The sequence below is a fragment of the Mumia zhuanghuii genome (genome assembly GCF_042681565.1).
Classification (GTDB): domain Bacteria; phylum Actinomycetota; class Actinomycetes; order Propionibacteriales; family Nocardioidaceae; genus Mumia.
The window spans coordinates 2,009,905-2,234,786 of the sequence record NZ_JBHUFT010000008.1 but is presented as its reverse complement, the minus strand read 5'-3'; the positions used below and the strand labels follow the sequence as shown (position 1 = coordinate 2,234,786).

General features: G+C 70.6%; 222 protein-coding genes, 1 tRNA gene, 2 pseudogenes and 1 riboswitch (2 of these 226 only partly in view). Of the genes and pseudogenes, 87 read left to right on the top strand and 138 right to left on the bottom strand.

Annotated features, from left to right (window positions below; translation table 11 throughout):
• Positions 1-156, bottom strand: partial view of a M20/M25/M40 family metallo-hydrolase gene (locus ACFSDF_RS19220; RefSeq protein WP_377158741.1) — the start only. The gene continues 1,167 nt to the left of window position 1, outside the view; 156 of the gene's 1,323 nt are visible here — the first part of the coding sequence; the start codon lies at positions 154-156; the stop codon falls past the left edge of the window.
• A 126-nt stretch (positions 157-282) separates the two neighbouring features.
• Between ACFSDF_RS19220 and ACFSDF_RS19215 the strand changes: the two genes are divergently transcribed.
• Positions 283-368, top strand: a tRNA-Leu gene (locus ACFSDF_RS19215).
• Positions 369-498: 130 nt separating this feature from the next.
• On the opposite strand, the gene ACFSDF_RS19210 is transcribed toward ACFSDF_RS19215, so the two are convergent.
• The gene (locus ACFSDF_RS19210) at positions 499-1,308 is read right to left on the bottom strand and encodes a restriction endonuclease (RefSeq protein ID WP_167002828.1); all 810 of its coding nucleotides are present in this window, start codon (positions 1,306-1,308) and stop codon (positions 499-501) included.
• A 469-nt stretch (positions 1,309-1,777) separates the two neighbouring features.
• Here ACFSDF_RS19210 and ACFSDF_RS19205 point away from each other — a divergent pair, with 469 nt between their 5' ends.
• Positions 1,778-2,332 (top strand): GNAT family N-acetyltransferase, encoded by a 555-nt coding sequence (locus ACFSDF_RS19205; RefSeq protein WP_377158739.1) that lies wholly within the window; start codon positions 1,778-1,780, stop codon positions 2,330-2,332.
• A gap of 32 nt (positions 2,333-2,364) precedes the next feature.
• On the opposite strand, the gene ACFSDF_RS19200 is transcribed toward ACFSDF_RS19205, so the two are convergent.
• The 3 genes from ACFSDF_RS19200 to ACFSDF_RS19190 all read right to left on the bottom strand — a co-directional run bounded on the left by ACFSDF_RS19200 (position 2,365) and on the right by ACFSDF_RS19190 (position 5,708).
• Positions 2,365-2,745 (bottom strand): VOC family protein, encoded by a 381-nt coding sequence (locus ACFSDF_RS19200; RefSeq protein WP_167250906.1) that lies wholly within the window; start codon positions 2,743-2,745, stop codon positions 2,365-2,367.
• 482 nt (positions 2,746-3,227) lie between these two features.
• Entirely contained in the window at positions 3,228-4,811 is a 1,584-nt protein-coding gene (locus tag ACFSDF_RS19195) for an MFS transporter (protein ID WP_243842937.1), read from the bottom strand.
• Positions 4,812-4,934: 123 nt separating this feature from the next.
• Positions 4,935-5,708, bottom strand: coding sequence for an Rv0361 family membrane protein (locus ACFSDF_RS19190; protein ID WP_208322330.1), 774 nt, complete (start codon positions 5,706-5,708; stop codon positions 4,935-4,937).
• Positions 5,709-5,829: 121 nt separating this feature from the next.
• Between ACFSDF_RS19190 and ACFSDF_RS19185 the strand changes: the two are divergent.
• Positions 5,830-6,171, top strand: a pseudogene (locus tag ACFSDF_RS19185) (GNAT family N-acetyltransferase); the annotation flags it as partial.
• A 36-nt stretch (positions 6,172-6,207) separates the two neighbouring features.
• On the opposite strand, the gene ACFSDF_RS19180 reads toward ACFSDF_RS19185, so the two are convergent.
• From ACFSDF_RS19180 to pdxR, 3 genes are all read right to left on the bottom strand, one after another.
• Positions 6,208-9,702 carry a TM0106 family RecB-like putative nuclease gene (locus ACFSDF_RS19180; RefSeq protein ID WP_377158736.1) on the bottom strand — a complete coding sequence of 1,165 codons (3,495 nt, stop codon included), beginning with the start codon at positions 9,700-9,702 and terminating at the stop codon, positions 6,208-6,210.
• Between the two features lie 81 nt (positions 9,703-9,783).
• Entirely contained in the window at positions 9,784-11,235 is a 1,452-nt protein-coding gene (locus ACFSDF_RS19175; protein ID WP_377158734.1) for a hypothetical protein, read from the bottom strand.
• Between the two features lie 23 nt (positions 11,236-11,258).
• Positions 11,259-12,758 (bottom strand): MocR-like pyridoxine biosynthesis transcription factor PdxR, encoded by a 1,500-nt coding sequence (pdxR, locus tag ACFSDF_RS19170; protein WP_243845120.1) that lies wholly within the window; start codon positions 12,756-12,758, stop codon positions 11,259-11,261.
• Positions 12,759-12,787: 29 nt separating this feature from the next.
• On the opposite strand from pdxR, the gene ACFSDF_RS19165 reads away from it, so the two are divergent.
• A complete protein-coding gene (locus ACFSDF_RS19165; protein WP_377158732.1) occupies positions 12,788-13,693 on the top strand; it encodes an EamA family transporter in 906 nt (301 codons plus the stop codon).
• Between the two features lie 29 nt (positions 13,694-13,722).
• Positions 13,723-14,865: a GTPase family protein gene (locus ACFSDF_RS19160; protein WP_167250892.1), complete on the top strand. Its 1,143-nt coding sequence runs from the start codon at positions 13,723-13,725 to the stop codon at positions 14,863-14,865.
• Positions 14,866-14,874: 9 nt separating this feature from the next.
• On the opposite strand, the gene ACFSDF_RS19155 is transcribed toward ACFSDF_RS19160, so the two are convergent.
• From ACFSDF_RS19155 to ACFSDF_RS19140, 4 genes are read right to left on the bottom strand one after another with little or no spacing between them, the layout of a single operon-like run.
• A complete protein-coding gene (locus tag ACFSDF_RS19155; protein ID WP_167002849.1) occupies positions 14,875-16,008 on the bottom strand; it encodes an aromatic acid exporter family protein in 1,134 nt (377 codons plus the stop codon).
• Between the two features lie 44 nt (positions 16,009-16,052).
• Positions 16,053-16,508 (bottom strand): SRPBCC family protein, encoded by a 456-nt coding sequence (locus ACFSDF_RS19150; RefSeq protein ID WP_167002851.1) that lies wholly within the window; start codon positions 16,506-16,508, stop codon positions 16,053-16,055.
• Complete coding sequence (locus tag ACFSDF_RS19145) at positions 16,475-16,831, bottom strand: DoxX family protein (protein ID WP_167002853.1); 357 nt, start codon at positions 16,829-16,831, stop codon at positions 16,475-16,477. Before ACFSDF_RS19145 ends, ACFSDF_RS19150 begins: the two co-directional genes overlap by 34 nt.
• Positions 16,828-17,343, bottom strand: a complete 516-nt coding sequence (locus ACFSDF_RS19140; RefSeq protein WP_167002855.1) for a CGNR zinc finger domain-containing protein — start codon at positions 17,341-17,343, stop codon at positions 16,828-16,830. The genes ACFSDF_RS19145 and ACFSDF_RS19140 overlap by 4 nt, the downstream gene beginning before the upstream one ends.
• A gap of 47 nt (positions 17,344-17,390) precedes the next feature.
• On the opposite strand from ACFSDF_RS19140, the gene ACFSDF_RS19135 reads away from it, so the two are divergent.
• Together ACFSDF_RS19135 and ACFSDF_RS19130 are read left to right on the top strand one after the other, a co-directional pair.
• The gene (locus ACFSDF_RS19135; protein ID WP_167002857.1) at positions 17,391-18,026 is read left to right on the top strand and encodes a LysE family translocator; all 636 of its coding nucleotides are present in this window, start codon (positions 17,391-17,393) and stop codon (positions 18,024-18,026) included.
• The gene (locus tag ACFSDF_RS19130; RefSeq protein WP_208322332.1) at positions 18,023-18,652 is read left to right on the top strand and encodes a GrpB family protein; all 630 of its coding nucleotides are present in this window, start codon (positions 18,023-18,025) and stop codon (positions 18,650-18,652) included. Before ACFSDF_RS19135 ends, ACFSDF_RS19130 begins: the two co-directional genes overlap by 4 nt.
• Position 18,653: 1 nt before the next feature.
• On the opposite strand, the gene ACFSDF_RS19125 is transcribed toward ACFSDF_RS19130, so the two are convergent.
• From ACFSDF_RS19125 to ACFSDF_RS19110, 4 genes are all read right to left on the bottom strand, one after another.
• Positions 18,654-19,991, bottom strand: coding sequence for a vWA domain-containing protein (locus tag ACFSDF_RS19125; RefSeq protein ID WP_377158728.1), 1,338 nt, complete (start codon positions 19,989-19,991; stop codon positions 18,654-18,656).
• 107 nt (positions 19,992-20,098) lie between these two features.
• A complete protein-coding gene (locus tag ACFSDF_RS19120; RefSeq protein ID WP_377158726.1) occupies positions 20,099-20,977 on the bottom strand; it encodes an AAA family ATPase in 879 nt (292 codons plus the stop codon).
• A 99-nt stretch (positions 20,978-21,076) separates the two neighbouring features.
• The gene (locus ACFSDF_RS19115) at positions 21,077-22,351 is read right to left on the bottom strand and encodes a DUF445 domain-containing protein (protein WP_243842939.1); all 1,275 of its coding nucleotides are present in this window, start codon (positions 22,349-22,351) and stop codon (positions 21,077-21,079) included.
• A gap of 29 nt (positions 22,352-22,380) precedes the next feature.
• Entirely contained in the window at positions 22,381-22,977 is a 597-nt protein-coding gene (locus ACFSDF_RS19110) for a helix-turn-helix domain-containing protein (protein WP_377158723.1), read from the bottom strand.
• Positions 22,978-23,031: 54 nt separating this feature from the next.
• Between ACFSDF_RS19110 and ACFSDF_RS19105 the strand changes: the two genes are divergently transcribed.
• From ACFSDF_RS19105 to hrpA, 5 genes are read left to right on the top strand one after another with little or no spacing between them, the layout of a single operon-like run.
• Positions 23,032-23,667, top strand: coding sequence for an AzlC family ABC transporter permease (locus tag ACFSDF_RS19105; RefSeq protein WP_208322333.1), 636 nt, complete (start codon positions 23,032-23,034; stop codon positions 23,665-23,667).
• On the top strand, positions 23,664-23,975 hold the full coding sequence (locus ACFSDF_RS19100; RefSeq protein WP_167002869.1) for an AzlD domain-containing protein: 312 nt from the start codon (positions 23,664-23,666) through the stop codon (positions 23,973-23,975). The genes ACFSDF_RS19105 and ACFSDF_RS19100 overlap by 4 nt, the downstream gene beginning before the upstream one ends.
• 60 nt (positions 23,976-24,035) lie before the next feature.
• Entirely contained in the window at positions 24,036-24,938 is a 903-nt protein-coding gene (gene ypfJ / locus ACFSDF_RS19095; protein WP_167002871.1) for a KPN_02809 family neutral zinc metallopeptidase, read from the top strand.
• 5 nt (positions 24,939-24,943) lie between these two features.
• A complete protein-coding gene (locus tag ACFSDF_RS19090) occupies positions 24,944-25,738 on the top strand; it encodes a CPBP family intramembrane glutamic endopeptidase (RefSeq protein WP_208322334.1) in 795 nt (264 codons plus the stop codon).
• Between the two features lie 12 nt (positions 25,739-25,750).
• Complete coding sequence (gene hrpA, locus ACFSDF_RS19085; RefSeq protein WP_377158720.1) at positions 25,751-29,620, top strand: ATP-dependent RNA helicase HrpA; 3,870 nt, start codon at positions 25,751-25,753, stop codon at positions 29,618-29,620.
• Positions 29,621-29,635: 15 nt separating this feature from the next.
• On the opposite strand, the gene ACFSDF_RS19080 is transcribed toward hrpA, so the two are convergent.
• Positions 29,636-30,202 (bottom strand): dihydrofolate reductase family protein, encoded by a 567-nt coding sequence (locus tag ACFSDF_RS19080; RefSeq protein WP_167002875.1) that lies wholly within the window; start codon positions 30,200-30,202, stop codon positions 29,636-29,638.
• Between the two features lie 82 nt (positions 30,203-30,284).
• A complete protein-coding gene (locus ACFSDF_RS19075) occupies positions 30,285-30,761 on the bottom strand; it encodes a hypothetical protein (RefSeq protein WP_167002877.1) in 477 nt (158 codons plus the stop codon).
• A gap of 69 nt (positions 30,762-30,830) precedes the next feature.
• Here ACFSDF_RS19075 and ACFSDF_RS19070 point away from each other — a divergent pair, with 69 nt between their 5' ends.
• Positions 30,831-31,085, top strand: coding sequence for a DUF427 domain-containing protein (locus tag ACFSDF_RS19070; RefSeq protein ID WP_167002880.1), 255 nt, complete (start codon positions 30,831-30,833; stop codon positions 31,083-31,085).
• The gene (locus ACFSDF_RS19065; RefSeq protein WP_167004780.1) at positions 31,086-31,337 is read left to right on the top strand and encodes a DUF427 domain-containing protein; all 252 of its coding nucleotides are present in this window, start codon (positions 31,086-31,088) and stop codon (positions 31,335-31,337) included.
• Between the two features lie 42 nt (positions 31,338-31,379).
• Here ACFSDF_RS19065 and ACFSDF_RS19060 read toward each other — a convergent pair whose 3' ends face one another.
• The 4 genes from ACFSDF_RS19060 to ACFSDF_RS19045 all read right to left on the bottom strand — a co-directional run bounded on the left by ACFSDF_RS19060 (position 31,380) and on the right by ACFSDF_RS19045 (position 34,969).
• Positions 31,380-31,748 (bottom strand): FKBP-type peptidyl-prolyl cis-trans isomerase, encoded by a 369-nt coding sequence (locus ACFSDF_RS19060; protein ID WP_167002882.1) that lies wholly within the window; start codon positions 31,746-31,748, stop codon positions 31,380-31,382.
• A gap of 17 nt (positions 31,749-31,765) precedes the next feature.
• Positions 31,766-32,242, bottom strand: coding sequence for a MarR family winged helix-turn-helix transcriptional regulator (locus ACFSDF_RS19055; RefSeq protein WP_167002884.1), 477 nt, complete (start codon positions 32,240-32,242; stop codon positions 31,766-31,768).
• A 197-nt stretch (positions 32,243-32,439) separates the two neighbouring features.
• On the bottom strand, positions 32,440-33,648 hold the full coding sequence (locus ACFSDF_RS19050; protein ID WP_167002886.1) for an acyl-CoA dehydrogenase family protein: 1,209 nt from the start codon (positions 33,646-33,648) through the stop codon (positions 32,440-32,442).
• Positions 33,649-33,676: 28 nt separating this feature from the next.
• Positions 33,677-34,969, bottom strand: a complete 1,293-nt coding sequence (locus ACFSDF_RS19045; protein ID WP_167004783.1) for an acyl-CoA dehydrogenase family protein — start codon at positions 34,967-34,969, stop codon at positions 33,677-33,679.
• A 254-nt stretch (positions 34,970-35,223) separates the two neighbouring features.
• Between ACFSDF_RS19045 and def the strand changes: the two genes are divergently transcribed.
• Entirely contained in the window at positions 35,224-35,817 is a 594-nt protein-coding gene (gene def, locus ACFSDF_RS19040; RefSeq protein WP_167002888.1) for a peptide deformylase, read from the top strand.
• A 30-nt stretch (positions 35,818-35,847) separates the two neighbouring features.
• On the opposite strand, the gene ACFSDF_RS19035 is transcribed toward def, so the two are convergent.
• Together ACFSDF_RS19035 and ACFSDF_RS19030 are read right to left on the bottom strand one after the other, a co-directional pair.
• Positions 35,848-36,663 carry a TrmH family RNA methyltransferase gene (locus ACFSDF_RS19035; protein WP_167002890.1) on the bottom strand — a complete coding sequence of 272 codons (816 nt, stop codon included), beginning with the start codon at positions 36,661-36,663 and terminating at the stop codon, positions 35,848-35,850.
• Positions 36,656-37,138, bottom strand: coding sequence for a precorrin-2 dehydrogenase/sirohydrochlorin ferrochelatase family protein (locus tag ACFSDF_RS19030; RefSeq protein WP_167002892.1), 483 nt, complete (start codon positions 37,136-37,138; stop codon positions 36,656-36,658). The genes ACFSDF_RS19035 and ACFSDF_RS19030 overlap by 8 nt, the downstream gene beginning before the upstream one ends.
• 70 nt (positions 37,139-37,208) lie before the next feature.
• On the opposite strand from ACFSDF_RS19030, the gene ACFSDF_RS19025 reads away from it, so the two are divergent.
• Complete coding sequence (locus ACFSDF_RS19025; RefSeq protein WP_167002894.1) at positions 37,209-37,733, top strand: YbhB/YbcL family Raf kinase inhibitor-like protein; 525 nt, start codon at positions 37,209-37,211, stop codon at positions 37,731-37,733.
• Here the strand turns inward: ACFSDF_RS19025 and ACFSDF_RS19020 are convergent.
• From ACFSDF_RS19020 to ACFSDF_RS19005, 4 genes are all read right to left on the bottom strand, one after another.
• Entirely contained in the window at positions 37,687-38,352 is a 666-nt protein-coding gene (locus ACFSDF_RS19020; protein WP_167002896.1) for a hypothetical protein, read from the bottom strand. The two genes, ACFSDF_RS19025 and ACFSDF_RS19020, sit on opposite strands and share 47 nt — an antisense overlap.
• Before the next feature lie 102 nt (positions 38,353-38,454).
• The gene (locus ACFSDF_RS19015; protein ID WP_167002898.1) at positions 38,455-39,606 is read right to left on the bottom strand and encodes an SPFH domain-containing protein; all 1,152 of its coding nucleotides are present in this window, start codon (positions 39,604-39,606) and stop codon (positions 38,455-38,457) included.
• A gap of 75 nt (positions 39,607-39,681) precedes the next feature.
• A complete protein-coding gene (locus ACFSDF_RS19010) occupies positions 39,682-40,140 on the bottom strand; it encodes an NfeD family protein (RefSeq protein WP_167002900.1) in 459 nt (152 codons plus the stop codon).
• Positions 40,141-40,176: 36 nt separating this feature from the next.
• Positions 40,177-40,965: an ABC transporter ATP-binding protein gene (locus tag ACFSDF_RS19005; RefSeq protein WP_167002902.1), complete on the bottom strand. Its 789-nt coding sequence runs from the start codon at positions 40,963-40,965 to the stop codon at positions 40,177-40,179.
• A gap of 99 nt (positions 40,966-41,064) precedes the next feature.
• Here ACFSDF_RS19005 and ACFSDF_RS19000 point away from each other — a divergent pair, with 99 nt between their 5' ends.
• On the top strand, positions 41,065-41,808 hold the full coding sequence (locus tag ACFSDF_RS19000; RefSeq protein WP_167002904.1) for a hypothetical protein: 744 nt from the start codon (positions 41,065-41,067) through the stop codon (positions 41,806-41,808).
• Positions 41,809-41,818: 10 nt separating this feature from the next.
• The gene (gene serB / locus ACFSDF_RS18995; protein ID WP_167002906.1) at positions 41,819-43,030 is read left to right on the top strand and encodes a phosphoserine phosphatase SerB; all 1,212 of its coding nucleotides are present in this window, start codon (positions 41,819-41,821) and stop codon (positions 43,028-43,030) included.
• Positions 43,031-43,100: 70 nt separating this feature from the next.
• Here the strand turns inward: serB and ACFSDF_RS18990 are convergent, their stop codons facing one another.
• Both ACFSDF_RS18990 and ACFSDF_RS18985 read right to left on the bottom strand, forming a co-directional pair.
• Positions 43,101-43,610, bottom strand: coding sequence for a SixA phosphatase family protein (locus ACFSDF_RS18990; protein WP_167002908.1), 510 nt, complete (start codon positions 43,608-43,610; stop codon positions 43,101-43,103).
• 3 nt (positions 43,611-43,613) lie between these two features.
• Complete coding sequence (locus ACFSDF_RS18985; RefSeq protein WP_167002910.1) at positions 43,614-43,829, bottom strand: dodecin; 216 nt, start codon at positions 43,827-43,829, stop codon at positions 43,614-43,616.
• Positions 43,830-43,871: 42 nt separating this feature from the next.
• Between ACFSDF_RS18985 and ACFSDF_RS18980 the strand changes: the two genes are divergently transcribed.
• Together ACFSDF_RS18980 and ACFSDF_RS18975 are read left to right on the top strand one after the other, a co-directional pair.
• Positions 43,872-44,213: a DUF3099 domain-containing protein gene (locus ACFSDF_RS18980; RefSeq protein ID WP_167002912.1), complete on the top strand. Its 342-nt coding sequence runs from the start codon at positions 43,872-43,874 to the stop codon at positions 44,211-44,213.
• Positions 44,210-44,416: an acetone carboxylase gene (locus ACFSDF_RS18975; protein WP_167002914.1), complete on the top strand. Its 207-nt coding sequence runs from the start codon at positions 44,210-44,212 to the stop codon at positions 44,414-44,416. Before ACFSDF_RS18980 ends, ACFSDF_RS18975 begins: the two co-directional genes overlap by 4 nt.
• A 33-nt stretch (positions 44,417-44,449) precedes the next feature.
• On the opposite strand, the gene moaA is transcribed toward ACFSDF_RS18975, so the two are convergent.
• Complete coding sequence (gene moaA, locus ACFSDF_RS18970; protein ID WP_167002916.1) at positions 44,450-45,469, bottom strand: GTP 3',8-cyclase MoaA; 1,020 nt, start codon at positions 45,467-45,469, stop codon at positions 44,450-44,452.
• Positions 45,470-45,534: 65 nt separating this feature from the next.
• Here moaA and ACFSDF_RS18965 point away from each other — a divergent pair, with 65 nt between their 5' ends.
• A complete protein-coding gene (locus tag ACFSDF_RS18965; protein ID WP_167002918.1) occupies positions 45,535-46,431 on the top strand; it encodes an SURF1 family cytochrome oxidase biogenesis protein in 897 nt (298 codons plus the stop codon).
• On the opposite strand, the gene ACFSDF_RS18960 is transcribed toward ACFSDF_RS18965, so the two are convergent.
• The 5 genes from ACFSDF_RS18960 to ACFSDF_RS18940 all read right to left on the bottom strand — a co-directional run bounded on the left by ACFSDF_RS18960 (position 46,363) and on the right by ACFSDF_RS18940 (position 50,684).
• Complete coding sequence (locus tag ACFSDF_RS18960) at positions 46,363-47,121, bottom strand: SDR family oxidoreductase (protein WP_167002920.1); 759 nt, start codon at positions 47,119-47,121, stop codon at positions 46,363-46,365. The genes ACFSDF_RS18965 and ACFSDF_RS18960 overlap by 69 nt on opposite strands.
• Entirely contained in the window at positions 47,118-47,921 is an 804-nt protein-coding gene (locus ACFSDF_RS18955) for an enoyl-CoA hydratase/isomerase family protein (protein WP_167002922.1), read from the bottom strand. Before ACFSDF_RS18955 ends, ACFSDF_RS18960 begins: the two co-directional genes overlap by 4 nt.
• A gap of 35 nt (positions 47,922-47,956) precedes the next feature.
• Positions 47,957-49,558 carry an ABC-F family ATP-binding cassette domain-containing protein gene (locus ACFSDF_RS18950; RefSeq protein WP_167002924.1) on the bottom strand — a complete coding sequence of 534 codons (1,602 nt, stop codon included), beginning with the start codon at positions 49,556-49,558 and terminating at the stop codon, positions 47,957-47,959.
• A gap of 97 nt (positions 49,559-49,655) precedes the next feature.
• Positions 49,656-50,261: a peptidylprolyl isomerase gene (locus ACFSDF_RS18945; protein WP_279587729.1), complete on the bottom strand. Its 606-nt coding sequence runs from the start codon at positions 50,259-50,261 to the stop codon at positions 49,656-49,658.
• A gap of 135 nt (positions 50,262-50,396) precedes the next feature.
• On the bottom strand, positions 50,397-50,684 hold the full coding sequence (locus tag ACFSDF_RS18940; protein WP_377158709.1) for a WXG100 family type VII secretion target: 288 nt from the start codon (positions 50,682-50,684) through the stop codon (positions 50,397-50,399).
• Between the two features lie 177 nt (positions 50,685-50,861).
• Between ACFSDF_RS18940 and ACFSDF_RS18935 the strand changes: the two genes are divergently transcribed.
• Complete coding sequence (locus tag ACFSDF_RS18935) at positions 50,862-55,349, top strand: FtsK/SpoIIIE domain-containing protein (RefSeq protein ID WP_377158707.1); 4,488 nt, start codon at positions 50,862-50,864, stop codon at positions 55,347-55,349.
• 199 nt (positions 55,350-55,548) lie between these two features.
• Here ACFSDF_RS18935 and ACFSDF_RS18930 read toward each other — a convergent pair whose 3' ends face one another.
• From ACFSDF_RS18930 to ACFSDF_RS18825, 22 genes are all read right to left on the bottom strand, one after another.
• The gene (locus ACFSDF_RS18930; protein WP_377158705.1) at positions 55,549-58,278 is read right to left on the bottom strand and encodes a hypothetical protein; all 2,730 of its coding nucleotides are present in this window, start codon (positions 58,276-58,278) and stop codon (positions 55,549-55,551) included.
• 45 nt (positions 58,279-58,323) lie between these two features.
• Positions 58,324-58,779 carry a TadE/TadG family type IV pilus assembly protein gene (locus ACFSDF_RS18925; RefSeq protein WP_167250860.1) on the bottom strand — a complete coding sequence of 152 codons (456 nt, stop codon included), beginning with the start codon at positions 58,777-58,779 and terminating at the stop codon, positions 58,324-58,326.
• Complete coding sequence (locus ACFSDF_RS18920) at positions 58,776-59,183, bottom strand: TadE/TadG family type IV pilus assembly protein (RefSeq protein ID WP_167251130.1); 408 nt, start codon at positions 59,181-59,183, stop codon at positions 58,776-58,778. Before ACFSDF_RS18920 ends, ACFSDF_RS18925 begins: the two co-directional genes overlap by 4 nt.
• 29 nt (positions 59,184-59,212) lie before the next feature.
• Entirely contained in the window at positions 59,213-59,632 is a 420-nt protein-coding gene (locus ACFSDF_RS18915; RefSeq protein WP_167002934.1) for a TadE/TadG family type IV pilus assembly protein, read from the bottom strand.
• 7 nt (positions 59,633-59,639) lie between these two features.
• Positions 59,640-59,849: a hypothetical protein gene (locus ACFSDF_RS18910; protein WP_167002936.1), complete on the bottom strand. Its 210-nt coding sequence runs from the start codon at positions 59,847-59,849 to the stop codon at positions 59,640-59,642.
• A gap of 28 nt (positions 59,850-59,877) precedes the next feature.
• Positions 59,878-60,792: a type II secretion system F family protein gene (locus ACFSDF_RS18905; protein WP_167250859.1), complete on the bottom strand. Its 915-nt coding sequence runs from the start codon at positions 60,790-60,792 to the stop codon at positions 59,878-59,880.
• Positions 60,789-61,655, bottom strand: a complete 867-nt coding sequence (locus tag ACFSDF_RS18900; protein ID WP_167002940.1) for a type II secretion system F family protein — start codon at positions 61,653-61,655, stop codon at positions 60,789-60,791. The genes ACFSDF_RS18905 and ACFSDF_RS18900 overlap by 4 nt, the downstream gene beginning before the upstream one ends.
• Positions 61,655-62,962 carry a CpaF family protein gene (locus tag ACFSDF_RS18895; protein WP_167002942.1) on the bottom strand — a complete coding sequence of 436 codons (1,308 nt, stop codon included), beginning with the start codon at positions 62,960-62,962 and terminating at the stop codon, positions 61,655-61,657. Before ACFSDF_RS18895 ends, ACFSDF_RS18900 begins: the two co-directional genes overlap by 1 nt.
• On the bottom strand, positions 62,962-63,747 hold the full coding sequence (locus ACFSDF_RS18890) for a hypothetical protein (protein ID WP_167002944.1): 786 nt from the start codon (positions 63,745-63,747) through the stop codon (positions 62,962-62,964). The genes ACFSDF_RS18895 and ACFSDF_RS18890 overlap by 1 nt, the downstream gene beginning before the upstream one ends.
• Positions 63,744-64,505, bottom strand: a complete 762-nt coding sequence (locus ACFSDF_RS18885; RefSeq protein WP_167002946.1) for an SAF domain-containing protein — start codon at positions 64,503-64,505, stop codon at positions 63,744-63,746. Before ACFSDF_RS18885 ends, ACFSDF_RS18890 begins: the two co-directional genes overlap by 4 nt.
• A gap of 139 nt (positions 64,506-64,644) precedes the next feature.
• Positions 64,645-65,520 carry a hypothetical protein gene (locus ACFSDF_RS18880; RefSeq protein ID WP_167002948.1) on the bottom strand — a complete coding sequence of 292 codons (876 nt, stop codon included), beginning with the start codon at positions 65,518-65,520 and terminating at the stop codon, positions 64,645-64,647.
• The gene (locus ACFSDF_RS18875; RefSeq protein ID WP_377158701.1) at positions 65,514-66,047 is read right to left on the bottom strand and encodes a hypothetical protein; all 534 of its coding nucleotides are present in this window, start codon (positions 66,045-66,047) and stop codon (positions 65,514-65,516) included. The genes ACFSDF_RS18880 and ACFSDF_RS18875 overlap by 7 nt, the downstream gene beginning before the upstream one ends.
• 79 nt (positions 66,048-66,126) lie before the next feature.
• Positions 66,127-66,702 (bottom strand): acVLRF1 family peptidyl-tRNA hydrolase, encoded by a 576-nt coding sequence (locus ACFSDF_RS18870; protein WP_377158699.1) that lies wholly within the window; start codon positions 66,700-66,702, stop codon positions 66,127-66,129.
• Between the two features lie 35 nt (positions 66,703-66,737).
• Positions 66,738-67,115, bottom strand: a complete 378-nt coding sequence (locus ACFSDF_RS18865) for a metal-sulfur cluster assembly factor (protein WP_167002954.1) — start codon at positions 67,113-67,115, stop codon at positions 66,738-66,740.
• The gene (gene sufU / locus ACFSDF_RS18860; RefSeq protein ID WP_167002956.1) at positions 67,112-67,567 is read right to left on the bottom strand and encodes a Fe-S cluster assembly sulfur transfer protein SufU; all 456 of its coding nucleotides are present in this window, start codon (positions 67,565-67,567) and stop codon (positions 67,112-67,114) included. Before sufU ends, ACFSDF_RS18865 begins: the two co-directional genes overlap by 4 nt.
• A 5-nt stretch (positions 67,568-67,572) precedes the next feature.
• Complete coding sequence (locus ACFSDF_RS18855) at positions 67,573-68,832, bottom strand: cysteine desulfurase (protein WP_377158696.1); 1,260 nt, start codon at positions 68,830-68,832, stop codon at positions 67,573-67,575.
• A complete protein-coding gene (sufC, locus tag ACFSDF_RS18850; protein WP_167002960.1) occupies positions 68,832-69,590 on the bottom strand; it encodes a Fe-S cluster assembly ATPase SufC in 759 nt (252 codons plus the stop codon). Before sufC ends, ACFSDF_RS18855 begins: the two co-directional genes overlap by 1 nt.
• A 29-nt stretch (positions 69,591-69,619) precedes the next feature.
• Complete coding sequence (locus ACFSDF_RS18845; RefSeq protein WP_167002962.1) at positions 69,620-69,946, bottom strand: non-heme iron oxygenase ferredoxin subunit; 327 nt, start codon at positions 69,944-69,946, stop codon at positions 69,620-69,622.
• A gap of 3 nt (positions 69,947-69,949) precedes the next feature.
• Positions 69,950-71,161 carry a Fe-S cluster assembly protein SufD gene (sufD, locus tag ACFSDF_RS18840; RefSeq protein ID WP_208322336.1) on the bottom strand — a complete coding sequence of 404 codons (1,212 nt, stop codon included), beginning with the start codon at positions 71,159-71,161 and terminating at the stop codon, positions 69,950-69,952.
• Positions 71,158-72,612, bottom strand: coding sequence for a Fe-S cluster assembly protein SufB (gene sufB, locus ACFSDF_RS18835; RefSeq protein WP_167002964.1), 1,455 nt, complete (start codon positions 72,610-72,612; stop codon positions 71,158-71,160). The genes sufD and sufB overlap by 4 nt, the downstream gene beginning before the upstream one ends.
• The gene (locus ACFSDF_RS18830; protein ID WP_208322337.1) at positions 72,609-73,313 is read right to left on the bottom strand and encodes a helix-turn-helix transcriptional regulator; all 705 of its coding nucleotides are present in this window, start codon (positions 73,311-73,313) and stop codon (positions 72,609-72,611) included. The genes sufB and ACFSDF_RS18830 overlap by 4 nt, the downstream gene beginning before the upstream one ends.
• A gap of 77 nt (positions 73,314-73,390) precedes the next feature.
• Complete coding sequence (locus ACFSDF_RS18825; protein WP_243842942.1) at positions 73,391-74,203, bottom strand: spermidine synthase; 813 nt, start codon at positions 74,201-74,203, stop codon at positions 73,391-73,393.
• Between the two features lie 67 nt (positions 74,204-74,270).
• On the opposite strand from ACFSDF_RS18825, the gene ACFSDF_RS18820 reads away from it, so the two are divergent.
• The 5 genes from ACFSDF_RS18820 to ACFSDF_RS18800 all read left to right on the top strand — a co-directional run bounded on the left by ACFSDF_RS18820 (position 74,271) and on the right by ACFSDF_RS18800 (position 78,515).
• A complete protein-coding gene (locus ACFSDF_RS18820; RefSeq protein ID WP_167002966.1) occupies positions 74,271-75,368 on the top strand; it encodes a DNA polymerase domain-containing protein in 1,098 nt (365 codons plus the stop codon).
• A gap of 3 nt (positions 75,369-75,371) precedes the next feature.
• Positions 75,372-76,406 carry a DNA polymerase IV gene (locus ACFSDF_RS18815; protein WP_167002968.1) on the top strand — a complete coding sequence of 345 codons (1,035 nt, stop codon included), beginning with the start codon at positions 75,372-75,374 and terminating at the stop codon, positions 76,404-76,406.
• Between the two features lie 71 nt (positions 76,407-76,477).
• Positions 76,478-76,873: a GntR family transcriptional regulator gene (locus ACFSDF_RS18810; RefSeq protein ID WP_167002970.1), complete on the top strand. Its 396-nt coding sequence runs from the start codon at positions 76,478-76,480 to the stop codon at positions 76,871-76,873.
• Positions 76,870-77,754, top strand: a complete 885-nt coding sequence (locus tag ACFSDF_RS18805; RefSeq protein ID WP_167002972.1) for an ATP-binding cassette domain-containing protein — start codon at positions 76,870-76,872, stop codon at positions 77,752-77,754. Before ACFSDF_RS18810 ends, ACFSDF_RS18805 begins: the two co-directional genes overlap by 4 nt.
• Positions 77,751-78,515 carry a hypothetical protein gene (locus ACFSDF_RS18800; protein ID WP_167002974.1) on the top strand — a complete coding sequence of 255 codons (765 nt, stop codon included), beginning with the start codon at positions 77,751-77,753 and terminating at the stop codon, positions 78,513-78,515. Before ACFSDF_RS18805 ends, ACFSDF_RS18800 begins: the two co-directional genes overlap by 4 nt.
• 60 nt (positions 78,516-78,575) lie before the next feature.
• On the opposite strand, the gene ACFSDF_RS18795 is transcribed toward ACFSDF_RS18800, so the two are convergent.
• Positions 78,576-79,664 (bottom strand): ATP-dependent DNA ligase, encoded by a 1,089-nt coding sequence (locus tag ACFSDF_RS18795; protein WP_167002976.1) that lies wholly within the window; start codon positions 79,662-79,664, stop codon positions 78,576-78,578.
• 54 nt (positions 79,665-79,718) lie between these two features.
• Positions 79,719-80,621: a LacI family DNA-binding transcriptional regulator gene (locus tag ACFSDF_RS18790; RefSeq protein WP_208322338.1), complete on the bottom strand. Its 903-nt coding sequence runs from the start codon at positions 80,619-80,621 to the stop codon at positions 79,719-79,721.
• A gap of 140 nt (positions 80,622-80,761) precedes the next feature.
• Here ACFSDF_RS18790 and ACFSDF_RS18785 point away from each other — a divergent pair, with 140 nt between their 5' ends.
• A complete protein-coding gene (locus tag ACFSDF_RS18785; protein WP_377158690.1) occupies positions 80,762-81,679 on the top strand; it encodes a zinc-binding dehydrogenase in 918 nt (305 codons plus the stop codon).
• A gap of 70 nt (positions 81,680-81,749) precedes the next feature.
• On the opposite strand, the gene ACFSDF_RS18780 is transcribed toward ACFSDF_RS18785, so the two are convergent.
• Positions 81,750-83,900, bottom strand: a complete 2,151-nt coding sequence (locus ACFSDF_RS18780; RefSeq protein WP_167002980.1) for an MMPL family transporter — start codon at positions 83,898-83,900, stop codon at positions 81,750-81,752.
• 80 nt (positions 83,901-83,980) lie between these two features.
• Between ACFSDF_RS18780 and ACFSDF_RS18775 the strand changes: the two genes are divergently transcribed.
• Genes ACFSDF_RS18775 through ACFSDF_RS18765 form a run of 3 tightly spaced genes read left to right on the top strand, consistent with a single transcriptional unit; the run spans position 83,981 to position 86,618 of the window.
• On the top strand, positions 83,981-84,904 hold the full coding sequence (locus ACFSDF_RS18775; protein ID WP_243842943.1) for an ABC transporter ATP-binding protein: 924 nt from the start codon (positions 83,981-83,983) through the stop codon (positions 84,902-84,904).
• Positions 84,901-85,674 (top strand): ABC transporter permease, encoded by a 774-nt coding sequence (locus ACFSDF_RS18770; protein ID WP_243842944.1) that lies wholly within the window; start codon positions 84,901-84,903, stop codon positions 85,672-85,674. The genes ACFSDF_RS18775 and ACFSDF_RS18770 overlap by 4 nt, the downstream gene beginning before the upstream one ends.
• A 5-nt stretch (positions 85,675-85,679) precedes the next feature.
• Positions 85,680-86,618: a COX15/CtaA family protein gene (locus ACFSDF_RS18765; protein WP_243842945.1), complete on the top strand. Its 939-nt coding sequence runs from the start codon at positions 85,680-85,682 to the stop codon at positions 86,616-86,618.
• 639 nt (positions 86,619-87,257) lie between these two features.
• Here the strand turns inward: ACFSDF_RS18765 and ACFSDF_RS18760 are convergent.
• On the bottom strand, positions 87,258-88,211 hold the full coding sequence (locus ACFSDF_RS18760; protein WP_377158687.1) for a heme o synthase: 954 nt from the start codon (positions 88,209-88,211) through the stop codon (positions 87,258-87,260).
• Between the two features lie 225 nt (positions 88,212-88,436).
• Here ACFSDF_RS18760 and tkt point away from each other — a divergent pair, with 225 nt between their 5' ends.
• The 6 genes from tkt to pgl are packed head-to-tail and all read left to right on the top strand — an operon-like array spanning position 88,437 to position 96,860.
• Positions 88,437-90,587, top strand: a complete 2,151-nt coding sequence (tkt, locus tag ACFSDF_RS18755; RefSeq protein ID WP_377158685.1) for a transketolase — start codon at positions 88,437-88,439, stop codon at positions 90,585-90,587.
• 44 nt (positions 90,588-90,631) lie between these two features.
• Complete coding sequence (gene tal, locus ACFSDF_RS18750; RefSeq protein ID WP_167002986.1) at positions 90,632-91,756, top strand: transaldolase; 1,125 nt, start codon at positions 90,632-90,634, stop codon at positions 91,754-91,756.
• Between the two features lie 21 nt (positions 91,757-91,777).
• The gene (locus tag ACFSDF_RS18745; RefSeq protein ID WP_377158683.1) at positions 91,778-93,412 is read left to right on the top strand and encodes a glucose-6-phosphate isomerase; all 1,635 of its coding nucleotides are present in this window, start codon (positions 91,778-91,780) and stop codon (positions 93,410-93,412) included.
• Positions 93,409-94,974, top strand: coding sequence for a glucose-6-phosphate dehydrogenase (gene zwf, locus ACFSDF_RS18740; protein ID WP_167250841.1), 1,566 nt, complete (start codon positions 93,409-93,411; stop codon positions 94,972-94,974). Before ACFSDF_RS18745 ends, zwf begins: the two co-directional genes overlap by 4 nt.
• 49 nt (positions 94,975-95,023) lie before the next feature.
• Complete coding sequence (locus ACFSDF_RS18735) at positions 95,024-96,124, top strand: glucose-6-phosphate dehydrogenase assembly protein OpcA (protein ID WP_167002991.1); 1,101 nt, start codon at positions 95,024-95,026, stop codon at positions 96,122-96,124.
• Position 96,125: 1 nt separating this feature from the next.
• Positions 96,126-96,860, top strand: a complete 735-nt coding sequence (pgl, locus tag ACFSDF_RS18730) for a 6-phosphogluconolactonase (RefSeq protein ID WP_167002993.1) — start codon at positions 96,126-96,128, stop codon at positions 96,858-96,860.
• Positions 96,861-96,935: 75 nt separating this feature from the next.
• Here the strand turns inward: pgl and ACFSDF_RS18725 are convergent, their stop codons facing one another.
• The 11 genes from ACFSDF_RS18725 to uvrA all read right to left on the bottom strand — a co-directional run bounded on the left by ACFSDF_RS18725 (position 96,936) and on the right by uvrA (position 109,565).
• Entirely contained in the window at positions 96,936-97,289 is a 354-nt protein-coding gene (locus ACFSDF_RS18725; protein WP_167002995.1) for an RNA polymerase-binding protein RbpA, read from the bottom strand.
• 117 nt (positions 97,290-97,406) lie between these two features.
• Positions 97,407-97,640 carry a preprotein translocase subunit SecG gene (gene secG, locus ACFSDF_RS18720; RefSeq protein ID WP_167002997.1) on the bottom strand — a complete coding sequence of 78 codons (234 nt, stop codon included), beginning with the start codon at positions 97,638-97,640 and terminating at the stop codon, positions 97,407-97,409.
• 40 nt (positions 97,641-97,680) lie between these two features.
• Positions 97,681-98,487, bottom strand: a complete 807-nt coding sequence (gene tpiA, locus ACFSDF_RS18715) for a triose-phosphate isomerase (RefSeq protein WP_167002999.1) — start codon at positions 98,485-98,487, stop codon at positions 97,681-97,683.
• Between the two features lie 5 nt (positions 98,488-98,492).
• Positions 98,493-99,683, bottom strand: coding sequence for a phosphoglycerate kinase (locus tag ACFSDF_RS18710; RefSeq protein ID WP_167003001.1), 1,191 nt, complete (start codon positions 99,681-99,683; stop codon positions 98,493-98,495).
• 46 nt (positions 99,684-99,729) lie between these two features.
• On the bottom strand, positions 99,730-100,734 hold the full coding sequence (gene gap / locus ACFSDF_RS18705; protein ID WP_167003003.1) for a type I glyceraldehyde-3-phosphate dehydrogenase: 1,005 nt from the start codon (positions 100,732-100,734) through the stop codon (positions 99,730-99,732).
• A 96-nt stretch (positions 100,735-100,830) separates the two neighbouring features.
• The gene (whiA, locus tag ACFSDF_RS18700; protein ID WP_167003005.1) at positions 100,831-101,817 is read right to left on the bottom strand and encodes a DNA-binding protein WhiA; all 987 of its coding nucleotides are present in this window, start codon (positions 101,815-101,817) and stop codon (positions 100,831-100,833) included.
• Positions 101,818-101,929: 112 nt separating this feature from the next.
• The gene (locus tag ACFSDF_RS18695) at positions 101,930-102,841 is read right to left on the bottom strand and encodes a gluconeogenesis factor YvcK family protein (RefSeq protein WP_167004816.1); all 912 of its coding nucleotides are present in this window, start codon (positions 102,839-102,841) and stop codon (positions 101,930-101,932) included.
• A gap of 62 nt (positions 102,842-102,903) precedes the next feature.
• Positions 102,904-103,773: an RNase adapter RapZ gene (rapZ, locus tag ACFSDF_RS18690; RefSeq protein WP_347877928.1), complete on the bottom strand. Its 870-nt coding sequence runs from the start codon at positions 103,771-103,773 to the stop codon at positions 102,904-102,906.
• Positions 103,770-105,764, bottom strand: a complete 1,995-nt coding sequence (gene uvrC / locus ACFSDF_RS18685) for an excinuclease ABC subunit UvrC (RefSeq protein ID WP_167003007.1) — start codon at positions 105,762-105,764, stop codon at positions 103,770-103,772. The genes rapZ and uvrC overlap by 4 nt, the downstream gene beginning before the upstream one ends.
• Positions 105,765-105,851: 87 nt before the next feature.
• Entirely contained in the window at positions 105,852-106,358 is a 507-nt protein-coding gene (locus ACFSDF_RS18680) for a Rieske (2Fe-2S) protein (RefSeq protein WP_167003009.1), read from the bottom strand.
• A 123-nt stretch (positions 106,359-106,481) separates the two neighbouring features.
• Entirely contained in the window at positions 106,482-109,565 is a 3,084-nt protein-coding gene (gene uvrA, locus ACFSDF_RS18675) for an excinuclease ABC subunit UvrA (RefSeq protein WP_167003011.1), read from the bottom strand.
• A gap of 138 nt (positions 109,566-109,703) precedes the next feature.
• On the opposite strand from uvrA, the gene ACFSDF_RS18670 reads away from it, so the two are divergent.
• From ACFSDF_RS18670 to ACFSDF_RS18660, 3 genes are all read left to right on the top strand, one after another.
• Positions 109,704-110,402: a maleylpyruvate isomerase family mycothiol-dependent enzyme gene (locus ACFSDF_RS18670; protein WP_167003013.1), complete on the top strand. Its 699-nt coding sequence runs from the start codon at positions 109,704-109,706 to the stop codon at positions 110,400-110,402.
• 23 nt (positions 110,403-110,425) lie between these two features.
• The gene (locus ACFSDF_RS18665; protein WP_167003015.1) at positions 110,426-111,079 is read left to right on the top strand and encodes an MBL fold metallo-hydrolase; all 654 of its coding nucleotides are present in this window, start codon (positions 110,426-110,428) and stop codon (positions 111,077-111,079) included.
• Positions 111,080-111,164: 85 nt separating this feature from the next.
• Positions 111,165-111,713: a hypothetical protein gene (locus tag ACFSDF_RS18660; protein WP_167003017.1), complete on the top strand. Its 549-nt coding sequence runs from the start codon at positions 111,165-111,167 to the stop codon at positions 111,711-111,713.
• 190 nt (positions 111,714-111,903) lie between these two features.
• On the opposite strand, the gene ACFSDF_RS18655 is transcribed toward ACFSDF_RS18660, so the two are convergent.
• Positions 111,904-112,869 carry a hypothetical protein gene (locus ACFSDF_RS18655; protein ID WP_167003019.1) on the bottom strand — a complete coding sequence of 322 codons (966 nt, stop codon included), beginning with the start codon at positions 112,867-112,869 and terminating at the stop codon, positions 111,904-111,906.
• 188 nt (positions 112,870-113,057) lie between these two features.
• Here ACFSDF_RS18655 and ACFSDF_RS18650 point away from each other — a divergent pair, with 188 nt between their 5' ends.
• On the top strand, positions 113,058-113,636 hold the full coding sequence (locus tag ACFSDF_RS18650) for a hypothetical protein (protein WP_167003021.1): 579 nt from the start codon (positions 113,058-113,060) through the stop codon (positions 113,634-113,636).
• A gap of 121 nt (positions 113,637-113,757) precedes the next feature.
• Positions 113,758-114,294 (top strand): hypothetical protein, encoded by a 537-nt coding sequence (locus ACFSDF_RS18645; protein ID WP_167003023.1) that lies wholly within the window; start codon positions 113,758-113,760, stop codon positions 114,292-114,294.
• On the opposite strand, the gene ACFSDF_RS18640 is transcribed toward ACFSDF_RS18645, so the two are convergent.
• The 8 genes and pseudogenes from ACFSDF_RS18640 to ACFSDF_RS18605 form a co-directional block, all read right to left on the bottom strand.
• Positions 114,243-114,677: a hypothetical protein gene (locus ACFSDF_RS18640; RefSeq protein ID WP_167003025.1), complete on the bottom strand. Its 435-nt coding sequence runs from the start codon at positions 114,675-114,677 to the stop codon at positions 114,243-114,245. The two genes, ACFSDF_RS18645 and ACFSDF_RS18640, sit on opposite strands and share 52 nt — an antisense overlap.
• 6 nt (positions 114,678-114,683) lie before the next feature.
• Positions 114,684-114,890, bottom strand: coding sequence for a hypothetical protein (locus ACFSDF_RS18635; RefSeq protein WP_167003027.1), 207 nt, complete (start codon positions 114,888-114,890; stop codon positions 114,684-114,686).
• Between the two features lie 422 nt (positions 114,891-115,312).
• Positions 115,313-115,492 carry a hypothetical protein gene (locus ACFSDF_RS18630; protein WP_167003029.1) on the bottom strand — a complete coding sequence of 60 codons (180 nt, stop codon included), beginning with the start codon at positions 115,490-115,492 and terminating at the stop codon, positions 115,313-115,315.
• A 204-nt stretch (positions 115,493-115,696) separates the two neighbouring features.
• Positions 115,697-116,209, bottom strand: coding sequence for a GNAT family N-acetyltransferase (locus tag ACFSDF_RS18625; protein ID WP_167003031.1), 513 nt, complete (start codon positions 116,207-116,209; stop codon positions 115,697-115,699).
• Positions 116,206-116,475, bottom strand: a complete 270-nt coding sequence (locus ACFSDF_RS18620) for a type II toxin-antitoxin system TacA family antitoxin (protein ID WP_167003033.1) — start codon at positions 116,473-116,475, stop codon at positions 116,206-116,208. Before ACFSDF_RS18620 ends, ACFSDF_RS18625 begins: the two co-directional genes overlap by 4 nt.
• A 141-nt stretch (positions 116,476-116,616) precedes the next feature.
• Complete coding sequence (locus ACFSDF_RS18615; RefSeq protein WP_279587730.1) at positions 116,617-118,122, bottom strand: NAD(P)-binding domain-containing protein; 1,506 nt, start codon at positions 118,120-118,122, stop codon at positions 116,617-116,619.
• Positions 118,052-118,198: pseudogene (locus ACFSDF_RS18610) on the bottom strand (NAD(P)-binding domain-containing protein); the annotation flags it as partial. The gene ACFSDF_RS18615 and the pseudogene ACFSDF_RS18610, both read right to left, overlap by 71 nt.
• Before the next feature lie 82 nt (positions 118,199-118,280).
• A complete protein-coding gene (locus ACFSDF_RS18605; protein WP_208322339.1) occupies positions 118,281-118,721 on the bottom strand; it encodes a CBU_0592 family membrane protein in 441 nt (146 codons plus the stop codon).
• A 145-nt stretch (positions 118,722-118,866) separates the two neighbouring features.
• Between ACFSDF_RS18605 and ACFSDF_RS18600 the strand changes: the two genes are divergently transcribed.
• Positions 118,867-119,775 carry a LysR family transcriptional regulator gene (locus tag ACFSDF_RS18600; RefSeq protein ID WP_167003037.1) on the top strand — a complete coding sequence of 303 codons (909 nt, stop codon included), beginning with the start codon at positions 118,867-118,869 and terminating at the stop codon, positions 119,773-119,775.
• A 2-nt stretch (positions 119,776-119,777) separates the two neighbouring features.
• Here the strand turns inward: ACFSDF_RS18600 and ACFSDF_RS18595 are convergent, their stop codons facing one another.
• Positions 119,778-120,047 (bottom strand): hypothetical protein, encoded by a 270-nt coding sequence (locus tag ACFSDF_RS18595; RefSeq protein ID WP_167003038.1) that lies wholly within the window; start codon positions 120,045-120,047, stop codon positions 119,778-119,780.
• Positions 120,048-120,165: 118 nt separating this feature from the next.
• Between ACFSDF_RS18595 and ACFSDF_RS18590 the strand changes: the two genes are divergently transcribed.
• Positions 120,166-121,587 carry an APC family permease gene (locus ACFSDF_RS18590; RefSeq protein ID WP_167250827.1) on the top strand — a complete coding sequence of 474 codons (1,422 nt, stop codon included), beginning with the start codon at positions 120,166-120,168 and terminating at the stop codon, positions 121,585-121,587.
• 38 nt (positions 121,588-121,625) lie between these two features.
• Here the strand turns inward: ACFSDF_RS18590 and ACFSDF_RS18585 are convergent, their stop codons facing one another.
• Positions 121,626-122,087: a transglycosylase family protein gene (locus ACFSDF_RS18585; protein WP_167003043.1), complete on the bottom strand. Its 462-nt coding sequence runs from the start codon at positions 122,085-122,087 to the stop codon at positions 121,626-121,628.
• A gap of 1 nt (position 122,088) precedes the next feature.
• Positions 122,089-122,251: riboswitch (cyclic di-AMP (ydaO/yuaA leader) on the bottom strand.
• A gap of 295 nt (positions 122,252-122,546) precedes the next feature.
• On the opposite strand from ACFSDF_RS18585, the gene ACFSDF_RS18580 reads away from it, so the two are divergent.
• Positions 122,547-123,491 (top strand): hypothetical protein, encoded by a 945-nt coding sequence (locus tag ACFSDF_RS18580; RefSeq protein WP_377158673.1) that lies wholly within the window; start codon positions 122,547-122,549, stop codon positions 123,489-123,491.
• Between the two features lie 73 nt (positions 123,492-123,564).
• Here the strand turns inward: ACFSDF_RS18580 and ACFSDF_RS18575 are convergent, their stop codons facing one another.
• Positions 123,565-124,578 (bottom strand): TerC family protein, encoded by a 1,014-nt coding sequence (locus ACFSDF_RS18575; protein WP_167003047.1) that lies wholly within the window; start codon positions 124,576-124,578, stop codon positions 123,565-123,567.
• Between the two features lie 205 nt (positions 124,579-124,783).
• Here ACFSDF_RS18575 and ACFSDF_RS18570 point away from each other — a divergent pair, with 205 nt between their 5' ends.
• Positions 124,784-125,845, top strand: a complete 1,062-nt coding sequence (locus tag ACFSDF_RS18570; RefSeq protein WP_167003049.1) for a hypothetical protein — start codon at positions 124,784-124,786, stop codon at positions 125,843-125,845.
• A 38-nt stretch (positions 125,846-125,883) separates the two neighbouring features.
• On the opposite strand, the gene uvrB is transcribed toward ACFSDF_RS18570, so the two are convergent.
• A complete protein-coding gene (gene uvrB / locus ACFSDF_RS18565) occupies positions 125,884-127,992 on the bottom strand; it encodes an excinuclease ABC subunit UvrB (protein ID WP_167003052.1) in 2,109 nt (702 codons plus the stop codon).
• Positions 127,993-128,117: 125 nt separating this feature from the next.
• Here uvrB and ACFSDF_RS18560 point away from each other — a divergent pair, with 125 nt between their 5' ends.
• Positions 128,118-128,831 carry a TetR/AcrR family transcriptional regulator gene (locus tag ACFSDF_RS18560; protein ID WP_243842947.1) on the top strand — a complete coding sequence of 238 codons (714 nt, stop codon included), beginning with the start codon at positions 128,118-128,120 and terminating at the stop codon, positions 128,829-128,831.
• A gap of 79 nt (positions 128,832-128,910) precedes the next feature.
• Here ACFSDF_RS18560 and ACFSDF_RS18555 read toward each other — a convergent pair whose 3' ends face one another.
• The gene (locus tag ACFSDF_RS18555) at positions 128,911-130,215 is read right to left on the bottom strand and encodes an acetyl-CoA C-acetyltransferase (RefSeq protein WP_167250726.1); all 1,305 of its coding nucleotides are present in this window, start codon (positions 130,213-130,215) and stop codon (positions 128,911-128,913) included.
• A 139-nt stretch (positions 130,216-130,354) separates the two neighbouring features.
• On the opposite strand from ACFSDF_RS18555, the gene ACFSDF_RS18550 reads away from it, so the two are divergent.
• Positions 130,355-131,698 (top strand): 3-oxoacyl-ACP reductase, encoded by a 1,344-nt coding sequence (locus tag ACFSDF_RS18550; protein WP_167003056.1) that lies wholly within the window; start codon positions 130,355-130,357, stop codon positions 131,696-131,698.
• Between the two features lies 1 nt (position 131,699).
• Positions 131,700-132,593, top strand: a complete 894-nt coding sequence (locus tag ACFSDF_RS18545; protein WP_167003059.1) for a MaoC family dehydratase — start codon at positions 131,700-131,702, stop codon at positions 132,591-132,593.
• Positions 132,594-132,715: 122 nt separating this feature from the next.
• Here the strand turns inward: ACFSDF_RS18545 and ACFSDF_RS18540 are convergent, their stop codons facing one another.
• The 5 genes from ACFSDF_RS18540 to ACFSDF_RS18520 all read right to left on the bottom strand — a co-directional run bounded on the left by ACFSDF_RS18540 (position 132,716) and on the right by ACFSDF_RS18520 (position 139,371).
• Complete coding sequence (locus tag ACFSDF_RS18540) at positions 132,716-133,603, bottom strand: acyl-CoA thioesterase (RefSeq protein ID WP_347877938.1); 888 nt, start codon at positions 133,601-133,603, stop codon at positions 132,716-132,718.
• 81 nt (positions 133,604-133,684) lie between these two features.
• Positions 133,685-134,617, bottom strand: coding sequence for a PAC2 family protein (locus ACFSDF_RS18535; RefSeq protein WP_167250722.1), 933 nt, complete (start codon positions 134,615-134,617; stop codon positions 133,685-133,687).
• A gap of 74 nt (positions 134,618-134,691) precedes the next feature.
• A complete protein-coding gene (locus ACFSDF_RS18530; protein ID WP_167003064.1) occupies positions 134,692-136,218 on the bottom strand; it encodes an amino acid permease in 1,527 nt (508 codons plus the stop codon).
• A gap of 68 nt (positions 136,219-136,286) precedes the next feature.
• Positions 136,287-138,146 carry a 1-deoxy-D-xylulose-5-phosphate synthase gene (gene dxs, locus ACFSDF_RS18525; protein ID WP_167003066.1) on the bottom strand — a complete coding sequence of 620 codons (1,860 nt, stop codon included), beginning with the start codon at positions 138,144-138,146 and terminating at the stop codon, positions 136,287-136,289.
• Between the two features lie 67 nt (positions 138,147-138,213).
• Entirely contained in the window at positions 138,214-139,371 is a 1,158-nt protein-coding gene (locus tag ACFSDF_RS18520; RefSeq protein ID WP_167003068.1) for a DNA glycosylase AlkZ-like family protein, read from the bottom strand.
• 14 nt (positions 139,372-139,385) lie between these two features.
• Between ACFSDF_RS18520 and ACFSDF_RS18515 the strand changes: the two genes are divergently transcribed.
• Together ACFSDF_RS18515 and ACFSDF_RS18510 are read left to right on the top strand one after the other, a co-directional pair.
• Positions 139,386-139,814 carry an HIT family protein gene (locus ACFSDF_RS18515; RefSeq protein WP_167003070.1) on the top strand — a complete coding sequence of 143 codons (429 nt, stop codon included), beginning with the start codon at positions 139,386-139,388 and terminating at the stop codon, positions 139,812-139,814.
• A 37-nt stretch (positions 139,815-139,851) separates the two neighbouring features.
• Positions 139,852-141,078 (top strand): Fic family protein, encoded by a 1,227-nt coding sequence (locus tag ACFSDF_RS18510; protein ID WP_167003072.1) that lies wholly within the window; start codon positions 139,852-139,854, stop codon positions 141,076-141,078.
• On the opposite strand, the gene ACFSDF_RS18505 is transcribed toward ACFSDF_RS18510, so the two are convergent.
• From ACFSDF_RS18505 to ACFSDF_RS18495, 3 genes are read right to left on the bottom strand one after another with little or no spacing between them, the layout of a single operon-like run.
• Positions 141,020-142,291: an MFS transporter gene (locus ACFSDF_RS18505; RefSeq protein ID WP_167003074.1), complete on the bottom strand. Its 1,272-nt coding sequence runs from the start codon at positions 142,289-142,291 to the stop codon at positions 141,020-141,022. The genes ACFSDF_RS18510 and ACFSDF_RS18505 overlap by 59 nt on opposite strands.
• Positions 142,288-142,764, bottom strand: coding sequence for a MarR family winged helix-turn-helix transcriptional regulator (locus ACFSDF_RS18500; protein WP_243842948.1), 477 nt, complete (start codon positions 142,762-142,764; stop codon positions 142,288-142,290). Before ACFSDF_RS18500 ends, ACFSDF_RS18505 begins: the two co-directional genes overlap by 4 nt.
• A gap of 41 nt (positions 142,765-142,805) precedes the next feature.
• Positions 142,806-143,321, bottom strand: coding sequence for a flavin reductase family protein (locus ACFSDF_RS18495; protein ID WP_167003076.1), 516 nt, complete (start codon positions 143,319-143,321; stop codon positions 142,806-142,808).
• Positions 143,322-143,449: 128 nt separating this feature from the next.
• Between ACFSDF_RS18495 and ACFSDF_RS18490 the strand changes: the two genes are divergently transcribed.
• Complete coding sequence (locus ACFSDF_RS18490; protein WP_208322340.1) at positions 143,450-144,586, top strand: winged helix DNA-binding domain-containing protein; 1,137 nt, start codon at positions 143,450-143,452, stop codon at positions 144,584-144,586.
• A 1-nt stretch (position 144,587) separates the two neighbouring features.
• Here ACFSDF_RS18490 and ACFSDF_RS18485 read toward each other — a convergent pair whose 3' ends face one another.
• The 6 genes from ACFSDF_RS18485 to ACFSDF_RS18460 all read right to left on the bottom strand — a co-directional run bounded on the left by ACFSDF_RS18485 (position 144,588) and on the right by ACFSDF_RS18460 (position 155,618).
• Positions 144,588-145,826 (bottom strand): ROK family transcriptional regulator, encoded by a 1,239-nt coding sequence (locus ACFSDF_RS18485; protein ID WP_167003080.1) that lies wholly within the window; start codon positions 145,824-145,826, stop codon positions 144,588-144,590.
• A 204-nt stretch (positions 145,827-146,030) separates the two neighbouring features.
• Positions 146,031-148,859, bottom strand: coding sequence for an aconitate hydratase (locus ACFSDF_RS18480; RefSeq protein WP_167003082.1), 2,829 nt, complete (start codon positions 148,857-148,859; stop codon positions 146,031-146,033).
• 305 nt (positions 148,860-149,164) lie between these two features.
• Positions 149,165-149,623 carry a GNAT family N-acetyltransferase gene (locus tag ACFSDF_RS18475; RefSeq protein ID WP_167003084.1) on the bottom strand — a complete coding sequence of 153 codons (459 nt, stop codon included), beginning with the start codon at positions 149,621-149,623 and terminating at the stop codon, positions 149,165-149,167.
• Positions 149,624-149,697: 74 nt separating this feature from the next.
• Positions 149,698-152,280 (bottom strand): SCO7613 C-terminal domain-containing membrane protein, encoded by a 2,583-nt coding sequence (locus ACFSDF_RS18470; RefSeq protein ID WP_167003086.1) that lies wholly within the window; start codon positions 152,278-152,280, stop codon positions 149,698-149,700.
• A gap of 36 nt (positions 152,281-152,316) precedes the next feature.
• A complete protein-coding gene (locus tag ACFSDF_RS18465; protein ID WP_167003088.1) occupies positions 152,317-153,579 on the bottom strand; it encodes a class I SAM-dependent RNA methyltransferase in 1,263 nt (420 codons plus the stop codon).
• A gap of 26 nt (positions 153,580-153,605) precedes the next feature.
• The gene (locus tag ACFSDF_RS18460) at positions 153,606-155,618 is read right to left on the bottom strand and encodes an APC family permease (protein ID WP_167004828.1); all 2,013 of its coding nucleotides are present in this window, start codon (positions 155,616-155,618) and stop codon (positions 153,606-153,608) included.
• A gap of 74 nt (positions 155,619-155,692) precedes the next feature.
• Here ACFSDF_RS18460 and ACFSDF_RS18455 point away from each other — a divergent pair, with 74 nt between their 5' ends.
• Positions 155,693-156,364, top strand: coding sequence for a potassium channel family protein (locus tag ACFSDF_RS18455; protein WP_167003090.1), 672 nt, complete (start codon positions 155,693-155,695; stop codon positions 156,362-156,364).
• The gene (locus ACFSDF_RS18450; RefSeq protein WP_167003092.1) at positions 156,361-157,056 is read left to right on the top strand and encodes a potassium channel family protein; all 696 of its coding nucleotides are present in this window, start codon (positions 156,361-156,363) and stop codon (positions 157,054-157,056) included. Before ACFSDF_RS18455 ends, ACFSDF_RS18450 begins: the two co-directional genes overlap by 4 nt.
• A 47-nt stretch (positions 157,057-157,103) precedes the next feature.
• On the opposite strand, the gene ACFSDF_RS18445 is transcribed toward ACFSDF_RS18450, so the two are convergent.
• The 4 genes from ACFSDF_RS18445 to dut are packed head-to-tail and all read right to left on the bottom strand — an operon-like array spanning position 157,104 to position 159,472.
• Positions 157,104-157,847: a DUF3159 domain-containing protein gene (locus ACFSDF_RS18445; protein ID WP_167003094.1), complete on the bottom strand. Its 744-nt coding sequence runs from the start codon at positions 157,845-157,847 to the stop codon at positions 157,104-157,106.
• Complete coding sequence (locus ACFSDF_RS18440; RefSeq protein WP_208322341.1) at positions 157,844-158,221, bottom strand: OB-fold nucleic acid binding domain-containing protein; 378 nt, start codon at positions 158,219-158,221, stop codon at positions 157,844-157,846. The genes ACFSDF_RS18445 and ACFSDF_RS18440 overlap by 4 nt, the downstream gene beginning before the upstream one ends.
• Before the next feature lie 56 nt (positions 158,222-158,277).
• Complete coding sequence (locus ACFSDF_RS18435; protein ID WP_167003096.1) at positions 158,278-158,973, bottom strand: DUF3710 domain-containing protein; 696 nt, start codon at positions 158,971-158,973, stop codon at positions 158,278-158,280.
• 55 nt (positions 158,974-159,028) lie between these two features.
• Positions 159,029-159,472, bottom strand: a complete 444-nt coding sequence (dut, locus tag ACFSDF_RS18430; protein ID WP_243842949.1) for a dUTP diphosphatase — start codon at positions 159,470-159,472, stop codon at positions 159,029-159,031.
• Between the two features lie 65 nt (positions 159,473-159,537).
• On the opposite strand from dut, the gene ACFSDF_RS18425 reads away from it, so the two are divergent.
• From ACFSDF_RS18425 to ACFSDF_RS18415, 3 genes are all read left to right on the top strand, one after another.
• Positions 159,538-160,008 (top strand): DUF3093 domain-containing protein, encoded by a 471-nt coding sequence (locus ACFSDF_RS18425; RefSeq protein WP_208322342.1) that lies wholly within the window; start codon positions 159,538-159,540, stop codon positions 160,006-160,008.
• Between the two features lie 113 nt (positions 160,009-160,121).
• Positions 160,122-161,639 (top strand): hypothetical protein, encoded by a 1,518-nt coding sequence (locus tag ACFSDF_RS18420; protein WP_167003100.1) that lies wholly within the window; start codon positions 160,122-160,124, stop codon positions 161,637-161,639.
• An 82-nt stretch (positions 161,640-161,721) separates the two neighbouring features.
• Positions 161,722-162,072, top strand: coding sequence for a DUF4235 domain-containing protein (locus ACFSDF_RS18415; RefSeq protein ID WP_167003102.1), 351 nt, complete (start codon positions 161,722-161,724; stop codon positions 162,070-162,072).
• A gap of 72 nt (positions 162,073-162,144) precedes the next feature.
• On the opposite strand, the gene ACFSDF_RS18410 is transcribed toward ACFSDF_RS18415, so the two are convergent.
• The 3 genes from ACFSDF_RS18410 to ACFSDF_RS18400 form a co-directional block, all read right to left on the bottom strand.
• Complete coding sequence (locus ACFSDF_RS18410) at positions 162,145-162,441, bottom strand: DUF4193 domain-containing protein (protein WP_167003104.1); 297 nt, start codon at positions 162,439-162,441, stop codon at positions 162,145-162,147.
• Between the two features lie 108 nt (positions 162,442-162,549).
• Positions 162,550-163,365, bottom strand: a complete 816-nt coding sequence (locus tag ACFSDF_RS18405; RefSeq protein ID WP_167003106.1) for an inositol monophosphatase family protein — start codon at positions 163,363-163,365, stop codon at positions 162,550-162,552.
• Positions 163,362-164,498, bottom strand: a complete 1,137-nt coding sequence (locus tag ACFSDF_RS18400; protein ID WP_208322343.1) for a ferrochelatase — start codon at positions 164,496-164,498, stop codon at positions 163,362-163,364. The genes ACFSDF_RS18405 and ACFSDF_RS18400 overlap by 4 nt, the downstream gene beginning before the upstream one ends.
• Positions 164,499-164,536: 38 nt before the next feature.
• On the opposite strand from ACFSDF_RS18400, the gene ACFSDF_RS18395 reads away from it, so the two are divergent.
• Positions 164,537-165,778: an MFS transporter gene (locus ACFSDF_RS18395; RefSeq protein WP_377158660.1), complete on the top strand. Its 1,242-nt coding sequence runs from the start codon at positions 164,537-164,539 to the stop codon at positions 165,776-165,778.
• Here ACFSDF_RS18395 and ACFSDF_RS18390 read toward each other — a convergent pair.
• A complete protein-coding gene (locus ACFSDF_RS18390; protein ID WP_167003112.1) occupies positions 165,772-166,395 on the bottom strand; it encodes a trimeric intracellular cation channel family protein in 624 nt (207 codons plus the stop codon). The genes ACFSDF_RS18395 and ACFSDF_RS18390 overlap by 7 nt on opposite strands.
• A 121-nt stretch (positions 166,396-166,516) precedes the next feature.
• Between ACFSDF_RS18390 and sepH the strand changes: the two genes are divergently transcribed.
• The gene (gene sepH / locus ACFSDF_RS18385; protein WP_167003114.1) at positions 166,517-167,566 is read left to right on the top strand and encodes a septation protein SepH; all 1,050 of its coding nucleotides are present in this window, start codon (positions 166,517-166,519) and stop codon (positions 167,564-167,566) included.
• A 72-nt stretch (positions 167,567-167,638) separates the two neighbouring features.
• Here the strand turns inward: sepH and ACFSDF_RS18380 are convergent, their stop codons facing one another.
• Together ACFSDF_RS18380 and ACFSDF_RS18375 are read right to left on the bottom strand one after the other, a co-directional pair.
• Positions 167,639-167,992, bottom strand: coding sequence for a hypothetical protein (locus ACFSDF_RS18380; protein ID WP_167003116.1), 354 nt, complete (start codon positions 167,990-167,992; stop codon positions 167,639-167,641).
• A gap of 38 nt (positions 167,993-168,030) precedes the next feature.
• Complete coding sequence (locus ACFSDF_RS18375) at positions 168,031-168,630, bottom strand: TM2 domain-containing protein (RefSeq protein WP_167003118.1); 600 nt, start codon at positions 168,628-168,630, stop codon at positions 168,031-168,033.
• A gap of 98 nt (positions 168,631-168,728) precedes the next feature.
• Between ACFSDF_RS18375 and ACFSDF_RS18370 the strand changes: the two genes are divergently transcribed.
• Positions 168,729-168,977, top strand: a complete 249-nt coding sequence (locus ACFSDF_RS18370; RefSeq protein ID WP_167003120.1) for a DUF2630 family protein — start codon at positions 168,729-168,731, stop codon at positions 168,975-168,977.
• A 2-nt stretch (positions 168,978-168,979) separates the two neighbouring features.
• Here the strand turns inward: ACFSDF_RS18370 and ACFSDF_RS18365 are convergent, their stop codons facing one another.
• Positions 168,980-170,092: an amidohydrolase gene (locus ACFSDF_RS18365; protein ID WP_167003122.1), complete on the bottom strand. Its 1,113-nt coding sequence runs from the start codon at positions 170,090-170,092 to the stop codon at positions 168,980-168,982.
• 103 nt (positions 170,093-170,195) lie between these two features.
• Here ACFSDF_RS18365 and ACFSDF_RS18360 point away from each other — a divergent pair, with 103 nt between their 5' ends.
• Both ACFSDF_RS18360 and ACFSDF_RS18355 read left to right on the top strand, forming a co-directional pair.
• Entirely contained in the window at positions 170,196-171,239 is a 1,044-nt protein-coding gene (locus tag ACFSDF_RS18360; protein WP_167003124.1) for an NYN domain-containing protein, read from the top strand.
• 84 nt (positions 171,240-171,323) lie between these two features.
• Positions 171,324-172,055: a hypothetical protein gene (locus ACFSDF_RS18355; protein ID WP_167003126.1), complete on the top strand. Its 732-nt coding sequence runs from the start codon at positions 171,324-171,326 to the stop codon at positions 172,053-172,055.
• On the opposite strand, the gene ACFSDF_RS18350 is transcribed toward ACFSDF_RS18355, so the two are convergent.
• The 3 genes from ACFSDF_RS18350 to ACFSDF_RS18340 form a co-directional block, all read right to left on the bottom strand.
• Positions 171,999-172,340 (bottom strand): VOC family protein, encoded by a 342-nt coding sequence (locus tag ACFSDF_RS18350; RefSeq protein ID WP_208322344.1) that lies wholly within the window; start codon positions 172,338-172,340, stop codon positions 171,999-172,001. The genes ACFSDF_RS18355 and ACFSDF_RS18350 overlap by 57 nt on opposite strands.
• A 116-nt stretch (positions 172,341-172,456) precedes the next feature.
• On the bottom strand, positions 172,457-173,113 hold the full coding sequence (locus ACFSDF_RS18345; RefSeq protein WP_167003128.1) for a DsbA family oxidoreductase: 657 nt from the start codon (positions 173,111-173,113) through the stop codon (positions 172,457-172,459).
• Positions 173,114-173,151: 38 nt separating this feature from the next.
• Complete coding sequence (locus tag ACFSDF_RS18340; protein ID WP_377158655.1) at positions 173,152-174,951, bottom strand: BCCT family transporter; 1,800 nt, start codon at positions 174,949-174,951, stop codon at positions 173,152-173,154.
• 308 nt (positions 174,952-175,259) lie between these two features.
• Between ACFSDF_RS18340 and ACFSDF_RS18335 the strand changes: the two genes are divergently transcribed.
• Together ACFSDF_RS18335 and ACFSDF_RS18330 are read left to right on the top strand one after the other, a co-directional pair.
• Positions 175,260-175,463, top strand: coding sequence for a cold-shock protein (locus ACFSDF_RS18335; protein ID WP_139105401.1), 204 nt, complete (start codon positions 175,260-175,262; stop codon positions 175,461-175,463).
• A gap of 352 nt (positions 175,464-175,815) precedes the next feature.
• Complete coding sequence (locus tag ACFSDF_RS18330) at positions 175,816-177,138, top strand: helix-turn-helix domain-containing protein (RefSeq protein WP_167003132.1); 1,323 nt, start codon at positions 175,816-175,818, stop codon at positions 177,136-177,138.
• A 12-nt stretch (positions 177,139-177,150) separates the two neighbouring features.
• On the opposite strand, the gene ACFSDF_RS18325 is transcribed toward ACFSDF_RS18330, so the two are convergent.
• From ACFSDF_RS18325 to ACFSDF_RS18315, 3 genes are read right to left on the bottom strand one after another with little or no spacing between them, the layout of a single operon-like run.
• A complete protein-coding gene (locus ACFSDF_RS18325; protein ID WP_167250682.1) occupies positions 177,151-178,590 on the bottom strand; it encodes a pyridoxal phosphate-dependent decarboxylase family protein in 1,440 nt (479 codons plus the stop codon).
• On the bottom strand, positions 178,587-179,990 hold the full coding sequence (locus ACFSDF_RS18320) for an MFS transporter (RefSeq protein WP_377158652.1): 1,404 nt from the start codon (positions 179,988-179,990) through the stop codon (positions 178,587-178,589). Before ACFSDF_RS18320 ends, ACFSDF_RS18325 begins: the two co-directional genes overlap by 4 nt.
• Positions 179,991-180,043: 53 nt before the next feature.
• Complete coding sequence (locus ACFSDF_RS18315; RefSeq protein WP_377158650.1) at positions 180,044-180,520, bottom strand: hypothetical protein; 477 nt, start codon at positions 180,518-180,520, stop codon at positions 180,044-180,046.
• Positions 180,521-180,731: 211 nt separating this feature from the next.
• Here ACFSDF_RS18315 and ACFSDF_RS18310 point away from each other — a divergent pair, with 211 nt between their 5' ends.
• The 3 genes from ACFSDF_RS18310 (at position 180,732) to ACFSDF_RS18300 (ending at position 183,117) form a co-directional block, all read left to right on the top strand.
• Complete coding sequence (locus ACFSDF_RS18310) at positions 180,732-181,340, top strand: MurR/RpiR family transcriptional regulator (RefSeq protein WP_377158648.1); 609 nt, start codon at positions 180,732-180,734, stop codon at positions 181,338-181,340.
• A 320-nt stretch (positions 181,341-181,660) separates the two neighbouring features.
• Positions 181,661-182,092, top strand: a complete 432-nt coding sequence (locus ACFSDF_RS18305; protein WP_167250678.1) for an NfeD family protein — start codon at positions 181,661-181,663, stop codon at positions 182,090-182,092.
• Positions 182,080-183,117 carry an SPFH domain-containing protein gene (locus tag ACFSDF_RS18300; protein ID WP_377158646.1) on the top strand — a complete coding sequence of 346 codons (1,038 nt, stop codon included), beginning with the start codon at positions 182,080-182,082 and terminating at the stop codon, positions 183,115-183,117. The genes ACFSDF_RS18305 and ACFSDF_RS18300 overlap by 13 nt, the downstream gene beginning before the upstream one ends.
• On the opposite strand, the gene ACFSDF_RS18295 is transcribed toward ACFSDF_RS18300, so the two are convergent.
• Entirely contained in the window at positions 183,118-183,555 is a 438-nt protein-coding gene (locus ACFSDF_RS18295) for a MarR family winged helix-turn-helix transcriptional regulator (protein ID WP_167003144.1), read from the bottom strand.
• 193 nt (positions 183,556-183,748) lie between these two features.
• Here ACFSDF_RS18295 and ACFSDF_RS18290 point away from each other — a divergent pair, with 193 nt between their 5' ends.
• The 3 genes from ACFSDF_RS18290 to ACFSDF_RS18280 all read left to right on the top strand — a co-directional run bounded on the left by ACFSDF_RS18290 (position 183,749) and on the right by ACFSDF_RS18280 (position 188,446).
• Positions 183,749-185,581, top strand: coding sequence for an ABC transporter ATP-binding protein (locus ACFSDF_RS18290; protein WP_377158644.1), 1,833 nt, complete (start codon positions 183,749-183,751; stop codon positions 185,579-185,581).
• 143 nt (positions 185,582-185,724) lie between these two features.
• A complete protein-coding gene (locus ACFSDF_RS18285; RefSeq protein WP_377158642.1) occupies positions 185,725-187,857 on the top strand; it encodes an elongation factor G-like protein EF-G2 in 2,133 nt (710 codons plus the stop codon).
• A 31-nt stretch (positions 187,858-187,888) separates the two neighbouring features.
• On the top strand, positions 187,889-188,446 hold the full coding sequence (locus ACFSDF_RS18280; protein ID WP_377158640.1) for a Rho termination factor N-terminal domain-containing protein: 558 nt from the start codon (positions 187,889-187,891) through the stop codon (positions 188,444-188,446).
• 200 nt (positions 188,447-188,646) lie between these two features.
• On the opposite strand, the gene ACFSDF_RS18275 is transcribed toward ACFSDF_RS18280, so the two are convergent.
• From ACFSDF_RS18275 to ACFSDF_RS18265, 3 genes are all read right to left on the bottom strand, one after another.
• Positions 188,647-190,578 (bottom strand): CocE/NonD family hydrolase, encoded by a 1,932-nt coding sequence (locus tag ACFSDF_RS18275; RefSeq protein ID WP_167003152.1) that lies wholly within the window; start codon positions 190,576-190,578, stop codon positions 188,647-188,649.
• Between the two features lie 53 nt (positions 190,579-190,631).
• Entirely contained in the window at positions 190,632-191,138 is a 507-nt protein-coding gene (locus ACFSDF_RS18270; protein WP_167003154.1) for an NADPH-dependent FMN reductase, read from the bottom strand.
• An 83-nt stretch (positions 191,139-191,221) separates the two neighbouring features.
• Positions 191,222-191,374 carry a hypothetical protein gene (locus ACFSDF_RS18265; RefSeq protein WP_167003156.1) on the bottom strand — a complete coding sequence of 51 codons (153 nt, stop codon included), beginning with the start codon at positions 191,372-191,374 and terminating at the stop codon, positions 191,222-191,224.
• 170 nt (positions 191,375-191,544) lie between these two features.
• On the opposite strand from ACFSDF_RS18265, the gene ACFSDF_RS18260 reads away from it, so the two are divergent.
• Entirely contained in the window at positions 191,545-191,907 is a 363-nt protein-coding gene (locus ACFSDF_RS18260; protein ID WP_167003157.1) for a hypothetical protein, read from the top strand.
• Positions 191,908-191,933: 26 nt separating this feature from the next.
• Complete coding sequence (locus tag ACFSDF_RS18255; protein WP_167003159.1) at positions 191,934-192,419, top strand: nucleoside deaminase; 486 nt, start codon at positions 191,934-191,936, stop codon at positions 192,417-192,419.
• Positions 192,420-192,425: 6 nt separating this feature from the next.
• Here ACFSDF_RS18255 and ACFSDF_RS18250 read toward each other — a convergent pair whose 3' ends face one another.
• Positions 192,426-193,172 carry an ABC transporter permease gene (locus ACFSDF_RS18250; protein WP_167003161.1) on the bottom strand — a complete coding sequence of 249 codons (747 nt, stop codon included), beginning with the start codon at positions 193,170-193,172 and terminating at the stop codon, positions 192,426-192,428.
• Between the two features lie 743 nt (positions 193,173-193,915).
• Here ACFSDF_RS18250 and ACFSDF_RS18245 point away from each other — a divergent pair.
• The 3 genes from ACFSDF_RS18245 (at position 193,916) to ACFSDF_RS18235 (ending at position 196,163) form a co-directional block, all read left to right on the top strand.
• Positions 193,916-194,266, top strand: a complete 351-nt coding sequence (locus ACFSDF_RS18245) for a hypothetical protein (RefSeq protein WP_167003163.1) — start codon at positions 193,916-193,918, stop codon at positions 194,264-194,266.
• Between the two features lie 47 nt (positions 194,267-194,313).
• A complete protein-coding gene (locus ACFSDF_RS18240) occupies positions 194,314-194,961 on the top strand; it encodes an NADPH-dependent F420 reductase (protein ID WP_167003165.1) in 648 nt (215 codons plus the stop codon).
• 77 nt (positions 194,962-195,038) lie between these two features.
• A complete protein-coding gene (locus ACFSDF_RS18235) occupies positions 195,039-196,163 on the top strand; it encodes a sulfite oxidase (RefSeq protein WP_167003167.1) in 1,125 nt (374 codons plus the stop codon).
• Positions 196,164-196,178: 15 nt separating this feature from the next.
• Here ACFSDF_RS18235 and ACFSDF_RS18230 read toward each other — a convergent pair whose 3' ends face one another.
• The 4 genes from ACFSDF_RS18230 to ACFSDF_RS18215 all read right to left on the bottom strand — a co-directional run bounded on the left by ACFSDF_RS18230 (position 196,179) and on the right by ACFSDF_RS18215 (position 198,686).
• Positions 196,179-196,286 (bottom strand): CHRD domain-containing protein, encoded by a 108-nt coding sequence (locus ACFSDF_RS18230; protein ID WP_377159076.1) that lies wholly within the window; start codon positions 196,284-196,286, stop codon positions 196,179-196,181.
• An 8-nt stretch (positions 196,287-196,294) separates the two neighbouring features.
• Positions 196,295-196,438 carry a hypothetical protein gene (locus ACFSDF_RS18225; RefSeq protein WP_243842951.1) on the bottom strand — a complete coding sequence of 48 codons (144 nt, stop codon included), beginning with the start codon at positions 196,436-196,438 and terminating at the stop codon, positions 196,295-196,297.
• Between the two features lie 134 nt (positions 196,439-196,572).
• Complete coding sequence (locus ACFSDF_RS18220; protein WP_208322345.1) at positions 196,573-197,910, bottom strand: 6-phospho-beta-glucosidase; 1,338 nt, start codon at positions 197,908-197,910, stop codon at positions 196,573-196,575.
• Complete coding sequence (locus ACFSDF_RS18215; RefSeq protein ID WP_167003171.1) at positions 197,907-198,686, bottom strand: DeoR/GlpR family DNA-binding transcription regulator; 780 nt, start codon at positions 198,684-198,686, stop codon at positions 197,907-197,909. Before ACFSDF_RS18215 ends, ACFSDF_RS18220 begins: the two co-directional genes overlap by 4 nt.
• 89 nt (positions 198,687-198,775) lie before the next feature.
• Here ACFSDF_RS18215 and ACFSDF_RS18210 point away from each other — a divergent pair, with 89 nt between their 5' ends.
• From ACFSDF_RS18210 to ACFSDF_RS18175, 8 genes are read left to right on the top strand one after another with little or no spacing between them, the layout of a single operon-like run.
• On the top strand, positions 198,776-199,894 hold the full coding sequence (locus ACFSDF_RS18210) for a carbohydrate kinase family protein (RefSeq protein ID WP_167003173.1): 1,119 nt from the start codon (positions 198,776-198,778) through the stop codon (positions 199,892-199,894).
• 15 nt (positions 199,895-199,909) lie between these two features.
• Positions 199,910-201,283, top strand: a complete 1,374-nt coding sequence (locus tag ACFSDF_RS18205) for an ABC transporter substrate-binding protein (RefSeq protein ID WP_167003175.1) — start codon at positions 199,910-199,912, stop codon at positions 201,281-201,283.
• On the top strand, positions 201,280-202,182 hold the full coding sequence (locus ACFSDF_RS18200) for a carbohydrate ABC transporter permease (protein ID WP_167003177.1): 903 nt from the start codon (positions 201,280-201,282) through the stop codon (positions 202,180-202,182). Before ACFSDF_RS18205 ends, ACFSDF_RS18200 begins: the two co-directional genes overlap by 4 nt.
• Positions 202,179-202,988, top strand: a complete 810-nt coding sequence (locus ACFSDF_RS18195) for a carbohydrate ABC transporter permease (RefSeq protein ID WP_167003179.1) — start codon at positions 202,179-202,181, stop codon at positions 202,986-202,988. The genes ACFSDF_RS18200 and ACFSDF_RS18195 overlap by 4 nt, the downstream gene beginning before the upstream one ends.
• Before the next feature lie 45 nt (positions 202,989-203,033).
• Positions 203,034-205,847 carry a sugar-binding protein gene (locus tag ACFSDF_RS18190; protein ID WP_377158633.1) on the top strand — a complete coding sequence of 938 codons (2,814 nt, stop codon included), beginning with the start codon at positions 203,034-203,036 and terminating at the stop codon, positions 205,845-205,847.
• A complete protein-coding gene (locus ACFSDF_RS18185) occupies positions 205,844-206,581 on the top strand; it encodes a glucosamine-6-phosphate deaminase (RefSeq protein WP_243842952.1) in 738 nt (245 codons plus the stop codon). The genes ACFSDF_RS18190 and ACFSDF_RS18185 overlap by 4 nt, the downstream gene beginning before the upstream one ends.
• A gap of 4 nt (positions 206,582-206,585) precedes the next feature.
• Positions 206,586-207,767, top strand: coding sequence for a heparan-alpha-glucosaminide N-acetyltransferase domain-containing protein (locus ACFSDF_RS18180; protein ID WP_377158631.1), 1,182 nt, complete (start codon positions 206,586-206,588; stop codon positions 207,765-207,767).
• Between the two features lie 53 nt (positions 207,768-207,820).
• Positions 207,821-208,384 carry a hypothetical protein gene (locus ACFSDF_RS18175; RefSeq protein WP_167003185.1) on the top strand — a complete coding sequence of 188 codons (564 nt, stop codon included), beginning with the start codon at positions 207,821-207,823 and terminating at the stop codon, positions 208,382-208,384.
• On the opposite strand, the gene ACFSDF_RS18170 is transcribed toward ACFSDF_RS18175, so the two are convergent.
• Entirely contained in the window at positions 208,385-209,155 is a 771-nt protein-coding gene (locus tag ACFSDF_RS18170; protein ID WP_167003187.1) for a hypothetical protein, read from the bottom strand.
• A gap of 116 nt (positions 209,156-209,271) precedes the next feature.
• Here ACFSDF_RS18170 and ACFSDF_RS18165 point away from each other — a divergent pair, with 116 nt between their 5' ends.
• The gene (locus ACFSDF_RS18165; RefSeq protein ID WP_167003189.1) at positions 209,272-209,556 is read left to right on the top strand and encodes a type II toxin-antitoxin system Phd/YefM family antitoxin; all 285 of its coding nucleotides are present in this window, start codon (positions 209,272-209,274) and stop codon (positions 209,554-209,556) included.
• On the top strand, positions 209,550-209,942 hold the full coding sequence (locus ACFSDF_RS18160; protein ID WP_377158629.1) for a type II toxin-antitoxin system VapC family toxin: 393 nt from the start codon (positions 209,550-209,552) through the stop codon (positions 209,940-209,942). The genes ACFSDF_RS18165 and ACFSDF_RS18160 overlap by 7 nt, the downstream gene beginning before the upstream one ends.
• Positions 209,943-209,945: 3 nt before the next feature.
• Here the strand turns inward: ACFSDF_RS18160 and ACFSDF_RS18155 are convergent, their stop codons facing one another.
• The 3 genes from ACFSDF_RS18155 to ACFSDF_RS18145 form a co-directional block, all read right to left on the bottom strand.
• The gene (locus ACFSDF_RS18155) at positions 209,946-212,408 is read right to left on the bottom strand and encodes a DUF6351 family protein (RefSeq protein ID WP_377158627.1); all 2,463 of its coding nucleotides are present in this window, start codon (positions 212,406-212,408) and stop codon (positions 209,946-209,948) included.
• A gap of 99 nt (positions 212,409-212,507) precedes the next feature.
• On the bottom strand, positions 212,508-213,701 hold the full coding sequence (locus ACFSDF_RS18150; protein WP_167003195.1) for an epoxide hydrolase family protein: 1,194 nt from the start codon (positions 213,699-213,701) through the stop codon (positions 212,508-212,510).
• Between the two features lie 276 nt (positions 213,702-213,977).
• Positions 213,978-215,942, bottom strand: a complete 1,965-nt coding sequence (locus tag ACFSDF_RS18145) for an elongation factor G (RefSeq protein ID WP_167003197.1) — start codon at positions 215,940-215,942, stop codon at positions 213,978-213,980.
• A 229-nt stretch (positions 215,943-216,171) separates the two neighbouring features.
• Here ACFSDF_RS18145 and ACFSDF_RS18140 point away from each other — a divergent pair, with 229 nt between their 5' ends.
• On the top strand, positions 216,172-216,711 hold the full coding sequence (locus ACFSDF_RS18140) for a hypothetical protein (protein ID WP_167003199.1): 540 nt from the start codon (positions 216,172-216,174) through the stop codon (positions 216,709-216,711).
• On the opposite strand, the gene ACFSDF_RS18135 is transcribed toward ACFSDF_RS18140, so the two are convergent.
• From ACFSDF_RS18135 to ACFSDF_RS18105, 7 genes are all read right to left on the bottom strand, one after another.
• Complete coding sequence (locus ACFSDF_RS18135) at positions 216,695-217,432, bottom strand: D-Ala-D-Ala carboxypeptidase family metallohydrolase (RefSeq protein ID WP_167003201.1); 738 nt, start codon at positions 217,430-217,432, stop codon at positions 216,695-216,697. The genes ACFSDF_RS18140 and ACFSDF_RS18135 overlap by 17 nt on opposite strands.
• Positions 217,433-217,849: 417 nt before the next feature.
• Positions 217,850-219,313 (bottom strand): aminobutyraldehyde dehydrogenase, encoded by a 1,464-nt coding sequence (locus ACFSDF_RS18130; protein WP_377158624.1) that lies wholly within the window; start codon positions 219,311-219,313, stop codon positions 217,850-217,852.
• Positions 219,314-219,324: 11 nt separating this feature from the next.
• On the bottom strand, positions 219,325-220,719 hold the full coding sequence (locus ACFSDF_RS18125; protein ID WP_167003205.1) for an NAD(P)/FAD-dependent oxidoreductase: 1,395 nt from the start codon (positions 220,717-220,719) through the stop codon (positions 219,325-219,327).
• Positions 220,716-221,813 carry an ABC transporter ATP-binding protein gene (locus ACFSDF_RS18120; RefSeq protein WP_167003207.1) on the bottom strand — a complete coding sequence of 366 codons (1,098 nt, stop codon included), beginning with the start codon at positions 221,811-221,813 and terminating at the stop codon, positions 220,716-220,718. The genes ACFSDF_RS18125 and ACFSDF_RS18120 overlap by 4 nt, the downstream gene beginning before the upstream one ends.
• Positions 221,806-222,582 carry an ABC transporter permease gene (locus tag ACFSDF_RS18115; protein WP_167003209.1) on the bottom strand — a complete coding sequence of 259 codons (777 nt, stop codon included), beginning with the start codon at positions 222,580-222,582 and terminating at the stop codon, positions 221,806-221,808. The genes ACFSDF_RS18120 and ACFSDF_RS18115 overlap by 8 nt, the downstream gene beginning before the upstream one ends.
• Positions 222,579-223,478, bottom strand: coding sequence for an ABC transporter permease (locus tag ACFSDF_RS18110; protein WP_377158621.1), 900 nt, complete (start codon positions 223,476-223,478; stop codon positions 222,579-222,581). Before ACFSDF_RS18110 ends, ACFSDF_RS18115 begins: the two co-directional genes overlap by 4 nt.
• A complete protein-coding gene (locus ACFSDF_RS18105; protein ID WP_377158619.1) occupies positions 223,478-224,593 on the bottom strand; it encodes a polyamine ABC transporter substrate-binding protein in 1,116 nt (371 codons plus the stop codon). Before ACFSDF_RS18105 ends, ACFSDF_RS18110 begins: the two co-directional genes overlap by 1 nt.
• A 200-nt stretch (positions 224,594-224,793) precedes the next feature.
• Between ACFSDF_RS18105 and ACFSDF_RS18100 the strand changes: the two genes are divergently transcribed.
• On the top strand, positions 224,794-224,882 hold the start of the coding sequence (locus ACFSDF_RS18100) for a TetR/AcrR family transcriptional regulator (RefSeq protein WP_167003213.1). It continues 553 nt past the right edge of the window; only the first 89 of its 642 coding nucleotides appear in the window; it begins with the start codon at positions 224,794-224,796; its stop codon lies off the right edge, out of view.

The following is a 224,882-nucleotide window of genomic DNA, read 5'->3' as shown; positions in this document are numbered from 1 at the left end:
GAGCAGCTCCGCGACGTACTCGGCGGCCTTGCGCTCCCCCGGGCCCCGGTCGTCGCCCGTGTTGGTGGTGTCGATCCGGATGAGGTTCCGGCAGATCTCGACGACCTCCGCGGCAGGGTCGATGGGGGCGGTCTGAGAGGGCACGTCGGCGGTCATTCCCCCATCCTGCCTGGCCAGGACAGGGAACGGTGAAAGTGAGGACCCCGGTTTGGGGATCGCCGCGGGTGGTTTGCTAGAGTTCTGACGCACGGTGAACGACGCACAGCGCCGGTCACCAACCCAGTCCGGGTGGCGGAATAGGTAGACGCGCTAGCTTGAGGTGCTAGTGCCCGTATTAGGGCATGGGGGTTCAAGTCCCCCCTCGGACACAACAACGACCAAGGCCCTTCGACACTCTCGCCAGTGTCGGAGGGCCTTTTTTTCTGCTCCCGTTACCGGCCGCTCTTCGGGATCGATCCCCCCTGCTGCCGGCGCCGCGGCGCCGGCAGCAGGGGATGGTCACGGCGTCGACTCTCCGGCATGTCGGACATGCGAGAACGCGAAGCTCGCCAAGATCACCAGCAGGACCGCGCAGGCCGCCGTTGCCGCGAACGACGGCTCGAGCTGGAAACCTTTCGCGATCCCGGCTGCGGCGCACGGCAACCCGATCCAGCCGGCTGCCGTCCACATCCGGGGGGTACGCGATGCTTGAACAGCAACGCTCAGCGAGCCGATCCCGACCGGGATGAGGAACAACCCCACGAGCGGAAGCAGGAAGGTGCCCTCGCGTTCAGCCACGGCCGCGTAGACACCGGCCAGACCGGCAGACGAGCCGACCCACAGGCAGACGACTCCCGCCAGCCACGAGCCGAACCTCAGGCCGGAAGCGGCCGCGGTGCCGGCATCTTCGTCGACGTACACGTCCTCCCCGTCGTCGGCGTCTGGCACGCTGACGCGTTCCATGGCCTCGACCGCCCACCCGTTCACCGGCTGCACCGCTCCGGTGATGTCGTAGGTGAACAGGGCGACATGGTTCGCATCGGCGTAACTGATTGCCTGAGCCGTGAACGATGACCCGCAGAAGAAGAACAGATCAACGGTCGAAGCGCGACCGACCGCGCCGACAAGCCGCTGAATTTCCGGCCTGCCGGCTTGCGACGCCTGAAACTTGACCTGCGCGGCCGCGTGGGTGGCGACCACATCAATCCCGCCGTCCGCCCCGCCCGGCGACGCAAGCGCATCGTGATACCCCCAGTGGCGGAGCCACCGGGCGGCGTTCTCCTCGGCATCCTCCCACCGCGCAACGTGAAACAGGTCCAACTCCGACACGTCTTTCCTCCCAAAGGTCGCATCAGGTTAGCGGTCGCTGTGACGGCCTCTCCTCGCGGAGGGTCCACTTGGAGCAGTGCTGTCGCTCGCCTCTTCCGCGCCGGCTGTCGGACCAGGCAGAACACGACGGCGGCCACCCTGTAGGCCCTCGATGCGACGCCCTGAGCATGTATGGCGCGAGGCATGGTGCTGGCCTCCTCTCGTGGAGCGCACCACCGGCGAAAGGTCGCGCTGGGCCTGTTATTTCTGTCGTTCTAGGACCCACACGTCTTGCCGCTCGGGCCTCAGCCACGCCCGAGTTGAGGTGGGGCCTGACGGTCCCCGCTCCCCGTGTAGGTTCGGCCTCGCTCCCCTCGCCCTGCCCCGCTGCCTCGACGGCGTGCGAGGACTCCCCCAGGCGACGACCTGCCGGGGCGGGAGCGCCAGAGTGTCTGATGACAACGACAAACCCCTAGAAGGCGGGTGGGCAGTGACCGACATCGTGATCCGTGCGCTCGATCGTGACGACAGCCGACGCCTCGCCGAGATGTATCGGGGTGACCGGGACTTCCTGAAGCACTGGGACCCGCAGCGTCCCGATGCCTTCTACACGGACAGCGGTCAGGCTGACGCGATCGAGACCACTCTGCGCGAATGTACGAGCGGTCGTATGTGGTCGGGAGTAGTCCTCGAGGACGGAGGTCTGGTGGGGCGAGTGAGTCTGAACAACATCCTCCAAGCTCCCTTTCGGAGCTGTTCACTCGGCTATTGGGTCGCACAGCCGTACAGCGGCCGCGGCATCGCCACCGAAGCGGCCAGGCAGGCGATGCAGATCGCCTTTGGCTCCCTCGGCCTGCACCGAGTTGACGCGTTTGCGCGTGAGGAGAATGCCGCGTCGTGTCGAGTGCTGGAGAAGAATGGGTTCAAGAAGGTGGGCTTGTCGCGAGGACACATCCACATCAACGGGCGATGGCGCGATGACATCATGTTTCAGAGAATTGCCCCCTGGGATGACGGCATTCGTCTCGACCCGCCTGCCTCTTGAGGCTGTTGCTGCAGGCACGGGCGGCCGCAGCGTCACCTGGCGGAGTCACTCTCGATCGGCGTCGCCCACGACGGCCGCCGAACGAGGCAGAACGGGTGGCCCGCCGGGTCCGCGTACACGTCACCCCCCAGCGCTCGGGCGCCGAGACGGAGCACCTCCTCCCCCGCGGAGGTGACGTCCTCGACCATGACGTCGACGTGCATCTGCTGCGGCACCCCCGGGCCGGGCCAGGTCGACGGTGGCAGTCCGGGCGCCCGCTGGAACGCCATCCCCGAGGTCTGGTCGTCCACCGAGACGACCACGAAGTCGCCGTCGTCGTAGGTGACCGGCTCGCCGAGCACCGCCGACCAGAATGCGGCGCTCCCCTGCGGGTCAGGTGCGTCGACGACGAGGTGGTGGCGTCGTCCGATCATCACGCCTCCCCTCCTGGCCTAGGGCCTCCCCCGCGAGCATTTCACGTAGCGTCGACAACGTCTCCGGCTCGCACGGCCTGGACGACCGACGCAACGGTCAGTCCACCCGAGATGGTCCACAGCCACCACGGCATCGGACGGATGGTCGAAAGGGCCGCGAGAATCCCCAACGTGACAATGCTGCCCCGCACACTGGGGTGGGTCAGAGTTCGCCAGAACATGGCCGACATCCTCGCAGCTCAGCCGAAAGCCGCCCCGGTTTAGTGCAACCTTTATGTGTGGGAGCGCCACGCAGATCCTTCTGATCACGGAGGGCCTTCTTGGATGCGCGCCTACCTCGACCTGTTGGGTCACCCTGTGCCTCGCGCGCGGCACTGGGCCTGTTATTCAGGCCCATCGATTGAGTTGCTCGAACCAGCCGCGCATCATGTCGGTGCCGCAGGTCGTCAGCGATCGAACGCAGGGCCCTCCCCGCCACCCCGTCACGGCTCGCTCACCTGGGTGGTCCGCGCACCCGCAGGCACGGTCGGCAGCAACCGGGTGAAGTACAGCGCCGCCATGATGAAGAACGCGAGGACGAGCAGACTCGCGCGCAGGCCCGCGATCCGCGCGTCGGTGTTCTCCTCGACGATCGCGTTCGCCTCTGCCGTCGGGATCCCTGCCTCCGCCAGGCCGTCCTCGAGCTGGCTGTCGGAGACGAACGGAACCCCGCTCGCGAGGCTCACCTCCGCGCGGTCCGAGAGATCGTCGGAGACGGCGGAGTTGGCCTGGATCCCGCCCATGAACGAAGCCGTCAGCGCGCCAATGAGGACCGAGCCTGCGAGCGCCGTGCCCAGCGATGCCCCGAGGTTCGTGGCGGTGTTCTGGAGACCACCCACCTCCCCGCTCAGGGTGTCGGGCAGAGCCGAGACGGTCACAGCGCCGAGCTGCGACGACAGAGCGCCGACGCCGAGGCCAGCCAGCAGGAGCGGTACGGTCACGATCTCCGGCCCCGCACCCGCCTCGAGGGCGAGCACGAGCGAGGTCACCCCGGCGAGGAGAGCGCCTAGCCCCCACGAGACCACCCGCCGCGGAGAGGCCCCCGGCCAGAGGCGTGGGACGGCGACCGCCGCCAGCAGGAGCGTGAGCGAGAGCGGGAGGATGCGGACGCCCGTCTCGACCGCGCTCAAACCCAGCGCAACGGACAGGAAGAGCGGGATCGTGAAGAACAGCCCCGCTTGGACCAGGAACTGGAAGAAGAACATCGTCAAGCCGCCGGTGAGCTGGCGGTTGCGCAGCATCGCCACGTCGACGAGAGGTTCACGCCCCACGGCGGCCGTACGAGCCTCCCACCAGAAGAACACCCGCAGGACGAGGAGGCCGCCGAGCACGAACCAGACGGTCGGAGACATCCCGAGGAGGGACGGTCCGTCGGGCGAGGGGCGGACCCATCCCCACTCCCCCGACCGCAGGACGCCGTACACGCCGAGCGCGAGGCCCGTCGCGGAGAGGACAGACCCGATCCCATCGAGGCGGACAGAGCCTTCGCGACGGCTGTCGTGGATCCGCCGGGTCAGCGCGAGGATCCCGACGACCAGGACGACCTCGCCGGCGAACACCAGGCGCCACGTGAGGTAGGTGGTCACGGCGCCGCCGATGAGCGGGCCCGCAGCCACGGCGATCGCGCCGGCGGACGCGACCAGTCCGTACGCGCGGGGGCGCTCCTCGGAGGGGAAGTTCGCGGCCACGAGGCCGACAATCGCAGGCATGATCAGGGCAGCCCCGAGGCCCTCGAGGAGCGACCAACCAATCAGGAGCACGGCGAGGTTGGGCGCGAGCGAGGTCGTCAGCGACCCGGCGCCGTAGATGACGCACCCGATCGCGAACGCCCGGCGCCGTCCGATCATCGTGCCGACCTTGCCGCCGGTGATCATCAACGCCGCCATGACGAGCGTGTAGAGCGTGATCGCGGTCTGGATGCCGGTCACCGTCGTGTCGAGGTCGGCGGCGACCTGCGCGATCGAGACGTTCATGACCGAGCTGTCCAGGGTCATGAGGAACTGGCCGGACGCCAGCGTCAACAACACGACCCCTCGCCCGGCCACCATCGGACCAGTCTCTGGCCGCGAGCGGCGGCATGGTGGGGAATTGCACACGCGCCGCAGCCTTCTCGGCTGCGGCGCGCGTCAGGTCGTGCGGTCCGATCGAGATCAGGGGGTCGGCGGCTCGACCTCGTTGAGATCGGGGAGATCGTCGGTGTCGGGCAGGTCGTCGACGTCAGGCGTGTCGGCCGTGCCGAACTCGTCGACCTTCCAGGAGCCGCCCTCCTTGACGAGCTCGACCTCCTGATCGACGGAAGTCCCCATCACCGACAGGGAGACCTTCGAGGTGGCCTCGTCGCCGTCGACCTTGGTGTCCTTCACGGTGAACTTCGCGTCGCGCAGGGCCTTGAGCATGCCCTCGCTGCCTTCCTCTTCCTTCAGGGACTCCTTGCACTTGTCGGCGCCTTCACCGTTGCGGAAGTCGTCGGTCGTGATCGCGACGAGCGCCTCGCAATCGCCGTCCTGGATCGCGGCGATGAACTCCTTGGTGGCGTCCTCGGGGTTCGACGCGCCGCCGCCCCCATCACCGAACAGGAGCACGGCGCCCAGCACGACGGCGATCAGCAGGACGGCAGCGCCACCGATGAGGCCGATGAGGAGGCCCTTGTTCTTGCCCTTCGGCTCCGAGCCCGTGGGCGGCTGGCCCTGACCGTAGTAGGCCTGCTGCGGCTGCTGACCGTACGGCTGCTGCGGCTGCTGACCGTACGGCTGCTGGGGCTGGCCGTAGGGGCCAGGAGGCTGTTGCCCGTACCCGGGTGGCGGTCCCTGCGGGGGCGGACCCTGGGGCGGCTGACCCCCCTGGGGAGGCTGGCCCTGGGGCGGCTGCTGTCCGTACGGGGGCTGAGGGCCGTTCGAGGGTTGGCCTGACCACTGATCGCTCACGCGCATACGGTACGCGACCAAAGAGTCGCTCCGCGGCCGCGCCCGGCGGGCGACCTGGTTCTATGGTGCCGTGACGACAGGGTGGACGCTGCGCCGAAGCCGAGCCGAGGACGCTGAGTGGATGGCCGAGCTGCGGGCTGTGGTGATGCGCGACGATCTGGAGCGGCTCGGGCGGTACGACCCCGTGCGTGTGCGCCGCCGGTTCTTGGACGCTTTCGACGCCGCGCACACCGGAGTCATCGTCGTCGACGGCGTCGATGCGGGTCTCATCGCGCTGCGGCCGACGGAGGGCGCGCAGTGGATCGAGCACTTCTACGTCCGCGCGGACTACCAGGGCCTCGGGATCGGGTCAGCGGTGCTCGGACGTACCCTCGCCGAGCACGGCGACGAGCGACCCTTCAGGCTGAACGTCCTCCAAGGCAGCCGAGCCCGTGCCCTGTACGAGGCGCACGGGTTCGTCGTCGACGGCGAGGACGCGATCGACGTCTTCATGGTCCGCTCACACGCGCAGGAACGCCCCCAGCTCGAGCACACCGTCGGGCGTGCGAGGCATGTAGGAGGTCAGTGCGTCGGAGCGGAGGATTTCGGCCCGCCACTGCGCGCGCGAGATCGCGACGTTGACGCGGTGGCGGTCGAGGAGGAACCCCATCCCTCGCGGCACGTCATCGGGTGAGGACGCCGCCATGGAGACGAGGACGACGGGCGCCTCCTGCCCCTGGAACTTGTCGACGGTCCCGACGCGTACGCCGTCGATGCCAGTGTCGTCGAGCACACGACGCACCAGGTGGACCTGGGCGTTGAAGGGAGCCACGACGAGGATGTCGGCCTCGCCCAGCGGGCGCGGCGCCTCGTCGCCGCCGGGGCTCCACGAGGTACCGAGCAGCGCCCGCACACGCACCGCCACCTCTGCGGCCTCCTCGACGGAGGCGGTGCGGTTGCCGTGGTGGTCGACGAGCTGGGTCGCCACGCCTGGCGCGATGCCTGCGAGGTCGCGCTCAGAGGTGCACGGGTGCGCGGTGAGCGCTCCCTCGTACGCGAGGTGAGAGACGGCCTCGCAGAGCCGCGGGTGCATGCGGTAGGTGGTGCCGAGGAAGTAGCCGAGGTCGGCCGGCATCGCGGCGCGCCCCTCCATCACCCAACCCAGTGCGGACGTGTCGACCGGCTCGCCGTGGGTGCCCTGGCTCACCTGCGGGAGCTGCTGGGGATCGCCCAGCAGGAGCAGGCGCTGGGCCGCCACCGAGACCCCGATCGTCGGCGCGAGCGCGAACTGCCCGGCCTCGTCGACGACGAGCAGGTCGAGCGAGCCGCGCGGGACGCGGTCGGCGTTGGTGAAGTCCCACGCGGTGCCGCCGAGCACACAGCCCGTGCCCTCCGACTCCTCAAGGAAGGCGGCCACGCCGTTGTCGGGCAGTCGTGTCCACGCCGGGACTGCCGTCTTGGCCTTGGGCTTGCCGACCCGCGCCGCCTCGAGACCGGCCTCGACGGTCTTGTCGAGCACGTGCTCGACCACCGCATGGGACTGGGCGACGACGCCAATCCGCCAGCCGTGCTCCTCGACGAGGCGCCGGATCACCCGCGCCGCCGTGTGGGTCTTGCCCGTGCCGGGTGGCCCCTGGACGGGGACGTAGGAGGAGTCGAGGTCACGCAGCGTCGCTACGAGATCGTCGACCGCGTCCCCTGTCTGCGGGAGGCGGTCGAGTGTCCGTATCCGTGGGGTGCGACGTGCCAGCACGTCGTACGCCGGTCCGGCGGGCAGCGTCGCTCCCCCGAGGGACGCAGCCGCGCACTCGCCGATCGCGGCCGTGATCGACTCTGCGGGGGGCGGTGGCCCCGGGGTGATCGCGGTCGGCAGCCACGGGTGCGGGCCGATCGCGCGGGTCGCCTTCTCGCGGACGAGCACGGCGTCGGAGGCGTCAGTGTCGTTGCCGTCGTGCGGGGCGGGCGTGATGCCGTCGACCGTCGGTGTGTAAGCGCGGATGCCGTCGACCGACGTCTTGCCACCCTCAGGACCGGGCAGGTCGTACAGGAGGAAGGCCCCGTCACCGTTGCCGATCGTCGTGCCGGGACCCCACTCGCCGGCAAGGCGCAGGGTGCGGCGGGCGAGCTTGCGGCCCTCGGCCTGCCAGTCTTCGACGACCTCGGCCGACTCGACCACGAACACGTCACGAGATGCCGCCCACTCGTCGGCCGGCGCGCGGAGCCGGTCGAAATGCGCCCACCAGAAGGGCAGCGACTCGCGGCGGTAGTAGCCGAGCGCAGCGGCGAGCATTGCGTACGCCTGCTGCTCGGCCGAGCGCTCCCCACGGTCAACGGGACCGGCGCGGTCGAGCAGGCCCTTGACCAGCACCGCGTCGTCTCCGGGCTCCTCGTCCTCGGCGTCGAACGCCGGCAGCGGCACCGGGGCGGGCCGTGGCTCGACTCCCGCCTCGTCGCCGACCCGCAGGAGCCAGTCACGCAGCCGCAGCGTCGACAGGCAGTCGTACTCGTTGTAGTCGGCGAGCTCGGCGAGCCTCTTGGCGGCCTCGTCGAGCCGTTCGTCCTCGATCATCGCGCGATAGGCGTGGTATTCGACGATCGACGCGTCGCCGGCCTGGACCTCGCCGGCGCGCAGCTCGTCGGAGCCCATATAGAGGGGCTCGAGCTTCTTGATGCTGTACGAAGGCTGCGAGACGCGCACGGACCCTCGCACCACCGCGTACAGGTCGACGAAGACTCCCGCGCGCAGCAGCGCGTCGAGCTCGCGCTCGTGGGTGGCGTAGCGGGCGACGAGCCGCTTGAGGGCGCTCGTCTCGTACGGGGCGTAGTGGTAGACGTGCAGGTCAGGGAAGCGCGCGCGCCGCTCGGTGAGGTAGTCGAGGAACGAGACCAGCGCCGCCCGCTCCCCCACGCGGTCATGGGCCCACCACGGCAGGAACGGGCCGCGGCTCTCCCCTGGCGCAGGAGCCTCCATCACGCCCCAGAGGTATTCGAGGCCCCACTCGGTCAGGTCGCTCTCGTGGTAAAGCGGGTCACCCTCGAAGTCGAAGAAGACGTCGCCCGGCGACGGTGGCGGCAACGCCGAGAGGTGGGTCGGGGCGACGACCTCGTACGTGACCTGCGGCCGGCCGTCGGCGCCGGGCCCCGCGTCACGCTGGGCCTGCTGGAGGCGGGCCTGCGCGTGAAGCCGGGAGAAGACCGCCTGCGGCATGCCAGGAGGTGGCTCGGCGGACGCGACGAGCGCGTCGAGGGTGGAGATGCCGGCTGCACGCAGCCGTTTGCGATGGTCAACACGCAGCCCTGCGACCACGAGGACGTCACCGGTGGCAGCGATTGCCTCGGCGCACGCCTCACAGCGACCGCACGCGACATAGCGCTCGTCGCCCCACACCACGGGTCCGTCCTCGGCGTGGTGCTCGGCGACAAGCCGACGAAGCCGCTCTCGGCGGGCCTGGAAGACCGGGAGCACCTCGGCGAGCGGGAACGACTCCTTGCGGCCGTCGCCGAGGAGCAGGACGACCGTGGCGGCGACCGGCTGGCCCGCGCGCTCGAGCTGGTCGGCGTAGGCGGCGAGCTGAAGCAGGGCCTTGGCCCGGGCCTCTCGGGCGAGCTTGGCGTCGCACACCACCCAGCCGTCGTCACCGCGCTCGACGAAGTCGGCGTAGCCGTGGAACTCGCCGTCGAAGAAGCCGGCCTGAGAGACCACCTGGACGTCGGACGAGAGGGCGGCAAGCGTCGTCTCCTGCAACGCACGCAGCCGCTCGACGGTCGGCGGACCGACACGGTCGATCTCGGTGATCGCGTCCGCCCCCAGGGCACGCCGGAGCCGGTCGAGCTCACGTGCCTCGTGAGCGTCGCCCAACCGGGCGATGTGGCTCAGCATCGCGTCGTCGCCGGCCGCCACCGGCGCAGCCCGCCGGAGACGGGCGTCGAGGCTGCGCAGGAACGCGAACTCGCACTCCGAGGCGAGCGTCAGGTCGGACGCACTCCAGACCACGTGACCCTCGAGCACGAACACGTGACCGCTCCTCTCCGCCGACGTGCCAGTGAGCGTACGGGAAGGGTCCGACAAGCCTCGGCGGCCGCGCCTGCGGCGCTCTCAGCGGCGTCGCAGCGTGGACGGAAGCCCACCGACGGCAGCCACGCCGAGCGCCGAGCGCGGCTCGTACGCGACACGCCAAAGGCCCCCGTGCGCCGCGCCGTCGGCGAAGAGCTCCTCGGGGTGCTCGCGCACCGGGACGGGCCGGTTCAGGTCGCGGACGAGCAGCGCCGCCATCAGCGTGCGGGTCGTGCCCGGTGCGAAGATCTCGACGCCGAACCGGTGCGCCCCTGCGTAGGCGGCTGCGAGCAGGCGGTTCTTGGTCACCGAGCGCGTCCAGGTCGCGGGAGCGACGTTGAACGAGACGCGCTGCCCGGCGTCCTCGGCGACCACGCCACGCCAGCGCTGGATCCGCTTCGCCATCGCGTAGTTCGGGCCCTGCTGAGGGACGAGGATGTCGGCGACACCGGTGCCGTCCGGCAGCACGGTCGCATAGTTCGGGAGGAACAGCCGTCCACGGCTCGCCACGCGCAACGGTGCCTGGAGCCAGCGGACGGCGCCGCGCTCGCGGAACGCCTGCGTGCTTGCGGCCACGACGTCGGCCGGCACGACGAACGCGTCGGTGGGTGTCGCGAGGTAGGCCAGTGCGGTGCCCGGGTCCTCGTCGGTGAGTCGGGAGAGCATCGCGTCGACGGCGGCCGTGACGCGGACGTGGGCGCCGCCGTCGGCGTACGCGTGCATCCCGACGACCATGCTCCCCTCACCGCGTGCGTCATGCGCCTCCCGGAGCCAGGCGAGGACGTCGCCGGTCCGCGAGACCAGGTCTGCCCCCGCGGTGCCGTCCTCGACGGGATACGAGACAGTGCCGGCACCGCCCTCCGCGGTCTCGCGCACCCGGTCCCAGACACGCGCGGCCGGGACATCGACGGCGAGGACGTCGGCGCCCCACGTGCACAGCGGGCCGAGCGGGCTCATCTCCGCGCCCGCGCCGAGCAGGGCGACCGTACGGCCGCCGAGCGCGAGCCACTCGGGGTGGTCCACGACCTCTCCGACCGCCTCGGCGAAGGACGGCTCGACGATCCCGTCGGCCTGCCACCGGGCGAGCTGGTCGCGCAGGGCTCCGCCACTGAGGGAGCGTCCGCGGTACGGCACGCGCAGCTCCGGCACACGAGGAGCCGTGCCCCGTACGGTCTCGGTCGCGAACGGCTCGCCGTCACCACTCCAGTCCCGTAGCGGAACCTCGCTTCCCGCCCCGGAGACGACCATCCGCTCGTGGACGGACCTCAGGCCCGCCTGCGCCATCGCGAGCGCGGCCTTGGGCGTCTGCGCGGACGCCGCCGTCGCGCGTCCGACCAGGCCGACGTAGTCGGCGCGCCACGACGACGCCGCGGCGACGTCGTCCGCAAGGTCCGGGTCGACGTCGCGGGTCGCATCGGCGAGGACGCCCCGGACGGCGGGCGTCGAGGGTCGCCGTCCGTCGACGGAGGGGAAGGTGATCTCACGTGGCTGCACCCCCCCAGTATCTGAGGTTCCCCTCATGTTTTGTCCAGTACCCCCCGTACGGCCTCGGCGACGACGGCGATCCCGTCGTCGACCGCGCCCGCCCCGTTGGCCGCGTAGCCGAGCACGAGCCCAGGCCTGCCGGGCCGTTGGCGGTGCAACGACAGCGGGTGCGTCTTGACTCCCCCGGCGAGCGCCTCCTCCGCGACCGCCCGGTCGTCGATCCCCTCGGGCAAGGTCACGACGAGGTGCAGGCCCGCCGCCGCGCCCTGCACACGCGCCTCGGGGAGCCGTTCGGCCAGGGCGGCCACCATCGCGTCGCGGCGCCGGCGGTGGCGGGACCGCAAGATCCGCAGGTGCCGCTCCATCGCCCCCGACTCCATCAGCGCGGCGAGGACGAGCTGGCCGAGGACGGGGTTGCCGAGATCGACGTCGCGCTTCAGGGCGAGCACGCGCGCGTGCAGCCGCGGCGGGACGAGCAGCCATCCGGTACGGAGCGCCGGCGCGAGAAGCTTCGAGACGCTGCCAGCGTAGGCGACGGCCTCACCCAGCGTGCCGCGCAGCGCGGGCACGGGCGCTCGGTCGTAGCGGTGCTCGGCGTCGTAGTCGTCCTCCACCACGAGCCCGCCGTCGGCGACCCATCCGGCCAGGTCGCGGCGGCGCGGCCCACTCAGCACGACGCCGGTCGGGAACTGGTGCGCCGGTGTCAGCATCACGGCTCCGACCCCGCTCGACCGCAGGGCATCCACCCGTACGCCGTCGTCGTCCACCGGCACCGAGACCACGTCGGCCCCCTGGCGACGCAGCTGCTGCCGCGCGCCGAACGAGCCCGGGTCCTCGACGCCGATCCTGACGACCCCCTCGTCGCGGAGCACGTGCGCCAGGAGGAAGAACGCCTGTGCGACGCCCGCCACCACGAGCACCTCGTCGGGGTCGACGCGGATGCCCCGGCTGCGGGCGAGCCAGCGCGCGACCGCGGTGCGCAGAGCAGCGGTCCCACGCGGGTCGCCGTACCCGAGGTCGGCGGCGCTCCGGCCGGTCAGGACCTCCCGCTCGGCGCGCAGCCAGGCGGCTCTCGGGAAGGCCGTCAGGTCGGGTACACCGGGCGAGAGGTCGATCCGGGCGGGAGCGGCACGGAGCCGGTCGACGAAGTCGGCGCCGTCGAGATCGGAGAATACCGCCGTCTCGGCGCCGGCGATCGGTGAAGCCGCCCGTCCACCGGCCGCAGGCGTTGGCTGTACGGGGCTCGAGACGACGACCGTCCCGCCCCGCCCGCGCCCCTCGACATGCCCTTCGTCGGCGAGTCGCCGATATGCCTCGGTGACCACCCCGCGAGACACGCCGAGGTCCTGGCCGAGGGTCCGGGACGCCGGGAGTCGAGCGCCGATCGGCAGCGAACCATCGAGGACCGCTTCGCGGATCTGCGCCGCGAGGTACGTCGCGAGCGACCCCGACGCCACGCCCGTCAGGTCGAGCCCGAGGAAGTCCGCGCCCGGTTTGGTCTCCTCGTACGGAAAGTCTTTGGACCTGGCCACCGGTCCATTGTGGCCTCGACGCTGGAGGTATGCACCTCGCGAGCACACCCCACGCCTCCGCATACCTGCCTGGCGCCCTCGGCATGGCGCTCGTCGGCGGCAGCGTCGCCGTCTCGCACGTCCTGACCGACGCACCGCTCATGACCCCGCAAGCTCTCCGGTACGCCGCCGCGGCTGCGGTCCTCGTCGGGATCGCCCGGATCCTGGGCCGTCCCGTCCCGCTGCCGCGAGGGCGCGAGTGGGCCCTCCTCGGTCTGCTCGCGGCCACCGGGCTCGTCCTCTTCAACGTCGCGCTCGTCCGAGGCGCGGAGCACGCCGAGCCCGCGGCCATCGCCGTCGCGGTCGCCTCAGTCCCGGTCGTGCTCGGCGTCGTCGGCCCGCTCCTCGAGGGACGCTCACCGACGGCCCGGATCCTCGTCGCGGCGGTGGTCGTCACCGCGGGGAGCGTCCTCGTCCAAGGGGGAGGCCGCACCGACGGCGCAGGTGTCGCGTGGGCCGTGCTCGCGCTGGCATGCGAGGCGGCCTTCACCCTTCTCGCCGTCCCCCTGCTCCCTCGGCTCGGGCCATGGGGTGTCTCGGTGCACTCGGTGGTGATCGGGACGCTGATGTTCACCGCGCTGGCACTCGTCACGGAAGGCCCCACCGCCGCCGGACGCCTCGACGCGGCGGACTGGGCCGCAATCGCGTACCTGTCCGTCCTGGTGACCGCGGTCGCCTTCGTGCTCTGGTACGCGACCGTGGCGCGCGTCGGGAGCGCGGCCGCAGGTCTGCTCACCGGACTCGCCCCCGTCGCCGCGGCGGCCGTCGGTGTCGTCGTCACGGGAGACGTTCCGAGCGCGCTCGTATGGGTCGGCGTCGCAGTCGTCGTCGCCGGGCTCGCGATCGGCCTGCGCGCTCCACGACGCCTGCGGCGACCGGTCGTCGTCGCGCAGTGAGGTGACTGCGCCTCTGGCAGGCTGGTCACGTGCCCGAGACACCGACCGACCGCTGGTTCGCCGACGCCTTCCGTGGAGCCTGGGAGAACGAGCAGCGCAAGCTGGGACGCTTCAACCTGGCGATCTTCGGCAAGACGGGCGTCGGCAAGAGCACGCTCGTCAACGCGATCTTCGGCGACGACATCGCCGCCACGGGCATCGGCGAGCCGGTGACCCGCGAGGAGCACCTCTATCTCCACCGCAGCGGCACCCTCGGCGTGCTCGACACCCGTGGGCTCGAGGTCGGCGTGGACAACGACGCCATCCTCGCCGAGGTCGCCGACCACGTCTCGCGGATGCGACGACGCCCGCTCGAGGAGCAGCTCCACGTCGCGTGGTTCTGCGTACGGGCAGGCGACCGGCGTTTCGAGGACACCGAGGCCGAGTTCGTCCGCGCGCTCGCGCGGCTCGGGGTTCCGGTCATGCTCGTGATGACCCAGGTCCCACAGGTCGGCGGCCGCATCCACCCGGACGCACTGGCGCTCGCCGCGGAGATCGAGGCGCGCGAGCTTCCGGTCCACCGCAGCAAGGTCTTCCTCACGATGGCCGTCGGTGACCCGTTCTCCGGGCACGACGCGCACGGGCTCCTGGAGCTGCTCGATGCCACCTTTCGCTGTGCGCCAGAAGGAGTAGCCGAGGCGATCACCGCGGCACAGCGCATCGACCTCGCCCGCAAGCGCAAGCGGGCTGGTGACGCGATCAAGGTCGCGACGAGCGCAGCCGGGACCGCCGGAGCCAGCCCGATCCCGTTCTCCGACGCGGCTGTCCTCGTCCCGATCCAGATCACGATGATGGCCTCGATCGCGAACACGTACGGGCTGAGCCTGGAGCGCTCGACGGCGGCGTCGTTGGCCGCCACCGCGGCGGCGACGGTCGCTGGGCGTACGGCCGTCACGAGCCTGGTGAAGCTGATCCCAGGCGCCGGGACGATCGTGGGTGGCACGATCAGCGCGGCCGTCGCCGGCACGCTCACCTACGCGGTCGGTCACGCGTGGACACGCGTGTGCGAGCGCCTCACGCAGGGCGAGCTTCAGGGCGTCGGCGGCGTCCTCGACAGCGCGATGATCCGCAAGGTCTTCATGGAGGAGTTCCGCAAGCAGGCCAAACGGCGTGGCTCGGCCGTCGAGCGCTGACAAGACGCGTCAACGGCCGGGTGAGCGACGGCGCCGCCCCGGTGGCCAGGCGGGTGCCGACAGCGGCCTGATGCCGGGCGGCGGCTCGGCGCCCTCGGTGACCGGCAGCGCACCGAGGATCCGGCGGAGCGAGACGACCACGGCCGCACCAGGGAAGGCCTCTTCGCCGCGGTCGAGGGACTGTGCCACGAGAGCCGAGACACGCTCGACCGAGCGCGTCACGGTCGCGGCGTCGGCTGCGGCCACCTGCTGGTCGCGCGCGAGCGTACGAACGACCGCCGCGAGGTCGTGGAGGGTGTCGGCGACGGTCCGCGCGGCATCCCCGCCCGGGCGCAGCCACGGACCGTCCGACTGCTGCACCTCGCTGATCATGAAGGTGAGGTTCTCGGCCAGGTCGGCGACCCGCTCGATGACGTCCGCGGTCCTGCGCTGCTGGGCGACGACCGCGCGCCACCTGCCCGCACGCAGGTTGCCGCGCAGCGCGTCGTCGAGCGCGGCGTAGCTCTCCCGCAGGCGCAGCGCCTCGGGCTGGACCTCGTGCGGGAGGTCGTGCCACGGCGCTCCCTCATCGTCCCGCGTGGTCACGAGCGCGTCTGCGAGCGCGTCGAGCTGGTCGGCGACCAGGTCCGCGACGTTCTCGAGCCGCTTCACGGACACCCGTACAGGCACCGGCGGAAGGAGGAGCATGAGGGTGAAGCCGATGGCGGCGCCGATCGCTACCTGCCCGACGAGCCCCGACACGAAGTCAGAGGTGTCGATGTTGCCCAGGATGTAGGTGAACAGCGCCGCCGTGATCACCCAGCTGCGCTGGTCTCCCAGGCGGTCCCAGCCGCCGAGCAGCACGGCGACCAGCACCAGGAGCCCGATCGCCGCCCAGCCAGGGACCGGGAGGAGATGGAACCCGGCACCCACGCTCGCTCCCATGACGAGGGCAGTGAACAGGTGAGCCGAGTCACGCAGCGAGGCTGCGACGCTCGGGTGCACGGCGAGGACGGCGCCGAGCGGCGCGTAGTAGGCGTAGTCGCCGACCGGTGGCGGCACCAAGTTGCCGACCTGCCACGCCACGGCGGCCGCGACGGCGGCCTTCACGGCGATGTGCACGCGAGACCCGAGCAACGGGTCGGTGCTGCCGGTCGTCTTCATCCGGCCACACTAACCACGGCGGTCGGTCGACCGAGCAGGCGGCGTCAGCGCGCGCGGTGCTCCGCAGCCCCGGCGAAGGTCGCGGCCTCACGGTCGACGAGCGCGCGATAGTGCGCACCGCCCATCGCCGAGATCGCCCGCGACAGCAAGCCTGTCTGCTCGAGGACCAGCTCGAGCCGCGAGCCCCCCGGCTGCGCGACGACCCGGTGCGCGCCGGTGCTCGTCACTCCCGGCACCGACATCCGCCAGGTGAACGCCGTGCCGGGCTCGAGCTCGGTCACCGTCCACTTCATAGGCCGGATGCTCGGCTGCCGGACGAGATAGACCGCACCCAGCTCCAGACCACCCGCGCCCTGCGGCTCGACCTTGATGAAGCTGTCGCTGATCAGCGGCCAGTGGCTCGGGTCGGCAAGGACCGACCACAGCACCTCGGGTGGCGCCTTGACGTCGACCTTGACCTCGTACTTCACAGGAACGACCACCAGAGCGTGCCGACGCACAGGACGAGCATGCCTGTGGCGTTGACGAACAGGTTGCGGCCGAGGTCACGTGCGCGCACGTGCATCGAGATCGCGACGAGGAAGTAGGCGATCAAGGCGGCGACCGTCACGATGCCGACGTACGGGATCCAGATGCCGGCGACGAGGCCGGCGGCCGCGGCGGCCTTGACCGGCGCGAGAAGCCTCCAGAACCGCTGAGGGAACCGGACGTCGGCGAGGCACTCGCGGACGAAGGCCGCCGGCTTGATGCACATCACGGCGTCGGCGGCGCTGATCAGCGCCAGCACGACCACCGGCCACACGGGCTCCGGGAGCGCGCTCATCGTGCGTCCTCTCGCGATCGACGGCGGTGGGCAGCAACGCGAGCCCTCCCCGCGCACTGCGTCGAACAATAGCGTCGCGGTCGACCACGAGGACTGTCGATCCAGGCGTCGACGCACTCCTGACCGCCGCACACCCCTATCGTCTGCGCCCCGCGGAGCACCACCACGTCGGCGAGCGTGCGCAGGGCGGCGACCAGCAACGCGTCGGCCGATCGCGCGGGCACCCACTCCTCGTGGGCATGCCCGGCGTCGTCGCTTCGTAGGTGGACGGTCACGCCGGTCTCGGCGATGAGCCGGTCGAGCTGCCGGACGCGATCGCGCGGTGTCGGCGCGGCGAAGACGGGGTGGAGGCGGTCGGCGGTGCGGACGAGGACGTCGGTGTCCTCGCTGGCGGCGAGGCCGGCCGTACGAGGGTCCGGAAACGCCTCATCGCCCTCGCCCGCCTCCTCGCGGGGTCGGGTGCCCCACTCGTTCACCAGGGTGACGAGGTCGTCCGACTCGAGAGCGTGCATACGGAGAGTGTAACGCTCATCATGCTGAAAAGCGTTACAATAGAACGATGGTCGATCCGTCCGTCCTCCCCGCCTTCGTCCTGGCCGTCGTCGCCGTGACGATCGCGCCGGGGCCGGACAACACCTACATCGCGGCCGTCGCACTGCGGCACGGGCCGCGGGCCGGCGTCGTCTCGGCGCTCGGCATGGCGTGCGGGATGGTCGTCCACGTGACGGCGGCGGCGCTCGGCCTGGCCGCGCTGCTGCGCCTCAACCCCGAGATCATCGTCGTGATCCAGCTCGTCGGCGCGGCCTACCTCGGCTGGCTCGCCGTCGACACCCTCCGAGGCCTCTCCCACACCTCGGAAGCAGGCGAGGTCCCCGCGACCCGCGACGTGCTCGTCCGGGCGACGCTCACGAACCTGACGAACCCGAAGGTCATCGTGTTCTTCGCCGCGTTCCTCCCGGGATTCGTCGTCGCAGGCCACGGCAGCACCGTCGTCCAGATGCTCACCCTCGGCACGCTCTTCCTCGTGGTCGGCCTGGTCTGCGACGTGACGATCGGCATCGTCGCCGGGCGCCTCGGACGGGCCCTCGACTCGCGCGGCCGCGCCGGGACCGGTCTGACGGTGGTCGCCGCGTGCGTGTACGCGACGCTTGCGCTGATCCTCCTCGTCGAAGCCGTCCGTACGATCGGCTCGTGAGCACCCACCCCCTCTGGCGCCCGTACGAGGTCCCCGACCAGGAGACGACCGACGAGGCGTTCGTCGCCGGAGCAGAGCCGAAGGTCGAGGGAGGCGTCACTGTCGTCCCGTACGACCCTGCGTGGCCGCTCACGTACGTGCAGGTCGCGCAGGCGGTCCGCGACACCGTCGGCGACGGGGTGGTCGCGCTCGCGCACGTCGGGTCAACCGCGGTCCCCGGACTCGCCGCCAAACCGGTCATCGACATCGATCTGGTCGTCGCCGATCCGGCGGACGAGACGTCGTACGTACCGGCGCTCGAGCGGGCGGGCTTCGTGCTGCGGATTCGCGAGCCGGAGTGGGAACAGCACCGGATGCTGCGCCTCGACGTACCCATGGTCAACCTCCACGTGTTCGGGCCCGACTCGCGTGAGACACACAGGCACCTGCTCTTCCGTGACCGGCTGCGCGGCGACGTGGCCGACCGCGAGGCGTACGGGGCTCTCAAGTCGGCGCTCGCACACCAGGACTTCGCGACGGTGACGGCGTACAACGCGGCGAAGGCGGCGCTGATCTACGCGATCTATGAGCGGGCGTTCGCGGCGGACTCGGAGCACCCGCACGACCCGCGGCCGATCGACGCCTGACTCAGACCGGCAGCAGCCGCGAGACCACGCCCGAGAGCTGGTCGACCGTGCGGCACTCGTGCATGTCGACGATCTGCGCGTACGCCGGCGCCACCGAGTCGCCGAGCCCCCAGCGGCTCTCGTGCTCGGGGTTGAGCCAGAAGGTCCGCCGCGCGCGGGCGGTGATCTCGCGCAGCGCGTCGAGGTCGGGGTCGAGGTGGTTGCTGCGCCCGTCGCCGAGGATCAGCACGCTCGTACGGGGTCCGAGCACGGCGCCGTACCGGCTGACGAACGAGCGCAGCGACCGGCCGTAGTCGCTCGACGGGTGCCACGGTGCGACGTTGGCGTTCGCCATCACGCGCTCGGCGAGCGCGGCCGGGTCTGCCTCGCCGGAGGTGACCAGCTCAGTGACCTCGTCGGTGTGGTTGACGAACGCGAAGACGCGCACCTTGCTGAACTGGTCGCGCAACGCCTGCACCAGCAGCATGGTGAACCCGGCGAACCCGGCGACCGATCCCGACACGTCACAGAGCAGGACGAGCTCGGGGCGCGCCTTGCGCCGGTGCTCGTACGCCGGCTTGAGCGGCACTCCCCCGTACGACATCGAGCGGCGCAGCGTCCGTCGGATGTCGACCTGGCCACGGTTGCGGCGACGGCGGCGCGCCGACAGGCGGGTGGCGAGGCGCCGGGCGAGCGGCTGGACCGTACGACGCAGCTCGAGGACCTGCTGGCGGTTGGCGGAGAGGAACTCGACCTGCTCCGCGTCCGGCCGTACGGCGTACTTCGCGACGCGCTCGCGGCCGCGGACCTCCGCCGTGCGTCGGGTCGCCTCGGTCTGGACGAGCGTGCGGAACCGGTCGACGTCGCGGCGGATCTCGTCCCGGTCGAGGCGCTCGACGAACCCTTCGCTGCTGCCACGGGCGGCCAGGGCGCGGACGATCGTGGTCTGTGGTCGGAGCTGCTCGAGGGTCTGGCGCGCGGACCAGCCGGACCCGGCCATCCCCGGGCCGTCGCCGCCCTGGACCTGCGCGAGCGCCTCGACTGCCGAGGCGGCGACCTGATCGAGGGCGTCGCTGCTGCCCCGCGCCAAGGCGTCGACGAGGGCGTCTCGCAAGGTCTCGACCGTGTCGGGCCGCGCGCGCTCGCCCTCGCTCTCGCGCGCACCGACGCCCACGGGGAAGTAGACGTCGAAGACCGCGTCGAACACCCGACGCTGCCCCGTACGACGGATCAGCGAGGCCGCCAGGCCTTCGCGCAGCAGGTCGCGGTCGGCGAGCGAGAGGACCTGCATCGCGCGGGCGGCGTCGACGGTCTCGCTGGTGCCGACCACGAGGCCGTGGCCGCGCAGCGACTCGACCATCGCGACCAGCCGCGCGGGAAGGCTGTCACCCGCCGCCGGTCGAGCCTGTCCCGCCGGTCGAGCCTGTCGAGCCTCCCCCGTCGGTCGAGCCTGTCGAGACCCCCCGCTCATCGTCGCGCGTCCGCCGCGTCGAGCTGCAGGTGCTTGCGGGCGCGGGCGATGTCGTCGGTGTGCTTGAGCAGGACGCCGAGGGTATCGCCCACGATCGCCTCGTCGAGGGTGTCGGCGCCGAGCGCGAGGAGCGTACGGGCCCAGTCGATGCTCTCCGAGACCGACGGCGCCTTGCGCAGGTCGATGCGGCGCAGGGCGTTGACGACGCGGACGAGCGAGGCCGACAAGACGTCATCGACCCCGGGCACGCGGCTGCGGACGATGCGCTCCTCGAGCTCGGGCTCCGGGAAGTCGATGTGCAGGAACAGGCAGCGTCGCCGCAGCGCCTCGCTGAGCTCGCGGGTCGCGTTGGAGGTCAGCACCGTGAACGGCGCATGGTGCGCGGTGAGCGTCCCGAGCTCTGGGACGGTGATCGCGTAATCGCTCAGAACCTCCAGCAGGAGGCCCTCGATCTCGAGGTCGGCCTTGTCGACCTCGTCGATGAGCAGCGTGCTCGGGAGCGCGGAGCGGATCGCCTGGAGCAGCGGCCGCGCGAGCAGGAACTCGTCCGTGAAGATGTCGTCGCGCGTCTCGTCCCACGTCTCGCCGCGGCCGGCGGTGATCCGCAGGAGCTGCTTGGCGTGGTTCCACTCGTACAGGGCCCGCGCCTCGTCCACGCCCTCGTAGCACTGCAGGCGTACGAGGTCGGCTCCGGTGGCTTGCGCGACGGCACGTGCGAGCTCGGTCTTGCCGACTCCCGCTGGCCCTTCGACGAGCAGTGGCTTGTCGAGCCGGTCGGCCAGGAACACGGTGGTCGCGACGGACGGCGACGCGAGGTAGCCCGACTCTGCCAAGCGCTCGGTCACGTCCTCGACGGAGGCGAATCTCTCACTCACGCGCCCAGCCTACGGGGCCTCTCGTCCGCGATTCGGGCAGTTCACCACCGAGAGGGCCTTCGATCGCGTGCGGAAGTGCCCGAATCGGGGACGGGACAGTCAGAGGAGGTGCGAGAGGGCGTGGATGGCGACGCCGGCCAGTGCGCCGACGACGGTGCCGTTGATCCGGATGAACTGCAGGTCGCGACCGACGTGCAGCTCGATCTTGCGCGACGCCTCGCGCCCGTCCCACCGGTTGACGGTCTCGGAGATCACCGTGGCGATCTCGTCGCCGTAGTTCGTGACGACGAACGCCGCCGTGTCGCTGAGCATCCGGTCGAGGCGCGTCTGGAGCTCGGTGTCGGTGGCGATCCGCTCCCCCGCCTCACGCAGGATCGTCTCCATCCGGCTGCGCAGCATGCCTGCGGAGTCGTCGAGCGAGTCGAGCAGCGCGTGGCGCAGGCCGCTCCACAGGGCAACCGCGACGTCGACGACGCGAGGCTGCGAGAGCACACGCTCCTTCAGGGCCTCGGCACGCGCGATCGTTGCCGGGTCGTGCTGCAGGTCCTCGGAGAGCGTCACGAGGAACGCGTCGAGGGACTGGCGTACGCGGTGCTCGGGATCGGAGCGGACGTCGTCGACCCACGACAGCGCCTCGCGATAGAGACGCGTCGAGATCTTGTCGTCGACCCACTGGGGCGTCCACCACGGAGCACGGTCGGCGACCATCCCCTCGACGGTCTCCTGGTTCTCGAGGAGCCAGCGGTGCATCTCCTCGACGCCGATGTCGACCAGCCCGTGGTGAGCACCATCGCGGACGATCTCGCCGAGCGCCTGACCCGCGGCGGGGCTGAGCTCCTCGGCCTTGAGGCGCGGGACGACGACCTCGCGGACGATCGCTGCCACGTCGTCGTCGCTGATGCGCGCGAGCCCGTCCCGAAGCACCCGCGAACCGATGTCGACGAGGCGGCGGGCGTGCTCGGGGCGCGAGACCCACTGCCCGATCCGCAAGCTGATCCGCGCGGCCTCGACCCGCTCGCGTACGACGGACTCGTTGAGGAAGTTGTCCGACACGAACTCCTGCAGGCTCGCACCAAGGGCGTCCTTGCGCTTCGGGATCAGCGCCGTGTGCGGGATCGGGAGGCCGAGCGGGTGCTTGAAGATCGCGGTCACGGCGAACCAGTCCGCGAGCGCACCGACCATCGCGGCCTCGGCGCCCGCGTTGACGTAGCCGAGCGCACCCTCCTCCCCGTACGTCAGGGCATAGACGATCGCGGCAAGCACCAGGAGGCTCGTCGCCAGCGTGCGCATGCGACGCAGCCCGCGGCGGCGTAGCTCGTCCGAACCTCCGAGAGATGCCGGCACGGTGAAGCCGAGAGCGCGCGTGTCAGTCACGGGTGCAGGCTATCGGGGATGCCCTCGCGTCAGCGCTGCTCCGAGAGCACGACGGCTGTGGTGCCCACCTCGAGCGCCTCGAAGACGTGCGGCGCGTCACCGGGGTACATCACGTAGTCGCCTGGTCCGAGCTCGACCGGCTCCGTCGACGGGCCGACGAGCGCGCGCCCACTGCTGAGGACGACGTGCTCGACGGTTCCTCGCGGGTGCGGGTCCGAGCGGCGGGGCGCACCAGGCTCTGCGGTGACGAGGTAGAGGTCCCGCCGGGCGTGAGGCGGGGACGCCGACAGCAAGGTCGCCGCGTACGCCGCCTCTCCCGCTGCGACGCGGGGCCCGTCGCCCGCCCGGACGACCTCGACGTGGGCCGCCTCCGTGTCGACCAGGCGGGAGAACGGGATGCCGAGCGCCGTGCTCAGGGCCCAGATCGTCTCCACGCTCGGGGTGGTGCTTCCCGACTCGAGCTGCGAGAGGGTCGACTTCGCCACGCCCGCCTGCTGGGCCAGCTTCGACAGACTGACACCGGCGGCGGCCCGCTCACGGCGGAGCGCCTGCGCCACGACAGCACGGAGATCCTGTTGCCGTTCGTTCGACGAGACTGCCTGTTCGCCTTGACGATCGATCCTCATGTAGTCAAGACTAGCGGCATGCGTTCGTTCTGGCGAACACTCGATCGCTCAACCATGCAAGCCGTCCTCCCGATCTGCGTGACGGTCATGCTCGTCGGCGTCTCGTACGGGGTCACCGCAGCGGCCGCGGGCTTTCCGCTCTGGCAGGTGATCGCCCTCGCGGTCCTCGTGCTCGGCGCGTCTTCGGAGCTGCTGTTCGTCGCGCTCGTCGCGCTCGGCGCCGCCCCGGCGATCGCCGCGGGGGCTGCACTCCTCGTCAACCTCCGCACCGCCGCGTACGGCATGGCGGCGGGCCCGCTCCTTCGACCGGGAAGGGGACGACTCCTCGGCGCGCACCTCGTCAACGACGAGACAGTGGCTCTCGCCACCGCTCAGGACACGCCACGCGAGGGGCGCCGGGCGTTCTGGGCCTGCGGGATCGGCATCGCCCTCGCGTGGCCGCTCGGTGCCGGGATCGGCGTCGGTGTCGGGCAGGTGGTCCCCGACCCGAGCGACTGGGGGCTCGACGCTGTCTTCCCTGCGGTGATCGCGGCGCTGGTGCTGCCCGCGCTGCGCGAGCGTGCCACCCTCGCAGCGACCGCGGTCGGAGGGACCCTCGCTCTCGTCGGGCTCCCCCACCTCCCTCCCGGGCTCGCCCCCGTGCTGGCGCTGCTGGGTCTTGCGGTGGTTCCCCTGGCGAGGATGCGATGAGCGCCGGCTCGTTCGCGCTCGCGGTCGCGGTCCTCGGTCTCGGGACGTACGCGCTGCGGTTCGGTGGCATGGCAGCCGGGACGCGCGCGCCGATGACCGACGAGATGGAGCAGGTCGTCGACCGCGCGGTGGCGGTGCTGCTCGTGGCGGTGGCGGTGACGTCCACGTTCTACGACGGCGCGGCACCCGCAGACCTCGCGCGACCGGTCGGCGTGGCGGCCGGCGTGGTCGCCGCCGTCGCCCGCGCGTCGCTCGTGGTGGTCGTCCTCGTCGCGGCGCTGACGACGGCGCTCGTGCGTGCATGGTGACGCGGAGCCGATGCCGGGCGGCTCGACGGCGACGGGACGCGATCGCCCTAGAATCCGACCATGACGTTCAACGAAGGCGCCAACCTCGACACCAGCCAGGTCCGCAGCGGCGGCTCCAGCCGGGGCGGCGTGCTCCTCGGCGGCGGTGCCGGGTCGATCATCCTCGTCATCATCGGCCTCCTGCTCGGCGTCAACCCGTTCGAGCAGGGCGGCGGCGGCACGAGCGCCTTCGACACCTCGCAGGTCCAGCAGGCGGGTGCGAGCGACGTCGACTTCTCGCAGTGCCAGACCGGCGCCGACGCGAACCGCGACGTCACCTGCCGCGTGATCGGCACGGTCAACAGTGTCCAGGACTACTGGCGCGACGCGCTCCCCGCCGATGCCAACCGTCAGTACCGCGACTCCTACACCGTCCTCTACTCCGGCCAGACCCAGTCACCGTGCGGGACGGCCAGCAATGCGGTCGGCCCGTTCTACTGCCCGACGGACGAGCAGATCTACATCGACGCCGCGTTCTTCGACGACCTGACGACCCGGTTCGGCGCCGACGGCGGAGCCCTCGCGCAGATGTACGTGGTCGCGCACGAGTACGGCCACCACGTCCAGAACATTCTGGGCGTCCTCCAACACGCCCAGCAGGACCGTCAGGGTCCGACCTCGGGCGCCGTACGGGTCGAGCTGATGGCCGACTGCCTCGCCGGCGTCTGGGCGCACCACGCCGCGAACACCCAGGACGAGGACGGCACCACGCTGATCCAGCCGCTCACCGAGGCCGACATCGCATCCGCGCTCTCGGCCGCGGCCGCGGTCGGCGACGACCGTATCCAGGAGTCGGCGACCGGCCAGGTCAACCCCGAGAGCTGGACGCACGGCTCCGCCGAGCAGCGGCAGCGCTGGTTCACGACCGGTTACGAGGCGGGCAACCTCAACGCCTGCGACACCCTCTCCGCCCGTACGCTCTGAGCGCCGTGGCCCCCGACTTCCCCGGCCCCCTTGTCCCGGCACCCGAACCCGTCGCCGCGCCGCAGCGGCGACTGCTGAGCGCCGAGGTCTGGATCGTCCTGCTGCTCTCGCTGCTCCAGTCGGGCGTGTACGCGCTGGTGTCGCTGGTCGCCAAGCTGACCCGCGGCCCGCTGGCGGACCAGACGGCGACGCTCAACGCCTCGCGGAGCGACCGCCCGTGGCTCGACCTCACCTACCAGGTGCTCGGGATCGGGTTCGCGCTGATGCCGGTCGCGCTCGTGCTCTACCTGCTCGTACGGTCGGGCGACCGCCCGCGCCGCGTGCTCGGCATCGGCCGCGGCTCGAAGGGCGGCGACGTGGGCTGGGGCGTCGGCCTCGCGGCCCTCATCGGCATCCCCGGTCTCGCCCTCTACTTCGTGGGTCACGCGCTCGGCATCACCGCGACGATCGTCCCCAGCGCGCTCGACGACCACTGGTGGCGCGTGCCCGTCCTCATCGCGTCGGCCCTGATGAACTCCGTCCTCGAGGAGGTCATCGTCGTCGCCTACCTGATGTGGCGACTGACCCAGCTCGGCTGGAACCGCTGGGCCGTCCTCGCGACCAGCGCGGCGGTCCGCGCCTCGTACCACCTCTATCAGGGGATCGGCCCGGCGATCGGCAACGCGGCGATGGGTATCGTGTTCGGGTACTGGTACCAGCGGACAGGGCGCGTCGTCCCGCTGGTCGTGGCGCATGCGGTCCTCGACATCGTCGCGTTCGTCGGGTACGCCCTGTTCAAGGACGCGCTCAACCTTCCCTAAGGGGTTCTCGGAATGACCGTCGGCGAGCTGCGCACGCGGCTGCGCGAGGTGACGCTGCGCGACGAGCGGCGGCTGAGGCGACGCCTCGACCGTGCGGCGTCCCAGCGCGACGCCGGCCGCCGCGCCCACGAGCTCGCCGTGCTCGAGAAGGAGATCGACGCCGCCGAGCGCCGCGTCGCCTCCCGTGCGGCGTCGGTGCCGGTCCTGGAGTATCCCGCCGAGCTGCCCGTCACCGAGCGCCGCGACGACATCGCCGACGCGATCGCGGCGCACCAGGTCGTCGTGGTCGCCGGCGAGACCGGGTCGGGCAAGACGACGCAGCTGCCCAAGATCCTGCTCTCCCTCGGGCGGGGCATCCGCGGCACGATCGCCCACACGCAGCCGCGTCGCATCGCCGCCCGCAGCGTCGCCGCCCGCATCGCGGAGGAGACGAAGTCGACCCTCGGCGAGCAGGTCGGCTACGCGGTGCGCTTCGACGACCGCTCCAGCCGCGACACGCTCGTCCGGGTGATGACCGACGGCGTCCTGCTGGCCGAGATCCACGACGACCCGCTGCTCCTGCGCTACGACACGGTGATCGTCGACGAGGCGCACGAGCGGTCGCTCACGATCGACTTCCTCCTCGGCTACCTCCAGCGTCTCCTCCCCCGCCGCCCGGACCTCAAGGTCGTCATCACCTCGGCGACCATCGACCCGGAACGCTTCGCCGCGCACTTCGCGGATGCCGACGGCAACCCCGCCCCGATCATCGAGGTCAGCGGGCGGACCTACCCGGTCGAGGTCCGCTACCGCCCGCTCGCCGAGCGAGAGGACGGCGACGTCCTCGGCGCGATCGGCGACGCTGTCGACGAGCTCGGCCGTGAGTCCGACGGCGACGTGCTGGTCTTCCTCTCCGGCGAGCGCGAGATCCGCGACGCCGCCGACATGCTGCGCGACCGCAAGCTGAGACGCACCGAAGTCCTCCCCCTGTACGGCCGGTTGTCGGCGGCCGAGCAGCACAAGGTCTTCGAGCCGCACACCGGTCGCCGGATCGTCCTCGCCACCAACGTCGCCGAGACCTCGCTGACCGTGCCGGGGATCCGGTACGTCGTCGACCCCGGCACCGCTCGCATCTCCCGCTACAGCCAGCGGCTCAAGGTGCAGCGGCTCCCGATCGAGCCCGTCTCGCAGGCCAGCGCCAACCAGCGCGCCGGCCGCTGCGGCCGTACGTCGGACGGGATCTGCATCCGTCTCTACTCCGAGGAGGACTACGAGGGGCGTCCCGAGTTCACCGACCCGGAGATCCTCCGGACGAACCTCGCCGCCGTGCTCCTCCAGATGGCCTCGCTCGACCTCGGCCCCGTCGAGGAGTTTCCGTTCCTCGACCCGCCGGACCAGCGCTCGGTGCGCGACGGCGTGGGCCTCCTCGAGGAGCTCGGCGCGCTCACCGAGGGTGCAAGGGGCATGCGCTCGTCGCTCACCGAGACTGGCCGCCGGATCGCCGCGTTCCCGCTCGACCCCCGTCTCGCCCGGATGCTCGTCGCCGCGTCCTCGTACGGGGTGCTGCGCGAGATGCTCATCATCGTCTCGGCGCTGTCGATCCAGGACCCGCGCGAGCGCCCGCTCGAGGCGCAGCAGCAGGCCGACGCGAAGCACGCCCGCTTCACCGACCCGACATCGGACTTCCTCGCCTACCTCAACCTCTGGAACTACCTCCGCGAGCAGCGTCGCGAGCTCTCGGGCAACGCGTTCCGGCGGATGGTGCGCGACGAGTACCTGCACTTCCTGCGCATCCGCGAGTGGCAGGACGTCCACGCGATGCTGCGCGACCAGTGCCGTGACATGGGCCTGGACCTCAACAGCACGCCCGCCGACCCCGACCGTGTGCACCAGGCCGCACTGGCCGGGCTGCTCTCCCACATCGGCCTGCGCGAGGGTGACACCCGCGACTTCCTCGGCGCGCGCAACGCCCGCTTCGCGATCTTCCCCGGCTCCGGACTCGCCAAGAAACCACCGCAGTGGGTCGTCGCCGCCGAGCTCGTCGAGACCTCGCGCCTGTTCGCCCGTACGGTCGCGAAGGTCGAGCCGGCCTGGATCGAGCAGGAGGGTGCCCACCTCCTCAAGCGGTCGTACTCCGAGCCGCACTGGTCCCGACGCCGCGGCGCCGTCATGGCGCACGAGCGCGTCACCCTGTACGGGGTGCCCGTGGTCGCGGACCGCCTCGTCTCGTACGGGAAGGTCGACGTCGCCATCGCACGTGAGCTGTTCATCCGACACGCGCTCGTGCAGGGCGAGTGGAGCACGCACCATGCGTTCTGGGCGCACAACGCCGAGGTGCTCGCCGAGATCGAAGGCATCGAGGACCGCGTCCGCCGGCGCGACATCCGGGTGGACGACGAGGCCGTGTTCGCGTTCTACGACGAGCGGGTCGGGCCGGACGTCGTCTCGGTGCGCCACTTCGACTCGTGGTGGAAGCAGGCCCGCCGTCGCCAGCCCGACCTGCTCGACCTGACCCCGGACGACCTCGTACGAGACGATGCCGACGCGGTCGCGCTCGACGCCTATCCGACGACGTGGGAGTCGGCCGGCCTCGCGCTGCCGCTGTCGTACGCGTTCGAGCCCGACAGCGAGATCGACGGGGTGACCGTCGACGTGCCGCTGGAACGCCTTGCCGACCTCGACGAGACCTCCTTCCTCTGGGGTGTCCCGGGCTATCGCCAAGAGCTCGTCACGGCCCTGCTGCGCGGGCTGCCCAAACAGGTCCGACGTCAGCTCGTGCCGGCGCCGGACGTCGCGCGCCGTCTGATGGCGCTGCCTCTCGACACGTCGCTGCCGGTCGCCGAGGCGATGTCGGCCGGCATCCGGGCGCTGACCGGTGACCACGTGAAGCCGGAGACCTTCGACCTTGCGGCGCTGCCCCAGCACCTGCGTGTGACCTTCCGCGTGCTCGACGGGGAGGCCGAGGTCGCCCGCGGCAAGGACCTCGACAGTCTCCGCAAGGAGCTGCGGCCCAGGCTCGGCGCCACGATCGCCGCCGCGTCGAGCAGCATCGAGCGCGACGGCATCCTCAACTGGGACCTCGGCACCATCCCCTCGGAGGTCACGTCGACCAGCCGCGGCCACGAGGTCACGGCCTACCCGGCCCTCGTCGACCGCGTCACCCACCTCGACCTCCGCGTGTTCGCGTCCGCCCAGCACGCCGAGATCGCGATGCGAGCGGGCGTACGCCGGCTACTGGCGCTCAGCACCAGCTCCCCCGCCGCGCAGGTCTCGAAGGACCTCGGCACCCGCGCGCTGCTCGTCCTGGCCGGTGCCCCGTACCGGTCGACGTCGTTGCTCATGGCCGACTGCGTCCTGGCCGGCATCGACGCCGTCACCGGGCGTGTCGTGGTGCGCGACGGAGAGACCTTCGCGCTGCTGCGCGAGCAGGTGCGCTCAGAGGGGTACGCCCAGACGCTCGCAGTCGCGCGCGAGGTCGAGCGCACGATCGCCGACCTCGGATCGCTGCGCGGCGACCTCGACCAGTTCCGTACGGCCAAGCCGGAGATCGTGAAGGACATCGAGGTGCAGATGTCGTGGCTGGTCTACGACGGGTTCGTGCCGGACACCGGCCTCGAGCAGCTGCGCCACCTCCCCCGCTACGTGCGTGCTGCCGCCTTCCGGCTGCAGCACGCGGACGACCGCAGCGAGATCGACAAGCGGCACACCGTGCAGGAACTGGAGGCCCGCTTCTACGAGGTCGTCGAGACGCTGCCCGACATCGAGCGGCAGTCCGACGCGGTCCTCGCGGCGCGGTGGGCGCTGGAGGAGCTGCGCGTGAGCCTGTTCGCGCAGCGCCTGCGCACCGCGACGACGGTCTCAGCCAAGCGCGTCACGAAGCTCATCGACGCGATCTCGGGCTGAGCGTCGGCCGCGCCGTCAGTCGTCGACCCGCCCGTAGCGCTCGTAGACGACCTGCGCGCCGAACGTCCGGGTCTCGAGCAGCTCCAGCGGCACGATCTCGGTGACCGGCAGCAGGTATGGCGTGCCGCCCCCGACGACGACCGGGTGGCGGACGATGCGCAGCTCATCCAGGAGTCCGAGCTCGATCGCCTGCGCGGCCAGATCCGCACCACCGATCGAGACGTTCTTGTCGGTCGCGGCCAGCGCCGCGGTGACCTCCTCGGCCACCGACCCCTTGGCGAGCCGGGCGTTGCCCTCAACGCGGTCGAGCGTACGGCTGAAGACGACCTTCGGGAGGGCGGACCAGGCGTCGGAGAAAGCTGCCATGGACTCGGTGGCGCGCATCGCCGGGTCGGTCTCCCACACCACCATCGACTCGTACAACCTGCGGCCCAGCAGGTAGGCGCCGAGCTCGCGGACCTGCTCGAGGTGGAAGAGGAACACCTCGTCGACCGGGGCCGCCCAGCCGGGTTCGCCGGCGCGGTCGGTGATGAAGCCGTCCACCGAGACATTCATCGAATAGAGCAGGCGGGGTCGCGACATCAAGGGGTTCCTCTCAGCAGACTGCGGGACACAGGCATGACCGATGGCGGAGCGCAAACTCATCGCACGGCGTGAGGGGAACCTAGCCGATCTCGATCGGCTCCACGGAGTACGGCGAGGCCACCGGCTTCACGGTCCCGAGAGGCTCCGTGAGCGGGAGCGACGTCGTCGCCGCCACCGGCGCACCGGGCTCGCAGCCGTCGTCCCGGCCGATGACGATCGTCACCTGGAGCTCGTCGTCGGTACGGTCCTCGGCGAATCCGGCGAACTTCTCGCAGGTGGCGTCGCTCGCCTCGTAGGTAACGTCGACCGCGCGCGTGTCAGGTCGGCCGGTGACTGCGGTGACCTTCGCCGTACGGAAGCTCTCCCACGACGTGTCGATCATCGTGAGGCCGTCGAGCGCGCCGAGGCTGCTCAACGTGGCGGGTGCGGACGTCTCTGCCGCAGGCGCGGGCTCGTCGCCCCCTCCGGAGCAGGCCGAGACCGCGAGCAGCACAACGAGCGCGCTGCCCGCAGACAACGCAGCACGTCGCGCAGAACGTCCCGAGAAGGTGCTCATCACCTCTACCGTACCGGCGAGGTCCGCATCTTCTGCGCCCCCCGCCGCCACACGGGCGCACACTGGAGGATGGCCACCTGGATGCGTGAGGCGATCACCACGACCATGACGGACCTGAAGGCCTACGTCGTGCTCGACTGGGACGCGTTCGACACGTGGCTCGAGGAGGAGCACGAGATGGTCGGGCATCCTCACGACCCCTTCTCGCGCATCGACTGTCTCAGCAGCGGTCGCCACGTCGAGATCTCGCTCGACGGCGACGTGCTCGCCGACAGCCGGAGGTCGGTGATGCTGCTCGAGACCTGGCTGCCCGTCCGCTACTAGCTGCCGTGGGAAGACGTCCGTCGCGACCGGCTCGTCCCGTCCGACCGCACGTCGGTCTGCGCCTTTAAGGGCACGGCGTCGTACTGGTCGTACGAGGGCAGCGGCTCGCGCCACCGCAACATCGCGTGGACGTACCGCGACCCACGCCACGACGTGCTCCCCGTCGCGGGGATGCTGGCGTTCTTCGGCGAGCGCGTCGACCGCGTCGTCGACGGTGAGCCGCAGGAACGGCCGGTCACGCCGTGGTCCTGATCGGGCGCCGCGCGGACGCCCGACCAGGTCTGTCGACGCGGCTCAGCCGACGCCGAGCAGGTCGATGACGAAGATCAGCGGCTCACCGGACAGCGGGTGGCCGCCACCGGCGGGCCCGTACGCCTTGTGCGGCGGGATCGTCAGCTGGCGCCGTCCGCCGACCTTCATGCCGGGGATCCCCTCCTGCCAGCCCTGGATGAGGCCCTGCAGCGGGAAACGGATGGACTCGCCACGGTTCCACGAGGCGTCGAACTCGGCACCGTCACGGAACTTCACACCGACGTAGTGCACCGTCACGTAGTCGCCGGGCTTCGCCTCGGCTCCGGTGCCCACGGCGATGTCGAGGATGTCGAGGTCCTCGGGCTCGTCGCCCTCGGGGAACTCGATGACTGGCTTCTCGAGATTGCTCATGCTCCTAGCCTCCCATCTCAGTCGGCAGGTCGCTCCAGCGCGGTGTTGAGGCGGCCGAGGAGCCCGGCGAGCACATCGAGGTCGTGCTCGTCCCAGTCCTCGATGGCCCGGGCGAGCGTCGCGCGGCGTGCGGCCTGCACGGCGGCGATCCGCTCCGCGGCGACCGGCGTCAGCGAGATGAGACGGGCACGTCCGTCCGTCGGGTCGGGCACGCGCTCCACGAGACCGAGCCGCTCGAGCTGGGCGATGCCGCGACTGACGGTCGACTTGTGCACGCCGACCGCGTCAGCGAGGTCGGAGCCGCGGATGCCCCCTGCGACAGGCGAGCGGGTGTCGGTGATCGCGACGAGCAGCATGTATGAGGCGAAGTCGAGCTCAGGGTGGATCTGCGCGATCGTCCCGAGGCCACGCAAGCGGGAGCGGCGCAGCAGCCTGGTCACCTCGTACTCGACGTCGTGCGTCAGGTCGAACGGCACCTGGGAGGGCGTGGTCATGGCGACAGCTCCGGTTCGATGCGGGAGGGCACCCACGGCGGTCCGACGCGGGCCGCCCTCGCGGTCAAGGCAAGACTAGCCAGGAAGGAGCCGATCAGATCGCCGATGTCACGACCCCGGCCGATCTGCACGACTCCGGGCGCACCCCAGCCCCGGCGCGGGGGATACGGCCGGGGCTGGGGGCGTTCGAGGAGCGCCTACCGCAGCTCGGCCGAGCTGAGGCCGAGCACGCGGCGCGCGACGATGAGCTGCTGGATCTGCTGGGTGCCCTCGAAGATGTCGAGGATCTTGGAGTCGCGCGCCCACTTCTCGAGGAGCTCGTCCTCGCCGTAGCCGAGCGTGCCGACCAGTTCGACGCACGTCAGCGTGATCTGGTTGCCGACACGGCCGGCCTTCGCCTTGGCCATCGAGGCCTCGAGCGAGTTGGGCATGCGGTTGTCCGCCATCCACGCCGCCTCGAGCGTCAGGAGGTGGGCGGCCTCCCAGTCGGCCTCCATCCGCAAGAACGTGGCGGCGGCCGCCGACTGCGTCAGCGCCGGCCGGTCGTAGTCGACGACGACACCGGCGTCCTCGAGGATCTCGCGCGTACGGTCGAGTGCCGCGCGTGCGCAGCCCACCGCCATCGCCGCGACGAGCGGGCGCGTGTTGTCGAAGGTCTGCATGACCCCCGCGAACCCCTTGTCGACGTTGACCTCCGGGTCGCCGAGAAGGTTCTCGGCGGGCACCCGGCAGTTGGCGAGCACGATCGTCGCCGTGTCGGACGCCTTGATGCCGAGCTTGTGCTCGAGCCGCTCGACAGTGATGCCGGGCAGCGACTTCGGGACCACGAACGACTTGATCGCCGCCCGGCCGAGCGTCTTGTCGAGCGTCGCCCACACCACGACGGCGTCGCTCCGCTCGCCCGACGTCACGAAGATCTTCTCGCCGTTCAGGATGTACGCGTCGCCATCCTTGACGGCCGTGGTCGTGATCGCCGCGGAGTCGGAGCCGCAGCCGGGCTCGGTGATCGCCATCGACGCCCACATGCCCTTGAAGCGCTCGAGCTGCTCATCGGTCGCGACCGAAGCGATCGCGGAGTTGCCGAGACCCTGTCGCGGCATCGACAGCGTCAGGCCCACGTCGCCCCAGCAGGTCTCGGCCACCGACAGCACGGACGACATGTTGGATCCGTTGCGGACGCCCTCGCCCTTGTCGCTGGATCGGCGCACCCCTGTGGCGCCGGCCCCCTGTCCCGCTCCGGAGTCACCCATGCCGTCGACGATCGCCGCGAGGATGTCGAGCTCCTTGGGGTACGCGTGCTCGGCGAGGTCGTACTTGCGCGAGTTGGCACGAAGGAACTCCGTCGCGACCCGGTGGGCCTGCTCCACGAAGGTACGGAACTTCTTCGGCGTCTCGAGATTGATCATCTGCTGTTCTTCCTGTTCTGCGGTCTCCTCAGACGAGGAGGCCGCCCTCCATCACGCCGACGGCCCGCAGGTCCCTGTACCAGCGCTCGACCGGGTGCTCCTTGGTGAACCCGTGCCCACCGAGGAGCTGGACGCCATCGGTGCCGATCTTCATGCCGTACTCCGCGCAGAGGCGTCGCGAGAGCGCGGCCTCGCGGGCGAAGGGCTTGCCGAGATCGGCGCGCGAGGCAGCGCGCAGCGTCGTCAACCGCGCACCCTCGAGCTCGATCGCCATGTCGGCGACCATGAAGGCGACGCCCTGACGGTGCGCGACGGGCTCACCGAAGGCCTTGCGCTCCTTGACGTACGGGGTGACGTAGTCCAGGACCGCACGCATCGTGCCGAGGGCCAGACCGCTCCAGGCGATACGGGCGAGGCGCACCGAGTCGGCGTAGCCGTCGACGCTCTCCGCGAGCAGAGCCTCCGGACCGACCGCGACTCCGTCCAGCACGAGACGTGACAGCGACGCGGCGCGAAGCCCCATCGACGGATCCGTCTCGATGACCAGGCCGGGTGTGCTGGACTCGAGGACGAACAGGCCGTGCCGGCCGTCGTCGAGCCGCGCGGCGACCACGAACAGCTCGGCGGCGGCGCCACGGATGACTCCCGACTTCACGCCATCGAGCACGAAACCGCCCGGCACCTTGCGGGCGGTGGTGCGCAGCGTCATCGGGTCGAACAGCGCGCACGGCTCGGCGACCGCGAGCGCGGCGGCCGGGACGTCGGCACCGGTGAAGGCCGGAAGGTACGTCGCCTGCTGCGCGGAGTCGCCCCACAGGCCGATCGCGGTGGCCACGGCGCCTGGCGCCAGCAGCGAGGCGCCGATGCCCATGTCGCCCTTGCCCAGCGCCTCGGCGACGAGGGCGCCGGTCGTCGCGGAGCGCTCGGCGGCCAGGCCGCCGAGGTCCTCGGGGAGTCCCATGAGGGTGAGGCCGAGCTCGCTCGCGTGGGCGGTGACGTCGCTCGGGGTCTCGTTGGCGGCCTCGGCCTTCTCGACCGACGGCCGGACCACCTCGCGCGCGAACTGGTCGACCAGGCCGACCATCATCTGCTGGTCCTCGGTGGGCGTCAGGTCGAAGACGCCGCTCCCCTGCGCCGCCGTAGGGCGTACCGGGGCGCCCTTGCCGGGAGCCCGGGTGAACCCGCGGCTGACGGCGGCCGCCGTACGGAAGCCGACGCGCGCACCGTGGTAGACCACCTGCTCTGACGGTCCCCGGAGGTTGAGCCGGTCGAGGACGGGAAGTGAGGCGATCCGGTTGAGGACGGCGAGCCCCTTGCTCATCGGGTCTCGGCGCGTCGAGTGCGCTGTCACAGCGTCTCCTGGTGGGTCATAAGGGTAGGACGTACCCCTACTGTAACTGCGAGTTGCACGCTTGCGCACCTCGGCCCACCATCGACGCGAGAACGTGACCATTGCGATGTCACATCACCTGAGTGACATGGTGGGGAAGGTGGGCGGACACCCTGCTCCGTAGGGTCGGATACCCTTCCCAGGTCAGTGCCCCCAGGCCGTCGAACGCCGTGAAGGAGCCCCCGTTGTCCGTGACCTTGCCCTCCGGTGGCACCGTACGCCCGATCACCCGGTGGGGTGAGCCCGTGATGCACCACAAGCTGCAGCCGGTGACGGAGTACGACGAGGCCCTCGAGACGCTCGTCGCGGACATGTTCGCCACGATGTACGCGGCCGAGGGCGCAGGCCTGGCCGCCAACCAGATCGGGGTGGACCTCCAGGTCTTCGTGTTCGACTGCACCGACGGGGCCGGCAAGCGCGTCGTCGGCGTGGTCTGCAACCCGGTGCTGACCCTCCCCGAGACGGGTGACCGCAACCTCGACGACAGCGAAGAGGGCTGCCTGTCACTGCCGGGCGCCTACACCTACTGCGCGCGTCCCGACTGGTCGCAGGTCGACGGCACCGACCACACCGGTGCTCCCGTGACGTACGTCGGCGAGGGCGGCACGCTCGCACGCTGCCTGCAGCACGAAACCGACCACCTCATGGGCACCGTCTTCGGAGACCGGGTGCCGTCGCGGGCCCGCAAGAAGCTCTACAAGCAGGCCGAGGCGATCGCCGAGGACTACCCGGCCGCGTGGCCCGCCGTGGCCCGGGTGAGCAGCGCGCACGACCTCTGACGCCCGTCCCCCGCTGGCGGATCGAGCCCCCTAGTCGCCCGACGGGCCCAGCGCCCAGCAGGCGACGGCGGTCGCCGCGGCGACGTTGAGCGAGTCGATCCCGGCCGCCATCGGGACGGTCACGCGCACGTCCGCGCTGCGGGTCCAGTGCGGTGACAGGCCGTCGCCCTCCGAGCCGACCATCAGCGCGATCTTGTCCCCCGCTCCAGCCGCGGCCACCTCCCGCAGGTCGCGGGCATCGTCGGCCAGCGTCATCGCCAGGCTCGTCCACCCGTGCTCGCGCAGCAGCGTCGGAAAGCCGTACCAGTCGTCGACCCGCGCGTACGGAAGCCAGAACACCGACCCCATCGAGACCTTGATCGCCCGCCGATAGAGCGGGTCGGCGCAGCGCGGCGAGAGGACCACGGCGTCGAAGCCGAGCGCAGCCGCGCTGCGGAAGACGGCCCCGATGTTCGTGTGGTCGACGAGGTCCTCGGCCACGACGACGCGGCGCGCCCCGGCGAGCACCTCCTCCACCGACGCGACCGGGCGCCTGTCGAGGCTCGCCAGCGCACCGCGGTGCACATGGAAGCCGGTCACCCCCTCGATCGCCTTCTCGCTCATCACGTACACCGGGGCGTCGGCCGTCTCGAGCACGTCGGACAGGGTCTCCAGCCAGCGCGGCGCCATGAGGAACGACCGTGCCTGGTGCCCCGACTCGAGCGCACGGCGGACGACCTTCTCGCCCTCGGCGATGAACACGCCGCGCTCGGACTCCAGGAGCTTGCGCAGCTGCACGTCGCGCAGGTCCACGTAGTCGCGCAGCCTCGGGTCGGACGGGTCGGCGACCTCGACGATGTCAGCCATCGTTTTCGTCACGCAGTGCGGCGACGAGCCGGTCTCGGGTCCGCGCCGAACGGGCGGGGTCGCGGTTGGACAGGACGGCGACCGTCGTCTCGTCGACGTGCCCGACCGCAGGCGTCCATGCCGTCCCCAACGGGGCATCGTCGGCACGGACGCAGAACACGCGGGCGGCGTCGGCCTCCTCCAGCACGGCGGCATTGACCGCGGGCCGGTCCGTCGACGCCATCGCGTACCAGGCTCCCGCCAGGTCGCCCGGCTCGTACGCGCGCTCCACGAGCGCGACGTCGCCGCGGTCGGCGGCCTCGCGGATGAGCGGGTCCACCTCGGGCGACACCACGGTCAGCGCGGCACCCGCCTCGAGGAACGCCGGCAGCCGGCGCGCCGCGACGTGCCCCCCGCCGACGATGACGACACGGCGCCCCGCGAGAACGAGGCCTGAGGGGTACGGCGGATGGGTGAGTCCGGGTCCGTGGTTCACTCCCCGATGTTATCGAGGCGCCTCACCCGATAGCGTCGGCGGACAAGCCCGCACGACCCAAGGAGATGCGATGAGCCTCGACCGTCCGGTGACACCGAACCCGTACGACTTCCTCCCCCCGGTCCCGTCCTTCACCCTCACGAGTACGGAGCTGAGCGACGGCGACGCGCTGAAGGAGGCGCAGGTGTACGCGGCCGGCAACCGGTCTCCCCAGCTGTCGTGGGAGGGGTTCCCCGAGACCACGAAGAGCTTCGTCGTCACCTGTTTCGACCCGGACGCACCCACCCCGTCGGGTTTCTGGCACTGGGTCCTCGTCGACATCCCCGGGCACATCCGCTCACTCGAGTCGGGCGCCGGCTCCGGCGGCATCGTGCCGGCAGGAGCGTTCCACGTCCGCAACGACTTCGGCACGGCAGACTTCGCGGGGGCGGCGCCGCCCGAGGGCGACCGGCCGCACCGCTACTACTTCGTCGTGCATGCAGTCGGTCAGGAGCAGCTGGGCGTCGACGAGAACGCGACGCCCGCCGTGGTCTCGTTCAACCTCGCGTTCAAGACGCTGGCACGGGCGACACTTCTCGGGACGTATCAGCACTGATCAGACGCTCGCAGTCGGCGATGGCCTCGGCGAGCATCCGGCGCAGCACGGAGTCGGAGTCGGTGCTCACCGAGCGTACGACGCCATCGACGCTGTTGAGCACGATCCGGGGAGCCGCGCGACGGGCGAAGTGCTTCGGGTGCGTCGTCAGGCCCCGGCGGAAGCCTCGCGCCCACTGCTCGGCGCTGGGCGCCTGCGCGAAAGCCTCGCCGATCAGCGGCGCGAACTCCTCGGGAAGCGACGTCTCCGTCTCCTCCAGGTAGCGCTCGCAGGCGAGGAGCCCGACGGCCAGCGCCCGCTGATGGGCACGGGGCGACAGCGGGAGCGCGATCGTGGCCGCGCGGATGCAGATCGCGGCGTGGAGGCGCGGATCGGGACTGTTGAGACCGACGACGCGTGGCACGAGCTCCACCATCGTGACGCGGGTGTCGTCGGTGACGTTGTCGTTGACCAGGCGAGCGAGCCCGGCCAGCAGGGGGTGCGTACACGCCGGCTGGTCGCTCCACTTCTCGCCGGCGAGATACGACGCGAACTCCATGAAGCATGCCCCCTTGCGGGGGTTCCGGTGCTTGCCCGGTGAGAGCACAGGGACGAGCTCGGGGACGCTGCTAGACCGCATGGCGACCTCCTGAGGAGGGGCTGTTCTGACCTTTTCCTCAGTGTGCGCCCGATCTGGCGGCAGCGCCACTGCGCTGCCACCCGATCTCGAACGGGTCGGGCGTCAGCCCTGTGAGCCCGGGGGCTCTTCCCAGATCTCGGTGGTGTCGTCCTCCCACGCCTCGACGGGCTCCTCGCCGGCGCGCTGCTCCTGAGCCGGCGGCACCGCGCGCTGGACCTCGGGGGTCGCGGCCGCCTTGGCGGCCTCCAGCGCCTCGTCCACCGCGCGGTGCGCCGCACTCAGGTCGGGCTCCACGATCTCGGCCGCCGGCGCCTCGTCGTACGAGACACGCCTGCGCGGACCCTCGGACATCGCCGGGATCTGGCCGACCGCGGCACCGAGGCCCTTGAGGGCGTCGCCGACCTCGCTCGGGATGATCCAGAGCTTGTTGGCGTCGCCCTGAGCGATCTCAGGGAGCATCTGGAGGTATTGGTAGGCCAGCAGCGACTGGTCGGGCTGGCCGTCGTGGATCGCCTGGAAGACGGTCGAGATCGCCTGCGCCTCGCCCTGCGCGGTGAGGATCTGCGACTCGCGCTTGGCCTGGGCGCTGAGGATCTGGGCCTCGCGGTCACCCTCGGCCCGAAGGATCTGCGACTGCTTCTCGCCCTCGGCGGTGAGGATCGCGGCCTGACGGCTGCCCTCGGCCTGAAGGATCGCGGCGCGCTTGTCGCGGTCGGCGCGCATCTGCTTCTCCATCGAGTCCTTGATGGACGGCGGCGGGTCGACACCCTTGAGCTCGACACGGTTGACGCGGATGCCCCACTTGCCGGTGGCCTCGTCGAGCACCCCGCGCAGCTTGGTGTTGATCTCGTCGCGGCTGGTGAGCGTCTGCTCGAGCGTCATGCCGCCGATGATGTTGCGCAGCGTCGTCATCGTCAGCTGCTCGATCGCCTGGATGTAGTTGGAGATCTCGTACGTGGCGGCGATCGGGTTGGTCACCTGGAAGTAGATGACGGTGTCGATCGAGACGACCAGGTTGTCCTCGGTGATCACCGGCTGCGGCGGGAACGACACGACCTGCTCGCGAAGGTCGATCTTGAACGAGACCTTGTCGACGAACGGGGTGATGACGTTGAGGCCCGCGTTGAGCGTCGTCTTGTACTTGCCGAAGCGCTCGACGATCCCCGCACGTGCCTGCGGGACGATCTGGATCGACTTGGCGAGGACGACGACGACGGCGATCGCGAGAAGGACCAGGATGATCAGGACGGCCATGGGGCTCCTCGAGCTTCGGAGACGATGCCCCGGACACTAGCGCACGACCCGCCCATTCCCGAACCCGCTCCCGGGTCACTCCTCCGGGTACACCACCGCGGTCGCGCCGTCGATCTCGAACACCGCGACGCGGGTGCCTTCCTCGATCGTCACGCCTGGGTCGAACGCACGCGCCGACCACGTCTCTCCCCCGAGCTTGACCTGCCCCTGCGTCGCGTCGACGGTGCTCAGCGCGACCCCGGACGCGCCGACAAGCGCCTTCGTCCCGGTCTTGAGGTCCGGGCCGGTGTGCAGCCGTTTGACCATCGACGGACGCGCGAGCAGCAGCATCGCGAGCGAGACCGCGATCGCGATGACCGCGCTCACCGCCACCGATGCTCCCAGCGCCGCCGTGCCCGCACCGGCGAACGCACCGACCGCGAGCATGAGGAGCACGAGGTCGAGGCTCAGCAGCTCAGCGGTCGCGAGCAGCAGCCCTAGCCCGAGCCAGCCCGCCCAGGCGTTGTCCCCGAGCCACTCCCAGAAGCCGTTCATGACGGCGACTCTAGGGGACGCGAGGGGCGTACGAGGTCAGCGTGGCGCGCGACGTGCCGCGTAACGACCGTCGCGCTCCTCGAGGATCAGCGGCATGTGGAACGTGATCGCGAGGTTCTGGGCGGTGAGGGTCTCGGCGATCGCCCCCTTGGCGGTGACCTTGCCGTCACGCAGCATCAGCACGTGGGTGAAGCCCGGGGGGACCTCCTCCACGTGGTGCGAGACCAGCACGAGCACCGGCGCCTCGGGGTCACGCGCGAGCTTGCCGAGGTTGGAGACGAGATCCTCGCGGCCACCGAGGTCGAGACCCGCGGCCGGCTCGTCGAGGAGCAGCAGCTCAGGATCGGTCATCAGCGCGCGCGAGATCAGGACGCGCTTGCGCTCGCCCTCGCTGAGCGTGCCGAAGGTCCGGTCGACGAGTCGCTCGACCCCCATCAGCCGCAGGATCAGCAGTGCGCGCGCCTCGTCGAACTCCTCGTACTCCTCGCGCCACCGGCCTGTCACCCCGTACGAAGCGGTGATAACGACGTCGAGGACCCGCTCGGACTTGGGGATGCGCTCGGCGACGGCGGCGCTCGTGTAGCCGATGCGCGGCCGCAGCTCGAAGACGTCGACCGCGCCGAGGATCTCCCCGAGGACGGTCACCGTCCCTTCGCTCGGATGCATCTGGGTCGACGCGAGCTGCATCAACGTGGTCTTGCCAGCGCCGTTGGGTCCGAGGAGGACCCAGCGTTCTCCCTCGCTCACGGTCCAGCTGACGTCGTCGAGCAAAGTGTGGGTGCCGCGTCGTACGGTGACGTCGGCGAGCTCGAGCACGGGCGCCATGCACTACTCCTGCACGTTGGGGTGGGCGCCCCCAACCTACGGCACCCCAAGGGCGACCGCCTGACGCGGGTTGTCCCTCGACGTCCTAGGCTCGTCGTCGTGCCCACGTTGTCCCGTTCCGCACGCTGGGTCTGCTGGTTCAACGCCTGGCTCGCGGGTGCCGCACCGCTCGAGACCGCCGTCGACGCCGTCCGCGCAGACGACGCGGCGCACCATGTCCTCGGCACGCCCAGCGGCGCGCCCGCCGACCCTCCGCCACCCGAGCCGCTCCTGCTCGCCTGGGGTGCGCTGCGCCGCGCCGGAGCGACCGGGGCGAGCCTTGCCCTCCCCGAGCCCGGCGACCCGTACGGTCTCGCGGGGCCGGCGGCGTTCACGGCCGCGGCGACCGACGCGGGCGAGGCGGTGATGGTCGACGGCACGGGCATCGGGCTGGTTCCGGAGGTGATCGGGAGCGGGGTCTTCTGGCACCGGTACGAGGCCAACCCCGCCCCCCACGGCACAGGGCTCGCCGAAGCGTCGCGCGACCTCCGGACCGAGCTGGCCGTCACCGCCGACGAGCTCCTCGACCTCGATGTCGCTCGCTGGCAGCCGGAGGTCCGCGAGGCGCTCTCAGGTATCCGCGACACCACCGAGCCGCTCCTCGCGCCGGGCTACGCACCACGTGCCGAGGAGCTCGCGGCCACCGCCCAGCGTTGCCTGGCCATCGCCGACCTCGCGACCGCGACCGAGTCCGGGGCCGTCACCGCGTGGGAGGTCGACGCCCGCGGTACGCACCTGCGCAGCCTCGCCCGAACGGCACGGCACGCGCTGGTCGCCGCCTGCAACGCCGGTCGGCCCCGATAACCTCGGAGCCGTGAACGAGCCCGTCCCCACCCCGACCGCACCGCTCGACGGCCCCACCGTCTCCGTGACACTGCTGGGGCGTGACCACGCTGGTGTGACCGCGCGGCTGTTCGAGGCGTTCGCGGCGTACGACGTCGAGGTGATCGACGTCGAGCAGATCGTGCTGCGCGGACGCCTCGTCCTCGCGGTGCTGCTCACGGCCCCGCTCGACCGCGCGGGGTTCGAGCGGACGCTCTCCGCCGTGGCCGACGAGCTCGGGATGGAGCTCGACCTCGCGTACGGGCAGGGCGACAACCGGGGCCGCCGGCGCGGGCGCAGCCACGTCACCGTCCTCGGCGCCCCCCTCCTGCCGGCGGCGTTCGCCGCGGTCACCGCACAGGTCGCTGCCGCCGGCGGCAACATCGACCGGATCGTCCGGATGGCGCGCTACCCCGTGACCGCGATCGACCTCGACGTCTCCGGCGCCGAGCCCGAGGCGCTCCGGCGCGCGCTGGCCCTCGAGGCGGCGCGCCAGAACGTCGACGTCGCCGTGCAGCCGCTCGGCATCCACCAGCACGCCCAGCGGCTGGTCGTCATGGACGTCGACTCCACGCTCATCCAGGGCGAGGTGATCGAGATGATCGCCGCGCACGCCGGGTACGAGGCGGAGGTCGCCGAGGTGACCGCGGCGGCGATGCGCGGCGAGCTCGACTTCGCGGACTCGCTCGCGCAGCGGGTCGCACTCCTCGAAGGAGTCGACGCCAGCGCGCTCGACCAGGTGTACGACGCGATCCAGCTCGCGCCCGGCGCCCGCACGATGATCCGTACGCTCAAGCGGCTCGGCTACCGCTTCGCGCTGGTCTCCGGTGGCTTCACGCAGATCATCGACAAGCTCGCCGCCGACCTCGGGATCGACTACTGGGCGGCCAACACGCTGGAGGTGGCCGACGGGAAGTTGACGGGCCGCGTCACGGGGCCCGTGGTCGACCGCGCGGGCAAGGCAGAGGCGCTGCGCCGGTTCGCCGACGCCTCCGGCATCTCGCTCGCCAACACGGTCGCGATCGGCGACGGCGCCAACGACCTCGACATGCTCGAGGCCGCAGGGCTCGGGATCGCGTTCAACGCCAAGCCCGCCGTACGGGATGCCGCTGACACCTCGTTGTCCGTCCCGTACCTCGACGCGATCGTCTTCCTCCTCGGCATCACCCGCGAGGAGGTCGAGGCGGCGGACGCCCTCGCCTGACCCGCAACCCCTCCCGGGACGTCATACGGATCGCGGGTCGGGACCCACGATCCGTATGACGTCCCGGGGGTCAGCGGGGCGACGGGGCGAGGTAGTCCTCGAGCCGCATCGTCCGTGGATCGATGTCGAACCAGTCCCCGTCGTACGTCAGCACGGCGGCGGCCGACGTCGGGAAACCACGGTCGCCGTACGCCTTCCACGCGCCGTTGTGCGTCCCGTCGTGGAGCATCCAGACGAGGTCGCCCATCGACGGGTTGTGCCCGACGACGACGATCGTGCTTGGCTCGCCGTCGACGGCACGCACCTCTTGAAGGACCCGGTGCGCGCTGGCCTCGTACAGGCTCGGGGGGTACGCCACGTGGGCCGGTGCGAGGCCGAGCGACGCGTTGACCTCGTCGAACGTCTCGCGCGTCCGTACCGCCGGCGAGACGAGCGCGAGCGCGGTCCCGGTCACGAAGTCGGTGAGCTGCTCACCGCGGCGCCGGGCGTCGTCGTGACCGCGCCGCGTCAGCGCCCGGGCCAGGTCGGTGGACGCCGACCCCTCGGCCTTGGCGTGCCGGACCACGACCAGCTGCTTCACGGATTACTCGTCGTCCTCGAGGCGGAACCCGATCTTGAGGGTGACCTGGTAGTGATCGACCCGGTCTCCCTCGATGTGCCCGCGAATGCCCTCCACCTCGAACCAGTCCAGGTGACGCAGGGTCTTCGAGGCCCGCTCGATGCCGTTGGTGATCGCGTCGGAGACGCCCTCGGTCGAGGTGCCCACGATCTCGGTGATGCGGTACGTACGGTTCGTCATACTGCCCATCATGCCGCTGATCGACTGGCGTACCGTGGAGGGATGGAGGATCGCCATGCCGACCGTGTCAGCATCACCACGGCGCAGGTGGCCCGCAGCGAAGAGCTGAGGCACCGCCAGAACCGCTACCTGGTGTCGATGCTGATCCGTACGATCTGCTTCCTGCTCGCCGTCGTGGTCGACGGATGGGCTCGGTGGTTCTTCATCCTCGGCGCTCTCTTCCTGCCCTACGTCGCCGTCGTCTTCGCGAACACGGCGCGCCGCAAGCCCGTCGACCAGGCCGACGTGCTCCACCCCGAGCCGATCGGCGAGATCACGACCGGCCCGGTGACCAAGCCCGCCGACGAGACCGATGACCCTGACACAACGACAGGACCCCGGTGAACGACGAGACCCTGACCTGCTCCGCGAAGGGCTGCGAGAACCCCGCGAAGCACGCGCTCCTGTGGAACAACCCCAAGATCCACACGCCGGACCGGCGCAAGACGTGGCTCGCGTGCGACGCGCACGAGGAGTCGCTGCGCCAGTTCCTGTCGGCCCGTGGCTTCTGGAAGGAGACCCAGCCGGTCTCCTCCGACGTCGGCTGACGGTTCGCGCCGCCCGTCCCGCCCGCCGCTCGGCTAGCCGCCGATGGCCGACATCGGGCGGCTCGGCTGCAGGAACCCGACGTCGTCGATGCCGTGACCGGGAAGCTTCGTCCACATCGCGGCGCGCCAGCGGTCGGCGATCTCGTCGTCCGATGCTCCCCCGCGCAGCGCCGCCCGCAGGTCGGACTCCTCACGGGCGAAGAGGCAGTTGCGGACCTGCCCGTCGGCCGTCAGCCGGACCCGGTCGCAGTCGCCGCAGAACGGCCGCGTCACCGAGGCGATGATGCCGACCGTCGCGGGACCACCGTCCACGAGGAACTCCTCGGCCGGCGCCGAGCCTCGGTCTCGGTTCGCCGGTGTCAGCGTCATGTACGGGGCCAGCTTCTCGAAGATCTCGTCCGCCGTCACCATCGAGCTGCGGTCCCAGACGTGCTGGGCGTCCAGCGGCATCTGCTCGATGAACCGCAGACGGTAGCCCCGGTCGAGGCACCAGGCGAGCAGCTCAGGGGCCTGGTCGTCGTTGATGCCGCGCAGCAGCACCGCGTTGACCTTCACCGGGGCGATCCCCGCCTCCTGGGCGGCCTCGAGCCCGGCGACGACGTCGGCGTGCCGGTCACGACGGGTGATCTGCTCGAAGGTGTCCGGGCGGATCGTGTCGAGGCTGATGTTGACCCGGTCGAGCCCGGCCTCGGCCAGCGCTCCCGCGGTGTGCTTGAGCCCGAGACCGTTCGAGGTCAGCGACACCGTCGGCGTCGGGGAGAGCGCCTTGGTCGCGGTGACGATGCCCGCCAGCCCGCGTCGGAGCAAGGGCTCTCCGCCCGTGAACCGTACATCGGTCACACCGAGCCGCTCCACCGCGATCGTGACGAGCCGGACGACCTCGTCGTCGGTCAGCGTCTGCTCCGTCGGCATCCAGTCCAAGCCCTCAGCCGGCATGCAGTACTGGCAGCGCAGGTTGCAGCGGTCGGTGAGCGAGACGCGCAGATCAGTGGCCACCCGACCGTGGCGGTCGGCGAGCGTTGCTGCGGTCTGCGCGAGGGTCTCGGCAGTCATGACATCAGTCTAGGCACGCAGACCTCCGTCGGTGGCAGTGTGGAGCCGTTAGGTAACGTCGGGACGTGTACCGGTTCCTCCTGACCCGCCGCTGGCTCGCGTTCGCGCTGTTCGTGGTCCTGCTGGCCGGGGTCTGCACGTGGTTGGGGTTCTGGCAGTTCGGCCGCCTCGACGACAAGGTCGCACGCAACGACGTCACGCGGCAGAACGTGGAGTCGACGCCCGTCGCGCCTTCGAAGGTCGCGACCTCCGACATCGACGAGGCCGAGAGCAACGAGTGGCGCCAGGTCACGGTCACCGGCACGTACGACACCGCGAACAACCTCATCGTCAAGTACCAGACCCGTGACGAGGGCTCCGGAGTCGACATCGTCACTCCCCTCCGTACCGCTGACGGCACGGCCGTCCTCGTCGAGCGCGGCTGGCTCCCGTCTGCGAACCGGACCGGCGCGGACGTCGACGTCCCCACCCCGCCTTCCGGAGAGGTCACGGTGGTCGGCTGGTGGCGTGCCAACGACCACGTCCCCCTGTCCGCCACCCAGCCCGACGAGGCAGGCCAGGTGCGTGCCGTCTCGACGCTCGGGGTCGCACCGGCCCTCGACTATCCCCTGTACGAGGGCGGCTACCTGCTTCTCGAGGAGCAGGACCCGCCCAACGACGAGTTCATCCTTCCCGACGGGCCCGAGTATGGCCAGGGACCGCACTTCTTCTACGGCCTGCAGTGGTGGTTCTTCGGGGCACTCGGTGTCATCGGCTTCGGATGGTTCGCGTGGGCCGAGGCCCACCCGCGCGGTCCCCGCAAAGCGGGCCATGCCCGTCCCGGCCAACGCAGCGTTCCTGCCGCCCGCGCGGCCGCGGAGCGCGCCGCCGCCGCCCGAGCGGGCACGACCGGCTCACAGCGATCGGAGGGCGCCTCCGTCGACCGGGAGCATGACTCCGGTGACGTACGAAGCCGCAGGTGACAGCAGAAACGCTGCTGCCGCCCCGAACTCCTCTGGACGCCCGTACCGCCGCAGCGGGATCGACCGCTCCGAGGCCGCACGCGCAGCCTGAGGGTCGTCCGCCAGCGAGTCGAGGTGGCGGACGCGGTCGGTCTCGATCCGGCCCGGCAGCAGCCCGTTGACCCGTACGCCCCGGGGTCCGAGCTCGTCAGCCAGCTCCTTCGTGAGCATGGCCAGCCCTGGCCGCAGGCCGTTGCTGATCGACAGGCCGCCGATCGGTGTCCGTACCGACGACGAGAGCACGAGGGCGATCGCTCCGCCGTCGCCGAGGGCGGGAGCCAGCTCGCGGACGAGCCTCACCGCGCCCAGGAAGACCGACTCGAACGCGCCGCGCCACTGGTCGTCCGTCACGTCGGCGAGCGTGCCGCCCGGCGGACCACCGACGCTGACCAGCAGGCCGTCGAAGCGGCCGTAGCGCTCCGTCACCGCGCGCAGCACCTCGGCGGGCGTACCGGGATCGGCGTTGTCCGCGACCACGCCGGTCGCCCGCTCCGCCCCCAGCTGGGCGACCGCGACCTCGACGGCGTCGGCATCGCGCCCGGTGACCACCACCGACGCCCCCTGGTCGACGAGGCACTGCGCGCTGGCAAGCCCGAGCCCACGGCTCGCGCCGGTGAGGACGTACGCTCGTCCCTCCAGTCCGAGGCTCATCGGGCTCCCCCTGCGGCCGCGAGAACGGCCCGGAACCGGCCGTGCTGCGCGCGGCGCTCGGCCTTCGCCTGGGCCGCGAGGTCGAGACTGCCTGCCGACTGCAGCAGCGCCTTCGTGGCGCTCACCGCTCCGTGCGGGGCTGCGGTGAGGGCTGCGACGAGGTCAGCGAGCCGGGTGTCGAGCTCAGCGAGGGGTACGGTCTCCAGCGCGATCCCGAGGCGCGTGGCCTCCTCGGCAGGCACCCACCGGGCGGTCGCGCAGATCTCCAGCGCACGGGCGTACCCGACGGCCTCCACGAGCGGCTTGGTGCCGGTGAGATCGGGGACGAGCCCGAGCGCGGGCTCCTTCATGCAGAACTGGGCGTCGTCGGCGACGATCCGCAGGTCGCAGGCGAGCGCCAGCTGGAACCCGGCACCGACCGCATGGCCCTGGACGACGGCCACGGAGACGAACCGTGGGTCGCGCAACCAGGTGAAGCCCTCCTGGTACGAGGCGACCGTGGCGTCGAACTCCTCCACGCTGCCCGCGGCCATCTCGGGGAAGCCACGCTCGCCCTCGATGCCCTGCGGGCTCAGCATCGCGCGGTCGAGACCTGCGGAGAACGACGCGCCGCCCCCGCGCACGACGACCACCCTGACGTCGTCGCCGACCGCGGCACCGACCGCGGCGAGCGCGCGCCACATGGCTGGCGTCTGGGCGTTGCGGACATCAGGGCGGTTCAGGGTGACGGTGAGGACGGGACCGTCGACGGCGACGTCGAGCCCGGCGGCACCAAGCGACTCGGAAGAGGGATAGCTCATGAGGGTGAGGCTATCGAGCGAGGTGCGTCGGGGCCTCAGGCGAGGCTGATGAGCTCCTGGTAGTCGGCGGTCCAGAGGTCCTCGACGCCGTCGGGGAGGATGAGCACGCGGTCGGGCTGGAGCGCCTCGACCGCACCCTCGTCGTGGGTGACGAGCACGATCGCGCCTTGGTACGAACGGATCGCCCCCAGCACCTCCTCGCGCGACGCAGGGTCGAGGTTGTTGGTGGGCTCGTCGAGCAGGAGGACGTTCGCCTGGGAGACGATCAGCGTCGCCAACGCCAGGCGGGTCTTTTCGCCGCCGGAGAGGACCCGTGACGGCTTGTGCGCATCGTCGCCGCTGAAGAGGAAGGCGCCGAGCACGCTGCGCGCCTGCGTGTCGGTCAGCGAGGGCGCGGCCGACTGCATGTTCTCGAGGACCGAGCGTTCCAGGTCGAGCGTCTCGTGCTCCTGCGCGTAGTAGCCCAGCTTGAGCCCGTGACCAGGACGGATCTCGCCGGTGTCGGACGCGTCGAGGCCGCCGAGGATGCGCAGCAGCGTCGTCTTGCCGGCGCCGTTGAGCCCGAGGATCACGACGCGGCTGCCGCGGTCGATCGCGAGGTCCACGTCGGTGAAGATCTCCAGCGACCCGTACGACTTGGACAGGCCTTCGGCCATCAGCGGCGTCTTGCCGACCGGCGCCGGGGTCGGGAAGTCGATCTTGGCGACCCGGTCGGCCGCACGCTCACCCTCGAGCCCGGCCAGCATCTTCTCGGCACGGCGCGCCATGTTCTGGGCAGCGGTCGCCTTCGTGGCCTTGGCCCGCATCTTGTCGGCCTGCGCCATCAGGGTCGACGCCTTGCGCTCGGCGTTGGAGCGCTCGCGCTTGCGGCGGCGCTCGTCGGTCTCACGCTGCTCGAGGTACTTGCGCCACCCCATGTTGTAGACGTCGATCTCGGCACGGTTCGCGTCGAGGTGGAAAACCTTGGTGACGACGTCCTCGAGGAGCACGACGTCGTGGCTGATGATGACGACACCGCCCCTGTACGACATGAGGAAGTTGCGCAGCCACACGATCGAGTCGGCGTCGAGGTGGTTGGTCGGCTCGTCGAGAAGGAGCGTGTCGGCACCGAGGAAAAGGATGCGTGCCAGCTCGATCCGGCGCCGCTGGCCGCCCGAGAGCGTCTTCAGGGGCTGCTCGAGGATCCGGTCGGGCAGCCCCAGGCTGGCGGCGATCGTGGCGGCCTCGGACGCCGCGGCGTACCCGCCTCCGGCGTGCAGCTCGGCGTCGGCGCGCGCGTAGCGCCTCATCGCCTTGTCGCGGATCGCGTCGTCGTCGGAGCCCATCTCGATCTCCGAACGCCGCAGTGCCCGGTAGACCTCGTCGAGGCCGCGCGCGGACAGGATCCGGTCGCGGGCGCTCTGCTCAGGGTCGCCGGTGCGCGGGTCCTGCGGGAGGTAGCCGATGGTCCCGCGGCGGGTGATCGTCCCCGCGGTCGGGTCAGTGCCCTCGCCGGCGAGGATCTTCGTGAGCGTGGTCTTGCCCGCTCCGTTGCGCCCCACCAGACCGACCTTGTCGCCGTCGGCGACCTGGAACGTCGCCCCCGACATGAGGACGCGTGCGCCCACGCGCAGCTCGAGGTCGTGGACGCTGATCATGGCGGAGCTACTCCTGGGAGGTGGGAGAAAGGGAGAAGGAGACGTCGACGCCTCCGGAGGCCGAGATCTCGGCCACCAGCCAGTGTACGGAGTCGGGTCAGTCGGCCACGACGACGGACTCGATCACCACGGGCTCGACGGGCGCATCCATCTCACCGGTCTGCACCGCGGAGATCTCGTCGACGACCGCCTTGCTCGCGTCGTCGGCGACCTCGCCGAAGATCGTGTGCAGTCCGTCGAGGTGCGGGGTCTCGGCCGTCGTGATGAAGAACTGGGAGCCGTTGGTGTCCGGGCCCGCGTTGGCCATCGCCAGCAGATAGGGGCGATCGAACGTGAGGCTGTCGACGATCTCGTCCTCGAACTCGTAGCCGGGACCGCCCATGCCCGTGCCGAGCGGGTCGCCGCCCTGGATCATGAAGCCAGGGATCACACGGTGGAAGACGGTGTCGTCGTAGAGCGGCTCGTCCTTCTTGTCGCCCGACTCCGGGTCGGTCCACTCCTTGTCGCCGGTCGCGAGACCGACGAAGTTCGCGACGGTCTCAGGTGCCTCGTCAGGGAAGAGCGTCACGGTGATGTCACCGTGGTTGGTCGTGATCGTGGCCTGCGCGGCCGAGACGGACGCACCCGCGTCCTCGTCGTCGCCGCCGCAGCCGGTCACGAGGAGCAACACCGCCGCCATCGAGGCGATCCACCGCATGCGCACGAGAGGGCCCTTTCTCCAGGAGGTCGTAGGCACCGTACCGTGCCGGTCTCGACGGAACGGCACCGCACAGCACGGCGCGAGCCGGCGTTCGGTGGTCGAACGTCGGCTCGCGCGGGTGTGACGTCGGTGAGCTGGTCAGCCCTTGAGCGCGCTGGCGAGCTGCTCGTCGGTCTGCGCGAGCGCCTCGGCGGCCTTCGTGAGGTACTGGCTCATGCCGGTCAGACCCTCGATGGTCTGCTTGACGCCGGTGTTGAACTCCTCGTAGGACTCGTTGAATGCCTTGGAGGACTTGTCCGTGACGTAGCCGTCGGAGACGAGCTGGTCGACGAGCGACTTGAGCTTCGAGAGGGTGCCCTCGATCTCCGTCTGCCCGTCGGTGAGCTTTGTCGCCGCCGACTCCATCTCGGCGTAGGTGACGTTCATGTTCGCCATGCTGCGTTCCTCTCGTCGTGTGGGTGATCCGCGACCGCCGCTGTCGAAGGCCACCGGACCGAACCGAGGTATATGGTCCGCAAGCACTCTAGACGCGGCGAGGGTCAGCCCGGCAACCACGAACCCGCTCCGATCGGGCCGAACCACGGCGCAACTATCCTTGCGCGCATGCGTGTCGAGGTCACCGTGTCCAACCCCGCGACGGGCTCGTGGCGAGACGTCGTCGTCGAGGCCGACGACGCCACCCCGACCGGCGAGGTGCTCCGTCATCTGCTCGGCCACTCCCCCGTCGCGATGCCGGCTCCCGACACGGCCGACGTCATCTCGCTGGCCGCGCACCGCGACGGCCGCGCGCTCGGCGCGACGGTGTCGACACCACCCGCTCCGACGGTCTACTACCGCGGCGAGAGCGTCGACACCCAGGTCCCGGTCGCCGAGTCCGGTCTGAAGCACGGCGCCCTCCTCACCGTCGACAGCCCGAGTGCGCTGCAGCTGGACGAGCCCGATGGTCTGGCGGAGGTCCGGGTCGTCACGGGGCCGGGCGCAGGCGCCGTGCACCGTCTCTCGTTCGGCACGGCCACCGTCGGCTCGGAGCGTGGCTGCACGATCTGCCTGCCCGATCCCCGCATCCCGCCGTTGTGCGTGACCCTCGACGTCGACATGAGCGGGGCAGTGACCGTACGGGCGGCCGACGGCGCCTCGGACGTGCTCGCGGAGACCGTCGCCTCGGGCCGTGAAGCCCTGACGCTCGAACGCGAGCCGGTGACTACGGAGGCGACAGCGTGGGCGATCGGCGCCCAGCTGGTCCTGGGCAGCGTGATCCTCGAGCTCGAGGAGGTCACCGGTCCCGACGCCGCACTCGACGACAGCGCAGAGGCCGGCTGGCTCGACTACAACCGCCCGCCGCGTCTGCTGCCACCCGAGCGGCCGACGACGTTCCGGCTCCCGAGCCCGCCGAGCGAGGACGCGAAGCCGGGGCTGCCCTGGATGGTCATGCTGGCACCGGTGTTCCTCGGCGTCGGCCTCGCCGTGATGACCCAGCGCTGGTACATGCTCACGATGGCGATCTTCTCGCCGCTGATGATGCTCGCGTCGTGGGTGCAGTCCCGCAAGCAGGGCAAGCAGTCATACCGGCGCAAGCTCGCCGAGTACCGCGAGCGCAAGACCAGCACCGAGGCCGACATCGAGCAGGCGGTCGTCGACGAACGGCTCGCCCGCCGCCTCGAGGCTCCCGACCCGGCGTTGACGATGCTCGTCGCCAACGGCCCACGAGCCCGGCTGTGGGAGCGCCGGACCACCGACCCCGACTACCTGACCGTACGACTGGGCGTCGGCGACCTGCCGTCCGAGGTGACCGTCGAGGATCCTGAACAGCTCGAGCACCGCCGCACCACGTTCCGTACGGCCTACGACGTCCCCATCGCCGTCTCGCTGCGCGAACGCGGCGTCGTCGGCATCGCCGGCCGCGACGACATCCCTCGCCAGGTGGCGAGCTGGGCCGTCGCGCAGCTCGCTGTCCTTCAGAGCCCGCGCGACACCCAGGTGTACGTCCTCACCGACGCGCAGGGCGCAGCGTCGTGGGAGTGGGTCCGCTGGCTCCCCCACGCGCGCCCGCAGTTCGGCCAGGACACCGTCGTCACGATCGGCAACGACACGGAGACCTGCGCACGCCGTATCGCCGAGCTCTCGGCGGCTCTCGCCGCCCGGCAGGCCGCGATGCGCAAGGGCGGCTCGGGCAAGAAGCTCGACGCACCCGACATCGTCGTCGTCATCGACGGGGCACGCCGCCTGCGCAGCCTGCCCGGTGTCGTCGCCCTGCTCAAGCAAGGACCGTCGGTCGGCATCTATGCGCTGTGCCTCGACGCCGACGAGCGCCTCCTCCCGGAGGAGGCCACCGCGGTCGTGCTCCAAGCTCCACACGGCCTCGCCCTCCGCCAGCAGCGGGTGACGATGGTCGACGCGATCATGCCCGACGTCGTCGGCCACCGCTGGCTGCACCGCGTCGCGCGGGCGCTCGCACCGCTGCGCGACATCTCCGGCGGCGACGACGACTCCGTCCTTCCCGCGGCCTGCCGCCTCACGGAGGTGATGTCCATCGAGCCTCCGACCCCGGACCTCGTCCGTGCTCGCTGGGCGGTCAGCCCACGCTCGACGGAGGCCGTGGTCGGGGTGTCCCTCGACGGCCCGTTCGCCATCGACATGCGCAAGGACGGGCCGCACGGTCTCGTCGCCGGTACGACCGGTGCCGGCAAGTCGGAGCTCCTCCAGACGATCGTCGCGTCACTCGCCGTCGCGAACCGTCCCGACGGCATGACGTTCGTGCTGGTCGACTACAAGGGTGGTGCCGCCTTCAAGGACTGCGTCGACCTCCCCCACACGGTCGGGATGGTCACCGACCTCGACACGCACCTCGTCGAGCGGGCGCTCATCTCGCTCGGTGCCGAGCTCACCCGGCGCGAGCACATCCTCGCCGCCGCCGGTGCGAAGGACATCGAGGACTACGTCGACCTCCAGGTCAAGCGCCCCGAGCTGGCGGCGATGCCCCGACTGCTCATCGTCATCGACGAGTTCGCCTCGCTCGCCCGCGAGCTGCCCGACTTCGTCACCGGCCTGGTCAACATCGCGCAGCGTGGCCGCTCGCTCGGGATCCACCTGATCCTCGCCACGCAGCGACCGTCCGGCGTCGTCTCGCCCGAGATCCGTGCCAACACGAACCTGCGGATCGCGCTGCGCGTCACCGACGGCTCCGAGAGCAGCGACGTCATCGACGCCCCGGAGGCCGGGAGCATCTCCAAGGCCACGCCCGGCCGCGCGTACGTCAGGCTCGGCGCCAACTCGCTCGTGCCGTTCCAGTCCGGTCGCGTCGGTGGTCGGCGTCCGGGCACCGTCAACACCGCGAGCGTCCCGTGGGTCAGCTCTCTCGGGCTCGCAGACCTCGCGCAGCCGATCCCGCTGCGACCGAAGGTCGCGGTGACCGACGACGCCGAGATCACCGATCTCACGGTGCTCGTCGAGGCCATCCGTACGGCCAACGACCAGCTGGGGCTGGAGCGCCAGCACAGCCCGTGGCTGCCCTCACTAGCGACCGACGTGCGGTTGTCCGACCTCCTGGGCGCGAGCCGCGCAGCAACCTCGCCCGCGCTGCCGCCCATCCCGTACGCCCGCGAGGACCACCCTGCCGAGCAGGACCAGCGTCCGGCCGTCATCGACTTCGCCTCGTTCTCGCACCTCGCGATCGTCGGCGGCCCGCGCAGCGGGCGGTCGCAGGCCCTGCGCACCATGGCCGCCGCGATCGCCTCGCTGGTGAGCCCCGCCGACGTCCACCTGTACGGGCTCGACTGCGGCAACGGTGCCCTCCTCCCGCTCGCCGACCTCCCGCACTGCGGGGCCGTGGTGCAGCGGACCCAGACCGATCGTGCGACGCGCCTGTTCACGCGGCTGCGCGCCGAGCTCGCGCGCCGCCAGGAGGTGCTGGCCGAGGGCGGGTTCGCCGACCTCACCGAGCAGCGGTCGTCGGTCGCACCGGACGAGCGGCTGCCGCACGTCGTCGTCATGCTCGACCGGTGGGAGGGGTTCCTCGGATCGCTCGCCGAGCTCGACGGCGGTACGCCTCTCGACCAGGTGCAGACGTTCCTCCGCGAGGGTGCCTCGGTCGGCATCCACCTCATCGTGACCGGCGACCGTCAGCTCGTGAACGTCCGGCTCGGCTCGCTATTCGAAGACAAGATCAGCCTGCGCCTGCCCGATCGCGCCGACTACTCGCTGCTCGGCCTGCAGCCGCGCAAGATGCCCGAGGAGATCCCCGAGGGTCGCGGCTTCCGCTCCGAAAGCGGCCTCGAGCTCCAGTTCGCATTGCTCGACGGCGAGCCCGGCGGACAGGCCCAGGCGGCCGCGCTGCGGGCGGTCGGCGCGTGGTCGCGTGAGCGTTGGTCGGACGTCCCCCGTGCGGCACGTCCGTTCCGCGTCGACGTGCTCCCGACCCGGATCGGCTTCGACGAGGCGTGGGACCTGCGGGCCGAGCCGTTCGCGCCGATGCCGTGGGGCCTGATCGGTGTGGGCGGCGACGAGCTCACCGCCCTCGGCCTGGACCTCGCCCGTACCCCGGCGGCGATCATCGCCGGTCCGGCACGCAGCGGCCGATCCACCGCGCTGCTCTCGGTCGCCGACTCGCTGCTGCGCGGCGGTGCCGAGGTTGTCGTCGCGGCTCCTCGGCCGTCGCCGCTGCGCGACCTGGCCGGACGCGCGGGCGTTCGCGCCGTGCTCACCGACGCCGACCTGCGGACCGACGAGCTCCAGCCGCTCATGGACGAGGGCGACGGACCGGTCGTGCTGATCGTCGATGACGGCGAGCTGCTCAAGGACGTCGACGCGAAGGACTACCTCAAGTCCGTCCTACGGACCGGCGGCGACCGTGGGCGCGCGATCGTGCTCGGCGGTGACTCGGACGCGGTTGCGAGCGGGTTCAGCGGGTGGCAGGTCGACATGAAGGGCCGCCAGGGGCTCCTCCTTGCCGCATCGAGCGTCACCGACGGCGAGCTCATCGGTGTCCGGATCCCGCGCAGCTCGATGGGCGCACCCACGACGCCCGGGCGCGTCATGGCCAACCTCGGCGACGGCGTCCTCCGTACGGTTCAGGTCCCGCAAGCAACTCCCTGACGCACGCAGGCGCGGGGCACGCACGCGGGCCGGGCCTTGGGCGCCTACCCGCCGACGCGGGCTGGCCGTGGACGCCCACTCACCGACGGCGAGCAGCCACCCTCGGCGGACGGCGTCCTCCGTACGGTCCAGGTCCCGCAGGAGGGCCATGACACCGTGCGGACGTGGACGCTGGCGCACTGCCGAACGGGCGCCGGAGTCAGTTCGCGCCGGCCAGCGTCCCGCCGGAGCCGGTCGGCATGAGCTCGTCGAGCAACGCCTCTGTCTCCGCCTCGAGCGGGACGCCGTCCATGCGCGCGATCATCGCCTCGACCGTCTGCATGACGCCCGCGACGCCGCTCATCGCGTGACGCGAGCGGACCATCGCGCGCCACAGCCGCTGCTCGGTCGGCCAGGCCCGCAGACCTGCCGCCGCTGCGTCGGACGCCCCGCTCGGGTCGTCCTCGCCGAGCAGCGTCGCAAGCCGGTCAGCCGCGTCCACGACCACCCGTGCGATCTCGCGTGGCAGGTCATCCTCGGACACCCAGGCGAACCGGCCCTGCGGCGTCCCGGAGAACGCCTCGCCCCGGACGAGCTGGAGCCCGCGCCGCAGCATCTCGACCTCTTCGCGCTCGCTCGAGACCGTCCGCGACCGCAGGAAGAGGGTGCGTGCACAATCCCAGTCGCAGACGACTGAGTCGGCGAGGCGCAGTCGGCCGTCGGCGGTCTCCTGGAGCAGGTGAGAGCCGTCGACGTCCGAGCCCAGCCAGCCTCGGGCCCGCTCGACGGCGGAGTCGCGGACGTCGGCAGTGACGCCTCGCGGCCACAGCGCGGCGGCGAGGACGGTCGGGTGGACGCCCTCGCGGTGAAGCGCGAGGTGGACGACCATCTCTTCGGCGAGCGGACGACGGTCGGCCGCGATCTGACCGGCGCCCTGGACAGCAAGACGCCCCAGCACGCCGATGCGGCGCTGCGCCGTCGCCCAGGCCGCGTCGTCGTGGGTGACCTCAGGTGCACTGACCCGGATGCGGAGACCGTCGTCGGGCCGGTCCGCGGTCCGCGACGCCTCGAAGAGCTCCGCGACGGCCGACACCTGGGCCGCCGTCACTCGGTTGGCGTCCACGGTCAGCCCGAGCTGTGGGGCGCTCAGGGTCCCGTTCTCGTCGACGTGCAGCTGCCAGCGCGAGTCACGATGCTCCCCCACCACGACGATCGACAACGTCCGCCGCCCGCCGCCGACCAGTGCACCGAGGCGCTCGGCGATCGACGCGTCAGGGACGCGCCCCGCGACCACGAGGTGCGAGAAGAGCCCACGGCGACGCATCCGGCCGGTGAGGACGTCGTCCGTACGTCCGGCGTAGAACTGCTCGACCTCGCCGATCTCCTGAGCAAGGTCCGTCACACGGACCCGGCCCTCGACCAGCGTCGCAATCTCGTCCGGCAGGTCGGAGATGCTGACGCGTACGGCGTCGGCCCAGGGTGCGGTCGCGGCCTGGAGCGCCATCGCTGCAGCGACCTGCTCGGCGGTCACGACGTCGCCGACGAGCGAGACGACACCGCCGGCGGCCTCGAGGTCGATGAGCACGTCCCGTCCCTCGCCGTCGACTCCGAGCCCGACCAGGCCCGGGTACGGGGCGCTCTCTGCGGGGACCGAACCCCGAGGATCGGCCGTCGAGCGCCAGCGAGCGCCGTCGTCGACCGCCTCCCAGCCCGTGAAGGGCTTGGGCTGCGCGGGCGCCAGCATCAGCTCGACCGACTCGTCGTCGACGAACGCCGCATAGGCAGGGGGTGGCACGGCACCCTCCGTACGGCATGTCGCGGTCAGCGTGCGCAGCGCGTGGTCGAGGCGGCGGACCCGGTCGGTCGTGGCCGAGACACGCAGGTGGGCCTCGACGGCACGCGCGTCCTCGCTCGCACGGGTGCCACGCTGGCGCCGACGCTGCAGCGCCAGAGCGCCGAGGACTCCGGCAGCGAGCAGACCGATGCCGCCGTACGAGCGCACGGAGTCGCTGAAGACGGAAGCGGTCTCGACGGCGCCGCCGGCACCGTCCGCGCCGCCCTCTGCCCCACCGGTCTCCGCAGCGTCGTCGACCGGGGCAGGGGTGTCCATCGGCATCGGTGGTGCCTCGACGGGCGCGGGGGCCGGCGCGGCGACGCGCTCGACTCCGACGGCGTCCTCGGGCATCACGAGCTCCCAGCCCGGATGGATCAGCCGCGCGAGCTCGACCTGACCGCCGTCGGGCTGCTCGCGGTCCTTGTTGAGGTGGTAGATCTCCTGATAGCGACGACCGTCGCCGAGATGGCGCTCGGCGATGTCCCACAGGTTGTCGTGGTAGCCGGCCTTCGGCGCCTTGACGGTGTAGACCTTCTTGCCGACGAGCGGGCTGTGCTCACGGTCGGCCTGGCTGGCAGCGCCGGCTTGATCGACGCCAGCGACCACCGAGGTCTGCTGGAGCGAGGAGTCCACCATGACCACGCGGGTCGACGGCGACACGTGGTCGGCGGCGGAGGTCGCAGCCTGGGCCGGCCCCGCGACGATGCCCGACATCAGGAGCACACCGATGAGGACGCGGGCGAGATGCTGGAGCGGGCCGGCGAGCGGCACCGTGCGGGCAAGTCCACCGCGGCGCGCTGCGACGGCCTCGACGACGACGCACACCACGAACCACACCCAGGCGAGCCACACGACGGCCACGAGCACCGTGAGGAGATCGTCCATGCTGAGCTGACGGGCCGCATCGGTCAGCGATGGCAGGCTCGTCGGGATCGGCGGAGGGCCGGAGAGCAGCACGAGCGCGACGGGAAGGCCGACCAGCAGCAGGCCGAGGGCAGCGACTGCTCCGAGAACCTCCAGCGGCCGGCGGCTCTGCCGTGGGGGCATCCGCGCCTCGGCGAACCGGGTCGGGTCACCGGCGCGGTCGTCCTTCGCACGAGATGTGGTCCTCGTCATCGCTCCCCCTGCTGGCAGCACGGTCGGTCGTCGCTCATGATCGCATCACTGTGGTTCGGTCTCGGGGACGGCGCGGGCGGTGGCGTTGACGTCGAACCGACGGATGCCCACCAGCCCGAGGAACGCCGTGTCGGTGGAGTCGCGCACGTCGACGTCGACCGAGCCGGCGTTGACCCGTACGGTGAACTGCCCCGCGCCGTAGCCGCGACGTGCCAGGTAGCCGGCGGCGCGCGTCCCGGCGAGCTGCTGATCGATGACGAGCGTGCCGTCGGCGCGCAGCTGCTCGATGTTGATCGAGTCGGCGGCGATCCGGGCCGCCTGCTCAGCGTCGTCGGCTGCCCGCATGCGCGCGTTGATGGCGAGGCCGCCGTCGATCGCGAGACCGGCACACACCAGAAGGACGATCGACATGCCGAGGACGAAGACGGCCGCCGCACCGCGCTCGTCGCCGGACGCGCGGCGCAGAGTCCGGTCGCGCCACGCCGTGAGCGCGCGGGTCATCCGTACCTCCGGTAGGTGTCGATCGGCGCTGCTCCGCTCGCGGTCAGGGTCTGGGTGCCGCCGAGACCGATGAGGCCGAGGCCACGGTTCGACACCTCGCAGCGCATGTCCACCTCGACGATGCCGCCGGCGGAGAAGTTGCCGCCGATGCCAGAGACCCGGCAGCTGCCGGTGCTGCCGAGCGCCGCCGTCGCGACGGTGGCTGCGGCGGTACGGGCCTCGTCGGCGGTACGGGCGAACGACGCGGCCCGCGCGGCGTCGCGTGCCGCGGCCTCGATGTCGCCCTTGACCGCGACGTAACGCCCTCCCGCCACGACAAGGAGGGTGAACATCACGAGGATCGGCACGAAGAAGACGACCTCGACCGACATCGACCCCCGCTCCTCCCCCCAGCCGCGGCCCATGAGCCGCCTCCGCGGACGCCGCAGTGCTCTCACGGCGCATCCTCCACGAACTGCTCGATGGGGCCCTGCACCTCTTCGGTGACACGGACCGCGCCGATGAACGGGAGCAGCCGGACAGCATCGGCGGAGACGACCGTCCGCATCTGGTCGCCCCCGACGGGTGTCACCGCGACATTGACGTCGGAGATCATGCCACCGCCGAGGTTGGCGGCGTACGCACGGCCGCGAGCCTCCGCAGCGGCCGGGTCGGCGGTGATGCGTGCCGTACGGGATGCTTCACGCGCCGCAGCGGAGACCGCCTGGTTGCCCAGATAGATGAAGGCGGCCTGGACCGTGAGGATGATCGCGATCATGAGCAGGGGCATGTACATGACCAGCTCGATGCTGGAGTAGCCCTCCTCATCGCGGTGGCGCAGTCGCCTGCGCCACCGTCGTACGCGATCGGTCATCACGGTCTTACGGGTTCTCGATCTGGTCGCCGATTTTGTCCGCCTGGCCCTCGAGGGCTCCCTTGAGGATCCCTCCGACCGCGATACAGATGCCGACCACGACGGCCGCGATCACCACCCACTCGACGGCCGAGGCGCCCTCCTCGGAGCGTGCCTTGCGCCAACGCACGTCCAGGATGGTGAGGAGATACCCCAGTGGGCTCAGCGGGTTGATCATGGGAACTCCAGAAGGTTGAAGGGACAGGTCACATGCCGAGGAGCTCGGCCACGGCAGGATAGATGAGGAAGAGCAGGAAGCCTACGCACAGCAGCAGTTGAGCGACGAGCATGGACTGCGACCGCTCGGCCGCACGGCTCTCGGCGTCGGCGAGCTCGCGCTGGCGCATGGACGCCGCACGCGCCGAAAGCGACTCGCGCACCTGCGCACCGTCCTCGGCGACGAGGGCGAGGGCCGCCGCCAGGTCGCGCAGCTCCTCGATGGCCATCTCGGTGCCGAGGTCGCCGAGCGCGTTCCAGGGGGTGACACCCTGAAGGCGCGAGGACTCGATCGTGTCGCGGATCCGGACCATCGCCCAGCCGTCGCTCAGCTCGGCGGCGGTCGCCAGCGCCTCGGGGACACCGCGTCCGCCCGCGAGATTCATCGAGACGAGATCGAGGTAGGCGCTGACGACGTGGCGGAAGTCGCGCCGACGGTCGGCGGCCTCGGTCGCGAGCTGCGCGCTCGTCAGGACGGCGCCACCGACCGCGCCGAAGACGGCGAGCCAGACAGGGATCGTCCAGCTGACACTGAAGAACATCGCGGCAGGGATCATGATGATCACCGGCGCGAAGAAGCCCGCGACTGCAGCGAGCACCGTCATGCCGAGATGGGTCTCGACCGAGCGCCCCATCACCGCCAGATCGGCGCGAACCTTGATCGGGACGCTCCAGCCGCGCGACTCGAGGAACGTCGACACGGACGACCCGAGCTTGCGGACGCGAGCGGACTCCGCCTGGTGGCGCCGGTCGGCCGTCAGCGACGTCCGGACGCGCGAGCGCTGGCTCATCGCATCGAGGTGCGCCAGCTCGGCGGCAGCGGTGCCGGAGCCTGTGTCGTACATCCGGACCAGTGCGAGGATGCCGACGCCGACGAGGCCGCCTGCGAGCAGAACGAGGATCATCGGCGATCCCCCGACGAGCTCGACGTGAGCAAGAAGCGCTCGGGGATCTCGAACACGGAGAGACGCCGCATCCAGACGAACCCGAGCGCGAAGAAACCGAGCACGATCAGCAGGACCATCTGGCCGACCGGGCTGCCGTACGGGGCGACGTACTCGCGGTTGAACACCGCGAGCCCGACGACGAACAGGACGGTGATACCGATGACGATCTGGACGCTCCGTCGGGTGCTGGCGCGGCCGGCGACCACCCGGCGACGCATCTCCAGCTCCTCGCGCGCAGACTCCGCCAGCGAGGTGAGCACCTCTCGAAGCCCAGGTCCGCGCAGGCGCGAGTTGAGCATCAGCGCGGCGATCACCATGTCCGCGCTGCTGTCGTCGAGGTCGTCCGCAAACTGCTGGAGCGCCGTCGGGAGCGGCGTGCGCATGCGCAACCGGTCGGAGAGGTCGATGAGCTGCGGCGAGATCGCGGGAGATGCTGCGTACGCGGTCGCGGGGATCGCCTGCTCGAGGCCGACCGCGCCGGCGATCGTGTCGCGCAACGACTCGGTCCACGCGGCCAGGCCGTCGAGCCGGGCGATGGCGATCTTCTCGCTGCTCGCTCCCCCGACGAGGTAGGGCGCGAGGACGACGAGCGCCGCACCCGCGGCCGCCAGCACCGGCCACCGGGTGAGCACCAGCAGCGCGAGGGCGACGCCGAGCGCGATCGGCAGCCGGGCACCGAAGCGCTTCACGCGTGTGAGGAGGGTCGACGAGGTCGCCACCCCCGACGGCTCCTGCGGGGTGAGTGACCAGACGAGCAGGAGGATGCCCGCGCCGACGACGGCCCCGAGCAGGACCACCAGCATGATCGTCTGGCTGGCCATCACACCCCCTGAGACTGGTAGACGCCCGGCACGTAGCCAGCCGTCTCGAGCTCGTCGATGCAGCTGACCGCGGCCGCCGGCACTGCGTGCCCGTCGCGCCCGAGGGCGAAGACCTCGCTGGAGAGCACGCGGCCGTCGACACCGTTGACCTCGCGGACCGACGTCACGACACGACGCAGACCGCCGCCGGTCGCGTAGTCGTTGCGTCGCTTCACGAACACGACGAAGTCGATCGCTCCCGCGATGAGCATCATCGCAGCCTCGGCCGGCAGACGCTCGGCCGACTGGATCGCGTACGTGCAGATGCGGTTGAAGACCTCGATCGACGAGTTGGCGTGGATCGTCGAGAGCGAGCCGTCGTTGCCCTGGCTCATCGCGTTGAGCATCGTGACGATCTCGTCACCGAGCACCTCGCCGACGATGACGCGGCTCGGGTTCATGCGCAGCGACCGGCGTACGAGGTCGGCCATACCGATGTAGCCGCGGCCCTCAGAGTTGGGCAGGCGCTCCTCGAAGGCGACGACGTTGGGGTGGAGGTCGGGGTACTTGTCGAGCCCGAGCTCGAGCGCGCGCTCCACCGTGATCAGCCGCTCGTGGGCGGGGATCTCGTTGGCCAGCGCGCGCAGCAGCGTCGTCTTGCCGGCGTTGGTCGCCCCCGCGATCATGATGTTCTTGCGCGCGGCCACCGCAGCGGACAGGAAGCTCGCGAGGTCGGGAGACATCGTCTCGTTCTCGACCAGCATGTCCAGCGACACCCGTGACAGGCGCGCGCGGCGGATCGACAGCGACGGCCGCTGCGTGACCCCCATGACGGCCGACAGGCGGCTGCCGTCGGGCAGCCGCAGGTCGAGCTGGGGGTTGGCGGTGTCGAACGGGCGGCTCGTCAGCCCGGAGTGGGCAGCCAGCACCTGGACGAGCTCGACCAGCTCGTCGTCCGAGTCGGCGACAGGCGGGAGCATCCGCTCCTCGCCGTCGGCGTAGCCCACGAAGACGCTGTCGTAGCCGTTGATGTCGATGTTCTCGACGTCCGGGTCGTCGAGCAGCGGCTGGAGGCGCCCGACGCCGTACAGAGCGGCGTGGATGCCGTCGGCGAGCTCGGCCTCCTCGGTCGTGTCCGGCGGGGTACGGCCGGCGGAGATCTCGGACCGCGCATGGGTCTCGAGCACCCGCGCGATGACGGCGCGCGCGTACTGGCGCTCGTCCTCGCTGGTCATCGGCGGCAGGCCCGAGTCGGCGTCCTCGCGACGCTGGCGCGAGACCGCATCGGCGACCTCGCCGCGCAGACGCCTCAGCACGAGCTGGTCCATCAGACGACCTCCTCGGACCAGAACGGCACACGAGACGCCACGAGCGCGTGGACCTCGGGCACGACGTCCACGAGCGAGCGGTGCCACAGGGTGCGTCGTACAGCACGCTCGGAGGAGGTGCGCAGGTTCTGGACCACCTTGGGGTCGTACGCGACGGTGCCCAGCACCGGCACAGGAACCCCGGCGGAGGCGAGCAGCCGGGCGAGGTCGTCACGCGCGCGCTTGTCGCGGGGGTCGCCCACGAGCAGCACCCCCGTCGGAACGCCGTCGACGCCGCCGATCCGCAGAGGCTCGCGCAGCCACAGCAGGCGCTCGCGCAGGTGGGCGAGCGCGGAGACGTCGGACCTCGCGACGAGCACGAGCGCAGAAGATTGCTCGACGACCGGCGCGATCGGGGACCCGGGCGTCAGTCGGCCGCAGTCGGCGAGCACGGGGCGCGCCTCTGCCAGCAGACCGGCAGCCACGTGCGGCCAGGCGAGACCGAGGCCCTGGACCTGCCCGGGAGCACTCACGCCAACGAGGGCGTCGATGCCCTCGTCGGTGGGCTGGAGGTGATCGGCGAGGGCCGACGCCCGCCCACCGCGTACGGCGACGGCATACGAGAGGAGCCCGGTCTCGCGGTCGAGCGGCACCCCGTCCTCGCGGCGCTGCCGGAAGGCGAGGTCACCCCCGACCGGGTCGAGCTCGGCCACGACAGGCGCAGCGGGCCACACGCTCGCGAGGCCGGTGACCGTCTGGGTCACCCCGGGCGATCCCTTGGCCGAGGCGAAGGCGACGAGCGTCATCGTGGTCCTCCGAGGACCGACAGGTCGGCCTCGTCGACCGCAACGCCGCGGCGGATCAGTGCGATGCCGAGGCGCTCGCCGGCAGAGGCGTCGACGACGTCGTCGGCCGCACGGGACGGCACCATCAAGGTCGCACCGCCGCCACCCGAACCTCCGTCGACGAGGCCACCGGACTCGGCCGTCGACGTGCGCAGCACGATCGCCGTCGCCAGCGGAGTGGGCTCGCCACCTGCGCCTTCGGCGAGGCGGATCAGACGGACCTCGTCGCCCGAGCGCAGGTCGGTCGGGGCCCGCCCGCCCACGAGCTGGACGCCGACCCGGGCGGTGTCGTCGGCCAGCACCTCACCGGTGGTGAGCATCGTGGTGTCGAGGAGCTGCCCCTCGCTGATCGGCACTCGCGCGTACGTGCCGAGCACCTCGGACACCTGGTCCTCGGGGACGATCTTGAGGCCTTCGCTCGCGACCATGGACGTGCTGAGGAGATCGGTCGTGATCTCCGTGCCGGCCGGCACGTCCTGCTTGACGACGATCACGGAGGTGCGGCTGTCGAGGTTGACCGCGAGAAGTCCGGCCAGTGCGGCCCCACCGACGATCAGCAGCACAGCGAGCGCGGCCATGGCCGGACGGCGGCGGCGCGGCGGGGCGGGACGGTCGGACTTCGCCGCGGCGAGCGACTGGCGGGTGCGGACGCCTCGCGCGGCACGCTCTCGCTGCCGGTCGTGGACGGACACGCCAGAAGTTCGGGTGGACTCCGCCATGACGCAGTGTCTCCTCGTGATGGGCTGCCGGGGTCAGGCGTACGGGAGCGACGACGGTCCCGAGATCGTTGACGTGGACCAGAGCAGTCTAGGTGCAACGCGGGTCACACAAGAAATCTCTGGTCGCCTCGTGGACGGGTCAGTGGGGCGCGACGATTGCCTGCGACTCCCGTACCGGGATCGTCTGGTTCGCCCACTCGGTCTCCAGCTGTGACGGCGCACCTGGGATGTCACGCACCTGGTTCCCGAGACGGAACTCCAGTGTGTAGACCAACCGCATCCGAGCGGTGAACGTCCCGCCGAGGGACGACTTGGCGTACGCGTGGACGCACGCATCCGACCGCCTGACCCTGAAGGGGCACCGCTTCGCTCCGGTGCTGTCACCCGGGTCGACCTCCATGTGGTCGGGCCGCGCGACGGCGACGACGCCGAGGGCCTCGCCACTGATCGCCCTGCGGGTGGCCCCCGCTGCCCACCACCACGTGTCGAGGCTGACGAACGTCCGGCCAGGCGGGTTGAAGGTCGGGGTGAAGTCGGGGAGCGGGATCCGGGCGATCGCACGCCGCGCGCGCTCGCCGAGCGGCGGAGGGGTGGGCTCGGCGCCCGACCAGAAGTAGCGCTCGTACGTCGTGCCGTCGGGACGCTCGCACTCCCAGTAGATGGCGTGAGCATCCGGGTCGGGCTTCTCAGACGGATCGAGCCCGTTGTCCTCGGGCTCCTGGAGCGCGGCCGGATCGTTGCGGAAGCAGCGCGCGTCGCCGTCGCAGTAGTCGTTGTAGAGCGAACCGGAGAGATCGCATTGAGGCTCGACGATGTCGTCGCCCCCGTCGTTCCCCCCGTCGTCGCCGGGCCCGCCCGGGGTCCCGGGGTCGACACAAACCAGGACGCCGTCGTCTCCGGCCACCCAGTCGCACTCCGGGTCGGCCTGCGCCGCTGGAGCCGCCATCAGGACGGCGCCGATCGTCGCGGTCGCCACGGCAAGCCGCGCCCCCATCCTCACCACGTGCCTCAGCATGCGCCCCGCTCACCCCTTCGCTCGACGCCGACGACGTACCAGCCCTCGGTGTCCCTCTTCAACGTCATCGCGATCGAGACCGGCGTCGTGGGCGGCGGCGAGACCGCCTCGCCGTCCTGCTCCGCGCCCCACCCGCTCTCGTCCCAGCAGACGACCGCTCGCGCGCCGCTCTTCTTCATCGCGACCTCGGGCTCGCCGATCACCGGGCGCCCCACCCGCCGGAAGCCGCGTTCCTTGTAGTCGCCGGCGGTCGTCAGGTTGCGTTCCACGAACGCGCCCTTGGCGATCCCTTCGAACAGCGCGGGATCGTTCGACGGCTCGGTCTGGGACACGATGAACGCGTTCCAGTAGCGGGTGACGGCCGCCGACACCGCGGCACTCTCGTCGGCCGTGGTCGCGGTCGCCGTCGGTGTTGCCGAGGACGGGCTCGCCGGCGCCTCGTCGGAGGAGCACGCGCTGACCGAGAGCGCGAGGAGGACGACGCAGGCGGCGGACAGGCGCCTGCCCACGCGTACGGGGGAAGTCACGCCAACAAGATAGTGGTAGCGCGGTCCACGCCGAACTCCCCCTCACCGCGTCGGCAGGAGACTGCTGGCGGGGCGTCGGTCACGCCAGCAGGTTCAGCCGAACCTCGTACGCCCGCGCGCCGGTGACCGCGGCCTGCAGGGCCACGAGCCGAGGCTCCTTCACGTCCAGCCACCGCGGCTCGAGCGTCAGCTCCCGGCCTGCCTCACGCGCCGCCAGCACCTGAGCGACCAGCGCCTTGTCGCCGCCGCCGAACACCTGTCCGGCATCGGGAAGAAGACGCGCCACGACCTCGGAGGCGGCGTCGGCGAGCGCGTCGGCCTGGTTGGCCCTGCGGCGGGCGTAGCGCTGCTGGCTCCAGCCGCCGGCCTTCGTCTTCCCCTGGACGTACCGGGTGCCCGTCTTGTGGGCAACGAGGACACCACCCTCGACGCGACCGATCGCATAGCCGCCGCGGCGGACGAGGACGATCCCGAAGTCGGCCGGCGGGTCCACGTCCTCGTACGAGGCCTCGGCGCCGTCGGGTGCGTGCAGGATCGCGCGGGAACCCTCACGCACGACCAACGGCTCCCCGTGCCGGGTGGAGAAGCGCTCCACCCAGCCAGGGAGCCGCTCGTGCGGGACGAGGACGGTCCGGGTTTCGACAGGCTCAACCACCGGACACCCCGCCGGTCGAGCCAGTCGAGACCACCTCAGACGTTGAACCCGAGGGCGCGCAGCATCTCGCGGCCGTCGTCGGTGATCTTGTCGGGACCCCACGGCGGCATCCAGACCCAGTTGATCCGGAAGTCGTTGACGATGCCCTCGAGCGCCTGACGCGTCTGGTCCTCGATGACGTCGGTCAGCGGGCACGCCGCCGAAGTGAGCGTCATGTCGATCGTCGCGTTGTTGGCGGGGTCGACCTCGACCTCGTAGACGAGCCCCAGGTCGACGACGTTGATCCCGAGCTCGGGATCGACGACGTCCTTCATCGCCTCGTTGACATCCTCAGCCGTCGTGACGCTTCCCGCCGGCCTCAGGTCAACCTCGGGGAGGTCGTCCGTGGTCTGGTCCGGTGCAGTCTCGCTCATCGGCCTTCCTCGCTCTCGTTGGCGACGGCCTGGGCCGTCGCGTCCTTCCACGCCATCCACGACAGCAGCGCACACTTCACCCGGGCGGGGAACTGCGCCACCCCGGCAAACGCGATGCCGTCCTCGAGCACGTCCTCGTCGGGCTCGACCTGTCCGCGCCCCTGCATGAGGGTCTGGAACTCGTCCAGCAGCGCCATGCCTTCGGTCACCGACTTGCCGACGACGAGGTCGTTGAGCACCGACGCGGACGCCTGGCTGATCGAGCAGCCCTCAGCGTCGTACGACACGTCGGCGACCCTGTCGCCCTCGAGGTGCACCCGCAGCGTGATCTCGTCGCCGCACGTCGGGTTGACGTGGTGGACCTCGGCCTCGTACGGGTCACGCAGACCCGCACCGTGAGGCTTCTTGTAGTGGTCCAGGATGATCTCTTGATACAGGGAGTCGACATCCACGCTCGTCACACCACCTTGAAGTACTTTTGGGTGCGTTCGATTCCCTCGACGAGCGCGTCGATCTCCGCCGGCGTCGTGTAGAGGTAGAACGACGCGCGCGTCGTCGACTGCACCCCGAAGCGCTGGTGCGCCGGCTTCGCGCAGTGGTGGCCGGCGCGCACGGCGATGCCGTACGAGTCGAGCAGCTGCGACACGTCGTGCGGGTGGACGCCGTCGAGGGTGAAGCTCACCGCTCCCCCGCGCTCGACTGCCTCGCTCGGCCCCACGATGGTGAGACCGTCGACCTCACCGAGCCGCTTGAGGGCGTACGCGGTGATCTCCCGCTCGTGAGCCGCGACGTTGTCCATGCCGAGCGCCGTGAGGTAGTCGGCGGCAGCGCCGAGCCCGATCGCCTGGACGATCGGCGGCGTGCCGGCCTCGAACTTCGCCGGCGGCGGCGCGTACGTCGAGCGCTCCATCGTCACGGTCTCGATCATCTCGCCGCCCCCGAGGAACGGCGGGAGCTCTTCGAGCAGCGCCTTGCGCCCCCAGAGCACGCCGATCCCGGTCGGGCCCACCATCTTGTGACCGGTGAAGACCACGACATCGGCACCGAGCGCAGAGAAGTCCACCGGCATCTGCGGCACGGCCTGCGAGGCGTCGACCACGACGATCGCGCCGACAGCGTGCGCCCGCGCGATGATCGCGTCGAGCGGGCTGACCGACCCCAGCATGTTGGACACCCACGCGACCGTGACGATCCGCGTGCGCTCATTGACGAGCTCGTCGAGGTTCGACAGGTCGAGCCGGCCCTCGTCGGTCAGACCGAACCACCGCAACGTTGCGCCCGTACGCTGCGCGAGCAGCTGCCACGGGACGATGTTGGAGTGGTGCTCGAGCTCGGTCGTCACGATCTCGTCACCCGGACGGATCTCGAGGTCGCCCACGGCGTTGCGAGAGGCGTTGGCGACCAGGTTGAGCGCCTCGGACGCGTTCTTGGTGAACACGATCTCGTCACGCGACGGAGCATGGACGAACGCGGCGACCTTGTCGCGCGCGCCCTCGAACGCCTCGGTGGCCTCGGCGCCGAGCTGGTGCATGGCGCGCGCGACGTTGGCGTTGTGCCGGCGGTAGTGCTCGGCGATCGTCTCGATGACCGCGGTCGGCTTCTGCGACGTGTTCGCGCTGTCGAGGTAGACCAGCGGGCGGTCTCCGGCCATGGTGCGGCTCAGGATCGGGAAGTCCTCTCGAACCTTCTCGACGTCGTAACCGCCGGCGGCACTCATCAGGCTGCGGCCTTGGTGTACTTGTCGTAGCCGTTGGCCTCGAGCTCCTCGGCCAGCCCCGCACCGCCGCTCTCGGCGACCTTGCCGTTGACGAACACGTGCACGAAGTCCGGCTTGATGTAGCGGAGGATGCGCGTGTAGTGCGTGATCAGCAGCACGCCGCGATCACCCTGCGCCGAGAAGCGGTTGACGCCCTCGGACACGATGCGCAGTGCGTCGATGTCGAGCCCGGAGTCGGTCTCGTCGAGGATCGCGAACTTCGGGTTGAGCAGCTCGAGCTGGGCGATCTCGTGGCGCTTCTTCTCGCCGCCGGAGAAGCCCTCGTTGACCGAGCGCTGGCTGAAGGTCTTGTCCAGCGTCATGCGCTCCAGGACACCGTTGACGTCCTTGACCCAGCTGCGCAGCGACGGCGCCTCGCCATCGAGGGCGGTCTTGGCGGCGCGCAGGAAGTTTGCGACCGAGACGCCCGGGATCTCGACCGGGTACTGCATGGCGAGGAACAGGCCCGCACGGGCACGCTCGTCGACGGTCATGTCGAGGATGTCGAGGCCGTCGAGGGCCACCGAGCCGGAGGTGATCTTGTACTTGGGGTGGCCGGCGATGGAGTAGGCGAGCGTGGACTTGCCCGAGCCGTTCGGGCCCATGATCGCGTGCGTCTCGCCCGACTTCACGGTCAGGTCGACGCCCTTGAGGATCTCCTTGGCGCCGTCCTCGGTGGCCACCGAGACGTGCAGGTCGTGGATCTCGAGAGTGGACATGTGTGGTGACTCCGTAAATTTCTTGAGGATCAGATGCTGGGGCTGGTCACGTCGACGAGGACGGTCGCGTCCTCGGTGACCTTGCAGGGATAGACCGGCACTGGCTCGGTCGCCGGCAGGTTGAGGACCTCGCCGGTGCGGACGTCGAAGCGCGAGCCGTGGAGCCAGCACTCGAGGGTGCAGTCCTCCACGTCGCCCTCCGACAGCGGCACCGCCGCGTGCGAGCACTCGTCACGGACGGCGAAGACCTCCTCGCCGCAACGGACGAGCGCGACGTCGAGGCCCTCGACCTCGACCGCCAGCACTCCCCCGTCAGGGACGTCGGCGAACTGTGCCGCGTACGCGAACCCGCTCATGGCTCAGGCCTCCGTGGCCGCCACCACGTCGGCGACACCGACGTGCTTGGCGAGCTCGGCCTCGACGGTCTGCAGCAGACGGTCCTGGATCTCCGGGACGCCGGTACGGCGGATCACGTCGTTGAAGAAGCCGTGCACGACGAGGCGGCGCGCCTCAACCTCCGGGATGCCGCGGCTCTGCAGGTAGAACAGGTGCAGGTCGTCGAACCGGCCGGTCGTCGACGCGTGACCTGCGCCCTCGATCTCGCCGGTCTCGATCTCCAGGTTCGGCACCGAGTCGGCACGTGCCCCGTCGGTGAGGACGAGGTTGTCGTTGCTCTCGTACGTGTCGATGCCGACGCCCTCCTTGCGGATCAGCACGTCGCCGATCCACACGGTGTGGGCGTCCTTGCCCTGGAGCGCGCCCTTGTACTCGACCTTGCTGCGCCCCTTGGGGTTGTTGTGGTCGACGAAGAGGCGGTGCTCGAGGTGCTGACCGGCGTCGGCGAAGTAGAGGCCGAGCATCTCGACGTCACCGCCGGTGCCGGCGTACTCGACCGACGCGTTGATGCGCACGAGGTCGCCGCCGAAGCTGACGAGCACGTGCTTGAGGCTCGCGTCGCGGCCGACGTGCGCGTGGTGGTGCGACACGTGCACGGCGTCGTCGTCCCAGTCCTGGACTGCGACGACAGTCAGCTGGGCGCCGTCGCCGAGGACGATCTCGACGTTCTCGGCCCAGGTCGCCGAGCCGACGTAGTCGATGACGACCGTGGCCTTCGAGAACGCCTCGGCCGTGATGACGACGTGGCCGGCGCCCGCCTTCTCCGAGCCCGTACCGCGGAACGTGACCCAGGTGGGCTGCGACGCGACGGCCTCGGCGGGGACGGTCACCTTGAACAGACGGTCCGACGCCTCCCAGGCGCGCGCCGAGATCCGGTCGACGGGCTTGTACGTCGACGAGCCGCGTACGGGGTCGTCGATGTCGACCGACTCAGCCCGCACCTCGGGCGCGGCGTCGATCGAGACCTCGTAGTCGTGGCCGTCCAGCGGCGCGTCCTTGTGGAGGTCACGCAGGCGCTTCAGCGGGGTGAAGCGCCAGATCTCCTCGAGCCCCCTGGGCACCTCGTGGTCGGCAGGGTCGAACGACCCCTCCGGGTGCAGGTGGCTGACGACCCTGGTCTCGACCGGGCCGGCGAGAGGGCCAGCAGACGTTGTAGTAGTGGTGGGGGCGGTCACCCGACGGCACCTTCCATTTGCAGTTCGATCAGACGGTTGAGCTCGAGCGCGTACTCCATCGGGAGCTCGCGCGCGATGGGCTCGACGAAGCCACGCACGATCATCGCCATCGCCTCGTCCTCCTCCATCCCGCGGCTCATCAGGTAGAAGAGCTGGTCGTCGCTGACCTTGGAGACCGTGGCCTCGTGGCCGAGCGACACGTCGTCCTCACGGACGTCGACGTACGGGTAGGTGTCGGAGCGGCTGATGTCGTCGACGAGCAGCGCGTCGCACTTGACGGTGGAGGCGGAGTGCTCGGCGCCCTCCTGGACCTGGAGCAGGCCACGGTACGACGCACGGCCACCGCCGCGCGCGACCGACTTGGAGATGATCGAGCTCGACGTGTGCGGCGCGGCGTGGACCATCTTGGCGCCGGAGTCCTGGTGCTGGCCCTCGCCGGCGAAGGCCAGCGACAGCGTCTCGCCGCGGGCGTGCTCGCCCATCAGGTAGATCGCCGGGTACTTCATGGTCACCTTGGAGCCGATGTTGCCGTCGACCCACTCCATCTGGGCGCCCTCCTCGCAGGTGGCGCGCTTGGTGACCAGGTTGTAGACGTTGTTCGACCAGTTCTGGATCGTCGTGTAGCGGCAGCGGCCGCCCTTCTTGACGATGATCTCGACGACCGCGGAGTGCAGCGAGTCGGTCTTGTAGATCGGCGCGGTGCAGCCCTCGACGTAGTGGACGTACGCGTCCTCGTCGACGATGATCAGCGTCCGCTCGAACTGGCCCATGTTCTCGGTGTTGATCCGGAAGTAGGCCTGCAGCGGGATGTCGACGCGGACCCCCTTGGGCACGTAGATGAACGAGCCGCCCGACCAGACCGCCGAGTTGAGCGCGGAGAACTTGTTGTCGCCGACCGGGATCACGGTCGCGAAGTACTCCTGGAACAGCTCCGGGTGCTGCTTGAGCGCCGTGTCGGTGTCGAGGAAGATGACGCCCTGCTCCTCCAGGTCCTCGCGGATCTGGTGGTAGACAACCTCGGACTCGTACTGCGCGGCGACACCGGCGACCAGGCGCTGCTTCTCGGCCTCGGGGATGCCGAGGCGGTCATACGTGTTCTTGATGTCCTCCGGGAGCTCCTCCCAGGAGGTCGCCTGCTTCTCGGTGGAGCGGACGAAGTACTTGATGTTGTCGAAGTCGATGCCGCCCAGGTCGGCGCCCCACGTCGGCATCGGCTTGCGGCCGAAGAGCTTGAGGCCCTTCATCCGCAGGTCGAGCATCCACTGGGGCTCGTCCTTGCGCGAGGAGATGTCGCGGACGACGTCCTCGTTGAGACCCCGCTTGGCGCTCGCTCCCGCGATGTCGGGATCGGCCCAGCCGAAGTCGTACCGGCCGAGGCCCTCGAGCTCGGGATTGGCTTGCTCGATGGCGTTGGGCACGGCGCTGACGCCGGTGTCCGGGGTGGTGGTCATCGGGTGGTCCTCTCGTCGGTCATGAAGGCAGTGCTCGAAAGCGTGGCGGGAGTGTCGGGCACGTACGTGGTGCACACACCGTCGCCGTGGGCGATGGTGGCGAGACGCTGCACGTGATGTCCCAACATCCGGGCGAACGCTTCCGTTTCCGCTTCGCAGAGCTCGGGGAACGCGGCCGCCACGTGGGCGACCGGGCAGTGGTGCTGGCACACCTGGGTGCCTCCGGGTGCCTGCCGCACGGTGGCGGCATAACCGTCCTCGGCCAGCGCCTCGGCCAGGACCTCGGGTCGCTGCTCGGGCGTGGTGTCCTCAAGCAAGGGCAGCAGACGACGCTCGAACTCCTGGCTGCGCCGCCTGGCGAACTCCTTCACCGCGTCCTCGCCGAGCGTATCGGCGACAAACCGCAGCGCACTGACCGCCAGGTCGTCGTAGTCCTGCTCGAACGCCTCGCGGCCCTCGTCGGTGAGGGCGAAGGCCTTGGCCGGCCGTCCCCTGCCACGCCGCTGCGAGAGCGGACGCTCGGCGGCGACCTCGATCATCTCCTCGTCGAGGAGGGCATCGAGATGGCGGCGAACGGCGGCAGGTGTCAGCTCGAGCCGCTCGGCTAGCTGGGCGGCTGTGGACGGGCCCTCGTGCATGATGCTGCGCACCACGCGCTCACGAGTCGGCGACTCGTCAGAGAGCTCCCGTGCGGATTTCACAACACCAGTGTGCCCTTATTGCTCGTGCGCATTCAACGAAGGATGTCCTTAGTAACCCCGGTCACACGGAAGGGCGCTCACGAGAAGTAGGTCGCCCCACCGGGTGGGCCGGGCGATGGCTCCGCGTCGGCGTCCGTGAATGGGACTCCGCCGCCGAGGATGCTGTCGCGCTCTGCCCCCGCGAGCACGCGGTAGGGGAACGCCGACGAGGCCGCACGCCGCGCCATGCCCTCCACCGGCAGCGGCACCCGGCTCGCGACCAGCAGGACGTTCCCGAAGCGTCGCCCCTTGAGCGTCGCTGGCTCCGCGCTCACGACGACCTCGCCGAACGTCGTGCGAACCGCCGCCAGCACCCGACGGGCGTACCGGAACGGCCCTCGGTCTGCCACGTTCGCGAGCAGCACACCGTCGGGTCGCAGCACCCGCGCGACCTCGGCGAACGCCTCGGCCGTCGTCAGCTCGGCCGGGACGACAGGCCCGTCGAAGGCGTCGAGCACGACCACGTCGGCATACGAGTCGCGCAGTTCCGCGAGCCCTTCACGCCCCCCGATGGGCCGCACCTTGATCCCGCTGCGGCTGGGCAGCGGGAGGTGCTCGCGGACGTACGAGGTGAGGTCTGCGTCGGGCTCGAGGACGACCTGCGCCGAGCGGGGGCGGGTCGCGGCGACGTACCGGGGCAGGGTCAGCCCGGCACCGCCGACGTGGACGACGCTGATCCGGTCCGGGGCGGAGCGCAGGAGGTCGAGCGTGTCAGCGATCCGCTGGACGTACTCGAACACGAGCCGGGTCGGGTCTGCCAGGTCGACGTGCGACTGGTCGGCCCCGCCCACGCGGAGAGTGAACGCATGGCTCCGCCCAGGCTCGGGGGCGAGCGTGATCTGGCGTTCCACGGCGAGAGACTACGTGCCCGCGCGCGCGAACGCGCATCGTGTCCCCGCGAAGGCCTAGGTTGGTCGCATGCCTGCAGCAGCGACCGAGGTCGAGGTCGAGTCCCCCGGTGGGAGCCGTGCCGTCCGGGTGAGCAGTCCCGACCGCGTGATCTACGAGGCGACGCCATGGTCGGGCGAGGTGACCAAGCTCGACGTCGTCCGCTACTACCTCGCGGTGGGTGACGGCATCATGCGCGCGTTGCGCGAGCGCCCGACCACGCTCGAGCGGTGGCCCAAGGGGGTCCGCGAGGGCATGACACTGTCGACCCGGGTCGACAACCGCGGCGACGCGTTCTATCAGAAGCGCCTCCCCAAGGGCGCTCCCGACTTCGTCCAGTCGGCCCGCATCGAGTTCCCGTCGGGCCGCTCGGCCGACGAGGTCTGCCCCACCGAGCTCGCGACGGTCGCGTGGGCGGCGCAGATGGGCACGCTCACGTTCCACCCGTGGCCGGTCCGTCGCGAGGCCGCCGAGCACCCCGACGAGCTGCGCATCGACCTCGACCCCCAGCCGGGGACGGACTTCACCGACGCCGTACGGGTGGCCGGTCAGGCGCGGGCCCTGCTCGACGACCTCGGCATGGTCGGCTTCCCCAAGACGAGCGGCAACCGGGGCGTGCACGTCTACGTCCGCATCGAGCCGCGGTGGTCCTTCACCGACGTCCGTCACGCCGCGATCGCGTTCGGTCGCGCGCTCGAGCGCCGTACGGACGGGGTCACCACGAACTGGTGGAAGGAAGAGCGAGGCGCGCGCATCTTCGTCGACTTCAACCAGAACGCCCGCGACCGGACGATCGCCAGTGCCTACAGCCTGCGCCCGAAGCCGGGCGCGCCGGTCTCCACCCCCGTGACCTGGGACGAGCTCGCGACGCTCGACGACCCGCGCGCCTTCACCCTCCACACGGTGCCGCCGCGCTTCGCCGAGCTCGGCGACCTCCACGCGGCCATCGACGACACGGCGTGCTCGCTCGAGCCACTGCTCGACCTGTACGCCCGCGACGAGGAGCAGGGGCTCGGCGACATGCCGTACCCACCCGACTACCCCAAGATGCCGGGCGAGCCGCCGCGTGTGCAGCCCAGCCGCAAGAACGCTGCCAACTGGGCCGACGAGGACGCGCCCGAGGGCTGACGGATGTGGGTGCTGCACGTCGATCTCGACCAGTTCATCGCCGCGGTCGAGGTGCTGCGCCGTCCCGAGCTCGCTGGGCTCCCCGTGATCGTCGGTGGCCGCGGCGACCCGACCGAGCGTGCGGTTGTGTCGACGGCGTCGTACGAGGCGCGGGAGTTCGGCGTCCGGTCCGGCATGCCCCTGCGGACGGCGGCCAAGAAGTGCCCTGACGCGGTGTTCCTGCCCGTCGACAAGCCGGCGTACGACGAGGCGTCCGAGCAGGTGATGGCGGCGCTGCGCAGCTTCGGCACGGCGGTCGAGGTCCTCGGGTGGGACGAGGCGTTCGTCGACGCCGGTCCGGACGCCGACCTCGCGCGCGCGACCGCCCTCGCCCACGCGATCCAGGAGCGGGTCCTCGCGCGGACGCGGCTGCACTGCTCGGTCGGCATCGGCGACAACAAGATCCGCGCGAAGAACGCGACCGACTTCGGCAAGCCTCGCGGCACGTTCACGCTGACCCGTGACAACTGGTGGGCGGTGATGGGTGACCGTCCGGCCGACGGCGTCTGGGGGATCGGCAGCAAGACCGCCGCGAAGCTGGCCGCACTGGGACTTCGCACGGTGCACGAGGTCGGCGACGCGGACGAGGAGCGGCTCGCCGCCGAGCTGGGGCCGACGATGGGCCCGTGGTACCGACGCCTCGCCCGTGGGCTCGACGCCTCCCCCGTCGACCCGACACCGTGGGTGCCCCGCTCGCACGGGCACGAGGAGACGTTCCAGACCGACCTGGACGACCCCGCCGAGGTCGAGGCGCAGGTCCGTCGACTGGCCGTGCTCGCCGCCCGCGACGTGGTCGAGGACGGACGTCCGGCGGTGCGCGTGCGGCTCAAGATCCGCTACGTCCCGTTCGAGACGCGTACCCGCAGCACGAAGCTCGCCGAGCCGACGTCCGATGCCGCGGTGATCGCGGATGCGGCGGCCTCGCTGCTGGAACGGACCGACCGGACCCGCTCCGTACGACTCCTCGGTGTCGCCGCCGAGATGGCCGATCCCCAGTAGCCAACGGCTTGCGTCGACGCACGTCCTGTGGTTCATTAGTCCAGTAATGAACCACAGGAGGTGTCGGGATCTTGTTCGACGGACCAGAGCCGATCTACATCCAGATCGCCGAGCAGATTCGCGCCCAGATCCTGAGCGGCGACCTGCCCGAGGAGGCCCAGGTGATGTCCACCACCCAGTACGCGACCACGTTCCGCATCAACCCGGCGACCGCGGCGAAGGCGTTCGGGATCCTCGTCGACGAGGGCCTGATCGAGAAGCGGCGCGGGCTCGGCATGTTCGTCGCCCACGGCGCCCACGAGCGGCTCCTCGACGAGCACCGCGCGGCGTACCTCGACCGGGTCTTCCGCCCGGCGGTGGAGCAGGCCGATCTCCTCGGCATCCCCCGCCGCGAGCTCGTCGCCTATCTCGACGACACCACCCCGACCACCTCCCCCACCCCCGTGACGGAAGGCGACGCACGATGACCACCCCGTACGGAGCAGAGCTGACCGACGTCACCGTCCGGTACGGCAGGGGCGAGCCTGCACTCGACGGCGCGAGCTTCTCGCTCCGCCCCGGCACGATCACCGGGCTCCTCGGCCGCAACGGTGCCGGCAAGTCGACCGCGCTCGCCCTCCTCGCCTCGCTGCGGCGCCCGACCTCGGGGACCGTCCGCGTCGACGGTCGGGACCCGTTCGAGAACGCCGTCGTGATGGCCGGCGTCCAGCTCGTCCGCGAGTCCGGCGACGTGCTGCGCGACACCAGCGTCGAGGAGACGCTCGGCTACTACTCCGAGCTGCGACCGACGTGGGACACCGACTTCGCCACTGCACTGCTCGACCGGTTCGGGATCGACCCCGCCCACTGCCCCGACCGTCTCTCGCGTGGCAAGCAGTCCGCGCTCGGCTGCGTGATCGGCCTCGCGAGCCGCGCGCCGCTGACGATCTTCGACGAGACCTACCTCGGCATGGATGCACCGAGCCGCTACGCCTTCTACGACGCGCTGCTCGACGACTACACCGACCACCCCCGCACGATCGTCGTCTCGAGCCACCTCATCGACGAGGTGGAGCGGCTCTTCGAGGACGTCGTGGTGATCCACGAGGGCAAGACGCTGCTCGCCGAGACGGCCGACACCGTCCGGGACCGGGCGATCAGCCTGGTCGGGCCGACCAGTGCGGTCACCAAGCTCACCGACGGTCGGCGCACCCTGTCCACCCGCAGCCTCGGCGGCAGCACGCAGATCACCCTCGAAGGGTCCCTCGACCCCGCTGAGTTGGCTCTGGCTCGCGAGGCGGGTGTCGAGGTGGCCCGGGTGTCGCTCCAAGACCTCTTCATCCACCTGACCCAGGAGACAGTCCGATGACCGACACTCTCGATGCGGATGCCCGTACGCAGGAGCGGCGCGGCATGTGGACCAGCGCGTACGCGACGTTCGTCGGCACGTGGCAGATCGGCGCCTACTTCTGGATCGCCGTCGTCCTGATCTCGGTCGGCCTGACGGTCGTGATCGACACCTGGGCAGACGTCGAGGGCAGCATCGCCGACGGCGTCCTCGGCTCCGCGCCGTACTTCCTCGGCGTCATGGGCATCATCATCCCGCTGGCGATGCTGCCGATGCACCTCGCCGGCGGCGCCACCCGCCGGTCCTTCACCCGGGGTGTCGTCGTCGCGGGGTTCGCGCTGGGCGTCACGTACGCCTTCGCCGGAGCGGTCGGGATGCTCGTCGAGTCGCTGGTCTTCGGCGGCCTGGACTGGTCGACCGCGATCGCCGACCCCGGCCTGTACGACTCGTCGGGCGACTTCTTCGGCATCTGGCTCTCGTGGTCGCTGACCAGCATCGCGTACTTCCTCGGCGGCGTCGCCCTCGCGGTCGGCTACTACCGCTGGGGAGGGATCGGGGGGACCGTCGGCCTGATCCTCGTGGTCACCTTGGTCGTCGGGGCCGAGATCGCACTCGGTGGCGGCGTCTACTCCGCAGGCGTCGACGCGGTGCTGGGAGACAACATGTTCCCGGCCGTCGTCCTGGTACTGATCTCGCTCGCGGCGATCGCCGCTGTCGTCGCGATCCTGCACCGCCTCCTCCGCGACATCCCGCTCCGTCCGTCGGCCACCGTCACCCGCTGACGCCGCCGCAACGTCATACGTCCTGCGGGCTACGGCCCGCAGGACGTATGACGTCCGGGCTCAGCCGAGGACGTCGGCGAGGTCGTACGAGGCAACTTCCTCGAGCTGCTCGTACGTGCATGACTCGGGGTCGCGGTCCGGGCGCCACCGCTTGAAGCGGGCGGTGTGCCGGAACCGCGTGCCCTCCATGTGCTCGTACGCGACCTCGGCGACCAGCACCGGCTCGATCGGCACGAAGGAGAGGTCCTTGCCGGCGCTCCAGCGGCTCTGTGCCCCGGGCAGGCGATCGCCCTCCGCGTGGGCCTCGGCCTCTGCCCATCGGCCCCACGGGTGGTCGGCGAACGGCACCTTGAGCCGGTCGAGCTCCGCCGCCAGCTCCGCGCGCCGCGCCTCGGTGAACGCGGCGCACACGCCGACGTGCTGGAGGACGCCCTCGTCGTTGAACAGCCCCAGCAGCATCGACCCGAGGAGGGGTCGCTCAGGCGTCGACGTCTTGTGGAACCGGTAGCCCGCCACCACGACGTCGGCGGTGCGCTCATGCTTGATCTTGAGCATCGTGCGGGAGTTCTGCTCGTACGGGGAGCGCAACGGCTTGGCGACGACACCGTCGAGGCCGGCGCCTTCGAAGTGCCCGAACCACTCCTCGGCGACCACGGGGTCGAGCGTCGTACGGGTCGTGTGCACCGGCGCGCCCGCGTCCTGGAGCGCCTCGACGAGGCGGGCGCGCCGCAGCTCGAACGGCTCCCCCGTCAGGTCGTCGTCGCCGAGCGCCAGCAGGTCGAACGCGACGTACGAGGCCGGAGTCTGCTCGGCGAGCAGCCCGATCCGCGACGCGGCCGGGTGGATGCGCTCCTGGAGGACCTCGAACTCGAGCCGTCCATCGATCGCCACGATGATCTCGCCGTCGAGGACGCAGCGCTCGGGGAGGTGCTCGAGGAACGCGGTGACCAGCTCCGGGAAGTAGCGGGTGAGGTCACGCGTGTTGCGGCTCGTCATCTCGACGGTGTCGCCGTCGCGGAAGACGATGCAGCGGAACCCGTCCCACTTGGGCTCGTACGACAGACCGCCGTCGACCTTGGCGGGGTCCGGCACACCTTTGACCGACTTCGCCAGCATCGGGCGTACCGGAGGCATCACTGGGAGATCCACGATGACCACCCTAGAAGGAGTTCGCCCTCAGCAGTGGTGAAAAAGCCGCCGAGCTCAGGTCGTCTCACGCCGCACGACCTGCGAGGGCGGGTGGGTCCATGCACCGACGGGCATCCCCAGCGCGAGTCTGGCGGCGCGCCGGCCGTAGCCCTCGGCGTCGATGCGAACCGTGGTCAGGCCGGGCGTCCACAGGCTGCTGAACGGGCTCTCGTCGAAGCCGATCACGGCGAGATCTTGCGGCGACCGCAGCCCGAGGATGGCCGAGGCGGCGAGGACTCGGATTGCGGTCATGTCGTCGTACGCTGCCACTGCCGTGACCTCCGGATGCTGCTCGCGGAGTCGCGTCAGACCAGCCGCGGCCTCCTGGCGGTCGTCGGGGACGGAGAGCTCGACGGGCGCTGGCAGGCCCGCGGCCTGGAGTCGCGTGCGGATGTGGTGCAACCGGATCTCCAAGAGCCGTCCGGTGCCGTGCGCGGGGTAGGCGATGGCCAGGTGCCGATGGCCGAGGTCGACGAGGTGGTCCACCTGGACCGACGCATGTCGAGCGAGGCCATCCACCCACCCCTCACCTTCGAGATCGGCGTCGGCGAAGTCCATCACCGCGTAGTCGAGCACCGCTCGAGGTGCCAAAGCGGTGAGCAGATCCTCGTCGCGCGGTCCGTGGAGCACGACGAGGCGGTGGTCGAACTCACGCAGCTCGGACTCCAGGCCGCTGATCATGCTCGCCGTGCTGCCTCCGTGCAGGTCGCCGGCGATGAAGACGACCAGCCGTGACACCCCTTCACGCAGGGCTCGTGCGATGCGGTGCGGCGTGTAGCCGAGGGCGGCGGCTGCCGCGCGGACGCGTTCGCGCGTTTCGGGTCGCAACGACTGCGTGGGCGTCTCGTTCAGCACGAAGCTCACCGTGGCCGGCGACACGCCGGCAGCCTTCGCCACGTCGCGGATCGTGACAGCCACTCTCGACTCCTTGGACTAAAACGTTTTAGTACCTACGCTCAAGATATCCGCACACCCGTACGGAGATGCAGCTTCCCCACCGAGAAAGGGCCGTTGCCATGAAGGCGTGGCAGTACCCCGGCAATCATCAGCCGATCCAGATGAACGACGTTCCCGAGCCCACGCCCGGCCCGACCCAGGTCATCATCGACGTCAAGGCTGCGGGACTGTGCCACTCCGACCTCATGTACATGGAGACCGGCGACCGCGTCATGCCACACCTCCCCATGACGCAGGGACACGAGAATGCGGGGATCATCAGCGCGCTGGGCGTCGAGGTCGAGGGATTCGCGGTCGGGGACGTCGTGGGTGTGAACTCCTCCGGCGTCCAACCGCCGCTCGGCATGTTCACGCCCGGCGGGTTCGCCGACAAGCTCGCCGCTGACTTCCGGGACCTCGCTCGCGTTCCCGACGGGCTCTCGCTCTCCCTGGCGGCACTGGCCACCGACGCAGGCATGACCAGCTATCACGCGATCATCAAGGAGGGTGGCGCAACGGCCGGGATGAAGGTCGGGGTGATCGGCTTCGGCGGTCTCGGCCAGATCGGCGCACGGGCTGCGGTCCTCGCCGGTGCCGAGGTCCACGTCGCGGAGATGAAGGAGGACGTCTGGGCCATCGCCCGCGAGGCAGGTGTCACCAGCTGCGTCAAGGACGCCTCCGAGTGGGCCAGCGCGAGCCAAGGCTGGGGCAAGGGACCCGACTTCGACCTCATCGTCGACTACGCCGGCTTCGACACGACCCAGAAGGCCCTGAACGCCGTCAAGCGGGGCGGCACCGTCGTCCAGGTCGGACTCGGCCAGCCCACCTTCACCGTCGTCACACCGACGATCCTCGGCAAGCGGCTGATCGGCTCGCTGGGCGGCACGGTGGCGGACATCGAGGAGGTCTTCGACCTGATGAACAGGGGCGAGATCACCCCGGTCTACGAGGAGATCGCCTTCGACGAGATCGGCAAGGGTCTCGAGCGGCTCAAGGCCAACCAGGTCACTGGGCGCTTGGTCGCCCGCTTCGGCGACTGACGACGGCACGCCCACGCAAGGGCCTCCGGTCGATTCGACATCGGCCGGAGGCCCTTTGCCTCTCCCTGCGTCAGGCCCGCGGGCTGACCTCGAGCGGTTCCTCGACCTCGTCCTGTGGGCGGGCGCGGTCGGCGCGACCGGGCCACCAGGCGGCGTGCCCGAGGAGCGCGGTCAGCGATGGCGTGAAGAACATCGACATCACGAACGCCGCCACGAGGATGCCGAACGAGATCGCGAAGCCCATCGAGACCAGCAACGGGTTGCCACCGAGCATCAGGGCCGCGAACGAGCCGGCGAGGATCAGGCCGGCCGCAGCGATTGTCGGGCCCGCATGGCGTACGGCCCAGGCGGCGGCCGCGTGCGGGTCCTTGCCGTGCCGTGCCTCCTCGCGGAGCCGCGCGATCATCAAGATGTTGTAGTCGGTGCCCAGTGCCGTGACGAACAGATAGATGTAGATCGGCAGCATGAAGATGAGGCCGTCCTGGCCCTGCGCCACCTGGAACACCAGCACCGTCGCGCCGAGCGTCGCGGCGAATCCGAGACCCACCGACGCCATCAGGTAGAGCGGGGCGACGAGGCTGCGCAGGAGAAGCGCGAGGATGACCATGATCATCAGCGCCGCGACCGGGAACACGACGGAGTAGTCGCGGACCATCGCGTCCTGGAGGTCGACGAAGATCGACGTCGTCCCACCGACCAGGGCCTCGGAACCGTCCGGTGCCGCGTCGTGCGCCGCGGTGCGGATCGGCCCTTCGACGTGCTCCATGGCCACGTCGGACATCGGGTCGTCGTCGAGGGTCACGACGAAGATCGCGGCCGTGCCGTCGCTGTTGGGGATCGGCTCGGCGACCTGCGCGACACCCTCGGCCGCGTTCAGCGCCTCGCCGTACGACGCGAGGTCGGCCTGCTCCAGCGGCGCATCGTCCGTGCTCTGCAGGACGACGGTCTGCGGCGCGGTCGCGCCGGCCGGGTAGCCCTCGAGCATGCGCTCGCTCGCGACCATCGACTCGGCATCGTCCGGCAGGCTCATCTGCGAGAAGTCGAACGATGGCTTGAAGCCGAACGCGAAGACCGCGAGCGACGCCAGCAGCAGGCCGGAGGCGAGCGCGAAGCGGCCCGGGTGGCGACCGAGCGCGCCGCCCATCGCGCCGAAGCGGGCCGAGCGAGGCTCCTTCTTCCACGCCTTCGAGGGCCAGAACACCTTCGTGCCGAGCAGCGACACCACCGCAGGGACGAGCGTGAGCGCAGCGACGACCGTCACCGCGACCGCAATGGCGAGGGCGGGCCCGATCGCGCGGAAGATGCTGAGCGTGGAGAGCACCAGCGCGAGGAACGCCACGATGACGGCGCCGCCGGCCGAGGCGATGGCCTCACCCGCGCGCTCGATCGCGTGGATCATCGCCTCTTTCGGCCCCTCACCCTCTCGGAGCCGCTCGCGGTAGCGGAACATCACGAAGAGGATGTAGTCGGTGCCGATGCCGAACAGCACCACGATGAGGATGACGGTGATCGACGAGTCGGTCTGGAGGCCGAACAGCTCGTTGGCGTAGGCGATCAACCCCGTCGCGACCTGGGAGACGATCGTGATCACCACGATCGGGAGCAGAGCGATGATCGGACTCCGGAAGATCACCAGCAGCAGCACGACGATGAGGCCGATCGTCGCGACACCGACCGCGGCCTCGGCGCCGCTCGCCGCCTCGGTCGCATCGAGGTTCTGCGCGATCGACCCGGTGACACCGACGCGGAGGTCGGTGCCCTCTGCCGCGTCCGCGACCTGCTCCCGCAGCTCTTCGGCGCTGTCGTTGAGCGCGACGTCGAAGGGGTCGGTGCCCTCGGCCAGTCCGACGCTGATGGTCTGGACGAGGCCGTTCTCCGACGGCGGGTTGGCACGGACGTCGTCGAGGAGGTCGATGTCGGCGGTGCTCAGGTCCTGCGCCATCTCCTCGACCGCCGCGACGTCCTGCTCGCTCAGCGGTGCGCCGTCCGCGCGGTCGACGACCACGATCGCCGCCGGCTCGGTGTCGGCGAGCTCGGGGAACGCCTCCTGCTGGGCTTCGAGCGCCTTGATCGACTCGTAGTGGCTAGGGAGGAAGTCTGCCTCGTCCGAGGTCGACTCCAGCTTGGGCGCCGTCGCGACCACGACGACGGCAAGCAGGATCCACGCGAGGATGACCTGCCAGGGATGACGGACGATATAGCGGCCAAGGCTGCCGAACAAGGGAACCCCCCATGCATAGGGCCACCCCGCTGGTGGCCCCCGAAGACCCTATCCAAGCACCGGCTCTCTAGACTGTTCCAGTGGATTTCCTCGCCGTAGAGGTCGCCGGCCTCGTCATGCGTTACGGCGACGCGACGGCGGTCGACGGCCTCAGCCTCACCGTCGAGCCGGGCACCGTGACAGCCGTCCTCGGGCCCAATGGCGCGGGCAAGACGACCACGATCGAGACCTGTGAGGGCTACCGGAGCCCGCAGGAGGGCAAGGTCCGCGTCCTCGGGCTCGATCCCGTACGCGATGCCGCCCGTCTGCGCCCCCGTGTCGGGGTGATGCTGCAGAGCGGCGGCTCGTGGTCGGCTTCGTACCCGCACGAGATGCTCCGCTACGTCTCCCGCCTGTACGCGCACCCGCTCGACGTCGACGCGCTGATCGACCGGCTGGGGCTCGGCGGCGTCGGCCGTACCCCATACCGGCGGCTCTCCGGCGGCCAGCAGCAGCGCCTCGCGCTCGCGACCGCGCTGGTCGGGCGCCCCGAGCTCGTCTTCCTCGACGAGCCGACCGCCGGCCTCGATCCGCAGGCGCGACGTTCGACATGGGAGCTCGTGGACGAGCTGCGCGCGAGCGGAGTCACCGTCGTCCTGACCACCCACTTCATGGACGAGGCGGAGCGTCTGGCCGACTGGGTGCACGTGCTCGACCACGGCCGCCTCATCGCCTCCGGCACCCCGAAGAGCCTCACCAGCGAAGGCGCCGAGAACTCCCTGCGTCTGTCCGGCCCGACCGGCATCGACGTCTCCGGGCTCCTCGCGGTGCTCCCGGCGGGGTCGCAGGTCGTCGAGCAGACCCCCGGCGCCTACCTCGTCTCCGGCACGATCGACCCGCAGCTGCTCCAGACGGTCACCACGTGGTGCGCCGGGCAGGGCATCCTGCTCGACGGCATCGCCGTACGCCGCCGCACCCTCGAGGACGTCTTCCTCGACCTGACCGGACGGGAGCTGCGCTCGTGAGCCTCGACTTCGCGCCACGGCCCGGCGCCGCGCCGCTCGGCCGCATGGTGGCCGCGCAGACGCTGATGGAGACCCGGCTGCTGATGCGCAACGGCGAGCAGCTCCTCCTCGCGCTGGTGATCCCGCTGCTGCTGCTCGTGGCCGGCACGGAGGCCACCCGCATCGTCGACCTCGGCCCGGGTCGCCCGATCGACATCATCACGCCCGGCGTCCTCGCCCTCGCGATCTTGTCGTCGTCGTTCACGTCGCTGGCGATCGCGACCGGCTTCGAGCGCCGGTACGGGGTGATCAAACGGCTCGGGACGACGCCGCTCCCCCGGTGGGGCCTGCTCGTCGGCAAGATCGGATCGGTCCTGCTGGTCCAGGCGGTGCAGCTCGTCGTGCTCTGCCTGGTCGCGCTGTGGCTCGGCTGGCAGCCTCATGGCGGCGCGGTCTCGTACGTGTCGATGCTCGTCCTGTCGCTGTTGGGCACCGCAGCCTTCGCCGCGCTGGCCCTGCTGCTCGCGGGCGCCCTGCGTGCGGAGGCGACACTGGCGGTGGCAAACCTCGTGTACGTGCTGCTGCTGGTGGGTGGGGCCGTGCTCGTCCCGCTCGACCGCTACCCTGAGGCGGCTCAGGCGTTCTTGGAGCTGCTGCCGTCAGGGGCGCTGTCCGAGGGGCTGCGCACCGTGTTCGAGGGCGGCGCACTGCCGACCTCGAGCGTGGTGGTGCTTGTCGTGTGGGCCGCCGTCGCGTCGATCGCGACTGCGCGAACGTTCAAATGGGAGTAGTAGGCATGCTGAGCAGGTTCCGTACGGCGACGACTGGCTTCGTCCGTGGATGGGCGTGGGCGTCGCTCGTCGCCAACATCCTGATCATCGTCACCGGAGCGGCGGTGCGACTGACCGACTCGGGTCTGGGGTGTCCGACCTGGCCACGGTGCAGCGACGCGTCGTACGTCCCCCACGGCGAGCTCGGCATGCACGGGGTGATCGAGTTCGGCAACCGGCTCCTGACCTTCGTCCTGGTCGCGATCGCGGTCGCGACGTGGTTCGCGGTGCGCGCATGGCGCCCTCGCCGGCCGCGTGCGGTGGTCGTGGCGACCTTGATGGCTCTCGGCATTCCCGCACAGGCTGTGATCGGCGGCATCACCGTCCTCGTCGACCTCAACTCCTGGGCGGTCGCAGTCCATCTCGCGGTCTCGATCGGCCTCGTCAGTCTGTCCACGGTGCTCCTGCGCCAGACATACCACCCGGCGGCCTGGTATCCGCCGACGGTGCCTGCGCCCCTCCAGCTCCTCGGGTGGGTGACGTACGGCGCGATGTGGGCGACCGTGATGATCGGCACGGTCGTCACGGGTGCCGGCCCGCACGCCGGCGACCCGGACACACCACGCAACGGGTTCGACCCGGCAGCGGTGACCCAGCTCCACACGGACGCAGTGTTCCTGCTGCTCGGACTCTCGGTCGGGCTCCTGCTGGCCTACAAGGCCGTCGGTGCGAAGGTCGCCATCCGCGCCGCGATCGTGCTCCTCGTCGTCGAGCTCGGACAGGGCGTGATCGGGTTCTTCCAGTACTTCACGGATCTGCCCGTCGTCCTCGTCGGCCTCCACATGCTCGGCGCCGGGATGCTCGCCGCCGCCGCGACCTGGGCCGCCCTCGAGTCCCGCACCCCGGCCACCGCGCCTGCCCCCACGTACCCGGCCCCATCCCCGACCCCGTCTGACGCATCTTGAGGGACGCTCAGGCGGCTGCCTGCCAACCGGCGTCTCGCAAGAGCCGCCCGAGTGGTTGGCGACGAAATCGGGCTCACGCCAGATCGCGTACGAGCTGAACGTGAGGAGCCGCGGGCCCGCGATCACGATCTCGTTCGGGCGTCGGGTGGCGCTCTGCCGCGTCGGGCTCGGGACCCGTTGCAGAACCTGATCTGGCCGAAGTCGCGCTCCGGAAGCGACTGGATCCCTCCGGAGGCATCCACGATCGACTCCACGATGAGCGCACGGTGGCGACACGGACCGCGTCTGCTGGCAGCATCACGCACGCTGCGCGGTGGCCTCGTCCGTGCGGGCTCGCGCGGCGGAGGGACGTCACGCTCGTCGAGCATGGTGCTCCAGTGCGGGACCACGCCCTCGATCGCGGGTCGGTCGGCGCCCTCCGGCAACACGACGAAGGTCGTCGGCGAGACGAAACCCGTCAGGCCCGCGCGTGCGAGCGCCGTGAGCCCACCGAGAACGGACCCCGGAGCGCACGCGAGTCCGTTGTGCGTCACGACGACGCCGCGTGCCAGACGGAAGACGAGGGATTGCACCCACGTCGTGGGCCGAATCCCTCAAGATCCGTCGGGCGTCAGCGGACCCGCAGCAGGCGCCCGGGGGTCAGCGCAGGAAGGGATCCGCCGCCGCCGCGACGAAGAGCAGCGCGAGGTAGGCGTTGGACCAGTGGAACAGTCGCATCGGCTTGAGCACGCTCAGCTCGTTCGACCGGTGCGCCCGGGCCAGGAACAGGTGCGCCTCGACGAGGAACGCCACACCGAGCACCGCCGCGACCACCGGGTAGAACCAGCCGGTCGAGGCCACGGGCCACAGCAGCAGCGACACCGCGACCATCGCGTACGAGTAGGCGAGCATCTTGCGCCCGACCACCGTCGCCGGGGCGATCACCGGAAGCATCGGCACGTCGGCCTGCGCGTAGTCCTCGCGGTAGCGGGTCGCCAGCGCCCACGTGTGCGGCGGCGTCCAGAAGAACACGACGGCGTACATGATGAACGGCGGCCAGGCCAGCTCGTTGGTGATGGCCGTCCAGCCGATCAGGGCCGGGAAGCAGCCGGCGAGCCCGCCCCACACGACGTTCTGGGCGGTACGACGCTTGAGCAGCATCGTGTAGCCGACGACGTAGAAGACGTTCGCCGCCAGCGCGAGCCCGGACGACAGCCAGTTGACGAGGAACCCGAGCCACAGCGTCGAGACGACGGCGAGCACGAGGCCGAAGACGAGCGCGTTGCGTGTCGTGACCGCGTGCCGCGGGAGCGGACGGCGGCGCGTACGGCGCATCTGCTGGTCGATGTCGGCGTCGAAGACGCAGTTGAGGACGTTCGCCGATCCGGCGGAGAGCGCCCCGCCGACGAAGGTGGCGACCACGATCCAGAGGCCGGGGACCCCTTCGGCGGCGAGGAACATCATCGGCACGGTCGTCAGGAGCAGCAGCTCGATGATCCGCGGCTTCGTCAGGCCCACGTAGGCGCTGACGACGTCGGAGACACGGGGACGACCGCTCGACGGGTCCGAGGGGAGCTGGTGCCCAGCACTCAGCTCCGGGTCGATTGCGGTCACGCCGCGAGTCTAGTCAACCGTTTCCCCGATGCACCCCCGGGTGCATCGGGGAGCAACCCGACGTGACGGCCGCCACGCCCGCGCAAGCCCTCTGTCCACCGGCAGGGAGCCGATCCCCACGCCATCACCGGCGCGAGTAGGCTCGACACGAGACCTGAACGTGATCCGGCGTTCGAGCATGCGCCGCGCCGGCAACCCGCGCAACCGTACGAGGAGCATCCCGACGTGAGCACCCAGCTGGAGTGGACCGACCTCGATCGCAAGGCGGTCGACACCGTCCGCGTCCTGGCGATGGACGCCGTCCAGAAGGTCGGTAACGGCCACCCCGGCACCGCCATGAGCCTCGCCCCTGCGGCGTACCTCCTCTACAACAAGGTGATGAAGCACAACCCCGCCGACCCGCACTGGATCGCGCGCGACCGCTTCGTCCTGTCGTGCGGCCACTCGAGCCTCACCCAGTACATCCAGCTCTACCTCACCGGCTTCGGCCTGGAGCTCGCCGACATCGAGGCCCTGCGCACCTGGGGCAGCAAGACCCCCGGGCACCCCGAGTTCCGCCACACCGCCGGCGTCGAGGTGACCACCGGCCCGCTCGGCCAGGGCGTCGGCAACGCCGTCGGCATGGCGATGGCCGCACGCCGACGCCACGGCCTCCTCGAGCCCGACGTGCCGATCGGCGAGGGGCTGTTCGACCACCACGTGTATGCGATCGCCTCCGACGGCGACATGCAGGAGGGCGTGACGTCCGAGGCCAGCTCGATCGCCGGCACCCAGCAGCTCGGCAATCTCACGGTGATCTGGGACGACAACCACATCTCCATCGAGGACAACACATCCGTCGCGTTCAACGAGGACGTGCTGCGCCGCTACGAGGGCTACGGCTGGCACGTCCAGCTCGTCGACTGGACCCACGGCGGCGAGAACTACGAGGAGGACGTCCAGGGCCTGTACGACGCGCTCGAGGCCGCGAAGCAGGCCCAGGACAAGCCGAGCCTCATCGCGCTGCGGACGATCATCGCCTGGCCCGCGCCCGACAAGCAGAACACCGGCGCCTCCCACGGTTCCGCTCTCGGCGTCGACGAGGTCGCAGCGACCAAGAAGGTCCTCGGCTTCGACCCTGACAAGACCTTCGACGTCGCGCCGGAGGTCATCGCGCACACCCGCGAGACCCGCACGCGCGGCGAGAAGCTGCAGGCCGAGTGGGACGAGCGGTACGACGCCTGGCGCGCCACGCACGCCGAAGGCGCCGCCCTGATCGATCGCCTCCAGGCCCGTGGCCTGCCCGACGGCTGGGACGACGGGCTCCCGACGTACGAGCCCGACGAGAAGGGCGTCGCGACCCGTGTCGCCTCGGGCGCGTTCCTCACCGCCGCCGCACCGAAGCTCCCCGAGCTGTGGGGCGGCTCGGCCGACCTCGCCGGCTCCAACAACACCACACCCAAGGGCGAGCCGTCGTTCCTGCCGCCCGAGCACGCGTCGAAGATGTTCTCCGGCGACTGGTACGGCCGGGTGCTCCACTTCGGCATCCGCGAGCACGGCATGGGCGCGATCCTCAACGGCATCGCGCTGCACTCCCCCACGCGCCCGTACGGCGGCACCTTCCTCGTTTTCTCCGACTACATGCGCCCGTCGGTCCGCCTGGCGGCGCTCATGCAGATCCCGGTCACCTACGTCTGGACGCACGACTCCATCGGGCTCGGCGAGGACGGCCCGACCCACCAGCCGGTCGAGCACCTCGCCGCGCTGCGCGCGATCCCGGGCCTCGACGTGATCCGCCCGGCCGACGCGAACGAGACGATCGCCGTCTGGAAGAAGGTCCTCGAGTCTGCGACCCACCCGGCGGCGCTCGCCCTGAGCCGCCAGAACCTGCCGGTCTTCCCGCGTGGCACCGACGGCTACGCCCCGGCTGAGGACGCCGCCAAGGGCGGCTACGTCCTCCTCGACACCGCCGGCGATCCCGACGTCGTGCTGATCGGCACCGGCTCCGAGGTCCAGCTGGCGGTCGCCGCCCGCGAGCAGCTCGCCGCCGAGGGCATCCAGGCGCGTGTCGTCTCGATGCCGTGCCGCGAGTGGTTCGACGGCCAGACCGAGGCCTACCGTGACTCGGTGGTCCCGCCGCACGTGCGGGCACGTGTCAGCGTCGAGGCCGGCATCGCCCAGGGCTGGCGCGACGTGGTCGGCGATGCCGGCCGCACCGTCAGCCTCGAGCACTACGGCGCCTCGGCGGCGTACCAGACGTTGTACGACCAGTTCGGCATCACCGCCGACGCGGTCGTGAGCGCGGCCAAGGAGAGCATCGCGGCTGCGGGGCACACTGGAGGTGTCGGCGTCTTCGCGAAGCCGGTCGACACCGTCCTCCCGCAGACCGACCACTGAGCGACGCCGCGCGACGGCGTCCACCCAAGACGGAGGAGACAGCGATGACCGACCGACTGCAGGCACTCAGCGAGGCGGGTGTGTCCATCTGGCTCGACGACCTCTCGCGTGAGCTCACCGAGACCGGCGCGCTCGCGTCCCTGGTGGTGGACGACCACGTCGTGGGCGTCACCAGCAACCCGACGATCTTCGCCTCGGCGATGAAGGAGGGCGAACGCTACGAGGGGCAGCTCGACGAGCTGCTCGCGTCCTCCGACCAGACGACGGTCGCCGACGCGATCTTCGAGGTGACCACCACCGACGTCCGTGAGGCGGCCCGCATCCTGCGCGGTGTCTGGGGCGAGACCCTCGGCACGGACGGACGGGTGTCCCTCGAGGTCGACCCCACGCTCGCGTACGACACGGACGAGACGATCGCCGCCGCCAAGAAGCTCTGGGACAAGGTCGGCGAGCCGAACGTCTTCATCAAGATTCCCGCGACCCGCGAGGGTCTGCCGGCGATCGCAGCGACCATTGCCGAGGGGATCAGCGTCAACGTCACTCTGCTGTTCTCGATCGAGCGCTACCGCGCGGTGATGGACGCCTACGCGTACGGTCTCGAGCAGGCCGCGGCCAACGGCGTCGACCTGTCAACGATCCAGTCGGTCGCGTCGGTGTTCGTCAGCCGCATCGACAGCGAGGTCGACAAGCGCCTCGACGCGATCGGCACATCCGAGGCCGTCGCGCTCATGGGCAAGGCCGGCATCGCCAACTCGCGCCTCGCCTATGCCGCGTACGAGGAGTTCTTCAGCTCCGAGCGCTGGGCGGCGCTCGAGGCCAAGGGCGCCAACCGCCAGCGTCCGCTGTGGGCGTCGACCGGCGTGAAGAACCCGGAGTACCCCGACACGATGTACGTGACGGAGCTCGTCGCGCCCGGCGTCGTCAACACGATGCCCAACGCGACTCTCGCTGCGTTCAAGGACCACGGCGAGGTCCACGGCGACACCCTCACGGGCACCGCCGACGAGGCGCAGGAGGTGCTCAGGTCACTTGCCGAGATCGGCGTCGACTACGACGATGTGATGGCGACCCTCGAGTCCGAGGGTGTCGAGAAGTTCGAGTCCTCGTGGGCGGATCTCGTCCGCACCATGCAGGACCAGCTCACGGCCGCGCGCACCCGCCGCGGCTGAGGCCACGCACAAGGGGGATCCGTGGAGGACGAGAGCGCGCCGGCAGGTTTCGAGTTGGGACTTGCCTATCCCGACGAGCACGAGCTCACAGAAGCGATCGAGCGGCTCGTCGCCGACCAGGTCGCCAGCCGCATCGCTGCGCACGACGCGACGCTGTGGGGCCCCGAAGCCGAGGAGGAGGCGGGCAAGCGACTCGGATGGGTCGACCTGCACGTCACCTCGGTCCCGCTCGTCAGCCAGGTCACCGCGCTGCGCGACGACCTGCGCGGGCGCGGTCTCGACCGCATCGTGCTGTGCGGCATGGGCGGGTCGTCGCTGGCGCCGGAGGTGATCTGCGCGACAGCGGGGGTCCCGCTGACGGTGCTCGACTCCTCTGACCCGGACATGGTCCGCGAGGCGATCGATGTCGATCTCGCTCGCACCGTCGTGGTGGTCTCGAGCAAGTCCGGCGGCACCGTCGAGACCGACAGCCAGCGCCGCGCGTACGAGCACGCCTTCGAGATCGCGGGCATCGACCCCGCCGAGCGCATCGTCGTCGTCACCGATCCGGGTTCGCCGTTGGACCAGGAGGCGACGGACAAGGGCTACCGCGTCTTTCACGCCGACCCGCAGGTGGGCGGCCGCTACTCGGCACTGACCGCGTTCGGGCTCGTCCCCAGCGGCCTCGCAGGCGCCGACATCGGTGCGTTGCTGGAGCAGGCCGACGAGATCGCCGAGGACGTCGCTGCCGACGACGAGACCAACCCGGCTCTGGTGCTGGCCGCGCTGCTCGGTGTCGCGAACGCGCACGGTGTCGACAAGCTCGTGCTCGCCGATGCGGGGTCACGCAACGTCGGGTTCGGCGACTGGGCCGAGCAGCTCGTCGCGGAGTCCACCGGCAAGCAGGGCAAGGGCGTGCTGCCCGTCGTCGTCGCGAGCCCCGGCGCACCGAACGCGACGCCGAACACCGCGGACGAGGTCGTTGGCGTGATCGGTCCGATGCGCGACGACGACCCCGAGGCCGCCTCCGGCTACGGCTTCGCGGTCGATGCGCCGCTCGGTGCGCTGTTCCTGCTCTGGGAGTACGCGACCGCGATCGTCGGTCGGATGATCGGCATCGACCCGTTCGACCAGCCCGACGTCGAGAGCGCCAAGCAGGCGGCTCGCGAGATGCTCGACGGCGGGTCGTCCGCGCCGGTCGCGGCCTTCACCGACGGCGGGGTCACGGTATACGACACCAGCGGCTGGCTGCCGGAGGACGTGACGACCGTCCGTGAGGCCATCGCTGCCCTGCTCGACGAGCTGGACCCCGAGCGCGGCTACCTCGCCGTGCAGGCCTACCTCGACCGGTACGGCGACCCCGGCCTCGCCGCGGTGCGCGACGTGCTCGCCACGCGTACGGGCCGGCCGACGACGTTCGGATGGGGGCCCCGCTTCCTCCACTCCACCGGCCAGTACCACAAGGGTGGCCCCGCGACCGGTGTCTACCTCCAGGTCACGACCGAGCCTGACCAGGACCTGGCCGTCCCCGGCCGGCCGTTCACGTTCGGCGAATTCCTGCGCGCGCAGGCTGTCGGAGACGCGACGGTGCTCAGCAAGCGCGGGCGCCCGGTGCTCCGTCTGCACCTCGACGGGTCCGAGGCCGCACGCACCACGCTGCGGGAGGCGCTCGGGTGAGCCGGGCTTCGCAGGGCGGGCCGATCCCGTATGTCAACCCGCTGCGTCAGCCGGAGGACCGGCGACTCCCCCGCATCGCCGGGCCGAGCTGTCTGGTGATCTTCGGCGTCACCGGTGACCTGTCGCGCAAGAAGCTGATGCCTGCGGTGTACGACCTCGCGAACCGTGGTCTGCTTCCGCCCGGCTTCTCGCTCGTCGGCTTCGCCCGGCGCGAGTGGGAGGACCAGGACTTCGCCCACGTCGTCTACGAGTCGGTCAAGAGGTACGCCCGTACGGAGTTTCACGAGGAGGTCTGGAAGCAGCTCGCCGAGGGCTTCAGGTTCGTCCCTGGTGCGTTCGACGACGATGAGGCGTTCGAGCACCTCGCCAAGACGGTGACCGAGCTCGACCTCGAACGCGGCACGGGCGGCAACTACGCGTTCTATCTGTCGATCCCGCCCGGCTATTTCTCCACGGTGGTCGGCCAGATCAAGAAGCACGGGCTCGCCACGCCGCGTAGTGACTCGTGGCGCCGGGTCGTCATCGAGAAGCCGTTCGGCCACGACCTCGAGAGCGCGATTGAGCTCGACGACGTCGTGTCAGAGGTGTTCCCGCCGGAGTCGGTCTTTCGGATCGACCACTACCTCGGCAAGGAGACCGTCCAGAACATCCTCGCCTTCCGCTTCGCCAACGAGCTCTTCGAGCCGGTCTGGAACTCCCACTACGTCGACCACGTGCAGATCACGATGGCCGAGGACGTCGGCATCGGCGGTCGTGCGGGCTACTACGACGGCATCGGCGCCGCACGGGACGTCATCCAGAACCACCTCCTCCAGCTCATGGCGCTGGTCGCGATGGAGCCGCCGGTCTCCTTCAGCGCCAGGAGCCTGCGCCTGGAGAAGCAGAAGGTCCTCGCGCAGGCGCGGACACCGGAACGGATGGACCTGCACACCGCGCGCGGCCAGTACACCGCCGGCTGGGCCGGAGGCATCAAGGTCAAGGGCTACCTCGACGAGGAAGACATCCCGCCGACCTCAGCCACGGAGACGTACGCGGCGATCCGACTCGACATCGAGACACGGCGCTGGGCGGGTGTGCCGTTCTACCTGCGCACCGGCAAGCGGCTCGCTCGGCGCGTGACCGAGATCGCCGTCGTGTTCAAGCGGGCCCCGCACCAGCCGTTCGCGAAGTACGACACCACCGAGCTCACCCAGAACGCGATCGTCATGCGGATCCAGCCCGACGAGGGCGTCACCGTACGGTTCGGCTCCAAGGTGCCCGGCACCGCGATGGAGCTGCGCGACGTCAACATGGACTTCGCGTACGGCGGCACGTTCGTCGAGTCGAGTCCCGAGGCGTACGAGCGCCTGATCCTCGACGTGCTGCTCGGTGACCCGCCGCTGTTCCCCCAGCAGGAGGAGGTCGAGCTGTCGTGGAAGATCCTCGATCCGATCATCGACTACTGGGCCGAGCAGTCGAAGCGGGGCATCAGCATGCCGGAGCCGTACGTCTCCGGAGGCTGGGGGCCGAAGTCCGCGGACGAGATGCTGGCGAGGGACGGACGGGCGTGGCGGCGGCCGTGAGCAGGTCACCGCGAGCACGTGAGACGAGTGCTGACGAGCGAGGAGTGCGATGAAGGTCGACCTGAACGACACCAGCTCCAGTGCGGTCGCTGCTGCCCTCGTCCGTGCGCGGATCGCCGCAGGCAGCCCGGCGATGGGCATGGTCCTCACCTTGATCGTGGTCACCGACGAGGCTCGCTACTACGACGCGATGCGCGCCTCCAGGGTCATCTCCCGCGAGCACCCGGCCCGAGTCCTCGGCGTGATCCTGCGTTCCAGGCGCGGGCCGTCGAGCCTCGACGCGCAGGTGCGGATCGGCAACGACAGCGCCGGCGAGTCGGTGATCTTGCGGATGAGCGGCGAGCTCACCCAGCACGCCGAGTCCGTCGTCCTCCCGCTGCTGCTCCCCGACTCCCCCGTGGTCGCGTGGTGGCCCGGCTCCGCCCCGAAGGTTCCCGCGCTGGACCCGCTCGGCTCGCTGGCCGCCCGCAGGATCACCGATGCCGCTGCCGCGCGGACGCGCCACGCCGCTCTTCTCCGGGTCGCGCGCTCGTACCACCCCGGCGACACCGACCTCGCCTGGACACGTCTCACGCCGTGGCGCGCCCTTCTCGCCGCCGCGCTCGACCAGGTCGAGCTGATCGTCAGCGGCGCGACCGTCGTCGCCGAGCGCGGCAACCCGAGCGCCGACCTGCTCGTCGCGTGGATCGAGGCGCGCCTGAAGGTGCCGGTTCACCACGCCGTCTCTCGCGGGCCCGGCCTCACCGAGGTCCGGCTGCACTCGACGATCGGGGATGTCGCGGTGATCCGCCACGACGGACGCAACGGTCGGTTCCTCGTCCCGGGCGAGGCTGAGCGCTCGGTCGCCCTCAAGCGCCGTACGACCGCCGAGCTCCTCGCTGAGGACCTCCGGCGGCTCGACGAGGACGACGTGTACGCCGAGACGGTCCAGCGTCTCCTGCGCCGCGAGGACCGCAGTTCGTCCGGCCGGTCCAAGACCTCGGGACGGACCAAGCCGACCCTCGACGGCGGGCCCGCGAAGGATGTGAAGAGGACCCCGAAGCGCGTCCCCGCCAAGAAGGCGGCGCCCAAGACCGCTGCGGCGGCGAAGAGCACCGCGGCCGCCAAGAAGCCAGCCGCGAAGCGCACAACCAAGAAGGCAGAGGCCTGACGTGGACGACGACCCTGAGGTCATAGTCGATCGCGACCCCGACCAGCTCGCACGCAGCGTCGCCGACCAGCTCGTCTCCACGCTTGCCGCCCTGCAGGCCCAGGGGCGCGTCCCCAGCGTCGTGCTCACCGGTGGCACGATCGCCGACAAGATCCACCGTACGGTCGCGGCGCGTGCCGAGGACGGACGAGTCGACTGGTCGCGAGTCGAGTTCTTTTGGGGAGACGAGCGCTTCGTGGCTCCAGGCAGCGACGATCGCAACGAGCGGCAGGTGCGGCGCGCGCTCCTCGACCATCTCGATGTCGACGAGTCGCGCGTCCACGCGATGCCCGCCGACGACGGAACTCTGACTCTCGACGAGGCGGCCGACTCCTACGCTGATGTCGTCCGGGGTCGGGTCTTCGACGTGGTCATGCTCGGCGTCGGCCCGGACGGCCACGTCGCCTCGCTGTTCCCGGGCAAGCCCACACTCACCGTCAACGACCGCGACACCATCGCCGAGCCCTCTTCACCGAAGCCTCCGCCGGCGCGGGTGAGCCTCACCTTCGCCGCCCTCAACCGGGGCCGCGAGGTGTGGTTCCTGGTGTCGGGCGCCGGCAAGGCCGACGCGGTCGCCCGAGCCCTCGCAGGCGATCCGGTCGAGACCACCCCCGCCGCCGGCGTACGGGGCACCGAGCAGACGATGTGGATGCTCGACGAAGGCGCAGCGTCAGCCGTTCCCGACGCGCTGCGCTGACCGCTCGGTTCTTCGCGGGAGTGAAAGCACTGACCCGCGGCCCCACCTCGGGACCGCGGGTGCAGGAGGCGCGTGTCAGTAGATGACGTCGCCGCGGGCTCGTCGCGCCCGCAAGGTCTCGAGCGCCTCAGAGAGGATCTGCTCGGCCTCGTCGTCGCTGCGACGCTCTTTCACATAAGCGAGGTGCGTCTTGTACGGCTCGATCTTGGGAGCCGTCGGCGGATTCTCGTGGTCCTGGCTCGCTGGGAGCCCGCAGCGCGGGCAGTCCCACGACTCGGGCACATCGGCCTCGAGCGCGAAGCTGAGCACGGTCGTGTGTGCGTTGGAGCAGAAGTAGGAGATGGCTCGCCGTGGAGCAGCATCACCCCGCTCGGCCTCGCCCATCGGGCCCGACCCGACCCGGCTTCCTCGAATGGCACCACCTGACACCTGTGGACTCCTCGCCCCTCGTCACAAGTCATCGCCACCGGCTGACGCCGGGTCGATAGTGAGTGTAAACGGCGCTGCACCTCGGGTCGAGGTGCAGCGCTAAAGAAAATGAACCGGCTAGCTGAACCGGTAGAGCAAGCCGAGCGCGACGACGCTGATCGCCCACACGACGGCCGTGCCGACCGTGATGCGATCGAGGTTGCGCTCTGCGACGGACGAGCCACCAAGGCTGCTCGATACACCGCCGCCGAACATGTCGGAGAGACCGCCACCACGGCCCTTGTGCATCAGCACGAGAACGATGAGCAGCACGCTCGACAAGACGAGCAGGATCGAGAAGGTGAGGATCACGACGGATCGTCCTTACGAGTCGTACGGGATCGGTCGTGGCTCATGCCACGCCCGACAGGTCGGGGAGAGCATAGAACCGGCAGATGGCGGCAAACTCGTCCGCCTGGAGGCTCGCGCCTCCCACCAGGGCACCGTCCACGTCGGACTGCGCCATGATCGCGGGAGCATTCGCTGCCTTGACCGATCCTCCGTACAGGATACGCACCCGGTCCGCAGCCTGGGAGGACCACGTCTTGGCAACCTGCTCGCGCAGCGCCAGACACACCTCCTGGGCGTCGTCGGGGGTCGCCACCTCGCCGGTGCCGATGGCCCAGACGGGCTCGTACGCGATGACCGACTCCGCCACCTGGTCGGGCGACAGACCCGCGAGTGAGCCCTCGAGCTGCTGGGTGCAGTAGTCGACCTGCGTGCCCTCCTTGCGGACCTCCAGGCCCTCACCGACGCACACGATCGGCGTCATGCCGGCCTGCAGCGTCTTGAGCGCCTTCGTCGCGACCAGCGTGTCGGTCTCACCGTGATACTCGCGGCGCTCGGAGTGGCCGACGACCACGTACGAGCAGCCGAGCTTGGCCAGCATCGCCGCCGAGATCTCGCCCGTGTAGGCGCCGGCGTCGTGGACCGAGACGTCCTGGGCGCCGTAGCGGATCTTCATCCGGTCGCCGTCCACGATCGTCTGGACGCTCCGCAGGTCGGTGAACGGCGGAACCACCGTCACCTCGGCCTTGTCGAAGTCGTGCTTCTTGTCCTGGAGAACCCAGGCAAGCTTCTGCACCAGGACAACGGCCTCCTGGTGGTTGAGGTTCATCTTCCAGTTGCCCGCGATCAGCGGGGTGCGCGTCTGCGCCATTGTTGTCAGCCCTCCAGGACCTGCAGGCCGGGGAGCGTCTTGCCCTCGAGGAACTCGAGAGAGGCGCCGCCGCCGGTCGAGATGTGCCCGAACTGTGAATCGTCGAAACCGAGCCGGCGCACTGCCGCCGCCGAGTCGCCGCCGCCGACGACCGACAGGCCGTCGACCGCGGTGAGCGCTTGCGCGACAGCCTTGGTGCCAGCCGCGTACGCGGGGAACTCGAACACGCCCATCGGACCGTTCCAGAAGACGGTGCGCGAACCCTCGATCAGCCGCGCGAACGCCTCCGCCGACTCGGGGCCGATGTCGAGCCCCATCTGGTCGGCCGGGATCCCGTCCGCGGCGACGATCGTCGGCGGGGCGTCGGCGGAGAACTCCGGCGCGACGACCACGTCAGTCGGAAGGAGGATCTCGACACCCTTCTCGGCGGCGCGGGCGAGGTAGCCCTGGACCCTGTCGATCTGATCCGCCTCGAGCAGCGACGTGCCGACCTCGTCCCCCTTCGCGGCGAGGAAGGTGAACACCATCCCGCCGCCGATGAGCAGCGCGTCGGCCTTCTCGAGGAGGTTGTCGATGACGCCGAGCTTGTCGGAGACCTTCGACCCGCCGAGCACGACCGCGTACGGGCGTGCGGGATCCTCGGTGAGCTGACGGAGCACCTCGACCTCGGTCAGCACTAGCCCGCCGGCTGCCGCGGGCAGCCGCGTCGCGATGTCGTACACGCTCGCCTGCTTGCGGTGGACGACGCCGAAGCCGTCGGAGACGAACGCGTCGCCCAGCTCGGCGAGCTGATCAGCGAACGTGCCACGCTCGGCGTCATCCTTGCTCGTCTCGCCCGGGTTGAAGCGGACGTTCTCGAGGACGGCGACCTGCCCGTCAGCGAGACCGGAGACGACCTCGTGGGCGGACGGGCCGACGGTGCCGGTCGCGAACGCCACGTCCTGGCCGAGGAGCTCGGCCAGCCGGGCAGCCACCGGCCCCAGCGAGTAGGCGGGATCGGGCGAGCCCTTGGGACGGCCGAGGTGAGCTAAGACGACGACCTTGGCACCGGCGTCGGCAAGCCGCAGGATCGTCGGCACGCTGGCGCGGACGCGCCCGTCATCGGTGATGGTGGTGCCGTCGAGCGGCACATTGAGGTCGCTGCGGACGAGCACGCGCTTGCCGCGCAGGTCGCCGAGGTCGTCGATGGTCTTCACGTGGCTCCCAGACTCCGTACGGGGTGGGTCGGTTCGGCCGGTCGCGTCAGAGCGACGCGCCGACGAACGACGTCAGGTCGACGAGGCGGTTGGAGTAGCCCCACTCGTTGTCGTACCAGCCGACGACCTTCACCTGGTCACCGATGACCTTGGTGAGGCCCGAGTCGAAGATGCACGACGCCGGGTCGGTCACGATGTCGGTGGAGACGATCGGGTCCTCGGTGTAGACGAGGTAGCCCTTGAGCGGGCCCTCGGCCGCCGCCTTGACGATCTCGTTGACCTCCTCGACCGTCGTCTCGCGCGCAGCGGTGAAGGTGAGGTCGGTCGCCGAGCCGGTGGGCACGGGCACGCGCAGCGCGTAGCCGTCGAGCTTGCCCTTGAGCTCGGGGAGCACGAGGCTCACGGCCTTGGCGGCACCCGTCGAGGTCGGGACGATGTTGAGGGCGGCGGCACGCGCGCGGCGCAGGTCCTTGTGGGGACCGTCCTGAAGGTTCTGATCCTGGGTGTAGGCGTGGATCGTCGTCATCAGGCCACGCTCGATGCCGAGCCCGTCGTTGAGCGCCTTCGCCATCGGCGCGAGGCAGTTGGTGGTGCACGAGGCGTTGGAGATGATCTGGTGCTTCGCCGGGTCGTACAGGTTCTCGTTGACACCCATGACGACCGTCAGGTCCTCGTTCTTGGCGGGTGCCGAGATCAGGACCTTCTTGGCGCCGGCGTCAAGGTGGGCCTTGGCCTTGGTCGCGTCGGTGAAGAAGCCGGTCGATTCGATGACGATGTCGACGCCGAGATCGCCCCACGGCAACGCCGACGGGTCGCGCTCCTCGAACGCCTTGATGCTGCGGCCACCGACCGTGATGGACGTCTCGTCGTACGAGACGTCCTCGGGCAGCCGGCCCAGGATCGAGTCGTACTTGAGGAGGGTCGCGAGGGTCTTGTTGTCGGTCAGGTCATTCACCGCGACGACCTCGAAATCAGCGCCAGAGGCCAACGCCGCCCGGTAGAAGTTGCGGCCGATCCGGCCGAATCCATTGATACCTACGCGCACGGTCACGACGCTCTCCTTCGAGGATCACTCATCGGTCTTGACGATCACCACGAGCCTATCGCGGTGCCCCGACGTCCCCTCACACGGACTCCGGGCCCGAGATCAGGCTCCGTCGGCCAGCATCTCGTCGGTCAGGCTGGCCTCCGTGTCGGGGATCCCCAGGTCGCTCGCGCGCTTGTCGGCCATGGCCAGCAGGCGGCGGATGCGGCCCGCGATCGCGTCCTTCGTCAAGGCCGGGTCATGGAGCTGGCCCAGCTCCTCCAGGCTCGCCTGCTTGTGCTCGACGCGCAACCGGCCGGCCGTCTGGAGGTGCTCCGGGACCTCGTCGGCGAGGATCTCCAGGGCCCTCTGCACGCGTGCGCCCGCAGCCACTGCGGCACGCGCCGAGCGCCGGAGGTTGGCGTCGTCGAAGTTGGCGAGGCGGTTGGCCGTCGCCCGGACCTCGCGACGCATGCGCCGCTCCTCCCACGCGAGCAGCGACTCGTGGGCGCCAAGGCGGGTGAGCAGCGCGCCGATGGCCTCGCCGTCGCGGATGACCACGCGGTCGACCCCCCGCACCTCGCGGGCCTTGCCCTGGATGCCGAGCCGGCGCGCGGCTCCGACCAGCGCCAGCGCCGCCTCCGGCCCGGGACACGTCACCTCGAGCGCGGACGAGCGACCCGGCTCTGTCAGGGACCCCCGCGCCAGGAACGCCCCGCGCCAGGCCGCGACCGCGTCGCAGGTCGCCCCGGAGACAACCTGCGGCGGCAGTCCGCGGATCGGTCGGTTGGCGCCGTCGAGGAGTCCTGTCTGGCGTGCCAGCGCGGCACCCTCGCGGACGACGCGCACCACCCAGCGGGTTCCCTTGCGGATGCCGTTGCCCTGCAGGACCTGCACCTCGCTCGCGTGGCCGTACACGTCGGCGATGTCGTTGCGCAGCCTCCGCGCGGCGGCGCCGGTGTCGACCTCCGCTTCGACGACGATCGCGCCGCCGACGAGGTGCAGACCACCGCCGAACCTCAGCAGCGACGACACCTCCGCCTTGCGGCAGCACGCTTTGGTGACCGCCGTGCTCGACAGCTCCGACTTCACCTGCGCGGTCATCGCCATGCGCCCACTCCTCGTGTCTTCCTCGCCGGCCCCCCGGCTACGTAGATACCCCTGCGCCACTGTACGCGCGCCCCCGACGTGGCGTGGCTCTCGTACGGACCCTCCGCCCGCGTCACGGACACGCATGCATGACGCGCTCGTAGGCGGCTGCGAGGCGCAGCGGATCGTGACGCGGGCTGCCGTCGCCAAGCGCGAGGTTGTCGAGCACGAGCTCGCCACCGAGTTCGGCCGCCGCCGCACGCAGATGGTCCTCGTCGGTGACCGCGGCCCGGTCGGCGAGGACCACGTCGATGGTCAGGTCGGGCGCGTGCTCGCCCAGCACCTCGAGGTGGCGCTCGGGCGAGAAGCCCTCGGTCTCGCCAGGCTGCGGCGCGAGGTTGAGGACGACCATCCGGCGGGCCGAGGTCTCATGCAGCGCGAGGGAGAGCTCGGGGACGAGGAGGTTGGGGATCACGCTCGTGAACCACGACCCTGGCCCGACGACAACCCACTCGGCCTCTCGTACGGCGGTCAGCGCCGGCGGCGAGGCGGGCGGGTCGGAGGGGTCGAGCCAGACGCTGAGGACCTCACCGGCGGTCGTCGCGACCGCTGCCTGCCCGCGGACCTCCCCGACCGAGCCGTCGGGCTGGCGGACCGACGCCGCGATGTCGAGCGGCAACGAGCTCATCGGGAGCACGCGTCCGCGTGCACCGAGCAGCTGCCCGATCAGGTCGAGCCCGTGGACGTGATCACCGAGCAGCTCCCACAGGCCCACGATGAGGAGGTTGCCGAGTGCGTGGCCGTCGAGCTCCCCTGGCGACTCGAAGCGGTGCTGGAGGACCTGTGCCCACGTCCGTCCCCACTCGTCCTCGCCGCACAGGGCGGCCAGCGCCTGCCTTAGATCGCCCGGCGGCAGGACGCCGAGCTCCTCGCGAAGGCGCCCGGAGGACCCGCCGTTGTCGGCGACCGTCACGATCGCGGTGATCGCCGCCGGAAGATAGCGCAGTGCCGACAGGCTCGCCGCCAGTCCGTGCCCGCCACCCATCGCGACGACCTTGCGCTGGGCGACCGGTGAGTGCGCGGGACCACGGCGTCGGGTCGCGGCGGTCACTCGCGCCCCAGGTCGCGGTGGATCACGAGGGTACGGACGTCGTGGGCGCGAAGCCGCTCCCCCAGCGCCTCGGCCATCGCGACACTGCGGTGCCGACCACCGGTGCACCCGATCGCGAGCGACAGAAAGCGCTTGTTCTCGCGGACGAACCCGTCCGTCAGCGTCGTCAGGAGCGCCTCGTACTGGTCGAGGAACGGGAGTGCGTCGGGCTGGCTGAGGACGAACTCGCTCACCTCGGTGTCGAGCCCGCTCAGCAGACGAAGCTCCTCGTCCCAGTACGGGTTGGGCAAGAAGCGCATGTCGGCGACCATGTCGGAGTCGACGGGGATGCCGTACTTGAACCCGAACGAGACGATCGTCGCGCGCAGCGGGTGCTCGTCGGGGCTCTCGAACGCCGTAGAGACTCGCGCCGACAGCTGGTGGACGTTGAGGCGGGTCGTGTCGATGACGAGGTCGGCCTCCGCACGCAGCTCGCGGAGCATCTCGCGCTCGACCCGGAACCCGTCGAGGAGCCGGCCCTCCGTACGGAGCGGGTGGGGCCTGCGGGCGGCCTCCTGACGGCGTACGAGCACCTCGTCGGACGCCTCCACGAAGATCACCGTCGAGCGCAGACCCTCCTTGCGCATGCGCTCAAGAGCACCCGACAGTGCGGAGAAGAACTGGCGCGAGCGCGCATCGACCACGACGCCGAGCTTGGTGGCGACGTGGTTCTGGCCGAAGAGCTCGACCGTGTCACCCAGGAGCTGGGGTGGCAGGTTGTCGACGACGAAGAACCCGAGGTCCTCCAGAACTTTGGCGACGGTGCTGCGGCCGGCACCAGTCATGCCCGTCACGAGGACGAGCTCTTCTACACCCGAGCTGCTCACGATCCCTCCTCGAGGATCTCGCCGGTCGTCATGTTGATCGAGGGAGCCGACGGCGTCGACCTGTCTCCCGCGAGAGCCTCAGCGACCGCGGTCGCCGTACGTGGTCCGAAGCCCGGCACGGCAGCGATCTCGTCCACTGTCGCGGCCCGCAGCTTCTTGAGCGAGCCGAACCTGCGGAGCAACGCCTTGCGGCGCACCTCCCCCAGCCCAGGCACGTCGTCCAGAGCGCTCTCGACCATGGTGCGGGATCGGCGACCGCGGTGGTGGGAGATCGCGAAACGGTGGGCTTCGTCTCGTACGCGCTGGAGGAGGTAGAGGCCCTCGCTCGTGCGCGGGAGGATCACCGGATCCTCCTCGTCAGGGATCCAGACCTCCTCGAGGCGCTTGGCCAGGCCGCACAGCGGGATGTCGTCGACACCGAGCGCGCGCATCGCGTCGTGCGCGGCCGCGACCTGCGGCGGGCCGCCGTCGACGACCACCAGACCGGGGGCGTACGCGAACTTGCGCGGCTTGCCGGTGTCCGGGTCGACCAGCTGCGGGCCCTCGGCCTCGGCCGGGTCCTCGACGCCGATCTCGGGCGCGGCGAGCGCGGCCCGCTCGTCGAGGTAGCGGCGGAAGCGGCGCGTGATCGTTTCGTGCATGGACGCGACGTCGTTCTGGCCCTCGACGCCGCGGATGACGAAGCGCCTGTACTCGGACTTGCGCGGGAGGCCGTCCTCGAACACGACCATCGACGCGACGACCTCGGTGCCCTGGAGGTTGGAGACGTCGTAGCACTCGATGCGCAGCGGCGCCTCCGGCAGCCCGAGCGCCACCTGGAGCTCCTCGAGCGCGCGGGTGCGGGTCGTCAGGTCGCTCGCACGCTTGGTCTTGTGGAGGACGAGCGCCTGCTTGGCGTTGCGCTCGACGGTCTCCATGAGGGCACGCTTGTCGCCGCGCTGCGGGACGCGGATCGCCACCTTGCTCCCCCGCTGCTGGGTGAGCCAGTCGGCAACCGCGTCGGCGTCGTCGGGGAGCGCCGGCACGAGGACCTCGCGCGGGATCGCGTCGGCGGGCTCGCCGTCATACAGCTTCATCATGGCCCGCTCGACCATCTCGCCCGTCCCGGCGTCGTCGGTCTTGTCGGCGACCCAGCCGCGCTGACCGCGGATACGGCCGCCTCGTACGGAGAAGATCTGGACGCCGACCTCGAGCGGGTCGTCAGCGAGCGCGATGACATCGGCGTCGGTGCCGTCGCCGAGAACGACCGCGTTCTTGTCGAGGGCCTTGCGCAGCGCGTCGATGTCGTCGCGCAGGCGTGCCGCGCGCTCGTACTCCTGCTCGCTGGCCGCCGCCTTCATGTCGCGCTCGAGGCGCCTGATGTAGGTCGAGGTGTTGCCGGCGAGGAACGAGCAGAAGTCGTCGACGATCTCGCGGTGCTCCTCGGGGCTGACCCGACCCACGCAAGGGGCGGCGCACTTGCCGATGTAGCCGAGCAGGCACGGCCGCCCGATCTGCGCCGAGCGCTTGAAGACGCCGTTGCTGCACGAGCGCATCGGGAACACCCGGAGCAGGAGGTCGACGGTCTCGCGGATCGCCCAGGCGTGGCTGTAGGGGCCGAAGTAGCGGACGCCCTTGCGCTTGGGTCCACGGCCGACAGTCACCCGCGGGAACTCCTCGTTGAGGGTCACCGCGAGCCACGGGTAGGACTTGTCGTCGCGGTACTTCACGTTGAACCGCGGGTCGTACTCCTTGATCCAGGTGTACTCCAGCTGGAGCGCCTCGACCTCGTTGGAGACGACCGTCCACTCGACGCTCGCAGCGGTCGTCACCATCTGCTGGGTGCGAGGGTGGAGTCCGGCGATGTCCTGGAAGTAGGACGAGAGCCGCGAACGCAGTGACTTGGCCTTGCCGACGTAGATCACCTGACGCTGTACGTCGCGGAACCGGTAGACGCCTGGAGCATCAGGGATGGAACCCGGCGCCGGGCGGTATGTCGCTGGATCTGCCACGTGACCAGCCTACGAGGGGACGCTGACAGCGCCGCCGACCGGCACGCGGGGCGTTGCCGTGACGACCGCCCGCGTGCCGCTGAGGCCTCAGACGAGGAAGATCGCGTCGCCCTCGACGCGGACCTCGCGCTCGGGCAGCGCCTTGGTCGCCGGTCCCTGCAGGACCTTGCCGCCGTCGGTCGAGAACTCGCTGCCGTGGCACGGGCAGGTCATCGTCGTGCGCTCGATCATGCTCACGGCACACCCCTGGTGGGTGCAGACCGACGAGAACGCCTTGAACTCGCCCTCGGTCGGCTGCGCGACGAGGACCTTCTCGCTCTCGTACACGCGTCCGCCGCCGACGGGGACGTCGGAGGTCGAGCCGAGCTCGGTGCCGGTCGCGGGCGCACCGCCGTCGGTCGTCGCTTCTGCGCTCGGAGTGGTCGCGTCGCTCTGCGGCGGGGCGCTCGTCGTTGCGTCGGAGCCCCCTCCGTCTCCCCCGCCGCCGCATGCGGCGAGGAGCCCACCGGCGGCGACGGTGCCGCCCACAAGTCCTACTCCTTGGATGACGGTACGGCGCTTCACGGTGCTGGCCCTGTCCGGAGCGTCGGTCATGCCTGGCCTCTCGTTGGCGTGCAGTGTGGTGGTGCAGTCGGTGGAACGTTCAACGATCCCCACAGGCGAGAGGTGCCCGCAACTTCGCGTGACGGGTCCGACGGGCGCACCCCCGCCGACGCGTCATGCCTTCTTGGCTGCTGCCTTCTTGGCCGGCACCTGCTTCGCAGCGGACTTTTTCGCTGCGGCCTTCTTGGCCGGCGTCTTCTTCGCCGGTGTGGGCTTCTCCGCCTCGCGTGCGGAGGCCCGCGCCGCCTTGGCGGAGGCCGTACGACCGGAGCCCTTGCGGGTACGGCCGACCGGTGCGAGGTCGAGCGCCGGCTGCAGGGTCGGCTGCTTGGCCTCGCGCCCCTCGAGGAGCGGCTTGAGGAAGTGGCCGGTGTAGCTGTCGGGATGGGCCGCGATCTCCTCGGGCGTGCCGGCAGCGACCAGCATGCCGCCGCGGTTGCCGCCCTCAGGCCCCATGTCGATCAGCCAGTCGGCGGTCTTGATGACGTCGAGGTTGTGCTCGATGACGATGACCGAGTTGCCCTGGTCGACGAGACGACCCAGCACGCCGAGCAGCTTGCGGATGTCCTCGAAGTGCAGACCCGTGGTCGGCTCGTCGAGGACGTACAGCGTGCGGCCGGTCTGACGCTTCTGGAGCTCGGCAGCGAGCTTGACCCGCTGCGCCTCGCCGCCGGACAGCGTCGGGGCCGGCTGGCCGAGACGGACGTAGCCGAGCCCGACGTCGACGAGCGTGCGCAGGTGGCGCGAGATCGCCGGGATCGCCTCGAAGAACTCCAGCGCCTCCTCGATCGGCATGTCGAGGACCTCGGCGACCGTCTTGCCCTTGTAGTGCACCTCGAGCGTCTCGCGGTTGTAGCGAGCGCCGTGGCACACCTCGCACGGGACGTAGACGTCCGGGAGGAAGTTCATCTCGATCTTGATCGTGCCGTCGCCCGAGCACGCCTCGCAGCGCCCGCCCTTGACATTGAACGAGAAGCGGCCCTGCAGGTAGCCGCGGACCTTGGCCTCGGGCGTCGCGGCGAACAGCTTGCGGACGTGGTCCCAGACGCCGGTGTAGGTGGCCGGGTTGGAGCGCGGCGTGCGGCCGATCGGCGACTGGTCGACGTGGATGATCTTGTCGACCAGCTCGACGCCGGTGATGTCCTTGTGGCGGCCCGGCAGGGTGCGGGCGTTGTGGATGGTCCGGGCGAGCGACGTATAGAGGATGTCGTTGACCAGCGTCGACTTGCCCGAGCCGGAGACACCCGTCACGGCGACCATCTGGCCGAGCGGGAACGCCACGTCGATGCCCTTGAGGTTGTGCTCGCGCGCGCCGCGCACCACGAGCTCGTGGCCCTCTCGGCGTGGGCGCCGCTCCGCCGGGACCGAGATCTCCCTGCGGCCGGACAGGTAGGCGCCGGTGATTGAGTCCTCCGACGCGAACAGCTCCTCCACCGGGCCGGACACGATGACCTGCCCGCCGTGCTCGCCGGCGCCGGGACCGATGTCGACGGCCCAGTCGGACGCCCGGATCGTGTCCTCGTCGTGCTCGACGACGATGAGGGTGTTGCCGAGGTCGCGCAGCCGCACCAGGGTCTCGATGAGGCGGTGGTTGTCGCGCTGGTGGAGCCCGATCGACGGCTCGTCGAGGACGTAGAGCACGCCGACGAGGCCGGCGCCGATCTGCGTCGCCAGCCGGATCCGCTGGGCCTCGCCGCCGGACAGCGACCCCGCCGCGCGGTCGAGGCTGAGGTAGTCGAGGCCGACGTCGAGCAGGAACCGCAGCCGTTCGTGGATCTCCTTGAGGACGTGTTGGCCGATCTGGCTCTCGCGCTCGGACATCTCGAGGTCGCTGAGGTAGCGGGCGGCCTCCTCGATGGACAGCGCGGACACCTCGGCGATGTTCTTCTCGCCGTGGGTGGCCGAGGTGACCGTCACGCCGAGGATCACGGGCTTGAGGCGCGTGCCGCCGCAGGTCGGGCACGGCACCTCGCGCATGTAGTCCTCGAAGCGCTCGCGTGTCGTGTCGGACTCTGCCTCGGCGTGCCGGCGCACGACGTACGGGATGACGCCCTCGAACGAGCTCCAGTAAGAGCGCTCACGTCCGTACCGGTTGCGGTAGTGGACATGCACCTGCGTCGGGTGGCCCTCGAGCAGAGCCTTGCGCGCCTCGGAGGGCAGGTCCTCGAACGGCGTCGCGGTCGTGAAGTCGAGCTCCTCGGCCAGGGCGTCAATCAGGCGACCGAAGTAGTCGGCGACGTGGGCGGCCGCCCACGGCGCGATCGCCCCGTCGTCGAGCGACAGGGACGGGTCGGGGACCACCAGCTCGGGGTCGACCTCCATCCGGGTGCCGAGACCGGAACACTCGGGGCATGCGCCGAACGGGGCGTTGAACGAGAACGAGCGCGGCTCGAGCTCGTCGACCGCCAGCGGGTGGTCGTTGGGGCAGGCGAGCTTCTCGGAGAACCGGCGGATGCGGTGCGGGTCGTCCTCCGGCAGGTCGACGAAGTCGAGGAGCACCAGCCCGTCGGCGAGGTTGAGCGCGGTCTCGACCGAGTCGGTGATGCGCTGCTGGGCCGACGGCTTGACCGCGAGCCGGTCGACGACGACCTCGATGTGGTGCTTCTTCTGCTTGGCGAGCGTGGGGGGCTCGTCGGCGAGACTGTGGGTCTCGCCGTCGACGCGGACGCGGCTGTAGCCCTGGGACTGCAGCTGGCGGAACAGGTCGAGGTATTCGCCCTTGCGGCCACGGATCACGGGCGCGAGCACCTGGAAGCGCGTGCCCTCGCCGAGCTCCATGATGCGGTCGACGATCTGCTGCGGGGTCTGCTTGGTGATGGCCTCGCCGCACACGGGGCAGTGCGGGTGGCCGATACGCGCGTAGAGCAGGCGGAGGTAGTCGTAGACCTCGGTGATCGTGCCGACCGTCGAGCGCGGGTTGCGCGAGGTCGACTTCTGGTCGATCGAGACCGCCGGCGACAGGCCCTCGATGAAGTCGACGTCGGGCTTGTCCATCTGCCCCAGGAACTGGCGCGCGTACGCCGACAGGCTCTCGACGTAGCGGCGCTGCCCCTCCGCGAAGATCGTGTCGAACGCGAGCGAAGACTTCCCGGAGCCCGATAGACCCGTGAAGACGATCATCGCGTCCCGTGGGAGATCAAGGGAGATGTCCTTCAGGTTGTGCTCGCGAGCGCCGCGGATGAGCAGTCGATCTGCCACGTGTTCAGCCTTCCTGGGGGTCGCGCCGGTGGGGACATCAGGGCGCGGATCGCTGCCCGAGCAGGGCTCGACCCACCTTCTCCATCGTAGCGAGGGGTCCTGACAGGAACGCAGGTCAAGACCTGGCAAGGTGGGACCATGGCGACCCCGAACGACGTGATCGACCTGGTCGACTCCCGTACGCGCGAGCTCCTCGTCGACCTCGACGGGCTCGACGACGCCGACATGCGGGCGCCGAGCCTGCTGCCCGGCTGGAGCCGCGGTCACGTGATCACCCACCTCGCCCGCAACGCCGACGCCCTCGTACGGCTGCTGACGTCGGCACGGACGGGTGAGGCGATCCCGATGTACGCCTCGGCCGAGCAGCGCGACGACGACATCGAGGCAGGCGCGGGCCGCAGCGCCGACGTACTGCTCGACGACCTCACAGAGACGTCCATCGGCTGGATCGTCGAGGCACGCGCGCTCCCGGAGGCAGCATGGTCGGCGACCGTCACCGCCCGAGGTGGCCGACAGGTCGCCGGGTCGTGGGTGCCGATGATGCGCGCGACCGAGGTCGTCCTGCACCACTACGACCTCGACCTCGGCTACACGCCCGACCGGTGGCCGCCGGGCTGGGTCTCGCTCGCGATGCACGACGCCGCCCGCGACCTGTCTGAGCGTGCCGGAGAGCCCCTCGCGCTGCGCGCCGTCGACTCCGGGCTCGGCGTCGGCGACGGCGGAGGCCGTACGGTGTCGGGGACGCAGGCCGACCTGCTGGCCTGGGTGACCCGAAGCGTCACCGGGCCCTCGCTGGCCACCACCGGCGACCTGCCCGACCTCGACGCCTGGCGCTGAGACCGTACGAACAGGAGCTCACGATGACGTACACCGGCAAGGTCACCGTCGGAGGGACGCCCGACGTCCGCGAGCTCGCGGACCTCATCGTCACCAAGGTGGCGGTCGGGCCGATGAGCAACAACGCGTACGTCCTGCGCTGCCGGCACACCGACGAGCAGGTGCTCATCGACGCGGCGAACGACGCCGGCACGCTCATCGAGGTCGTCGGAGAGTCCGGTCTCACCTCCGTCGTGACCACCCACCGCCATGGCGACCACTGGCAGGCACTCGCCGCCGTGGTCGAGGCGACGGGTGCGCGGACGATCGCGGGAGCCGAGGACGCCGAGGCGATCGGGGTGCCGATCGACGCCGTGGTGACCGACGGCGAGGAGATCGCCGTCGGACGCTCCCGCCTGCGCGTCATCCATCTCGTCGGCCACACGCCGGGGTCGATCGCGCTGCTGTACGACGACCCGGAGGGCATGCCGCACCTGTTCACCGGAGACTCGCTGTTCCCCGGCGGGGTCGGCAAGACCTGGTCGCGCGACGACTTCGCCTCGCTGATCGACGACGTAGAGCGCAAGATCTTCGACCGGCTGCCCGACGAGACGTGGTTCTATCCCGGCCACGGCGACGACTCCACGCTCGGCCAGGAGCGCCCTCACCTCGCGCAGTGGCGCGAGCGCGGCTGGTAGGCCGCGTGACGCCGCGCGCTCCAGCTCCACACCACTCAGCGCCCGACCCTGCCGCCCGGCCCCATCCCCGGCAGGATGACAGAAGATGACACTGGAGACCGAAGGGCTGTGGGTCGAGTGGCATGTCCGCCGCGACCGCGAATTCGACGACATCGCGCTGTGGGGCGGGAGCGTCTACGCGTACGACGAGACCGCGGAGAGCGAGCAGCGGGCGGTCGGGCACGCCTCGATCGTCGTGAGCTTGCGCGGGATCTTCCACGAGCGCGACGCGCTATTCGAAGCGCTCGACGCCAATAGCGGAGACCTCTCCGTGATCGCCGAGGAGCTCGGCCGACACGACGACCACGAGCTGATCCGCTGGTCCGACGGGCCAGGACTCGGCATGGTGATCGTCGAAAGCGTCGAGCTCGAGCCCGCCTATCGCGGACGCGACCTCGGCGTCGAGATCGTCCGAGACGCGCTCGCGGTGATGAGCGCAGCGACCGTCGTCCTCTATCCGGCCCCGATCGGCTCGAAATCCAAGCGCGGCGAGGAGCGCCTCCAGGCGTACTGGTCGCGGCACGGCTTCGAGCCGCTGGGCAACGGTGTCTACATCGCGTCCAACGATGACGTCCTCGCCGCGGGCGACCGGTAACCGAACGCACCCGTTCCCGCCGCCCGGCAGCCGATACCCGCATGGTCTGGCTCGACTTCGAGCGCGACGGGGTCTGCTGGCTCCGAGCTCGAGCTGTCCGCTGGCACGGCCGGCACGTCTGCGTCGCAGTCGCCGACGACAGGCTGCAGGTGCCGTATGTCTGGGTCGACGCCGTCGACGTACAGCGGCGCTAGGAGCCCGGCGGGCTCGCTGAGCCGTCTTCGATCGCATCGTCGATTTCCAGGACGGCCTCGAAGACGGTAGGCCAGTCGGTGCGCGTCATGAAGATGTCCAGTTCGCCTTGCGCGCCCCACTTCAACCTGAAGCCGATCGCCGCGAGAAGTCGAGCCTCGATGTCGGCGAGCTCGCGGATCCCGGATTCCAACTGCCCTACGGCTAGAGGAAGGCGGGCATCCGGCATCTGCTCCAGCAGCTGGGAGCGGTCGTCCCAGGTCGACGACGCGAACTCCTCCCACAGTGCTCGGACGGGTGGGGAGAACGTGTCTGGGAGTAGTTCGCGGTCCCCGGCGGAGACCTCAGCCGCGCTATACGAGAGGACCTTCCCCAGGTTCTGGACCACGGGGAGAATCCTCATCGCGGCGGCGTAGAGGTCGCCACGGTTTGTGTCGGACGGCCAGTGGTCGTTCAACGCCTCGAGGACGTCGACGCCGACCTCGAATAGGTGATGGGGCACATCGTCGGTGAAGCTCCTCGGTGTACATCCAAGATTCTCTGCGTGGAGCGCGAGCGTGATGCGGAACTCGTCGAGCGCGCACCTAGCCGAGCCGACCTCCCAGACGCGGGCATCAGAGCTTGGGCTGGTTCGCCCTTCGTCGAAACCCTCGCCTCGCCGGTGGAGCAGGAGGTGCCCGGCCTCATGTGCGGCGAGCGCGGTGACCGCCGCTCGTTCCTCCATCACGGCGTCCGCCGACAGGTAGCTGGTGGTTCCGTCGACGGTCTTGCCAGCGACCACGCCTCCACTTCGGTCGAGCGCGTAGCTGGAGTTGCCCGTCGCCTCGCGGACGGAGCGGGCGAGATCGCCGGTGAGGATGATGTTGGCGTCGTCGACCCCCATGAGCTGAACGCCAGCACGGACGTCGTCGGCGATCGCGGAGTCGAGGGTTGCCCCGTGTTCAGTGGTGATGGAGACGGTCACCCGACCAGCCTTTCACTATGGCGCGAGAGAACGAGAGAGCATCGCCCGGGCTATTGATTGCCATCCGGACACTCTCGGAGAGCTCGGCTGGTTTTCCCCAGATTCCGCCAGGGCGGGACGGAGCGAGCGGAGCGGGGGTCGCCCGGCGCCGGCGGTGCCAAAAGCCGGTCCGCGTCGGTGACGGAGTCGTGCAGATCGCGAGCGAGCTCGTGCTGAGCCGTGCGCAGCTGTGCGATCTCGTGCGCAAGCAAACTCCTGCGGCACGACTCGGGCACTGCAAGGCTGACGCGATGGACGTCGCCGTGACCGACATCGTCGCGCTCGTACTCGTCGTCGTCGCGGTGGTGCTCGCCGTCGTCGGCGGTGCGGTCGCCGCGCGCAGAGGTAGCAAGCTGATGGCGTGGCTCGTCGGCACAGGGGCGGGCGTCGTCGCCGTGCTGGCTGCGCTGGTCTTGGCTCGCGATCCCTCGACCAGCACAGCAGCGTCGTGCGATCAGCCACGGGAGCTCGCTGCCTCCTACCTGAGCAAGTTCGAGAAGGTTGAGCAGGCGGATACGCGAGCAGGCTGGGAGCACGACGGCCCGAACTGGAACTCGAGCTTCGAGCCAGGAGCCGCAGATGAGCAGCACTTGAGCCGTACGGCGGAGGCGACGACCTACCTGCGGCTCTGGGCACGAACGGTCGCGAGGAGCAAGGAGTGCTTCAAGACCGGCGACATCACCACTGCTGAATCCATGATCGAGGCGGAGATCTCGGTCAGGCCGTGAGTTCACGCGCTGACGGTGAGCGTCGACGGACCCACGCAGATCGCGCCTGAGGACCTGTTCCGTACGTTCTCGTATGCGCATGCACAGGCAGTTGGCGAACCGGGACGCTAGGTTCGCCTCCATGTTCGATGCGAGTGGTGACTGGATCACCAGCGAGCGCGGCACGGCATGGATCGATGTCGTGGGCACGACGGTGACCACCATCGGCGTCGCGGTCGCGGTCGCGGTCTACGTGACAAACACGTTCGATCGACGGCGGGCGCAGGCCCAGCTGGTGAGCGCGATCTTCGAGGACTCCGGCAAGTCGGAGTCCGAGCACGTGCTCCGCGTCCGGAACGGCTCGGACGAGCCGGTGTTCAACGTCTTCGTTTGGCTTGACCACGACGGGGGCCCGTCTGGCCCCTACTTCGTCAGCGCGGTGGCCCCCCACGATGAGGTCCCTTTCGTCGACCACGCCGAGGATCTGCACCGTCTCGGAGACATTGCCTTCGCCGCCGACATGTCCTTCACCGACGCGGCGAACCGCAAGTGGGAGCGCGCCGGGGCCGGGCACAAACTGCGCAGGGCACGTCCGTGGCGACGCAGCGCCAAGATGGCTCACCGCGCTCACGTGCATGCCGAGGACGACGCGAACGCCGAGTCAGAGCTCGACCGCTGACTCGAGCCGGTCGATCTCGTCGAGTAGGTCGCACCACTCGGAGCGGGCGGTGACGGCGGCGAGATAGAGCTGTCGCTCGAGCGCGCGCCAGAGCCAGCAGCCGCTGCTGGGCGTCGTGCGATAAACAGGGCCGCGAAGGCGCGTGGGTCCAGCGCGCGGCCTCGGCGGGCGCAGATGAGCAGCAGGGCGTCGTCGAGCGTGTCGGCGAGCTCGGGGTCGTCGGGGTCGTCGGGGTCGTCGGGGTCGAAGATCATAAGGGCGAGGGCGTCGAGCATCAGCCACAGTCCGGGTTCGCGGACGTCGCTGATCGCACCGTGCAGGGTGGAGGCGATCTCGAAGCGGACGTCGAGCGGGACGGCGTCGGGGATGGTCAGCCTGGCCACGGGGACCTAGTAGACGCCGCGCTCACGTCGGTGCTCGTAAGCACGCTGGGCGGCGACGGCACGCCGGATCAGAGTGCGCAGCGCGGGGCCGACCTTGAGGAACTTCGCGGCACGCTCGAGGGCTGCGGCGGAGTCGTGGGCGAGCTCATCCATCAGGCGGCCCCGGCTGCGGGTGTCCAGGTAGGCGAACAGCTCGCGGACGGCGGCGAGCACGAGCGGCGGGGTCGATTCGACAGCGACGCGGCTCCGGGCGCGTGCAGACTCCAGGGTGCGCGGCAGTGGCGTATCGACGGGGCGCGGCGACACGCGGCGGCCAGGGCGGCGTAGCGGTGAGCGGCACGGGGTCACGGGACTTCCTCCAGTCCGGTGAGCGGCACGACGACGGCCTCGGCGGGGACGGCTCCTTCGGGTCCGCGGGTTCCGAAGCTGCCGTCGGCGTGCTGGCGGAGTCGGTGACGAGCACGGTGCTGCCGTCTCCGTTGCGAACCACGCCGGCGCGAGACAGGGAGCCGCCGATGACACGTGACCAGACGAACGCCTCGAGCCGGTCGCGGTAGCCGAGGTCGTTGTCGTAGCGGCGTGGGGAGCCCAGATCGTCTGCAGCTCGCCGACCGCGGGGGGCAACTCAAGCGCGTTCACGGGGTCGCCTCGAGGGCGGCGACGGAGACCGCGCCGGTCGTGTTGACCGAGGCGACTCCGAAGCGGAGTGCGGCGGCATCAGTGCCGAGCTCGCCAGGACGGAGCTGGGCGAGCCGTTCGAGTTCGGCGGCACGGATCGTGACACCGCCGTGGGCGTAGGCAAGACGTGGTCGCACGACGACTTCGTGACGCTCATCTACGACGTCGAGCGCAAGATCTTCGACCGGCTCCCGGACGAGACCTGGTTCGATCCCGGGCAAGGCGACGACTCCACGCTCGGCGCCGAGCGGCACACCTCGCGGAGTGGCGAGAGCGAGGCTGGTAGCCAGCAAGACGTCGCGGTTCGCTCGCCCGCCGAACGGATCGACCCGGCCCCGGGGCTACGCGTAGTCGCGCGTGGCCTCGAGGTCTTGGATCGGCAGCATGAGCAAGCGGCCCTCGACCGGAGACGGCAGGAACCCGCGATCCCGATACCAGGTCACGAGCTCGTCCCGCAGCGCGTGCACCAGCAGCACCTTCGCACCAGCGAGCTCGGCGATCTGAAGCGTCCGGAGGACGGCGTCGGCCAGCAGCAGGTCGCCGACGTGCTTGTATGCATACTTCTCGTCCCGTCCCATGCGCCCCAGAAGCACGCCCGGGATCTCGAATGGCGGCATTCCCTCGGCTACCTCTGCGGCAGCCGTCGACTTCTGCAGGCTTGCAAGGGAGAGAGCGTAGTAGCCGATCACAGCGGGATCGTCGCCGTCGACCAGAACGAAGGTGCGTGATGACCGGCGGGCCTGGTTCGGTAGCGCGTAGCGCTTCAGCCAGTCGGCTATCGAATGCTCCCGGCATGTGAAGGCGCTGACGTCATGACGCGATGCCAGCGGCTCGAAGTGCCAGTCCCCGGTCACTGACGGATGTACTTCGCGTGCAGCCGGAGGCTCTCGGCGAGCTGAGGACGGACGGTGGCTGGGCGGTCCAAGACGGCGACGAGCTCGTCCCAGCGGGAGCCTGTGAGCTCGAAGACGCGCTGGTCGGCCAGCACGTCGTTGGCGCGGTCGCTGAGCGCGGTCACGGCGAAGTCGGACACCGTTCGGTGCTCCACCTCGGCAGCGCTGCGGATGAGGTCCATCTGCTCTTTCGTCAGCCTCACATGGAGGCGTTCATCCTTAGCCATGCCTCAAGTGTGCACACAATGGGCACACGAGCACAACCGTGCCGTCTCGCAGCCACGCGTCTCAGGCAGCCGGGACGTCGCACGCGGCCAGGACGGGACCACCGTCGCCTGCCGTCACCTCCGCACCGGTGAACTCCGCGTTCACCGACCCGACACGGACACGACGGCCTCGCAGTAGCCCTGCGCTTCCGTCTGGCTCGCCGGCGCATCTGCGAGATCGGTGACGACCGTGACCCGCGGCGCGTTGTCGTCGCTGAACTTCTTGATGTGCTGCCACTTCGGTTGGTTCGGCCACCCGTACGACATGGAGAACGCGTCCTCGACCTGGCTGGCCAGGCTTGGCTGCGCCGTCGTCGCCAGCGTCGTCGTCTCGGTGGCGGAGGGTTCGTCGTCCGCCGAATCGTCGCCGTCGGAGCAGCCGGCGAGGACGATGAGCGCGACAATCCTCACCGCTGACGCAACTCGTCTCCTCATGCCCCCAGTGCAACCGATCGCACGGAGCCACGCCAGCCGAGTCCACCCGTCAGGCAGCCGCCTGGTCGCCGGCGAGCGCGTGGGCGACGAGACGAGCGTCATCGCCCACGCCCCACACCAGGGACGAGCGGCGGTTGCGCAGGAAGTGCACCCCGCAGAAGAAGAGGCCGGGAACCCGGTCGTGAGGTCGTCTGCGGTCACAGGGAACCCGTACGGGTCGAACACCGGGAAGTGCACCCAGCGCGCGTGGTCCGGCCGGAAGCCGGTCGTGACGAGGACGGCGTCGATCGCCGAGACCGGCATCTTGAGCAGCGGTTCTGCGACGAAAGGCGCCGGCTCAGGAAGGTCCGGCGCGTCGGCGCCGAGTCGCTCGTGCAGGACACGTCGGGCGTCGGCGAGGCGCGCATCGCCGAACGCGACCGACGCCGCGAGGTCGTCGGCGAAGCTGACCGTCCCGTCGATGACGCCGAGCAGGTGCCCGGTGAGCGTGACACCTCGCTCCTGGAGCACGCGGTAGTGCAGGTCGTGGCCGCCACCGGCGCCGGTCGCCTGCACGTTGGCGAGCAGGCGCATCTGCGGACTTGGGAGGGCCGAGAGCGGCTGGTCGAAATAGCCGGCACGCTCGAGCCACGTCACGATGTCGACGCCGTCGATCCGCCGCGGGACCCAGGGCGCCCGACCGCAGGCGAGCACGACGTCGCGACCTGCCTGGTGCAGCTCCTCGGCGAGCTGGACGCCGGTCTGCCCCGAACCGACCACGAGGATCCTCCCTTCAGGAAGGTCGGACGGGTCGCGGTACGCCGTCGCGTCGAGGACGGGGGTCGTCCGGGCGAGCTCGGCGGCAGCCGCGGGGACGTGCGGGCGCGGGTAGGCCCCCGTACAGAGGACGACCGAGTCCGCGTCGAGGTCCCCGTCGTCGGTACGGAGCCGGAAGCGCGCCGTGCTCCCCCGGTCGACCGACGTGACCGCCACGCCCTCCCGTACCGGGGCCACGTCGAGGTCGGCGTAGTCCTGGAGGAAGGCCACGATCTCGTCCCGCCCGACGTGGCCCTCGGGCTCGTCGCCGTCGCCGGCTCCCGGGGAGGCGGAGCGTCCAGTTCGGGGTGACGAGGGTGGAGCTGTCCCACCGGTTGCGCCAAGCGCGCGCCACCTGGTCACGCTCGAGGACGACATAGTCGACGCCCGCCTCGCGCAGCTCGTGGCTGACAGCGAGCCCGGCCTGTCCCGCACCGACGACGATCGTGGTCATCGCACCCTCCTCGTACGCCCCGTGATCGACGATGCCCCCTCCCGAAGCGATCCGGGAGGGGGCACGCAATCTCGTACGGAGGTCAGGCGGCGGCAGCCACTCCGCGCTCGGTGAGCGCGGCGAGCTCGGCCGTGCCCATCCGCAGGGTGGGATCGCGCTCCTCCATGAAGACGTCGTACGAACGGTCCACGGCCAGCGCCATCGGCGGAGCGGCCGGCAGCGACGCGATCGCCGCCTCGGCCTCCGCACTCTGGGCTTCCTCGCGATCGGCACGCTTCTTGCCCGCGATCATCCAGAGCGCTTGGCCGCCGATGACGACCCAGATGAGGTTCGCCGCAGCCGAGGGCCACACGTGGTTGAACGCCGCAACACCCCCCATGAGGCCGGCGCCCAGGAGGTTCGCCGTCTGGTAGCGCGCCGAGGAGGCGCTCCACCGGCCACGGCTGACGAGTAGGTACGCGGCAGCGCCCGCGACGGCGCCAAACCACCCGAGGGCGGTGACGAAGTCAGCGAACGAGAACATGTGCGGCTCCGAGAGGTCGTACTGGGTGGGAAGGGGTGTCGCCTGCTGCCTCACCGCGAGGCCCCGGCGGCGACTCGTTCAGTCTGCGTGCGGATCGCATTTAGCACAATCGACCCTTTCTTGATCCGGCGTTTAGTATTACTAAATACCTTCCCTCGACCCCCGCCGTCTCGCGTACTTGCTGGCCGTCTATCGGACGGGCGGCATCCTGGCGGCAGCAGATGAGTTGCATGTCACACCGTCAGCGGTCTCCCAGCAGATCGCACGACTGGAGTCGGAGGAGGGTCTCGACGTGCTCGTACGCGGTCCGCGCGGCGTCACCCTCACTCCCGCCGGCCGCGTTCTCGCCGAGACGGCCGAGCGGATCGAGTCCGAGCTCGTCGAGGCCCGCAAGACGCTCGCGACGATGGGCGAGGAAGTCTCGGGACGGGTCGCGGTCGGAGCGTTCCAGACGTCCATCCAGGCGATCGTGGGCCCGTCGCTGAGCAGGGTCCGCGAGGAGTTTCCGGGTATCGACGTCGTCGTCGCCGAGCACGAGCCCGACGACGCGCTCCGCCTGCTGCGCGCCGGCGAGCTCGATCTCGCGCTCGTCGAGCAGGACGAGGACTCCCCCGTCGGCGCGCCTCGAGGGATGAACGACGTCATCCTCCTCGACGAGCCGTGGCGCGTCGTCATCCCCGCTGCCTTCCCGACCCCGACGCAGCTGGCCGATCTCGCCGACGCCACGTGGCTCGGCGCCGAGAAGCAGGTGGCGGCGGCGCGCGCGCTCGTACGGCTCGCGGGGACGTTCGGCGGTCGGCTCCGTACGGCGCACGAGTTCTCCAGCTTCGAGGCGGCGCACGCGCTCGTCGCTGCAGGCGAGGGCGTCGCGATGGTCCCCGCGCTCGCCCTCAAGCAGGACCTCGCGACCGGCGTCGAGGTCGTGTCACTTCCCGGCCTCGGGTCGCGCCGCGTCGTCGCCCGCCACCGCCAGACCCGGCGCGAGCCCGGCGCCGCCGTGTCGGCCGTCCTCGAGACGCTCCTCGTCACCGCAGCAGGCGTGGAGCTGACGTAGGGCTACTCGACCAGCGGCGGGGGTGGCGGCCCCGCAGGGCGCAGGCGCTTCGCCTCGACCCACTGCTCGACCAGGGTCCCCTCCCCCTGCTTGCCGGGCACGAACGCAACGCGCGCGACCCAGCCCTGGGACTCGCGGCGCCACTCGATGACGAGACCGGGGTAGGCGTCGGCCTCGTACCGGCTCAACGACACCCACACGTGTCGGACCGCGCCGCCGTCGCGCGGCTCGACGGCACGCCCGTCGCTGCCGTACCGCCTGTTCGTTCCCACGGCCACAGGATACGACGGGACTCGAACACATGTTCGATGTCCTCCCTATTGGCGAGCCGGATTGCACCCATACGCCACGAGCACGAGAGTGGGGCAGGACCGAACGACGAGGAGCGTCATGACCGATAGCAGGCCCGATGCCACTGCCACCGACGAGGGCCGCGCCCCGGAGCTCCGCCGGTTTCTCACCCCCAAGCTGCTGCTGCTCTTCATCGTCGGAGACATCCTCGGCACCGGCGTCTACGCCCTCACCGGCGACGTCGCGGCCGAGGTCGGCGGCGCGGCCTGGCTGCCGTTCATCCTCGCGTTCGTGATCGCGACGCTGACGGCCTTCTCCTACCTCGAGCTCGTCACGAAGTATCCCCAGGCCGCCGGTGCCGCGCTCTACACCCACAAGGCGTTCGGGATCCACTTCCTGACCTTCCTCGTGGCCTTCACCGTGATGTCGTCGGGGATCACGTCCGCCTCGACCGCATCGCGGCTGGTCGCACGCAGCGTCGACCAGGGGTTCAACCTGAGCTTGGACAAGACCGGCATCCTCCTCGTCGCGCTGGCGTTCATCGTCCTGCTGGCGCTGATCAACCTGCGCGGTGTCGCGCACGGCGTGCTCACCAACGTGGCGCTCACGTTCATCGAGCTCACCGGCCTGGCGCTCGTCATCCTCGTCGGGATCTGGGCGATGACGCAGGGGGACGCCGACTTCTCCCGAGTGGTCGCGTTCGACACGCCTGACGAGAAGAACGTCTTCCTCGCAGTGACGACGGCGACCTCGCTGGCGTTCTTCGCGATGGTGGGCTTCGAGGACGCGGTCAACATGGCCGAGGAGACGAAGGACCCCGTCCGCACGTTCCCTCGCATCATGCTGACGGGCCTTTCGATCACGGGCATCATCTATGTCCTCGTGTCCATCACCGCCGTCGCGCTCGTCCCGATCGGCGAGCTCGCCGCCTCGGAGACGCCGCTGCTCACCGTCGTCGAACGCGGCGCCCCGGACGTCCCGATCGACGAGATCTATCCGTTCATCACGATGTTCGCCGTCGCCAACACTGCACTGATCAACATGTTGATGGCCAGTCGGCTCATCTACGGCATGGCCAAGCAGCGCGTGCTCCCGCCGGGACTCGCCCATGTAGGCGCGCGCCGCCAGACGCCATGGGTCGCGATCCTCTTCACGACCGTGATCGCGTGCGGCCTCATCACGTACGTGTTCAGCGCCAGCGACGACGCGATCGCCACGCTCGGCGGGACGACGGCCCTGCTCCTGCTGGGGGTGTTCACCATCGTGAACGTCACGGTGCTGGTCCTGCGACGCGACCCGGTCGACGACGACCACTTCGTGACCCCCACCGTGCTCCCGGTCATCGCCGGCGTGACGTCGCTCTACCTCGTGACGCCACTGTCCGGGCGTCCTGCCGAGCAGTACGAGGTCGCCGGACTGCTCCTCGGCATCGGCGTCGTGCTCTGGGCGATCACGTGGGTCGTCAACCGCGCGGCGTACGGGGCCAAGACATACGTGAAGGACCCCAGCGAGCTCGAATGAGAGCCCACCGGGGTCCGGGTGTCACGTCAGGCGACGCGTCACCAGAACTTCTTGCGCCACCACCGCGGGAAGTGCCCGATGGCACCCTTCCTGGCGTACCGGTCGCTCCTGGCGAACCCCTGCCACTTCTCGCGCTTGAGCTTGTTGTTCAGACCGAGCTTGCGGGAGCAGCCGGGCCATGCGCCCCAGCCCTGCCCCTTGAGGACCTTCTCGGCGACCGCGATCTGCTCGCGCCGCTTGGCCTTGTGGGCGTACGAGGCGTACTTCTTGCCGCCGTACGCACGCCAGGTGCCCGCGCTGAACTGGAGGCCACCGTGGTAGCCGTTGCCGGTGTTGATGCGCCAGCGCTTGCCTGACTCGCACTTGGCGAGGCGCTCCCAGGTCTTGTCCTTGGCTGCGTTGGCGGGGGTGCTGGTGAAGACCAGCATCCCCAGAACCATGCCGGCGAGCGCCAGCGTGAGAGCGACGCCACGACGGGCGACGCGGAGGGCGTTGAACATGTTGTCCCTTCACAACGCCTGTGGGGTTAGCTGTCGGGTTCGGGCCGAAGGTGCCCGGCCTGCCGCGTTGTTCGTGCGGCAAGGCTTCACCCCAAGGAGCCAAGGCTCCAGAGATGGGTTCCCCACTCCCGCCCGTTCAGATCAAGGTTCGCCGGCCCCCGTGACCGGCCATCCGGGGTAGGCCTCGCCCTTGGGCGGGACTCGGCGTACGAGCGAGGCCTCCGTCAGGCTAACCCACACAAACAAGACATCAAGCCCAAGCGTGGCGGTGTGACCACATTCAGGGCGGCAGGGCGGTGCGGGCGGCGGAGCGGCGGTGAGTCCGGTCCCACCGAGGCCCGCACAGTGGGACCTCAGTCACCGCGCCCGCATTCTCCACACACGCCTTCGGCTCCGCGGCATCCACAGGTGCGCGCGCAGGCGATGTACGGAGCCCGCGAGGACGCGTGAGATGACGGGATGCCCGCACCGACACCGCTTCCAGCTCAGCTGACCAACCGCCCGTTCTCGCGCGACGAGCTGGTCCCGCTCGGACTCTCACCGAAGCTGCTCCTCGGCAAGCGTTTTCGCCGCCTTCATCCCGAGACCTGGGTGCACACGGATCACGCGATGACCGACAGCGACCAGATTGCGGCCGCGGCGCTCGCGGTGCCTTCGTACGCTCAGCCCACCGACGGCACGCGCCTCCGGATGCTCGGGTACGACGACCTCCCCCTGGAGCCGATCTGCTTCGTGGTGCCGGACGACCATCACGTCGCACTCGACGGCATCATGGTGCACCGGACGAAGGAGATGCCGCCTCTCGACGCAAGCGGGGTGACACCCGCCGCGGCATTCCTCGGATGCTGTGCCGAGGAGCCCCTCATCGACCTCGTCGCCGCCGGCGACTGGCTCCTCCGCCACGGTCACGCCACACATGAGGAGCTCGCCGAGCTCGCGATCCGCGACTCCTGGCGCCCCGGCGCAGACCGCGCACTCGAGGTCCTACCGATGCTGAACCCGCGTTCGCGCTCGCCTCGCGAGTCGAAGGTCCGTGCGATGCTCGTCATGGCCGGACTTCCCACGCCTGAGGTCAACGTGGACCTCTTCGTGGAGGGGAGGTTCCTCGGCTGCGCCGACCTGCTCTACCATCGATGGCTGCTCGTTCTCGAGTACGAAGGGCGCCAGCACGCCGAGGATGTCCACCAGTTCAATGTTGACATCGGACGGTACGAGGGGTTTCGCGACCACGGCGTCACGTACGTCCAGATCACGAGCGCACGTTTCGCCCGTCCACGTGCCCTCGTCATCCTCGTACACCGCAAGCTCGTCTCGCTCGGCTATGACGGGCCTGCACCCTCGTTCGGACCACGATGGCGCGCCCTCTTCGCCCCCGTACCCGGCCCTCACGCACGACGGCGGTGAGCCTGGTCCCACCCGATGCTTCTGGGTGGGACCGGACTCACCGCCGAGGCGAGGGACGCGCAGCGCGGCCGCGTCAGGCCTGAGGAATGTCCTCGTGCTCGTCAGGACGCTGCGGAGGCGGCTGGTTGCGCGTCTTCCAGAGGCTTGCAGCCGCGGTGATGCCGAGGACGACGACGATCACGCCCAGGCTGGCCAGCGTCGGCACCTCCGGCACGTCGATGTGCTCACCACCGTTGATGAACGACAGCTCGTTGGTGTGCAGCGCGTGGAGCACCAGCTTGACGCCGATGAACGCGAGGATCACCGAGAGGCCCAGCGACAGGTAGACCAGGCGCTGCAGCAGCCCGCCGAGCAGGAAGTAGAGCTGACGCAGGCCCATCAGCGCGAAGATGTTCGCGGTGAGGACCAGGTAGGCCTCCTGCGTGATGCCGTAGATCGCCGGGATCGAGTCGAGCGCGAACAGCAGGTCGGTGCTGCCCAGCGCCAGGATCACCAAGAACATCGGCGTCAGCAAGCGCTTGCCGTCGACGCGGATCGCCATCTTCATGCCGTGGAACTCGTCCGTGATGCTGAAGTGGCGCTCGGCGAAGCGGACGACCGCGTTGTCGCCAGCCTCTTCGTCATCGTGGTTGCGATAGCTCTTGACGAGCCCGTACGCGGTCCACACAAGGAACAGGCCGAAGATGTAGAAGACCCAGCTGAAGTTGTTGATCGCGGCCGCACCCAGCACGATGAAGACCGCGCGGAAGATCAGCGCGAGGATGATGCCGATCATCAGGGCCTCTTGCTGGTACACCCGAGGCACCTTGAAGCTCGCCATGATGATGATGAAGATGAACAGGTTGTCGACCGACAGGCTGTACTCGGTGAGCCAGCCTGTGAAGAACTCGAGGCCGTACTGGCCGCCGTGGAAGCTCGACACCCAGATACCGAAGGCGATGGCGAGACCGACGTACACCGTCAGCGCCAGGCCGGCCTCCTTCATCGACGGCTCGTGCGGGCGACGGGCGATCACGATGACGTCGAACAGCAGCACGGCGACGGTGACGCCGATCGTGATCCACCATTCGAGCGGTGTGACGTTCATACGGGCAGGTTCCTCCGGTCGGATCGTTCGTCAGGCCGGAGGTCTCTTCCGCCGCGACGGCGTAAAGCGCGCCTGGCACGACTCGACCCGCCGGGCTGCACCTGGTGCTGCCGTGATGACGACGGGTCGACGAAGGAATACTCCCCTCCCTGCGCCATTGTGCCAGAGGGTGCGCGCGGACCCGCAACGCGAGATGCTCAGCCCCGTGACGGTGAGACACGTAGGCCTGCGCGGAGCGCTCACACGACCGGCCGCCCGGGACGCTCTGCTGCGCGCGGGAGAGCCGCTCGACGTGCCCTCGCTCCTCGACGGAGCGGTGCTGCGGCTGCGCGAGGCCGACGTCCCCGGGAGCGCGGTGACGAAGGGCTTCGCCTGGGAACCAACGGACGCCGAGACGGAGCACTGGTATCCCCAGGGCGTCACGACCTCCGCCGACGCCCAGGAGGGGGCGACGGACCGGGACGTCCTCGTCGCCACCTGGTATGCCCACCACCGCCCGCGTCGTACGGGCTCACGGCTCACGTTCGTCGATCTCGCGGCACGGCGATATCGGCACGTCCTGCTCGTCCGCGCGGTGAGGACGCCGTGGGGGGTGCGGGCCCGCCCGGTCCCGATCCACGCCGGCGGGATCGCCTGGTACGGCCCGTACCTATACGTGGCGGCGACGCGGGCCGGGATCGTGCTGTTCCGAATCTCCGACCTGCTCCGCCTCGACCTGAGCGGGCGCGGCCGCGGGGTGGCCGGACGGCTCGGGTACGAGGTCGTGCTGCCGGAGTACGCGCGCCTGTCTGCCTGGAGCCGCGACGAGGGCAGTCGCCTGCGGTACTCGTTCCTCTCCGTCGCGTACGGGGCCCCAGGCGAGCCGCCCGCGCTGGTGGCCGGCGAGTACGGCGGCGTCGGACGCAGCCAGCGGCTCTGGCGCTTCACGCTCGACCCGACGACGCACCTGCCCGTACGAGACGGGTCCGGGCGCGCGGTCCCGACCGAGCTGCACGCCGCACAGTCGGCGCGGATGCAGGGCGTGACTGCTCTCGACGGCCGGTGGTACGTGACGACGAGCCAGGGGCGCGGCAACGCGGGCGACCTCCTCGTCGGAGCGCCCGGCGACTTCCGGCGGCACAAGGGCGTGCTGCCGACGGGGTGCGAGGACATCGCCGCGTGGCCCGAGCGGCGCGAGCTCTGGTCGGTGACCGAGTGGCCCGGGATGCGATGGGTGTACGCGATGGATCCCGACGCGTGGCCAGGCCGACCCTCGGTGGTCGAGTAGCCGGCGAGAACGAGCCGGCGTATCGAGACCCCGAGTCCTCACCCCGCGCCGGCGGCCTGCATCTGACGGAGCTCCTTCTTGAGGTCACCGATCTCGTCACGCAGACGCGCTGCGACCTCGAACTGCAGCTCCTCGGCGGCCGCGTGCATCTGCGTGTTGAGCTCCTGGATCAGCTCCGCGAGCTCGGACGCGGCCATCGTGGATGGGTCGACGTGGCTCCCGTCGCCCGACGAGCCCACCAGCGGCACCGGAGACTTGCCGCGCGACTGCGCCCGACCTGAGCCGACGAGCTGCTCGATGTCGGCGTCCTCGCGCGCCAGCATGTCGGTGATGTCGGCGATCTTCTTGCGCAGCGGGGTGGGGTTGATGCCGTGCTCGGTGTTGTAGGCGACCTGGATCGCGCGGCGTCGGTTGGTCTCGTCGATCGCCTGCTCCATCGACGGCGTGATCGTGTCGGCGTACATGAGCACCTGACCGGACACATTGCGCGCCGCGCGTCCGATCGTCTGGATCAGCGACCGCCCCGAGCGCAGGAAGCCCTCCTTGTCGGCGTCGAGGATCGCCACCAGGCTCACCTCGGGCAGGTCAAGACCCTCGCGCAGGAGGTTGATGCCAACGAGGACGTCGTACTCCCCCATCCGCAGCTCGCTCAGCAGCTCGACGCGTCGCAGGGTGTCGACCTCCGAGTGGAGGTAGCGGGTGCGGATGCCGGCCTCGAGGAGGTAATCGGTGAGGTCCTCGGCCATCTTCTTGGTGAGCGTCGTGACGAGCACCCGCTCGTTGCGCTCCACCCGGCCGCGGATCTGCTCGATGAGGTCGTCGATCTGGCCCTTGGTCGGCTTGACGATGACCTCGGGGTCGACCAGGCCGGTCGGGCGGATGATCTGCTCGACGACGTCGTGCTCGTCCTTGACCTTGGACATCTCGTACGGGCCGGGAGTCGCCGAGAGGTAGACCGTCTGGCCGATGCGGTCGAGGAACTCCTCCCACTTGAGAGGACGGTTGTCCATCGCGCTCGGCAGGCGGAATCCGTGCTCGACCAGCGTGCGCTTGCGGGACATGTCGCCCTCGTACATGGCGCCGATCTGCGGGATCGTCACGTGCGACTCGTCGACGACCAGCAGGAAGTCCTCGGGGAAGTAGTCGAGGAGGCAGTTCGGTGCGGAGCCGGGCGGGCGGCCGTCCATGTGAAGCGAGTAGTTCTCGATGCCCGAGCACGTGCCGACCTGCCGGATCATCTCCATGTCGTACGTGGTGCGCATGCGCAGGCGCTGCGCCTCGAGGAGCTTGCCCTGGCTCTCGAGCTCGGCGAGGCGCTGCTCGAGCTCGTTCTCGATGCCGCGGACCGCCGTCTCGAGCCGCTCCGGGCCGACCGTGTAGTGGGTCGCCGCGCCCACGTACAGCTCGCGCTCGTCACTCAGCACCTCTCCGGTCAACGGGTGCAGCGTCATCAGCCGCTCGATCTCGTCGCCGAAGAACTCCACGCGGACCGCGAGCTCCTGGTAGACGGGGAAGATCTCGAGCGTGTCGCCGCGCACCCGGAACGTCCCCCGCGTCGCGGCCAGGTCGTTGCGGGAGTACTGGGCGGTGACGAGCGTCCGGAGGAGCTTGTCGCGATCCATCTCCGCGCCGACCTGGAGGTGGATCATGCGGTTCATGTATTCCTCGGCCGACCCCAGGCCGTAGATGCACGAGACCGTTGCCACGACGATCACGTCGCGCCTGGTCAGGAGGTTCCAGGTGGCAGAGTGGCGCAGCCGCTCGACCTCCTCGTTGATCGAGGAGTCCTTCTCGATGTAAGTGTCGGTCTGCGGGACGTACGCCTCGGGCTGGTAGTAGTCGTAGTAGGAGACGAAGTATTCGATGGCGTTGTCGGGGAACAGGTGACGCAGCTCGTTGGCGAACTGTGCCGCCAGCGTCTTGTTGGGCTGCATCACGAGGACCGGCCGTTGGAGGTTCTCGGCGAGCCAGGACACCGTGGCCGTCTTGCCGGTGCCGGTGGCGCCGAGGAGGACCGTGTCGGTTTCGCCGCGCTGCACGCGCTCGGTGAGCTGGGCGATGGCGCGGGGCTGGTCGCCGCTCGGCTCGAAGTCGGAGACCACGTGCAAGGGCGCGACCTGGCGCTGCAGGTCCTTCACGGAACGCATGTGTCGAGCGTACGTCGTACCACTGACACTTCGACGCGGTCACGGCACCCCGGACACTCAACACACCCACTGTGGTGTCTTGTGTCGATGTCCCGCCCGGCACGCGATCCCTCTAGACTTCGGATGTGGGAGAAGCCAAGACCGACGAGAGCGAGCCGAGGGCCCTGCGTGGCGCCCGCGCGACCGCCGCACGCCGCCGTGCCCGTGAGGACGACATCATCCGCGCCACGCGGAACCTCTTCGACACGGTCGGAGTGCGCGACGCCCAGATCGAGGACATCGCCCAGGCCGTCGGCATCAACCGCGCGATCATCTACCGCCACTTCTCCGGCAAGGAGGAGCTGTTCGCGCTCACGCTGATCGGCTACCTCGACGAGATCGCGGAGGTCATGCGTGAGGCCGACGACCCCCGTGCCGCGCCTGCCGAGCGTCTCGAGCGGGTCGCGAGCGCGTTCCTCGACCGCGGCCACGAATACCCGGCGTTCGTCGACTGCGCGCTCGATCTCCTCAGCAAGCCGGGCAACGAGCTGCTCGACAGCGTCTCCGAGGGCGCGATGATGCGCCTCGGACGCGGCATGCTCGGCCCTCTCGGTGTGCTCGCGCACGTGCTCGAGGCCGGCAACAAGTCGGGCGACTTCCACGCCGAAGACCCGTACATGCTCGCCAACATGCTCTACACCCAGTCGCTCGGCGCGCTGCGGTTCGCACGCAACCAGCTGCTCGTCAGCGAGGCCTCCCCGGGCGTCCCCACCGTGCGCAGGGTCCCGTGGGAGGCCGTGAAGCGCCAGACGATCCGCGCGGCCCAGGCGATGGCTGTCGCCGACGACCCGCAGGACTGACGGCGCGGACGGCGCGGAGGTCTCGACAGGCTCGACCGGCGGAGCGCCGGCCGTCCGCTGGTCGAGCCTGTCGAGACCCTCAGCGCTCGAGGATCGCGGTGACGCCCTGGCCGCCTGCGGCGCAGATCGAGATCACGCCGCGCCCCTTGCCCTTCTCGGCGAGGAGCTTGGCCAGCGTGGCGACGATGCGGCCACCGGTCGCGGCGAACGGGTGCCCGGCGGCCAGCGACGAGCCCGCGACGTTGAGCTTGGCGCGGTCGATCGCGCCGAGCGGCGCGTCGAGGCCGAGGCGCTCCTTGCAGAAGATCGGGTCCTCCCACGCCTTGAGAGTGCTGAGCACCTGCGACGCGAACGCCTCGTGGATCTCGTAGAAGTCGAAGTCCTGCAGCGTCAGGCCCGCACGGGCGAGCATCCGTGGCATCGCGTACGCCGGAGCCATCAGCAGCCCCTCGCTGCCGTTCACGTAGTCGACGGCGGCGGTCTCGTACTCGGTGAGGTAGGCCAGCGGCTCCCACCCCTTCTTCTTCGCGTAGTCCTCCGAGGCGAGCAGCACCGTGGACGCACCGTCGGTCAGCGGGGTCGAGTTGGCCGCCGTCATCGTTGCCGACTCGCCCTTGCCGAAGACCGGCTTCAGCGTCGCGAGCTTCTCCACAGACGAGTCGGCGCGGAGGTTCTGGTCACGCTCGAGGCCGAGGTACGGCGTGAGCAGGTCGTCGAGGAAGCCTCGGTCGTATGCAGCGGCGAGCTTGTGGTGCGACTCGACGGCGAGCTGGTCCTGGTCCTCGCGGGCGATGCCCCACTCGAGGGTGGTGAGCGCCTGACTCTCACCCATCGACAGCCCCGTACGAGGCTCGGAGTTCTGCGGGATCGACGGCGCGAGGTCGCCCGGGCGGATCCGGGCCAGAGCGGCGAGGCGACCCTTGAGGTCCTTGGCGCGGTTGGCATCGAGGAGGATCTTGCGCAGCCGCTCCCCCACCGCGATCGGTGCGTCGGAGGTGGTGTCGGAGCCGCCGGCCACGCCGACGTCGATCTTGCCGAGGGCGATCTTGTTGGCGACCTGGATCGTTGCCTGGATGCCTGTGTCGCAGGCCTGCTGGACGTCGTACGCGGGAGTCGTCGGGTCGAGCTTCGAGCCCAGCACCGTCTCGCGCGCGAGGTTGAAGTCGCGGCTGTGCTTGAGGACCGCGCCCGCGGCGAACTCACCGAGACGCTCGCCCTCGAGGTCGTACCGGGCGACCAGCCCGTCGAGCGCCGCGGTCAGCATGTCCTGGTTGGAGGCGTGCGAGTAGATCGTGTTGGAGCGCGCGAAGGGGATCCGGTTGCCCCCGATCACTGCGACCCGGCGAGGCGCCGAGGCGGAGCGCTTGGCGGAGGTCGATGCCATGGGTTCTCCTCGAAGAAGGCGTTGCGTTGACCACATTGTGACGGGCGGGGCACCTGTCCTGCCCTGACTCTGTAACTCTAGGTTACGGTAGGCCTGACGTTCTAGATACTGTGGGTATTCGAGAGGCAGGACACACGACATGACCGACCGCTACCAAGACCTCGTCCACACGCCGGTCGGGAAGTTCTTGGTGAAGAACCTCGGCCTCCCCAACCCGCCCCAGCTCGAGCGCTACCGCGCGGGTGCGCCGCTGGTCGACGGGACGGTGCTGGTCGGTGCCGCGCCCGGGTCGACCCTCGGATCGGCGGTCGCGGACTCCCTCGCGGACCTCGCGGTGACCACCACCTCGAGGCTCGACGAAGGCACCCGGGTCAAGGGCATCGTGTTCGACGCCACCGGCATCGACACGGCGGCCGGGCTCGACGTGGTCCAGGAGTTCCTGACCCCGGTGCTGCGCAGCCTGTCGGGCTGTGGCCGCGTCGTGCTCCTCGGCACGCCGCCCGAGCAGGCTGGCACGCCCGGCCGCGCGATCGCGCAGCGTGCGCTCGAAGGCATCACGCGCTCGCTCGGCAAGGAGCTCGGCAAGGGCTCGACCGCGCAGACCGTGTACGTCGCGGCCGGCGCGGAGGGGGCGATCTCGTCGACGCTCGGCTTCCTGCTGTCGCCGAAGTCGGCGTACGTGTGCGGCCAGGTCATCCGCATCGGCACCACCGGTCTCGCCGACGCTCCCTCGTACGACCCCGCGTCGCCGCTCGCGGGCAAGGTCGCCCTCGTAACGGGCGCGTCGCGTGGGCTCGGGCTCGCGATGGCGCAGACGCTGCACCGCGACGGCGCGACCGTCGTCGGTCTCGACGTCGCGCCGCTGGCCGACGACCTCCAGCGCGAGATGGCCGCGCTCGGCGGGGAGTCGATCATCCTCGACATCACCGCGCCCGACGCGCCGCAGCGGATCGCCGCCTACCTCGCCGAGCACCACGGTGGCGTCGACGTCGTCGTCCACAACGCCGGCATCACGCGCGACAAGCGGCTGCGCAACATGAAGACCGAGAACTGGCACAAGGTCCTCGAGATCAACGTCGACGCTCCGCAGCGGATCACCGCCGAGCTCCTCGACCAGAAGCTGATCCGCAGCGGCGGCACGATCCTCGGTGTCTCGTCGATCGCCGGCATCGCGGGCAACAACGGGCAGACCAACTACGCGGCGTCCAAGGCCGGTGTCATCGGCTGGGTCCACGAGCTCGCGCCGCGCATCGCTGCCGACGGCCTGACCATCAACGCCGTCGCGCCGGGCTTCATCGAGACCGACATGGTCAAGACGATCCCGCTGGCGATCCGCGAGGCCGGCCGCCGGATGAACTCCATGTCGCAGGGTGGGCAGCCGATCGATGTCGCCGAGGCGGTCGCGTGGTACGCCAGCCCGGGCTCGGGTGCGGTCTCCGGCAACGTCGTACGCGTCTGCGGCCAGAGCCTGCTGGGAGCGTGAGGTGATCCTCCGCGAGTACGCCGAGGCGCCGTCGATCCTCCCGCTCTACCTGCGTGCTGCGCTCCCCGCAGTGCCGGTGGTCGGTGGGCTCCCCGGCGTACGGCACGCCTCGGGCGCCGTCCCGGACCTCACGCTGGAGCGGCCCCGCGTGACGACCGACCTCGACCACCTGGCGTCGTACGCGGACGTCTGCGGGTTCGCGCTGCGCGAGACGCTGCCGGTCACATACCCGCACATGGCGGCCTTCGGGCTGCAGATGGCGCTGATGGTCGACACGGCGTTCCCGTTCGCGCCGATGGGGTTGGTCCACCTACGCAACACGATCACGCAGCACCGTCCGATCGCAGTGACGGAGACGTACGACGTGTCGGTGCGGGCCGCGGATCTGCGCCCGCACCCGAAGGGCACCCTCGTCGACGTCCTCAGCACCGTATGGGTCGACGACGAGGTCGTGTGGGAGGAGACCATGACGCTGCTGCGGCGAGGGGGTGGTGGCGCGGAGGCGGAGGCGGCGCGGGCGCCGCTCGACGGGGTCGAGCCGCCGGCCGGTTCGGCGACGTGGCGGCTCGACGCGGGGCTCGGCCGGCGGTACGGGGCGGTGTCGGGCGACCGCAACCCGATCCACCTCTCGAAGCTGTCGGCGAAGGCCTTCGGATTTCCCCGTCAGATCGCGCACGGCATGTGGAGCAAGGCGCGGGCGCTGGCGGCCGTCGAGAACCGCCTCGCCGACGCGTACACGGTCGTCGCGGAGTTCCGGCGTCCGATCCTGCTCCCGGCGACGGTCACCTTCGGGTCGAGCACGGAGGGCGAGGAGCTGCTCTTCGGGATCACGGGTCGCCCGCGCGGCGACAAGCCTGCGCCGACGCACCTTGTCGCCCGCGTCACGCCTGCCTGAGGTCGTACGGCGGGCGGCCCGCACGAGTCTGGTCCGCCGCGCACGTCAGTCCGCCGGTGGTCACCCGCAGCGGGCCCAGTGACCACCCAGCGACCAACGCAACACCTGCACCGACCGGGGCGTCAGGCCTTCGGCTGGCGCGTGACGGGGCGGATCAGCCCCTCCTGCGCGACGGAGGCCAGCAGTGCGCCGTCCTCCGCGAAGATGTTGGCCGTGGCGAACCCGCGGGCGCCGATCGCGGACGGTGAGCGCTGGTCGTACAGCATCCAGTGGTCCGCGCGGATCGGCCGGTGGAACCACACGGCGTGGTCCAGCGAGGCCGGCTGGATGGTGGGTGACCCGATGGTCAGCCCGTGCGGGACGAGCGACGAGCCGAGCAGGCTCAGGTCACTGATGTACGTGAGCACGCACGCGTTGAGGACAGGATCGTCGCCGAGCTCGCCCAGCGCCCGCAGCCACAGCCGCTGGACGGCCGGCACCAGCTGCCTGGTTGGATCGTCAGCAGCGCGGTTGTCACCGATGTAGCGGACGTCGAGCGCCGACCACTCGTGGCGCCAGTGCTCAGCAGCCTGGGCGTCGACGTACGCCAGCACCTCGGCCAGCTCGGGCGACGCCGAGACGGCGGGCACCTCGGGCATCGCGTCCTGGTGCGCGTATCCGTCCTCGTGGCGGTGGAACGACGCCGTCATGTAGAAGATGACCTTGCCGTGCTGGCGCGCCGAGACCCGCCGCGTCGAGAACGAGCCGCCGTCACGGATCCGCTCCACGTCGTAGATGATCGGCACGCTCGGATCGCCACCGAGCAAGAAGTAGACGTGCAGGGAGTGCACCGCCCGGTCGGTGTCGACGCTGCGGGCGGCAGCCATCAACGCCTGCGCGGCGACCTGCCCCCCGAAGACCCGCGTGAGCTCGCTCCCCTTCGGGTGTCCGCCGCGGAAGAGATCCTCCTCGAGACGCTCGAGGTCGAGAAGGTCGACGAGTTCTTCGATCGTTGCAGGCACGCGCCACATCGTCTCACGAGCCGACAGCCTCGTACGCGGATCAGCGGCGACCACGCCGCAGCTGTGAGCGGCGCCTCACCAGCGCCGACGTCAGTCGGACGGGCCGGACTCGCGCTCGTCGAGCTGGGCGAGGAACTGCTCGAACTGCTGGCCGATCTCGTCGGGCGTCGGCAACTCTGACTCGTCCGTGACCAGAGGCTCCGTGGCGGAGCGGTTCATCTGGTCGTACTGGCGCTCGAGACCGGCGAGGACCTCGCCGCCGTCCTGCTCCTCGACCTGCTTGTGGATGTCTGCGACCGTCTCGGCCTGCTGGAGGCGCAGCTCTTCGAGGTCGAACTGCAGCCCCGTACGGGTCGCGACCGCCTCCAGGAGGGCGACGGACGCCGAGGGGTACTCGACCTGGGCGACGTATTGCGGGACGTGGGCGACGTAGCCGAGCGCGTCGTGCCCCCACTCCCCCAGCCTCAGCTCGAGGACCGACTGGATGCTCGCGGGCAGGACGACCTGCGCGCGGAAGAGGTTCTTGCGGTCGAGCAGGTCGCGGCGCACCGCGTGGTTGGTGACGACCGACGGCCGCGTGTGCGGGACGCCCATCGGCACTGCACCGAGCCCGACGACGAGCTCCACCCCGTGGGCCTCGACGAGGTCGTGGACCTCCTCGGCGAACTGCTCCCAGCGGAAGTCGGGCTCCGGCCCGGTCAGCACGAGGTAAGGGACGCCGTGGTCATCACTGTGCCGGCGCAGCTCGAGCGACGGGCGCTCGTAGTCGGCGTAGCGGTCACGGTCGAAGACGACCGGAGGCCGGCGCGCGCGGTAGTCGTAGTAGTCGTCGAGATCGAACTCGTGGACGACCTCGCCCTCGTCGCGCGACTCGAGGTGCTCCAGCGCGAGCCGCGGGGCGGAGCCGGCGTTGAGGAAGCCGTCGAAGGCATAGATCATTGTCGGTCTCACCCCCTCGGGAAGACCGTCGAACACTCCGCTGTCACGAGACCCTGGCCTCAGCCGGGCGATCCACTTGCGCACCACGACACCTCCCAACGTCCGCCGACCGCACGGGATTCCCGCTTGTACGGATCGGCGGGCGCGCGCCTTCCAGACTACGCGGCGGGTGGGGACGGCTGATCGGCGGCTCGGGCAGCCTCGGCCCCTCGCCCCAACCTGCTGTGCCGACGTCCGTACGCGAAGTAGACGACGAACCCGAGCGCCATCCACAGGAAGAAGCGCACCCATGTCTCGCCCACGAGGTTGAGCATGAGGTACACGCACGCGAGGACGGCCACGACGGCCACAGCCGTGGCCCCTGGAACCGTGAACCCGCGTGGAAGGTCCGGCCGCGTCTTCCGCAGGATCACGACACCGATACTGACAAGGACGAACGCGAAGAGCGTGCCGATGTTCACGAGGTCCGCGAGGGTGGAGAGGTCGACGAAGCCAGAGATCGCGGCCACCGCGAACCCCGTCACGTACGTGATCCGGTGCGGGGTGCGGTGCTTCGCATGCGTCCCTGCCAGCCAGCGCGGGAGGAGCCCGTCGCGCGCCATCGCGAACGCGACGCGCGTCTGGCCGAGCATGAGGATCATCACCACGACGACGAGCCCGATGCAGGCGCCCACCGAGATGACGTCGCCCATCCACGTCACGCCGACGGCGTCGAACGCGGTCGCGAGCGGAGCGCCGTCGAGCGGGTCGATGTCCTGGTAGTTCTGCATGCCCGTGATGACCACGCTCACCGCCATGTAGAGCACGGTGACGATGGCGAGCGAGCCGAAGATGCCGATCGGGACGTTACGCTGCGGGTCCTTTGTCTCCTCCGCGGTGGTCGCCACGACGTCGAACCCGATGAACGCGAAGAACACGATCGCCGCCCCGGCGAAGATCCCCGCCACGCCGTACACCGCGGGCTCGAGACCCAGGATCGTCTGGATCAGCGGGACCTTGAGCCAGCCGCCCTCACCGCTCTCGGGCGAGGCCGACGGCGGGACGAACGGGGACCAGTTCTGTGTGTCGATGTACTTGATGCCCGCAATGACCACGAGCAGCACGACGACGATCTTGATGGCGACGACGAGCTGGTTGATCCGGCTGGAGAACTTGATGCCGGTGATGAGGATCCACATCACGATCAGCGAGATCGCGATGGCAGGGATGTCCACGACGCCGGTGCCCGCCGCGGTGTTCAAATGTGCGGGCAGCTCGAGGAACGTCCCGTCGACGAGATTGTTCCAGTACGACGAGAAGCCCGACGCCAGCGCGGCAGCCCCCACGGTGAACTCCAGGACGAGGTCCCAGCCGATCGTCCACGCGACCAGCTCGCCGAACGTGGCGTACGAGAACGTGTACGCGCTGCCCGCGACCGGCACCGTCGACGCGAACTCCGCGTAGCAGAGCGCCGCGAGCCCGCAGGCGAGGGCGGCGACGAGGAACGAGATCGCGATCGCCGGACCGGCGTTCGTCGCCGCGGCACGGCCGGTCAGAACGAAGATGCCAGCGCCGATGATGACGCCGACGCCGAACACCACCAGGTCGATCGCCCCGAGGTTGCGGTTGAGCCTGGTCTCGGGGTCGTCGGTGTCGCGGATCGACTGCTCGACGGACTTCGTACGGAAGAGCTCGCTCTTGGCCATCGTGATCCCCCTTCTGGGGTCACTATGCCCGCAACGGGCCGCGCAGGCGCGTCAGCGAGGAGCGTGTGTCACAGGCGCGCGAGGGTGTCCGCGGCGATCGCCTCGCCCGTCAGCCCCATCCGCTCGAGCAGCACGTCGCGCTTGGCGTGGTCGAAGAACTCCTGCGTGACGCCGTGAATGCGGACGGGCGTACGAACGTCGGCGTCGGCGAGCATCTGGGTGAGGACCGACCCCATGCCGCCCACGCGGCCGCCGTCCTCGACGGTGACCAGAAGGCGGTGACGGGCGGCGATCTCGACGAGCGCCGGATCGAGCGGCTTGACCCACCGCGGGTCGACCACCGTGACTCCGACGCCCTCGGCGCGCAGCCGCGCGGCCGCGTCGAGCGCCTGGCGGACCATCGGGCCCGCCGCGACGATCAGGACGTCGTCGTCGCCCTCGCGGAAGAGGACGTCGCTCCGGCCGACGGTGCCGATGGCCTCGATGTCGCCGGGCACGCCACCCTTGGGGAACCGGACGACAGTCGGCGCGTCGTCGACCGTGACCGCCTCGCGCAGCAGCTCACGCAGGCGGGCGCCGTCGCGGGGTGCGGCCAGGCTCAGGGTTGGCACGACCTGCAGGATCGATATGTCCCACATGCCGTTGTGGCTCGGGCCGTCGTCGCCGGTGACGCCCGCGCGGTCGAGCACGAACGTGACGCCGCACTTGTGCAGCGCCACGTCGAGGAGCACCTGGTCGAACGCCCGGTTGAGGAAGGTCGCGTACACCGCGACGACGGGGTGCAGCCCGCCCATCGCAAGCCCAGCGGCGCTGGTCACGGCATGCTGCTCGGCGATGCCGACGTCGTACGTGCGCTCGGGGAACTTGTCGGCGAACGCGTCGAGACCCGTCGGGGACAGCATCGCGGCGGTGATCGCGACGACGTCCGGCCGCTCGTCACCGATGCGGACCAGCTCGTCGCGGAACACCGACGTCCAGGAGGTCGGCTCTACCGCGAGCGCCTCGCCGGTCAGGCGGTCGAACGCCTTGGCCTGGTGCATCTGGTCTTCTTCGTTGGCGACCGCGATCTGGTAGCCCTGGCCCTTGGTCGTGATGACGTGGACGATGGCGGGTCCGCCGTACGTCTTTGCCTGCGCGAGCGCCTTCTCGACGGCAGGGCGGTCGTGGCCGTCGATCGGCCCGACGTACTTGAGACCGAGGTCTTCGAACATCCCCTGCGGGTAGAGCGCGTCCTTGAGGCCCTTCTTGATCGCGTGCAGCGCCTCGTATGCGGTCTGGCCGACGATGTTGGAGTTGGAGAGCCGCTCGCGTACGGCCTTGAGCGCGGGCTCGTAGCGCGGATTGGTGCGCAGCCGTCCGAGGTGGTTGGCGAGCCCGCCGACGGTGGGTCGGTAGGAGCGCCCGTTGTCGTTGACGACCACCACGAGGCGCCGGTCGGCGTCGGCGGCGATGTTGTTGAGCGCCTCCCAGGCCATGCCTCCGGTGAGCGCGCCGTCGCCGATCACCGCGACCACGTGGTCGGGACGACCCTGGACGGTGTTGGCCTTGGCGAGGCCGTCGGCGTACGACAGGCTCGTCGAGGCGTGGGAGTTCTCGACGACGTCGTGCGGGGACTCGGCCTGGCTCGGGTAGCCCGACAGGCCGCCCTCCATCCGCAGCCGCTCGAACTGGGCGGCACGACCGGTGAGCATCTTGTGGACGTACGCCTGGTGGCCGGTGTCGAAGATGACCCGGTCACGCGGCGAGTCGAACACGCGGTGGATCGCCATCGTCAGCTCGACGACCCCCAGGTTGGGGCCGAGGTGGCCCCCGTGGGTGGCGACCGCGACGATCAGGCGCTCGCGGATCTCCTCGGCGAGCGCATCCAGCTCGGCATCGGTGAGATCCCTCAGATCGCTCGGCTGGCTGATCTGATCGAGCGTGCTCATGGTCCTCCGCGGGTGTGGGTGGGCGTCATTCGATCTTAGGCCATGGCACCTACCCGCCCGCCGACCGTCAGTCTGCGGTGGCGCCCCGAGCGACCGTGCGAAGGTCGGCGACCTCCGTCTCGAGCACCGCCTCGACCGCCGGCAGGGCATCGGCGACCGCGTCCTCGGACGGCGCCCGCTCCCCCGGCAGCGGCACGATCTCCACGTCGACACGGCTGCCGCGCGGGATGAGCCGCCACTGGGCGACCAGCCGCGTCCCGTCGAGCACGACCGGGGTCGTGGTGCCGTTGACGCGGTTGAAGACGTGCCGCTGGTTGTCGAGGGCGGTGAACCGTGCGCGCTCCGGGCCCGTCCCCTCGTAGCCGAGCATCACGCCGTCGAACTCCGGGAGCAGCCGCAGCCCGCCGGCATAGTCGCTGCCGTCGGGGGCGCCGGCCAGATCGAGATAGGTGCGCCCCTCGGGCCCTTCGTAGGTGACGACCTCGTCGCCGAGCGCGGCGATCGCCGCGTCGACCGGGCGCAGCTTGTCACCCAGCCACCACGCGACGTCGCGCCGGGTCGCGGGACCGTACGCGCCGAGGTGGACGCGGACGAGCTCGCGGCGCGCGACCTCAGGGGCGAGCGACGGGTCGATGCCGGTCAGCGCCGCGGACGAGCGGTAGAGCGTGTCGGTGCGGGTGTGCCACCGCCGGTCGGGCGGGCGACGGACGAGCCACGGCGCACCGCGCAGCAGGTTGCGGGCGTACGAGTCGGCGACCGTGCCGTGCCCCTCCGACTCCTGGGACGCGAGCCAGTCGGCGACGTGGGCGATGAGGTCGTCGCGCTCGCGCCACTCGTCGCTCGCGTAGTCCCGGGTGCGGGCGCGGACCTCGTCGGGGCCGATCTGGTCGAGCGCGAGACCCTTGGCCAACGCCTTGTCGAGCCACACCGACGTCACCGCGGACGACCACGCGTGGTGCTGCGGCGTCGAGGAGTGGACCGTGCCGCGCAGGGTCGTCCCCTTGACCAGCGCGTACGAGTCGAACGCCTCGACCACCGTCTCGTGAGTGATGCCGGGCAGCCGCGAGGCCGCGAAGAGGAACGCGGCCCGCGGGACCTGGGTCTGGACCGGCCCCAGCGCGTCGTACAGAGCGACCAGGTCGGTGACCGCGGTGCCGGTCGGGGCCGGGAACTGGCGCGCGAGGGTGCGGAGCGCCAGGTCGTCCGGTGCGAGACGGGCGGTCATGGTGTGATGCCTCCATGTCTGGGACGTACGACGCGTCGTGCACGTTCTGCCGCGTCGTCACGGGAGAGCTCGACGCCCCCATCGTGTACGAGGACACCGACACGATCGGCTTCCTGGACCATCGTCCCGTCTTCAAGGGTCACGTCCTCGTCGCTCCGCGCGACCACGTCGTGACGCTCCCCGACCTCCCGGCGGAGCGGCTCGGCCCGTACTTCGGCGTCGTGCAGCACGTCGCGCGCAACCTGCCCGAGGTCGTCGGGGCGCAGGGGACGTGGGTCGCCGAGAACAACGTCGTGTCGCAGTCCGTCCCGCACCTGCACGTCCACGTCGTTCCGCGGACCAAGGGCGACGGGCTGCGCGGGTTCTTCTGGCCGCGCACGAAGTACGCCGCGGGCGAGGCCGACGACTACGCCGCCCGCATCCGCGCCGCGCTCGCTCGTTGACGAACGTAAGTCGGCAAAGGTTCGGTACGGTGAAGCGGTGGGCAAGGATTGGCCAGCGGTGTCGTACGAGGCGCACCCCTGGACGCGCCTGCCGGCGTACGGGGTCTCACGCGCGCGGCTGCGGCGTCACTCCCAGCCGTACCAGGCGGCCGTCCTCTCCCCGATCGCCACGCTCCCCATACGCCTCGACGCCGCTGTCCTCGCGGAGGCCGAGGAGGCCACCACGGCCATCGCCCGCTTCGACGCCGGGCTCTCGCACGCCTTCGGCGACGGCGACCACGCCAACACCCTCGGCGAGATCGGCCCCCTCTCCGCCCTGCTCCTGCGGACGGAGTCGGCGTCGTCGTCGCGGATCGAGCACGTCGACGCCGACGCCCGCCAGCTCGCGCTCGCCGAGATCGGCGCCGCTTCCTCGCCCGACGCCCGACTGGTGGTCCGCAACGTGGAGGCGATGCGCGCCGCGCTCGCGCTCGCCGACTCCCTCGACGCCGATGCGCTCCTCACCCTCCACCGCACGCTGCTCGGCGACACCGACCCGCGCGGCGCTGGCCGCTGGCGGAGCGAGCAGGTCTGGGTCGGCGGTTCCTCGTACGGCCCCCACGACGCCGAGTTCGTTCCGCCGCACCACACGCGCGTCGAGGCCTCGATCGACGACCTCGTGCGCTTCGTCCGCCGCGACGACGTCCCGGTGATGGCGCAGGTCGCGATCGCGCACGCACAGTTCGAGACGATCCACCCCTTCACCGACGGCAACGGCCGTACGGGGCGCGCGCTGATCCACGCGATGCTGCGGAGCAAAGCCGTCACCGAACGCGTCTCCGTCCCGATCTCGAGCGGACTGGTGGGCGAGCCCCGCCGCTACTTCGCGGCACTCGGGTCCTATCGCGACGGCGACCCCGCGCCGGTCGTCGCCGAGCTCGCCGCCGCGACGCTGCGCGCGGTCGACAACGGACGCAGGTTGGTCGCCGACCTCGTAGGCCTGCGCGCCCGCTGGGCCGAGCGGGTGGTCGCGCGGCGGCACGCGGCCGTGCACCGGATGCCTGCCGTGCTCGTCCGCCACCCCGCGCTCGACAACGCGCTGGTCGCGCGCGAGCTCGGGGTCAGCGACGTCGCCGCGCAGGGGGCGATCGACCGCCTGGTCGAGGCGGGTGTCCTCGTCCAGGTCGGCAGCGGCGCCCGCAACCGCGTCTGGCAGTGCCCGGAGGTCATCGACGCGCTCGACGCCTTCGCGGCACGGGCCGCTCGGCGCCCGACGCGCGGCTGAACCCCCGTACTGCGGGGTGGGTGACCGACACCGCGATCACGCCGGCCGCGCCGAGCAGACCCCCGGACACGAGGGCGACCTCGGGCGACGAGAACCCGGCGACCACTCCCCCTCGGGCGTTGCCGAGGTCGGGTCCTGCGACGCCGACGACGTACTCGACCGACGACACCCGTCCACGCTGCTCGTCGGTGGTCGCGAGCTGGGTGACGACACCGCGGGCGATCACCGCGAAGGTGTCGGCCGCACCCGCCACGGCCAGTGCCGCCAACGCGGGCAGCAGCCACAGGGACGCGCCAAACGCCGCGACGCCGAGGCACCAGACGGTCGCCGCCACGACCATCGTGCGTCCCGGACGCGCACCGCGCGTGACGACCCCGGAAGCGAGTCCGCCGACGATGCCGCCGGCCCCGACGGCCGAGAGCATGAGCCCCGTGATCGCCGGGTCGCCGTCGAACCGGGCGTCGACGACCACCGGGAACAGCGCCACTGGCATCACGAGGACCGTCGCGAGCACGTCGGTGAGGACGGCTCCCCGCAGGAGCGCCGAACGCGCGACGTACTGCAGCCCGGCGAGGACCGCGGCACGCTCTCCACGCTCGGCCACCCCCCTCGGCGAGACCGCCGGCAGACCTCGCGTCACCAGCCACGCGACGACCATCAGGACGGCCTGGACGGCGAAGGCCACCTCCGCTCCGCCGTACGCGACGAGCACGCCACCGACCGCCGGGCCGACGAGCATCGCGACCTGGAAGCCCACGTGGGTGAGCGCGACTCCGGCGGCGACCTCGCCAGGCGGGAGCAGCCTGGCGATCAGGGCGCGTCGCGCCGGCGCACCGAGGGCGCCGAGGCCCGCCTGCAGCGCGACGAGCGCCAGGACGAGCAGGAGCGAGCGCATCCCGTACGCCGCCTGCGCGGCGAGAGCCACCGCGACCGCCGCGCCACCCGCCGTCGTCGCGAGCACGACGCTCCGCCGGTCGTACGAGTCGGCGAGGGCGCCGCCGTACAGCCCGAGGACCACCATCGGGACCGCGTGCGCGAGGCCGAGCGTCCCCATCATCGCGGCGCTGCCCGTGAGGTCCCAGACCAGCTGGAGCAGGGCGACCAGACCGATCTGACCTCCGAAGGCACTCATGAGCCCACCTGCCCACAGGCACCGGAACGCCGGTCCTCGTCTGAGCGGGGCGAGGTCGAGCAGCCCCGCCCGGGCGCTCATCGCGCGAGCTCGTCGGGCAGGTGCGCCGCGACCCGGTCACGGAACGGCCGATGCCTCAGCGCCGCCTCGAGGTCAGCGACGACCGCGATGAGCGAGTACGGGACCTCGGCGTCGAGCTCGGCGAGGGCTCGCTCCGTCGCGCGCCATTCCGCCTCGAGCAGCGGCACGAGCGCGCGTCCGTGCGCGGTGAGGCTGACGAGCCTCGTACGGGCGTCCGGTCCGGGCGAGGTCTCGACGAGGCCGTCGGCGCGCAGGATCGCGACCGTCTGGCTGGCCGCGGAGTGGGTGACACCGACGGCCTCCGCGAGTGCGCGGATCGACATCGGACCAGCGTGCGCAAGCTTGATGACCGGCTTCGTCAGCCGGGGGCGTACGGCAAGGCCTCGCTCACGGTAGAGCGCGGTCAGCTCGGCGTCCATCGCGTCCTGCAGCGCGCGAAGCGGTTGCCAGAAGTTCTCGTCGGTGGGGTCCACAGGACAACCGTAACAGCACTTATACAAGTGCTGTCACGTCTTCAGCCGAGGTCGAGATAGCGCCCACGCACATGGGTGAGCGCGGGCCCGTCCTCCCCGATCTCGACATGCTCCACGACACCCTCGACGAGCAGCGGCCACCCGACCTGACGCGGCTCCACGGCGACCCGCGCCCCGAGCCACGCAGCCGCCGACTCCAGCACGGGCCCGAACAGGGTCTGCCGCCACACACCCAGCGTGAACACGCCACCCGGCGCCGGCGCCGTCCCGGCGAACGGGTCGGCGAGCGCGCGGTCACGCGCGCCGAGCACGTTGACGACGAACGGTCCGCCCACCTCGAGCGTGTCGGCAAGGTCACTGTCCTCGTCGACGAGCAGCAGGACGCGGGCCGGTGCACCGTCGGCCACCACCACCGACGAAACGGTCAGGCCGACACGAGTACGGCCCTCTCCGGCGGTGCAGAGCGTGACCGCCTGCGGGAGTCGGCCGCGCAGCCGCCTGAGCGGGTCGCGCTCGCCCTCCGGCGGGAGGAACGGGTGGTCGGAATGGATGGTCACGCCGTCAGCGTACGATCCGTCGACGTTCCGCGTGATCTGTCACCGAGGTCGGCCAGGATGGGCTGGTGCACCTCACGGATGAGCAACGCCGTCGACGACTGGTCGTCCAGCATCGGGTCGGTCACACCATGGCCCCTCGATCCCCGCGCGTCGAGGACGTCGTCTCCGACCTTCTCGTCCTGCACGCGACAGACCCCGCCACGGTCTACCTCTCCGTGCTCGCCCGCGCACCCGGACTCACCCGCGACGACATCCGCGCGGCGATGTACGAACGCCGCGACCTCGTGCGCGTCCTCGCGATGCGCCGCACGCTGTTCGTCGCCGGTCGTGACGACGTGCCGGCGATCCACGCCGGCGCGAGCCTCGGGGTCGCCCGCATGCTGCGCACGCGACTCCTCAAGGAGCTCGTCAAGACCCCGACCGACCCTGAGGTGCCCGACCCGCAGGCGTGGCTCGCCGGGGTCGAACGCGGGGTCGACGCCGTGCTCCGTACGGCCGCGCGCGACGGCAGAACCCTGTCCGGCGCCGAGATCAGCACAGCCGTCCCCGCGCTACGCACCGCCCTGCTCCCGACGACCGACAAGGCGTGGGACGTCCGCCGTACGGTCACGTCCCAGACGCTCGCCCTGCTATCCGCCGAGGGCCGGATCGTCCGCACCGAGCCGCGCGGCAGCTGGACGTCGCGCCACCACGCCTGGGCCCCGATCGAGTCGTGGTTCCCCGACGGCATTCCCGAGCTCCCCGAGGCCGACGCCCGTACGCTCCTCGCACGGCGCTGGCTCGAGGCCTTCGGCCCCGCGACGCCCGACGACCTCCAGTGGTGGGCCGGCTGGAACAAGACGCACACCCGTGCCGCGCTCGCCAGGCTCGATCTCGTCGAGGTGACGCTCGCCGAGGGGCCCGGCATCATGCTCCCCAGCATCGAGATCCCCGATGCCGCGGCACCGCCCGGCGCCGCGCTGCTCCCCGCGCTCGACCCGACGCCGATGGGCTGGAAGCACCGCACCTGGTATCTCGGCGAGCACCGCGAGCGCCTGTTCGACCGCATGGGCAACATCGGTCCCACCGTCTGGTGGGACGGTCGCGTCGTCGGCGGATGGGCCGTACGTGCCGGCGGCGAGGTCGTGCACCGGCTCCTCGAGGATGTCGGCACCGACGCAGCCGCCGCCGTCGCCGCGGAGGCCGAGCGCCTGCAGGTGCTGCTCGATGCCGCGACCTTCACACCGAGCTTCCCGACGCCGCTCGACAAGGAGCTGCGGGCGTGACTCAGGCGGACGCGACGCGCACCCGGTGGACGGCCTGCTCCGCCGAGGCGACGACCAGCAACGGGTCGCTCATCATGGCCCCGAACGCGAGCTCGCCCGCCCCGACCAGCACCGAGTCGCGCCCGAGCCCTGGCAGAAGCACCTCCGTACGCCGGTCGGCGGCATCGAGGGTCCCGTGCCGCACCTCGGCGTCGACGTCGGCACCCACCGCCGGATAGAGCGCGCTCAGCAGGCCGCCGAGGATGACGACCTGTGGGTCGAAGATGTTGATCAGGTTCGTGATGCCGACACCCAGCATCCGGCCGACCTCGCGCAGCGGGTCCGAGGGCGTACGAACGTCCTCCAGCAGGGCGACGAGGTGCGCGATGTCGTGCGAGGGGGTCCCGAGCGCGTCGGCGACGGCGACCGCGCCGATCTCGGTCTCCCAGCAGCCGAGGTTGCCGCAGCGGCAGCGTCGGCCACCGGCCGAGACCCGCATGTGCCCGACCTCGCCGGCGTAGCCGACGGTGCCCAGCAGGCTCCGACCACGCGTGATCAGCCCACCGCCGACTCCCACGTCGCCGCTGAGGTAGACGACGTCCGACATCCCGCGAGCGACACCGCGGGCATGCTCGGCCAGGACTCCGAGGTTGGCGTCGTTGCCGATGACCACCGGGATCTCGCCTCCGATGCGCTCCTGCACGAGCTCGCTGAAGGCGACGTCCGACCACCCGAGGTTGGGCGCGTAGTGGATGCGCCCGTCCTCGGTGGAGACGATGCCCGGCATGCCTACGCCGACCCCGACGAGCAGAGTGTCGGCAGGGACGTCGACGAGGAGGTCGGCCGCCGTACGGACGACCTGGTCGGCAACCTGGGCGGGCGACGCACCGATCTCCACGGGCACGGACCGGCGTCCGTGGACGGTGCCGCCGAGGCCGATCCGGGCCACCTCGATGCTCTCGACCCGCAGCTCGACGGCGACCACGCACACGTGCCGCTCACCGGGGCGTACGTGCAGCGAGGGGCGTCCTGCTCCCTGACGGTCACCGCGAGGCGACGCCTGAGCGACGACGCCGAGTCGCTCGAGCTCACCGACCAACGCCGCGATCGTGGACCGGTTGAGGCCCATCCGGATCGTCAGGTCGGCGCGCGACACGTCGGCGTCGCGATGCACGTGACCGAGCAAGGTGCCGAGGTTGTGGCGGCGTACCGCCTCCTGGTTGGCACCCTTGCCGATCGGTCGCTGCTGCTGCAGTGGCACCGCGCCGCCCCTCCTCGCTGTGGTCGTAGGGCGAGGCGAAACTAGCACGCCCGGACCTGATTTTGTCACCGCCGCAACAAAATCGAGACCAACTCCGCCCCAACGACGTCGACGGTGAGCCTGGTCCGACCGGTCGGCACCGGGTCGGACCAGGCTCACCGCCGGACGTGACGGGGTGAGCCGTGAGGATCAGTCGAGCGGCACTCAGCCGATCAACGACCGCAGGACGTACGGCATGATGCCACCGTTGCGGTAGTAGTTCGCCTCACCCGGCGTGTCGATGCGCACGATGGCGTCGAACTCGATCGCCTCGTCGCCGCCGAGCGTCGCCCGGACCTTGACGGTCTTGGGGGTACGGCCCTCGTTGAGCGCGGTGACGCCGTGGAACTCGAACGTCTCCTCGCCGGTCAGACCCAGCGAGTCGGCGGTCTGGCCCTCGGGGAACTGCAGCGGCAGGACGCCCATGCCGATGAGGTTCGAGCGGTGGATGCGCTCGTACGACTCGGCGATGACGGCCTTGACGCCCAGGAGCGCGGTGCCCTTGGCTGCCCAGTCGCGCGAGCTGCCCGAGCCGTACTCCTTGCCGGCCAGCACGACCAGCGGGATGCCCGCCGCGATGTACTTCTCCGACGCCTCGAAGACGGTCGTGACCTCGCCGCCCTCGTTGAGCTGGCGCGTGAAGCCACCCTCGGTGCCCGGCGCGAGCTGGTTGCGCAGGCGGATGTTGGCGAACGTGCCGCGGATCATGATCTCGTGGTTGCCACGACGCGAGCCGTACGAGTTGAAGTCGCGCGGCGCGACACCGTGCTCGGCGAGGTACTTGCCGGCCGGGCTGTCCTTCTTGATCGCACCGGCGGGCGAGATGTGGTCGGTCGTGACCGAGTCGCCGAGCTTGAGGAGCACACGCGCGCCCTCGATGTCGGTGACCGGAGACGGCTCGTGCTGCATCCCTTCGAAGTACGGCGCCTTGCGGACGTACGTCGAGTCCTCGTCCCACTCGAAGACGTCGCCCTCGGGCGTCGGCAGCGACTGCCAGCGCTCGTCACCGGTGAAGACGTCGGCGTACTCGCGCTTGAAGGTCTCGGCGGACATCGCACCGGCGACGACCTCCTCGATCTCCGACGGCGACGGCCAGATGTCGCGCAGGAAGACGTCGTTGCCGTCCTTGTCCTTGCCCAGCGAGTCGTTGAACAGGTCGGTGTCCATCGTGCCGGCCAGCGCGTACGCGACGACCAGCGGCGGGGACGCCAGGTAGTTCATCTTCACGTCAGGGTTGATCCGGCCCTCGAAGTTGCGGTTGCCCGACAGCACCGAGGTGACGGCGAGGTCACCGTCGTTGACCGCCTGCGAGACCTCGGGGATCAGCGGGCCCGAGTTGCCGATGCAGGTGGTGCAGCCGTATCCGACGAGGTTGAAGCCGAGCTTGTCGAGGTACGGCGTGAGGCCAGAGCGGTCGTAGTAGTCGGAGACCACCTTCGAGCCCGGCGCCAGCGTGGTCTTGACCCACGGCTTGCGGGTCAGGCCCTTCTCGACGGCGTTGCGCGCGAGCAGCGCGGCGCCGATCATGACCGACGGGTTGGACGTGTTGGTGCACGACGTGATCGCCGCGATCGTCACGGCGCCGTGGTCGAGCTCGTACGTCGTGCCGTCGGCGGTGGTGACGCGCTGCGGGTTGCTCGCACGGCCGTTGTCCTTCGGCGCCAGCGAGAGGTAGTCCGTCGCGGGGGTCTGGCCGTGGACGTCCTCGTGGGCAGCAGGCACGTCAGAGGCCGGGAAGGACTCCTCGAGCGCCTCGTCGTACGCGCCGATCGGCGGCTCCTCGGCGTGCTCGACGTAGTTGACGAGCGCGCCGCGGAACGACTGCTTCGCGTCGGTGACGACGATGCGGTCCTGAGGACGCTTCGGGCCGGCGATCGACGGCACGATGGTCGCGAGGTCGAGCTCGAGGTACTCGGAGTAGCGCGGCTCGTGGTCGGCGTCGTGCCACAGGCCCTGCGCCTTTGCGTACGCCTCGACGAGCGCGATCTGCTCCTCGGAACGGCCGGTGAGGCGCAGGTACTTCGTGGTCTCGTCGTCGATCGGGAAGACCGCGATGGTCGAGCCGTACTCGGGGCTCATGTTGCCGATCGTGGCGCGGTTGGCCAGCGGCACCGCGCCGACGCCGGAGCCGTAGAACTCGACGAACTTGCCGACGACGCCGTGCTCGCGCAGCATCTCGGTGATCGTGAGGACGAGGTCGGTCGCGGTCGAGCCCTCGGGGAGCTCGCCCGACAGCTTGAAGCCGACGACGCGCGGGATGAGCATCGAGACCGGCTGGCCGAGCATCGCGGCCTCGGCCTCGATGCCGCCGACGCCCCAGCCCACGACGCCGAGGCCGTTGACCATGGTGGTGTGGGAGTCGGTGCCGACGCAGGTGTCGGGGTACGCCTGGAGGACGCCGTCGACGGTGCGGGTGAAGACCGTACGGGCGAGGTGCTCGATGTTGACCTGGTGCACGATGCCGGTGCCCGGCGGGACGACCTTGAAGTCGTCGAACGCGGTCTGGCCCCAGCGCAGGAACTGGTAGCGCTCGCGGTTGCGCTCGTACTCGATCTCGACGTTGCGCTCGAACGCGTCCGGCGTGCCGAAGACGTCGGCGATGACCGAGTGGTCGATGACCATCTCGGCCGGCGCGAGCGGGTTGATCTTGCTCGGGTCGCCACCGAGGTCGGCCATCGCCTCACGCATGGTGGCGAGGTCGACGACGCACGGGACGCCGGTGAAGTCCTGCATGATCACGCGCGCCGGCGTGAACTGGATCTCCTTGCTCGGCTCAGCGTCGGCGTCCCAGCCGGCGAGCGCCTTGATGTCGTCCGCCGTGATGTCGGCGCCGTCCTCGGTGCGCAGGAGGTTCTCCAGCAGCACCTTGAGGCTGAAGGGCAGCGAGGCGACGTCCAGGCCCTCGCCGGTCACCGCCCCGAGGCGGTAGATCTCGTACGCGGTGTCCCCGACGTTCAGGGTTTCCTTCGCGTTGAAGCTGTTGACGCTGGCCATGCCTCTCCTCGTTCCGTCCTGCCGGAGCCCGCGATCGCCGTGCGCGCTCCGCGCGGCATCCGCCCTCTATCGTCGCGCGGTCGAATGGGGCCCGCGCGATCAGGCTCGCCTTACTCAGCCGCTCTCGCAGCATGTATCTCGATGTCAAGATAAACGTTATCAAACTTCTCGCTCCGGTCCGAGCCCTCCCAGCGCGCGCCACCATTTTCCGTGGGGGCCAACGCAGACGTCTGGCCCCACCTCGATGTTCCGGTGGGGGCGCAACTCTGCGTTGGCCCCCACGGAAAGTGCGGGCCGCGGGGAGGTCAGGCGTCGCGGACGAGGACCACGTACCGGCGACCGTCTGCGGGCGACTCGAACTTGTCGACGGCGGCGAACCCGAGGGTGTCGACGACCTTGAGGGCGCGGACGTTGAACTCCGCGACCGTCACGCGGAACCGCTGCGGAGCGAACCGCTCGGCCCCGAAGGCGAGCCCCGTCGCGATCGCCGAGTGGCCGAGACCCTGCCCGGTCAGCTCGGGGCGCAGCCCGCCGGCGATGTCGAGCGCCTCGTCGTCGTAGTCGAACCCGAGCACCCGCGCCGTCGGCCCGTAGCAGCGATAGCCGATCAGCCGCTCCCCCTCGATCAGCGCCCAGAATCCGTGCGAGAGGTCGGTGAAATGGCGCGGGTCCATCCCGGTGAGGTCGTAGCAGCCGTTGGGCTCCGGATAGCTCCAGGTGACGATGTCGCCAGCATGGTCGTGCGTGAGCTCGATGATCTGCATTCCTGCTCCCTCACCCGCTGACGGTGCCGACATCCAAGCACGCGCGCAGTGCTCGCGGCAATGGCCCGTCCGCCTCAGCGCAGCGTACGGACGTATGCGACGACGGCGCGCGCGTCGCGCACGCGTGCCTCCCACGTGGCCCCCGCCAGCACCAGCGCGAGACCGACGGCCCCGAGCGGGATCCACCGGGGCAGGTCGCCGACGAACGGCCCTGCCCAACGCACCACCAGCAGGGTCGTCAGGGTGGCGCCGACGACGAACGGCGCCTTCTGGCGGACGACGGTGCCGACCGCGAGGAGACCGATCCCCGCAGCGGCCAGCAGCAGGCCACGGACGGAGGCCGGGTCGTCGAGCGTCGCCGGCAGGCTCGGGAGGAGGGCGAGGCCGAGTCCGGGCAGCAGCGCCGCAGAGCTCTGACCGCGCTGGTGCCGCATGCGCAGCAGCCCTGCAGCGAGGAGCAGCAGCCCGAACGGCAGCGTGTACGCCTCGACGATGTCCACGTCCGAGGCAGCCAGGCGCGTCACGTACGCCGTGCCGAGGAGGACCGTGCCGAGCACCATGTATGGCCTGCGGTCGTACCGCAGGATGCCGGCGACGGTCACCGCGACGCCGAGGACGGTCAGGCACAGGCTGAACCATCCGAGGCTCGCATCGAGTGCCTCGACCAGCGCGAGGCAGGCGGTTCCGCCGGCGACGATCTCCCACGGCACCCGCAACGAACGCGGCAGGGTGGGCACCGACGCTGACGCGAGGAGCGCGACGACCAGCCCGCTGGCGACCAGCGCGCCTGTGCGGAGCCCGGCGCCGGAGACGTCGACCCAGGCGAGCACCCCCGCGACGCCGAGGGCGGCGGCCGAACCCGCGGCGACGGCTGCGGCATCGCGGCGCCCGTCGGACAGCGCGGCGACCGTCACCAGCGCGGCCACCATCGCGACCGCGCACCACACCGTCGCCGCCGCCGGCGCGGAACCGATCGGGAGGAGCACGGCGACGACCGCGGCCGGCGGTGCGGTGCAGGCCGCGGCCACCGCGAGGTCACCGGAGCCTCGGACCAGCCACGTCGCCCCCGCCGCTCCCGCGACCCCGAGCGCACTCAACGCCACCACCAGGACCGGCGCCTCGAGGAGCACCCCGACCACGACGACCCCTCCGGCGCTCAGCAGCGCGACCACGACCCACGAGGTCGTACGGATCGCCGGCGCGCGCGCCGCTGCCCTCCAGCACGCGACGACCGCCACGACGGCCGCCGCCCCGAGCCATGTGCAGGCGACCAGCCACACCGGATCGCCCCATTCCGTGGTGAACCGGAGAGCGACGTCGTCGTCCCAGCCCGGCAGCCACGACTCCGCCACCGCCAGACCGGCCGCACCCCCGGTGGCGAGCAGCGCACCCACGAGAGGAAGCGCGGCAGGGACGAGCGTGGCGCGGACGCCGGTCGCCCACCCGGGCGGCGACAGGCGCGCACCGACCCCAGCGGTCGCGAGAGGGACGAGGACCCACGTCAGCGTGGCCACCTCCACCGGCACGCCACGTCCGAGGAGCGCGACCACGACCAGGCACAGCGCGGCGCCGAACCCGCCGAAAGCACGGGCAAGCGTGGCAGGTGCAGTCAGCGCCCGCGCCTCGAGCGTCCGGGCCACGAGCGCGGCCAGGCCCGCCGTCACCGCACCGAGGAGCAGCAGCGCGGGCGCGTCGCCGCGGGTCCAGCGGGTTGCGGCCCCGTCGGAGATCGCGACGGCGGTGACGAGGACGGCGGCACTGCCCGGAACCGCGCCCGCGGCGCACAGCCCGACGGCCCACGCCGCGACCGTCAGCCGGAGGCGTACGAGGCCGAGGGTCGCGAGCACGAGGCCCGCCGACGCCGCCGTGAGGGTCCACCGCAGGTCGACGGGAAGGACGACCAGCGCGGCGACCGTGCCCGTGACCAGCCCGATCACCAACCCGACCTCGGCCGCCACGACGCGTCGGAGCCACTGTCGTGCCCAGAGCGCGACGCCGAGGCTGGCCACGGCGAGCACGGCGGAGAAGCCGAGGATCAGCAGGTCCGCGTCGAGGGTGTCCAGGTCGAGGACGCCGGCACGCACCCCGGCACCGACGTCGACGGCGGCGAGGAGCCCGCAGACCGTCCACAGCGCCTCGGCGGACGCCCGCAGACGTCGCGTGGTGACCCACGCAGCGGCACCGGCCACGGCCGTCGTGAGGGCGACGAGGACGAGGGTCCGGCCGGTCAGGCCGAGGCTCCCCCACCCCACCGCGACGAACACGAACCCTGCGACCACCAGGCACAGCGAGCCGAGGGCGAGGAGGGTGCCGCCCACCGACCAGGTGTGGCGCGGCGACGACGCTCTGTACGCCGGGTGGCGCGGCGACCACGGCGGCGGCTGCTGGGCCCCGTACGACGACGGCTGCTGCGGCGCCTCCGCGGCCGGGCCCGCGGCCGATGGCGACCACGAGGGCACGCTCGGACCCGCCGGCCGCGCCGCCGTGGCGGCCGCCTCCGCCCGCATCTCCGCCAGCACGCGGTCGGCCTCCGCGAGAAGGCCGAGCAGGCGCAGCGGGCGCTCTCCTCGCAGCTGGACACCGCACCTCGGGCAGCGTTCCACCCCGGCCGCAGGCGCGCCACAGCTCGGGCAGTGCAGGGGATCGGCGTACGTCACCGGTGAAGTGTCTCGCGAGGCGGAGTCACCTCGGGGTCAGGGCGCGAGGTCCAGCGTCGCCACGCACTCGACGTGATGCGTCATCGGGAACAGCGCGTACGCCTCGAGGTCGCCGAGGGTGTAGCCGAGCTCGGCGAACGTCTTGACGTCGCGCGCCAGCGCCGCCGGGTCGCACGCGACGTAGACGACCCTGCGCGGGCGCAGCGCCGCGATCGCCCGCACGACCTTCGCACGCGCCCCCGTACGGGGCGGGTCGAGGACGACCACGTCGCACTGCTCCCCCGCCTCTCCGCGCGCCAGCACACGGGCCACGTCACCGGTGACGATCCTGGCCTGAGGGAGGTCGTGCAGGTTGCGGCGGGCGTCGCGCGAGGCCTGCGCGTCACCCTCGACGCTGACGACCACCCCGTCCGTCCCCACAGCCTCGCCGAGGAACGCGGAGAACAGTCCGACGCCGGCGTACAGGTCGGCGACCCGCTCCCCCGGCTTCGGCGCGGCCGCCCGCATCACGGCGTCGACGAGCGTGGTCGCGGCGTCGGGGTGGACCTGCCAGAAGCCGGCGCCCCCGACGCGGAAGCCGCGATCGCCGACAACCTCACGCACCCAGCCGCGCCCGTGGACCGTGGCGCCGTCGGCGAGCACACCGGTGGCCTCCACCGCTGGAAGCCCCCCTGTCACGTCGTACGCGGCTGCGAGCGCGTCGCCGTCGGAGCCGGCCACCGCCGTCACCCGCGAGGCGGGCCAGCGGACGGACAGGACGTTCGGGAGGTCGCGCGACGCGATAGGGCAGTCGTCGAGCGGCACGATCGCGTGCGAGCGGTGGCGCCGCAGCCCGAGCGTGCCGTCCTCGGTCGCCGCAAAGGTCACCCGCGTGCGCCATCCGAGACCGTCGCGTGCCGCCTCGCCGAGCGGCGGGCGTACGGTCACCTCCCGGTCGATCCCGGCCAGCCGCGACAGCTGCTCGCGGACCACCGAGCCGAGGAGCTCGCGCTGCGTGGCCAGGGAGGCGTGCTGGAAGTCGCATCCCCCGCACCCTCCGGGACGGGCGACAGGGCAGCGCGGCTCGACCCGACCAGGCGCCGCGTCGAGGACCTCGACGGCATCGGCACGGAGGAAGCGGTCACCCTCGCGTCCCTCGGTGATCTCGGCGACCACCCGCTCGCCAGGGAGCGTGTGACGGACGAAGACGACCTGGCCGTCCCACCGCGCCACGCAGTGCCCCCCGTGAGCGACGGCACCCACCTCGAGCTCCATCCGGGTGCCAGCGAGGTCGCGACGTTCGTCCGTAGGTGACTGCATCCCTCAAGGGTGCCGTACGGCCTCCGTCAGGAGTCGCGGCGGTCGCTGACGGTCCGCCCCTGCCGCACCTCGCCGGGGACCGGGCGTACCCGCTCGGGACCGCGACGCTTGGCCGACTGCAGCTGATACGGGACGCTCGTGACGAGCACGCCGGGCGTGAACAGCAGCCGCCCCTTCAGCCGCAGCGCCGTCTGGTTGTGCAGGACCTGCTCGTACCAGCGGCCGACGACGTACTCGGGGACGTAGACCATCACGATGTCGCGCGGACTCTGGCGCCGCAGCTCCTTGACGTACTTGATGACCGGCCGGACCAGCTCGCGGTATGGCGAGCCGACGACCACCAGCGGCACCGGGATGCCCAGGTCGTCCCACTGCTTGGTCAGCTGAGCCGTGGACGCGCGGTCGAGGTCGACCGTGAGCGCCTCGAGCGTGTCGGGCCTCGAGACCCGCGCGTACGCGAGCGCCCGCATGACCGGCTTGTGGAGCCGCCCGACGAGCACGATCGCGTGCACCCGGGATGGGAGCGTCGTGTCGGAGTCGTCGACCGCCAGCTCGTCGGCCACCAGGTCGTAGTGCCGTCGGATCGCACGCATGAGGAGATAGAGCACGACCATCGCGGTGATCGCGATCCAGGCACCGGCGAGGAACTTCGTGACGAAGACGATCACCAGGACCGTCGCGGTCATCGCGAGACCGAACAGGTTGACCGCCCGGGAGCGCTTCATCCGTCCACGCTCGGCCGGGTCGGGCTCCGCGCGCAGCAGCCTTCCCCAGTGCCGGATCATCCCGAGCTGGCTGAGCGTGAACGAGACGAACACGCCGACGATGTAGAGCTGGATGAGTCTGGTCACCTCGGCGTCGAACGCGAGGATCAGCACGACCGCCGCGAGACCGAGGAGGACGATGCCGTTGCTGAACGCGAGACGGTCGCCGCGGGTGTCGAGCTGGCGTGGCAGATGGCCGTCGCGCGCGAGCACCGATCCGAGCACGGGGAAGCCGTTGAACGCCGTGTTGGCCGCCAGGACGAGGATGATGCCGGTGGTCGCGACGGTGAGGTAGAAGAGCACGGGCACGTTGTCGTAGACCGCAGCCGCGAGCTGCCCGATGACGGTGTCCTGCACGTAGTCGTCGCCGACCGGCACGCCGTCACGGGTCAGCTGCGTGGCCGGATCCTCCGCGAACCGCAGATGGGTGAGGTCGGCCAGAACGATGATGCTCGTGAGCATCGTCACCGAGATGATGCCTAGGAGGGCGAGCGTCGTGGCGGCGTTCTTGCTCTTGGGGCGCCGGAACGCCGGGACACCGTTGCTGATCGCCTCGACGCCGGTCAGCGCGGCGCAGCCCGACGAGAAGGCCCGCGCGACGAGGAACGTCATCGCGATCGCCGAGACGGCACCCGTGTACGGCTCCTCCGCGACGAGATCGAGGTCGCCGCTTGCCACCTTCGGGAGATCTCCCCACGCGTACCTCACGAAGCCCCACACGGCCATGCCGAGAATGCAGAACATGAACAGGTATGACGGGATCGCGAACGCGGCACCGGACTCGCGAAGCCCCCGCAGGTTGGCCGCGATCAGCAGCAGCACGAGCGCGGAGGCCGCCAGCGCCTCGTGCCCGTTGAGCCACGGCAGCGCGGCCGTCGCGTTCTGGACGCCCGACGAGATCGACACCGCGACCGTCAGCACGTAGTCGACCATCAGCGCGGAGGCGACGGTCACGCCCGCGCGGGGCCCGAGGTTGACCGTGGCGACCTCGTAGTCGCCACCGCCACTGGGGTAGGCGCGGACGTTCTGCCGGTATGACGCCACCACCGTCAACATCACGACCGCGACGGCGAGGCCGATCTTCCAGTTGAACGCGTACGCGGACAGGCCGCCCATCGACAGCACGAGGAAGATCTCGTCGGGCGCGTACGCCACGGACGAGAGCGCATCGCTCGCGAAAACTGGAAGCGCGATGCGCTTCGGGAGCAACGTCTCGTCGAGCTGCGTGCTGCGCAGCTTGCGTCCGAGGAACACGCGCTTGCCCAGCTCGGCCATTCCCACCCGAGGATGGTAGACCCGCCGCGTCCACTCCGCCCTCGCCACCACCGTCAGCGGTGTAGCGTCATCGCGTGCATGTCGTGATCATGGGATGCGGACGGGTCGGATCGACCCTCGCGCACCGTCTCGAGTCGCGCGGTCACTCCGTGGCCGTCATCGACAGCGACCCCGATGCCTTCCGCCGTCTCGGCCCCTCTTTCGCAGGGATGACGGTGACCGGTCTCGGGTTCGACCGGGACATCCAGCGCCGGGCGGGCATCGAGCGGGCTGGCGCCTTCGCCGCGGTCTCGTCGGGCGACAACTCCAACATCATCTCGGCGCGGGTCGCGCGCGAGCAGTTCGGCGTCGACACGGTCGTCGCACGCATCTACGACCCGGGCCGCGCCGAGGTGTTCGAGCGTCTCGGCGTCCCCACGGTCGCGACCGTGACCTGGGCCGCCGACCAGGTGCTCCGCAAGCTCCTCCCCGCCGGACACAGCTCGGTGGTCTACACCGACCCGTCCGGCAAGGTCCGCGCCGACCAGGTCTCCGTCCCTGAGGCCTGGGTGGGGCGTACGGTCAGCGCCCTCGAAGCGGCCACACGAGGGCGGGTGGCGAGCATCTCCCGCTACGGCACCGCCGAGATCCCCGATGCGCAGATGGTGCTCCAGGACGGTGACGTGCTCCACCTCTTCTCGCTCATCAGCGACTCCGAGACCGTCTTCAGCACGCTGTCCGAAGGTCCCCGCGAGGAGGACGCATGAAGGTCGCCATCGCCGGTGCGGGCGCGGTTGGCCGCTCCATCGCCGCCGAGCTCTTGGAGAACGGCCACGGCGTGCTCCTCATCGACCGCAACCCGCGCGCGATCCGCTCCGACACCGTGCCCGGCGCTGACTGGCTCCTCGCCGATGCGTGCGAGCTCTCCGCGCTCGACGTCGCGCGCCTCGAACTCTTCGACGTCGTGATCGCCGCGACCGGCGACGACAAGGCCAACCTTGTCGTCTCGCTGCTGGCCAAGACCGAGTTCGGCGTCGGTCGTACGGTCGCCCGGGTGAACCACCCCGACAACGAGTGGCTGTTCAGCGACGCGTGGGGCGTCGACGTCTCGGTGTCGACGCCACGCATCATGTCGGCACTGGTCGAGGAGGCGGTGACGGTCGGCGACCTCGTTCGCCTGTTCTCGCTGCGCGGCTCGCACGCCAACCTGGTCGAGCTCACGCTGCCGGCGGACTCACCCCTGGTGAGCGTCCGGGTCAGCGACGTCCGGTGGCCGCGCGACGTGGTCCTCGTGGCGATCCTGCGCCACAACGGCATCCAGGTGCCCGAGCCCGACCGTTCCCTCGAGGCCGGCGACGAGCTGCTGTTCGTGGCCCCGGAGGATTCCGAGGAGGCGCTCCAGCACCTGCTCGCGCCGGTCGAGCACCACGCTGACCCGGACTCGCCAGACGCACTCTGACGTCATCCCGGACGAGGGCCCCGTACCTCCAGACGTATGACGTCCGCTCAGTCGCGCGGCTGCACCTTCGGCTGGATCTCAAGTGCCTCGCGCGAGAGCAGGCGGCCGGCGGCCTCCGGGTCGGAGACGGGCGTGTGGTTGCGACCGAGCAGGTACACCATGCCGGCGAGGGTCGCGATCTGCAGTGGCCACCCCATGACGACCTTTGCCGTGCCGAGCAGCCCGACCTCGTCCGCCGCCCACAGCGGGTACTGGACGAGGACACGCAGCACGCACGGCAGGGCGAGGATCAGCGTCAACCGCGAGCAGAGCCGTACGAGGGCCTTGTCGCGGTGCCACGCCGTGGGGTCGCCCGTGACGCTGCCGACGATGAAGCCGACGATCGGCCAGCCGATGAGCACCGTGAACACGAGCAGCACGGCATAGCCGCCGTTGTAGATGAGGCCGGGCAGGAACGCGTCACGGGCCTCGCCCGAGCGCAGCGCGAAGACGGCGGCGATCGCGATCCCGAAGAGCGAGTTGAGGACGAACTGCGTCGTGCTGCGCTGGACGAGGCGGACGGCCAGCAGCGCGACGGCGAGGCTGCCGCTGATCCACAGCGCCAGCTTGAGGTCGCGCGTGACGATCCAGCTCACCGTGAAGCCGATCGTCGGGACCGCGGCCTCGAGCATCCCGCGGACGCCGCCGAGCGCCTTGGCGAGCTGGGAACGAACGACCTGCTCGACGGTGACCGTCGTCGCGGGGCCCCCCTGCGGCGCGGGGTCTTGCGGGGACGGGGTGCTCTCGCTCATCGACTCAGCTCGTATCGGGGGTTGTAGATCACACGATCGCCGTCGCGAAGCCCGAGACGGCCCGTGGCGGTGAGGGCGCGGCCGGCCTCGATGCCGGCGATGCGGCTGCGCCCGAGCCAGATCAGCGTCAGCGCGCCGGTGCCGTCGTACAGCGTCGCCTCGAGCGCACGTGCGCCTGTCCGCGGGCGGAGGGTCACGGCGCGAAGCTCACCGTGCACCGTGACGACGTCGCCGGCCCGCTGATCGCAGACCGGACGGCAGCCTGCCGTCAGCGCGCCACGCCGCAGCGCTTCGTCGTCCGCACGCTCGGTGAGGCCGGACATGCGGTCACGGGCACGACTCCACATCCGGGTCACCGCTCCCGCGCTCGTCATGAGGACTGCCTCGTCATGCGTCCAGCCTAGGCCGCCGGGACGTCACCAGCGGTAGATCAGGCCTCAGTCGTCGGCTGCTCGGCGCGCACGGCACCGGCGGGCACGACGACGGGGATCTGCTCGCGCGGCGGCATCGGGGTCGAGCCACGGACGACGACGACGTCGCGGACCGCCTGCTCGAGGACGCTGTCGGGGTCCGAGGACGAGCCCAGCTTGCCCATGAAGGTCGCGCGCAGCAGCCACCGGGGCCCGTCGACGCCGATGATACGGCTCGCCTGAACGCCCTGACGACCGTCCGGGGCCTGGACCGGCACCTCGACGCGCAGCTCGCGTCCGAACGTCGAGTCGACCTCTTCGACCTTGCCGCCCACGCGCTCGACCTCGGCGATGATCTCGGGGCGGATCTCCGCCCACAGGCCGCCGCCACGCGGCGCGGCGAAGGCGCGCAGCTCGACCGCGCTCTCCTCGGCAAGCGCGACCACGGAGGTGGCGACCCCCGTCTCGGGGTCGGTGGGGATCTGCAGGTCGAGCCCGACGCGTCCGTGCACGATCAGGGCACCGACATCGACGAACGTCGGGTCGTCCTCGGGGATCTCACGCTCGGAGGCGTCCCACGGACCTTGGGACCGGTCGTACGGCGCCGCAGCGCTGCCCTGGTCCTCGCCCGCCTGCGGAGCATCCGCGGCCCCGGTCTCGGGCTCCGTGGCCTCCGCAGCCGTCTCGTCGTGGTCCTTCTTGCGACGACCGAACATCACCGCGCTCCTCTCGTCCTCGTGTCCCGTGGCTCGACAGCGCCGTGCCTCTCGATCAGGTGGCCTGCGTCACGGCGAAACCACCCGTCGAACCGTACCCCCCGTCGCCACGCACGGACGGCGGGAGGGCGTCGACGACGCGGAAGTCGGCGCGTTCGACTCGCTGAAGCACCAGCTGGGCGATCCGGTCGCCCCTCGAGAGGACGATCGGCTCCGTCCGGTCGAGGTTGATAAGGCACACCTTGATCTCGCCACGGTACCCCGCGTCGACGGTGCCGGGAGCGTTGACGATCGAGAGCCCGCAGCGGGCTGCGAGACCCGAGCGCGGGTGCACGAGAGCGACGTAGCCCGACGGCAGCGCGACGGCGATCCCGGTCGGGACGAGCGCCCGCTCACCCGGCTGGAGCCTCACGTCGACCGTCGTGCAGAGATCCGCCCCCGCGTCGTCGGGATGGGCGTACGACGGGAGCGGGACACCGTCGTCCAGACGTGTGAGCATGACCTCGACCATGTCGCACGACCCTACCGGTCAGGGCACCCTTACCCGCATGGCAACCTTGTCGCATGACCCGTGACGCCGATGTGCCGTCGTACCGCGAGCACCTGAGCGTCCCAGCGTCGTGGTGGCTCGGCGCCGTCGGCCTCGCCTTCATGGTCTGGTGGATCTTCGCCCTCGCCACTCCCGCGTGGGTGGCGCTCGCTGCGGCGCTCCTCGCCGCGGTGGCCATCGGGTTTGGGCTCGTGCAGTACGGCAGCGCCGCGGTCGAGGTGTCCAACGTGCACCTGCGCGCCGGTTCGGCGCGCATCCCGCTCGTGCACTGCGGCGAGGTGACTGTCCTCGACGCCGCCCAGACCCGCGCGCTGCACGGCCCGCAGGCCGACGCACGCGCGTTCTTCCTGATCCGGCCGTACATCACCACGGCGGTCCGCATCGAGGTCGTCGATCCCCGCGACCCGACGCCCTACTGGCTCATCGGCACCCGTCACCCGCACGAGCTCGCCGATGCCCTCCTCGCGCGACGCGCCCGCGGCTAGATAACGACCTGAGGGCGATTCTCGCCGAAGGCTGCGGAAAACCTTCTCAGGCCCCCCCACGGAGATTAGGTTGTGCGGACTGACACGACCGATCGTGGGACCGAGGAGCAGCCGTGGAGGGATTCGGAGGCGGACTGGTCCTCATGCAGCGCGACGACTGGCCCGCGTTCGTCGATCGCATGTTCGCAGAGTCGAGGGACGAGGTCGACACCGTGGTGTCGCACACCCAGAACCAGTCGGTCGGGCTGCGCTCCGAGAGCTTGATGCGGGTCCACTTCGCCCAGTCCCAGCGCTGCCTCGTCCTCCCCTATCCGATCGGACGCGACGGCGACGGGCGCGAGATCCTCACCCTCTTCGTCGGGTTGTCGCCGATGCGCGCGGGCGCGCTGGGGTCTGACGTCCTCTCGGCCGCGCGACTGCCGCGTGAGCGGCTGTCAGGCCAGTTCGGCCAACCGATCGGGCCCACCTCGCAGGTCATCGACCTGCTCGGCCCCCCGATCGCGGTGCTCGAGAGATGGTGGTCCGTCGAGCTCCCGTCCGTCGTGATCTTCGTCAGCGCCGAGACGACCGAGGACACTGTCGTACGGCTCGTCGAGAAGGCCGTGCCCGCTGCGGCGCGCCCGGTCGTTCCGATCCTCGTCGTCCCCGAGCGCGTCCGTGACGCCGTCACCTGCGTCCTGGGCGCGTACGGGCTCGCCCTGCCGCGCGCTGGTGGGGCCGTGGTCGCCCGCACAGCCCACGAACACCGGGCACGCGAGATCGCCACCCATTTCCCCCTCCGAGAAGACCCTCGGCGGCTCGCCCGCGTGATCGCCTGCGCCGTGGTCGAGCTGGGCACCGAGGTCCAGATGGCGCTCGCCACCAATGCCGCCGACAAGCTCCGCAACCTGCTTGCGGACGAGGACGACCCCGAGGAGCTCGCGCTGCGACGCGAGATCGAGCGTCAGACCTCCCGAGCAGATCGCCTCGACAACGAGCTGCACACGGCCCGCCGCCGCATCCGCCAGCTCGAGACCCTCGTCGCCCGCACAGAGCAGCAGAAGGCGGCGCCAGCGGCCCATGTGGGCCCTCCAGCGGCCGCCCCTGTCTCGCGAGAGCCGGAGGCGGCGCCGCGCGTCCCTCCTCCTCCTCCTCCGGAGTTCGCGACGTTCGCCGACCTGCTGGCCGCCGCGCGCCGCACGCTGAAGCACGTTGACCTCGCCGACGACCTCGAGGTCCGCGCGGCGGCGATCGACGAGCACGCCAAATCACCACGCTGGCGTCAGCGCTCGTGGGAGGCCCTCACGCTCCTCGAGGAGTACGCCGCCGCCAAGGCCGGCGGCACCGCGACAGCGCCCAGCCTTCGGGCGTACGTCGAGGATCATCCGCGCCCGACGATCTCCCCCAAGCACGTGGCCGCGGGCGAGTCCCAGCTCATCAAGGACACCCCGCACTTCCGCGAACCCCGTACCTTCACGCTCCCCCGTGAGGTCGCGCCGTCCGGGAAGGCCTTCTTCGGCCCCCACATCCGCATCCAGCTCGGCGGCGGCAGGCCCACCCCCCGGCTCTACTTCTACGACGACACGTCCGGGCCGACCCGCAGGGTCTACGTCGGCCATCTCGGCGACCATCTCCGTACCCGCCGGACGTGACCGCCCGCGCGTCGGCTGCCGGAGGCGCTACCGTTTCGGCTGTGCGGGCCTCCGCACCTCGACGACGAAAGGACGGGTGAGCGTGGCGCGCAGCGCAAAGAAGCCGGCGGCGGGCACGACGGCGAAGAAGCCGAAGCAGAAGCGGCCCAGCAAGGCGGCGTGGCGACTGATCGACCGCACCTCGACGATCGCGGCCGGTGTCATCGCGACCCAGGCCGCCGCACTCGTCTGGAGGGCCGCCACAGGCCACCGGCCGCCCAGCGCCGACGCCTCGCGCGATCCGGGCATGGCGACCCGCGAGGCGGTGGCGTGGGCAGTGCTGGCTGGTGCGAGCGCCGGCCTGATCAAGGTGGTCCTCAACCGCCAGGCGGTCGCCTACTGGGTGAAGTCGACCGGCGACCTGCCTCCGGGGTTCAAGCACCCCAAGACCTGACCGTCCGTCCCACCAGGACACGACGACGCCCCCGACCGTCAGACGGTTCGGGGGCGTCGTCGTTGAACCTGATTAAGCGCAGTCCACGCAGATCAGCTGCTTGCCCTTCTCACGGGCGAGCTGACTGCGGTGATGCACCAGGAAGCACGACGTGCATGTGAACTCGTCCAGCTGCCTAGGAAGCACCTGGACCGAGAGTTCCTCGTGCGACAGATCGGCTCCGGGCAGCTCGAAAGACTCGGCCGCTTCGACCTCGTCCTCATCGACCTTGCCGGAGTTCTTCTCGTGCCGACGAGCCTTGAGCTCCTCGATGCTGTCTTCCGACTGCTCTTCTTCGGTCTTCCGAGGAGCGTCGTAGTCGGTCGCCATGAACCCTCCTCTTGACGTCTCGCACCCGGCCCCCGAGGGGCGGGCTCATCCCATTTCCATAACCTTCAGGCGCGCAGATTGTGCCACACAGATCGGCACGACCCAACTTCAGAAGCCACAAGCGCGTACGAGCCGCAAAAATTCCTCCGCAAACGCTTCCGGTGCGGCGACGACCAGTCGTTCGTCCGGGGGACCGTCGAGTCCGGTCACGATAACCCCGGCCTCCCTTGCGATCAGGCCCCCTGCGGCCAGGTCCCATGGTGCCAGACCCTGCTCGACGTACGCGTCGAGATGGCCCGCGGCAAGCGCGCAGAGGTCGAGCGCGGCCGATCCGGTGCGACGGATATCACGTACATCGAGCAGCATCCGCGCTACTGCCTGTGCTTGCCGTGCCCGCACCTCGGGCACGTAGTTGAACCCGGTCGCGACGAGGGCCTGAGAGGTCGCAGCAGGGCCGACCGACTGCAGCCTGACCGCCTCGCGCGACGGGCTCTCCCGCCAGAACGAGCCGTTTCCTCGCACGGCGGTGAACTCGTGGCCCGCTGCAACGTCCACGACGCACCCTGCCTCGACGACACCGTCGACCTCGGCAGCGATGGCGACGGCGTACTGCGGGAGCCCGTAGATGAAGTTGACGGTGCCGTCGATCGGGTCGACGACCCACCGCACACCGGTGGAGCCCACGAGGCTCTCCCCGCCCTCCTCTCCCAGGAAGGCGTCGTCGGGCCGCTCGGCGAGGATCATCGACCGTACGAGCTGCTCGGTCGCGCGGTCGATCTCCGTGACGGGGTCGGTCGGACTCGACTTCGTGGCCGCGACGTCGACTCTGCCGGCCGGTCGGCGCTCGCGTACGAACGCAGCGGCAGCTCGCGCGGTCCTCAGCGCCAGCGTCCCCAGCGCCTCTGGGTCGGGACGACCGGTCACGGGGTCTTCTCCCCCAGCAGCGCCGGCCGCTCGGGGTCCCGGAGGTTGGCACAGCACCCGGCGGGACACACGTTCCAGCTCGGCGGGAGCTCGCCGACGACGGGCTGCACAGGCTCTTCGCCACGTGCGGCCGCAGCCCGCTCGACGACCAGCTCACGGATCGCGGCGACGAACCGCGGATCCACCCCGGGAGTCGGGACCCTCGCGAAGCCGAGTCCGAGCCGCTCCGCGGTCTCCTTCGCCTCCGTGTCGAGGTCGTAGATGACCTCCATGTGGTCCGACACGAAGCCGATCGGGATCAGGACCACCGACGCGACGCCCTCCGCGGTGAGCTGCTCGAGGTGGTCGTTGACGTCCGGCTCGAGCCACGGCACGTGCGGCGAGCCCGAGCGGGAGCAGTACACGAGGTCGTACGCCCGCTCGACGCCGGTGCGCTCGGCGACGGCGGAGGCGACCTGCGCGGCGACGTCGCGGTGCTCGCGCACGTAGGCGGCACCACCGACGAGCGCCTCGCCGGTGGTGAAGCGCCCGCTCGCCTCGTTCATCGCGTCCGGGATCGAGTGGGTGACGAACACCAGCCGGGTGGCCGCAGCGTCGTAGCCCTCGTCGCCGAGCCGGTCGAGCGCCCCCACGGTGCCGTCGACGAACGGGGCGACGAACCCCGGGTGGTTGAAGTAGTGGCGGATCCGGTCGAGCCGCGGCGCGTCCTCGCCGACTGCGGCGGTCGCGTCGTACAGGTTCTCGCGATACTGGCGGCAGCCGGAGTACGACGTGTACGCGCTCGTGAACAGGCACACGGCCCGCTCCACGCCGTCGTCGCGCATCTGCGCGAGCGTGTCCGCGAGGTAGGGATCCCAGTTGCGGTTGCCCCAGTAGATCGGCAGGTCGATGCCGTGGGTGCGCAGCTCGAGCTGGAGGACGGCGAGCAGGTCGCGATTCTGGTCGTTGATCGGCGAACGTCCACCGAACGAGAAGTAGTGCTCTCCCACCTCCACGAGCCGCTCGCGCGGGATGCCGCGCCCGCGGGTGACGTTCTCGAGGAACGGGACGACGTCGTCAGGCTGCTCCGGCCCCCCGAAGGAGACCAGCAGGAACGCGTCGTACGGACGGGTGTCGGGGACGGGTCGATCCATGTCGGCCATCCTTCCAACCCTGGCGATACGCTGCAGGGGTGACCCCGTCGGGGCGCCCGGAGGAGTCTCCTCCGCCACATCCGTCGCCAGGAATGCCGTTGCTCGACACGTACCGCCGGATCCTCGTGATTCCGGGAGCGCCGGCCTTCAGCTCGGCAGCACTCGTCGCCCGGCTCCCGATCTCGATGCTCGGTCTCGGCCTCGTGCTGCTCGTCTCCGAGCAGACCGGCTCGTACGGCGAGGCGGGCGCCATCTCCGCGGCCGCGCTGATCGCGAACGCCGTCGGGGCCCCGCTCCAGGGCCGGCTGACCGACCGCTTCGGCCAGCACCGGGTGCTTCCCGCAACGGCCGCGCTGTTCGGGCTGGGCCTGGCGCTCGGCCTCCTCGCGGTCGACCAGAACGCTCCGACTCCCGTCCCTCACCTGTGCGCGGCGCTCGCCGGACTGGCGCTCCCCCAGGCCGGGTCGATGGTCCGTGCCCGGTGGACACACAACGCCGAGCCGTCGATGATCCCCACGGCCTTCGCCCTGGAGGCCGTGCTCGACGAGGTCGTCTTCATCGTCGGTCCCGTCGTGGTCACCTTCCTCGCGACCATGGTCAACCCGTACGTCGGCCTCATCGTCGCCGGCGTCGCGGGCATCAGCGGCTCGCTCGCCCTCGCCGTGCAGCGACGCACGGAACCGCCCTCTGGCCGTGCTCGCCAGCACGAGAGCCGGCGGGGCGCCATGCCCATCGCACTCCTCGCACCGCTGGTCGGCGCAGGCGTCGGCTTCGGGATCCTGTTCGGAGCCGCCGAGGTCGTGACGGTCGCGGTGGCCGAGGATGCCGGCCACAAGCAGCTCGCCGGAGTCCTGCTCGCGGTCTGGGCGGCAGGCAGCCTCATCGCCGGCTTCCTGGTGGGCGCGCGCCCGCCGGCCGTGACCCCGCTCCGCCAGCTGCGGATCACTGCCGCCGTGCTCACGCTCAGCATCGTCCCCCTCCTCCTGACGACCTCGCTCCCCCTGGTGGCCGCCGCGCTGTTCGTCTCCGGGTTCGCGATCGCACCGAGCATGGTGGCGGCGACCAGGCTCGTCGAGCAGGGCGTCCCTAAGGAGCGACTCACCGAGGGCATCGCATGGTTCACGACCGGCCTGGCGACGGGCGTCGCACCCGGCGCCGCCGTGTCGGGGTGGGTCGTCGACAACGCCGCCCCCTCCTGGGGCTACGCCGTCTGCCTCGGAGCGGGCGTGCTGGCGATGGCCGGATCGTGGGTCATCCGTGGCTCGCGTGCAGTTCAGTAGCCGTCCATGCCCGGCGGGAGCGGGGCGTGCCAGCCCCGGCGTAGGGCGATCATCCGGTAGCCGAAGGCCAGCAGCGCTCCAGGGACGAGGACCCACACGCCGGCCAGCTCCCACTCGATCGCGGCGACGGCCACTGAGGCGCCCAGCAGCGCCGGGAAGGCGTACAGCTCCTCACGCAGCACCACGGGGACGCGTCCCGCGAGAAGGTCACGGATCACGCCGCCACCGATGGCCGTGACCATGCCCATCAGCGCGGCCGCAACCGGCTCGAGGCCGAACTCGAGCGCCTTGGCGGCGCCGGTCACGCAGAACAGCCCCATCCCGGCGGCGTCGAAGACCGCGATCTTCCGCTCGACCCGACCGAGCACGGGATGGAACCGGAACGCGACCAGCCCGGCGAGCACCGGGACCATCAGATAGCGCCAGTCCATGAGCGCAGCCGGCGGCGTCGCGTCGATGAGGACGTCGCGCAGGAACCCGCCCCCCAGCCCGGTCGCACCCGCGAGCACGAGCACCCCGAAGATGTCGAGCGGCTTGCGGACCGCGACGAGAGCGCCGGACAGGGCGAACGCGGCGATGCCGACGAGGTCGGCGGCGACGAGCGCATGGGAGAGCACAGGACGAAACTAGCGCCGCGAGAGGGGTCCGAACGATCACCCTCGGCGCGCTTGCTTGGATTGAGGCCGACGGCACCCGAGACTGGGGCTGGTACGAGGCACGATGACGAAGGGGACGAGGATGCGAGACCTCACCGTGGTGGGGCTGAGCGAGGACCAGAGGTACGTGGTCCTGCGAGGCCCGGTCGGTGAGCTGTTCCGCGTCCCGGCCGACGACCGTCTGCGCGCCACCCTCAGGAACGACCGGGCACGACTCGGCCAGTTGGAGATAGCGATGGACAGTGCACTGCGTCCGCGAGACATCCAGGCTCGGATCCGCCGTGGGGAGTCGCCGGAGGAGGTGGCAGAGGCAGCCAAGCTCCCGGTGGAACGCATCATGGGCTACGCCCACCCGGTGCTCGCCGAGCGCGAGCACATGGCTGAGCGTGCCCGCGGGGCGACCGTGCGCCGCAAGCACGCCCAGTCGAACGCCCTGACGTTGGGCGAGTCCGTCGACACCACGCTGCGCAGCCGCGGCGTCGATCCTCAGACCGCCGATTGGGACTCGTGGCGTCGTGACGACGCTCGGTGGACCGTCTGTGTCCGGGCCGGTGCGGTGTCTGCCGACTACGTGTTCGACCCCGCCGGACGCTACACGTTCGCCGCGGACGAGGCCGCACGCGAGCTGGTCGGCGACGTGCCGGATGCATCGGACTCCTCGGAGATGGCGATCGCCGACGCCGTGTCGCGGCCGGTCGACGTCGTCGAGCTCGACTCCGACCCCCGGGTCACCTCGCTGCGTCATGCGCGCGCACGACGCGCCGCCCAGGCGAGCGAACGCACCGAGGAGCAGCCCACCCTCAACGACCTGCCCAGCGTGACGGAGCCGGAGCCGACGCTCGAGCTGGACGAACCCGCCGAGGCCGCCACCATGTCCGCTCCCCCAGCGGCGCCGCCCGAGCCCGATGCCGCCCCGCGCGAGCGCGACGGCTCAGGTGATCCCCGCCCTGCCCGCCAGAGCGCGGCGGCATCCGACGAGACCGACCCGTCCGACATGATCGACGCGTCCGAGGACGACGCCGACGCCGACGTGGACGGAGCCGACGAGCAGCCGCGCAAGCGCGCGCCACGGCGACGCGAGCGGCGTCGGGTCCCGTCGTGGGACGAGATCATGTTCGGCGACAAGGGCTGACTGTCTGCCTCTGGACATACGAAAGGAGCCCCGTACCGCAGTGCGGTTCGGGGCTCCTTCGTACGGGCCGACTCAGCCGGTGACGTCGATCGTCACGGAGCCTCGGCAGATCTGGACCACCGACATCTCCTGGCCCGCAGCGGGGATCGTGGTGCCGACCGTCACCGAGATCGACCGCACCGCGCCCGGGGCGTCACCCTCGCTCAGCGTCACGATCGCCGACGCGGTGTCGACGTCGACGTCGATCGACCCGACGCCCGCGTTGACGTTCTCCGCGATCACCGTGCTGGCGCCCTGGACGACGACCGTGCCGCCGTCAGCGTCGCCGAGGCACCCCGACTGCTGGTCGTCCGCTCCGCCGCAGCCCGTGATCAGCCCCGCCGTGAACATCACCGCCAACGCCGCCGTCACCCGACGTGCCCTCACCTGCGCCCTCCTTCGATGCAACTCGGTCCCGTGTCTCTTCAGTCCTTGAGCGGACGCCCCTCGGCGTCCGTCTTCCATCCGTTGGCACCGACGAGGTAGAGGATCCCCTCGACGAATCCCCAGATCGCCCCGAGGCCGCACGTGAGGATCGTCACGACGATCTGGACGACACCGATGGTGGTGTAGCCGAGATAGAAGCGGTGGATGCCGAATCCGCCGAGGAAGATGCCGAGAAGCCCGGCGACGAGCTTGCTCTTGGCCTGCGGATCGACGTAGCCGTAGCCCGGTGCACCGTACGCGCCGTAGGGCTGCTGGCCGTACGGGGGCTGCTGATCGTAGGGCTGCTGACCGTACGGGGGCTGCTGGCCGTAGGCGGGCTGACCGTACGGCTGCTGCTGGCCGTAGCCGGGCTGCGGCGCGTACGGGTCCTGGCCGTACGGAGGCACCTGCGGCGGCTGCGGCGCATAGGGATCCTGGCCGTAGACCGGCTGGTCGGTGGGCGCCTGCGCGTCCGTACCGGGGTAGCCCCAGCTCGCGTCGGCGGGCTGCTGCGGCTGGTCGCTCTGCGGCGCGCCTGCCTCCGGCTCACCCTCGGGGCGGTCGTCGTCCGGCGCTCCCGGGGCCGATGAGTCGCTCACTCGTCACTCCTTCGTCGTGGCTCCCCACACCCTAGCGGTCGCCTGGGCGGTGGCCCTCGGTCTACCGTGGACAGGGACCCGACAACCAGGAGATCCCTATGACGACCGACCAGGACATCCTTACGACGATCTCCTCGCTGGTGGCGGAGGAGAAGTCCCTACGAGAGCGCAGAGAGCGCGGCGAGGCCGACCCAGAGGCCGAGCTCGCCCGGCTCCGGCAGGTCGAGACCAGCCTCGACCAGTGCTGGGACCTGCTGCGTCAGCGACGTGCCAAGGAAGAGTTCGGCGAGGATCCCGGCCACGCAGCCGTACGCCCCGCCGATGAGGTCGAGGGCTACTTGAGCTGACGTCAGTCGGTCTCGCCGAGCCCGAACGCCCGGACGGCGTTGTCGCGGCTCACGGCCCGGGTGAGGCGATCGGACGTGGCCCTGTCGATCTCGTCACGCACGACGAGGTCGTGCAGCACCGTTCCGAGCCCACGACGGAAGAGCACGGCCGCGAGGTAGTGGTGCTCGGCGAGGCCGTACCCGTCCGAGCTGTAGACGAGTCTCCCGAACGGCGCGGCCAGCAGCACCTCCGCGACGACGCGCGCTGACAGGTCGCCGCCTGCACGCATCACCCGCCCGATGTCGAGATGGACGTGTGCGTACGACCGCGCGAGGACGGCGGCGATCTCGTGGTGCGGGTACGAGTTGATGAGGATGACCGGGGCGCCGAGGGACTCGGTCGCCTCCAGGAAAGGGCGCAACGCCAGAGGGTCGCCGAAGATCGGTCGCCCCGGTGCCAGCACGTGTCCGAGTGGAACCTGGAGCGGCAGGCCCGCCTCCAGCGCCGCGAACGCGAGCCACGTGTGCCACCGCGGGTCGTCCGCCCGTTCCTCGGGTTCGGTGGTGCCGACGAGGTCGCCGAGCGAGGAGTCCGCCAGCGGGCGAGCGCCCAGCATGGGCCCGTTGGCGGCTCCCCCGACGGACGGAGAGCGGACGCCCGCGAGAGTGACGGCGGCGACGGCGTCCGTACGAGACAGCTCGGACCGTACGGCATCGGCGAGAGCGGGAGGGTCGACCTGCGCCAGCAGACCGGCGGCGAGGTCCTCCAGGCGGACGACGCGGTGCCCCCGCGCGTCGGCGGCCGTGAGCGTCGCCTCAAGATCGGTGCCCTCCGGCTCGTCGAGCACGAGGTCGCCGACGCCCGCGCGCGACAGCAGCCTGCGGTTGACCTCGGCGGCACCGAGCTCGCGACGTCGGGCGAGATAGGCGTCCAGAGCGGCGTGCGCGTCGAGGTCCAGCACGGGCGCGCACCAACGGCGCAGCGCCACCGTGGACATGGACTCCAGAGCCTGACCGGCACCCATCAGTCCGGCGAACGCCTCGTCGGTGAGATCACCGGTCAGCACCGGATGGCAGTGGGCGTCGACGAGCCGGGGCCAGTCGTCGGGCACGGGGCTCCGCCAACGGTCGGGCATCGAACCACCTCCCGGACGAGCCGCGGTGTGCCCGAGCGTACGCGCCGTCGCGGCTCATTGTCGCTGGACGGTGCACCTCAGGGTGCCGTACTAGCCTGGCCGGATGAGCCGGCTCGCGCGGTCCGATCGTCACGCCATCCTCGTGGACGCGGGATACCTGCTCGCGTCGTCCGCGCAGATCCTCGTCGGGACCTCCCTGCGCCGCGCCATCGCGGTGAGCTGGGAGCGCCTGGTCACCGGCATCAAGGTGTCCGCCGCCGACCACACCGACACCCGTCTTCTCCGTGTCTTCTGGTACGACGCCGCGAACGCGCTGGGCACCCGCACGCTCTCCGAGGAGCACAACCTCGTCTCGCTCCTGCCCGACGTGAAGCTGCGGCTGGGTCGCGTCAACAACGAGGGCGCCCAGAAGGGCGTCGACACCCGCATCGCCCTCGATCTCGTCAACCTCGCGCTCCAGGGTGCGGTCTCGGAGATCTTCCTGGTCTCTGGCGACGACGACCTGACCGAGGCCGTGGACATGGCGCAGGACTACGGAGTACGGGTCACGCTGTTCAACGTGCCCAACGACGAGTCACGCATCGGCGTCCACGCGACGGCGATGAACCTCGCACGCGTCGCGGACGATCGTCTCCGGATCCCGCTCGAGACCATCCGCGCCGCGATCACGCCGTCGCCGCGCCAGCGCGCTGAGCCCGTGCCGGTGCCGGACCCCGTCGCGGAGGTGGTCACTGAGGAGGAGGCTCCCGCTCCGCCGCGACTGAGGATCCCGACGCCCTCCGACGTCGCCCGCCTGCACCCCGCGCCGACCACCTCGGCTACGCCCTCCCCGCAGCCCGCGGTCTCGCTCGCGTGGAGCAGCTCGACCGCGCACTCCGGTGGCGGACCGGGAGCCGATCCCGACGCCGACCTCCGAGCGGTGATCCCCGAGGTGGTCCGCACGGTGGTGCGCAACTGGCTGGACTCCGCCACGCAGGCCGACGTCCGCGCACTCGTCGCGACCCGGCCGACGATCCCCGGCGACATCGACTCGACGCTCCTCAACGACCTGGTCGCCCACAGCGACGACCGCTACCGGGTGCTGCAGACCGAGACGCGGTGGCAGCTTCGTGAGGCGTTCTGGGCCGAGGTTGACCAGCACGTGTGAGCGGCTCGGCGGCCGTCGGAGCGAGAATCACCCGCCGCGCGTCGAAACATCGGCGAAGGCCCTCTGCTCGCGTAGGGTCACAGGGTGGCCGTACGACGACTGCTGTTCGCCTCCGTGACGCTCCTCCTGACGGCGGGGCTGGTGATGACGGGGCTGTCCGCTCCCGCTCAGGCTGCCTCGGGTCAGGTCTCGTCGCGCAGCGCGACGCTCTTCAAGAACTGCTTCAGCCATCCGTTCCGGTACGCACTCAGCGGCGTCGGCACGGGGTGGACGCTGACGGTCGATCTCGTGACGGCCGGCGGCCGCCGCGTCGACCGCGCGGTGGTCCCGGCGAGCGCGGGCGCCTCGGGCACCGGCGCATTCCGGCTGTGCGCCGGGACAGTGCGACCGGGCGCATACACCGTGCGCTCACGTGTGACGTGGCCAGCCGACGCCGCGCGTGCGCCGCTCGCGCTGCCGACCACCGGCTTGACGCTGATCCGGCCCCGGTCGACGACGGCACTGGGCCTCTCAACCCGCCGCCCCAAGCTCCGCAAGCACCTCAAGATCACCACGACCGTGCGGGTCGCGCGTCCGTACGGCCTCTTCACGGCGCAGGGCATCCGGGTCAAGGCGCAGGTCCGGCACAAGGGCCGCTGGCGCACGCTCGGCAAGGTGCGCGTCACGAACGCCGCGGGCATCGCGAGCTGGCGTGTCCGCTGGCGCTACGCGAAGCCCAAGAAGGTCCGCGTCGTCACGCGTCGCAGCATCTATCAGGCATCATCGACGTCGCGGGTCGTCCTGGTCCGCAGCAAGGCCCCGAAGCCGAAGCGCTGACCTACTGCGGCGAGGACGCCGTCGCGCGGCGTCAGGCTCGGACATCCACCGCACCAGCTGCCAGATCAACCCGTTGTCGTCGGCGAACTGACAGAACCGCTCGCCCCACGGCTCGGTCTCCGGCGGTGTCACGACACGGGCGCCGAGCGCGGCGATCCGCGCGAACTCGGCGTCGAGGTCGTTCACGACGAACACCAGCAGCGTGCCCTGACCGGCGGCGCCGGCGATCGCCTCGGGCTTGAACGTGGCCAGGCCCGTGCGCAAGAACACCAGGTTCAGACCCACATCAGGATGCTCGAGCGGCTGCCTTCGACCCCGCACGGCAGGCGGGCGAGCTCGCCCGCGTCCTCGACGGGCTCGCGAGCCTGTCGGACTGAGGCCGAAGCTGCCAGTCCTGCTGCTCAGACCTCGGCGCTGACCTTCGCCAGGACCTGCGCGAAGGTCGCCGGCTCCTGCGCTCCTGAGACCCCGTAGCGCCCCTCGATGACGAAGAACGGCACGCTGCTGATCCCGTACGCGCGTGCTTGAGCGAGGTCGGCGTCGACCGCAGCGGCGTACGTTCCTTCGTCGAGCGCGCGAAGCACCCCGTCACGGTCGAGCCCGACCTCGGCGGCGAGGTCGGCCAGCACGTCGTCGTGACCGAGGTGGGCGCCCTCCTCGAAGTACGCCGTGAACAGCCGCTCGACCAGGGCCATCTGGAGGTCCTCGGCCTTCGCGAGGTGGAGCACCTGGTGCGCCTTGAGCGTCCTGGTCTGCTGGATGGCGTCGAAGTCGTACGCGAGCCCCTCCTGCGTGCCGAGGTCCGTGATCCGACCGACCATCTGCCGGACCTGCGCCTCGCCCATGCCCTTGTGCTGCACGAGGAAGTCGACTGTCGACCCCGCAAAGTCGACCGGCGTGTCGGGCGAGAGCTCGTACGAGTGGAACTCCAGCGTGACCTCGCGGTCGCCTCCCTCCGCGCGGTACTGCTTCACGCCCTCCTCGAGTCGGCGCTTCCCGAGGAAGCACCACGGACAGGCAAGGTCGGACCACACGTCGATCTTCAGGGGACGGCTCATGCCGGGGGCAACGGTTCCCACGGCACCGTGATTCCCGCTCAGGGGTTCGCTTCTGGCGGGTCCTCGTCGGGGTCGCGCTTGTCGGGCTCGCGCGTGTGGGGCTCGCGCTCGGCCGGCTCGGTCGAGATGACGAAGTCGGCCCCGTGCTGCTCGATCCCGGACTCGACAGCCTCCTGGACGAGCTCGGCGGCGATGTCGCCACGGACGGTGAGGGCATCGCTGCGCAGGTCGACCCACAGCGCGTACGTGATCAGCACCATGATGACGGCGAACGGCAACGAGGTGACGACCGTGATGCTCTGCAGACCGTCCAACGCGTTCCGGCCGCCGAGGATCAGCATGATCGCCGCGACCGAGCCGGTGGCGACACCCCAGAAGACGACGACCCCCCTGCCGGGCTCGACGGCCCCGTGCTGCGAGAGGCTGCCCATCACGATCGACGCGGCGTCCGCCCCGGACACGAAGAAGATCGCGACCAGGACCATGACAAGCACGGACGTGACCGTGGCCAGCGGGAACTGGTCGAGCAGCTGGAAGAGCGTGAAGTCGCTCTCGACGGCGCCATCGCTGTTGGTCAGGGCCCCGGTGACATCCTGCTCGTGGATGCCGGCCGCCCCGAAGATCGAGAACCAGACCAGGCTGATGAGCGTCGGGACCAGGAGGACGCCGGTGACGAACTGGCGGATCGTGCGCCCCTTGCTGATCCGGGCGATGAAGAGCCCGACGAACGGCGTCCAGGAGATCCACCACGCCCAGTAGAAGATCGTCCACCTGGCCAGCCAGTCCTCCATCGCCACCCCGCCGGCGGCATCTGTCCGCGAGGCCATCTCAGCCATGTCGCCGAGGTAGGCACCGATCGTCTCGGGCACCACGTTGAGGATCAGGAGCGTCGGGCCGACGACGAACACGAACACCGCCAGCGACACGGCAAGCACCATGTTGGTGTTGGCCAGCCACTGGATGCCGCGCTCGATGCCGGAGACGGCCGACGCCACGAAGGCGACGGTGAGCACGGCGATGATGCCGACCAGCACGGGCTCCCCCACCGGCCCCGTCCAGTCGAGGAACTCCATGCCCGCGCCGATCTGGAGCGCACCGAGCCCGAGCGAGACGGCCGACCCGAAGAGTGTGGCAAAGATCGCGAGGATGTCGATGACCTTGCCTGCCGGGCCTTCCGAGCGGGCCCCGAGCAACGGGCGGAAGACCGAGGACACGAGCTGGGACCGCGAGCGCCGGAACGTGCTGTACGCGATCGCGATGCCGACCACCGCATAGATCGCCCACGGATGCAGTCCCCAGTGGAACATCGTGGTCGCCATGGCGGTCCGCATCGCCTCGGCCGTCTCTGGGGTGGCGGTGCCCGGTGGCGGCGACACGTAGTGCGACAGCGGCTCGGCGACCCCGAAGAACATCAGACCGATGCCCATACCGGCGCTGAACATCATCGCGATCCACGAGACCGTCTTGAACTCCGGCTGGGAGTCGTCGGCGCCGAGCGGGATGCGCCCGTAGCGCGACGCGGCGAGCCAGATGACGTACACGACGAAGTAGCTGGCAACGAGGACGTAGAACCAGCCGGTGTTGCGGATGACCCAGTTCTGCGACTCGTTGGCGACCGTGCTCAGCGAGTCCGTGCCGACCGCTCCCCACACCACGAAGGCGATCGCGATAACGGAGGTGACTCCGAAGACCACCCTGTCGACCGGCTTCTCCTGACCGGTCCCGAGGGGCCTCGTACGGCGGCCGCGCAGGGCGTTGTCGGACCACGAGCTCAGCCGGGGTCGCCTCGTGCGGCGTCCTGCGCGACCCTCACGTCGGCGCGGCTGTCGGCTGGTCATGAGCACTCCGTCCCGCCGACCCTCACGAGGTTCGACTTCGCTCACCGATCATTCGCGCGGCGCTCGGTGGACGCCACTCGAACCAGCCCCGAACCGCGTGTCGCAGCTCGGCGCGAGCACCCACCGACCTGCTAGGGTTCTGGAAGAAGTTGTTCGGTTCAGCGCAGGTGAAACTCCGCGCCTTCGGTTCGACCGTTGGCGCGTTTGTCTTACCTGCGTCGGGCACACCACCACGAACGTGTGGCGGTGGAACAACATGCACGGGGGTCGGCAACGGCCGGCTCCACAGTTCGACGAAAGAGCAAGAAATGTCGCAAGGCACCGTGAAGTGGTTCAACGACGAGAAGGGCTTCGGCTTCATCGCGCAAGACGGTGGCGGTGACGACGTGTTCGTCCACTACACCGCAATCACTGGGAACGGCTTCCGCACGCTGGCCGAGAACCAGCGCGTCGAGTTCGACGTCACCCAGGGCCAGAAGGGCCCGCAGGCGGAGAACGTTCGCGCCATCTGAGAAGTCGTCTCTCCACGAGACTTCTGACGAGGGCCCCGACACCGGATGGTGTCGGGGCCCTCGCTCGTGTCGACCTCTTGCGCGCTCCGTACCCCCGCAGCGGAGCGAGCAGGACGTCGACCAGATCGCCCGAGAACTGGTCCCCGGGCCACGTCCGCGACCAGATGGTGCGGGACGTACAGCCATCCCAGCCACCCTCCGCGCGCGTGGCAAGGGTTGCAGCGGGGTTGCAACTGTTGTCGGCAGACCTTGCCCACGACACGGACAAAGGTTGTGTCAAAGGCTGGGCTCTGCTTCCTCCAGGCCGTACGGTGGGGTCTGCGAGGAGGGCACGGCGACCCGGGGGGTGAGGATGACCGCTCCGCGTACTGAGGCTTCGACGTCGGGTATCGATCTTCGCAGCCTCTACCGCATCCGCTCTGACGTCCTCGCCGGACGCTCGCCCGAGCACGAGCCGCGCGCCCTCGTTCGTGCCTCATGGGACCGCACCAGGACGCTCGGGCTCACCCCGGACGGCACACCGCCGGAGCCGCCGGTCGCTGCCGCCGAGGTCGAGGCCGAACGCGCGGCCAGCGCGCTGCGCCCGATGGTCGACCAGCTCAGCGACCTCTTGCGCGGCGCGGTCAACTCCGCAGGCATGCTGCTCGCGATCACCTCTGCCGACGCCCGCATCCTGTGGCGGGCCGGCTCCGGGCCCCTGCGCCGCCACGCCGACGAGCTCGGGATGGTCCCCGGTGCGACCTGGGCCGAGGGCAACGTGGGGACCAACGCGATCGGGACCGCGCTCGTCGAGGGTGTTCCGGTCGGCATCCATGCTGCCGAGCACTACGCCGAGGACCACCTCCCGTGGTCGTGCGCGGCCGCGCCTGTGCGCGACCCCCTGACCGGCGACCAGATCGGCGTGGTCGACCTCAGCTATCGCAACCCCAGCGTCAACCCGCTCGCACTCCCCCACGTCGTGATGGCCGCACAGCTCGCCGAGGCTCAGCTGCGCCAGCGCTACCACGACAACGCCGACCGGCTCCGCACCTACGCCGCACCGATGCTCGCACGGCTCGGAGGCCCCGCGCTGGCCGTGACCCGCGACGGGATCTGCGCCGCCGCCGTCGGCACCGAGCCACCGCCACGGGTGGACCTCCCTCGCGAGATCGAGCCTGGGTCGCTCTGGCTGCCGACCCTCGGCAACGTCATCGCCGAGCCCGTGCCGGACGGGTGGCTCCTGCGGCTCGCCCACGACGGCTCCGACCACGAGCCGACGACCCGTGTCCGTCTCGACCTCACCCGCACCCCGGCGATCGTCGAGGTGACGGGGCCGAGCGGCTCCTGGAGCCATGCCCTCTCCCCCCGGCACTCCGAGATCCTTCTGTCGCTGGTGCGCAACCCCGACGGCCGCTCGGCGTCCGAGCTCGCCAACGATCTCTTCGGCAACGCCGCCCGTACAGTGACCGTACGGGCCGAGATGTCGAGGCTGCGGCGGACCCTGGGCGGTGTCCTCGGGGCGATGCCATACCGGGTCAGCGAAGCCGTCGACATCGAGGTCGAGCTGCCGGACGACCCTGCGGCGCTCATCCCGGGCTCTGCGGCCCCGATCGTGGTGAGCACCCGTGACGACCTCGCGGCCGAGCTCCGCGAGCGTGCCGAGTCGCCGCCCGCCGGCCGCCACCGCGCCTACTGACGCTCCTGGCCTTCAGCGCGTCAGCCGGTCGAGGAACGCGACCATCAGTGCCTCGCGCAGCGCAGGGGGCGCCACATCGAGGAGTGCGTTGACCGGGGCCATCCGTGCGGGCACGCCGACCGCACCGTCGTCGCCAGCCAGCCCCGCCAACGCCAGCAGGCCGTCGAACGCGGCGTCGTCCAGCGTCGCGGGATCGAGAGCCTGTGCCGCCGCCCGCAGCTGAGGGTCGATGACGACAGGACCGGTGGCCACGGCTTCGGTCACGGCATCACGCAGCGTGTTGAGGAACTCCGGGACAAGGTCGGCCGTCGCTGCCGAGACGGTCAGGTGCAAGGTCGGCGGGAGCTCGCCGTACGCCATCTGCGGCTGCACGAACCACCCGCGGTCGAGCATCGCGTCGCTGAGCGTGAAGACGTCGCACGCCTCGTCGGTGCTCACGGCCACGAGAGTCGTGTCAGGTGCTGACGCCAACCGCAGGTGGGCGATCTCGGCGACACCCGCAGCGAGCGCGCGCGTGCCGTCGTAGGCGCGTCGGGCGAGGACGTGGTAGCCCTCGTCGCCCAGGTAGGAGACGACCGCCCACGCCGCGGCGAGCGGGCCGCCGGACTTCGTCGACTGCATCGTCGCGTTGAGCATGGTGTAGCCGGGCCAGTCGGCGCTGGCGAAGAACTGGGGGCGCCGGAGCTGTGGGGTGCGGTGCAGCAGCAGCGAGACACCCTTGGGCGTGTAGGCGTACTTGTGGAGGTCCGCGGAGATGCTCGTGACGCCCTCGACCGCGAAGTCCCACGGGGTCGCGACCAGACCGTCGCGCTCGAGCCACGGCAGGACCCAGCCCCCGATGCAGGCGTCGACGTGGAAGCGGACGCCTCGCGCCGCCGCAGCAGACGCGATCTGAGGGATAGGGTCGACGACCCCGTGGGCGTACGAGGGCGCGCTCGCTGCGACGAGGACGACACGGTCGGCGTACGTCTCGAGTGCGGCGACCATCGATGCGGGGTCGGCCCGGAAGGTCTGCGGATCGACAGGGACGCTCACCCGCTCGACACCGAAGTAGTGCGCAGCCTTGTGGAACGCCGCGTGGATCGTCGTCGGGACCACCATCACCGGGCGTGCGACGTCGGGGTGTGCGTCGCGGGCGGTCTGCACGGCGAGGAGGATCGACTCCGTACCGCCCGACGTCACCGTGCCGACTGCGGTCGGCGGGGCGTGGAAGAGCGGTCGCGCGAAGGCGACGAGGTCGCGCTCCATCGCGAGCAGGCTCGGGAACGCGGTCGGGTCGAGACCGTTCGTCGCCCCGTAGGCCGCGAGCGCCTCTCTGCCGAGCGTGTCGGCCTCGGCGATGCCGGAGTCGTACACGTAGGCGAGCGTGCGTCCGCCATGGGTCGGGAGGTCGTCGGCACGCAGCGCGAGGAGGCGGCTCAGGACGTCGTCGACGGTGCGGTCAGTGGTCATGGGGTCGGCTCCTCGGGCGGGTGGTCTGGGGTGATGGCAGCGGTGGCGACCGTGTGGACACGGTCGTCGAGGGTGTAGCGGCGCAGCCACAGGAGGCTCAGTGCCACGAGGACAGCGGGCACGACGGAGAAGCCAATCGCGATGGCGGTCAGCGCCGAGTCGGGCTGCGCGACATCCTCACCGCCGCGCGAGGACACATAGCCGCCGAGGGACAGCACGAGGGCGTACAGGCCCGGCCCGAGCGCGAGGCCCAACGTCTCGCCCGCGGTCCAGACGCCGGTGAAGACGCCGATGCGGTTCTCGCCCGTGCGTGCGGCGTGCTCGGCCGCGACGTCGGGAACCATCGCCATCGGGAAGACCTGCGCACCGGCATAGCCGATCCCGACGAACGCGGCCGCGATGTACGCCGCCCACGCCGTCCCCGTCACGGCGACGAGCAGGCCGATCGACCCCACCACGAGGAATCCGGTCGCGAGGACGTAGCCGTGACGCTTGCCGCGGCGCGCGGCGACACGCTCCCAGAGCGGGGTGACGACGAGCGCGGGTCCGACGAACGCCACGAAGAGGAAGGTCGACGCCCCGCCACCGTCGAGCAGGTGAGAGGCGACGTAGGCGACGCCCGCGAGCATCGCCCCGACGCCGAGCGCCTGGAGGACGAACGTGATGAGGAGGTTGCGGAAATCCGTCGACTGTCCGACCAGGCGCAACTGCTCACGGAGACTGCCGGACGGGCTCGCCATCCCGTGATCGGGCGCACGACGGGTGCCGAGGTAGGCGCCGAGCACCCCCACGACGAGGATCAGCCCGATGTAGACACCCATCACGCGGTAGCCGGTGGCCTCGGAGGTCGCCTCGCCCACCGCGTCGACGACCATGGGAGCCGTCGCCCCCGACAACAAGATGGCGAGCGCCAGAACGATGACCCGCCACGTCATCAGTCTCGTACGCTCGTCGTAGTCGAGGGTCATCTCGGCGGGCATCGCGACGTACGGCACCTGGAAGAACGCGTAGGCGCTCGCGCACGCCAGGAACATCACGACCACCCAGGCGCCGGCGAGCCAGGTCGGCTCCGACGGCCCGGCGAAGATGAGCGCGAAGGTCACCGCGAGCAGGAGACCGGCACGCAGCAGGAACGGCCTGCGCCGCCCGCGTGGACTCGTCGACCTGTCGCTGATCCGGCCCGCCACCGGGTTGAGGAAGACGTCCCACGCCTTCGGCGCGAAGACCATGACGCCGGCGATCCCGGCTGCCACGCCCAGGGTGTCGGTGAGGTAGGGAAGGAGCAGCAGGCCGGGGACGGTGCCGAACGTGCCGGTCGCGACGGAGCCGAGCGCGTAGCCACGCCGGACCGACGGAGCGAGAGGCTCGGCCGCGGCGCCCGGCGGAGGTGTCGAGAGCATGCGACGTTTCTACCGCACGATCCAGGGCACGTGTCCAGGATCACGCACACCGCTCACGGTGCGAGGCCGACGCCCCACGCGCGCAGGTCGTCCGTCCGTGCGACCGCCCACCCGTTGCGCTCGATGCGGAGCCCGTCGGGCCGTGGCACTCCCACCCACGCGACCGGTGACGGCCGCCATCCGAGCACGACCCCCGACTCGACGGCGCTCGCACGCAGGTAATCGGAGGCCTCGACGTCCTCGGGACGCTCACCCGACCAGGCGGAGACGGCGTCGACAGCCTCGAGCCGGCTCGACACCTGCACGCGGAGCACGTCGCGTGCCTCGACCATCCAGGTGAGTCGGGAGCCGCTGGACCACGACTCGAGCAGAAGCACCGGGGACCCGTCATCGAGCAGCGCCCACGGGAAATGTCGCTGACCCCACAGGCTCCAGTAGGCCGACCCGCGTAGCCCTTCGGCCGTGTCTGGACCGTCTGCAACGTCGGCGCGACGACGGTGACGGCGGTGCTGGACAAGGACTGCGGACATGGTGGTCTCCTTCGGTCGACGACGAGACCTCGACGGTAGGGGCGTGGCGCCGGCCTGACGGGCGTCCTCCACAGGACGAGGTGGCAGCCACGACTTTCCCCAGGTCGCGCGACCGCGCGAGTTCTCCCTCGGCGGATCAGCCATTCCTGCCCTTGCTCTTCACCGCACGGTTTACGATCCAGGTGCACCCTCACCCCACAGGAGAGTACGGATGAGCGACGACGCGACCGCCCGTCCGCAACGGCGATCCTCGGCCCTGCTGAAGCGACGCCTCGTCGAGGATCAGCGTCGACAGCTCGACGCGATGCTCGACTGGGCGTTGACCGATCCCGGCGTCGAAGAGATGGCCGCGCAGATCGTCGGAGCGCGCCGGCGCTTCATCATCGGCGCCACGAAGTCGTTCGCGTACGCCTCGCTCCTCGCACTCGACCTCAGCGCGAGCCTCGCCAACGTCCACCTCGTCGACGGCACGATCATCCGGCCGATCGACGTGCTGAGCGACGTGCGCAGCTCCGACGTCATGGTCGCGTTCTCGATCCAGCGCTATCGCAAGTACACGATCGACATCGCCACCGCATTCCATGAGGCCGGCGGCCGGCTCCTCGTCATCACCGACGCACCCGACGCACCGCTGGCCGACGTCGGCGCGGACGTCGTGCTCGTCCCGCCGGCCGGGGTCTCGTACGACAGCTCCCCGCCGAGCCTGAGCCTGCTCATCGGCGTCATCGCGGCGCTGACCGCGGCGAGCGCCAAGGGTGCCGGCCGCCGCAGCGCGCAGCGCGACCACCTCGGCGAGATCCTCGATCTCTACGTCGACTGACGCCGTTCTTGGACGAGTGACCTAGATCACCACCTGAACCACGTCATAACGGACACGCCCCCTCGTCTCACATGTGTCACGGGGTCGGGATCAACGTGCCCCCCGCCGTAACCCCGACCCGATCCCGTGACCTCCAAGCGTCACGGGCCCAGGCTCCCCCTCCCGGGTCCGTGACACCCCTTGAGCCGCTCGCGCGCATCCCTCGGGCGCGAGCGGCTCAACCATGCCGGCGGGTCGCTCGCGCCTGGGAAACGTGGGAGTCCACACGCGCGCGGAGTACAGTCGAGTGCACCCCCGGCAGGACGGGGAGGTGTGCGCACATGCCGTGGTTCGTGTGGCTGACCGTGGCCATCGGCCTGGCCGTCGCCGAATTCTTCACCCTGACCTTCGCCCTCGGCCTGCTCGCCGTCGCGGCGCTCGTCGCGGCCATCGTCGCGGGAGTGGACGGACCCCTGTCCATGCAGCTCCTCGCCTTCACCGTGACCGCAGCAGCCACCCTCCTGGTCGTACGCCCGGTCGCCCGGCGCCACCTGACTCAGCCGCCGCTGCTGCGCGACGGGAGCGAGGCGCTGGTCGGACGCACCGGCATCGTGACCCAGGAGGTCACCGCCTTGCACGGGCTGGTCCGTCTCTCGGGCGAGGAGTGGTCGGCGCGCGCGTACGACTCAAGCGCCGTGATCCCCGCAGGGGAACGGGTGGACGTGATCGAGATCGACGGTGCGACCGCGATCGTGCACAGGTGGGAGACGTGATGGAGCTGGCGGTCCCGATCATCGTGGCGGCGGTCGTCGTCGCCTTCGCCGTGCTTTCGACCGTGCGTGTGGTGCCGCAAGCACGTCGCTTCAACGTCGAGCGCTTCGGGCGCTACCGGACCACGCTGCAGCCGGGCCTGAACTTCATCATCCCGGTCGCGGACCGGATCAACACCAAGCTCGACGTGCGCGAGCAGGTGCTGTCGTCGCGGCCGCAGCCGGTGATCACCGAGGACAACCTCGTGGTCAACATCGACACCGTCCTCTATTACCAGATCACCGATCCCCGGGCAGCCGCGTACGAGGTGGCGAACTACCTCCAGGCGATCGACCAGCTCACGGTGACCACCTTGCGCAACGTCATCGGGTCGATGGACCTCGAGCGGACGCTCACGTCACGCGAGGAGATCAACACGCGGCTCCGCAACGTCCTCGACGACGCGACAGGCAAGTGGGGGATCCGCGTCAACCGGGTCGAGATCAAGGCGATCGACCCGCCGTCGACGATCAAGGAGGCGATGGAGAAGCAGATGCGTGCCGAGCGTGACAAGCGGGCACTGATCCTCCATGCCGAGGGCGAGCGGCAGGCCAAGATCCTCACGGCAGAGGGCACGCGTCAGCAGGAGATCCTCGTCGCGCAGGGCGACCGGCAGGCCGCGATCCTGCGGGCCGACGGCGAAGCGACTGCGCTCGAGCGCGTCTTCCAGGCCGTGCACCAGAACGACGCCGATCCGAAGGTGCTGGCGTACAAGTACCTCGAGATGCTTCCGCAGCTCGCCGGCGGCGAGCACAGCACATTCTGGGTGATTCCCGGTGAGCTCACCCAGGCCGTACGGGCGGTGACGGAGGCGTTCGGCGGGACACCGCACGAGGAAGAGGCGGTCGCGGCGGTCGACGGCCGTCCGGCACCAGGGCCGACGTCGACAGACCCGGCAGCGGCAGTAGAGCAGGCCGCGCGCCAGGCGCAGGACGCGGTGGCCGATGCACGCGCCGAGGTCGCCGCGGCCGAGAGGGGCGCCGAGTAGTCAGCAGACGCGCTCGCCGGCGACCTTCTCGAGGAGCCGGACGAGATCGCGCTGCTCGTCTGCGGACAGGTGCTGCAGGAGTCCGCCAGCTCCGCTTGCGCGCAGCCGGCCGAGCCGCTCGAGGGTGGCGCGACCTGCCGGCGTGAGCGTGACGAGCGTCGCACGCCGGTCACGCGGGTCGGGACTGCGCACGACGTCGCCGGCACGCTCGGCCGCGTCGACCTTCGATGTCACGGACCGCGGGCTCACGCCGAGCGCCTCGGCCAGCTCGCCGGGACGCGCCTCGCCCCCCGCGCGCGCAAGTGCACGCAGCATGCGCATCTGGCCGGGCGCCACCGCCTGCTCGCCCATCTGGGCGTCGGCCTCGCATCGGACCGCACGCATCGCCGCGTGCAGCACAGAGAGGAACTCAGCCCCCGTCGGGCCTTCGGTCGCCATGGCCCGATCCTACCGTGAGCCTTAATGACTTTGTGTCTCCCAGATAGTGAACTAGACTCACCTCTGGTAGAGACCCGTACGGAACAGGAGGTCTCCCATGGAACTCGGTTCTCCCTCCGGAGCCCGCGGCGGTGGCCGCCGCTCCTTCACCCAAGACTCCTCGGTCGCGAAGCACACACTCCACCGAGACACGATGCGCCGCGTCCTCGCCTTCGCCAAACCCCAACGCGGCCAGCTCGCGATCTTCCTCGTCATCATCGCCATCGCCGCCGCCGCAGGCGCACTGACCCCGCTGCTCGTCCGCGACCTCATCGACGACGGCATCACCGGCGGCGACCGCGGACTGGTGGTCACCCTCGCTCTCGTCATCGCCGCCCTCGCCCTCGTCGGCGCCGTCCTCACGGTCCTCCAGACCTGGGTGTCCGCACGCATCGGAGAGCGTCTGATCTTCGACCTGCGGACCGCCGTCTTCGACCACGTCCAGCAGATGCCGCTCGCGTTCTTCTCTCGTGCCCGCACCGGCGCGCTGGTCCAGCGGCTCAACGGCGACGTCCTGGGTGCTCAGCAAGCCTTCACCTCGACACTCTCGAATGTCGTCAGCAACTCGCTCACGATCGTCTTCACGCTCGCGGCGATGATCACGATGTCGTGGCAGCTCACCCTCGTCTCTCTCGTCCTCCTGCCTGCCTTTGTCCTGCCCGCGCGCTGGGTCGGCCGCAAGCTCGCCGGGATCACCCGCGAGCGCTATGCGCTCAACGCCGACGTCGCGCAGATGATGAACGAGCGCTTCAATGTGGCGGGGGCGCACCTGGTCAAGGTGTACGGCCACCCGGCGGCCGAGTCCGCGGACTTCGCCGGCAAGGCCGGGCGCGTCCGCGACATCGGTGTCCGTGCTGCGGTGCTCGGCACGTACTTCCGGGCCGGGCTCACGGCCGTGGCCGCCGTCGGCACCGCGATCGTCTACGGCGCCGGCGGCCTGATGGCGATCGGAGGGTCCCTGACGGTCGGCATGGTCGTCGCACTCACGGCGTACCTCGGCCGCCTGTACGGCCCGATCACCGCGATGTCCAACGTCCAGGTCGACGTGATGACCGCCTTGGTCAGCTTCGAGCGCGTCCTCGAGGTGCTCGACCTCGAACCGATGGTCGCTGACGCCCCGGATGCGCACGACCTCGCCGACGACCTGGCGCGCAACGGCGCGACGCTCGAGCTCGACGGTGTCGCCTTCCGCTATCCCGCCGCGTCGGAGGTCTCGCTCGCGTCGCTCGAGGACGTGGCGACGCTGGGCAACGACCCGGTCACCGACACCCTGCACGACGTGAGCTTTGCCGTGCCCGCCGGTGCCACCGTCGCGCTCGTCGGTCACTCCGGTGCCGGCAAGACCACGATCTCTCAGCTCGCGACACGCATGTACGACCCCACGGCGGGTGCTGTCCGGATCGCGGGTGCCGACCTCCGCAACGTGACCCAGCGGTCGCTGCACGACGCGGTCGGTGTCGTGACCCAGGAGGCGCACCTCTTCCACGACACGATCGCGGCGAACCTCCGCTACGCCAAGCCGGACGCCACCGATGCCGAGCTCGAGACGGCGCTGCGCCGGGCCCACGTGTGGGAGCTCGTAGCGTCGCTCCCGAGCGGCCTCGAGACGGTCGTCGGCGACCGCGGCTACCGACTGTCCGGCGGGGAGCGTCAACGTCTCGCGATCGCCAGGATGCTGCTCAAGGAGCCCGCGTTCGTCGTCCTCGACGAGGCCACGGCCCACCTCGACTCCGAGTCGGAGGCGGCCGTCCAGGCTGCGCTCGACGAGGCGTTATCGCGCTGCACCTCGCTCGTCATCGCGCACCGCCTCTCGACGATCCGGAATGCCGACCTGATCCTCGTCCTCGATGGCGGACGAGTCGTCGAGAGCGGGACGCACGCCGAGCTTCTCGCGGGCGGTGGCACCTACGCCGACCTCTATCGGACCCAGTTCGCGAGCAGTGCCGACCGCACGGACGAGCCCTCGGCCGACCGCGCGATGGCGTGACGCACAAGGGCTGCGTTCCCCCTGGTGCCGCCGGACACCACGCGTCCTGATCAATTCCGTCGCACCCCACTTGCCCTCGACGCGCTGCGGGAGTGTGATCGACCCTAGAGAAACGACGGACGAGGTCGAGCGGGGTGGCGTCAATGGGCGCGAGGGGGACCGATGAGGGTCGCAGACGCGGCAGCGGTGCACCACCGCTGACGACGACCGACCCGAGTGACATCCGCAACATTGCCGTCGTCGGACCTTCGGGCTCGGGCAAGACGACGCTCGTCGAGGCACTGCTGGCAGCGTCCGGCACGATCTCTCGCGCAGGGTCCGTCGATGCGGGGACGAGCGTCGGCGACCACGACCCCGCGGCCGTGCGCCAGCACCGTACGGTCGGGCTCTCGGTCGCGCCGCTCGCGCACGAGGCGACGAAGGTCAACCTCGTCGACACGCCCGGGTACGCCGACTTCGTCGGTGAGCTGCGCGCGGGGATGCGCGCGGCCGACTCCGCGCTCTTCGTCGTCTCGGCGACCGAGGAGGTCGACGTCGCGACGCGCGCGGTGTGGGACGAGTGCGCGGCGGCCGGCATGCCTCGCGCGCTGGTCATCGCTCGGATCGATCACCAGCGCGCAGCCGTCGATGCGGCGCTGGCGAGCCTACGAGGGGACCTCGGCGAGGGCGTGCACCCGGTCTACGAGCTGGACCCTGACGGCCTGATCGGGCTCATCAGCCTCCGCCGTTCGGTCTACGCCGACGGGAAACGGACACTCGTCACGCCCGACGAGGCCGACCTCGACCGTGTACGACCCGACCGCGACTCGCTCATCGAGGCGGTGATCGCCGAGAGCGAGGACGAGGCGCTCATGGAGCGCTACCTCGCGGGCGAACCTGTCGAGGCCGACGTGCTCATCCGCGACCTCGAGACGGCCGTCACCCGCGGGACCCTCTTCCCGGTCTTCCTCGTCTCGTCGCTGACGGGGGTGGGCATCGCCGACCTCCTCGACGCGCTCCCCCGGGCGTTCCCGTCACCACGCGAGCGCCCGCTCCCGGTCGCCACCGACCCGCGCGGCCGCAACCACGCCCCGCTTGCGCCCGACCCGAGCGGGCCGTTCGCCGCGGAGGTCATCCATACAGAGGTCGACGCGTACGTCGGCCGCGTCTCGCTGCTGAGGGTGTTCTCCGGGACGCTCCGGCCGGACGACACCGTGCACGTCTCCGGCCACGGCATGGCAGACCGCGGGCACGAGGACCATGACGACGACGAACGCGTCGCGCACGTCTACTCACCGCTCGGGGGCACGCTCACCGAGGTGCCGTACGCGGTCGCCGGCGACATCTGCGCGATCACCAAGGCGGGCTCGGCAGAGACCGGGGACACGCTCTCCTCCCCCGACGACCCGCTGCTCATCCATCCGTGGCCGATGCCCGAGCCGATGCTGCCGATCGCGGTCGTCGCCAAGACCCGGCGGGACGAGGACACCCTGTCGCGCAACCTCGCCCGCCTCGTCGCCGCCGACCCGACGCTGCGCCTCGAGCGCAATGCGGAGACCGGCCAGCTCGTCCTGTGGTGCATGGGCGAGTCCCATGCAGACGTCGTGCTGTCGCGGCTGCGCGAGGGCGGTGCAGACGTCGAGACCGAGCCCGTACGGGTGGCGCTGCGCGAGACGTTCACCGGACCTGCAAAGGGGCACGGACGGCATGTGAAGCAGTCCGGCGGGCACGGGCAGTACGCGGTCTGCGAGATCGAGGTGGAGCCGCTCCCCCGAGGGGGCGGCTTCTCGTTCGTCGACAAGGTGGTCGGCGGCGCCGTGCCGCGGCAGTTCATCCCCAGCGTCGAGAAGGGCGTACGCACACAGCTGGAGCGCGGCCTCGCCGAAGGGTGCCCCGTCGTCGACGTGCGCGTCACCCTCACCGGCGGCAAGTCGCACAGCGTGGACTCCTCGGACGCTGCCTTCCAGGCCGCAGGCGCGATGGCGCTCAAGGATGCCGCTGCGAGCGCGCGGGTGATCTTGCTGGAGCCGGTGGACGAGGTCGCCGTGGACGTCCCGGACCAGCACCTCGGCGCCATCCTCGAGGACCTCTCGTCACGCCGCGGACGTGTGCAGGCGACCGATGCCGGGTCGGAGAGTGGACGGAGCATCGTCCGGGCAGCGGTGCCTGCGACGGAGCTGCTCACGTACTCGGTCGACCTCCGGTCGCTCGCCTCCGGGGCGGCGTCGTTCACGCGGACGTTCGCGCAGTATGAGGTGCTGCCGGAGGGCGCACGGTCAGGAACGCGCCTACGCTGACGGTGCCCCGACGTCTCATCGAGGAGGAACCGTGGCGAAGAACACGAAGCCCAGCAAGGTCGAGGTCCAGGTGCGCAAGCGCGTCGCCGATCTGGAGAAGGCGCTCGACGACGCGACGAGTCGGCTCAAGAAGGCACGCAAGGATGCCGACAAGGCGCGGGTCGATGCCAAGAAGACGATCCGCAAGGCGACGAAGTCCGCTCAGCGTCAGATCGCCGAGAGCGCCGACGCAGCACGCGACGAGATCGAGCGCCTGCACACGTCGGTCCGTCGGGACTCCGCGGCCGGCACTGCGCCGGCAGCGAAGAGGTCGACCGCCAAGAGGTCGACCGCGAAGAGGTCGACGGCGAAGAGGTCGGCTGCCAAGAAGGCACCAGCCAAGAGGGCGACCGCCAAGAAGGCACCAGCCAAGAGGGCGACGGCCAAGAAGGCACCAGCCAAGGCGACCGCGAAGACGACCGTCGCCGCGAGCGACGGCTCGTACACCTCCATGACCGTTGCCCAGCTCCGCAAGGCGGCGCAGACCAGAGGGGTGAAGGGCTACTCCCGCATGTCGAAGTCCGACCTCATCTCGCGACTCGGCGGATAGACCTCGAGCTCTGCCAGCTGGAGCCGGTGGTAGCCAGCGCCTGACTCGTCCGGCGACGGGTGCGGCGCCCCACAAGCGCCACGGGATCGACGGGACGGGGACCGCTTCCGGCCACCCGCCTCCGTCCCCGATGTGGGCATTTCGCTACCGAATCGGATGCCGCACTCGGTGGTTGAACGCCCAAATCGGGGACGGGACGGTCAGTCGTCGAGGAGGGCGGGGAGAGCGCGCTCGCCGGACGGTGCGAGGTCGCTGCGCTTCGGCAGCCAGTCCCAGCCCGCCGGCCACGTCGGCTGCGGCAGCGCCAGACCCGGCAGAGCGAAGCTCGACTTCGTCAGATCCAGCGAGTACGTCGACGCGGTCGTGTCGATGTTCCGTACGCGGCCGTTCGCCGCGCCCACGACGACGACGCCGAGGCGGTGCCCCTTCTTGACGACCGCGTCGTCCGGATCGAGCGTCACCGTCACGTCGTGCGTGCCCGCACCGTCGAGACGCGCCCACCCGCGACCGAGGATCTGCAGCGGTGTCGTGCCGACGTTGCGCGCCATCGTGAAATAGCACCCGTCGTCGGCCGGCGTCGACTCACCCGTGCATGTCTCGGTGGTCGTCGTGGACGCGCCGTCGCCAGTCGTGAGGACGCGCTCGGCCTCGCCGTAGTCGACGAGCATGACGCCCACCTGACCCGTCGGCACCTCGGACGTCACCCTCAGCTTCGCGACCAACGAACCGCTCATCCGGGCGTCGGCGAGCAGCGGGTTGGTGGCGTACAGGAGGCGGTTGGCGTTGGCGCCTTCGGCGACCGCAGCGTTCTCACGCTGGCTCGCGGAGTTGACCCACGTCTGCGAGCCCTTCGCCGGCAGCAGACGCAGCCCACCGTCGGCCTGCGGGCGCAGCGTCGTGGTCGTGAGTCGCGCCGGCCACGTGTGCGAGTCGACCCAGTGGTTCGGCTTCGTCTCCACCGACACCCGCGGCTCACGCAGGATCGTGTTCTTGATCCCCATCAGCTCGTGGTCGAACCAGCGGTGTAGCGTGCTGACCCACTCGTCGCGGTCGATGTCGAACGGGTCTACGTGCCCGACGCGGCTCAGCCACATCTTGCGGATGACCCCCGCCTTGCCGAGCTCCTCCCACCAGGTCGAGAAGTGCCGCGTCTTGACGTTGGTGTCCTGCAGCCCGTGGTAGATGAAGACGCTCGCCTTCACCTTCTCGGCGTTCAGCGCACCTGCGTCGCGGTAGTTGCGCTCGTCCCAGAAGGCGTTGTGCTCGCCGGTCTCGTCGGCGTCCTCGTCGTTCATCCGCTGCAGCGTCGCCGAGCAGTCCTGGGGCTGCGTGCGGTTCGTCGCGACCCGGGCGGCGAGTCCGCTCGAGTAGTTCCAGCTGTACGGGAGCCCCTGCGAGCGGCTGTAGTCGTACCAGGAGCTGATCGCGCTGATCGGCACGATCGTCTCCAGGCCCTTCACGCCGGTGGCCGCGACGCCGTTGGCGATCGTGCCGTCGTACGACTTCCCGATCATGCCGGTCTTGCCGTTGGACCAGTCGGCCTCGACCGGGTTGCCGGCGGCGTCGACGGCCTCGGCGTTGCCGTTGAGCCACTCGACGACGGCCTTGATCGAACCGATGTCGGACTTCCCGCCGGTGTCGACGCAGCCGTTCGAGCGCGACGTGCCGGCGACGTCGGCAGCGACGTACGCGTAGCCGCGCGGCACGAAGTAGTTGTCGTAGAAGAGCGGGAACTTCTCGAGGTTGCCCTCGGCGTCGAAGGTCTTGCACTCCGACTCGTTGCCGCGGCACAGGCTCGTGTAGTACGGGCTCGCGTCCATGACGATCGGGACGTCCACGCCCCTGGTGTCGAGCTCACGCGGCCGCACGATGTCGGCAGCGATCTTGTCCTTCTCGCCATCGCCGTCGAAGTCGGGCGCGATCACCCAGACGGTCTCGCGGATCGCGTCCGCGTAGTCGTAGACAGGGGCGGAGACGCCGCCCTGGAGGACGTACGGCTTGGCCGCCGGAGCAGCGAACGCCGTGGTCGCGGTCCCGGCGACCAGCGCCGTACCGGTGAGCGTGAGGGTGAGGAGGAGGCCGATGCCCGTCCGTGAGGTGCGCGCGCGCCGCGCCACGTTCGCCTGGTGCATGTGCCGCAGTCTGGCGGGCGCCGGCGCGGAGCGCACCCCCTGAAATCAGCCCGTCACGCGCGGACAGCCGAGTCGGCGAGCGCGAGGACCGACGGCGCCCATCGTGCGACGTACGTGTCGAACGCCGACGGGTCGTCGTACCGGCTCTCCTGGAGATAGGTCCCCGGCGCCACGACGGTGGCGCCCAGCTCCACCAGGACCGGCCGCAGGAGCAGCTCGGGCGCGAGCGCGTGGGCGGGTCCGGCGCCCAGCATGAGGGGCACCGCCACCACGCCGGCCAGCCCCGACCCGGTGGCGAACTGGTCGAGGAAGACCTTCAAGATCCCGCTGTACGTCGCCTTGAACGTCGGGCTCGCGACGACGACCAGGTCGCTCGACGCCACCGTGTCGACGGCCGCCTCGACGGCCGGGTCACCCCAGCCGAGGAGCCCCGGCCCGAGCGTCGCGACGTCCACGACGTGGTCCGGTGCTCGCCCGGCCAGCCTGCTCGCGAGCACGATCGCCGCGTCGAGCGTGCGCGATCCGACCTTCGGGTTTCCGGTGACCACAGCGACCTGCACGGACGTGCCTCCTTCTTGGGGACGTTCAGGCCAACCAAACTAGAGCGTCCTTATGGTGTAAGGCCACTGCCTCGCGCTGCTCCTCAGGCCTCGAGCGTGACCTCGCCGTACGGCAGCAGGCGCACCGGACCGACCAGCCCCGTCCGTACGCGGCCGGCCGCGCCGAAGACGTCGGGCTGCGCCGTGCGCATCCGGTTGAACAGCGTGGTCGCGACCTCGACCTCGACGTAGTTCACCCCGGCATTACCGGCTCGCCGGGTCGGCGAAGGTCTGCTCGACGCCTGGCCAGCCGATCCGGCGGCTGAGAGAGGACTGGCTGGGTCGGTCTGGCACGTCGGCTGCTGTAATCCCGAATGAAATCCAGCCAGTGGCCGGAACCGGCCACTCCCATGACATCGTGGCCCGCATGACCTCGGAGCCGTCGACCTCGCCCGCGATCCGCGCAGCCGACCTCACAGCGACAGCAGTGCTTCTCGTCGGCTTCTCGGCGCTGGTCGTGGTGCTCGGCGGAATCGCCGCGTGGCTCGGCCTCGGGTCGAGCCCGTGCCTCGGCGACACGTCCGGCCGCTGCGCCCACGCCCCGGTCGGGCCACGGTTCGTCGCCTGGACGTTGGTGGGTGCGCTGACGATTCTGTGGGCCGTCGCGGTGTGGCGCATCGTGGCGCGCATCCGCGGCGGGCTCACCGCGTGGACGGCGCCGATCCTCGCTGCCGGCGTGGCTGTCTTCCTCATGGCCGTCGGCGCAGTCCTCATGGCGGTCGTCGCCTGAACCCGACGACGGGTGAGACTAGGGCGATGAGCGCACTCTCCGACGACGACCTCCAGCACCTGCGACGCTGTGTCGAGCTCGCCGCGACCGGCCTTGCCGAGGGCAACGAACCGTTCGGCTCGGTCCTCGTCGACGCGAGCGGCCACGTCCTCTTCGAGGACCACAACCGCGAGAAGGACGGCGACCACACGCGCCACCCTGAGCTGGCGATCGCCCAGTGGGCCGCCGCGCAGCTCTCACCGGAGACACGTGCGGGCTGCACGGTCTACACCTCCGGCGAACACTGCGCGATGTGCGCGGGCGCCCACGCATGGGCGGGGCTCCAACGGATCGTGTTCGTCGTCGCGGGCACCCGGCTGGCCGAGCTCCTCGCGAGCTGGGGTGTCCCGCCTTCACCGGTCGCGCCGCTGCCGATCACCACGGTCGCTCCCGAGCTCCCGGTCGAAGGCCCGGTGCCCGAGCTCGCCGGCGAGGTCGAGGCACTGTACGAGCGGTGCTTTCGGCGCACCTGAACGGGCTCAGGCAGTGGCAGCCTCCGGGCGTCGTTCCCCGAGCCGGCCGGACAAGCCCAGCACGGTGGTCGCGGCCGAGATGCTCTGAGCGGCGAGCAGGCCGACAAGGACCAGGGTCTGCACGAGCGCGGCCTCGTACGGAGTGGCGCCGCCGAGCAGCAGGCCGACGTAGGCACCCGGCAACGTGACCAGGCCGGCGGCCCGGGTCTGGTCGAGGCCCGGCGTCAGCGCCCGCGCGACCGCGCGAGGCCCGAACTCCGACACCGACTGTCGCGGGGTCAGCCCGATCGCGAGACCGGCCTCGACCTCGCCCCAGCGGTCGGTGACGTCGTCGCGCAGCCGCTGGCCGGACAGCGATGCGGCAACCATCGCGCCACCGATCACCTGCGCGGCGAAGGGCACCACCATCTCGGCGCCGCCCGGGAGGATGTCGAGCGCCATCACCGGAGCCACCGTCACGGTCGCGCCGCAGGCGATCGCGCCCAACGCCGTCGGATAGACCCCGTACCCGAGCCCGATCCGTCGCGTCGACGTCAACGCCGCTGCGGCCAGCATGACGACCAGCAGCGCCGCGGCGGCCGTGGGGTGACGGAACGCCCACGCGATCACGAGCGAGATCAGGCTGAGCTGGACGAGCCCGCGGACCGTCGCAACGACCGCGTCGGTGCGCAGCCGCACTCCGGCCCACGTCATCACGACGAGCGTGACGGCGGTCAGCAGCACGAGGACGACGCCGTACCGGACAAGATCCACGACGCCACGCTAGACCTGCGGACCGCTTCAGGCGTCGAAGCGCACGGACGCCTCCAGGAGGTCGCTGACGTCGGCGCCCGGCGCGAGCTCGTCGGCGGGCACCCCGCGCCGCCGGAGCCGGGCTCACGACCGTGCCGTCGGGCAGCGCGAGCCGCTCGGTTGTCCGGAAGTACGGGTTCTTCTCGGGGTCGGGGAACGGGATCGGCGCGGAGGGGGTCAGCGGGTCGTTCTCGCCGTCAGGCCCGACCATGAGGACCGCTGGGCGACCCCCTCGGACGCCACAATGACTTCACCGGCATCTCGGGGCCGGCATCCGACCGCGTCCGTCGAGGAGTCCCCATGCGTGCACGTACCGCCGTCGTCGGCGGAGAAGAACGGCCCGCTGTACGGGCACCGGCGCCGCCTAGTGTGTGACGTTCCACACCCCACTCCCCCAGGACCGGCTCGTGTCCGATCGCAACGAGAAACGGCGTCGCGGCTGTCGCCCACAACCCCGATCGCCAGACCGCGCGGATCTCGTGCGACACCGGCGAGCTCGTCGTGTGGAGCTTCGGTGCAGGTCAGCCCGGGGTTGCGAATGATGCGGGGTTCCAGTTCCTTGTACCCTGACATACCCATTCGACCGGTATGACCAGATTCACACTCCCGACCCGCGTCATGCCGACTCCGACCGGACGTTGTAGAAGTGAAGGAGCAGCACCCGGTCCGACGGGTGCCGTGGTCGACAGCGAAGGAGCACGAGCGTGTACGGCATCGACCTCAGCGTGGCCGGGTCAATGGTGCGCCGCACCGTCGACGGACGGCGCCCCAGCCCCAACCACGTGTTCGTGGTGGCGGATGTCGAGGTGACCAACCGCGACGACATCCCGGTCGCCGTGTCACGGGTGCCGGCCGTGTTCCTTGCCGCAGACGGCAGCCAGCACGAGCCCGCCGTCCCCGCCCTGTGGCCGGACGAGGAGGTCGTCGTCGGCCCGCACGCGACCGAGACCGTCAAGGTGCTCTTCGACGTCGCCCGCACGAAGGCCGCCGGAGGCGCCGTGCGTATCGTTCGAGGCAACGGACCGACCGGCCGTCGCCTGCACCTCGCGTCCTGACACGCAGCGCCGGAATACGGCGCCCGGAACGCGAGTTGCCCGCTCTCATGACCACCATCGGACTCATCGGTTCAGGCCACATCGGCAGCCAGGTCGCGCGCGCGGCGATCGCGCAGGGCTACGACGTCGTCCTCAGCAACTCGCGCGGCCCCGAGACGCTCAAGGAGCTGGTCGACGAGCTCGGGCCCCAGGCGCGCGCCGGCACGCCCCAGGACGCGGCAGAGGCTGCGGACCTGGCCGTCGTCGCGACCCCGCTCTCCGCAATCGCGACCATCCCCGTCGAACCGTTGGCCGGCAAGGTCGTCATCGACACCAACAACTACTACCCCCAGCGCGACGGCCAGTTCGCTGCACTCGACGACGAGTCGACGACCGTCTCCGAGCTCCTCCAGCAGCACCTGCCGGAGTCGAAGGTCGTCAAGGCGTTCAACCACATCGCGTGGATGCACATCAGCGAGCACGCCAAGCCGTCCGGCACCGAGGGCCGCCGCGCCCTGGCGATCGCCGGGGACGATGCCGAGGCCAAGGCGACCGTCGCGGCGTTCATCGACCGTACGGGATTCGACGTCGTCGACCTTGGCCCGTTGTCGGAGGGCTGGCGCACGCAGCGCGACACCCCCGCGTACGTCGCGCCGTTCACCGCTGACGAGCTGAAGGCCAAGATCGCCGAGGCCAAGCGCTACCGCGACATGTGACCGCCGGCGCATTGAAGGTGCATCGGCGTGGACGGCGGACGCACGTCGGTGGTACGACGGCGGGAAGGGGGCCCGCCATGACCAGCATCGACGCCCGCACGAGTCCACCCGCCCGTCTCGCGGAGGACGACGCCATCTCGCTCGACGAGCTCCGGCTCGCGACCCGCAACCACGGCATGCCGCTCGAGATGCTCGACCTCGACGTGACCCCGCCGGGGCTTCACTACGTGCTGGTGCACTACGACATCCCGTTGATCGACCCGACGACCTGGCGGCTCGAGGTCGACGGCCACGTCGCGCACCCCCTGAGCCTCGACCTCGAAGGCCTCACTCGGCTCGTACCGAGCAGCCCGGTACGACGCCGTGTCACCCTCGAGTGCGCCGGCAACGGGCGCGCCCGGACGTCACCGCGGCCAATCAGCCAGCCGTGGCTCGACGAGGCGGTCGGCACCGCGCGCTGGTCGGGGGTCGCGCTCGACGCCGTGCTCGATCTGGCTGGGCTCCTTCCCGGCGCCGCGTCGGTCGTCTTCACCGGTGCGGACCACGGCGTCGAGCGCGGTGTCGAGCAGGACTACCAGCGGGCGCTGACGGTCGAGGAGGTCGCACACGGCGAGGCGTTCGTCGCGACGACGATGAACGGCGCGCCCCTGCCGCCGCAGCACGGCGCACCCGCCCGCCTCGTTGTCCCGGGCTGGTACGGGATGGCCCAGGTGAAGTGGCTCGTACGGATCACCGTGCTCGACCACGCGTTCGAGGGGTTCCAGAACGCGACCGCATACCGGATCAAGCAGACGGCCGACGACCTTGGCGATCCGGTGACGCGGATCGAGCCGCGCGCCCTCGTACGACCACCGGGGTTCCCCGACTTCCAGACCCGGACGCGGGTCGTCGACGCGGGCACGCACGAACTCAGCGGGCGCGCGTGGTCCGGCTTCGCACCGGTGACGCGTGTCGAGGTCAGCACGGACGGCGGCGCAACCTGGCGCGATGCCGAGGTCGACCCGCCCACGGAGCCGTATGCGTGGCAGCGCTGGTCGGCGCTCTGGCACGCGACACCGGGGTACGTCGAGCTGTGCGTGCGCGCGACCGACGCGGACGGCCGTACGCAGCCGCTCGCGCAGCGCTGGAACCGCCAGGGCATGGCGAACACCCACGTCCAGCGCGTGCCGGTCGTGGTCAGGGTCCCTCCGGAGGTCTCCTGACGTCAGGGCGATGACTCAGTGGTGGTGGGAGTGCGCGTGCTTCTTGCCCGGGAGCTGCGCACGGATCTCACCGTTCGGGTAGCCGTCCGAGTGCACGTTGACGTACGCGGTGCCGGCGCGGATCGCCGCGATCAGCTCGGCGAGCTCACCGGCGCGATCCCTTGCGAGGCAGGACCGACGACGTCGGCAGCGACGATCGTGCCGGTGACCGTGCCCTCCTGCGGACAGGTCTGCGTGCCTGCCGGCCCGTTGCCGAGGTTGGTGCACAAGAACACCGAGATCCCGCTGCCAGAACCACACCCACGCTCCGAAGATCCCGAGCGGATAGCTGACGCTGCTCGCACCCGTCGCGGTCTTGCCCGGTGAAGCACCCTGCCGCCGTCGGTGCCGTTCTCGACCTGGACGCGACTCAGGGGTTGATCAGCACGCGGCTGAGCTCGGGCAGCGCCGCGAGCTCGCGGTCGAGGATCTGACGAGCGTGGGTCACGGAGTCCACGAGCGGGTGCAACGCGAGCGCTTTCAGGGCGGCCGAACGCGAACCGGAGGTCGCGGCCTCGATCGTCGTCCGTTCCACGTCCTTCACGGTCGAGACGAGTCCACGCTCGTGCGGGAGCAGCTGTGACACCGCGACGGGACGCGGACCGTCGGCACCGACGGTGCACGGCACCTCGACGATCGCGTCCGCGTCGACCGCGTCGAGGGTCCCGTCATTGGGGACGTTGAGCACGAGCTCGGCCCCCTCGTCGGCCGAGATCGCCGCCATGAGTGCCAGCGCCACCCGGTCGTACCCACCTCCGTCGAGGTCCTCGTCGTCGCGCGCGCCGGCGTCGGTGCTCGCGCGTCCTTCGGCCATGTAGGTCTCCTCGCGGTCGAGCCGCGTGCGCTCCCAGTGCGCGAAGGCGTCCCCCTCCCCGGCATAGAAGCGCCCCTGCTGCTCCCGCAGATACTCGCCGCGCGTCACACCGGCCCTCTCGATCGACGCGACGGCGTCGGCGGTGTAGTACCAGTACCAGAGGTATTCGTTGGGGACCGTGCCCAACGACGCCAGCCACTGCGGGCCGAAGAGACGGCCCTCCTCGATCTGCGTCAACCGGCTGGGGTCGGCGAGCAGCCCCGGCAGGAGGTCGACGCCGTCGACGACCGCGCGGTGCAGCCACCCGAGGTGGTTCAGCCCTGCATAGTCGAACGTGATCTGCTCCCGCGGGATCTCCAGGAGGCGTGCCACCCGCTTGAAGAGACCGACCGGCGAGTCGCAGATCCCGATCACCCGGCGCCCGAGCACCGCGGACATCGCCTCGGTGACCATGCCGGCGGGGTTGGTGAAGTTGATGACGTACGCCTCCGGCGCCGCGCGGCGCACCGTCTCTGCGAGCGCCAGCGCGACGGGGATGGTCCGAAGGCCGTAGCAGACGCCCCCGGCACCGGTCGTCTCCTGACCGAGGACGCCGACATCGAGAGCGGAGCGCTCGTCGCAGACGCGCCCCGCCAGGCCGCCGACCCGCATCGCCGAGAACACGAAGTCCGCACCGGACACCGCGTCGACCAGGTCCGTCGTGAGGCGCACCCGCGGCGGACGGGCGTACTCGCCCGCGATCTCCGACAGCACCGCCGCGACGCGCTGCAGCCGGACACCGTCGGTGTCGTGGAGGACGAGCTCGTCGACACGCGAGGTGTGCTCGTCCGAGGCCAGCGCGCGATAGACGAGCGGCACCCGGAACCCTCCGCCACCGACGATGGTGAGCCTCACGAGTCCTCCTGGGTGTCGTACGGGCGGGCGACGTGGACGTCGACGGCGGCATCTTTCATCACCCGTGCGGTCTCGTCGTCGACGGGGCGGTCCGTCACCAGCACGTCGTACTGGTCGGGCCCGCACACCCGGGCGTATCCACCCCCGGGGAGCTTGGTGTGGTCGGCGAGGAGCACGACCCGGTCGGCGACCTGGAGCATCGCCTTCTTGACAGGGACCTCGACGGCCGTGGTGTCGAAGACCGACCCGTCGCGCCGGACCCCGCTCGTGCCGAGGAAGAGGACATCGGCCTGGACCTGGGCGATCGCCTGCTCGGTGAGGAACCCGACCATCGAGTGGTAGTTCGTACGGACCAGACCACCGAGCAGCATGAGGTCGACGACGGGGTCGTCGCGCAGCTCGTCGTACACGGCGAGGCTGGACGTGATCACGCTGACCCGGCGTCCACGCAGCAGCCGGGCGACCAGGCTCGTCGTCGTGCCGATGTCCAAGACCACGACCGCGTCGTCGGGGACCAGGGTCACCGCGTGCTCGGCGATGGCCCGCTTCTCGAGCGGGTTCTGCGTCGCGACCCGCTCGAAGGGTGCCTCACGGTCGAGCGTCGGAGCGGCCCCGCCACGGAGGCGACGGAGCTGGCCGGCGTGCGCCAGCGCGGACAGGTCCCGGCGGATGGTCGCGTCGCTGACGTCGAGCACGCGCGCGAGCGTGGCGACGTCGACGGGACCGCTGGTCTCGAGGAGATCGAGGAGCCGCTCGTGTCGGAGATTTGCACGCACACGGTGACCATAACAGGCAGATCCGCGCACGGATACGCATCCACGCTCACCTCTTGCGCGATCCTGCGCATTTGAGCGACACTCACGGAATGGCCCACGACAGCCCTGAGACCGACGACCTGGCGTGTGACTTCTTCGTGACCGGCCCGGTGTTCCTCGACATCATCTTCACCGGTCTGCAGGAAGCGCCAGTCGGAGGACGGGAGGTCATGACCTCGGGGATGGGCTCGAGCCCGGGCGGCGTCGCGACGCTCGCCGTCGCCGCCTCTCGCCTCGGGCTGCGAACCTCGCTGGCCGCGGCGTTCGGTGACGACATGTACGGCGACTACCTGTGGGGCACGCTCGAGGACGACGAGGCGATCGACCTGTCCGCGTCGCACCGGTGGCCCCACTGGCACTCGCCGGTCACGGTCTCGCTCGCCTATGACAAGGACCGCGCGATGATCACCCATGCGCACAAGCCCCCGCGGGCCGACCTCGCGGTCCCCCACGTCCTGCCGACGGCGCGTGCCGCGTTCGCTGACGTGGGCGATGAGCGGCCTGACTGGCTCGACGCCTCCGCCCAGCGCGGCACGCGCATCTTCGCCGACGTGGGCTGGGACCCGACCGGCCTCTGGGACGCGACGTCGCTGCGCGAACGGCTCGACGGGTGCTATGCCTTCGTCCCCAACGCCGTCGAGGCGATGACCTACACCGGCACCGACTCCCCCGGCGCCGCGCTCGAGCGGATCCGTGACTGGGTCCCGCTTGCCGTCGTGACCGCGGGCAGCTCGGGCTCGTACGCTGCCGACGCCACCACCGGCGAGACCGCGTGGGCGCCGGCGCTCACCGTGCCCGCGCTCGACCCGACCGGGGCCGGCGACGTCTTCCTCGCAGGGCTCGTCGCCGCCACCCTCCGCGAGTGGCCGTTGCTGCAGCGCCTGCGCTTCGCCAACCTCTGCGCCGCACTGTCGGTACGCGACTTCGGTGGTGCGCTGGCCGCGCCAGGCTGGGGCGCCATCTGTGAGTGGTGGGAAGCCCTCGAGCCCGGCTCCTGGCTGGCGCGCGACTACGCCTTCCTCGACGACGTGCTGACGACCGTCGAGCACCGCACGTACGGCCGAGCCGTCGCCACCATCGGCTTCGTCGGGGACACCCATGACCACCCGAGCCACACCCCGTCCGAGCCTCGGACCCGAGATTTCCGCACCGCCCCCCGGGGCGAATGACACCCAGGAGCCGCCATGACCGTCCGTGCCGTCAAGAAGTCGGTGCTCACCGCCGCCGTCGCGGCCGCGAGCGCCGTGCTCGCCCTGTCTGCATGCACGCCCGGCGGCGGAGGCGGTGACGACGAGGGCAAGGAGGCCAAGCCCGACGACATCTCGACCGACGTCGCCGCGATGGGCGACCTCACCCTGGACGTCTGGGACCAGGAGGTGCGCGGTGGGCAGGCGAAGCAGATCGAGACCCTCAACGCGGCGTTCGAGAAGAAGTACCCGAACGTCACGATCAAGCGCACCTCGAAGTCCTTCGACGACCTCCAGAAGACCGTCCGCCTCGCGATCACCAACGACGACCCGCCAGATGTCGTCCAGGTCAACAACGGCCGCGCCGACATGGGACAGTTCGTCTCCGCTGGGCTGCTGCAGTCGCTCGACGGGTACGCCGAGGTCTACGGCTGGGACGAGCGCTTCCCCGAGTCGGTGCGCAGCACGGCCTCGTACAGCAAGGACGGCAAGACCTTCGGTGAGGGTTCGCTCTTCGGGATGGCGCAGGTCGGCGAAATGGTCGGCCTGTGGGTCAACAAGCAGAAGCTCGGCGACCTCGGCATCGAGGCCCCGAAGACGCTCGACGAGCTCGAGGCCGCGATGAAGGCCGCAAAGGCCGCCGGCGAGCTGCCGGTCCAGCTCGGCAACGCCGAGGCGTGGCCGGCGATCCACGACTACGCCGTCGCGATGAACCAGTACGTGCCGCGCGACGACACCCGTGCGCTCGGGTACGGCCGCGAGGGAGCCTCGTGGACCACAGAGGAGAACGTCGACGGCGCCGACCTGTTCAAGTCCTGGGTCGACGCGGGCTACCTGACGCCCGACTTCAACGCCGTGCCCAACGACACCGCGTGGCGCAACTTCGCCAAGGGCCAGGGCGTGTTCATGATCGGCGGCACCTGGTACCAAGCAGACCTCGAGGCTGCGATGGGCGACAATCTCGGCTTCGCGCTGCCGCCGGTCGGCCCGGTCGGCGAGCTGGCCGTGACCGGCGGCACGGGCCTCCCGTTCGCAATCACCGAGGCCAGCGAGCACGCCGACGCGGCCGCGGCATACCTCGACTTCCTCACCAACGCCGACGCGATGAAGGTGATCCAGGAGAACGGCGGGCTCCCGGTCATCGACGGCGACGCAGCCAGCGCGACCGGTGTCGGCAAGGAGGTCGTGGAGGCCTGGAACCAGGTGACCGCAGAGGACTCCCTCGTGCCGTACCTGGACTGGGCGACGCCGGACATGAGCGACCTGCTCGGCCAGGAGCTCCAGAAGCTCAGCGCCGGCTCGACGGACACCGCCGCGTTCCTCGACGCCCTCGAGAAGAACTACACGGACTTCACGGACCAGAACGAGTGACGAGCCAGGGCGCGCGACGGCGCCACGGACCCCCAGGAGAGCCGCGCAACGTCGCCTATCTCTATCTCCTGCCGGGGTTCGTGGTGCTCGCGCTCTTCCTGCTGGCGCCGCTCGCCTACGCGGTGTGGCTGTCGTTCTTCGCGTGGGACGGGCTCTCCTCCGGCACCTGGGTGGGGCTGCAGAACTACGTCGACGTGCTCACCGACCCGGCGCTGCGCGCGCCGTTCGGGCACGCGCTCGTGCTGCTTGTGTTCTTCTCGGTGATCCCGGTGACGTTGGGACTCCTGGCGGCCTCGTTGCTCGTCCGGTCGACAGTGCGCGGGCGCGGGATCTTCCAGGCCGTCGTGTTCGTCCCGCAGGTGATCGCGCTGACCGTCGTCGCCGTCGCGTGGAAGCGGATTCTCGCGCCGGACGGCCCGCTCAACGAAGCGCTGCGCGCGGTGGGTCTCGACGGGCTCGCACGCGGCTGGCTCGGCGACCCGAGCACCGCGCTGGTCGCGATCGGGCTCGTCGGCACGTGGCTCGGCACCGGCCTGTGCACCGTGCTCTTCCTCGCAGGGCTGTCACGGATGGACCGCGCGGTCTACGACGCCGCCCGCCTCGACGGCGCCGGCTTCTTCCGCGAGACCTTCGCCATCAGCCTGCCGTCCCTGCGCAACGAGCTCGCCGTCGCCCTGACGCTGACGATGGTCGCCGCGCTGCGGACGTTCGACCTCGTCTATCTGATGACCTCCGGCGGACCGGGCGGCGCGACCGCCGTCCCGGCGTACGAGGTCTACATGAAGTCGATGCGGCAGGGCGACGTCGGCACCGGTGTGACGATCGCGCTGCTGCTGGCGGCGTTCATCATGCTGCTCACCGTCCTCGTGAACCGGATCCCGGAGCGTGAGAACCGATGAAGACCTCGCGGCTCGAGCGCAGCGTCACGATCGTCGTCCTGGCGCTCGGCTCAGTCGTCGCCCTCTTCCCGATCGCGATGATCGTCGCGTCGGCGTTCGTCTCCGACAACCCCAACGAGTCCGGCATCGTCTGGAGCAACCTCGCCACCGCGTGGGACGAGGGGCACTTCTCGACGTACATGCGCTCGAGCGTGATCGTCACGGTGTGCGTGGTCGTGCTCGCGACGGCGCTGTCGTGCATGCTCGGCTACGCCTTCGGGACGATGCGCTTTCGCGGCTCGTCCGTCCTGTTCTACGTGCTGCTCCTCGGCCTGATGGTGCCGAACGAGGCGATCGTCGTCCCGCTCTACTACCAGCTGCGCGACCTGGACCAGATCAACACGTACCAGGCGCTGATCTTTCCGCAGGTCGCGCAGTCGCTCGCGTTCGGCACCTTCTGGATGCGGGCGTACTTCCGAGGGACATCGCGTGACCTGGTCGAGGCGGCGCGGCTCGACGGCGCCGGGCACTTCCGGACGTTCTGGTCGGTGCTCCTGCCGATGGGGCGTCCCGCGGTCGTGACGATGGTCGTGCTGTTCTCGATGTGGACCTGGAACGAGTTCTTGCTCCCGCTGGTGATGATCCCCAGCAACGAGGACCTCCGGACCGCGCCGCTCGGGCTGACCTTCTTCAGCGGGCAGTACACCGGATCGCCGTCGCTCCTCGCAGCAGCCGCACTGATCGTCGCCCTGCCGATGCTCGTGCTCTTCCTGATCGCCCAGCGTCACTTCATCCGCGGCATGACCGAGGGGGCGGTGAAGGGCTGAACCACGCGGTTGACCGTCGATCGATCCGAGAACCAAGGGGGACTCATGGTCCAGCGCACGCAGCAGACGTCCAACTCCACCGGTGCCGCTCCACCACCACGATGGCGAAGGCTCGCCACGACCTCGGCAGCAGCCGCGCTCCTCGGTGCCGGCCTCGTCACCGGGCCGGCAGCAGCAGCGCCGTCCCCCGAGACGACGGCCACGAAGGCCACCGACCTCGACGTGCTCTTCGTCGGCGCGCACCCTGACGACGAGTCGGGGCGGCTGTCGACGTTCGGCGAGTGGGGCGAGCGGTACGGCAGCCGCGTCGGCGTCGTGACGATCACCCGCGGCGAGGGCGGCGGCAATGCCGTCGGCCCCGAGGAGGGCCCGGCCCTCGGCCTTATCCGTGAGCGCGAGGAGCGCGCCGCCGTCGGTACGGCCGGCGTCCGCGACGTGTTCAACCTCGACAAGGTTGACTTCTACTACTCCGTCAGCGCTCCCCTGCACCAGCAGGCGTGGGACGCGGAGGACTCCCTCGAACGGCTCGTCCGGATCGTCCGCGAGACCCGGCCCGAGGTCGTCGTGACGATGACCCCTGCCCCGACCCCCGGCAACCACGGCGGTCACCAAGAGGCCGCGCGGCTCGCCGCGGAGGCGTACGCCGTGGCCGGCGACCCGTCGCGCTTCCGCTCGCAGATCACCAAGGAGGGACTGCGCCCGTACGCTCCGGCGAAGCTCTTCTTGAACTCCGCCCGCGGCAGCGGCCAGGTCGGTTCCTCGTGCCCGCGCGCGTTCACCCCGACCGATCCCACCGACGACGTGTACGGGGTCTGGGCCGGGGAGCGCGCGGCCAGCGGCAAGACGTGGGCGCTCGTCGAGCGCGAGGCGCAGCGCAAGTACGCCTCGCAGGGCTGGGCCGGGTTCCCCGATCCCAGCACCGACCCCGAGGCGATCGGGTGCGACTACTTCACCCAGGTGGCCTCGCGCGTGCCGTTCACGCGCGGCGACCAGTCGGCCGCCGCAGCCTCCCCCGCGACGATGCTGCAGGGTGCGACGCGCCAGGCTCGCGGCGGACTTCCGCTCGGGACCGGCCTCGAGCTCACCGGCGAGGACGTCGACGTCGTGCCCGGCCAGTCGGTGACGCTCGAGGCGCGGCTCACCGCGCCGAAGCGCACACGGCTCGTCCGTGCCGCCGGTGCGGTGACGCTGCCGCAGGGGTGGAGCGGGACGACCTCGGTGTCGTTCGGCACGGTTCCTCGTGGGACGACGGTCACCCGCACGATCACGGTGACCGCACCGAGCGGGGTCACGGCGAACACCCGGGCACTGGTCGGGCTCGACGTGCGCTCAGGCGCGGGCGCCGGCTCTACCAACCAGAAGCTCTCGGTGACGCCGAGCGTGTCCGGGACCCAGCAGCTCCTGCCGCAGGTCGCCGAGTTCGAGGAGTGGGCTCCTACGGTCGGGCTTCCGCAGCTGCGCGGGCTCGTCACGCCGGTGCTGACGCTGCCCAGCGGCGGCACACGTACGCTCGGCATCGACGTCACGAACCACAGCGACGCCGCTGAGTCCGGAACGGTCACGGTGGACCTGCCGGACGGCTTCGCGGCGGCCGACGACACGATCTCGTACGAGGGACTCGCGCCAGGTGCGACACAGCGCCTCGACCTCGAGGTCACCAACACCGACGACACGCTGCCCACGTCGAACGAGGGCGGCGTCGGCGGTGACTACGGTTACACGATCACGACGACGAGCAGCTCCGGGTCGTCGACCACGACGGCGGCGCTCGAGCTGGTCCCGACGACGCAGGTCGGCGAGACGGCGGCGCCGACGCTGGACGGCACCGTCGGCGCCGGTGAGTATGCGGCCACGATCGACCTCTCGCGGCGCTGGGAGGGGGAGGCGTGCACGTCTCCGGCGGACTGCAGCGCGACCGGCTACGTCACGCGGTCGGGCGACGACCTCTACGTCGCCGCCGAGGTGACCGACGACGTCAAGAGCGCCGTGCTCGCGGCGTCGGACTGCAAGCGCCACTGGCGCGTCGACTCGCTCGAGGTCGCCATCGATCCCGACGGGTCGTCGGAGAACACCTCCACCACCTTCAAGATCGGGGCACTCCCGTTCACCGCCGAGGGCCAGTCGTGCGCCGCGCGCGATGCCGACCACACCCAGGGCCCGATCGGCGCCTTCCCGATGTCCGGCGAGGGCGGCTCCGACGAGACGACGCTCGATCCGGGCAACGTCGCGCCCGGGTTCGAGATGGCCTCGGCGGTCGGCGCGCCGTACACGGGCTACGTCATCGAGATGAAGATCCCGCTCGCCGCGCTGCCGGCGACCGTCGATCCCGACCGGATGGGCTTCAACATGTTCGTCTACGACTCCGACACCCAGGACAAGGCCGGCCAGACCCGCATCGGATGGTCGACGTGGGGCGGGGTCCAGGGCGACCCGTACCGATGGGGTCGTGTCGAGCTCGGGGGTGGCGCGCCGCCGGAGGTGGAGAGCGTGCCGCCGAAGCTGGACTTCCCGGGGCTCGACAGCCTCGACTCGCCGCAGTCGATCGAGCAGGCCGTACGCTCCGGCGTCGGGCTGTCGGGGCTCCCGACGCTCGCCCCGCGGTCGACCGCGCGCGTGCGCCGGGCGACGCAGCGCGGTGACGCGGTCGTGGTGACCGTCGACGTCGACAAGCGCGGCACCGCGCACCTGTTCGCGGTCACCGGTGACGACACGCAGCAGGTCGGTTCCGTCGAGGTCGCCCTGCGACCAGGTCGGCATCAGATCCGGATCCCGGTGACGGAGACACCGTCGTCCGTGCTGCTCGGATTCGACCCCGACCGCCGTACGGGGACCGCGAGCTCGTCAGTGCGGGTGCGGTGACGACACCACCCGGATCGACCGTCCGCCACCTGGTCCGCGACGACGCGGGCCAGGTGGCGGACACGGCCGCAGACCTCATCCTCGACGTGCTCGAGACCGACAGCGCCGTCGGTCTCGCGACCGGCTCGTCACCCCTCGGCGCGTACCAGGAGATCGTCCGCCGGGTACGTTTAGGCGCGACGGCCTCCCCGGTCGCGCGGCGCGGCTTCCTGCTCGACGAGTACCTCGGCCTCCCCGCCGGCGACCCGAACACGTACGCCTCGGTGATCAGACGCGAGGTCGCCGACGCGCTCGGGCTCGACGTCCGGGGTCCGGACGGCCAGGCGGCCGATCCGGAGCAGGAGGCCGAGCGGTACGGGCGCGAGGTCGTGGCGGCGTCCGTCGCGGTGCAGGTCCTCGGGATCGGCCGCAACGGTCACCTCGGGTTCAACGAACCGGGCTCGTCGCTGGACTCGCAGACCCGCGTCGTGCGGCTGACCGAGTCGACACGACGGGACAACGCGCGGTTCTTCGACTCCCCCGCCGACGTCCCAACCCACGCGATCACCCAGGGGCTCGCGACCCTCATGCAGGCGCGGCGTCTGGTGCTGATCGCGCTCGGCGAACGCAAGGCGGAGGCTGTCCACGCCGCGCTGCACGGTCCGGTGGATCCCGCATGTCCCGCTTCGGTGCTGCAGCGACACCCCGACGCGTACGTCGTCACCGATCGCGAGGCCGCCGCAGCCGTACGCTGAACGCGTGCCCGAGCGGTCGACGATCCTCTCGCGGCGACGGCTGCTGGGCGTCGACGCCGCCCGGGCCGTCGCGCTGATCGGGATGATCTCGACCCACGTCGAACCGCACATCGGATCCGACGGTCAGACGTCTCTCGCGCACGTCCTCGCCGCAGGACGCGCCTCGGCGCTCTTCGCGGTGCTGGCCGGTGTGAGCATCGCGCTCGCCAGCGGCGGCACATCGCCACCCCACGGTCGTGGGTGGGCGACCGCGGCGGCCGCGACCACCGCGCGGGCCGCAGTGATCTTCGTCGTGGGGCTGGTCCTCGGGGCGTTCGACTCCGGTCTCGCGGTGATCCTCTGCTACTACGGGGTGCTCTTCGTCGTCGCACTGCCGTTCCTCCGGTTGAGGGCCGGGTGGCTGATCGGTCTCGGCCTGACCTGGGCGTTCGTCGGGCCCGTGCTCAGCCAGTGGCTCCGCCTCGGCATCGAGACGCCTCTGGACTCCGGGGTTCCGAACGTCGGGACGCTGCTCACCGATCCGGTCGGCACCGCGTCGAGCCTGCTGCTCACCGGCTACTACCCGGTGCTGACCTGGACCGCCTACCTGCTGGTCGGCATGGGTGTCGGCCGGCTGCCCCTGCGGCGGGTGGGTGTCGCGGTGTGGCTCGCTGTCGGCGGTACGGCCCTGGCCGTGCTCTCGTACGCGGGCTCGGCGTGGTGGCTCGCAGGCGGCGGGCTCGCCGAGCTCGAGGCGGCCGGTACGGGTCGGCACTTCACGACGGGCCCGATCGATGACGACATCCTTCACGTCGGCTTCTTCGGGACGACCCCGACGACCTCGTGGGAGTGGCTCGGGATCGCTTCACCGCACTCGGGTGCGCCCCCTGACCTCCTGCACACGCTCGGGTGCGCTCTCGCCGTGCTCGGGCTCATGCTGCTGCTCGAGCACGCGGTCGGACGCGCCCTGTGGCCGGTCGCCGCCATCGGCAGCATGACGTTCACGCTGTATTCGCTGCACGTCGTCCTCGTCGCGACCGTCCTGCCGGAGACGATCGACGACGCGTTCCTCGTCCACACGGTGCTCGCGGCCGCGATCGCGATCCCGTGGCGCCGGTACGTCGGGCGCGGGCCGCTGGAGGCGGTGGCCGCCGTCGCCGCGAACGGCGCCCGACGAAGGGTCCGCGAGCATGCCACGCAAAGGTGACCCGACGGGTCCCGACGCGCAGAACGTCCAGACCCGCCCCGTACGATCCCTTCGTGACTGACACCTTCCGTATCGGCGATGGACAGCCGGTCGCCCACGAGACCGCCAAGCACCTCTGGACCAAGAGCGCCCGCGAGATCCTGGTGGAGAAGGCACGCGAGTACGGCGGCGACATCAGCGACCAAGAGCTTGCCGTCGAGGTGCAGCACCGGACCGGGGTGAAGACCCGCGCGCTCTCCGAGACCTGGCTCGGTCCGGTCCTCGAAGACGTGGCGACCGCCTCTCACGCGCAAGGAGAGCCGATCCTCGCAGCACTGTGCGTACGGGAGGACGGGCGAGCGGTCGACGGCTACCGGATGATGGTCGCGCGAGTGAGCGGCGCCCCGGTCGCCGACGCCGATCGGCACGCAGCCGAGCAGCGGTTCGCCTGCTACCAGCGGTTCGGAGCGACGCTCCCCGCCGACGGTGGGCGGCCGACGCGGTCGCCGCGGGTCGCGCTGGCGTCGCGGACCGTGCGGCGCGGGCCGGCGGTCCGCAAGGTCGAGCGGCCCGTCGTCGTCTGCCCGCGGTGCTTCATGGCGGTCCCGGCGACGGGCATCTGCGACTCCTGCGGCTGACTACACGAGCGGTCTGTTGGCGCGCACCTCGTAGAGCCGGAGGAAGGCCTCGAGAAGCTGAACCGCCGCGAGGTACGGGAACAGGACACTGCTGGGCATGCTCGTCGCACCGGCGTCGAGCAGGTCCGGTCGCGCACTGCCCGACGTCTCGAGCGCCGACGCCCCGACAGGCGCCCACGGCCGTCCGTGGGCGAAACCCGAGCTGAGCTGCCAGGGACGCCGAACCCCGAGGGTGGGCTGCGGAAGGTTCTCGTCCGCGTACGCGATGGCTTCGGTGCCGGTGTAGCCGCGGCGGACGCGCTCGGGTGCGAGAAGGCGACGGTGCGCGACCGCGTCGAGCTCGCCCAGGCGGGCGTCGACTGACGCCATGCTCGGGACGTCAAGGTGTCGTGTGGCGTCGTCCGAGTCGATGACGTCCTGGGCGTGCCACTGCAGGGTGCGCTCGATCCGGTCGTCACGGCGGTCGGGCCTGAGGATCCAGAAGGCGGTGGCCAGGTTCTCCAGGGCGCCGCGCGCGAGCGACCACGTCGCTGCCGTGTGCGGGACCTTCTGGTCCACGACGAGCACCTTCGCGGCATGGAGGTGGTCGATCCCCGCGGTCAGCGACATCCGCAGAACGCGGCTCGTGGGATAGGGATTGCTCGCGATGTCGTCGGCGGCCAGCGACGATCCACGTTCGACCGGGAAGTCGTCCTGAGTGTGGCACCGCTTCACCATGCGCTCGATCAGGACGGGGCTCGACATGGTGACAGCGGCGTGGGTCTTGGGCATGCAGAGGTTCCTTGGGTGAGGGGGTTGTCGAATACTGCCAGGCCCGGATCGCCGCGTGCCAACCGCGTAGTTCACGAGGCTCCGACATGTCTGTACATCTCTGTACACTGACGCCCATGACGACGATGTCCATGAGCGAGGCCCGCGCGCAGCTCGCTGCGCTCCTCGACCGGGTCGAGGCGGGCGAGGAGATCACGATCACCCGTCACGGGCGGGCTGTCGCACGGCTCGCCCCGCCCCACGAGTCACGGACCGCGCGCGTCGACCACCTCTTCGCCGCGGCCGATGCCATCGCCGTCGAGCTCGATGCCTCGAGGCACGCGCCACTCCCCGATCCGACCGGCGAGGCGGACGCTGATGCGCTCGTACGCGCGATGCGCGAGGACCGAGACGCGTGGTGACCGCGGCCTTCGACGCCGACATCGTGAACTACGCGGCGGCCGGCGACGACCGCGGAGACCTACTGCTCGACGCGATCCACGACGCGGCCGCCGACTCACCTGCGGGGGTGGGCTCGACCCTTCTCCTCACGGAGACCCTGACGTTGGCCGGCGACCGTCTCGCCGAGCGCCCCAGGCTGCTGGCGATCCTCGGTCGCCTGGCGCTGCTTCCCGTGACCCACGACGTCGCCGTGATGGCTGCCGCGCTCCGCGTCCGGCACCGCCTGAAGACTCCGGACGCCCTCCACCTCGCGACCGCGATCTCCGCGGGGGCAGACCGCTTCGTCACGAACAACCGACACGACTTCGCCCGCGGCATCACCGAGATCGACGTCGTCCACCCCTGAGCGTCACCAGCGGCGGGGCTTGCCCTGGTCTCCCTTGCGGAAGTCGCAGACACCACCGGGGAAGACCTGCGCGAGTCGCGCCCGCTCCGCAGCGGTCGGCCGCCACGCCCCGTACAGGCCCTTGGCGATCGCCGCCCCCACCGGCTGCAGCGCGCACTTCCAGATGCCGCCCTCGTACGGCCCGCCGGCGACACGCCGTGACGAGGAGTAGATCGGGAACTTCTGCGTGCAGTCCCCCGCCGCCCGCGTGTCGAGCACGCCGTCCCACACCCGCCGCCCGGACGCGATCAACGAGCCGTCCGTCGCGAAGCACGAGTCGACCGCCTGCGCCGGCTTGTTGCCCGCGACGCCGCGCTTGGGGTGCGCGTCGATGTTGCGCATCCACTGGTCCATCACCGCGAACGCCATCGGCGTCTGGTCGAACTGCTGGCTCGGCCGCGCGTCGGTGAACCACACGACCTGGTTGGACGCGTCGCCGTCCGCGTTCAGCATCCGCTGCCGAGCGGCGAACGACTGCTGCGTGTTGTGCATGTCGAGGTCGTCCTCAAGGTATGGACGCCAGTCGATCACCGGGATGTCGATGTCACCCTCGAACTGCATGCCGGACGTGTACGCCGCGCGCATCGCGTCACGGTCACCCGCCCGACGTGGCGCCGGAGTCACGCCGCCGTCCGGACTGAGCTGCATGTTGCGCGCGCTCCACGGGTCGAAGTTCTGAGGACTGAACGACCCGACGAACGGGAACCCCTCCTCGACCATGTCGGCCGAGTCCTTCCAGCTGCCGACCTTTGCGTTGAGGTCAAGGAACTCCGCAGCGGTGATCACGCCGTCGGTCAGCGCCTTGAGGCCGTACTGCACGCCGACGTTGTCCCACGGGACCCGCGCGAAGCCCTCGTCGTCGGTGCCGTAGATGTTCACCAGGTCGCCCCAGTGCGTCCACTCGACGCCGTCGGCGCCCTGCGCGAGCTTGTCGAGGTCCTCGACGTCGGTGAATGTCGGGTTCATCGCGAGCGGCGTGAGCCCGAACCAGCCCGGCTTGCACTCCATCAGTGCCGGCGCGGGCGAGGCCGGGTCACGCGTCATGACCTGGTAGCCGAGCGCCTGGTAGGCGGCGTACAGCTGGTTCCACTGCGCGGTCTCGCCCGCCGAGAGGTTCTTCGGAAAGCTGGTGCCGTTGAGCCCGATGATCGCCTGCCGGACCTCAGGGTCCTTCCACTTGGGGTTCGCCCGGTCGGTCGCGTCGAAGTAGTGCTCGAGCAGCTCGCAGTCCCCGACATGGATGACCTGCGTGACCATGTCGGGATACGAGTACTGCGCGATCGCGGCATCGATGAGTCCCGGGTGGTTCTGCGCGTAGACGTACTGCTGGATCGCGCCACCGGAGCCGCCGACCGCGACCGTGTAGTCGGGGACGCCGTGGGTCTCGACCGTGTGCTCCTTGAGCATCAGCGCGGTCTCGCCGCCGACCTGCAGGTTGTAGTGCGTGCTCGTGCGCGTGCCGCTGGACCACATCACGCCATAACCGAGCTTGAGCAGATCGGCTGGCAGCATCGCGCCTTCGCTGGTCGTGCCCTGCGTGTGCCCGATGGCGACGCCGCCCTGGAAGCTGAAGACGAGCCGCTTGTTCCACAGCGAGTCGTCGGGCTGCGTCGGATCGGCCTCACCGACAGGCGCGAGCATCGCGACGCTGTAGACGAACCGGTTGATCGTGCCGCGTTCCCAGCGCACGATGAACGGCACCGTCTTGCCGTCCATGGTGGTGGTCGTCGCCGTGTCGGCCGGCGGGCTCGCCGGATCGTCGAGCCAGTGGAAGCGGTTGTCGGTCGTCGAGCGGTAGACGTAGCCGTAGCGGGTCTCGGCCGCGCAGTCACCGCTCCATCCCACGATGTCCGCGTCCGCCGTCGGATAGCCGCGGCCGTCCTGCGGATAGCTGCCGTCCTCGCCCTCAGCGGCCACCGGGATGCCGAACTGGTCCTGGTTGTCGACGATCGGCTGACCCAGGATCATCCGCCCGTCGAAGCGGCCACGCGCGGTCGTGCAGACGAACGGCTGCTGCTGGGGACCGGAGAAGATCGGGCCGCTGGTCGGGTGGTTGACGAGCGTGAGCGTCCCGCTGGTTGAGCCTGTCGAAACCCTCACCCGGTTCTTCCCCAGCTCCAACCCCTCCACCAGCCCGACGAGCGTGCCGTCGGCCGAGGCGTCGAAGGCGGAGGTCACGTCGTCGCCGTTGAGCGTCACGCGCACGTCACGCGGTCGCACCCTCTTCGGCAGGGTGACCTCGAGCAGCGCATCGCCTCCGGTCACCTGGTCCGGCTCTCCCGAGAGCACCGTGATCGTGAGGCGGTCACCATGCCTCTTGCCATGCCCACCGTCCGCGTTCGCAGTCTGCGCAGCGACCAGACCCAGCGCGGCCACGGCCAGCGTGGTGGCGGCCGCGACCACGCGGCGTACGACGAAGCTCGACATCTCTGCCCCTCCTCCGGCGACGCCGTCGTCGCCCGCTGGCGGTCACATTAGTGTGATCCACCTCACATTGGCGAGCGCCATGGAGATCCTCGTCAGCGCTCAGCGCAGGTCGGAGAAGAAGGCGCGAACGTCCTCGACGAACGCCACCGGCTCCTCCCACGCCGCGAAGTGACCGCCGCGGTCCACGTCGACCCATCGGGTGATCGCGTGCTCCTTCTCGGCGAATCGACGGATCCCGACATCGCCGGCGAAGACGATCACGCCCGTGGGCACTCCGGTCGCCGGGAGCGCCTCGCCCCAGCTCTGCGCGCTCACGTAGCCGACGTACGCCGACGACGCCGCCGTGTCGGTGAGCCAGTAGAGCATCACGTTGGTGAGGAGCCGGTCCGTGCCGAGGATCTCGTCCGGCAGCACCTCGCGGGGGTACGTCCACTCGCGGAGCTTGTCGACGATCCACGCGAGCTGCCCCACGGGCGAGTCCGCCAGGCCCGCGGCGAGTGCCGCCGGCCGCGTCGACTGGATGGCGATGTAGCCGAACTGCTCCTGCATGAACTCCCCGGTGCGACGGACGCGATCGCGCTCGAGGTCGGTCAGGCTCGCGAGCTCGTCCTCACCGAGCTCGTACGTCGGCGCACCGATGTTGCCGTTGAGGTGCACGCCGACGACCGTGCTGCCGGGCGTGCCGTCGCTGCCGGTCTCGCGCGCCACCGCAGGCGCGACGCCCGCACCAATGTCTCCGCCCTGCACGCCGTACCGGTCGTAGTCGAGGCGTCGCATCAGCTCGGCCCACACGCGCGCGATCCGCGCCTCGTTCCAGCCCTCGTCGTGTACAGGGCCGGAGAAGCCGAAGCCGGGCAGGCTCGGGATCACGACGTCGAACGCCTGCGCGGCGTCACCCCCGTACGCGACAGGGTCGGTCAGAGGCCCGACGACGTCGAGGAACTCGACCACCGAGCCCGGCCAGCCGTGGGTGAGCAGGAGCGGGAGCGCGTCCGCCTCGCGTGAGCGCACGTGCAGGAAGTGGATGCGCTGGCCCTCGATGTCGGTGAGGAACTGCGGGTACGCGTTGAGCGCGGACTCCTGCGCACGCCAGTCGTAGTCGTCGCGCCAGGTCGCGACGAGGTCGCGCAGGTATGAGGTGGGGACACCGGTCGCCCAGCTGTCGCCAGGGAGCGGTGTCGTGAACCGCGTCCGCGCGAGGCGTTGCGCGAGGTCGTCGAGCTGTGCCTGCGGAATGTCGATCGTGAAAGGGATCAGTGCTGCCGACCCCGAGGTGTCTGTTGTGGTCGTCATCGTTCGACCGTACGGCCTCATCGGCCGCTGAGCCGGACCGAGAAGTCAGCTCGAGCTGGTGTCCCTCGGCAGCTTCGGGATCAGCCAGCCGAGGAACGCGTCCTGGCTCCGGGTCTGCAGGTAGACGCGCCCGGGACCGGTCAGGTCCAGCAGCGTCGACTTCCAGCCGCCCAGCCGACGAGGTGGCCCGTGTCGACGACGTACTGCTCCGATCGCGCCGTAGCTGTAGCCCGGGCGGCTGGTGATCTCGACGTAAAGAGGGTCAGCGTGACATCTCTACCGTCGTACGTCGCGAAACCATCCCTCTCGGTCGCGAGGGTCCGGTCCGGTACGCCGCCGCGTCGGCGCCGCCGTCCCGGCGGGAACGACGGCGTGGTGAACCAGCTCCGCACTCAGGGCCGCCTCCCCGCCACTCAGATCGGGAAGGCGCTGCGCGAGCGCCGGCACCGCCGCGGAGGGGAGGTGACCGGTGAGCACGGTGAAGCCGTCCTTGGGTGTCGATCCGGTCGTCTTCCCGCCGAGCCGGCCGATCAGCGACAGGACCGCGCCGAGCGTGTCGTCCGGCAGGTCGATCTCGTACCGGTCGATCGGGTGGCACACGTGCGTCCCGGCACGCTCGAGCGCCGCCATGAGCACCACCGGCGCGAGACTACGAAAGTCGGCGCCGACGCTCGACATCGCCTTGTTGAACGCCTCGTGCGCGTGGCTCTGACGTGGGGAGTAGCCCGACCGCGTCATCGTGACCACGCAGTCCGTCACCTCCCACCCGGCGAGCCCCTGGCGGAGTGCGGCGCGCACGCCCTCCTCGGTCGCGGCGATGAACGCCGGCGGCAGATTGCCGCGCTCGACACCCGGTGAGAACACCACGCCACTCCCCCGTGTGCCCGGCTCGACCCGTAGACCGATCGTCGCCAGGTAGGGGTTGGCGTCCACCCCGATCACGTCCAGCGCCTCCCCTGTCCCGACCACGCGCTCGAGGCACACCACCGAGGTCTCCGAGAAGCGGACCCGCACCCCGTACCGCTCCTCGAGGAGCGCGGCGACGACCTCCTTCTGCACCTCACCGTGCAGGCGGACGACCGCCTCCCCCTCTTCGCCGTCGATGCGCAGGCCGATGAGCGGGTCCTCGTCCGCGAGCTCGGCGAGCCCTTGGAACATCGCGATCCGCTGCGTCGGGTCGCACGGTTCCACGACGGTCTGCAGGGTCGGCGGCGCGAACGCGTACGACGCCCGTCCCGCCGCGCTCCCCAGCACGTCGCCGATCCGGACGTCGAGACCTCGTACGGCGGCGATCTCGCCCGCCTCCACCGCGTCGGAGATCCGCAGTCCCCCAGGTCGACTCACCGCGATCTCAGTGACGGACGCGGGACGCCGCCCGTCCGGAGCGACCTTTTCGCGGAGGCGGAGTGCACCGGACCACCACCGCACCCAGGCACGCCGTCCCCGTTCGTCGCGGTCGATCGCGAACACGGTGCCGGAACTCGGGCCGTCCGGCGCCGCCGCCGACGGGAGCAGCCGGGTGATCGCGTGACGCAGCGGTTCGATGCCGGCACCGGTGAGCGCCGAGCCGGCGAGCACGGGCGTCAGAGCGCCTCGTCGTACGCCCTCGCGCAGCGCGCGTGCGACGTCGCCAAGGGCGGGGGTCGCGCCGTCGACCCACGTCGCGAGGACGCCGTCGTCGACCGACGCTGCCGCCTCGACGACCTGTGCGTCCCCCGCCGGCACCGCCTCGACCTCGACCTCACGCAGCCCTGTCCCCCGCACGCGCGACAGGACGACGACCTCCGGCGTCAGCCGACGGCGTACCTGCGAGACCGCGCGGTCGAGATCCGCCCCGGACCGGTCGACCTTGTTGACGAACAGGAGTGTCGGCACTTCCAGCCGCCGCAACGCCCGCCAGAGGACGACGGTCTGCGGCTGCACCCCCTCGACGGCGGAGACGACGAGCACTGCGGCATCGAGCACCGCCAGCGACCGCTCGACCTCGGCGACGAAGTCAGGGTGTCCTGGCGTGTCCACGATCGTGACGACGAGGTCACCGAACGCGAGGGTCGCGACCGAGGCGCGGATCGTGATCCCGCGCCGGCGCTCCAGGTCCGAGGCGTCGGTGCGCGTGGTGCCGGCGTCGACGCTGCCGAGGGCAGCAACGGCACCGGCGTCGTACAGGAGTCGCTCGGTCAGGCTGGTCTTGCCGGCATCAACATGCGCGACGACTCCGAGGGTGAGTGAGGACGAGGTCAAGGGTCAGCTCCACGGTGGGACGGAAAAGGGTCCGGGGCGTGGTCGCTGCAGGCATGCTCGTGGTTCCTCTCACTGGTCGTCGTACGGGTTCGGTCTCACCGTCGCACGCGCAACATGCCGGGGTCGAACGGTTTCTCTGTCGCCGGGGTCGACCCCTAAGGAAGTGTGGTCGGAGGAATCCGGATCTCCCCCGATGCGGGGCAGACCGCCGGCGGCGGAGAGTGAACCCATGCCGAGCACCCCCGCCCTCCGCGTCGCGGCGATCGCCGCTCCAGTCCTGCTCTTCCTGTACGGCGTGCTGCGCCTGATCGACGGCGCGGACGGCGACCACGGCCCCGGCCTCGCCTGGGACGTCGGCCACCTCCTCTTCCTGGCAAGCTTCGCGTTCTTCGGGGTCCTCGTCGTGGCGCTGCGGGGCGAGGTCACTCGTCTCGGCGGCTCACGCGTGGTGGCGAACGCGGCAGCCACCGCAGGCCTCCTCGGCGTGGCCTGCTTCGCGTGGGTGATCGTCGGCGACCTCCTGCCCTCCTTCAAGGACGCCGCGCCGCTGCCGGATCCGCTTCAGGCGGCCGGCCCTCTCCTCTTCCCGCTCGGCCTGATCACGCTGGTGGCGATGGCCGTACGCCCACTGCGGGGGGTGTCGATCGTCTCGCCTCTGCTGACGCTCGGCGGGTTCCTGCTCCTCGGTTTCGACCTCGACCTCCTTTCCGTGGGCGCGGCGCTCGTCCTCGCCGGCCTCACCCCGCTCGCGATCAGATCCCGCAGGTAGGGGCCGACCAGAACCGCGAGGCCGGGCTGGCGACGTGGATGTGGTCGTTGTGATCGGGGTAGCCGGGACCGAGGATCTGGTTGAAACCGTGGTAACGCGCCTGACTCGCGATCGTGCAGAAGCCCTGCGATCCCGCCGCGAGGTCGGCGGCGTCGCCGTACAGGTGGCGGCTGTTCGAGGCGCCTCCGACGGCGCTGTTGCACGAGGTGCTTCGGAAACCGCTGTTGACGCCGAGCGCGCGGTCGCCGAGCGCGTGCCGGAGCGCCTGGAGCTTCCACATCGTGACGAGCGCGTTCGCCTTCGCCGTAGCGGTAGACACCGCGCCGCCGGCCCAGGTGCTGTTGCAGCGGTTGAGCTCGCCGTAGGTGAAGTTGACAGGCGTGCAGTCGTCGTCCTGCAGGGCGTACAGCTTCGCGTACGTCTGCGGGCCGGCGTTGCCGTCAGCGGTGAGGCCGTACGCCTGCTGGAAGCGGGTGACCGCCGCCGACGTCGCGGGGCCGTAGCTGCCGTCGAGGGAGAGCACGGCGCCGTAACCGGGATAGCCGGAGACGCGGATCTGGAGCTGGCGGACGTCTTCGCCGGTCGCGCCCTGGGACAGCGCGCGGGACCAGGTGTAGCAAGCGTCGGCGGCGGCCGGCGACGCCGTGCCCACCACCCCGAGGACGCTGGTAGCGATGAGCAGGGAGAGTGCCGCGATGACGCGACGGATCTTTCGGTTCACGAGGTGCCTCCGGGGGTCGGTCGACGTGTGATTCCGGAGATCATGCCGAGAGTTCACCGCGTCGGCAACCCGAGATCCGTGGCGTAACTCGCTGGGTCACGGGCCGAAGGGCTGCGACCTCCCCGGTCTGAGCCGTGCTCTCCAACCGTTGATCGACGAGGCCGCGGCCGACGACATCCGGGTCTCGGTCGGGCTCGGCGATCTGCGGCGCGGGAGCACGGACGTGGTCAGGTCGACGGCCTCGTACAACCTGGCGAGTACGATCAGCTCGCCCAGGAGGTCGCCACGGAGTTCGGTGTCGAGACGCAGCGGCTCGGCAACCCCGTCGTGCAGCAGATCGGGCTCGCGGCCATGCGAGGACCTGACCGCAGAGGTGTAGCGGAGCGCGGGTGCGTCGGGGGTACCCCCGACGCCCCGCTAGGCCGGACGGAACGAGTCGTGCGCCTCGACGACCGCGTGCTTGACCATCACGTGCTGCGTGATCGTGTACTCGAGGACGGCCTCGTGGCTCATGTCCTTGCCGAACCCGCTGCCCTTGACTCCACCGTGCGGCGCCTCCGACGCGATCGGGAGGTGGTCGTTCACCCAGGTCACGCCCGCCTCGAGGGAGTGCGTGACGCGCAGCGCGCGGGCGACGTCCGCGGTCCACACCGACGAGGCGAGCCCGTACGCGCTGTCGTTCGCGAGCGCGATCGCGTCCTCCTCGGTGTCGAACGGCAGCGCGACCAGGACCGGCCCGAAGACCTCGTCCTGGACGATCTCGGAGCTCTGGTCGGCGCCGGTGACGAGCGTCGGCGGGTAGTACGCACCAGGACCGTCGGGCACGACTCCCCCGCACGCCACCTTGGCGCCCGCCTCGACGGCACGCTCCACGAACCCGTGCACGCGGTCGCGGTGCTCGCGCGAGACCAGCGGGCCGATGTCGGTGGCGCCGTCACGCGGGTCGCCGACGCGGATCGCGCCCATCCGCTGGGCGACGGCCTCGACGACGGCGTCGTACGCGGGCCGCTGGACGTAGAGGCGCGTCGCGGCAGTGCAGTCCTGGCCCGAGTTGTACGTCGCCGCCATCGCGAGGCCCTGCGCGACGGCGTCGACGTCCGCATCGGCAAAGACGAGCGCGGGCGCCTTGCCGCCGAGCTCGAGGTGGACGCGCTTCGTCTGCGGGGCCGCCGCGCCCATCACGGCGCGACCGGCGCGGCTCGATCCGGTGATCGAGACCATCGCGACGTCGGGGTGCGCGACGAGCGCCTCTCCGATGTCAGCCCCGCCCGTCACGACGTTGAGCACGCCGGCGGGCAGGCCGGCGTCGGCCGCGAGCTGCGCGAGCAGGAGCGTGCTGCGGGGCGTGGTCGGCGCAGGCTTGAGGACCATCGTGTTGCCGGCCGCGAGCGCGGGACCGAGCTTCCAGATCGCCATCACGAGCGGGAAGTTCCACGGGGCGACGGCGCCCACGACGCCGACCGGCCGGCGGATCAGCATCGACGTGTAGCCCTCGCTCAGCACGCCGGCACCGCTGCCCTCGAGCGACCGCGCCGACCCCGCGAAGAAGCGCAGGTTGTCGGCCGCGAACGGGAGCTCACCGTCTGCGAAGACGGCGGTCGGCTTGCCGGAGTCGGCGACCTCGAGTGCGGTGAGCGCGTCGGCGTTCGCCTCCAGGAGGTCGGCGAGCCGGAGCAGAACCCGCGCGCGATCCCCCGCCGTACGGCGCGACCAGGCGCCGAAGGCCGCGGATGCCGCGGCGACCGCCGCCTCGACATCGGCGAGCGACGCCTGCGCGAACCGTACGGTCTCCTCGCCCGTCGCCGGGTCGACGAGCACGACCTCGTCTCCGGTCGAGGCACGGGCGACCCCGTCGACGAACGCTCCGGACACTGGCTCCATCGTCTCCTCCATCAGCTGTTGAACCCCACTCCGAACTTGTCGAGCACACGCAGCATCGCGGGACGCTTGCCGGTCGTGTCCTCGCGGGCGAGCTGGTGCCGCATGACCTGGACGATCGGGTAGCGCAGCGGCTCGGGCGGGAACGGGATCGGCCGACCGGTGATCGCGGCGAGCCGGGTGCGCTCCGTACGGCGGCGTGCGAGCAGGTCGAGCGCGACCTGCGCCCCGAACCGCGACGAGGCGACGCCGAGCCCGGTGTAGCCCACTGCGTAGGCCAGCCGGCCGGCGTACGCCGTGCCGAAGACCGGCGTGAAGCGGGTGGACGTGTCGATGATCCCTGCCCAGCGGTGCGTGACCCCGAGACCGTCGAGCATCGGGAACGTGTCGTACAGGTGGTTCACCAGCAGCTCGTGCGAGGCGTCGCGCTGGGCGAGGCCCGCGTCCGTCCGGGCGCCGTAGTAGTAGATCGCGTCGTAGCCGCCGAACAGGATCCGGTCGTCAGGCGTACGACGGTAGTAGTGGAACTGGTTGCCTGCGTCGGTCATCCCCTGGTTGTCCGACCACCCGATCGCGGACAGCTGCGCGTCGGACAGCGGCTCGGTGACGATCACGTGGTCCCAGACCGGGATCGTGTAGGCGCGGATGCGGCGCAGCAGCGGCGGGAACGCATTCGTGGCGACGACGACCTGGCGCGCGTGCGCGACACCGCCTTCGAGGGTCACCGTGACTCCGTCGCCACGGCGGCTCATCCCCGTGACGACCGAGCGCTCGTGGAGGCGGACGCCGCGGCGCCGTGCCGCCTCGGCCAGCCCGTGCAGCAGGCGTACGGGGTCGACGAGACCACCGCCGCTGCGCACGCGCATGCCCGCGAGGTAGGTCGGCGAGTCGACGTCCTTGCGCACCTCGTCGGCGGACAGGAGGGTCACGTCCTCGCCGTGCTCCTGATGGGTCGCGAACGAGGCGGCGAGGGCCTCGACCTCGTGCGGTCGCGTCGCGACGACCGTCTTGCCGCACAGCCGCAGGTCGGCGTCGATGCCCTCACGGGCAAGGAAGGCCGCGATCTCCTCGACGTTGTCGCGGCCGAGCCGGACCAGCTCATCGAGCTCGTCGGGCCACATGGCCGTGCCGTGAGCGAGCCCGTGGGTGAGGGAGTCCGAGACGAACCCGCCGTTGCGGCCGGAGGCGCCGGCGCCTATCCGCCCTGCCTCGAGGACGACGACGTCACGAGACGGGTCCTCCTCCTTGGCGAGGATCGCGGTCCACAGACCGGTGAGTCCGCCGCCGATGACGGCGAGGTCGGCCCGCGCGGTGCCGACGAGCGGATCGGCGTCGCCGGACGGACGGGTGCGGTCGGTCCAGTACGGGCGCGGGCAGGCATCCGCGAGGATTCGGGCGGCGCGCGTCACAGACTCCCTCCGACCACGACAGCAGCGTCGGCGGTCCACGTGAGCGAGACCTCGGCCCCGCGCTCGACCGTGGAGACGCCGCTGATCGCGCAGAGCACGGGATCAGCGTGGTCCGGGACGTCGACCGCGACCGTCGACACCCCGCCGTAGAACTGGGTCTCGACGACCCGGCCGTCGAGGAGCCCGGCTCCTGGCTCTCCGATGCGTGTCTCCTCCGGCCGTACGACGAGGTGGGCGTCGCCGGAGACGTCACCGACGAGGTGCCCCGGGAGGAGCCCGACGCTGTCGACGTGGATCCCGCCGTCGACGACGCGCCCGGCGAAGCGGTTGCCGTCTCCGATGAAGTCCGCGACAAACAGGTTGGCCGGACGGCGATAGATCTCGACCGGGGTCGCGACCTGCTGCACGCGTCCGTGCGCGAGGACGGCGAGGCGGTCGGCCATCGACATCGCCTCTTCCTGGTCGTGCGTCACGACGACGAACGTGATGCCCACCTCCTGCTGGAGGCGCTTGAGCTCGAGCTGCATCTGCGACCGGACCTTGCGGTCGAGCGCCGACAGCGGCTCGTCGAGGAGCAGCAGCTTGGGGCGCTTCACGACGGCGCGCGCGAGGGCGACCCGCTGGCGCTGGCCGCCGGAGAGCTGGTGCGGCTTGCGGGAGGCCATCGCCGACAGGCCGACCGTCTCCAGCACCTCGCCGACCCGCTGACGGATCTCACCCTTCGACAGCTTCTCCTGCTCCAGCCCGTACGCGACGTTGCGCTCGACACTCATGTGCGGGAACAGCGCGTACGACTGGAACATCAGGTTGAGCGGGCGCCGGTGCGGGGGCAGCGCCACGAGATCCTCGCCACCGAGGCGCATCTCGCCGCTGTCAGGGTGCTCGAAGCCCGCGATCGCGCGCAGCAGCGTCGTCTTGCCGCAGCCGGACGGACCGAGCAGCGCGAAGAACTCGTTCTCGGCGATCGTGAGGCTCACGTCGTCCAGCGCGGTCACGTCACCGAAGCGGCGCGTCACGTGGCGCAGCTCGACCAGCGGCGCGCGCGACGGCGACGCCTTCGCGGTGCTCGGGGTCGTCACGTGCGTCTCACTCATCGGTGGCCTCCGTACGTCGGCTCAGTCGGGCGGACGCGATCACGACCGTGAGGCTGACGAGCAGCAGCACGGTGGCGAGCGCGTTGATCTCGGGAGTCACGCCGAAGCGGACCATCGAGTAGATCGAGATCGGCAGGGTCGGGGTGGTCGGGCCGTTGGTGAAGAACGCGATGACGAACTCGTCGAGCGACAGCGTGAACGTCAGCAAGGCACCGGCCACGACCGCGGGCGCGATCGTCGGCAGGGTCACGCGGCGGAATGTGGTGAGCGCCCCCGCGCCGAGGTCGCGCGAGGCCTCCTCGAGCGACGGGTCGGCCTGGGCGAGGCGTGCGCGGACGACCGCCACGACGAACGCCATGCCGAACACGGCGTGGGCCAGCATGACCGAGAAGAGCCCCAGCGTCATGGAGATCAACGAGTAGAACGACAGCAGCCCGATCGCCAGCACGAGGTCGGGCATGATCGCGGGCGACATCGCGTACGCGTCGAGGGCGGACGACCGGGTGTAGCGCGCGAGGCCGACCGCGAGCGTGGTCCCGAGCACGACGGCGATAGCGGTCGCTCCGGCGGCGACGACGAGGCTGTTGCCCAGCGCCTCCAGCAGGGCGGAGTTGCCGGCCAGCTCGCCGTACCAGCGCAGGCTGAACCCGTCCATCGAGAACGCCGAGCGCCCGCCGTTGAACGACATGACGACGAGGACGGCGATCGGCAGGTAGAGGAAGAGCATGCACAGCGCCAACGGCAGGCGCAGCCACCCCAGTGCCTTCATGAGGGGCCTCCCGTCGAGACGCGGCGGCTGACCCGCGACTGCACGAAGAACAGCACGACCAGCACCACGATGAGGACCAGCGCGAGCGTCGCGCCGAACGGCCAGTCGCGGGCCTTGAGGAACTGGTCGCGCACGACGTTGCCGACCATCACGAACTTGCCGCCGCCGAGCAGCTCGGGCACGACGAAGTTGCCCAGGCTCGGCACGAAGACGAAGATGCAGCCGGTCAGCGCACCGGGCAGGGTCAGCGGCCAGGTGATCGTACGGAACACGCGGAACCGGCTCGCGCCGAGGTTCGTCGCCGCCTCGCGCAGCTCGGGGTCGAGCTTCGAGATCGATGCGTACAACGGCAGGATCATCAGGGGCAGGTAGGCGTAGACGAGACCGACGACGACCGCCCCACGGGTGTAGAGCAGCGTGATCGGGTCCTCGATCACCCCCAGGCTCTCGAGGCCTCGATTGACGAGTCCTTCAGAGCTCAGCAGCACGATCCAGGCGTACGTCCGGACGAGGAAGTTCGTCCAGAACGGGATGACGACCAGCACGAGGGCGACGTTGCGCCACCGCGCGGGGAGCTGGGCGATCGCGTACGCGACCGGGTAGCCGATCAGCAGCGCGAGGATCGTCGCGGAGCCCGCGATCACGACCGAGTCGACGAGCACGGCCCGGTAGGTCGGTGAGAGCGCGCGGCTGAAGTTGTCCCACGTGAACTCGTACACGACGCCGCCGAAGCGACCGCGCTGGAAGAACACATAGCTGAGCACGAGCAGGACCGGCACGGCCATGAACGCCGTGACATAGCCCAGCCCGGGGACGAGGAGGGTGACGCGCTCCCACCGGGAGGAGCGCTCGCTGGCGCCCCTCCCGGTGGGAGTGCTGGTGATCAGATCGGTCACTAGCTCGACGTGATCTCGGTGACGAGCTGGGAGTAGAGCGTCGCGGCGTCGCCGAGATCGGTCAGCGACTCACCCTTGAGGAGCTCGTCAGCGGTGACCTGGAGCGGCGGGTACTGCGCCTTCAGCTCGGCGGGGAGCAGGTCCATCGCCTTCTGGTTCGGGACGTTGTAGAGGATGTTCTCCGCTGCCCACGCACCGTTCTCCGGCTCCAGGAGGTAGTTGATGAACGCGTGCGCGGCCTCCTTGTTCTTCGAGGTCTTCAGCACGACCATCGTGTCGACCCAGAGGTCGCTGCCCTCCTCAGGCACGGTGAACGTGATGTCCTTGTTCTCGGTCGTGCCGTAGTTGCACCAGCCGTCCCACGCCTGCACCATCACGGCCTCGCCGGAGATGAGCCGCTCGTAGAAGGTGGTGTCGTCGAAGGCGAGCAGGTTCTTCTTGGCGGCGACGAGCTTGTCCTTGACCTGCGCCATCTCGTCCTCGTCGGTGGTGTTCGCCGAGAAGCCGAGGGCCTTCTGCGCCGGGAGCATCAGCCAGCGGTCGGTGGCCATCATCGTGACCTTGCCCTTGTAGGCGTCCTCCGGCTCGAGCAGGTCGTTCCAGCTGGTCGGCGCCTCCTTCACAAGGTCGGAGCGATAGCAGATGCCCGTGGTGCCCCAGGTGTACGGCACGGAGATCTCGTTGCCCTTGTCGTATGCCATGGTGGTCGCCGGCTCGGCAAGGTTCTTGAGGTTCGGGATCAGCTCGTCGTGGATCGGCTCCACCAGCCCCTGGGCGGCGAGCGCCTGCGCGAACTGCCCGGAGACGAACGCGACGTCGATGCCGGAGTCTGAACCGGCCGTCAGCTTCGCCATGATCTCTTCGTTCGTGGCGTGGTTGGTGACTTCCATGGAGGCGCCCGTCGCCTCCTCGAACTTCGTCGCGACGTCCTCGGGCATGTAGTCAGCCCAGTTGGACACGACGATCGACTGCTTGCTGAGGTCGGCGTCGGGGTCGAGGTCTGCGGCCGCGGAGTCGTCCCCGTCGGACCCGCCACACGCCGCAAGTGCGGCGACGAGGGCGATGCCGGCCGCGGCGGCCAGCGCGCGGCGGCTGGTGGACGCGAATGCCTTCATGGTTGGCTCCAGGTGTGCGAGTTTCCCGCCTGGTGCGGGTGGGGGACACATTTGCACCTCTATTGAGTACTTGACAAGACCCTGAAACACGAGAGCAACGGTCGAAACAAATTCGTCACTGAAGAAGTCTTCAAATTTCGGCCTAGCAATGGGAGGCTAGCGCACAATCACCACTCGCATGACGACGCAAAGGGGGCCCGATGGCGAAGACCCAGGGCCAGAAAGACCGGCGTGCCGCACTCATCCGCGCGACCCAGCAAGCGGTCATCGCGCACGGCGCCGACGTCAA

What these genes read in the sequence shown, in the direction of transcription:
- ACFSDF_RS18905 (WP_167250859.1), bottom strand. Translation starts at nt 60,792, where the DNA reads ATGATCCTCGTTCTGCTCGCAGGCGGCCTCGTCGGCGTCGGCATCCTC.
- ACFSDF_RS18940 (WP_377158709.1), bottom strand. Translation starts at nt 50,684, where the DNA reads ATGAACGTCACCTACGCCGAGATGGAGTCGGCGGCGACAAAGCTCACC.
- ACFSDF_RS18310 (WP_377158648.1), top strand. Translation starts at nt 180,732, where the DNA reads ATGAGCGACGACGCGACCGCCCGTCCGCAACGGCGATCCTCGGCCCTG.
- ACFSDF_RS18205 (WP_167003175.1), top strand. Translation starts at nt 199,910, where the DNA reads ATGACCGTCCGTGCCGTCAAGAAGTCGGTGCTCACCGCCGCCGTCGCG.
- ACFSDF_RS19070 (WP_167002880.1), top strand. Translation starts at nt 30,831, where the DNA reads ATGGCCACCTGGATGCGTGAGGCGATCACCACGACCATGACGGACCTG.
- ACFSDF_RS18285 (WP_377158642.1), top strand. Translation starts at nt 185,725, where the DNA reads ATGGGCGCGAGGGGGACCGATGAGGGTCGCAGACGCGGCAGCGGTGCA.
- ACFSDF_RS18980 (WP_167002912.1), top strand. Translation starts at nt 43,872, where the DNA reads ATGGAGGATCGCCATGCCGACCGTGTCAGCATCACCACGGCGCAGGTG.
- ACFSDF_RS18170 (WP_167003187.1), bottom strand. Translation starts at nt 209,155, where the DNA reads ATGCCCAAGACCCACGCCGCTGTCACCATGTCGAGCCCCGTCCTGATC.
- ACFSDF_RS18815 (WP_167002968.1), top strand. Translation starts at nt 75,372, where the DNA reads ATGTGGGTGCTGCACGTCGATCTCGACCAGTTCATCGCCGCGGTCGAG.
- ACFSDF_RS18335 (WP_139105401.1), top strand. Translation starts at nt 175,260, where the DNA reads ATGTCGCAAGGCACCGTGAAGTGGTTCAACGACGAGAAGGGCTTCGGC.
- ACFSDF_RS18295 (WP_167003144.1), bottom strand. Translation starts at nt 183,555, where the DNA reads ATGGCGACCGAAGGCCCGACGGGGGCTGAGTTCCTCTCTGTGCTGCAC.
- ACFSDF_RS19025 (WP_167002894.1), top strand. Translation starts at nt 37,209, where the DNA reads ATGAGCCTCGACCGTCCGGTGACACCGAACCCGTACGACTTCCTCCCC.
- ACFSDF_RS19050 (WP_167002886.1), bottom strand. Translation starts at nt 33,648, where the DNA reads ATGATCAATCTCGAGACGCCGAAGAAGTTCCGTACCTTCGTGGAGCAG.
- ACFSDF_RS18540 (WP_347877938.1), bottom strand. Translation starts at nt 133,603, where the DNA reads ATGTGGCGCGTGCCTGCAACGATCGAAGAACTCGTCGACCTTCTCGAC.
- ACFSDF_RS19010 (WP_167002900.1), bottom strand. Translation starts at nt 40,140, where the DNA reads ATGAACGGCTTCTGGGAGTGGCTCGGGGACAACGCCTGGGCGGGCTGG.
- ACFSDF_RS18960 (WP_167002920.1), bottom strand. Translation starts at nt 47,121, where the DNA reads ATGAGCCTCGGACTGGAGGGACGAGCGTACGTCCTCACCGGCGCGAGC.
- ACFSDF_RS18480 (WP_167003082.1), bottom strand. Translation starts at nt 148,859, where the DNA reads ATGGCCAGCGTCAACAGCTTCAACGCGAAGGAAACCCTGAACGTCGGG.
- ACFSDF_RS18210 (WP_167003173.1), top strand. Translation starts at nt 198,776, where the DNA reads ATGGCCCACGACAGCCCTGAGACCGACGACCTGGCGTGTGACTTCTTC.
- ACFSDF_RS18150 (WP_167003195.1), bottom strand. Translation starts at nt 213,701, where the DNA reads ATGACGACCACAACAGACACCTCGGGGTCGGCAGCACTGATCCCTTTC.
- ACFSDF_RS18305 (WP_167250678.1), top strand. Translation starts at nt 181,661, where the DNA reads ATGCCGTGGTTCGTGTGGCTGACCGTGGCCATCGGCCTGGCCGTCGCC.
- ACFSDF_RS18580 (WP_377158673.1), top strand. Translation starts at nt 122,547, where the DNA reads ATGCCCGCACCGACACCGCTTCCAGCTCAGCTGACCAACCGCCCGTTC.
- ACFSDF_RS18240 (WP_167003165.1), top strand. Translation starts at nt 194,314, where the DNA reads ATGACCACCATCGGACTCATCGGTTCAGGCCACATCGGCAGCCAGGTC.
- ACFSDF_RS18555 (WP_167250726.1), bottom strand. Translation starts at nt 130,215, where the DNA reads ATGGCATCGACCTCCGCCAAGCGCTCCGCCTCGGCGCCTCGCCGGGTC.
- sufC (WP_167002960.1), bottom strand. Translation starts at nt 69,590, where the DNA reads ATGTCCACTCTCGAGATCCACGACCTGCACGTCTCGGTGGCCACCGAG.
- ACFSDF_RS18235 (WP_167003167.1), top strand. Translation starts at nt 195,039, where the DNA reads ATGACCAGCATCGACGCCCGCACGAGTCCACCCGCCCGTCTCGCGGAG.
- ACFSDF_RS19020 (WP_167002896.1), bottom strand. Translation starts at nt 38,352, where the DNA reads ATGCGGTCTAGCAGCGTCCCCGAGCTCGTCCCTGTGCTCTCACCGGGC.
- ACFSDF_RS18505 (WP_167003074.1), bottom strand. Translation starts at nt 142,291, where the DNA reads ATGAGCGCCCGGGCGGGGCTGCTCGACCTCGCCCCGCTCAGACGAGGA.
- ACFSDF_RS18400 (WP_208322343.1), bottom strand. Translation starts at nt 164,498, where the DNA reads ATGGATCGACCCGTCCCCGACACCCGTCCGTACGACGCGTTCCTGCTG.
- ACFSDF_RS18140 (WP_167003199.1), top strand. Translation starts at nt 216,172, where the DNA reads ATGCCGAGCACCCCCGCCCTCCGCGTCGCGGCGATCGCCGCTCCAGTC.
- ACFSDF_RS19035 (WP_167002890.1), bottom strand. Translation starts at nt 36,663, where the DNA reads ATGGCTGACATCGTCGAGGTCGCCGACCCGTCCGACCCGAGGCTGCGC.
- ACFSDF_RS19125 (WP_377158728.1), bottom strand. Translation starts at nt 19,991, where the DNA reads ATGGTCGAGTCGCTGCGCGGCCACGGCCTCGTGGTCGGCACCAGCGAG.
- ACFSDF_RS18880 (WP_167002948.1), bottom strand. Translation starts at nt 65,520, where the DNA reads ATGCTGAGGCACGTGGTGAGGATGGGGGCGCGGCTTGCCGTGGCGACC.
- ACFSDF_RS18910 (WP_167002936.1), bottom strand. Translation starts at nt 59,849, where the DNA reads ATGATCAACCCGCTGAGCCCACTGGGGTATCTCCTCACCATCCTGGAC.
- ACFSDF_RS18575 (WP_167003047.1), bottom strand. Translation starts at nt 124,578, where the DNA reads ATGAACGTCACACCGCTCGAATGGTGGATCACGATCGGCGTCACCGTC.
- whiA (WP_167003005.1), bottom strand. Translation starts at nt 101,817, where the DNA reads ATGGCGATGACCGCGCAGGTGAAGTCGGAGCTGTCGAGCACGGCGGTC.
- ACFSDF_RS18345 (WP_167003128.1), bottom strand. Translation starts at nt 173,113, where the DNA reads ATGAGCCGTCCCCTGAAGATCGACGTGTGGTCCGACCTTGCCTGTCCG.
- ACFSDF_RS18515 (WP_167003070.1), top strand. Translation starts at nt 139,386, where the DNA reads ATGTCTGGGACGTACGACGCGTCGTGCACGTTCTGCCGCGTCGTCACG.
- ACFSDF_RS19145 (WP_167002853.1), bottom strand. Translation starts at nt 16,831, where the DNA reads ATGAGCGCGCTCCCGGAGCCCGTGTGGCCGGTGGTCGTGCTGGCGCTG.
- ACFSDF_RS18155 (WP_377158627.1), bottom strand. Translation starts at nt 212,408, where the DNA reads ATGTCGAGCTTCGTCGTACGCCGCGTGGTCGCGGCCGCCACCACGCTG.
- ACFSDF_RS19045 (WP_167004783.1), bottom strand. Translation starts at nt 34,969, where the DNA reads ATGAGCAAGGGGCTCGCCGTCCTCAACCGGATCGCCTCACTTCCCGTC.
- ACFSDF_RS18320 (WP_377158652.1), bottom strand. Translation starts at nt 179,990, where the DNA reads ATGCTCTCGACACCTCCGCCGGGCGCCGCGGCCGAGCCTCTCGCTCCG.
- ACFSDF_RS18120 (WP_167003207.1), bottom strand. Translation starts at nt 221,813, where the DNA reads ATGAGTGAGACGCACGTGACGACCCCGAGCACCGCGAAGGCGTCGCCG.
- ACFSDF_RS18330 (WP_167003132.1), top strand. Translation starts at nt 175,816, where the DNA reads ATGACCGCTCCGCGTACTGAGGCTTCGACGTCGGGTATCGATCTTCGC.
- ACFSDF_RS18915 (WP_167002934.1), bottom strand. Translation starts at nt 59,632, where the DNA reads ATGACCGATCGCGTACGACGGTGGCGCAGGCGACTGCGCCACCGCGAT.
- ACFSDF_RS18680 (WP_167003009.1), bottom strand. Translation starts at nt 106,358, where the DNA reads ATGACCGACGCTCCGGACAGGGCCAGCACCGTGAAGCGCCGTACCGTC.
- ACFSDF_RS18255 (WP_167003159.1), top strand. Translation starts at nt 191,934, where the DNA reads ATGAGCGCACTCTCCGACGACGACCTCCAGCACCTGCGACGCTGTGTC.
- ACFSDF_RS18530 (WP_167003064.1), bottom strand. Translation starts at nt 136,218, where the DNA reads ATGGCCAAGAGCGAGCTCTTCCGTACGAAGTCCGTCGAGCAGTCGATC.
- ACFSDF_RS18765 (WP_243842945.1), top strand. Translation starts at nt 85,680, where the DNA reads ATGCTGAGCAGGTTCCGTACGGCGACGACTGGCTTCGTCCGTGGATGG.
- ACFSDF_RS18855 (WP_377158696.1), bottom strand. Translation starts at nt 68,832, where the DNA reads ATGAGTGCCGCCGGCGGTTACGACGTCGAGAAGGTTCGAGAGGACTTC.
- ACFSDF_RS18695 (WP_167004816.1), bottom strand. Translation starts at nt 102,841, where the DNA reads ATGGGTGGCGGGCACGGACTGGCGGCGAGCCTGTCGGCACTGCGCTAT.
- ACFSDF_RS18620 (WP_167003033.1), bottom strand. Translation starts at nt 116,475, where the DNA reads ATGGCTAAGGATGAACGCCTCCATGTGAGGCTGACGAAAGAGCAGATG.
- ACFSDF_RS19200 (WP_167250906.1), bottom strand. Translation starts at nt 2,745, where the DNA reads ATGATCGGACGACGCCACCACCTCGTCGTCGACGCACCTGACCCGCAG.
- ACFSDF_RS18165 (WP_167003189.1), top strand. Translation starts at nt 209,272, where the DNA reads ATGACGACGATGTCCATGAGCGAGGCCCGCGCGCAGCTCGCTGCGCTC.
- ACFSDF_RS18950 (WP_167002924.1), bottom strand. Translation starts at nt 49,558, where the DNA reads ATGATCAGCGTCCACGACCTCGAGCTGCGCGTGGGCGCACGCGTCCTC.
- ACFSDF_RS18735 (WP_167002991.1), top strand. Translation starts at nt 95,024, where the DNA reads ATGAAGGTCGACCTGAACGACACCAGCTCCAGTGCGGTCGCTGCTGCC.
- ypfJ (WP_167002871.1), top strand. Translation starts at nt 24,036, where the DNA reads ATGACGTTCAACGAAGGCGCCAACCTCGACACCAGCCAGGTCCGCAGC.
- sufB (WP_167002964.1), bottom strand. Translation starts at nt 72,612, where the DNA reads ATGACCACCACCCCGGACACCGGCGTCAGCGCCGTGCCCAACGCCATC.
- ACFSDF_RS18425 (WP_208322342.1), top strand. Translation starts at nt 159,538, where the DNA reads ATGACCCGTGACGCCGATGTGCCGTCGTACCGCGAGCACCTGAGCGTC.
- ACFSDF_RS18315 (WP_377158650.1), bottom strand. Translation starts at nt 180,520, where the DNA reads ATGTCCGCAGTCCTTGTCCAGCACCGCCGTCACCGTCGTCGCGCCGAC.
- ACFSDF_RS18930 (WP_377158705.1), bottom strand. Translation starts at nt 58,278, where the DNA reads ATGACGAGGACCACATCTCGTGCGAAGGACGACCGCGCCGGTGACCCG.
- ACFSDF_RS18450 (WP_167003092.1), top strand. Translation starts at nt 156,361, where the DNA reads ATGAAGGTCGCCATCGCCGGTGCGGGCGCGGTTGGCCGCTCCATCGCC.
- ACFSDF_RS18465 (WP_167003088.1), bottom strand. Translation starts at nt 153,579, where the DNA reads ATGCAGTCACCTACGGACGAACGTCGCGACCTCGCTGGCACCCGGATG.
- ACFSDF_RS19015 (WP_167002898.1), bottom strand. Translation starts at nt 39,606, where the DNA reads ATGGCCGTCCTGATCATCCTGGTCCTTCTCGCGATCGCCGTCGTCGTC.
- ACFSDF_RS18410 (WP_167003104.1), bottom strand. Translation starts at nt 162,441, where the DNA reads ATGGCGACCGACTACGACGCTCCTCGGAAGACCGAAGAAGAGCAGTCG.
- ACFSDF_RS18935 (WP_377158707.1), top strand. Translation starts at nt 50,862, where the DNA reads ATGCGTGTCGAGGTCACCGTGTCCAACCCCGCGACGGGCTCGTGGCGA.
- ACFSDF_RS18105 (WP_377158619.1), bottom strand. Translation starts at nt 224,593, where the DNA reads ATGAAGGCATTCGCGTCCACCAGCCGCCGCGCGCTGGCCGCCGCGGCC.
- ACFSDF_RS18195 (WP_167003179.1), top strand. Translation starts at nt 202,179, where the DNA reads ATGAAGACCTCGCGGCTCGAGCGCAGCGTCACGATCGTCGTCCTGGCG.
- ACFSDF_RS19080 (WP_167002875.1), bottom strand. Translation starts at nt 30,202, where the DNA reads ATGTCGCGACCCCGCCTGCTCTATTCGATGAATGTCTCGGTGGACGGC.
- ACFSDF_RS18895 (WP_167002942.1), bottom strand. Translation starts at nt 62,962, where the DNA reads ATGGACCAGCTCGTGCTGAGGCGTCTGCGCGGCGAGGTCGCCGATGCG.
- ACFSDF_RS18645 (WP_167003023.1), top strand. Translation starts at nt 113,758, where the DNA reads ATGTTCGATGCGAGTGGTGACTGGATCACCAGCGAGCGCGGCACGGCA.
- ACFSDF_RS18550 (WP_167003056.1), top strand. Translation starts at nt 130,355, where the DNA reads ATGACCGACCGCTACCAAGACCTCGTCCACACGCCGGTCGGGAAGTTC.
- ACFSDF_RS18890 (WP_167002944.1), bottom strand. Translation starts at nt 63,747, where the DNA reads ATGACGCTCGTCGCCTTCGCCTCGGCCAAGGGATCGCCCGGGGTGACC.
- ACFSDF_RS18360 (WP_167003124.1), top strand. Translation starts at nt 170,196, where the DNA reads ATGAGCCGGCTCGCGCGGTCCGATCGTCACGCCATCCTCGTGGACGCG.
- hrpA (WP_377158720.1), top strand. Translation starts at nt 25,751, where the DNA reads ATGACCGTCGGCGAGCTGCGCACGCGGCTGCGCGAGGTGACGCTGCGC.
- ACFSDF_RS18800 (WP_167002974.1), top strand. Translation starts at nt 77,751, where the DNA reads ATGACCGACACTCTCGATGCGGATGCCCGTACGCAGGAGCGGCGCGGC.
- tal (WP_167002986.1), top strand. Translation starts at nt 90,632, where the DNA reads ATGACCGACCGACTGCAGGCACTCAGCGAGGCGGGTGTGTCCATCTGG.
- ACFSDF_RS18365 (WP_167003122.1), bottom strand. Translation starts at nt 170,092, where the DNA reads ATGCCCGACCGTTGGCGGAGCCCCGTGCCCGACGACTGGCCCCGGCTC.
- ACFSDF_RS19005 (WP_167002902.1), bottom strand. Translation starts at nt 40,965, where the DNA reads ATGGCGCCCGTGCTCGAGCTCGCCGACGTCACCGTACGACGCGGCACC.
- ACFSDF_RS18435 (WP_167003096.1), bottom strand. Translation starts at nt 158,973, where the DNA reads ATGTTCGGTCGTCGCAAGAAGGACCACGACGAGACGGCTGCGGAGGCC.
- ACFSDF_RS18475 (WP_167003084.1), bottom strand. Translation starts at nt 149,623, where the DNA reads ATGCAGATCATCGAGCTCACGCACGACCATGCTGGCGACATCGTCACC.
- ACFSDF_RS18370 (WP_167003120.1), top strand. Translation starts at nt 168,729, where the DNA reads ATGACGACCGACCAGGACATCCTTACGACGATCTCCTCGCTGGTGGCG.
- ACFSDF_RS18615 (WP_279587730.1), bottom strand. Translation starts at nt 118,122, where the DNA reads ATGTCGTCCTCGAGCGTGACCAGGTGGCGCGCGCTTGGCGCAACCGGT.
- ACFSDF_RS18130 (WP_377158624.1), bottom strand. Translation starts at nt 219,313, where the DNA reads ATGGAGCCAGTGTCCGGAGCGTTCGTCGACGGGGTCGCCCGTGCCTCG.
- ACFSDF_RS18670 (WP_167003013.1), top strand. Translation starts at nt 109,704, where the DNA reads ATGGCGACCCCGAACGACGTGATCGACCTGGTCGACTCCCGTACGCGC.
- ACFSDF_RS18190 (WP_377158633.1), top strand. Translation starts at nt 203,034, where the DNA reads ATGGTCCAGCGCACGCAGCAGACGTCCAACTCCACCGGTGCCGCTCCA.
- ACFSDF_RS19055 (WP_167002884.1), bottom strand. Translation starts at nt 32,242, where the DNA reads ATGACCACGCCCTCCCAGGTGCCGTTCGACCTGACGCACGACGTCGAG.
- ACFSDF_RS18290 (WP_377158644.1), top strand. Translation starts at nt 183,749, where the DNA reads ATGCGCCGCGTCCTCGCCTTCGCCAAACCCCAACGCGGCCAGCTCGCG.
- ACFSDF_RS18325 (WP_167250682.1), bottom strand. Translation starts at nt 178,590, where the DNA reads ATGACCACTGACCGCACCGTCGACGACGTCCTGAGCCGCCTCCTCGCG.
- dut (WP_243842949.1), bottom strand. Translation starts at nt 159,472, where the DNA reads ATGCTCACACGTCTGGACGACGGTGTCCCGCTCCCGTCGTACGCCCAT.
- ACFSDF_RS18275 (WP_167003152.1), bottom strand. Translation starts at nt 190,578, where the DNA reads ATGCACCAGGCGAACGTGGCGCGGCGCGCGCGCACCTCACGGACGGGC.
- ACFSDF_RS18900 (WP_167002940.1), bottom strand. Translation starts at nt 61,655, where the DNA reads ATGGCCAGCCAGACGATCATGCTGGTGGTCCTGCTCGGGGCCGTCGTC.
- tpiA (WP_167002999.1), bottom strand. Translation starts at nt 98,487, where the DNA reads ATGGCGCAGACGCGCACCCCGCTGATCGCGGGCAACTGGAAGATGAAC.
- ACFSDF_RS19110 (WP_377158723.1), bottom strand. Translation starts at nt 22,977, where the DNA reads ATGAGGATCGATCGTCAAGGCGAACAGGCAGTCTCGTCGAACGAACGG.
- ACFSDF_RS19105 (WP_208322333.1), top strand. Translation starts at nt 23,032, where the DNA reads ATGCAAGCCGTCCTCCCGATCTGCGTGACGGTCATGCTCGTCGGCGTC.
- ACFSDF_RS18115 (WP_167003209.1), bottom strand. Translation starts at nt 222,582, where the DNA reads ATGAAGGCACTGGGGTGGCTGCGCCTGCCGTTGGCGCTGTGCATGCTC.
- moaA (WP_167002916.1), bottom strand. Translation starts at nt 45,469, where the DNA reads ATGACTGCCGAGACCCTCGCGCAGACCGCAGCAACGCTCGCCGACCGC.
- ACFSDF_RS18885 (WP_167002946.1), bottom strand. Translation starts at nt 64,505, where the DNA reads ATGGCGGAGTCCACCCGAACTTCTGGCGTGTCCGTCCACGACCGGCAG.
- ACFSDF_RS18920 (WP_167251130.1), bottom strand. Translation starts at nt 59,183, where the DNA reads ATGGGCCGCGGCTGGGGGGAGGAGCGGGGGTCGATGTCGGTCGAGGTC.
- ACFSDF_RS18665 (WP_167003015.1), top strand. Translation starts at nt 110,426, where the DNA reads ATGACGTACACCGGCAAGGTCACCGTCGGAGGGACGCCCGACGTCCGC.
- ACFSDF_RS18845 (WP_167002962.1), bottom strand. Translation starts at nt 69,946, where the DNA reads ATGAGCGGGTTCGCGTACGCGGCACAGTTCGCCGACGTCCCTGACGGG.
- ACFSDF_RS18955 (WP_167002922.1), bottom strand. Translation starts at nt 47,921, where the DNA reads ATGAGCTATCCCTCTTCCGAGTCGCTTGGTGCCGCCGGGCTCGACGTC.
- sepH (WP_167003114.1), top strand. Translation starts at nt 166,517, where the DNA reads ATGCGAGACCTCACCGTGGTGGGGCTGAGCGAGGACCAGAGGTACGTG.
- dxs (WP_167003066.1), bottom strand. Translation starts at nt 138,146, where the DNA reads ATGAGCACGCTCGATCAGATCAGCCAGCCGAGCGATCTGAGGGATCTC.
- ACFSDF_RS18820 (WP_167002966.1), top strand. Translation starts at nt 74,271, where the DNA reads ATGCCTGCAGCAGCGACCGAGGTCGAGGTCGAGTCCCCCGGTGGGAGC.
- ACFSDF_RS18340 (WP_377158655.1), bottom strand. Translation starts at nt 174,951, where the DNA reads ATGACCAGCCGACAGCCGCGCCGACGTGAGGGTCGCGCAGGACGCCGC.
- ACFSDF_RS19100 (WP_167002869.1), top strand. Translation starts at nt 23,664, where the DNA reads ATGAGCGCCGGCTCGTTCGCGCTCGCGGTCGCGGTCCTCGGTCTCGGG.
- ACFSDF_RS19075 (WP_167002877.1), bottom strand. Translation starts at nt 30,761, where the DNA reads ATGAGCACCTTCTCGGGACGTTCTGCGCGACGTGCTGCGTTGTCTGCG.
- ACFSDF_RS19060 (WP_167002882.1), bottom strand. Translation starts at nt 31,748, where the DNA reads ATGAGCAATCTCGAGAAGCCAGTCATCGAGTTCCCCGAGGGCGACGAG.
- ACFSDF_RS18460 (WP_167004828.1), bottom strand. Translation starts at nt 155,618, where the DNA reads ATGGCCGAGCTGGGCAAGCGCGTGTTCCTCGGACGCAAGCTGCGCAGC.
- ACFSDF_RS18445 (WP_167003094.1), bottom strand. Translation starts at nt 157,847, where the DNA reads ATGAGCGAGAGCACCCCGTCCCCGCAAGACCCCGCGCCGCAGGGGGGC.
- ACFSDF_RS18660 (WP_167003017.1), top strand. Translation starts at nt 111,165, where the DNA reads ATGACACTGGAGACCGAAGGGCTGTGGGTCGAGTGGCATGTCCGCCGC.
- ACFSDF_RS18985 (WP_167002910.1), bottom strand. Translation starts at nt 43,829, where the DNA reads ATGACGAACCGTACGTACCGCATCACCGAGATCGTGGGCACCTCGACC.
- ACFSDF_RS19155 (WP_167002849.1), bottom strand. Translation starts at nt 16,008, where the DNA reads ATGAAGACGACCGGCAGCACCGACCCGTTGCTCGGGTCTCGCGTGCAC.
- ACFSDF_RS19140 (WP_167002855.1), bottom strand. Translation starts at nt 17,343, where the DNA reads ATGCACGCTCTCGAGTCGGACGACCTCGTCACCCTGGTGAACGAGTGG.
- ACFSDF_RS18805 (WP_167002972.1), top strand. Translation starts at nt 76,870, where the DNA reads ATGACCACCCCGTACGGAGCAGAGCTGACCGACGTCACCGTCCGGTAC.
- ACFSDF_RS19165 (WP_377158732.1), top strand. Translation starts at nt 12,788, where the DNA reads ATGCACCTCGCGAGCACACCCCACGCCTCCGCATACCTGCCTGGCGCC.
- ACFSDF_RS18260 (WP_167003157.1), top strand. Translation starts at nt 191,545, where the DNA reads ATGACCTCGGAGCCGTCGACCTCGCCCGCGATCCGCGCAGCCGACCTC.
- ACFSDF_RS18785 (WP_377158690.1), top strand. Translation starts at nt 80,762, where the DNA reads ATGAACGACGTTCCCGAGCCCACGCCCGGCCCGACCCAGGTCATCATC.
- ACFSDF_RS18490 (WP_208322340.1), top strand. Translation starts at nt 143,450, where the DNA reads ATGGCCCCTCGATCCCCGCGCGTCGAGGACGTCGTCTCCGACCTTCTC.
- ACFSDF_RS18440 (WP_208322341.1), bottom strand. Translation starts at nt 158,221, where the DNA reads ATGACGAGCGCGGGAGCGGTGACCCGGATGTGGAGTCGTGCCCGTGAC.
- ACFSDF_RS18605 (WP_208322339.1), bottom strand. Translation starts at nt 118,721, where the DNA reads ATGTTCTCGTTCGCTGACTTCGTCACCGCCCTCGGGTGGTTTGGCGCC.
- ACFSDF_RS18585 (WP_167003043.1), bottom strand. Translation starts at nt 122,087, where the DNA reads ATGTTCAACGCCCTCCGCGTCGCCCGTCGTGGCGTCGCTCTCACGCTG.
- ACFSDF_RS18590 (WP_167250827.1), top strand. Translation starts at nt 120,166, where the DNA reads ATGACCGATAGCAGGCCCGATGCCACTGCCACCGACGAGGGCCGCGCC.
- ACFSDF_RS18865 (WP_167002954.1), bottom strand. Translation starts at nt 67,115, where the DNA reads ATGAGCGAGACTGCACCGGACCAGACCACGGACGACCTCCCCGAGGTT.
- ACFSDF_RS19135 (WP_167002857.1), top strand. Translation starts at nt 17,391, where the DNA reads ATGGTCGATCCGTCCGTCCTCCCCGCCTTCGTCCTGGCCGTCGTCGCC.
- ACFSDF_RS18520 (WP_167003068.1), bottom strand. Translation starts at nt 139,371, where the DNA reads ATGACCGCCCGTCTCGCACCGGACGACCTGGCGCTCCGCACCCTCGCG.
- ACFSDF_RS18925 (WP_167250860.1), bottom strand. Translation starts at nt 58,779, where the DNA reads ATGACCCGCGCGCTCACGGCGTGGCGCGACCGGACTCTGCGCCGCGCG.
- uvrB (WP_167003052.1), bottom strand. Translation starts at nt 127,992, where the DNA reads ATGCGTTCCGTGAAGGACCTGCAGCGCCAGGTCGCGCCCTTGCACGTG.